This window comes from Pseudoalteromonas sp. T1lg10 (assembly GCF_002964545.1).
Classification (GTDB): domain Bacteria; phylum Pseudomonadota; class Gammaproteobacteria; order Enterobacterales; family Alteromonadaceae; genus Pseudoalteromonas.
Map to the genome: position 1 here is coordinate 57,672 of NZ_PQBV01000001.1, position 230,686 is coordinate 288,357.

Here is a 230,686-nt window from a genome sequence, read left to right on the forward strand (position 1 = left end):
AGCTGATCGCCTTGGAACCGGGTTTTGTTAATGCATTGGAAGCTGTGCTAGCGCGCTCTTTGCATTGGGATGTATGTGTGGAGTGGGATCAGTTGAGTATTACCACGGCTGAATGCTATGTAAGCTCGCAGGTTTTGATAAGCTGGCCCTGAGATTAGCCTTCATTGTCACTGGAAATAACCAGATCACCGTCCGGGGTGCTGCAGCACAGCAAAATTTCGCCATCACGGACAAAGGCCAGCGGCTCGTGGTTATAGTTGACATTCCCTTGCACCAAAACAGCCCGACAGGCACCACAAAAGCCCTCGCGGCATTGATAGGCGGGAGTTTCTCCTTGGCGCTCCAAGCTATGCAGGATAGATGGACTATCCGAGTCATGGGTTAGTGCTTTGCCGTTAAAGGTAATATTGGTCTTAGTTGCTTTGCACACGGATTATGTACTGATATGAGGGGGAAAAGGGGCTCACAAGGAGCCCTTCTTATTACAGGTCGAAGTCGCCAAAGTCGTTGGCATCAACCTCTGAGTCGATTTGACCGACCAGGTAAGAGCTAATTTCTGCTTCTTGTGGCGCCACCTGAACGTTGTCCGATACCAACCAGGAGTTGATCCATGGAATAGGGTTACTCTGAGTGGCAAACTGTGCCGGCAGACCTACCGCGCTCATACGCACATTGGTGATGTATTCCACATATTGGCAAAGAATGTCTTTATTCAGACCTATCATGGAGCCGTCTTTAAACAGGTATTCGGCCCATTCTTTTTCCTGCTCAGCGGCATCGACGAACATTTGTATAGCTTGCTCACGGCACTGGGCAGCGATTTCGGCCATTTGTGGGTCGTCCTTGCCTTCTTGCATAATGTTCAAGATATGCTGAGTGCCAGATAGGTGCAGGGCTTCGTCGCGCGCGATCAGCTTGATGATTTTCGCATTACCTTCCATCAGCTCGCGCTCGGCAAAGGCGAAGGAGCAAGCGAATGATACATAAAAGCGAATGGCTTCAAGGATATTCACAGACATCATGGCCAAGTACAGGCGCTTTTTCAGCTCATACAAGGAGACATCAATCTCTTCACCATTAACCATGTGCTGGCCTGGGCCATACAGGTTATAAAGTGAGGTTAGGTGGATCAGGTCGTCGTAATAACGGGTCACTTCCTCGGCGCGATCGGCGATTTTTTCATTGGTCACTATGTCATCGAAAATAACTTCCGGTGACTGAGTCACGTTACGAATAATATGGGTGTACGAGCGGCTGTGAATGGTTTCACTAAAGGCCCAGGTTTCAATCCAGGTTTCCAGTTCGGGCAAGGAAACAATAGGCAGCAGAGCCACGTTTGGTGAGCGGCCTTGGACGCTGTCGAGCAGGGTCTGGTACTTAAGGTTGCTTAAGAAGATATGACGCTCATGCTCAGGCAGAGACTGAAAATCAACGCGGTCTTTACTGACGTCTACTTCCTCTGGACGCCAGAAGAAGGACAGTTGCTTTTCGATCAACTTTTCAAAAATTGGGTACTTTTGCTGGTCATAGCGCGATACGTTCACCGTTTGTCCGAAAAACATCGGTTCTTTTAATTGGTCGTTACGATTACGGCTAAAAGTGGAGTATGACATGGTCGTGGGATCTCAAAATCAGGGTCGAACAACAAAGCAAAGCGGCTCAGAAGCCGCTTGCTTAATTATTATTATATCTTACAAGCGCCGCCTTCACAGCCGTCATCGGCCTGAGGCTTAAACTCGTCTTGGGCGTCCGAAGCACCATCACGGGTGTTGTGATAGTACAAGGTCTTCACACCCAGTTTATAGGCAGTCAACAGATCTTTAAGCAAGAGCTTCATAGGCACCTTGCCGCCATCGAACTTATTCGGATCATAATTGGTGTTGGCCGAAATAGTTTGGTCAACGAACTTTTGCATTATGCCCACTAGCTGCAGGTAGCCATCGTTCGATGGAATATCCCACAGTAATTCATATTGATCTTTAAGACGCTCATACTCAGGTACAACCTGCTTAAGGATACCGTCTTTAGACGCCTTAACGCTGATATGACCGCGCGGTGGCTCAATACCGTTAGTGGCATTTGAGATTTGCGACGAGGTTTCAGAAGGCATTAGAGCCGACAGCGTTGAGTTACGCATGCCATGAGCTTTAATGCTTTCACGCAGACCGTCCCAATCCAGGTGCAGTGGCTCATTACAGACGCTATCAAGATCCTTTTTATAGGTATCGATAGGCATGATGCCTTGCGAATAAGTGGTTTCGTTAAACTTAGGACACGCGCCTTTTTCTTTGGCCAGCTCGTTTGATGCTTTCATCAGATAGTACTGAATCGCTTCAAAGGTTTTATGCGTCAGGCCATTGGCGCTGCCATCCGAATAACGCTTACCATTTTTCGCCAGATAGTAGGCGAAGTTAATCACGCCCACACCCAAGGTACGACGACCCATGGTAGCATTGTAGGCAGCTGGTACCGGGTATTCTTGATAATCCAACAGGTTATCAAGGGCACGTACGGCCAGCTCGGCTAACTCTTCAAGCTCGTCCAGTGACTCTATGGCGCCGAGGTTAAAGGCCGACAGAGTACACAGAGCGATTTCACCGGTTTCGTCGTTCACATCGTTCAGTGGCTTGGTTGGTAAAGCGATTTCCAGACACAGGTTAGACTGGCGTATCGGTGCAACCTTGGCATCAAACGGGCTGTGAGTATTACAGTGGTCAACGTTCTGCAGGTAGATACGGCCTGTGCTGGCACGCTCTTGTAAAAACATCGAGAAGAGTTCAATGGCCTTGATACGCTTCTTACGAATAGACTCATCTTGCTCGTATTTTACGTAAAGCTCTTCAAACAGCTCCTGATCTTCAAAGAAGGCATCGTAAAGACCCGGTACATCCGATGGGCTGAACAGGGTGATAAAGCCGTCTTTGATCAAACGGGTATACATCAATTTGTTGAACTGCACACCGTAGTCAAGGTGACGTACACGGTTATCGTCAACACCACGGTTGTTCTTAAGTACCAGTAGGTTTTCAACCTCTAGGTGCCAAAGCGGGTAGAACAGAGTCGCGGCACCGCCACGTACGCCGCCTTGCGAACAGCTTTTAACCGCCGTTTGGAAGTGCTTATAAAAAGGTACGCAGCCTGTGTGGTAGGCTTCGCCGTTGCGAATTGGGCTACCTAAGGCGCGAATACGACCAGCGTTGATACCGATACCAGCGCGCTGAGATACGTATTTTACAATCGCCGATGAAGTGGCGTTAATTGAATCCAGGCTGTCGGCACATTCGATCAGTACGCATGAGCTGAACTGACGCGTTGGTGTACGCACGCCCGACATAATAGGCGTAGGCAATGAGATCTTAAACAAAGACACCGCATCATAGAAACGCTTCACATAATCAAGGCGCGTCTCTTTGGGGTAATCTGAGAACAGGCTGGCAGCAACCAAGATATACAGGAACTGGGCGCTTTCATAAATATCGCCGGTGACGCGGTTTTGTACCAGGTACTTACCTTCCAGCTGTTTAACGGCAGCATAGCTGAAGTTTAAATCGCGGCTATGGTCGATAAACTGATCCATCTGCTCGAATTCCGACTGAGTGTAGTCGGTCATTAAATGCTGATCGTAACGCTTGTCTTCAACGAGCTTAACAACATGATCATACAGCTTAGGTGGCTCAAAACGACCATAGGCTTTTTTACGCAGGTGGAAAATAGCCAGACGCGCCGCCAAATACTGGTAGTCAGGCGTATCTTTAGAGATCAAGTCCGCCGCCGATTTGATAATCGTTTCGTGAATATCTTCGGTGCGAATGCCGTCATAGAATTGAATATGGGACTTAAGTTCTACCTGAGATACAGATACATTATTGAGCCCTTCAGCGGCCCAAGTAATGACACGATGAATTTTATCTAAATCCAACGCTTCCTTACGTCCATCGCGTTTGCTAACAGATAACTGTTGAGTCATAGTTATTGCCCGTAATTATAATTAGTTGTATTAGCGCACAGCTGTTAAAAGTATCTTTTTCAGCTATTGCAGGCGATGTATTTACTACGTTTTAGCATACCTTCGCTTTGCGCCATCGCCCACGGCCACCAAGCATTTAGAGCTGTATAAGATTCAAACACTAGATATGGTGTTTTCATCATTGTGATTCACAAGATAGTGGGGTCTGCGTGTATTTGCAAGAGGTGCAAACTGTGACAATCTGTGGATAAGTCGCCACGGTTAGTGACCGTTAACCTTCAAACATTTTTAACTCTGTCGGTCAGCGAAAAGCAACGTCAAAAAACACAAATTTAATGATTTTTTCCAAGTCTAACCGACTGGGTTTTTTATCATCAAGTCGACCATCTTTTCATCACGCTAATTCTTACCAGCGCACTATATCTGGTGTTTAAAAAATAACAAACCACCAGATATAGTGTATCCGCAGTTTTAAAAAACGCCAGGCGGATTCGCTACACTTGCGTTACGCCAGCTTTTCAAAGTGCAAAATGTAGTTAACGTCTAGGTCCTGGCCTAAGGTGTATTGTTTAGTCAGTGGGTTGTAGCTTAGCCCGGCACTGTGGCGAACTTTGAGCCCGGCCTGTTCAGCCCATTGGATAAGCTGCGATGGGCGAATGAACTTTTTATGGTCGTGGGTACCCTCGGGCACAAGTTTAAGTAATTTCTCGGCGCCAACAATGGCAAACAGATAGGCCTTGGCGGTTTTATTTAAGGTTGAGAAATAAACCTGGGCACCGGGTTTGGCAAGGGCGGCAGCGCTAGCTATCACGGATTGCGGATCCGGCACATGCTCAAGCATTTCCATACAGGTCACAATATCGAAACGCTCTGGATGCTCCGCCGCATATTGCTCAGCGGTAATTTGTTGGTAATCGACTTTAACACCAGACTCTAAACTATGGAGCTTGGCTACATTCAGTGGCTCACGACCCATATCTATGCCGGTGACCTTGGCCCCGAGTTTGGCCATGCTCTCGGCGAGGATGCCACCGCCACAGCCTATATCCAGAGTTTCTTTGTCGGCTAGGCCGTTGGCATGTTGGGCGATAAAGTCCAGGCGCAGGGGGTTTATTTCGTGTAAGGGTTTAAATTCGCCATCGAGATCCCACCAGCGCTGTGCTATGGCTTCAAATTTTGCAATTTCATCCGTATCTACATTTTGATGTTCGGTCATAAAAAACTTCCTCGTTCGTCTGAGGCCATTATACGGGGGGATTTTGTGAAATCGCAAAGATTTAGCGCCTGTAAAAATAAAAATTATGTGATAGCATGGGCTGAGATAATAACGACAATGGGGCAGGTGATAAGCCGAGTTAAACTCGTGCCGATTACACCCTGTCGCAAATAAGAAGGAAAGTGATATCAATGACTGATCTCGCCAATGAAGTCCTTCCGGTTAATATTGAAGATGAGTTAAAGAATTCCTACCTGGATTACGCCATGAGTGTAATCGTAGGACGTGCGCTTCCCGACGTTCGTGACGGCCTAAAGCCGGTACACCGTCGTGTTTTGTTCGCCATGAATGAACTCCGCAATGACTGGAACAAACCGTATAAAAAGTCTGCCCGTGTAGTGGGCGACGTCATCGGTAAATACCACCCGCACGGCGACAGTGCCGTATATGACACCATAGTACGTATGGCGCAGCCGTTTTCACTGCGTTATATGTTGGTCGATGGCCAAGGTAACTTTGGTTCCGTGGATGGTGACTCGGCGGCGGCGATGCGTTACACCGAAGTACGCATGGCAAAACTTTCCCAAGAGTTATTAGCCGACTTAGAAAAAGAAACCGTTGATTACGTGCCTAACTATGACGGCACCGAGCAGATCCCCGATGTATTACCGACCAAGGTACCTAACCTGCTGGTTAATGGTTCATCGGGTATCGCCGTAGGTATGGCGACCAATATCCCGCCGCACAACCTAACCGAAGTGATCAACGGCTGTTTAGCGCTTATCAAAGAGCCGCAAACCACCATTGACGAGCTGATGGAATATATTCCAGGCCCGGACTTCCCAACAGCGGCCATTATCAATGGTAAAAAAGGCATAGAGCAGGCCTATAAAACAGGTCGTGGCAAGGTTTATATTCGCGCTCGCGCGGAAGTAGAAGTGGACGAAAAAACGAGTCGCGAGACCATTATCGTTCATGAAATTCCGTATCAGGTGAATAAAGCCCGCCTTATCGAAAAAATCGCCGAGCTTGTTAAAGACAAAAAGATCGAAGGTATCAGTGCGCTGCGCGATGAGTCTGATAAAGACGGTATGCGTATCGTTATTGAGATCAAACGCGGCGAAGTGGGCGAGGTGGTACTGAATAATCTGTACGCCCAAACCCAGATGCAAACTGTGTTCGGTATCAACATGGTCGCCCTGGACGGTAACCAGCCGAAGTGCTTTAACATCAAGGAAATGCTTGAAGCATTTATCCTGCACCGTCGTGAAGTTGTTACCCGTCGTACCGTATTCGATTTACGCAAGGCCCGTGAGCGCGCTCATACCCTTGAAGGTTTGGCGATAGCGCTTGCTAATATCGATCCTATTATCGAACTTATTCGTAAGTCACCGACACCAGCAGAAGCAAAACAAGCCCTTGTAGCCCGTCCATGGGAGCTGGGTAATGTTAAAGCCATGCTGGAAAAAGCCGGTGATAACGCCGCTCGTCCAGACTGGCTGGCGGATGATTTAGGTATTCGCGATGGTCAGTACTATTTATCTGAGCAGCAGGCGCAGGCTATCCTTGAGCTACGCCTACATAAGCTAACCGGTCTTGAGCACGAGAAGATCCTTGATGAATATCAAGAGCTACTTGAGCTAATCGCTGAACTATTACATATCCTTGGTTCGCCGGAGCGCTTGATGGAAGTGATCCGCGATGAATTGGTTACCATCAAGGAAACCTATGGCGATGAGCGCCGCACCGAAATCAGTGCCGCGGCCCACGATATCAGCCTGGAAGATTTGATCACCGAAGAAAACGTAGTAGTCACCCTGTCACATGAAGGCTATGTGAAGTATCAGCCGCTGAGCGACTACGAGGCACAGCGCCGTGGTGGTAAGGGTAAATCAGCAACCAAGATGAAGGATGAAGACTTTATCGAGCGTCTGCTGGTCGCCAACACCCACGACACCATCTTGTGCTTCTCGACCGCAGGTCGTCTGTATTGGTTGAAGGTGTACCAGTTGCCATTGGCCAGCCGCGCTGCCCGTGGTAAGCCAATTATTAACTTGTTGCCGCTTGAAGCTGACGAGCGCATTACCGCTATCTTGCCAGTGCGTGAGTACGAAGAAGATAAGTATGTCTTTATGGCGACTGCTTTTGGTACCGTCAAGAAAACGCCACTAACCGCTTATAGTCGTCAGCGCGCCAGCGGTATTATTGCCGTTAACCTCAACGAAGGCGATAGCCTGATCGGTGTGGACATCACAGATGGCAGCAACGAGATCATGCTCTTTACCGATGCTGGTAAGGTTGTACGCTTTAAAGAAGCGGAAGAGTCGGCCGTGGTTGACGAAAACGGAAACCCAGTACTTGACGAAGAAGGTAATCCGGAAATCAAGTTCAAGGGTGTACGTCCTATGGGTCGTACCGCCACCGGTGTACGCGGCATTAAGATGGCCGATGACCAGCGCGTGGTGTCCTTAATCGTACCTAAGTCAGATGGTGCTATCTTAACCGTGACCGAAAATGGTTATGGTAAGCGTACCGCCCTTGAAGATTACCCATCTAAGAGTCGTGCGACTCAAGGTGTGGTCTCTATCAAGGTGAGTGAGCGTAATGGCGCCGTAGTCGGTGCCGTTCAGGTCGATGACAACGACGAGATCATGATTATTTCTATCGTGGCACCCTGGTTCGTACTCGCGTGAATGAAGTGTCTACCGTGGGTCGAAATACTCAAGGTGTTATTTTGATTCGTACAGTTGACGGCGAGCAGGTGGTTGGTTTACAACGTATCGAAGAAATCGATGAAGATGAACTGGCCATACTGGAACACGATGAAGAAGCCGTGGTCCAGGGGGAGGCTCCCGCCGATGAGGCTGAGCAGAGCCCTGAGCAAGACTCATAATCTATAAAGCGGCTTCGGCCGCTTTTTTTAGCCCTGTATAAAATATTTTCAAGTTACATCGCCTGCACAATGGGTATTGTGTGGGTACGCGAAGTGGAATGAGGAAGAAGTAATGAGCGTTTATAATTTTTGTGCCGGCCCTGCCATGTTACCTCCAGCCGTTATGGAAAAAGCACAGCAAGAGTTTTTAGACTGGCAAGGACTAGGTGTATCGGTTATGGAAGTAAGTCACCGCGCCGAACCCTTTTTGACCATGGCCCAACAGTGTGAGGCACGTCTGCGTCGGCTAATGAACATCAGCGATGAATTTGCCGTACTCTTTATGCACGGTGGTGGTCGCGGTCAATTTGCCGCTGTGCCTATGAACCTGCACCTTGATGATGCCCCAGCCGTGTATATCAACACAGGTATCTGGTCTGATGGCGCCGCTAAGGAAGCGAAAAAATACACAGATGTTGTGGAAATCAATGTTCGCGATGATAAAGACGGACAATTCGGTGTGCTTCCTGTGTCTCAGTGGCCTTTACCTGAAAAAGCCAGTTATATCCATTACTGCCCGAATGAAACCATAGATGGCGTTGAGTTATTCGATGTACCATCTCACCCAACGGCGCCGATTGTTGCCGATATGTCCTCTATGATCTTATCGCGCGATATTGATGTAAATCAGTTCGATGTGATTTACGCAGGGGCACAGAAAAACATCGGCCCATCGGGTCTGGCCATAGTTATTGTACGTAAGACTTTGCTTGAGCGAGAAGGCGTGCCGCGCCCGGGTATTCTTGATTACGCCATCGAGGCCGAGCAGGGCAGCATGTACAACACACCACCTACCTTTGCCTGGTATCTGGCCGATGTGGTCTTTAAATGGCTTGAGGAACAGGGCGGTGTGCCAGCTATGCAGCGCCATAACAAGAATAAGGCGGCGATTTTATACGACTACATTGATGCATCGGATTTCTACAGCAACAAGGTTGCTAAAGATTGCCGCTCATTGATGAATGTGCCATTTTGGTTAAACGACGAGAGCCTGAACGAGCGCTTCCTGGCCTTGTCACAACAGGCTGGCTTATTAGCGCTTGAGGGCCACCGTTTTGTCGGCGGTATGCGCGCCAGTATTTACAATGCCATGCCGGTGGCGGGTATCGAGGCCCTGGTAACCTTTATGGAGCAGTTCGCCCAGGAGCACAGTTAATGGAATCATTGCGCTTAGAGCCCATTAATAAGGTGCAAGGCGAAGTGGTGTTACCCGGCTCGAAAAGCTTATCTAATCGTATTCTTTTGTTGGCGGCCTTGTCTCAAGGCACGACTAGGGTGACCAACCTGCTCGATAGCGACGATATTCGTCATATGCTAGGGGCACTTGCGCTAATGGGTGTTGAGGTTGAGCTCAACGAGGACAAGACTCAGGCCTTGGTTCATGGCCAAGGTGGCAAGCTGACTACGCCACAAGAGCCCTTGTTTTTGGGTAATGCTGGCACCGCTTACAGGCCGCTTACGGCGGTACTTGCTGCCACACCAGGCGAGTTTGAGTTAAGCGGCGAGCCGCGTATGGAAGAGCGCCCAATCGGCCACCTGGTTGATGCATTGCGTGCTTTAGGGGCTGATATCGACTACCTGAAAACGCAGGATTATCCGCCTTTGGCCATCAAAGGAAAAACCCTGGCCGGTGGCGAAGTCACTATAGACGGCAGTATTTCCAGTCAGTTCTTAACCGCGCTGTTAATGGCGGCACCGCTGTTTAGTGGCGACACTAATATCAGCATTAAGGGTGAGCTGGTCTCCAAGCCTTATATAGATATTACCCTGGGGGTGATGCGTAAATTCGGTGTCGAGGTAAGCAACAATAACTACCAGAGTTTCCATGTGAAAGGGGGGCAGCAATATGTCTCTCCCGGTGAAATCATGGTAGAGGGCGATGCGTCATCGGCGTCGTACTTTATTGCTGCGGCCGCTATTAATGGTGGCGAGATCACCATTCACGGTGTCGGTAAGGCGTCGGTTCAAGGTGACATAGGCTTTGCCAAGGTAATGGAGCAGGTGGGTGCCGATATTGATTGGTACGACAATAAGCTGGTGGTACGTAAAGGACAGCTCAATGGCGTTGATATCGATGCCAATGCCATTCCCGATGCAGCCATGACACTCGCCACGGTAGCGCTGTTTGCCAAGGGCAAAACCGCCATTCGCAATATTTACAATTGGCGGGTGAAAGAAACCGATCGTTTGTATGCCATGGCCACAGAGTTGAAAAAGCTCGGCGCCGAGGTGGTGGAAGGGCATGATTATATCGAGATCACACCGCCACAGCACTTAGCGGATGTGGCCATTGACACCTATAACGACCACCGTATTGCCATGTGTTTTTCCATGGTGGCGGTCGGTGGTTGGCCGGTGACCATTAACGACCCTGGTTGTACCGCCAAGACCTTTCCTACCTATTTTGATACCTTAGCCAGCGTCAGCTGCAGCTAATCTCCATGCCCGCTTACGGCTTATGGCAAGCGGGCATCTTTATCTAACCATTTGTTGATCCGTTACAAAACAATCTTAAAAATCTGGCGTATTAACGCGAATTTACAAAATAGTTCGCGTATAATGCGGCGATTTTAAAATGTTTGCTGTGCATGCAGGAGGTTTAAATGCAGGCATCTATGCCGGTGATCACCATTGACGGGCCCAGTGGCTCGGGCAAAGGTACAGTGTGTCGTTTACTCGCGCAAAAGTTGGGCTGGGACGTGCTCGACAGTGGCGCAATTTATCGTGTTTTGGCGCTTGCGGCGCTACACCATCAGATAGCACTCGACAATGAAGAAGCCTTAGTCCCGCTTGCAGCAAATTTAGATGTGCAATTTAGCTTTGATGCTCAAAGCGAAAGCAGCAAGATTATTCTCGAAGGCGAGGAAGTGACCCATGGTATTCGTAATGAAGAAGTGGGCGCGGCCGCTTCAAAAGTTGCGGCTCTGCCTCGTGTTCGTGAAGCACTATTGCGCCGCCAACGCGCCTTTCGCGGCGATGCCGGGCTGATTGCCGATGGCCGCGATATGGGCACTGTGGTGTTTCCCGAGGCCAATGTAAAAATATTCCTGACCGCCAGCGCTGAAGAGCGCGCCGAGCGACGCTTTAAAGAGTTGAAGGCTAAGGGGCTGGATGTTACACTAAGTGGTCTACTTATCGACATTAAAGCTCGTGACGAGCGTGATATGAATCGCGCCGTGGCGCCGCTTATTCCCGCGGAAGACGCGGTAAGCTTAGATACCACTGAGCTCAATGCCGAGCAAGTATTTGCCAAAGTCATGTCGATTATCGACCAGGCCGTTGTTGACGGCAAGTTGGCGAAGCTAAGTAAATAAGCAGTAATTATACCTACGCATGAGCAGGACGCACGTGCTTAATTAATAACCCCGCTGAGCAGTGACGCGACGTGGAGAATTTAACTTATAGAGACGTATTAAGTATGTCAGAAAATTTTGCGCAGTTATTTGAAGAAAGCCTACAGGGTTTTGAAGCTCAACAGGGCTCAATCGTAAAAGGTACCGTAATCTCTATCGAGAACAACATTGTTCTTGTAGACGCTGGCCTTAAGTCAGAAAGTGCTATCCCTGCAGAGCAGTTCAAAAATACTGCTGGTGAACTAGAAGTTGCTGTTGGTGACGAAGTAGATGTTGCTCTAGATGCAATCGAAGACGGTTTCGGTGAAACTATCCTTTCTCGTGAGAAAGCGAAGCGCCACGAAGCGTGGATCCGCCTTGAGAAAGCATGTGAAGAAAACGAAACTGTTACTGGTGTTATCAACGGTAAGGTTAAAGGTGGTTTCACTGTTGAAGTTGATTCTATCCGTGCCTTCCTACCTGGTTCACTTGTTGACGTTCGTCCAGTACGTGACACAACTCACCTTGAAGGTAAAGAGCTTGAGTTCAAAGTAATCAAGCTTGACCAGAAGCGTAACAACGTTGTTGTTTCTCGCCGTGCAGTTATCGAATCTGAAAACTCACAAGAGCGTGAAGAACTTCTTCAGAACCTTGTTGAAGGTCAAGAAGTTAAAGGTATCGTTAAGAACCTTACAGACTACGGTGCGTTCGTTGACCTAGGTGGTGTTGACGGTCTACTACACATCACTGACATGGCGTGGAAGCGTGTTAAGCACCCTTCAGAAATCGTAAATGTTGGCGACGAAATCAACGTTAAAGTTCTTAAGTTTGACAAAGAGAAGACACGTGTTTCTCTAGGCCTTAAGCAGCTTGGCGAAGATCCATGGCAAGAAATTGCTAACCGTTACCCAGAAGGCGCTAAGCTATCTGGTCGTGTAACTAACCTAACTGACTACGGTTGTTTCGTTGAAATCGAAGAAGGCGTAGAAGGTCTAGTACACGTTTCTGAGATGGATTGGACTAACAAAAACATCCACCCATCTAAAGTTGTTTCACTAGGTGACAACGTAGACGTAATGGTTCTAGAAATCGACGAAGAGCGTCGTCGTATTTCTCTAGGTCTTAAGCAATGTAAAGCTAACCCTTGGCAAGAATTTGCTCGTCTACAAAACAAAGGCGACCAAGTTACTGGTAAGATCAAGTCAATCACTGACTTCGGTATCTTCATCGGCCTTGACGGTGGCATCGACGGTCTTGTACACCTTTCAGACATCTCTTGGAACACTCCAGGCGAAGAAGCTGTACGTGAGTACAAGAAAGGCGACGAAATCACTGCTATCGTACTTCAGGTTGACCCAGAGCGTGAGCGTATCTCTCTAGGCGTTAAGCAAATCGAAGCTGATCCTTTCAATAACTACCTGGACGCAAACAAAAAAGGTGCTATTGTTAAAGGTAAAGTAACTGCTGTTGACGCTAAAGGTGCAACTGTAGAGCTTATCGAAGGCGTTGAAGGTTACATCCGTGTAGCTGACATTGCACAAGAGCGTGTTGAAGATGCAACTGCCGTTGTTTCTGAAGGCGACGAAATCGAAGCTAAGTTTGTTGGCGTAGATCGTAAGAACCGCGCTATCAGCCTTTCAGTTAAAGCGATTTACGAAGCTGAAGAAAAAGAAGCATTAGAGAAGTTGAAGGCAGACGAGCCTCAGTTCGAAAATGCTATGGCTGCTGCATTCAAAAATGCACAGAAAGACTAATATTTAGTCTTGTCTTAGGAAGGGCGCAAGCCCTTCCTTTGTAAGCCCCTAAGGAAACATTATGACCAAGTCAGAACTAATAGAACAACTTGCACAAAGTCACGCTCATATCCAAGCCCGCGATGTTGAGAATGCCGTTAAAGAAATTCTAGAACAGATGGCCGGTTCATTGTCTGAAGCCGAGCGCATCGAAATCCGTGGCTTTGGTAGTTTCTCTCTACATTTCCGTGCACCGCGAACAGGTCGTAACCCTAAGACTGGGGAAACCGTTGAGCTAGACGGTAAGTACGTGCCGCACTTTAAACCGGGCAAGGAATTACGCGACCGCGTTAACGCCAGTATTTAATCATCACGGATGGAGTAACCGCTGAGTGAAGGTTGTAAAGTTCATTCTGTTTGTACTGTGTATTTTTATTGCCTTTGTACTAGGTTCGCAAAATCCACAGCTAGTCCAGGTCAATTACCTTATTGCCAGCGCCACCATGCCATTAGCCGCGCTAATGAGCGTCTGTTTTATTGTCGGATTAGTCTTAGGCTGCTTTGTTAGCTTCCGCTTATTTTCAAAGTTAAAGTGGCAAAACTATCGCTTGCAAAAACGCAACGAGCAACTTTCCCGTAGTGCCCAAGAGCAAAGTCAAAGTACCGCTCTGGCATCTGTAAAAGATAACTAGTTATGCTGGAGCTGTTGTTTTTACTCTTGCCCGTAGCCGCCGGTTACGGCTGGATCATGGGTAAAAACAGTGCTAAAAATCAAGCTCATCAGCACAGTCGTAAAATCACCGCAGAATACAGCAAAGGCCTGAAGTTTCTTCTCGATAGGGAAGACGATCAGGGTCTTGAGCACCTAATTCAACTTCTTGAAGTATCCGCCGACTCGGTGGAGCATTATTTGACTTTGGCGACCTTGTTTCGTCGCCGTGGTGAGCTGGATCGTGCCATTAAAATCCACGAATTGTTGCTTGAACACCCTAATCTTAACGAGGACCAGCTGACGACCTGTCGCCTGGAGTTGGCGCAGGACTATATCCTTGCCGGCTTATTGGACAGTGCCGAAGAGCACCTGCTTATTCTTATTAAGCAAAAACGACCTCAGGCGCTTGAACCGCTAATTTCCTTGTATTCGCAGACCCGTGAATGGCACAAAGGCATTGCCTTGCATCAGCGTTATGCTCATCTATTTACCCAGCGTCAGCAAAAAATTGCCATAGCTAATTTTTATTGTGAAGCCGGTGCTGCGGATCATGCACCTGAGCTAATGTCGCAGGCCTTGGGCGTGGGTGAGCCGAGCGTACGTCCTCTGTATGAACTTGGGCAATTGGCCTATGAGCGCGAAGATTATGTGCAGGCCATTCATTATTGGCGTGATTTAATTTGCCAGTTTACCTTTAGCTCCCCCTTAGTGCTTGAGCGCTTAAGCAAGAGCTACCACCATTTGCAGCTAGAGCATCAGTTTGAACACTTGTTGGCCGAGCTGGTCGATAAAGGCGGTATTGGTCTTAAAATTCACTATTGCCAGCACTTGCTTGATGCCGGGCAGCGCAAACAAGCGGTTGAGTTCATCACCAAGAGTTTAAAGAAACAACCTAATATTCGCGGCTTTCGTTTTTTGCTACAATTACTTGCAGGGCAAAACGCGCAGCTTGATGAAGCGCTAAACCCAATAGATAAACTTATTCAATCATACATAGATACCAAAGCAGATTTTCAGTGTCAGCATTGCGGCTTTCAAAGTCACAGTCATTATTGGTTGTGTCCGTCTTGTCGTCATTGGGAATCTATGCAACCAAGCCGTGGGCTTGATGGTTTTTAAACAGGAAAAACATGAACGCTGTTGACTCTAAAAAAGTTCTTATCGCTTTAGATTACGATGATAAAGCCAAGGCATTGGCATTTGTACAACAATTATCTCCGGATAGCTGCCGCCTTAAAGTTGGCAAGGAAATGTTTACTCATTTCGGTCCGGAATTTGTAAAGCAATTGGTAGAGTTGGGCTTCGATGTATTCCTGGATTTAAAGTTTCACGATATTCCTAATACGGTTGCTAAAGCGGTAAAAGCCGCTGCCGAACTGGGTGTATGGATGGTTAACGTGCACGCCAGCGGTGGTGTGGAAATGATGCAAAAGGCGAAGGAAATATTAGTACCTTTTGGCGATAAAGCACCCTTGTTAATTGCCGTGACCGTGCTTACCAGCATGGATGAAATGCAATTAAAACAATTAGGTATTGAAAAGACCCCGCAAGAGCAAGTATTGTATTTAGCAGAGTTAGCCAAGCAGGCAGGCCTTGATGGTGTGGTGTGCTCGGCGCAAGAAGCGCAAGCGCTTAAGCAACACTTAGGTGCTGACTTTAAACTGGTAACGCCGGGGATCCGACCAGCAGGCAGTGATGCGGGCGACCAAAAGCGCATTATGACGCCAAAGCAGGCGATTGAAAGCGGCAGCGACTACCTGGTAATAGGGCGTCCAATTACCCAGGCTGAAGACCCGGTTGCCGTATTGAAAGCCATCAATGAGAGTCTAGGAGACTAAGGTGAAATATTTAGTGTTTATCGCTGCCCTGGCGGCGGCTGGGTATTATTACCTTGAACACACAAGGTCTCAAAGTAATGCCTCAGCGCTGAATCTAGTTCTCTCCGAGGCTAGAAAGGGTGAGGTTGACCTTTTTGCCTTGAAAGACGCGTTGACAAAACATGTGTACGCTATTTGCGACAGCAACTCCAGCAGGTTGCTTGAAAGCGAGCGCTCGGTGAGTGATTGTGAGCAGCTTCATGACATCAAGCATGCCGAGTGTAATGAACGTGTTTTTCGCCTGGCACCACTAACCATAACGGATAGAGATGAGGTGGTTGATTACGCTAAGCGCTATGTACGCTGCTCCCTGCCTTATGAAGATTTAAGCTATCAGCCGATTAAATAAAAAAAACGCGACCTTAAGGTCGCGTTTTTAGTTTTATCTGTGTGGCTTCGATATCAATCAGCCCGTCTTTAAACAAGCCGCCTATGGCCTTTTTAAAGTTGGCTTTTGAGGTGCCAAACTGACGCTTAATTGCCTCCGGGGTCGACTTATCGCCTAGGGGCAGGATGCCGCCTTTATTATTTAGTTCATCAAGGATCTGCTGCTTTAGAGGATCGATTTTCGCCATCCCAGGCGCTTCGAGCAGGATATCAATTTTGCCATCTTCACGGCACTGCTGCACATAGGCTTTTAAGCGTTGGCCGACAAAGAGGTTACGGTGCACGCGGTTGTGGAAAATAAGACCCCAGTGCAGCTCATCGACTATTACTTTAAAACCAAGGTCGGTTTTCGCCGCTACTATGATCTCAACCTGATCCCCGTTTTTATAATTTGGCTTGGCGCGACCAACAAACTTGTTAAGATTGCTGGATGCGCAAATACGCTTTGAGGCGTTATCCAGGTAAAGTTTTACCAGATAGCTGCGCTCGGGTTGCATGCGTGGCTTTTGCTCATTAAAGGGCACCAGTAGATCTTTTTCTAGACCCCAATCCAAAAAGGCGCCGATTTGATTCACTTGTTTTACCTGGAGCAGGGCAAAATCACCCACCTGGGCTCTGGGTTTAGTGCGGGTCGCCGTTGGATGGCCCATGTTATCCAGGTAAACAAACACGCTTAGGCTATCGCCGCGCTCAATCTCATCCGGGGTCTGCTCTGCGGGTAGGAATACTTCACCCAAGTCTGGGCTGTGTAAATACAGGCCTTCGCCGGCTACTTCATCGACAAACAGGGTTTGCCATTGTCCTAAGCTACTCATTATTCTTCCTCATCCTGCATCGGTTTTGGTTTACGCTTTAGTGAGCCCATGGCATTAGGGTCAAATGGCGCGGCAATGGGTTTTCTAGCCTTAGCGGCAGGACCCTTACGCGATTTTACTTTTGCTGATTTACTGCCTTGTGCTGCCGTTTTATCTGCTTTTTTAGGCTTGCTGATCTTAGGCTTAGGCTGGGTAAAGCCTTTAAATTTACCTACCAGGCCTTCGATTTCACTAAAAGGCAGAGGACGGCGCATAAACTGGTTAATGGCTAAATAGCTTTGCCAGTCTTTCGGGCCTACCAGGGAAATGGCTGAGCCCTTAAATCCGGCGCGACCGGTACGACCTATGCGGTGGATGTATTCTTCGGCGTTTTTCGGTAAATCGAAATTAATAACATGGGTCACATTTAAAAGATCCAGCCCGCGCGAGGCCACATCTGTGGTGATAAGCACTTGGTAAAGGCCACGGCTGAAACTATCCATGATATCCAGGCGCTTATTTTGTGCCAGGGTACCCTCAAGCGCTACGGCCTTTAAGCCTTGCTTGCTGATTTTATCACACAGGCGCTGGGTATCTTCGCGGGTGGCGGTAAAGATAATGCACTGACCTAAGCCTTCTTCGTTGGCAAGCAGATGGTCAAGCAAGGCTTCTTTATGGTCGAGATGATCCGCTAAATACAGGCGTTGGGAGATGTCACCATGCTCGTCGGTGGCGGCGCTGATGCTTACACCCTTAGGGTTTTTCAATAAATTGCGCGATAGGGCACCTACTTGAGCGTGCTCCAAGGTAGCCGAAAACAACAGACTCTGGCGCAGGCGGTGGTCGGCGCTTTTATTGATAAGTTCGACTTGCTCACTAAAGCCTAAATCAAGAATACGGTCAGCTTCATCGAAAATCAGCATTTCCAGACCGGCCAAGTGTAAAGAGCGGTCTTCGAGGTGATCGGCAATACGTCCCGGGGTGCCAACAACAAAATGCGGGTCTTTGCGCAGTGCTTTCACCTGATCGTTATAGTTCTCTCCGCCAAGCACTTTTACGGCGCTCAGGGCGGTGCCGGCAATCAGCAAGCGCAGTTGGGTATAAACTTGGGTCGCAAGTTCACGGGTAGGAGTAACGATCAACACCCGAGGGTCGCGCTTCGATAAGGCCTTTTGCTTCATCACCCTTTGTACCGCAGGTAACAAAAACGCCAAGGTCTTGCCCGAGCCGGTTTTTGATTGCGCAAATAAGTCGTACCCGGCCAACGCCAAGGGAATAGCTTGGGCTTGAATATCGGTAGGTGTGGTAATGCCCTGGTGCGTTATTTGTGCACACAGGCGCGTATCGATACCCAAATCACTGAATTGCAAATTCACTCTCCAACAAAAAATACAGTTAATACAGCGCTATTATAACGTATTGCGACGGCCCTCTGGCAGCTAATTTTGCGTTTTCAGCCATTATGGGTAAAATACGCCTCCCTAATGCGCCGGATTTACGATTCGGTAGAGTTAAAAGCAAATAAATAGGTATATTAATGTCACAACAATACGTCGTGTGTGCGCTTTATAAGTTTGTCGCGCTTCCTAATTTTGAACAAATTCGTCAACCTCTTCTTGATGTGATGCTGGCCAATGATGTACGCGGTACATTATTGCTTGCCAACGAAGGTATTAACGGTACGGTCGCCGGTAAGCGCGAAGGTATCGATGCCTTACTGGCCTGGCTAGATAAGCAACCGAACCTGGACAATATCGTTTCTAAAGAATCTTTTGATGATGAATGTCCTTTCTACCGCACCAAGGTAAAGTTGAAAAAAGAAATCGTTACCATGGGTGTTGAAGGTATCGACCCGCGTGAAGTGGTGGGCACTTATGTGAAGCCGAAAGACTGGAACGCCCTGATCAGCGACCCTGATGTGGTATTGGTAGATACCCGTAACGATTATGAAATCGAAATCGGTACCTTTGAGAACGCGGTTGACCCTAAAACCAAGACATTCCGCGAGTTCCCAGCCTGGGCCGAGCAAAACCTTGACCCGAAAAAGCATAAAAAGGTCGCCATGTTCTGTACCGGTGGTATCCGCTGTGAAAAGTCCACCGCCTATATGAAAGAACAGGGCTTTGAAGAGGTGTATCACCTTGAAGGCGGTATCTTAAAGTACTTGGAAGAAGTGCCGAAAGAAGAAACCATGTGGCAGGGTGAGTGTTTTGTATTCGATAACCGCGTAGCCGTTGATCACGACCTGAACAAGGGTCAATACGACCAATGCCATGCCTGTCGCATGCCTATCACCGAAGATGACAAGCAAAAGCCGGAATATATGCAGGGGGTTTCTTGCCACCACTGCCACGAAAATGTCAGCGATGAGCAGCGTGCCCGTTTTGCTGAGCGTCAAAAGCAAATCGAGCTGGCCAAAGAGCGTGGCGAAGGCCATATTGGTCATGAAGCGCAGGAAATGCTGCATAAGCGCAAAGAGCTAAAGCAGCAGCTTAAAGACCAACAGCGCGCAGCAAATAAATAATTTAATTTTATATACTTAAAAAAGGAAGCGACTATCGCTTCCTTTTTTTATGGCTAAGGCTTAGAGTTTACGAAAAGGATCCGTATTAACAGAAGGTTAGTAGCTTCTGTTGGCAATAGATTAAACCGCATTGTCGGTAGAGGGATGATATGAAACGCGCGCCACTTGCCATATTACTTGCATTCAATTTAAACACTGCTAGCGCGTCGCTTAGCTCAGAGGTTGATAGCATCATGGACGCTGCTATCGACAAGGACGCACCAGGATGTAATTTAGGAATAAGTCATCAGGGCCAATTTATTCACAAACGCGGATATGGATTGGCTAATCTCGAGTTAGACGTTCCCTTGGATGGCAACCAGGTTCACCGAATGGCATCGGTTTCTAAACAGTTTACTGCTATGGCCGTGTTGCTCTTGGTTCAGCAAGGAAAGATCGACTTAGATCAAGACATTCGAACTTATCTGCCAGCGCTAAGGGAGTATCAAAGCAAGGTCAGTATTCGCCAAATGTTAGGGCACACCGCAGGAATGGGAGATTATGACCTTATTGCGCCTTCCTATGAAGGGGAAGTAAGTGATAAGGCAATAGAGTTAAGATCCGCGGCCGGAGGGCAATTTCGTCTCGGTAATGAAGATTATCTAACCATTGATGAATTCTATAATGTCGTAAAAACCGTACCGTTAGCGCAGGAACCCGGCAAGGAATTCAAATATTCGAACCTGGCTTATTTTCTTCTTTCTATGCTCGTCGAAAAGGTTTCTGGCAAATCACTGCGGCAGTTTTCTTCAGAGCAGATGTTCACCCCTTTGGGAATGAAACACACTTTTTTTAGTGATAACCCCGTCGAGGTGGTAAAAAACCGAGCTTCGGGTTACAAAAAAGAGCCTGACGGTACCTATGTAACCGACATGACCAACCTATTCTGGGTCGGGGATGGTGGCCTGCATACCACTCTAGACGATTTATTAATCTGGAATAATCAATTTACTGCGCCAAGCTTGGGTCAGGATCCAGAACAGTTGATAGCCATGATGAATACCCCTAACGCCAATATTGGCCCCTCAGCTGTATCGAGCTATGCCAATGGTCAGTTTATCAGTGAATTTAAAGGGTACAGGGAGTTTGCTCACTCTGGGGGGTGGCTTGGAACTACCACCTATTTTGCACGATATCCGCAATTAAAATTGTCATTTGCATTGATGTGCAATGATGTCTCTAACGACAATGTTTTCAGCGCTTATAAAGCGATTAGGGACAAGGTATTTAATGAAGTACTAAACAAAAAGGAAGATAAATAGTGAAAAAAGGACTCGTGATTGCGTTTTTAGCCGTGCTGCTATTTGGATGCAGCAAGCCAATACCTTCGGATAGGCAAGCTTATGTAGGTGTATGGGAAAGTCCTGAGATGAGGTTGCTGATACTCGCCGATGGCACGGTCGATTATAAACGACTTAAAAATGGTGGCACAACCTCCATAAACGCGGCTTTACAAGAGTTTGAAGGCGACGACTTTATCGTTGGCTTTGGATTTATCAATACCCGCTTTGCGGTAACGCAGCCGCCTCAGGAGGTCGATGGTCAGTACCAAATGGTTGTCGATGGGGTGTTACTGACCAAAAAAATGTAATGATTAGATAGAGGGGTATGTGACCCCTTTTTTAATATTCTTTTCCCGGAAGCGGGTGCAAATCCATTTCCTCCCTCAATTATGCGAGCGCGGTTCAGCGAAAGTAAAGATATGTAAAACCGGCTTTCAAGGCCGATGATTTGTGATCTAATGCTATCAATTAGTACGTATCTGTAATGCGTTAATGTAACTAGTCGCGCTATATCGGGAATTGACCGAAGCTAGGGAGAGTCTCAGAGCGACGAGCTGTTACACTCACACAACAGGATAATTACCCTAATAGCCGACATGAGTTGGTATATAACAAGAAGGAAGGTTTAGTTTGCGACAGCTTTTCAGTGCAATTATTTGTAGTTTAATAATCACTATGCCAGCGCTCGCTAAGGCCACCAAAGTAGTGGTGGAAAATGTGAGTTTAGAGCACTCACAGCAAGAGGTTCAGGCGGTCGGCAGTGCCGAGGCCATTCATTCGGTGGTCTTGTATCCGGCCGTGGGCGATAGGGTCACAGGGGTTCACTTTACGCCGGGACAAAAGGTCGGATCCGGAGCGCTTTTGCTTGAGCTGGACTCACGCTTGCAGCGCGCGGCGTTGGAAGAGGCCAAAATCCGTTTGGCCGATGCCGAGCGCACCCTGGAGCGTTTGCAAAACAGCTTTGCCAAGGGCGCCATTCCTAAAAGTGACAGAGACAATGCGTTAACGGCACGGGATCTGGCCAAGGTCGCGCTGACTAAGGCCCAAGCCGAGCTTGAAGACCGTCAGGTGCGCGCGCCTTTTGCCGGCGTGATGGGGCTTACCGATGTGGAGGTGGGTGACCGCATCAGCGCGCAAACCGCCATCGCCAGCATAGATGACATCACTTCCTTGTATATCAATTTCAACGCTCCAGAGGCGGCCCTGACCATGCTCAGAGCCGGCGCTGAAGTGAGCGTACAGCCTTGGCAGCAACAAGAGGCGATTACAGCGAAAATCGCGCAGCTTGATTCACGTATCGATGCTGACTCGCGCACTCTTAGGGTTAAAGCCCAGATAAATAATTCCGACGCGCTTTATATTCCCGGTATGAGCTTTCGTGTGCGGTTAAGTATGCAGGGCGACGCCTACGCCGTGGTGCCAGAAGCGGCGCTGCTTTGGGGCGCAACCGGCCCTTATGTATGGAAAAGCGTGGATAATGTAGCCACTCGAGTGGATGTGAAAATTGCCCAGCGCCTTTCCGGACGTCTCTTGGTCAGCGGTGCCCTAGATGAAGGCGAGCTACTGATAGTTGAAGGCGTGCAGCGTTTACGCGCCAATCAAAGCGTAAAGTTTGAGCAGACTCAGTTGGCGGACAGGAATTAAGCCATGAGCGAGCAAATTAATACGCAAATTCAAGACTTGCCTTCAATGGCGATACGCCGGCCAGTGCTAATAGTGGTGTTGAACCTGCTGATCATCATAGCCGGTATCGCCGCCATTGCTGGCGTTGAGGTACGGGAGTTGCCGGATGTCGACCGTCCACGCATTACCGTTTCTGCCTCATTCCCAGGTGGCTCACCGGAAACCGTAGACACAGAAGTCACCAGTAAACTTGAGGGCGCCGTGGCCCGCGTCAGTGGTGTTAAGTCTATTCGCGCCCAAAGTGAAGAGGGCAGTGCCCGTATCAGTGTTGAGTTTCGCCCAGGTATCAATCTCGACGATGCCGCCAATGAAACCCGGGAATCAGTATCCCGGGTACAAAGGGAGTTACCGGAAGAGGTAGAGCGGGTGTCCATTATCAAGGCCGATAATGATGCCGAAGCCGTGGTGTCACTGACTGTAAGCAGCGAAACCCTGTCCTTAGAAGCGCTCACCGAGCGCGTGGAAACCGACTTGGCGCCGCAGTTTTTGACCATACCCGGCGTTGCCGACGTGCGCCTTAACGGCGACCGTGAGCGGGTGATGCGGGTGCGCATCGATCCCTTAAAGCTAAGCAGCTTTAACCTTACTATCCCGGATGTGGCGGCGGCGCTGCGTCAGGCGCCTTTTGATGTGCCAGCGGGCAGCTTAAAATCCGATGACCAACAGCTTATCGTACGTGCCGATGCCACCTCTGTCAGTGCCGAGCAGGTAGGGGATATCATAGTCCGCGGCGATACTCGTATTGCCGATATTGCTGCCGTTTATTTTGGCCCGGCTGATCCGCGCTCCATGGTGCGTTTAGACGGCAAGCCGGTGATCGGCATGGAAGTCATTCGTCAGGCTCAGTCCAATACCATAGAAATTTCCGATGAAGTTCTCTTGTTGCTTGAGCGCATGCGTGAGCGTTTCCCGCAAATGGAATTTACTCTGACTTCAGATGATGCCCAGTTTATTCGCAGCTCGGTGGATGAGGTGCTTAACTCCCTGGTGCTAACCATAGTGCTGGTGGTGATCACCCTGTGGGTCTTTATCGGCTCATGGCGGGCAACCCTGGTACCGGCTTTTGCCATTCCGGTGGCGCTTATCGGTTCACTTGCTCTTATTTGGGCGCTGGGCTTTTCAATCAATATTCTTACCCTGCTGGCCCTGGTACTGGCCACAGGCCTGATTGTTGATGATGCCATAGTTGTGAGCGAAAACATCCAGCGTCAGCGCAGCATGGGCCTTGGCCGCCGCGCTGCGGCTGTGGTAGGCACGCGGGAAGTGTTCTTTGCCGTGGTTGCCACCACGGCCGTATTGGCCGCCGTGTTTGTGCCCATCGCCTTTTTGCCTTCTACCGCCGGGCGCTTATTCCGTGAATTCGGTGGTGTGCTGGCTGGGGCCGTGATCATCTCCAGCTTTGTCGCCTTATCTTTGGTCCCGGCCTTAACCTCAAAATTAAAGCCAAAATCCGGTGGCCGTCATCCTTTTGCTAAATTGGGTAATCGATTGGCGGGTGCTTATCAGTGGTGCATTAGGAAGGTGTTAGACCATGCCTGGGCGACCTTTGCCGTTTCCCTGCTTGTCGCCGCTGGCTCAGGAGCCCTGTATTTACAGCTTGATAATGAACTTCTGCCGTCTGAGGACAGGGGTAAAATACGTATCTTTGCCCGTGGCCCGGATGGCGTTGGTCTGAACTTTATGGACCGTCAGTCGAAACAGATGGAAGACGTGCTTCTCCCTTATGTGCAAAGTGGTGAGATCGAGTCCATCTATACCGTGGTGGGGCAATGGGATCCGAATATTGTCTTTATTACCGTGCCGCTGAAGCATTGGGACGAGCGCCATTTCAGCCAACAGGAAATTATCAACAAGCTGCGGGCCCCCTTAGGGGATATTCCCGGCGCTCCGGCGCGGGCATTTGGCTCAAACAGTCTGAACTTACGCGGTCAAGGTGGTGGCGTTGAGTTGGCCTTGTTAGGTCAGGACTACAAGCTTATCTATGCTGCGGCCCAGGATTATGTCAAGGCGGTAGAGCAGGCCATTCCTGAGGTGGCGCCGGTGCGTATTTCTTATCAGCCGTCGCAGCCGCAGCTCAGAGTGAATATCGATCGCCGCCGCGCTCAGGAGTTAGGCGTAGAGCTAAGTGATATCGCCGTAACCCTGCGTGCCGCCATCAACGGCGACGATGTAGCTGACTTGAACGTTGGCGACCAATCCATTCCTATTATGTTGCAGGCACAGAACCGCACCATCAATTCGCCAAGCGATCTGGCCAACCTCTATGTGGGTAGTGGCAATGGTCAACTGGTACCGCTAAGCTCGGTGGCCACCATCAGTGAAGAAGGCGTGGCTGCGGAGTTAGGACGCCATGCCCAGCGCCGCGCCATCGAAGTGGATATGCAGTTGCCAGCGGATATGGCCATGAGTGATCTGGTTGATCAGCTCCGTGATATTGGTGAAAACACCTTGCCCAGCAGCGTAACTCTGGCCTTTAAAGGAGAAGCGCTCACCTTTGAGGAAACCGCCAATGAGGTGGTGCTGACCTATGTGCTGGCTTTTGTCATAGTGCTTTTGGTGTTGGCGGCTCAGTTTGAGAGCGTCAATAGCGCCGTGGTGGTGATGATCACTGTGCCCTTTGGCATTAGTTCGGCAATTTTGGCCTTGTATCTCACCGGTACCTCGCTCAATATTTTCTCGCAAATCGGTCTGGTGATGTTGATTGGCCTTATCGCCAAAAACGCCATCTTGCTGGTGGAATTTGCCGACCAGCTAAGAGATAAAGGCTACCAGGTGCGTGAAGCGGTTGAGCGGGCAGCTCTGGTGCGCCTGCGCCCAATAACCATGACCTTGGTTTCCACCTTGCTCGGAGCCTTGCCATTGATTCTCTCTACCGGTGCCGGCGCCGAAGCCCGTAGCGCCATCGGTTGGGTTGTTTTCGGTGGCTTGGCCCTGGCGGTACTCTTTACCTTATTCCTCACCCCTGTGGTGTATTTAGGCCTGGCACGCTTTACCAAGCCAAGGGCGGATGAAAGTAAACAACTCGCCGCCGAGCTTGAGCAAGCCTCCTGATCTGAATGTCCGCGAATATCGCGGACATTTTTTTTTACCCCAATTTATATTAAGCTTCAGCCTATTAGCCGCAGATTAAAGGATGCACTATGCAGGCAGAGCAGCTTGAGATAGCTCAATTTCTCACTAGTCATTCACCCTTTGACGAGCTCCCCGAAGATGCCTTAGCCCATCTTGCGCAACAAGTCGAAGTCGCTTATTTCCGTGCCGGTACGGATATTCTTTACTATGGCGACGATATTGCCGACCTCTATGTCATTCGCTCCGGCGCGGTGGAATCCTACCGGCGCAGTGGTGAGCTTTACAACCGTATGGACAGCGGCGGTATTTTTGGGCAGATGGGACTGCTGATGAATCGCAAGGTGCGTTTTCCCGTCACCGCCATAGAAGACACCCTGGTTTATTGCATCGATGTGGAACTATTTACCGAATACTGCGATAAATTCGAGGTGTTTGCCGACTACTTTGAGGCCGATGGCAATGTACGTTTGCACCAGGCCATAGTCGAGCAAGCGGACAGCAATGATTTAACCACCGCTAAGGTTAAGGCCTTGTTACACAGGGATGTTGTGACCGTCTCCGCCGATGCCAGTATTCAGGAGGTGGCTCTGCTGATGAGCGATGAGCATATCTCCAGTGTCTTGGTTACCGATCCCAACAAGCCCATTAGCGATGACCCAGAAGAAGACGACGGTCAGGTGGTGGGGATTATCACAGACAGGGATATTCGCTCTCAGGTGGTGGCGCTGGGGAAAAGCCTGGTCACGCCGGCCCATGAGGTGATGTCCACTAATCTTACCTTACTCGATGCCAATGATTATGTGTTTGAGGCGGTGCTGGCCATGCTCAGGGACAATGTTCATCACTTGCCTATTTTGCATAAGCGCAAGCCCATTGGCGTGATCTCCTTATCGGACATTTTGCGTTACGAGTCGCAAAGCAGCCTGCTGTTGGTGCGTGGAATTCTTGCCCAGCAAACGGTGGACGATCTCACTCATTTTGCCAAGCAGCTGCCCAATGTCTTTGTGCGCATGGTCAACGAAGATGCTAATTCTCATATGATAGGTACGGCCATGGCGGTGATCGGCCGCACCTTTAAACAGCGACTGCTGGCCCTGGCTGAGGAAAAGCTGGGGCCGCCGCCGGTTCCTTATTGTTTTATCGCCCTGGGTTCCATGGCCCGGGACGAGCAACTCATAGTTACGGATCAGGATAACGCCATTATTCTTGACGATAGCTTTAACGAGCAGGAGCATGACGCTTACTTTCAGGCGCTGTCAGATTTTGTCTGTGATGGTTTGGCGGCGTGTGGCTATACCTATTGCGATGGCGAGATCATGGCGTCGTTTAAAAAATGGCGTCTTACCCGCAGTCAATGGCGCGAGCAATTCGCCACCTGGATTGCCGAGCCCAAGCCGCAAGCCCTGTTACACAGTTCAATCTTTTTCGATTTGGATGGTGTGTGGGGCAAAACCAAGTGGGCGGAAGAGCTTAAATCTTATATCGCCAAGGAAGGGCGGGCCAATCGTAAATTCTTGGCAAACCTGGCGGCCAATGCCCGTAACCGTACGCCGCCGCTGGGCTTTTTTAAGGGCTTTGTGTTAGAACACGACGGCGAGCACAAGCATTCCATGAACCTAAAACGTCGCGGTACGGCGCCATTATCGGATGTTATTCGTGTGCATGCCCTGGCGGTTGGCTCGCGTAAGCAAAATTCGTTTGAGCGCCTGGAAGACATTATCGATGCCAAGCTATTGCCACCGGGTAAAGCCCAGGATCTTCGCGATGCCCTGGAGTATATTGCCATGATGCGCATTCGCCATCAGGCTTGGCAAATCGAGCAGGGTGAAAACCCGGACAACAACCTGGATCCGAATTTGTTATCGCCATTCGAGCAGCGTAATTTAAAAGAAGCCTTTGCCATCTTAGAAAAGGCGCAAAGCTTTCTTAAGTTCCGTTATCAAACCGGTAATGGGTTAAACTAGTGTTGTCAGATCACCTTATAGACTGGCCAGCACGCTACCAGCAGCTGGCCAATAAAGCTCAACATCCCCAATTGCAGCAATTTTATCGAGCCGGCATCGCGAGCGGTGAGCAAACCCTAGGCGAGGCGCAGTTTGTGGCTCTGGACTTTGAAACCACCGGGCTCGACAGCGCCGGCGATGAAATTGTCAGCATTGGTCTGGTGCCCTTTACCTGGCAGCGCATTTATTGCCGGCAGGCCCGTCACTGGTTGGTGCAACCCAAACGAAATTTGGCGGAGCAGTCCATAGTGATCCACGGCATTACCCATTCCGAAGTTGAAGATGCGCCGGACTTAAGCAAGGTACTTGAACCCTTGTTGGCGGCTATAGCAGGAAAGGTGGTGGTGGTGCATTACCATGCCATAGAGCGGCCATTTTTGGCCAACAGCCTGTTACGACGCATCAACGAAAGCATTGAATTTGCGCTCATTGATACCATGGCCATCGAGCGCCAGGCGTTAAAGGCGCGGCGCGGATTTATCGGGCGCTTGCTGGGAGAGAAAATAGGCTCATTGCGTCTATCTGATTGTCGTGCCCGCTATAACTTGCCTCCTTATGGTGTGCATAATGCCATGACAGACGCCTTGGCTACCGCCGAATTATTGCAAGCCCAGTTGCGCTATCATTATCGCAGTGACACCCAGCTCAACCAGCTGTGGATGTAAAAAACCTGAACTTCGGATAGCGAATGCTTTTCTAGCAGCCAGTTTTGGCGCTAACTGCGTTGAATTCACTTCCAATAGCCAGCTATTGGTGCATCAATTCGCCTGGTTATCCCTAAAACTCTCTGGCTAGACAAGGGGTAATTTATAGTAAGTATTTAAAAACAATAAGTTAGCTCATCCCTTATCCAAACCTCAGGTTAAAAAAACGCCGCTGATGCGGCGTTTTGTATAATCCCCAAATCCCAGGTTTAAGGTCTGGGCTCGGTGCGCAAACCTAAAATCAAGCTCACACACATCAGCAACAGCACTATGGTGAAGGGCAGGCCGGTGGAAACGGCGCCAGCTTGCAGTGCCTCCATGGCTTCTTTACCACCAATCCAAAGCAAGGCTGCGGCAATCGCGCCTTCGATAGAGGCCCAAAAGACCCTTTGTGGTACCGGCGCATCCACTTTACCACCGGCGGTGATCGAGTCGATAACCAAGGAGCCCGAGTCGGAAGAGGTGATAAAGAACACCAGTACCAACACTATGGCGATAAAGGAGAGCACCTTGGCCATAGGCAGCTGTTCAAACATTTGGAACATGGCCAGCGGCACCTCGGTCAGGCCTTTTTCACCTAAGGATCCCAGGCCTGAGGCCACTTGATCTATGGCGATACCGCCATAAATTGACATCCAAAGCGCGGTCACTAAGGTCGGGATAAGCAAGACAGCAATGAGGAACTCGCGAATGGTGCGGCCTTTGGAAACACGGGCGATAAACATGCCAACAAAAGGTGACCATGAAATCCACCAGGCCCAATAGAATACCGTCCAGCCGTGCATCCAGGTTTCGTCCTCACGGCCATGCGGGTTACTCAAAGGAATAATATTTTCGATATAGCCAAGCAGGGTGTTCGGTAAGTTGCCCATGGCGGCAGCAAAGCCAACTAGAGCAACAAATAACAAGAGCGCAAAGGCGAGTATCATATTGACGTTACTTAATACCTTTACCCCGCCTTCGATGCCGCGCACCACCGAGATTATGGCCAGCAGGGTAACACCAATGATCACGCCAATTTGCAAACCAACACCACCGTCGGTACCAAAGACATGATTAAAGCCGGCAGAGGCTTGCTGCGCACCTAAACCCAGAGAAGTAGCTAAACCAAATAGTGTCGCCAGTACCGCAAGAATGTCGATTATATGGCCTGGCCATCCCCAGGCGCGGTCACCTAAGATGGGGTAGAAGATAGAACGAATCGACAGCGGCAAGCCCTTGTTATAGGAGAAAAAGGCCAGCGATAGTGCAACCACCGCATAGATGGCCCAAGGATGCAGGCCCCAGTGGAACATGGTAGCGCCCATAGCGGTCTTCGCCGCCTCTGGAGTATTGGCTTCGACGCCTAGCGGTGTTTCGTACCAACCCGTGTAATAAGCCACCGGCTCGGCTACGCCCCAGAACATCAGGCCTATCCCCATGCCGGCGGCAAAAAGCATGGCCAGCCAGGAAATGCGCGAGTGTGAAGGCGTTGCCGACTCTCCGCCGAGTTTAATTTTACCGTAAGGGGAGACGATCAAGGCCAAACAAAAGAGCACAAAGAGGTTGGCCGCCCACATAAATAACACATCAAAATTACCTATGATGTCCCATTTGAGGCCGTCCAGGGCCTTTTTCGCGGTGGCTGGATCGGTAACCAGAATAGCTACCAAAAAGATGATGATAAGGCCTGCGCTAATGCCGAAAACAGGGTTATGAACATCAAACCCCCACTTTTGCACGTTATCCTGGCCGACGGTGTAATCGGTATTTTCTATACTGTACTTGTCATGATGTTCACTCATGCCTACCTCTAGTTGTTAAACCCATTAGAGCCAAGGCCTAGTTGAGTGAGTCCACGTAAATCAATGATTTGTAGACTAACTAAAATAGACCCCTTCATATGTACAATAGTTTAGGGATTAAAATATAAATGTAAATTGTCAGCGCGATAAATGCCATAAATGAGGTGGTTTTTGTATTTTTTATGCGCATAAAAAAAGCGCCGGGTGGCGCTTTAAATTATATGGAATAATTCGCGGTGGAATTAGTTTATTTCACTATTACCATTTCATTAAGCAGGTTATCGGCCTTATCGACATAGCGCATAACCCACAACATATAGCGGCTGTCTACATGAATCGAACGATTTAAGTTAGCGTCATAGTCCCAGTCGCCGATGATGCTCTCGCTCACACCGTCGAACAATAAACCCACCAGCTCGGCATTACCGTTAAGCGTTGGCGAGCCAGAGTTACCACCTGTGGTATCTACTGTACTTAGGAAGTTAACCGGCACCGAACCCAGGCTGGACATCTCGTAGCTACCGTAGTTTTTGGCGGTAATTTGCTCCATTTGTGCTGCTGGCGCATCAAAAGGTGCCACACCCGTGTATTTCTCGGTGATCCCTTCAAGGGTAGTAAACGGCGTATAGGTCAGGGCGTCGCGCGGGCTGTAGCCCTTAACCGAGCCATAGGTTACACGTAACGTGCTGTTGGCATCGGCATACACAGGCAGGCCTTGTTCCTGGTTGTAAGCAATAATCGCGGCCATATATTGTGGGCGAATTTTATTAAGCTCACCGGTTAACGCCTTGTCTTCTAGCTCACGCTCACGCATTTGCTCATAGGTGGCAACTGCCAGTTTAATAAAGGCATCATCGCTTTGTTTAAACTCGGTAACCGACTTATCCATCCAGGCTAAACGTACTTGCTCATCGTTAAGCTCGGTGTTTTTGTACATGGCGGCTAAGGTCTTAGCCATTTTTTCCTTGCTGTAGCCCTTGTCTAAGCCAAGTGCCTTATCCAGAGATGCAACGCGTTGTTGCGGCTCAAGTTGGGCGTAAAGATCAACAAAGTGGGCCATTAGTGCCATATCTACGGCATCGTCATAGCGACGCGACAGGCTGGTCATGCCGGCTTTGAAGCGGGTCATATCACGCTCTTGATAGCCAGGTTCACGCTGGGCATCAGGCAGTTGTTGCTCGTTAGCAAGACGATACAAGCGGCTTGCCGTTGACATCATGGCGCTGCGGTTTAAATAACCCAGGATTAAATCCAGCTCGCTGCTGGCCTGTGACTTGGCAATCAAGCTATCAAGCTCTTTAAGCACATGAGCGTATTGTTTTTTACGTGCTTTATCAGCATTGATCCAGCTTGCCAACTCGGTGGCCAGTTTATCTTTGCGCTCCTGCATATCGGTTGTTTGATACGAGTTAACCATGCCGCCGTAGTTTTTCGCATAGTTGGCCAGACTCGCCAGCGTGCTTTCATAGGCGATACGGGCTTTAGAGCCTTCTTCGGCGGTGGCCTTGATGATATCCATGGACTGTTCACGGTAGGCCTTGGCTTTAGGGTACACCTCGGTAAATTGATGCTCTACCTCGGCATTGGTGCGATAGCGGTTGGTGCGACCCGGGTAGCCGGTAACCATAACGAAGTCACCTTCTTTAACACCTTTGGCGCTGACCTTTAGGAATGAATCCGAGCTAAAGGGCACATTCTCTTCACTGAAAGGCGCTGGCTTGCCGTCTTTACCCACATAGGCGCGGTAGAAAGAATAGTCGCCGGTGTGACGTGGCCACATCCAGTTATCAATATCGCCGCCGTATTTACCTATACCCTGTGCCGGGTTGTAAACCAAACGCACGTCCTGGATTTCCAAAGACTTGATCAGGTAATACTCTAAACCGCCGTGGAAGCTATACACATTACAGCGGTAGCCACCGCCTTGCTCACACTCGGCAACCAAAGATTTTTGGGCTTGCTCAATCGCTTTGTAGCGCGCGTTACCATCCATAGAGTCGTTGAGCTGGGCGTTAACCTTGTCGGTGACATTGGTTACTTCTTCGGTCACATAAACACGTGAGCCCGGAGAGGCTGGCAGCTCTTCGCCATAGGTTTTTGCCAGGAAGCCATTTTGCAGAATATTATTCTCCGGCGACGAATTGTACTGAATCGAGCCGTAGGCACAGTGGTGGTTAGTAACAACCAGGCCCTTAGGAGAGACAAAAGAAGCCGTACAGCCACCCAGGCTAATCACAGCGTTCATTGGAAATTCGGTCAGCTTAGAAATGTTTTTAGGGTCGATTTCAAGGCCTTTTTCCTTTAATACTGACTCTAGCTGCGGTAATTGATGCGGCTGCCACATGCCTTCGTCGGCAAGGGCTGAGTTTATGGTCGTCGCTAAAATCGCGGCGCCAATAAGAGATAAACGCATAGTTCCATCCTAGTTGTTATATTTTCGCGACGCAGTGTCGCGCAGCAAAAGCTCGGGTGCAACTTTTTGCGTTTACATAATGTTTCTGACGGCGCTTTAGTAAAAAAGAAAAGTGGGCGCAGACTAGGTCGCGCCCTAAAGGTTAGGCTTAGCTCTCGCTCGAGTAGGCAGACTGGTGAATACTGGCGGCGCGCCCGGATGGGTCGGCATTGGTTTGAAATGACGCATCCCAGGCCAGCGCTTGCGGGGTAGAGCAGGCCACCGATTTGCCGTGGGGCACACACAAGGTTGCAACCCCCCCGGGGAAGTGTTGCTCGAAGATATTGCGATAAAAATACGCCTCTTTGCTATCCGGGGTATTGAGCGGAAATTTAAAGTGGGCGTTTTGCATATCCCGGTCCGATACCTGCTCTTCCACATAGGCTTTAAGTGAGTCTATCCAGTTATAGCCAACGCCATCGGAAAACTGCTCTTTTTGTCGCCACAAGACCTCGTCCGGCAGATAGCCATCGAAAGCTTCACGAATAATGTGCTTTTCGATGCGCCCGTCCTTGCACATTTTTGCATCCGGATTAATGCGCATGGCGATATCGATAAACTCCTTGTCTAAAAACGGCACCCGTGCCTCGACGCCCCAGGCGGCCATGGATTTATTGGCGCGCAGACAATCGAACATATGCAGCTTGGCCACCTTACGGTTTAATTCGTCATGGAATTCCTCGGCATTGGGCGCCTTATGAAAATACAGATAGCCACCAAAGAGCTCATCGGCGCCTTCGCCGGAAAGCACCATTTTAATGCCCATGGCCTTAATATGACGAGCCATCAGGTACATGGGGGTAGAGGCGCGCACCGTGGTGACATCATAGGTCTCCAGATGGTAGATGACCTCCTTAATGGCGTCTATTCCTTGCTGCACGGTGAAGTGAATGGGGTGGTGAATGGTGCCGATATGCTCGGCAACCTTAGCGGCGGCGGCCAAGTCCGGCGAGCCTTCAAGGCCGATGGAAAAGGAGTGCAACTTTGGCCACCAGGCATCGCTGGCATCGTTATCCTCGATGCGCTTGGCGGCATATTTTTGGGTAATGGCGGAGATAAGCGAAGAGTCCAGCCCCCCTGACAATAAAACACCGTAGGGCACATCGCACATCAGCTGGCGTTTTACCGCAGCCTCCAGGGCATGTTTAAGGGTTTCTGGCTCGGCATCATTGTCTTTAACCGCGGAAAATTCTTGCCAGTCTCTGTGATAATAGCGCTGGTATTCGCCCACCTCGCTATCAAGGAAATGACCGGGAGGGAACTCCTCAATGTGGTTACATATTGGCGTCAGGGCCTTGAGCTCACTGGCCACATAGAAATTGCCATGTTCGTCGCGGCCGGTATAAAGGGGGATAATGCCGATATGGTCGCGGCCAATCAGGTATTTATCCTTTTCTTCATCGTACAGGCAAAAGGCAAAAATACCGTTGAGCTCGTCGAGAAAGGCACTGCCTTTTTCTTCATACAGGGCGAGGATCACCTCACAATCGCTCTGGGTTTGAAATTCGTAGTCTATGGTCAGGGCATCGGCGAGTTGCTGATGGTTGTAGATTTCGCCATTGACCGCCAACACATGGTTGCCGGCTTTATTAAACAGCGGCTGTGCACCGCTTTGTACGCCGACGATGGCCAGACGCTCATGCACTAAAATGGCCTTGTCGCCGGTATAAACGCCGGACCAGTCCGGGCCGCGGTGGCGCAAGAGTTTCGACATGTCTATGGCTTGCTCGCGCAATTGCGCAATACTGGACTTGACATCGAGCACCGCAAAAATTGAACACATATTTGTTTTCCTCATTCCTATCTCGAGCTTTTGTTGTAGCAGAAAAAATATGCCAAGTCACATGCTTGGCTAGGTTGTTTTTGAATTTTTTATGCGCCAATTTAGTGCGCGATTTCGCCCTTATGCACTAAGGTGGGTTTTGGGCGGTCAATCTCCGAGCTGCTATCGCCATTTTATGGGAAAAGCGGTCTTATTACGTGCCGTACTCATTGTGCCCATTAGGAGGGTGGACGTTTGCTTGCACCAAATAAGCGCAGGCTATAGATGGGGGTATTTGGTTTTATTTAACTGGTTATTGGTGGGATAAGAAGGCGCATTTCACCACTGGGAAAATATTGCTCTGTCGTAATTGTTGTCAATAGATACTGCCGAGTCAGCAGATAAGCTGAGATGTTATTTAACTAGAGTGAAGGTGCTTTCATCTTGAGTAATTGAACGCTGTGTATAAATACAGTAATTATCAGGTTGCGTGTATAGTCAAGAAAACGACCCAGTCGCTTCTTTTTGTCGGACTGCTATTTGAAGCTACCAGCTTTGAGTTCCGCACTAGTAAGGGCTACAAGAATTTGTTATCAATAGAGAAAGGACAAAAACGAGCAAAGTTGTGGTAGAAAAACGCGCGTTTAGCTCGTTATAAACATGTTAGGGCAACACCACAATGAACAGAGTGTTTTCTATTTCAATTATTTTTCTGCTTATTGGCTGTGCTAGCGGAATACCAAAGGACACTAATTTAGAGTGGCAATATAACCATTCAACCGACGTTGCACACTTCAATGTCCTGCGTACATTGCCAATGGAGATCGAAGCCGAAAAGTGTAATTTTATAGTGTGGGAGTTGGAGGCAATTCAAACTTTCAAGGGAAACTTGTTGCCAGGAGATAAAATTCAAGTTTGGGGGCCAAATGATCCAGAGTATTGGCAAGTTGGTGGCGAAAGATTGATGTTTCTTCGTATGTATGAAGGTAACGGCTATAACTCTTGCAGTACACACCTATTTAGGAGTTATAAGCAGGTACATTGGTCCTGTTGCGAAATAACTGAGAAGGACGGGGCAGCTGAAGTGCAATTTGAAACAATGCTTAATTCAGAGCAACGTGGGCCTGATATTCCGGTTGATGCAAACAAGGTATTCGAGGCATTGCGTTCTTATGAAGCAGAAAGCCCTAACAAACGCGTCAATTAGGACGCTCGCAAGCTCGCGCCTATTACGCGGGCGTTATCCCTATAAAAAGAAGCCCTATGTTCCTAAAAATATCGAGTGATATACATCTTAATCATTTAAGCGTTACAGATGCGCCACGACTTTATGAGGCGGTTGAGCTAAGTAGAGCAAACCTCTCTCAATATATGGCGTGGGAAAAAAGCGTCCTAGATAGTGCCAGTGCGAGGGCTTATATAGAAAGCCGCTTGAATAGTGGCTTAGATGGGGCGCAGTGGTTCTCGATTCAATTTCACAACCAATTCAGTGGTGTCTTTGGTGTTAAATATATTGACCCTGATAAGGGAGTATGTGAACTCGGTTACTGGCTTGCCGACAACGCCCGAGGCAATAGGGTGGTTGGGCAAATCTTAGCGGTGATGATCCCCTACTTAGCGACTGAGCTGGGTATCAGCACTATTGAATTCCAGTGTCTAGAAAACAATTTTGCCAGCATTAAAATAGTTGAACGTGCTGGGGCAAGGCTTTTAAGGAAAGTGCCAAATACATTGGACATCCCAAATAAAGAACAAGCAATCGGCATCTATTCGCTGCACGTATAGACGCAGCTTACCACGGCGTTAAGCCTGAATTGGCTGCGGCAATGTTTAATTAGATAGAGAATAAACAGCCTTGTGCTGGACTAACTAAATGTAGAGACACATGAAACTTAAATTAATCGCAGTAATAGCACTTGCATTGAGTACTACAGCCAGTGGCTCCAACAAGTGCGCTTCTCTCGCAAATAGCTGTATTGATGTCTTCGATACGGGCAGTGGAAAATTGTTTACTAACTCACCATCAGTGGCTTACCTAGACGGTATTGGAGGAAGTCCAACACATCCAACACACCCAACTTGGACTGTGGATGGCACGCGGGGACCATCCGGCACTTTCTACCTATTCAACTGGAGCAATGCAAAGGCACTGTGTAATACCTATAATTCCCAAAGTCTCGGAGGGCGAACCAACTGGCGCTTACCAACGCGAGAAGAGTTAATGGGTTTATATGACAGTTACGGTAATATGTTTAGTGCACGCGGTTGGCCAACCGATGGCACTTACTGGTCGGTGACAGCTGATGATGCTTACTATTACGATGTGGACCTCGGTTATGGCTATGTGAGCACCAGTGAACCGAACAGCACGAGCGACAACCCCAACTTATTCCCGGGCTTTACTACCTACGCTTCCTGTGTTTCAAACCCTTAGCATTGAGTGTGTTAGACAAGAGACGCTGCTTTAAGCAAGCAGCACACTTGTGTCTTCTACATTCATCGCGTGCTTACGCTCAACCAGTCCCCAGGCTTTCTCGTGGAAGTAAAATGCCACTGTATTCACCGCGGGCTCGACAATGGCGACCAGGCCTCCAAGCACCAGGCTACCGGTTAATAGGTAGGTTACACCAAAGGCAATGGCGAAATGCATGGTTGCGAAAGTGGCTGTTTTCTTCATGACTAATTCTCTAAATCTCCAGTTCAAGTCCGTTTATTATTAGTCAGGCATATTGATAGATAAAATGGGTTTATATGATTAATGCAATCACAAAAACAGAATGAATAACTCAAATCAGCTTTTGAGCGTTTTAACTAGACTCGCGGCGATAGCGCATGGCCAAACGTAGGCGATTAAGCTCGTTCTGATGTTGTTGATTCAATTGTCGCGCCTGAGCCAGGGTCACCGGGGTAAAGGTGACGCTGTGGCCACCCCTGAGTTGCCCTAAGCGCGGCAGATCTGCGGCGATCACCTGACCCAACAGCGGATAGCCGCCTGTGGTTTGGCAATCATTTAACAGGATTATGGGCTCGCCGCTTGGCGGCAGTTGTATACTACCCGGTGCCACCGCCGTGCTTTTAATGCTTAAAGCATGGCTTAGATTATGGCCAATGGACTCGTCAAGGTCCGCGCTGGTTGGCTCTGCCTGCAGGCGCAACCCCATGCGGTTGCTTTGCGCCGATACCTGCCAAGTTGCCTCGCTAAACGCGAGTTTAAGTTTTGCTGCTAAGCCAAATTCTCTGGGCTCGGCAATATAATGGATTGGGCCTTGGCGCCTTGGTAACTTGGCTCCCCAATTAAGCCACTCAAATTTGCTGGTGGCGAAAGCAACTTGTTGTCCTTCCTTAAGCGCCTGCCCATCCAGGCCGCCGAATCCGGCCATGCAATCCGTGCTACAACTGCCCAAGACCGGCTCTAAAGCAAAACCACCGCTTATGGCTAAATAGCAGCGCAGGTTCAGAGACGAGGAGGCAAAGGTGAGGGTTTGCCCAGCTTCAGCCCGGTAACACCAGCCGGTTTCTATGCGCTTCCCGTTTAAATTAGCGCTCATATCGGCGCCGCTAAGAGCAAAGCAGCACGGTCGTTCAAAACGCAGCTTGGCCATGCCCAGGGTGATCTCTAACGCGGCAGCATCTTCGTTATTGCCTACCAATAGATTGGCAACCCGCAGGGCATCGCTATCAAGGGCGCCGCACTGGGATACGCCTAAGTGACGGTGACCAAAGCGGCCAAGGTCTTGAATAGTTAGCTGGGGTCCGGGCTTAATGATGGTCAACATGGTCTAAGCCTCCACAAAGCGAAGGGTATCGCCAGGGGCGAATAATGCCGGTGGCTGTTTACTTGGGTCAAACAGCGTCTGCTCTGTGTGGCCGAGAATATGCCAGCCACCAGGAGAGTTAGCAGGATAGATGGCGGTTTTATCTGCGGCGATGGCAACGCTGCCTTTGGGCACTAAGGTACGGGGTGTAGCCAAACGTGGCAGCTGCAGGCGCGAGTCTAGGCCGCTGATGTAGGCAAAGCCGGGCTGAAAGCCGATAAAGTCCACGGTATAAAGCCCACTGGTGTGAATATTTATGACCTCGCGCTCGCTAAGACCACAACTCTTAGCTACCGAGGCGAGATCCAAGCCGTGCTTGCCACCGTATTGCACCTTGATCTCATGAAACTGGCTTTGACTGCTATCTTCATCAAATTGCTGCCACATCAGCAGCAAGTGTTGTTGCACCCTCTCTAATTCGAGATGACTGCGGCCATACAGGGTCAAGGTTTGATCGGCACTGACTACATCTACATAATCAGGCTGTAGCAGCAACTGGCGGGCCAAGGCATTTATCATACGCTGTTTTTGCGCCTTATCGAGCGCGCTAATAGGACTGGCGTCCAATACCAGGGTGGCGTTATCGATTTGATAAAAATGCGGCGCCGGCAAGGCTGAAGTCATAGCAAGCTGATCCTTAATTCTGGTGTTACGGCTTAGCTCTGGGCTGTGTGAATAATTATAAGCCTGGGTACGGTCTAATAAACAGGTGCAGGGGAAATATGAGACCTGCATTGATATCGCCGAATATCTTCTTATCTCTACAGTCTATCGGGGTTATTATGTTTAACAAGTTGTTTTTATGCGCGATTTCACTGTTTCTTGGGCTAAGCTCAAGCGGCTTGCTTGGCGCCGATAAGGCGCAAATGACCAACGCGACGCAACAAATTGTGCTCGGGGCTGGGTGTTTTTGGGGCGTTGAAAAGCGCTTTGAAGCCTTACCAGGGGTGCTCAACGCCGAGTCGGGTTATGCAGATGGACGGGGATTTAAACCCACTTATAAGAACATCATCGCCAGAAAACGTCGTTTTGATGAAAATAACTACGCCGAAGTGGTACGCGTGACCTTTAATGCCAATGTCGTCAGCTTAGAGCAAATCCTCCAATTCTACTTTGAACAACATGACCCTACCCAGGTTAATCGTCAGGGCAATGATAGGGGCACCCAGTATCGCTCGACCATACTTACCTACGATGAAACGCAGCAGGGTATTGCCGTTAAGATACAGAGTCAGTATCAAAAATTATTAACTCTGGCCGGTTATGGCCAGATAGCGACGGTTATCAAACCGCTGGATAAATTCCATCCTGCCGAAAATTATCATCAGGACTATCTTCGCAAAAACCCTAATGGCTATTGCCCAGATCATTCCACCGGCGTTCGTTTTGCAAAGCAAGAAGAAGCTCGGGTCGATAATACGCCGCTGTTAAAGGGTAAGCATATTGTCATGCTCGATGCCCGTGCCTATTGCCCTTACTGCGAAAAGTTTAAAAACGAGGTACTGAAGGATTATCAAGGCTCTATCAAGGTACATATGCGCTATGCGTCACAGCTTGATGGCCTAAGCGTGACCACGCCCACTTTTGCGACGCCGACCATCTTATTTTTAGAAAACGGCAAGGAAGTGGCCGGTTATCAGGGGTACATGGAACCGGGTATGTTTTATAAGGCGCTGGGCGCGTTCAAACTAGGTGACACCGAGGCCTATCGGGTCGCCTTTAACAAAGGCACGGATAATCGCTTTTGTAAGGAATATGAAATCTTTAAAAATACGCCGGACGGTGTGTTTATAGACAAACTCTCCGGTGCGCCTCTATTCGATACCAAAGATCGTTTTAATTCCGGCACCGGCTGGTTGTCATTTACCAAACCTGTGGCGGGGCAGGTAACCCGTCATCAAGACAACAGTTATGGCATACGCCGTGTGGAAATTCGCTCTAAATCCTCAGGTATTCACTTGGGGCATGTCTTTGCCAACGAGGGACCGGGAGGCAAACCACGCTATTGCATTAATGCCACAGTGTTGGAATTTGTACCCCGGGCCCAATATCTTGCCCGCACCGAAGCGCAATAGAGCGCAATAATGCTTGGGCCAGGGTCTGTTTATCTTTGCGGTTTACTTTATGTTCAATCTAAACGCATTCTGATCACGACGCTCGTTATGGTGCATAGTCATTCTATGTTCATAGCGAGTAACACAGAGCAGGATGCGTTTAGATGAACCCGTAGGGCAGCGTTTGTAGTGCATTTCTACTGTGTTGTTACATGTTTATGTAGAATAACTACACCACACATGTGCCGCCTTGTATAAAGTCACTACAAACTGCTGCAGAAACAAACAACAAAGGTCAACAGACCCTAATCACTGTCGCTGCTAAAGAGCTTTTTACGCACCAGGGTGCGGTACTCACTCGGGCTTTGTCCGAGCTCCTGGGCAAACAGCTTATTGAGCAGTGCCTGATGGTTAAAGCCCAGCTCTAAAGCGATATCGTTAATGCTGAGGTTGGAGTTAGCGAGCAACTCTTGGCCAGCCTTACCTTAAGCTTGCGCCAATATTGATTCGGACTTAGGCCGGTGGCCTGTTTAAAGCGCCGCGTCAGGGTGCGCTGTGAGATGGCAAATTGACTGGCTATGTCGGCAATACTCAGTTCCGCGCTCAGATTATTCTTCAGCCAAAACTGAACCTGGGCGATAAGCTCATCGGGGTGACGTTCATTCATACCTTCTAGGTAGCGCTGTTGCTCATAGGGTTTTCGTACCTCGTGGGAGAAGTTGCGCTGCACATGTAGGGCACATTCGCGGCCATAGAGATTCTCAAGGATATGCACTATCACGTCGGCTAAGGCATTGAGGCTGGCGACACAATAAAGTCCCTCGGCCTGGGTAATAAAGTACTCGGGCTTTAGCTCAACTTTGGGGTAATCCCGCTTAAACTGATCGGCATAATGCCAATGGGTGGTTGCCGGGTGGCCGTCGAGCAATTTGGCCTCGGCGAGAAAGCAGTTGCCGGTGCCAACGCCTATTATGGCGCAGCGTTTTGGGTCGAGCTTGGCCAGCGCCTGAATCATACCCTCTTGTTTTCTCAATACCGGGCGCGGGTTGCGCCACAGGCTGGGTAAAATAAGCAGATCACAGGTATCTAGTGCATCCAATCCGACGTTGGCGGTGAAGGGCAGGCCACTGTGGGCGAGAACCGGCTCAGTGGTTTGTGCCATCAACTGCAGGCAGAGTTTCGGTGCTTCCTTGCTATGGCGCCGTGCAAAGGCATAACCGGCGTGGAGCATCTCAAAAGGCAGGGTCAGGCTGGTGGCCAGCATTTGTGGATACAGGGCTATTAATACGTTAAATGGCTTCATAAAAGATCCGACCATTTAAATTTGGCCGTATTTGATAAATATATGGCCATTAAAACACATATCGACCGCTGTGTTCCACTTACACTAGGGACAATTTCCAAAGTAAAAGAATGAGTTGTTATGAGTGCATTACCTGTAATTGTTGCCATGGGTGGTATTAATGCCGCCGGGCGCACGTCATTTAACCAGGGTTTCCGCCGTGTGGTACTCGACGCCTTGCCATTAGCACAGCGTCAAGAAACCCTATTAGGCCTGGCCAGTTTAATGAATCTGGTAAGTGACGAGCAGGGACAATTGCTGAGCAAGGATGGTGTTGCCATCACAGCCGACAATGTTGAAGCGCAACTGGGTGAGCAGATCCTAGCTGGTACCCTAATTCGTCGTATCGAAGAGCGTTTCTTCGACGTTGACGCGACTCATTCGCACCAAAAATTGGTAGCCCAGGCCAGTGCGCCTATCAGCTTTACCACCCGTAAGCGTCAGCTACCTGAGCCTATCCCAAGTAATTGGCAAGTCACCGAGCTGGAAAAAGGCCAGGTTGAAGTAACCATTTGTGGTGATTTTGAGGTTAAGCTCGACAGTTACCGTGACAACCCCATCAAGGCTGCTGGTCAATTGCCTACCGGTTTTGACCCATCGCAAATGTATAACAGCCGTTATCAGCCGCGTGGTCTGCAAGCCACCATTTTTGCTGCCAGTGATGCGATTCATGCCAGCGGTCTGGATTGGCAAAAGGTGATGAACTCGGTGGAGCCGGATCAAATCGGTACCTACAGTGCGTCTGTGGCCGGTCAGGTGAATAGCGAAGGTCTTGGCGGTCTGTTTAAAGCGCGTCTGCAAGGTGACCGTGTGAGCACCAAGCAGCTGGCGCTGGGTCTTAATACCATGTCCACCGACTTTATTAATGCCTATGTAACCGGTAACGTGGGTACAACTTTTACCACCTCAGGTGCCTGTGCCACCTTCTTGTATAACCTGCGTGCTGCGGTACACGACATTAAGGCTGGTCGTACTCGTGTTGCTATCGTGGCTTCAAGCGAATGTGCCATCGAGCCAGAGATCATTGAAGGCTTCGGTAATATGGGCGCCTTGGCCAACGACGATAACCTGAAAAAACTTGATGGCAGCGATGAAGTGGATTACCGCCGTACCTCGCGTCCATTCGGCGAAAACTGTGGTTTCACCATAGGTGAGGGCGCTCAGGTGACCATATTAATGGACGACGCCTTAGCGTTGGAATTAGGCGCTGACATTCTTGGCAGTGTGCCGGATGTGTTTGTTAATGCCGATGGTTTTAAGAAGTCTATTACCGCACCGGGTCCGGGTAACTATATCACTATGGCCAAAGCCGTGGCATTGGCACAAGCCATTGTTGGCGATGAAGCCATCAGTGCGCGCAGCTTTATTCTGGCCCATGGTTCGAGCACACCACAAAACCGTGTGACCGAGTCGGCGATTTACGACCGTATCGCTACTGCTTATGACATTAACAATTGGCCGGTTGTGGCGCCAAAAGCTTTTGTTGGCCACACCATAGCACCAGCCAGTGGCGATCAGCTTGCCTTTGCCCTGGGTGTGTTTAGCGACAACATCATGCCGGGTGTAACCACCATAGATAAGGTGGCGGACGATGTATTTAACGCTCGTCTTAATATCAGCCTGGAGCATTATCAATGTGCCCCTCAGGATGTGGCCTTTATTAACTCTAAAGGCTTTGGTGGTAACAACGCCACCGCGCCTGTGCTAAGCCCAAGTGTGACTAAACGCATGTTGGTTGCGCGCCATGGCGATGCTGCAATCGCGGAGCATGAAGTGGCCTTTAAAGATACAGCAGCGCAACAGCAGGTTTATTTTGAACAGGCGCAACGCGGCGAGTTTTCACTTATCTATCGTTTTGGTGAAGGTCTTATCGACGAAAATGCTATCAGCTTTGATACCGAGCAGATGCAGATCCCGGGCTTTGATAAGCCAGTACGTCTGGATATTGCCAATCCGTACAGCGACATGACCAAATAAGCAGGTCGTGAAAGAATGAAAAAAGCCCCGCATCAGCGGGGCTTTTTGTTATCTGTAAGGGCCGGCCCTAAGGGCTTTCCCCAAGGGCTTTCCGTTAGCCTAAGTATTGCGCATGGAAGCGCAAGTGCTGGTCGATAAAGCTACTGATAAAAAAGTAACTATGATCGTAACCAGGGTGCTGATCCAGGCAAAGAGAGACATCGGCTTGCTCTGCCGCGGCTATTAAACGCTCCGGTCGCAGCTGGCTTTCCAAAAAGGTGTCACTCATGCCCTGGCTGACCAGCAGCGGCGGGCATTTATCCACTGGGGTATGGCTGAGTAGCTCACAGCTGTCATAGGCCTTCCAACTCTCCCTGTCTTTACCCAAATAACCGCTAAAGGCTTTTTCACCCCAAGGGCAGCTAAGCGGGTTGGTTATAGGAGCAAAGGCACTAACACTTGTGTATTGGCCAAGATTACGTAAACCTAAAACCAAAGCACCATGACCACCCATGGAATGGCCGCTGATGGCCTTTTTACCATTACTGGGAAAGTGCTCATCTATCAGTGCCGGCAGCTCAGAACATATGTAGTCATACATTTGGTAGTGCTGCTTATAAGGCTCTTCGGTGGCGTTAACGTAAAAGCCGGCACCTAAACCGAAGTCGTAATTGCCCTCGGGATCATCAATAACACCCTCGCCACGTGGGCTGGTGTCTGGTGCCACAAGAATAATGCCGAGCTCGGCGGCGGTTTTAAAGGCCGCCGCTTTTTGCATAAAGTTTTCATCGGTGCAGGTTAAACCCGACAGCCAATACAGCACAGGTGCCTTGGCGGTTTCATCCACGCCCGGGGGCAAAAAGATGGCAAAGGTCATGGTGCAGTTATTCACCGCGGATTTGTGGCTGTAACGCTTATGCCAGCCGCCGTGTACCTTATTATTGGCAATTAATTCCAGGCTCATATCGCCCCCTTACTTATCGTAATGGATCACGCTGCGAATACTCTTACCCGCGTGCATCAGCTCGAACGCCTCGTTGATGTCTTCAAGAGGCATGGTATGAGTAATAAAGTCATTCAGAGCGAACTCGTTATTGAGGTAACGCTCAACGATTTCTGGCAGCTCTGAGCGACCTTTTACGCCACCAAAGGCGGTGCCGCGCCATACACGGCCTGTTACCAGCTGGAATGGACGTGTTGAGATTTCCTGACCGGCACCGGCAACACCGATAATCACCGACTCACCCCAGCCCTTATGACAACATTCCAAGGCGCTGCGCATCACATTGACATTACCGATGCACTCGAATGAATAATCAACACCACCATCTGTCATCTCAACGATCACTTCCTGGATTGGTTTATCGTAATCATTGGAGTTGATAAGGTCGGTAGCGCCAAGTTTCTTCGCCAGCTCAAACTTACTTTCGTTGATGTCGATACCGATAATGCGACCGGCACCGGCCATTTTTGCGCCGATAATGGCCGACAGACCAATGCCGCCCAAACCAAAGATAGCGACTGTGTCACCAGGCTGTACTTTGGCGGTATTAAGCACAGCGCCCATGCCGGTAGTAACACCACAACCTAATAGACAGACTTCTTCCAAAGGCGCTTCTTTATTCACCTTGGCGAGGGAAATTTCAGGCAGAACCGTGTACTCGGAGAAGGTTGAACAGCCCATGTAGTGATAAATTGGCTCACCGTCTTTATAAAAACGTGTGGTGCCGTCTGGCATCAGGCCTTTACCCTGGGTTTCACGAATTTTCTGACACAGGTTGGTTTTACCCGAGGTACAGAACTTACACTCGCCACATTCCGGGGTGTAAAGAGGAATAACATGGTCACCCACGGCTACACTGGTCACGCCTTCGCCTATGGCTTCAACTACACCACCGCCTTCATGGCCTAGGATGGCAGGGAAGATGCCTTCAGGGTCTTCACCAGAGAGGGTAAAAGCATCGGTATGACACACGCCTGTGGCATGGATCTTTACCAGCACTTCGCCGGCTTTCGGCATCATCACATCGACTTCTTCAATTTTAAGTGGTTGCTTAGGGCCCCAAGCAACGGCGGCTTTTGATTTAATAAATTCAGCCATAACCATGGATCTCTTCTTATGAAATGAGGTGAAATTATTACACAATATGTTAAGTTTTAACTGGAATTAATATACTTTTACACAGAGGTAATAATGCGTTGGCAAGGCATGCCGGAATTTATTGCTGCGGCGCAAGCTCAATCCTTTACCGCCGCGGCACGGCAAATAGGCACCTCGGTGGCCCATATCAGTCGTTCAATCAGTGCCCTGGAGGAGTATTACAATACTCAGCTTTTTATTCGCAGCACCCGTAAGGTGGTGTTGACGCAACAAGGTGAGTTGCTTTTGCACCATGCCAAAAAGGCACAGAGCGTACTTGAGCAAGGGGAGTGGGCGCTGCAGCAGCAGCAGGCCCAGCCCAGTGGGCAATTGAGGATCACCGCACCTGTAATGTTTGGCGAGCAATTTATTATGCCCCTAGTGCACGAATATATGGCCCTTTACCCTAAGGTCAGCGTCACCATGATCTTGAGTAATCAAACCATGGACTTAATTGGTGAGCATATAGACCTGGCTATACGTATCGGTGAGCTTGCGGACTCGAATCTTAAAGCACGGCGACTGGCATCAAGGGCGGTAATAGTCTGTGCGTCACCTGAATACTTAAACGAATACGGCCAGCCTTATGTATTGAGTGAGCTTGCTCATCATCAATGCCTTCTCGGCCATGCCGACACCTGGCGATTTCAAGAAGATGGGCGCTTTAGGCATGTAAAAATAGCCAAGACCAAATTACGCTGTAACAGCGGTTGGGCCTTGGCGGATGCGGCCATGCGTGGCTTGGGGTTGGTACAACTGCCGGATTATTATGTGCAACCGGCGCTGCAACAGGGCCAGCTCAAAGAGGTGCTGCACAGTTTTGCAATTCGTAAAGAGCCCATATCTGCCATTACCCCGGCTAATTTATACCAGGCCAATGCCACCAAGGCGCTGATGGATTATCTCGCCGAGCATCTGAGCGATAGGCTAGGGGCCAGTTACGACCTTGGGCTGGGGCGATAAATTCGTCTACTGGAAGTGCTGAGCATACCCATGACCGCGTCCCTGTGTTAGCATCGTGACAATTTCGTTTTATTGTTAAGCTGTTGATGTATAAGCCTGTCAGTTTATTTATTGGTCTACGCTACTCGCGCTTATCTAAAGGCAGTGCGTTTGTCTCCTTTGTCTCGTTTTTTTCCATTGCCGGTATTGCCCTGGGCATCACCGCCTTGTTTACCGTGATGTCGGTAATGGATGGCTTTGAAAACAACCTAAAACGCACCATGTTGTCGATGATCCCTCATTTGCAATTTACTATGGCCGAGCGAGAGCCCGAGGCGCAGCAGGAGTTGATCGCTGATTTAAAAGCGCAGCCCCAAGTCAGCTCGATCAAGCGTTATCATCAGGCTCAGGCCATAGTGCAAAGCGCCGCCGATATTCAGGGCGTACTCTTGCAAGCGCCTTATCAAAGCTTACCGGATAATGTGGTTGAGAATATCGAAGTGGGTAGCTTGAAGAGCCTCTATAACGAGCGCTATCAGATTGCCATCAGTCGTTATTTGGCCCGTACTTTGGATGTGGGCGTCGGCGATACGCTGCGCGTGACGATTCCCAGTGTGACTACCTATACCCCTATGGGGCGTATACCGGCGCAGCGATTATTTACCGTAGCTGTGATCTACCGCACCGGCTCAGAGTTGGATATGCATACCCTGTTTACCTCAGGAGAGTCACTGCAGCGTTTATTGCGTATAAAAAATGCCGATGATGCGCCCATTGAAGTAAGCCTGAGCGATGCGTTTAACAGCGAATTGGTGCTGTCACGCTTAAATGAGCAACAGCGTCAGGGCGTCACAGACTGGCGGCAGAGTCAGGGCAGTTTATTTGCTGCGGTGGCGATGGAAAAACGCATTATGAGCCTGCTTTTGGGGCTGATATTTATGGTCGCCGTGTTCAACATTTTATCCTCTTTAACCATGATGGTGAGGGAGAAACAAGGCGAGGTGGCAATTTTGCAGACCCTAGGGTTAGATCACAGCCAAATTGCCAGAATTTTTATGATACAGGGTTTATATAACGGTGTGGTCGGCAGCGTGATAGGCGCGGTTTTAGCTGTGCTGGTGGTTTTTAACCTCAATGCCATTTTAGCGGCGATCGGTTTGCATTTATTTGGTCAACAAGAGCTACCGGTAGTGGTGTCCTATGGCAATCTAATGCTAATTGTACTTGGGGCCGTGGTGATGAGTTTTGTCGCCACCTTGTATCCAGCGAAAAAGGCCGCCGAGGTGCGTCCAGCAGAGGTGTTAAGGTATGAGTAGTAAGGTAATTAGTTGTCAGGGATTGACCAAGGTTTACAGCGATGCGGCGGAGCAAATTGAGGTGCTTAAGGGCATAGATTTAACCGTTGAGCGCGGCGAAAGCGTTGCTATAGTCGGCTCTTCCGGCTCGGGTAAAAGTACCTTATTGCATATTCTTGGCACCTTGGATAAACCCACGCAGGGTAGCTTGGAAATTTGCAATACCGAGGTGGCCAAGCTGACGCGTAAGCAACAGGCACAGTTTCGAAATAAGCATTTGGGCTTTATCTATCAGTTTCACCATCTGTTGATGGAGTTTACGGCACTTGAGAACGTGGCCATGCCCTTGCTGATAGCGGGAATGGATGCCAAAGAGGCCGAACAAAAAGCGAAAGTCATGCTGGATAAGGTGGGGCTGACCCATCGCGCCCAGCATAAACCGGCAAAACTGTCCGGTGGCGAGCGCCAGCGTGTGGCTATTGCCCGTGCCGTGGTGAGTGGACCGGATCTGGTGCTGGCCGATGAGCCGACGGGTAACCTGGATAAACACAATGCCCAGCGTATCTTCGCCTTGTTGATGGAACTGCAGCAGGATTTGGGCACTAGCTTTGTGGTGGTGACCCATGATCTTGATTTGGCCAGTCGCCTTACCCGTACCGTGGTCTTGGATGAGGGCGTATTGAATCCGCAAAGGTCTGAGGCTCATGCACTATGAAGGCCATGTCCTTAAGTTTGCTACTGGCGCAGCGTTTTCGTAAATCTCAGCGTAATAGCGGTTTTATGGGCTTTATGGCCCGCAGCTCAAGCCTGGGTATTATTCTTGGTGTCGCCGTACTTATTTTGGCGCTGTCCGTGGTGAACGGTTTTCAGCAGCAATTGGTCGAGCGCTTGTTAGCCCTGGTGCCCCATGTTGAGTATGTGGCCGCGGACAGGCCTATTGAGCAGTGGCCGCAAAAGCAGCAACGCCTGGAGCGACAAGACAATGTAGTTGCGGCGGCGCCTTTTATTGCCGTCAATGCCATGGCGCAATATCGAGGTAAGCTCGAGGCGGCTCAGGTTAGGGGAGTAGTGCCCGAACTTGAAACCAGGGTATCCATAGTCGATGACTTTATAAGTGGTAAAAAACTGACGGAGTTAGATGCCAATGAGGTGATTATCGGCGCCCAACTGGCCAAGGCGCTGGGGCTTGAGCGCGGCGATAGCCTGACGCTCTTGATGACGGATATTAATAACCCCAGCGACGCCCTAAGCGCACCGATACGCTTAAATGTGCAGGTGGCAGGGTTAATTGAAAGCCATGGACCGCTGGATAAACTGCAAGTTTATTTGCCTTTGACCGCTTTGCAGCAGGCTTTTGCTTTTACAGAGGATCAGGTCACCGGATTGCGCATTACCCTGGGTGATGTATTTAGTGCCCAGAGCGAGTCTATGCGTATTGGTCGCTCCCTCGATGACTATGTTTATGTGAACAGCTGGGTTCGCACTCAGGGCGGCCTGTATCAGGATATTCAAATGGTGCGCACCATAGTTTATTTAAGCGTCTTTTTGATCATAGCCGTGGCCAGCTTTAATATTATTTCTTCGCTGTTTATGGAAGTAAAAGAGAAGCAAAGTGCCATTGCCATCTTACGCACCATGGGCGCCAGTGATGTGATCATTATGCTCGCCTTTATGCTTCAGGGGGTAGTTTCCGCCGTGATAGCGACCTTGATTGGCGCCTTGGTTGGTGTTTTGTTGGCACTCAACATCACGGATATTTTTGTGCTGTGGAGCGATTTTATCGGTGAAAATAAGCTGGCCGGCGTCTATTTTATCGACTTTTTGCCAGCGCAAATTCATTGGCAGGATATCGCTCTGGTGGCGGCCATTACCTTAGTGATCACAGTGTTAGCCTCTATTTATCCCGCCTGGCAGGCGGCAAAGATTGACCCCGCCAAGGTATTGGGCAACTAACCCTCACAAAACTAAACTCCTGCTTTGTATCCTTTAGGGCTTGCAAGGCAGGGCGCTTCTTCGTAAAGTGACCCTAGCAACAACAATAGAAGTAGTATTATGTCGCAACAACAAGAACAATTAGCACAACAAGAACAACTAATTCGCGCTTTCCAACGTCAAGGTTTTGAAGCTGCGCAAAAGCATTTAGCCGAAAAAGGCATCATGCCAAAAACTTTGGTAGAAAAAGACAGTCGCTTCTTAGCGCCACTTTGTGCGGTGTGGAAGTTTAAGGCGCAAGATGGCAAAAGCTATTGGGTGATCACAGGTCAGTTACCAGTCGATCATATTGAAGTGTCAGCCGCTGGCTCGGCTCGCGAGGCAATTCGTCATTTCTCACTGCAATGGCAGCTTAAAGCGGATCAATTGCTTAATAGCCCACGTTTAGATAAAACTCAGCACGACTTTGCTCAACTGCTGATAAACCGTGCACATGGCCTTTATGAGCTATACGAAAAACAAGAACTATGGGCTAATGAACCATAGTAAAAGGACTACTGTCACAGCGTGACACCGGGCATTCCAGGCGCTGTCTTGGAATGCCAGCCTCCATAAACACACAGCCACAAGGCGAAAAGCCTTTCTGCTTAAAGCGTTCTACCTCATCGAGCACACAATTAATACATATGGACTTAAAGCCGCAATTGCTGGCGTTGATCAGTACGTATTTGAGGATTTCTGTATAGATGCTGGGGTTACGATGGTCTGGAAGGACGGCAATACGGCCTAAAAGGCCGTCTTGACATAGGCGTGCAGTAGCAACAGGAGTCCCGTTTTCATCATAGGCGACAAAATGCAGGGCATTATTGTCGCGCTCGTCAAATTCAACACTTTTGGGAATGTTTAATTCGAAAACAAAGACTCGCTCACGTATTTGGCGTATCGGGCTATCTTGAGACCCCCAGTCGACTTGGTGGATCCGATAAGGCATAACCCCTCCTAATCTGCAAACCAATAACCTTCTTTGATCAGTGTAGCTAATGTCTGCCTGAAAAGTAAACAGCTTGTATTCATTGCCAGCACATGGGTAGCTATGCTTTGCTCATCACATAATAGTTTTACGGTTTCCAAGTGATTGATTGGCAGGCAAAAGCTGTGGCCTTCAACGGCAAGGATAACGGCATCTTGCTGTTCTACGTACAGAGATCTCAGACCTCCGGCCTTGTGTAAAAGGGGATAATCACTAAGGAAATCCATTACCTGGTGTTCTTCTAGCGGCTCATCTAAGGGCAATAAGTCCTTATCATGTTTAGGCTCACTGAGACTTTCGCTGATAAAGCGCAAGAAGGTGCTGTCGTCGTCAATCGCGGCAATCATTAATTTACGCAAGCGAGCGATTTCATCACCGGTTAGTTCACCGCGACTGGGGCGCTCCGTTAGTTGTTCATCACCATAACGTGCTTGCCCTAGGTCATGGTCAATGAGGTGATCGGCGAATGCAGAGAGCAGATCCGTTTGATTCGGCGCTCTAAAACCAATTGAATAGTTTAGCGATGGTTCAATGGCATACCCTTCGTGCGGCGCATTAGGCGGAATATAGAGAATATCACCGGGCTCTAGCTCGACATCGATAACCGCAGTAAAAGGGCCAACCTGGAGCAGGCCTTTATTGGCGCTAAATTGTTGTACGCTTTTATCAACCTGACCAACTCGCCAATTGCGTTTACCCGAACCTTGAATAATGAACACATCATACCGATCTATGTGCGGGCCCACACCGCCGCCCGGGGTGGAATAGCTCACCATCAAGTCATCAATGCGCCAATTGGGAATAAACCGAAATGGCTCAACCAGCTCGGCAGCATCAGGGTGCCAATGGTCGACCGCCTGTACCAACAGGGTAGAGCGTTCTTCGCCTAGGGTGCTGAAGTCTTCAAAAGGGCCATTGGCACATTGCCAACCGTCGCTATTAGTGACGATACGCGACTCTATAACTTCTTCCATTGCCAGACCGGCGAGTTCTTCTGCATCGATCGGGTCAACAAAATTTTTAAAGCCGCCCTTAATGAGTAGGGGTTGTTTCTGCCAGTATTGCGCTAAAAATTGCGCCTTGCTGAGCTCGTTTATTGTTAGGCTGTACATGGTTACTCCTATAATACCAATTCACTTACTTAACAGAATTGGTATAAAAAAAGCGAAAGAGCTGCGCTTTTGGCCGCATCTTTCGCTTTATAGCATATTCTAGTGCTGAAAATTAAAGGTTATCAATGAACTCAACGGCGCGGCCAATGTAGTTGGCTGGGCTTAGCTCTTTTAATTGCGCTTTAACTTCTGCTGGTAGTTCAAGGGTGTCGATAAACTCGGCCATAGCCACCTGATCAACACGCTTACCGCGAGTCAGCTCTTTTAGCTTTTCATACGGCTTTTCGATACCGTACTTACGCATTACCGTTTGAATTGGCTCTGCAAGTAGCTCCCAGTTCTGATCAAGTTCGGCAAGTAAACGGTCGGCATTTACTTCAAGCTTGCTGATCCCTTTTAGGGTCGCTTGATAAGCGATAAGGGTATAACCCATGCCAACACCCAGGTTACGTAGAACCGTTGAGTCGGTTAGGTCGCGCTGCCAGCGTGAAATTGGTAGCTTTTGCGCCAGGTGAGCGAAAATCGCATTGGCCAGACCCAGGTTACCTTCTGAGTTTTCGAAGTCGATCGGGTTAACCTTGTGCGGCATAGTTGATGAACCGATTTCGCCGGCAATGGTCTTTTGCTTAAAGTGGTTAAGAGCAATGTAACCCCAAACGTCACGATCGAAGTCGATAAGAATGGTGTTGAAACGCGCTACCGCATCGAACAACTCGGCGATGTAGTCGTGTGGTTCGATTTGCGTGGTGAACGGGTTAAAAGTAAGACCTAGGCTGGTAACAAACTTTTCTGCATGTGTGTGCCAGTCGTAGTCAGGGTAGGCGCTTAGGTGAGCGTTATAGTTACCAACGGCACCGTTGATTTTACCTAGCATGCTTACTTGAGCAACCTGATCGCGCTGGCGCTTAAGACGCATGTACACGTTGGCAAACTCTTTACCCATGGTTGAAGGTGAAGCAGGCTGACCGTGAGTACGTGTCATCATGGCGATTGACTTGTATTCAACGGCTTTTTCTTTAACTGCGTCAAGTAGCTGATCCATGTAAGGAAGCAATACGGTATCGCGCGCTTCGCTTAGCATTAGGCCGTGTGACAGGTTATTGATATCTTCAGAAGTACAGGCGAAGTGGATAAACTCGTTAACGGCATTAAGCTCGGCGTTATCGGCCACTTTTTCTTTTAGAAGGTATTCAACCGCTTTTACGTCGTGGTTGGTGGTGCGTTCAATTTCTTTAACGCGGGCCGCATCGGCTTCGCTAAAGTTTGCAACTATGCTATCAAGCAGGGCATTGGCTTCTGCGCTTAACGCTGGAACTTCTGCAATTTCCTTGGCCTCGGCGAGGGCTTGTAACCAACGTACTTCTACCTGTACGCGGTATTTGATCAGACCAAATTCACTAAAAATGCTACGTAGTTCAGTTGTCTTACTACCGTAGCGCCCATCTACCGGAGAGATCGCGGTTAACGCTGAAAGCTCCATATTAACTCCTAAGTTACGTTGAACGATTATCTTTTATTTGCTTGCAAGCCAATAACTCACAAGCCGGGGTTTAAATGTGTTCTTTAGCTAAGGCCAATATTTTGCGTTTGGCAAATATAAAGTGGCGGCGTTTACCACCGACCTGACGCCATAGCACCGCCGCGCGTATGCCTGCCAAGAGCAGGGCGCGAATACGGTTTTGAATGCTGCTTTGTTTTAATAGTGCCGGTTGACCGAATACCTGAATGCGCTGTCCAAGCGGGCTGATGATGCGGGCATAGGTATCGGCAAAGGCGGCAATAATAGACTCATCAAGCAGGTCTAAGTGGTTTAATTTATTTTTTACCAGGTCTATATCGCGGCCAAGCTCGGCCAGGGCTTGCGGCTTGCTGCTCAGGATGCGTTCAAGTTGAATTAAGCCACCGACGTATTTGACCAGCTCGACGTTTTTATCACTGCCCGGGCTTAACTGAGAAACCAGGGCGCGATAGCCGGAATGAAGATTACGACTGCTACCGTAAATTTGCTCGGCATTATCCGCATCTGTGGCCAGCAGTGAATTGAGCAGCGGCTCAATTTCATGCTGTTGTGACTGGCCGTATTTGGCCAGCTTTTGCACCTGCAGGGCTACTTGGCACATGGCCGCCAGGGCCATCACTTGATTGGCGTTCATACTAGCGGATCACCGAGTCGATTATACCGCCACCAAGGCAGACATCGCCGTCGTAAAATACCGCTGATTGACCCGGAGTTACCGCCTTTTGCGGCTCATCGAAGAGCACGCGAGCAACGCCGTCTTGGCCAACTAATAAAGTACAAGGGATGTCGTGCTGACGATAACGGGTTTTCACCGTAACGCGTGCCGTGCCTTTAGGACCAACGCGGTCAACCCAATGCAGCTGATCTGCATTAAGGCCATTGCTATACAGGCGAGGGTGGTCTTTACCCTGACCTACAACCAGCACATTGCGCTCTATGTCTTTGTCGACCACATACCAAGGCTCGCCAGAGCCTTCTTTTAGACCGCCGATATGCAGGCCCTTACGCTGACCTAGGGTGTGATACATCAAACCTTCGTGTTCACCCACCTCGTTACCATCCGTGTCTTCGATTACACCGGGTTGGGCTGGAAGGTAGCGTTGTAAAAAGTCTTTAAACTTACGCTCGCCGATAAAACAGATACCGGTACTGTCTTTTTTATCGTGGGTCACTAAGCCTTGTTGCTCGGCGATTTCACGTACCTGCGGCTTAGGTAATTCGCCTACGGGGAACAGGGTTTGGGCGATATGCTCATGGCTTAGGGTGTACAGGAAGTAACTTTGATCCTTGTTGTCGTCCTCACCGCGGAGCATGGCAAACTTACCATCGCGCTCTTCACGGCGCACATAGTGGCCGGTGGCGATATAGTCGGCGCCCAGGGCTTCGGCGGCAAACTCTAAAAAGGCTTTAAATTTGATTTCCTTGTTACACATAATATCCGGGTTGGGGGTGCGTCCCGCCTTGTATTCGGCAAGGAAGTACTCGAACACGTTATCCCAGTATTCGGCGGCAAAGTTAACCGTGTGTAATTCGATTCCTAACTTTTCACAGACCATTTGTGCGTCTTTCAGATCTTCTGCAGCGGCACAATATTCATCGTTGTCGTCTTCTTCCCAGTTTTTCATAAACAGGCCTTCGACTTGATAGCCTTGCTCTTTTAACAGGTAAGCGGATACGGATGAGTCAACACCACCGGACATGCCGACGATTACTTTAATTTGGCTGTTATCGCTCATAGGAACTGAATTTTCACATCACTTGGCTTTAAAGGCGCGAATTATATCACGCTTACCCAAGGGCTTGAAGTGGCAAGGTGGGCTTGTTAACCCACTTGATAGCTTAAATGGCTCAGGGGGATCAAGGGCCGCAATTGGGAATCATCAATGCATTGGCGGACTAACTCGGAGCGAAGCGCCAGAGATTGGATTTCTTCATGTGTTAACCAGTGACAAGCCATGATATCCGCGTCCTGCGGCTTGGGTTCAAGACACTGTTCCAGCTCGCCATAAAAGCAAAAGCGTAGATAATGGACACCATTTTTTGCCTGCAAACTGTAAATACCCACCAGACCTAAGGGCGCAGCTGTGATCCCGGTTTCCTCATAAAGCTCGCGGGTACAGGCTTGAAGAAGAGATTCATTTTCTTCCAAATGCCCGGCCGGTTGATTAAACACCACTTCGCCGCTTAGTTTGTCACGTTCTTGCACCATCAAATAACGCTCGCCACTTTTTAACACCATGGCAACGGTTACATTAGGTCTATACATGCTTTTTCTCCAAACGGTACTGGCCGCTTTGTAAATCGCCCAAGCGATAGCTACCTATGGCGGCGCGAATGAGCCGCAGGGTCGGGTAGCCGACATGGGCGGTCATTCGTCGCACCTGGCGGTTGCGACCTTCTCGGATCTGAATTTCAAGCCAGGTGGTGGGGATATTCTTACGCTCGCGTATTGGCGGCGTGCGCGGCCAAAGTCCTTGTGGCTCGTCGATGATCTTGACTTTGGCGGGCAGGGTCATGCCATCATTGAGTTCAACGCCTTGTTGTAAAGCGTGCAAGGCTGCATCGGTGAGAGCACCTTCTACCTGAACCCAATACGTTTTATAGGTATTTTTCTTGGGGTTGGCGAGCTGGTGCTGCAACTTGCCGCAGTTGGTCAAAAGCAACAGGCCTTCGGAGTCGCGGTCGAGACGACCCGCGGCATAAACCTGCTTGATGTCTATGTAATCGGCCAAGGTACGACGGTTGGCATCATCGGTAAACTGGCACAGCACATCATAGGGTTTATTGAATAAAACCACCTTAACTTGCTGTGGCGCCAGGCTGGGCTTGGCGGGTTTACGCTTAAATCGGGTTTTATCCGCTGGTTTACCTGAAAAGGGGCGTGAGCGTGTGTTATTGGGCTTTTTTGTCATGGAGTAAAAATAAAAAAGGCACCCGATTGGATGCCTTGATATTGCATTCGATACGATTAAGCTAGTTTAGCAAGAATCGCATTGAAAGTATTGCTTGGACGCATAGCTTTGAACGCAAGCTCTTCATTTGGCTGGTAGTAACCGCCGATATCCATGCTTGGACCTTGTGCGTCGTTTAGTTCCTTGATGATGGTTTGCTCATTCTCGCGAAGTAGTGCTGCTACCTCAGTGAAACGTGCTTTAAGATCCGCATCAGCGTCTTGTGCAGCAAGTGCTTCAGCCCAGAACAAGGTCAGGAAGAAGTGGCTGCCACGGTTATCAATTTCACCCACTTTACGTGAAGGTGACTTGTTCTCGTCAAGGAACTTAGCCGTTGCTTGATCCAATGTATCAGCAAGTACCTGCGCTTTGGCGTTGTTAGTACGGGCACTTAGGTGCTCGTAAGATGCGGCAAGGGCAAGGAACTCACCTAGAGAATCCCAACGTAAGTGGTTTTCTTTTTGGAACTGCTGTACGTGCTTAGGAGCACTACCGCCAGCGCCGGTTTCGAATAGGCCACCACCGTTCATAAGAGGAACGATAGACAGCATTTTCGCACTGGTGCCCAGCTCAAGAATTGGGAACAAGTCAGTTAGGTAGTCACGTAGTACGTTACCTGTTACTGAAATAGTGTCCTGACCTTCTTTGATACGCTCAAGTGAGAACTTGGTTGCAGCAATTGGATCTAGGATAAGGATTTCCAGGCCACTGGTGTCGTGCTCTGGCAAGTAGGCGTTAACCTTTTTGATAAGCTCCGCATCGTGTGCGCGGGCTTCATTTAGCCAGAATACTGCAGGAGTGTTAGTGGCACGGGCACGATTTACGGCCAGTTTAACCCAGTCTTGGATAGGTGCATCTTTCACCTGACACATACGCCAGATATCACCGGCTTCAACATCATGCTCGATAAGCACAGTGTCATTTGCATCAACAACGCGTACTTTACCCGCGCTCTTGATTTCAAACGTCTTGTCGTGTGAACCGTATTCTTCGGCTTTTTGTGCCATCAGACCTACGTTTGGTACGCTGCCCATGGTGCTTGGGTTGAATGCGCCGTGCTCTTTACAGAACTCAACAGTCGCATCGTATACGCCAGAGTAGCTACGATCTGGAATTACGAAAGCAGTGTCTTGTAGCTGACCGTCGGCGTTCCACATTTGACCAGAAGAACGAATGGCCGCAGGCATTGACGCATCGATGATCACATCGCTTGGTACGTGCAAGTTAGTGATGCCGCGATCTGAGTCTACCATGGCAACCGCTGGGCGCTGCTCGTATACCGCCATGATGTCGGCTTCGATTTCTTTGCGCTTGGCTTCGTCTAGGCCTTCAATACGAGCGTATACATCACCAAGACCGTTATTTACGTCTACACCTAGCTCTTCAAATAGGGCGCCGTGCTTAGCGAATACGTCTTTGTAGAATACTTTTACTGCGTGACCGAAGATGATTGGGTCTGACACCTTCATCATGGTTGCTTTCATATGCAATGAGAACAACACGCCTTGTGCTTTAGCTGCATCGATTTGCTCGGCAATAAAGGCCTGTAGCTTAGATACGCTCATGCAAGAACCGTCGATGATCTCGCCGTCTAGTAGTTTTACTTCTGGCTTCAATACCGTGATGTCACCGTTATCAGCCACATGCTCGATGCGTACGCTGGTCGCTTTTTCTACGGTTACAGACTTTTCTGAGCCGAAGAAGTCGCCGTCTGTCATTGATACAACACTAGATTGCGAGTCCTTGCTCCACTCACCCATTGAATGAGGGTTTTTACGGGCATAGGCTTTTACCGACGCTGGCGCGCGACGGTCTGAGTTACCTTCACGTAATACAGGGTTTACGGCGCTGCCTTTAACCTTGTCGTAACGGGCTTTGATATCTTCTTCTTGCTCGTTTTTAGGCTCATCAGGGTAGTTAGGAAGGGCATAACCCTGGGCCTGCAATTCTTTAATCGCCGCTTTAAGCTGCGGTACTGATGCACTGATATTAGGAAGCTTGATGATGTTTGCTTCTGGTGTTTTAGCCAATTCACCTAGCTCGGCAAGGGCATCACCGATACGCTGGTCTTCGTTTAAAAACTCAGGGAATAGGGCAATAATACGGCCGGCAAGAGAGATATCGCGAGTTTCTACATCGATACCAGCAACTTTTGAAACTGCTTCGATTACAGGAAGCAAAGAATAGGTAGCCAGAGCTGGCGCCTCATCAGTCTTGGTGTAAATGATTTTCGAGGTCATTTTGTGTCCTAATTTATCGTTGTGTATTATCGGCCTAGGCAAAAAAATCCACCTAGATAGACCGACATCTGCTGTCACTGCGGTGCAGTTTAACAAGCAAAAGAGAAAAGCTCCATTCACCTTTAGGTTAGGGCGGATATTAAAAATTCAAGTATTGTTTACAGAATAAGGGAAAACTTTACGTAGCGACGAGTAAAATAGGGGGGTACAGAGGGGATCAAAGCGAGCTAGTTACAGCATAAGCTCGCTCTTAGACGTGACCGAACAGCATAGCTGTTAGTGCAAGACGCTTAGCATTTACCGATCAAATGACCTCGGAGCCATCAGTGGGTAGAATGTTTGTGGCGTGTAGACCCTTGGGGCCTTGTTGCAATTCGAAGGTTACGTCTTGGCCAGCTTTTAGTGTTTTGTATCCATCCATATTAATGGTTGAGTAGTGTGCAAAGATGTCTTCCTCACTGCCTACTTCCTGGATAAAACCGAACCCTTTGGCATTGTTGAACCATTTGACTTTTCCACAAGCCATACTTCTACATCCTTCTATAAGTTGACTAATTTAGTTAATCTAAACCTGATAGTTTGATAGACTGGCTAATAGATAGACAGTCCAAACTTGACTGTAGTTTATTTGCCCATTCAGTCAAGTATTTTGTGCATTTTTTTAACAGTTTATTTATTTTTGATTTCGTGTTTGCTTGAGATCTACAGAGAAGACTATATTTATTTATGAGTGGAATGAAAGATTCTGGTGTTGTAGAGCGTAGTCGTGACGAGCAGAAGCAAAAGTTGCAGCCGCCACGTAAATACAAGGTGATACTCAATAACGATGACTACACACCAATGGATTTTGTTATCGAAGTTTTAATGACTTTTTTCAATATGGATAGCGAAAGAGCAACAGACGTTATGCTCAAAGTTCACCATGAGGGTAAAGCGGTATGCGGTATCTATCCTGCAGATATTGCCCACACCAAAACCGAGCAGGTTAATCGCTATGCCAGAGAGCATGAGCATCCACTGCTTTGTAGTTGTGAGCAGGAATAACGAGTTTTTCAGTTTTGGGGGTTGCCAATGCTAAATAAAGATCTAGAAATTACTTTAAATGATGCGTTTAAAGAAGCCCGCACCCGTCGTCATGAATTTATGACGGTCGAGCATTTATTGCTGGCGCTATTGGATAACCCATCGGCCAACGAGGCCTTAATTGCCTGCGGTTTGGATTTGGCCCTGTTACGCAGTGAATTATCTGAGTTTATTGATGAAACCACACCGGTGATCTCAGATCTTGAACAAGAGCGTGAGACCCAGCCCACCTTAGGTTTTCAACGTGTACTGCAGCGCGCGGTATTTCATGTGCAGTCGTCCGGTAAAAGTGAAGTCACTGGCGTTAACGTGCTTGTCGCTATTTTCTCGGAGCAGGAAAGCCAGGCCGTTTATTTGCTTAAAAAGCATGATGTTAATCGCCTTGATATCGTTAACTTCATCTCTCATGGTATTTCCCGTGCCGATGATGAAAGCGAACATATTGACGATCACGAAGAAATTTCCGAAGAATTGGTGGGCGAGGCCAGCGAAGAGCAAAATATTCTCGATAAATACACCACTAACCTTAATGTGGAAGCACAAAAAGGCTCGGTCGACCCTCTGATTGGTCGTGACCAAGAAGTGGAGCGCACGGTGCAGGTATTGTGTCGCCGTAAAAAGAATAACCCACTATTGGTGGGTGAAGCCGGGGTGGGTAAAACCGCTATCGCCGAGGGCCTGGCCTATCGTATCGTCAATAACGAGGTACCTGAAGTGATCGCCGATGGCGTGGTGTACTCGCTGGATATGGGTGCCTTGCTTGCCGGTACTAAATACCGCGGCGACTTTGAGAAACGCTTAAAAAGCCTTCTTAAACAGCTGCAGCAACAACCCGGTGCCATTCTCTTTATCGATGAGATTCATACCATAATCGGTGCCGGAGCGGCATCGGGTGGGGTTATGGATGCATCGAATCTGATCAAACCGCTGTTATCGAGCGGCCAGATACGCTGCATGGGTTCAACCACCTATAACGAATTTAAGAATATTTTCGAAAAAGACCGTGCCTTAGTACGTCGATTCCAAAAAATCGACATCAATGAACCAAGTATCGATGACACCACGAAAATTCTTAATGGCTTAAAAGAGCGTTACGAAGAGCACCATGGTATTCGTTATACGCAAAAAGCACTGCGTGCGGCGGCCGAGCTGAGCGCCAAATACATCAATGAACGTCATTTGCCGGATAAGGCCATAGACGTTATCGATGAAGCAGGTGCCAATCAGCGTTTGCAGCCTGTGTCTAAGCGCAAGAAAACCATTAATGTGGCGGATATTGAGCAGATCATTGCCAAGATTGCCCGTATTCCACAGCAAAGCGTGTCTTCGTCCGATAAGGAAGTATTGAAGAACCTGGACCGCAACCTCAAGATGCTGGTCTTTGGTCAGGATCAGTCCATTGACGCCTTATCGTCGGCCATACGCCTATCCCGCTCTGGATTGGCTAATGAAGACAAACCCGTGGGTTCTTTCCTATTTGCCGGTCCGACTGGTGTGGGTAAAACCGAGGTTACCAAGCAGCTGGCCAAATGCATGGGCATTGAGTTTTTACGCTTCGATATGTCCGAATACATGGAACGCCATGCGATCAGCCGTTTGATTGGTGCGCCTCCTGGTTATGTGGGTTACGAGCAGGGCGGTTTGCTGACAGATGCGGTAATAAAACACCCTCACGCCGTAGTGCTACTCGATGAAATCGAAAAGGCACACAGCGACATCTATAACATACTGTTGCAGGTAATGGATCATGGTACATTGACGGATAACAATGGTCGCAAGGCCGACTTCCGTAATGTGGTGCTGGTGTTGACCACCAATGCCGGGGTACAGGAGACGGTGAAAAACAGCATAGGTTTTGCCGATCAGGACAGCTCTTTTGATGCAATGAGCGAGATAAACAAGGTGTTTTCACCTGAGTTTAGAAACCGTCTCGACAACATCATCTGGTTTAATCACCTCGATAGCGAGATCATCCTGCTTGTGGTGGATAAGTTCCTGGTGGAGCTGCAAGCCCAGCTTGATAAGAAATCCGTTAATCTGGAGCTTAGCGATGCTGCTCGTCGTTGGCTGGCCCAGAAGGGCTACGACAAGGCTATGGGTGCACGTCCCATGGCTCGGGTAATACAGGAGCAATTGAAAAAGCCATTGGCCAATGAAATCCTGTTCGGCAGCCTGACTGACGGCGGCGACGTTCAGGTTGATGTGGACACGGATAACGACTGCTTGTCCTTTACCTATGCGTCGCAATTGAGTCCAGCCTAATGACAGATTGGGCAAACGGCAGATAACAAAAAGCCCAGCACTTGCTGGGCTTTTTGCTAAATCGGCTTAGCGTGCAGGCGTATTAACGTGCACGGAAAACGATACGGCCTTTTGATAGATCGTAAGGCGTAAGTTCCACTGTTACTTTGTCGCCAGTTAAAATACGAATGTAGTTTTTACGCATTTTACCGGAAATGTGAGCCACAACTACGTGACCATTCTCAAGCTCTACACGGAACATTGTATTAGGCAAGGTTTCTAGTACCGTACCTTGCATTTCAATTACGTCTTCTTTCGCCATATCTAGCGTAACACCTCTGTGATAGTTAAACGCATGGGATTGTGCCGAAAAGCAACGGATAAGTAAAGCCAAGGCACTGAATTTGTCGATTTTACAGGCAAATTACGTCTTCCCAATGATTATTGCGCAGTTGTTGTGCGGGCAAGTACTGTAGCTTGTAACGCATCTTACGACACTCGTCTATTTGATAACCAAGATACAGGTAACGCTTACCCCAATCTGCCGCCAATTGGATCTGCTTAATGATCATTAAACTGCCCAGACTCAACTGCTCATAATCGGGGTCGAAAAAGGTATAAATGGCGGAAAGGGAATGGGCCATCACATCGGTGACCGCCACGGCGATCAGCCTGTCCCTATCCCACAGCTCAATAAAGTCAATATCCATCCAGTGACAAAATAAAAAACTGTCAAATTGTGAGCGCTGTGGTGGGAACATGGTGCCATCGTTATGGCGGGCATTAATATAACGCTCGTACAAGGGATAATATTCGGCTTTTTCGCGCTTACTGATACGCACCTGAAATTCTTTTGCCTTGGTTATCAGACGTTTTTGCGAGCGGCTGGGGGTATAATGAGGCGCTAATACCCGCACCGCCTGACAGGCATTGCAGGTTGGACAATGGGGCCGGTAAATCTGCTCGCCACTGCGTCTAAATCCTTGTTTTAACAAGGCCTCGAATCCATTTGGACTGTAACAAACCGGGTCTAGAATAACCAGTAATTGCTCTTCCTGAGCGGCCAAGTAACTGCAGGGGAAACGCTGACTTAGGCCGATTTTAATCGGAAGGTGTTGCGTCATAAGGAGTCTCTAACTGCCGAGCTTGCCAAAATGACAAGTCTATCGACTGATGGTTACTTTCCTTTAGTTTAGTCAAGAATTGCTGGCGTGACAGGGCCTTTGCCCCTAATTGCTCTAGGTAGGGATTCATCAACTGACAGTCAATAAAGGTGCCATTATTGGCTTTGAGTAATTCAACCAGCGCCCACATGGCCAATTTAGAGCATTCGGGAACATGAAAAAACATCGATTCACCACAAAACACCCGAGACTGCATAATACCGTATAAGCCGCCGACAAGTGTGTCGTCTTGCCATACTTCCACACTGTGCGCTAAGCCGTTTTCATGGGCATGGATATAGGCTTGCTCCATGGCATCTGTGATCCAGGTGCCTTCAACGTCCTGACGTTGCATCTTGCAGGCATGTATCACATCGGCAAAACAAGTATTGATGGTGACGCGGGTATTAAGACGGCGTGCTGCCTTCTTCAGGCTGCGGCTGATATGAAACTCATCGAGTTCGATAATGGCTCGCTCACTCGGAGACCACCACATTAATGGCTCGCCTTCGCTATACCAGGGAAAAATGCCTTGCTGATAGGCTTGCTGCAAGCGCGGCAGCGATAGACACCCGCCTATGGCAAGTAGGCCATCGGGTTGGGTCAGAGCTGTGTTGGGGTCGGGGAAACCTTCTCCAACGCTGCCAAGGTAATGCAAATACTGAGTCATAAAAGTTGGGGCCTAGGGTCTTAACCCTAAGCCCCAATTATATTACTTAAGGTTATCTAAGTAACGTTCGGCATCCAGCGCCGCCATACAACCTGTACCGGCCGAGGTAATGGCCTGACGGTAGATATGATCAGACACGTCGCCGGCAGCAAATACGCCTTCAATGCTGGTTTGCGTAGCATTACCGTTAAGACCAGACTCAACAACCAGGTAACCGTCTTTCATTTCCAGTTGGCCTTGGAACATATCGGTATTTGGCTTGTGGCCGATAGCAATAAATACACCAGCTAAATCAAGTTCTTCGGTAGCGTCAGAGTGGCTGTCTTTCATACGCAGACCAGTTACACCCATTTCGTCACCCAGAACTTCGTCAAGGGTGCGGTTCCAGTGAATGGTCACGTTGCCGTTTTCTGCTTTTTCTAACAGACGGTCGGCAAGGATTTTCTCACTGCGGAAGCTGTCACGACGGTGGATTACATGTACTTCAGAAGCGATGTTAGAAAGATAAAGGGCTTCTTCAACGGCGGTATTACCACCACCAACAACAGCCACTTTTTGATTCTTATAGAAGAAACCATCACAGGTTGCACAGGCAGACACACCACGACCCTGGAATGCAGTTTCTGACTCAAGACCCAGGTACTTAGCTGAAGCACCGGTGGCGATGATCAGGGCATCGGCGGTATAAGTGCCGCTGTCACCTTTTAGCTCAAACGGGCGTACATTGAGGTTTACTTCGTTGATATGGTCAAAGACGATTTCAGTTTCAAAGCGCTCGGCGTGCTCTTTCATACGCTCCATCAGTGCAGGGCCGGTCAAACCGTGGGCATCGCCAGGCCAGTTTTCAACTTCGGTAGTGGTGGTCAACTGACCGCCTTGTTGAATACCGGTAACCAATACCGGGTTTAGGTTAGCACGGGCAGCATAAACGGCGGCTGTGTAACCAGCAGGGCCAGAGCCAAGGATAAGTAGTTTGCAGTGTTTGGCGCTCATAATACGTCTCAAATGAATTTATAGAATTAGGTTATGCGGGTGATTCTAAGAAAAACAATCCATATGTAAACAAAATTACGAATTTTCCATTTGCATAAATACCTAGGCTGTCAAAATAACTGTACTGTGTGATTAAACAGCAAATAGCGATAGCCTAAGCGTTATTTCATGACCTTAGATATTTTTTTTGCTATGTTCTAGGCAAATAAAAACTCGCAGACAGCGCCAAGCTGATGACGAAGCAGAAAAATAAGGGCCTTATGTATTTTTGGCAACATCAAGCAGGCTATGGCCTCGAACAACAAGATATAGACATACTACTTGATGCAAAAAGCTATCGAACCAAGCTACTTGAGCTGATCGCCAGTGCGAAACAGCGCATCTATATCACCGCCTTGTATTTACAGGACGATGAAGCGGGGCGGGAAATTCTCGAAGCTCTTCACAAAGCCTCGCAAAACAACCCTGAATTAGATGTAAAGGTATTGGTCGATTACCATCGAGCCCAACGCGGCTTGATTGGCGCAGCGGCCAGTGAAGGCAATGCAGCCCTGTATCTGAGCGCCCTTGAACAACATCAATCCAATGTGCAGGTTTACGGTGTGCCGGTGAAAGCCAAAGAGCTTTTTGGCGTGTTGCACCTAAAAGGTTTTGTTATCGACGATACCTTACTTTATAGCGGCGCCAGCCTAAATAATGTGTACCTGCAGTATTTTGATAAGTATCGCCTCGACCGTTATTTTTTGATACGCCAAGCGCAGCTATGTGACGCCTTTGTGGAATTTACCGACCAGGTGTTATTGGCAAGTGATGCGGTGCCGCGATTGGACACTAGGCCCATCCCCAAGTTTATCGATATTAAGGGCGAACACCGCAAGTTGGTTAAGGCACTAAAAAAAGCCAGTTATGCCTTGGCCAAAAATGAAGGCGAGAGCGATTTAACGGTACGCCCCTTTATCGGTTTAGGACGCAGAAATAACAAGCTTAATCGCCTGATCAAGCAGCTGTTCGATATCACCGAACAGGAACTGGTGCTTTATACCCCTTATTTTAATTTCCCCACGCCCTTGTTGCGCGCATTGCGTCGATTATTACGCCAGGGTAAGCAAGTCACCATAGTGGTGGGGGATAAAACCGCCAATGATTTCTATATTCCACCGGAGGAAAAATTCTCCAAGGTGGGGGCGCTGCCGTATCTATATGAAACAATCTTGGCTAAGTTTTTGAAAACCCAGCAGCGTTATGTGGATGCCGGTAACCTCAATGTGTATTTATGGCAGCATGAGAAGAACTCGTTCCATCTTAAAGGCATTTGTTCTGATAACCGTTACCACCTGCTAAGTGGCCATAACCTCAATCCCAGAGCCTGGGGTCTGGATATAGAAAACGGTATTTTTATCGATGATCACAAAGGTCAGCTTGTGGACGCGGTCGCGCGGGAAAAAGCGGCCATTATGGCCCATTGTACAAGACTGCAAAGTTACACCGAACTAGAGCAGCTGAGCGATTATCCAGAGCCGGTACAAAAGATATTGGGGCAGGCCAAGCGCGTAAAGGTCGACTTTATTATCAAGCGCTTTATCTAGCCTTTTTAAAAAATATTAAGCAAATAAAAAACCCGCCGATTGGCGGGTTTTTCGTAAACACTAACTCTAAATTATAGTGTTTCAACGGCGCTGCGCGGGTCAACATATTCCATGTTGAACGCTTCAGCTACTTCTTTATAAGTTACCTTACCCTTGATCACGTTAAGACCTTTTAGGAAGTGCTCGTCTTCAAGTAGCGCTTGCTTGTAGCCCTTGTTCGCTAGCTTGATGATGTAAGGCAGAGTTGCATTGTTTAGGGCGAACGTAGAAGTACGAGGAACCGCACCAGGCATGTTAGCAACACAGTAGTGAACAACGTCATCAACGATGAAGGTAGGTTCATCGTGCGTAGTTGCCTTAGAAGTCGCGATACAACCACCTTGGTCGATTGCTACGTCAACGATTGCAGCACCAGGCTTCATCGCTTTGATGTGCTCGGCAGTTACTAGCTTAGGTGCAGCTGCACCTGGGATAAGTACGCCACCGATAACAAGGTCAGCTTCAACAACGTGCTTCTCAAGGGCATCAGCAGTTGAGTAAACAACTTTAGCCAGTGAGCCAAATTGTGCGTTAAGGCTACGTAGTACGTCGATGTTACGGTCAAGGATGGTTACGTCAGCACCTAGGCCTACAGCCATTTGCGCCGCGTTACGACCAACCATACCGCCACCGATAACAACAACCTTCGCAGGCTCAACACCTGGAACGCCGCCTAGCAGCATGCCAAGACCTTGCTTAGATTTCTCAAGCGCCTGAGCACCGGCTTGGATTGACATACGACCAGCAACTTCTGACATAGGAGCAAGAAGAGGTAGACCGCCTTTAGCATCGGTTACTGTTTCGTAAGCGATACAGATAGCGCCACTTTTCACTAGGTCTTCGGTTTGTGGAAGATCTGGTGCTAGGTGCAAGTAAGTGAATAGAATTTGATCTTCACGCAGCATCGCACGCTCAACGGCTTGCGGCTCTTTTACTTTGATGATCATTTCAGCCTGAGCAAAAATCTCAGCTGCAGTTGGCAAGATTTTAGCGCCAACTTCAATATAGTCTTCGTCGGTAAAGCCAATACCTAAGCCCGCGTTGGTTTCAACGATCACTTCGTGACCGTGAGCGATCAGCTCGCGCGCGCTTGCTGGGATCATGCCCACACGGTACTCGTGGTTTTTAATCTCTTTTGGTACACCGATAATCATAAGTAACTATACCTTTTTTGAACGGAAAAATTTTTCACTATTGTACATATGGCCAAATAGTGTGTCTCACTATTTTGCAATCTCAAGCCAGTGTATTAAACTTTATTAATTCTAAATTCAGTGCAATTAACTATTATCAAACATGCATCAACAACTCGATAGAATCGACCGTAAAATTTTAGTCGAATTACAGCGTGATGGCCGTATTTCTAACGTTGAACTGGCCAAGCGCATTGGCCTGAGCGCCACCCCTTGTCTGGAGCGGGTTAAAAAGCTCGAACGTGAGGGGTATATCCGTGGCTATAAAGCTGTGGTTGACCCGGCGAAATTAGGGCAGGGCCTCTTGGTGGTATGTAGAGGTCACCATTACCAAGACCTCGCCGGATGTATTCGACGAATTTAACCAGGCGGTAAAAAAGCACGATGAAATTGTTGAGTGTCATCTGGTGTCGGGGAATTTTGATTTTCTGTTAAAGACGCGGGTAACGGATATGTCGGAATACCGTCAAGTACTTGGCGACATACTGTTAAAGTTGCCAAACATCAGCGAAAGCCGTACCTATGTAGTAATGGAAGAAGTCAAAGGCGAAGAGGCCTTGATCATTCGTCCCCAGGTACCCTAATAGAGGCGTAAAGCCTGGGTTGCAATTACAATTACTGATTATAAACCCAGTGCATCTTGTGCTTAGAATTGGTAAGGTAGGCGTATTGCGCCGAAATATCTAGATAAATAATAAGGATAAAGGAATATGCGCCTAAATGGTGTACAAAGACTACTTGAGACGGGCTTAATCATAAGCACCGCCTTTGCCATTTTCATATTATGCGCACTTATCAGTTTCGATCCTGCCGACCCATCCTGGTCGCAAACCGGCGAATTTGTCGATGTTAAAAATATCACAGGTACAGCAGGGGCCTGGTTAGCCGATATTCTTCTCTTTAGTTTTGGCTGGTTGGCGTTTTTAGTGCCCGCTGGCGTGCAGCTGTTTGGCTACTTTGCTTTTAAGCGTCCCCATCAGGTACTTCGCCTGGACTACATCACTCTGGCCTTGCGCCTTATCGGCCTGGTTTTGTTTGTACTAAGCGCCACGGCAATCAGTTCGGTTAATTTTGACGATATTTTTTATTTTTCTTCCGGTGGGGTAGTAGGGGATGTGATCGCCGGCGCCATGATGCCCGCCTTTAATTTTACCGGGACCTCCATTCTTTTATTATGTTTCTTTTTTGCCGGCTTAACGCTGTTAACCGGTATTTCCTGGGTGCAGTTTGTCGATACCTTAGGTGCCTGGGTTATGAAAGCCGGGCTTTGGCTGTGGAATTGGTTCCAGCGCAAACGCGGTCAGTGGCGTGATGAATATGAGCAAGCCGAGTTGCAACCGGCCCTTGAAGGCAGTGCCGCCGAGGTTAAAATGCTTCAGGACGCGCCTGCGGACAAGGAAATAAGCACGCAGACACAAGACAGTGCAGCGGCTAAACAAAAAACAGCCTCATTAATGGAAAAAGCCGCGGCCATGTTTGCTCCCGAGCCTAAATCACAAGCAAAGGAAGAGCCGGCTTTTGATGGTGAGTTTAACATCGAACCTGACTCTTTAGCGCCAAATCACACTGCTGCACCACGTAAGCAACAGCATGCGGCATTGGATCAACTTGACGATATCTTCGCCGATGAAATGGCCTTTAGTGCCACCGATGGTGAAGGCTTTGATACTGTCGACGCGCTTAACGAATTAGACCGTGAGCAACCCTTAGCTAAATCTGAGCCTCAGGCAATGCCAAAGCCAGCTGTTAATGGCCAAGCGGCGCACACGCCCTTAAATAACCAGCCGCTGTCTGCGAAAGAAAAGTTTGACCAATTGATGGCCGAGCAGCCCCCGATGGCGCCTTTACCTTCGTTGGACCTGCTAGATCGCCCGGATAAACAAAAGAACCCGATTTCTGAAGAAGAACTTGAAGCTGTGTCGCGTTTGGTTGAGGCCAAATTACAAGACTTTGGCGTGCAGGCCGCGGTGGTTGGTGTGTACCCGGGTCCCGTGGTAACCCGCTTTGAGTTGGACCTGGCTCCCGGTGTTAAGGTAGCGAAGATTTCCGGTCTAGCCAAAGATTTGGCGCGTTCACTCTCCGCCGTCAGCGTGCGTGTGGTTGAAGTGATACCGGGTAAAACCTATGTTGGTCTGGAGTTGCCAAATAAACACCGTGAAGTGGTGCGCCTGTCGGAAGTGATTAACGCCCCCAAGTTTGAACAGAATAAATCGCCATTAACCATGGTGCTGGGTAAGGACATCGCCGGTCAGCCTGTAGTGGCCGACTTGGCAAAAATGCCGCACTTGCTAGTAGCCGGTACCACGGGTTCCGGTAAGTCAGTGGGCGTTAATGTGATGATCTTAAGCTTGCTATACAAGTCACCGCCGGAAGATGTGCGTTTGATCATGATCGACCCGAAAATGCTTGAGCTTTCGGTGTACGAAGGGATCCCCCACCTTTTATGTGAAGTAGTCACAGATATGAAGGAGGCGGCCAACGCCCTGCGTTGGTGTGTGGGTGAGATGGAACGTCGCTACAAACTAATGTCGGCGCTTGGGGTGCGTAACCTTAAGGGTTATAACCAAAAGGTAATGGATGCCAAAGCTGCGGGGCAACCGATTCTCGACCCCTTGTTTAAGGATACGGATGGGATGGCCGATGGCCCGCAAGAGCTGGATAAGTTGCCAAGTATCGTGGTGGTGATCGATGAATTTGCCGACATGATGATGATAGTGGGCAAGAAGGTGGAAGAGCTGATCGCCCGTATCGCGCAAAAGGCCCGTGCCGCAGGTATCCATCTGGTGCTGGCTACACAGCGACCGTCAGTGGATGTGATCACAGGTCTGATTAAGGCCAATATCCCGACCCGTATGGCGTTCCAGGTGTCGTCAAAAATCGACTCGCGCACTATTTTAGATCAGCAGGGCGCCGAGAACCTCTTGGGCATGGGTGATATGTTGTATTTACCACCGGGTACCAGCGTGCCGATACGTGTGCATGGTGCCTTCGTTGATGACCATGAGGTGCATGCGGTGGTGAGCGATTGGAAGGCCCGCGGTAAGCCAAATTATGTGGATGAAATCCTCAATGGCGATGCTGTGGAAGACGTATTACTACCGGGCGAGGTGCCTGAGGGTGAAGACGGTGAGGCCGACCCGCTCTATGATGAAGCCGTGGCTTTTGTGATTGAAAGTGGTCGCGTATCGGTTTCCAGTGTGCAGCGTAAACTACGCGTTGGTTACAACCGCGCCGCTCGCCTGGTCGAGCAAATGGAAATTTCAGGGCTGGTTAGCCCGCCGGGGCATAATGGCACCCGTGAAGTATTGGTGAAAAACAACGCCAATTAATTGCCTGTATTGGAGGTATTATGAAACGTATTTTTATGTCTGCTGTGCTTTTTTCTCTAACAGCTACTCATACCTTGGCCGATGATGCCAAGGCGCTAAAGGAAAAGTTAGCGAGTTTAAACTCGCTGAGCAGCGAATTCTCCCAGCAGGTTTTTGACCCTGAAGGCGAGCTGGTAAGCGAAAGCAATGGTCAGTTGCAGTTAGAGCAACCTCGTAAAATTCGCTGGCAGCAGCAAACGCCTGATGAGACCCTGTTCGTCTCTAACGGTGTCGACAGCTATTATTTCGATCCTTTTGCCGAGCAGGTAACCTTGCTTGATACCGCCAAGCTTATCGACAATACCCCCTTTATTTTATTAACCACGGATGATGAACAGCTGTGGCAAAAATTTACCATTACCGCCATTGAAAACGGCTTTGCGGTAAAACCCATTAGCAAGGAGCAGGGCCAGGTAGAGCAGCTTAGCTTGTATTTTAATGAGCAAGAGCAGATCTCCGCGCTTGAGGTTACCGACCAATCCGGGCAGCGCTCTAAATTTGAATTCAAGGATGCGCAAATCAATAACGACATTGACGATGGGCGCTTTGAATTTACCATTCCCGAGCAGGTCTTTATTGATGACCAAAGGGAGCAGCGAGGAAGCCAGTTAAGTGGCGAATAGTTTTTCCCTCGACTTTGCCCCCGATGTGCGCCCGCTTGCGGCGCGCATGCGTCCTACGTCATTACAGAAATACATAGGCCAAAGCCATATTCTTGGCCCAGATCAGCCCCTTTACCGTGCCATTACCTCGGGCCAATGCCACAGCCTTATTTTATGGGGTCCGCCGGGAGTAGGGAAAACGACTTTGGCGCATATTATTGCCCATCACTGCGACGCTGAATTTATCACGCTTTCTGCGGTTACCGCCGGAGTGAAAGATATACGCGACGCCGTCGAGCAAGCGCAACTGAGCCTGCAGCAAGGGCGTCGTAGCCTGTTATTTGTCGATGAAGTTCATAGATTTAATAAGTCGCAGCAAGATGCCCTGTTGCCTTATGTGGAAAACGGCACCTTTATCTTTATCGGTGCGACCACCGAAAACCCGTCTTTTGCCCTGAATAATGCGGTACTGTCCCGAGCCCGGGTTTACACCCTGAAAAAGCTGAGTCTGGATGAACTCAAGGCCGTAGTGAACCAGGCACTGACGCAGGATAATGAGCTGAAAAATGCTCATATCAGCATTGCCGATGATAGCCTGGAGCAACTGTGCCAGGGTGCCTCTGGCGATGCGCGCAGCGTGCTTAATTTACTCGAGCTGGCCGCTACCTATGCCATTAGTGCAAAGGAGTCAGCCGCAACTAAAGGCGTGGTGATCGACCAGGAAGTTATGCAGCAGGTCGCACCGCAAATGGTCGCCCGCTATGACAAGGGCGGTGACCACTATTACGATTTAATTTCTGCCTTTCATAAGTCGGTTCGGGGCTCAAGCCCGGACGGGGCTTTATATTGGTATTGCCGTATTATTACCGCCGGTGGTGATCCTCTGTATGTGGCACGTCGCTTATTGGCTATTGCCACCGAAGATATCGGCACCGCCGATCCCAAAGCCATGGAAGTGGCTTTAAACGCCTGGGACATTTATCACCGCGTGGGTCCTAGCGAGGGCGAGCGTGCCATCGCCGAGGCCACCATTTACCTTGCCAGCGCACCAAAGAGCAATGCCGTTTATACCGCTTTTAAAGAGGCAAAACGTCATGCCATAGCGACCGCAGATCTCGACGTGCCCTTACATTTACGTAATGCACCCACGGCCTTGATGAAAGAGCAGGGTTTTGGCGCAGATTATCGTTATGCCCATGACGAACCTGGCGCCTACGCGGCCGGTGAGAGCTTCTTCCCGCCGGAGATTGCGCAAACTCAGTACTACCACCCCAGTGACAGGGGTCTGGAAAAGCGCATCGCCGATAAGCTGCAATATCTCAAGGAGCGCGACCAGCAGAGTCTGCGTAAACGCTATGAGCGTGATTAATACCTATCTTTTGATTGCCCTAGGTGGGGCGCTTGGCGCTTGTATGCGCTTTGGTATTAATGAATTAGCACTAAAACTCCTGTCCAAGGGATTCCCTTTTGGTACGCTGACGGTTAATATTCTCGGTTCATTGTTAATGGGCGTTTTATACGGCCTTTTGGATCGTGAAATACTGACCGATCCGCACCGCCTGACCCTGGGAATAGGGTTTTTAGGCGCACTAACAACATTTTCAACATTTTCGCTCGATACCCTGCTGCTAATGCAGCAAGGTCAGTGGCTGAAAGTGGCGTTAAACATCCTGCTCAATGTCGGGGTGTGTATTTTTATGGCTGCACTAGGCCTCATGCTAACAACGCAAAAAGGTTAATAACTCACATGTTAGACTCAAAGTATCTCCGTCAGGACGTAGAGCAAACAGCCGCACGTTTAAAAACGCGTGGTTTCGAATTAGACGTTGCCAAGCTTGCCGAGTTGAAGAGAAGCGCAAAGCACTACAAGTAAAAACACAAGAACTACAAAGCGAGCGTAACTCCCGTTCCAAGGCTATCGGCCAAGCCAAAGCCAAGGGTGAAGATATTCAGCCGCTACTTGATGCCGTTGCGCACTTAGGCGACGAGTTAGAAAACGCGAAAAAAGAACAAGACGATGTTTTAGCCGAGCTAAACGATATCGCGTCTGGCTTACCAAACCTGCCAGCACAAGAAGTGCCAGTAGGTAATGATGAAGCTGACAATGTTGAAGTAAATAAGTGGGGCGAGCCAAAGTCATACGATTTTGAAGTGAAAGACCATGTTGACCTTGGTGAAGCATTAGATAAAGGCTTGGATTTCGAAGCAGGTGTAAAACTATCAGGCGCACGCTTTACCGTGATGCGCGGCCAGGTTGCGCGTATGCACCGTGCACTTGTGCAATTTATGCTTGATACGCATGCAGATAAAAATGGCTATACCGAAATGTACGTACCTTATTTGGTAAACAAGGACAGCCTGTTCGGTACCGGTCAGTTGCCTAAGTTTGCCGAAGATCTGTTCCACACTGAAAAACTTGGCGAGCATGATGCAGGTTTTAGCTTAATTCCAACCGCTGAAGTACCTCTTACAAACTGCGCACGCGATGAAATCTTCGATGAAAAGCAGTTACCTGTGCGCATGACGGCACACACACCCTGTTTTCGTAGTGAAGCGGGCAGCTATGGCCGTGACACTCGCGGTCTAATTCGTCAGCACCAGTTTGATAAAGTTGAATTGGTACAACTGGTTAAACCGGAAGACTCAATGCAGGCATTAGAAGAGCTAACCGGCCACGCCGAGCAAATTCTACAGGCTCTTGAGCTGCCGTATCGTAAAGTCGTGCTGTGCACCGGCGATATGGGCTTTGGCGCAACTAAAACCTACGACCTGGAAGTCTGGTTGCCGGCTCAGGATACTTACCGTGAGATCTCTTCATGTTCAAATATGGGTGATTTCCAGGCGCGCCGTATGCAGGCGCGTTTCCGCCGCGCCGGTGAGAAGAAGCCAGAGCTTCTTCATACCCTAAATGGCTCAGGCCTGGCCGTTGGCCGTACCCTGGTTGCTATCTTGGAAAACTATCAGCAAGCCGATGGCTCTGTTGTGGTACCAAGTGTACTGCGTTCATATATGGGCGGCTTGGAAGTTATTCGCGCGCAATAAGCGCTAAGACAGAAATAAAAAAGGTCGCTATGTTAGCGGCCTTTTTTGATCTAGCTATTTAAGTGACTTGGTATAAGTAATTAAATTGATTGACTCTAAACTAGAGCTGTTCTAGCTTCGCTAGTTGGGAATGGACCCAATTAACTTTTGCTTATAAGAGTCAGGTGGTTATGTTAAACAATGAGTTCTTTGATCTGCTTAAAACCATTATCCGGCAGCCCAGCGTGGTTGGTGCTGAGCATTCATTTTTTAGGGTGTTACAAAGGGAGTTAGAAGAGCGCGGCGCGCATGTAACCTGGTATGAAGGCTTATTGGTAGCCCAGGGGAGTAAGCCTTTTAGCACCATGTTTTCAGCCCATATCGACAGGCATGGCCTGATCTGCACAGGCCCCAATGAGTTTCAATACGCGGCCTTTATCTCCGCTAATCGTACGGATTTATTAAATAACTCGGTATCCGAAGAGCTGATGACCAAGATCACCGAGCGCTTTCAAAATGAACCCGTGTATGCCTATGAACCCTGGTCCGGCGCGTATCGTGGCAGTGGCGTGATAACCAATGCCTACATCTGCGAGTATCGCAATAACCTGATCTTTGAAATTGACGGCTTAGAAGGCCTGGTTGCCGGTACGCCCGTGGCCTTTAAAGATAAATTGAAAATACAGGAGCAGCGACTTTACGGGCAACTCGACAACGTCTTATGTGCGGCGGCCTTGGTACATATGTTTAGTCTTGGCTTTCAGGGCACGGCGTTTTTTACCGCACAGGAAGAAGCGGGCAAGAGCTGGCGCTATTTGCTTGAGTGGTTCCGTCGTTTTGGCGGCTCTACAAACCGCCTGTTTGTGGTTGATACCAGTCCATTTCCTGATGTGGACGCAGCAGACAATCAACAACTGGTGCTCAGAAATAAAGACGCCAACGCGGCTTTCAATAGCGAGGCAACGCAAATGGTGCAGCAGCTTTGCGAGCAACAGAATATAAGCTACTTGTATAAAGACAAATATATGGAAGCCATAAATGAGCAGCTAGTTGCCCAAGGTGAGGAGCCAAGATCCATTGGCAGCACCGAGTTAGGGCGTATCATCGCGGCTTCCAACGGGTTAGTGGACGGCACCACGATTCAGATCCCCTCGACCGGTTATCACACCATGTCGGAGTCGGCGTCCGTGGAGTCAGTTGAAACCTTCTTATCTCTTTTGTGTGCCTTGTCACAGGAATAGGCGGGGTGAGGAGCAAGCAGAGCCAGTCTAAGGACTCTGCTTGCTTTTGGTCATTGCCTAAACTTCATTTCCTGCAATAAATAAGTGCTCATAACGGTGCGATATTCTGCACGATTACCACTTTCTTCTTGCATCTTTTCCATGCTCTTCTGCACCCATTGGAAGTAGGCTTCTCGGCGCTTTTCATTCTCGGCAACCGAAGCCATATTTTCAAAAACCCGTACTATGTAGAGATCGGGTTCGTCTGCTCTTGGATGAACATTTTTGACAATGGAATAGCTGCTGATCCAGCCTTGCTCTACGGCGAAGTCAGAGCTTTTACGCCACTCGGACGCCAACCACTTCGCATACTTTAATCCTGCTCCATCGGCTATTTTAATCCCTGTAACTTCCCAGTAATTGCCGCCAATAAAAGGCGGCTCATTATCTTCGGCGTGTACGACTTGAATAGACAGCAAACTAAAAACACAAAACAACGCTCCTATAAATAAGTTCTTATACATAGTAAGCTCCTCGTTACAGGTTGCGATATTGCAACTTGAGCTAATAAAACTAGTTCTGTTTATTTCGTCTGTCTAATCAAGTGTATAAAAAACCTCGCCTAAGCGAGGTCTTAATATTCATCATTCGGTACCAATAAAGCCACCGGTTTGATGGGCCCAGAGCTGGGCATAAATGCCGCCTGCAGCGATCAACTCTTGATGCGTGCCTTGCTCAACGATGTGACCCTTATCCATCACCACCAGGCGATCCATTTGCGCTATGGTCGACAAACGGTGAGCAATGGCTATTACGGTTTTATCCTGCATCAATGTATCTAAACTGGCCTGAATGGCCGCTTCGACCTCTGAGTCGAGTGCCGAGGTGGCCTCATCGAGCACCAATATCGGCGCGTCTTTTAACAGCACTCGGGCAATGGCGATACGCTGGCGCTGACCGCCTGAGAGTTTAACCCCGCGCTCGCCCACTTGAGCGTCAAGACCCTTGTTGCCCTTGCTGTCTTCAAGCTCTTCGATAAATTCCCAGGCCTTGGCTTGTTTGGCCGCATTGATGATTTGCTCATCGCTGGCATCGGCCAGACCATAGCCGATATTTTCACGCACGCTGCGGTGCAATAGGGCGGTGTCTTGTGACACCATGGCGATATGCTGGCGCAGACTCTCCTGAGTGACGCCATCTATTGCTTGATTGTCGATGCTGATGGAGCCTTGCTCCACATCGTAAAAGCGCAGCAAAAGGTTAACCAAAGTGGATTTACCGGCGCCTGAGCGTCCAACCACACCGACCTTTTCTCCTGCGCGAATATGCAAATCCAACCCAGCCAAGACACTGTGTTGTTCATCCTGCTGGGCCTTGCCATAGTTAAAACTAATATTGCTAAAGCTAATAGCACCGGATGTTACTTCAAGTGCCTTGGCATCGCGTTTATCTTCAATGGCGATGGGTTTGGTCAGGGTACTCATGCCATCGGCTACCGTGCCTATATTTTCAAATAAGGCGCTTATTTCCCACATGATCCACTGAGCCATACCGTTTAGACGCAGGGCCAGGCTCACGGCGATAGCAATGGCGCCAACGCTGATAGCACTTAAAGACCAGAGGTAAATAGACAGCGCCGCCGTAATCGCCACTAAGGTGTAGTTGAGCACTTGCACACTCACTTGAAGGCCTGTCGCCAAACGCATTTGGCGATAAACGGGATCTAAAAACAGCTCCATCGACTCCTTGGCGTAGCGCTCTTCTTTCGATGAGTGGGAAAACAGCTTAATGGTGGAAATATTGGTGTAGCTGTCAACGATACGGCCTGTCATTTGCGAACGCGCCTCTGCTTGCTCCTCGGCAACGCGCTTTAAACGAGGAATAAAATAGCGTTGAATACAGGCGTAGCCTAGCAGCCAGAGCAACATGGGCGCTGTCAGGCGCCAGTCTGCCTGGCCAATAAACAGCAGCATGGCAGTAAAATAAACCAGAATATAGACGGCAACATCTAACAGCTTGATCACGGTTTCCCGTACCGCCAGGGATGTTTGCATTACCTTGGTAGCGATACGTCCGGCAAAGTCATCCTGATAAAAGCTCATGCTTTGGCGCAACAAATAGCGGTGCGCCAGCCAGCGGATCGACATGGGATAATTGCCAAGTAGAGCCTGATGCAATACGGCGGAATGAACAAACACCAGTATGGGCAAGATGATCAAGGTCAAAATACCCATAAACCAGAGTTTGCCGCTGTCTTTGGCGAACAGCTGCTGTGGTGTGGTCTGATTGAGCCAATCAACCAGCTGACCCATAAAGCTAAATAGCGATACCTCAATTACAGCTAAAAGTGCGGCACTGATAGACATAACCGCCAGCGGCCACTCCATTCCTCGGGTGTAATAACGACAAAATGCCAGCAAGCCTTTAGGTGGCGCTTGTGTGCTGCGCTCGGGGAAGGGGCGGGTTAGCTTTTCAAAAAATGCAAACATAAGACCATAAACAACTAATACTGTTAATGGCGCAGTGTAGCGGCTTTAAAAAGAGCTGCCTAGCCATAGCGCGTGGCAATTCGGCAACAGTGTGCGGCTTAGGGGATTAATTAATGTTACTTGGATCATAACAAAGGCCCCTGTGCTGGGGCCTTCGGGCTTATACCGCTAATGCTTGCTCTGCTTCGAGCTTAGCTATCATTTGTTCTCGCATTTTGAATTTTTGTAGCTTACCGGTTACCGTCATTGGGTATTCGTCGACGATTTCAATGTATTTGGGAATTTTAAAGTAAGCCAAGTGTTCTTTAAGATAGTCACGCACCTGTTGCTCGTTGAGGAAATGGCCATCTTTTAATTTAAGCCACAGGCACACCTGCTCGCCGAACTTATCATCGGGAATACCAAATACGGCGGCATCACTAATGGCCTCGTTAAGGTATAACAGCTCTTCAATTTCGCGCGGGTAGATGTTTTCACCGCCACGTATGATCATGTCCTTGATACGACCCACTATGGTGACATAGCCTTGCTCGTCCATAACTCCAAGATCGCCTGAGTGAAGCCAGCCTTGTGCGTCTATGGTGGCCTTAGTTTTCGCTTCATCCCCCCAGTACCCCTGCATTACGCAATAACCGCGGGCACATATTTCCCCGGCCGTGCCAATGGCTGCAACTTCGCCGCGCTCATCGATGATTTTCACCTCGGTGTGCGCCATGGCCCGGCCTACGGTTTCCACCTGCTTCTCTATAGGCGAGTCCATCTCGGTAATATGATTAATGGGGCTGCATTCGGTTTGTCCATAGCCAATCAGTACTTGTGTCATATTAAATTCACTGTGCACCTTGCGCATCAATTCCTGCGGGCAGGTGGCGCCAGCCATGACCCCGGTACGCAGAGTAGAAAGGTCAAACTGAGAAAATTCAGGGAGCTCCAATTGCGCAATAAACATGGTAGGCACACCATGTAAGGCGGTGCAGCGCTCCTGCTCAACAACTTTTAGCGTGGTCAGGGGTTCAAACGACAGGCTAGGGAAGATAGCGCAGGCGCCACTGGCAACACAGACCAGGTTGCCGAGTACCATGCCAAAACAGTGGTACAAGGGCACAGGAATGCACAGGCGGTCGTTTTCGTTAAAGTGCATGGCACGCGCAACGAGCAAGCCGTTATTCAATATATTTCTATGGCTTAGGGTCGCGCCTTTTGGGTTGCCCGTGGTGCCCGAGGTAAACTGAATATTGATGGCGTCATCCGGGCTGAGCCGCGCTGCGATTTCATGCATCTGCTTATAATGCTGATCTCGGCCTAAATTCTGTAACTGGGCAAAGGGCAGCATACCGGGGAGCTCTTGCTCACCTATACTGACTACCTGAATCAATGAAGGCAGTTTGGCAATTGGCCCTTGGTGGTTAGGCTCTTTTAACTCTGGCGCTAACTGATACAGCATTTCGACATAATTTGATGCCTTAAACTGCTGCGCCATGACCAGAAATTTCACCTCAACGTTATTGATGGCAAATTCCAGTTCGTGAGGGCGGTAAGCCGGGTTTAGGCACACCATAATGGCGCCGATTTTCGCCGTCGCCATTTGGATCAGTGACCATTCGATATTATTTGGGGACCAAATGCCGACCCTGTCTCCGGGCTGTACGCCTAATGCCAATAGGCCGGTGGCGACCCGCTCTATTTCTTCAAGGTAACGTTTATAGCTCCATCGTATGTCTTGGTGGCAAACGACGATGGCTTCTTTATCCCCATAGGTGTCGACAATACCTTGCAGGTAACTGCCTATTGTCTGCTCGCTAAGGCTAATTTGGCTGGTGCCTTGATACGCGCTGTGAGTAAGAGGAAATTGCTGGTTTAAATGCGTGGGCATACTGTGCCTCCTTGGCGCAAAGTGAATTTTACTCAATCAATTCTTAGCAACTACTCAAACATAGATTGTCGACACATTCCATTAAAAAAGACGATTAACCCTGCAGATGCGACTAAAGGTGTAGATAGGTGTCGACAAAGAGTGGGGAGTTTAGGTAAGTAGGGCAAGAGTAATGAATTAAAAACTCTAGTGTGTGGGCAAGCTAGACGCTTATACCAACGCCGTTAGCATGATATTTAGCCCGCTTAGCTATTTAAGTGAATTGGTATTATAAAGAAGGGGGGAGTGGGCCCGGCGCAAATTTGCCCGGACCCTATTGGTTATTCTGTAATAAGGAGCTAGACGAGTGTTAGAAAAGGAGGATTTTAAATCCGATAAGGATCAAGACCACACCGCCGAGTAATTCTGCTTTGCTTTCTAACCAGGTGCCGCTGCGGGCACCAACAAATACGCCGACAAAACTAAATACCAGGGTGACTGCGCCGATAATTGCACAAGCCAACAAGGGGTGCACATCAAGCAGGGTTAAGGTAAAACCCGCTGCCATGGCATCAATGCTGGTAGCTATGGCCAGTAACAACAACACCTTATGGGTGATTTGCGTTATATCTTCTTCGATGCCTTCACTGAGGGCTTCAAAAATCATTTTTGCGCCGATAAGCAGTAATAAGCCAAAGGCTATCCAATGAGCATAGGCGTCCACCCAGCCCAGCACGCCTTTACCACCGAGATAACCAATTAACGGCATCAAGCCTTGAAACAAACCAAAATACACACCGGCTTTGAGTGCCAACGAGCGCGTTAAGCTGGTGTGTTTTGAGCCAAGCCCGATGGATACTGCGAACGCGTCCATGCTTAGGGCCACGGCTAAGATAAAAACTTCAATCATAAGAGAGCTCGCTATCGTTGATTTAAAAAAGAGTGAGCAACATAAAAAAGGCCGCTTGAAAAAGCGACCTAGTAGCATGTAATTCTTGGCGCTTAATCCTTGGCGTAGGTGCGCTGCATTATATACACATAAGCTGTGATAAATGCTTGTTCTTGGAATTTCTTTAAGCCAGTTTCTTCAAAATCGATAGGAACAGGGTTGCGCTTTAATTGCTCTTTCATGGTGGTGGCATTAAGAACACACACATCCAGGTCGGGAATAAGCTGCAGCGCCGTTTCCATTTTAAAACCAACGGCACCACCGGCGAACTTGCCCTTTTGTGGACGACCTTTAATGGCGATTGAATCGACGCCATAGTCTTCCATCAGCTTTTTAAAATCGCGGTAAAACTTTTGTACTTGTTCCGTGTCGTCGGCGTCACTGAGTACAAAACGTGTTTGTCGTACGTCGCGAATGTCGAAAACGTCATTGTCTTTTGATAATAAGCACAGCAGCACTTCGCTGCCTTTAATTTCTACACCACAGGTATTCATGTTATATCGCCTTTGTATTCAATGGCCTCTAGTATATCAGAGATGGTGTAAAAACAATGGAATAAAATTATTCCTTGAACCTTGAATTTGTATGCAGGGCACGCGAGAATAGCCGCTTGCGCTCATACTCAGGCGCAACAACATCATCGCAATGCTTGTTGGTATAAGCGTTGATTATGAATTAAATCGATTAAATATAACTTACTACATGTGGCGCGGCGTAGGTGTCACCACTGTAAAAGGATTAAACATGCCTGTAATTACTCTTCCTGACGGTAGTCAGCGTATTTTTGATAACCCAGTCTCAACAATGGATGTGGCCTTTGATATCGGCCCAGGTCTTGCGAAAGCAACCATTGCCGGCCGTGTAAACGGCGAGCGCGTTGATGCTTGTGACCTTATAACCGAAGATGCGCGTTTAGAAATTATCACCGCCAAAGATGAAGATGGTTTAGAAATTATTCGCCACTCTTGTGCTCACCTTATTGGTCATGCCATTAAACAGCTTTACCCGGACGCCAAAATGGCCATAGGTCCGACAATCGACAACGGCTTTTATTACGATGTCGATATGGAGCACTCGCTGACGCAAGAAGATCTTGAAGCGCTGGAAAAGCGCATGCTTGAGCTTGCAAAAACCAAATACGATGTAGTTAAAAAGGTTGTCAGCTGGCAAGAAGCCCGCGATGCCTTTGCTGCACGCGGCGAAACCTACAAGATGGAAATCCTTGACGAAAATATCTCAAAAGATGACCGTCCTGGCCTATACCATCACGAAGAGTATGTTGACATGTGTCGTGGCCCGCACGTACCTAACATGTCTTTCTGTCAGCACTTCAAACTGATGAAGGTAGCCGGCGCATACTGGCGTGGCGATTCAGAAAACAAGATGCTGCAACGTATCTACGGCACCGCGTGGGGCGATAAAAAGCAACTCAAAGCGTATTTGCAACGTTTAGAAGAAGCAGAAAAACGTGACCACCGTAAAATCGGTAAAGCACTTGACCTGTGGCACTGGCAAGAAGAAGCGCCAGGCATGGTTTTTTGGCATAACGACGGCTGGAGCATTTATCGCGAGCTTGAAGATTTCGTTCGTGAGAAGTTACGCGAGTACGATTACGAAGAAGTAAAAGGCCCATTGATGATGGACCGCGTGCTGTGGGAAAAATCAGGTCACTGGGACAAGTATGGCGACGCCATGTTTACGACCGAGTCTGAAAAGCGCGAGTACGCTATTAAACCTATGAACTGCCCAGGTCACGTACAAATCTTTAACCAGGGTTTAAAATCATACCGCGACCTGCCACTGCGTATGGCCGAATTCGGTTGTTGTCACCGTAATGAGCCATCGGGCGCACTGCACGGTTTGATGCGTGTACGTGGCTTTACTCAGGATGATGCCCATATCTTCTGTACTGAAGAGCAGATCCTGGATGAAGTAGCGGCCTGTATCGACATGGTTTACGACACTTACTCAACTTTCGGCTTTGAAAAAATCGTGGTTAAGCTGTCGACACGTCCAGAGCAACGTATCGGTGAAGATGCGCTTTGGGGTCGTGCTGAACAAGCACTGGCGCAGGCGCTTATGGACAAGGATATAGAGTTTGAATACCTGCCAGGCGAGGGCGCCTTCTACGGGCCAAAAATCGAATTTACTTTATACGATTGTTTGGAACGCGCATGGCAATGTGGTACGGTGCAGCTAGACTTTATGTTGCCGGGTCGTTTGGGTGCAACTTACGTTGCTGAAAACAACGAACGTCGCACTCCAGTAATGATCCACCGTGCGATTTTGGGTTCAATTGAGCGCTTCATCGGTATTTTGACCGAAGAATACGCGGGATTATTCCCAACCTGGTTGGCGCCAAAGCAGGTAGTATTGATGAATATTACCGATAAGCAGGCCGATTATGTGCAAGAAGTTGTACAAAAATTAAATAAACTGGGTATTCGTGCTGCAGCCGACTTGAGAAATGAGAAAATTGGCTTTAAAATTCGCGAACATACTTTAAAACGTATTCCTTACCTGTTAGTAGTTGGCGACAAAGAAGTTGAAGAACAGGAAGTCGCGGTAAGGACACGTACAGGTGAAGACCTGGGCAAGTTTAAAGTCGATGACTTTATTACAAAAATCGCAGACGAAATTAAGAATAGACGTTAGTCTGTGATTGAAAAAGGGTGTGCCAAATACTGAAGGTTACACCCTTTTTTGTTTTTAATATTCTTGGAGGAACGTACCATTAGAGGCGGAAAAAAGAGTCAACAAACGACTCAAAAAAATCGTATTAACGAAGACATCACGGCAAAAGAAGTTCGACTAATTGGCTTTGACGGTGAGCAAGCAGGCATTGTGTCTTTGAGTGAAGCGTTGTCATTGGCGGAAGAAGCTGGTGTCGATCTCGTTGAGATCAGCCCTAATGCTGAGCCACCTGTTTGTAAGGTTATGGACTACGGTAAGTTCATTTTCGAAAAGAGCAAGGCACAAAAAGAACAGAAGAAGAAGCAAAAGCAAATCCAGATTAAGGAAATCAAGTTCCGTCCGGGTACTGACATTGGTGACTACCAGGTTAAATTGCGCAACCTTCGTAAGTTCTTAGAAGCGGGCGACAAAGCGAAAGTAACTATCCGCTTCCGTGGCCGTGAAATGGCCCACCAAGAAATTGGTATCGAACTTTTAAATCGCATTAAAAACGATTTAGAAGATTTGGCAACCTGCGAGTCTTTCCCTAAGAAAGTCGAAGGTCGTCAAATGATTATGATGCTAGCGCCAGTGGCTAAAAAATAGTATACTGCGCGGCTTAAGATTTAGTGCAGGTTTACAAGCTAGCTAAATTGCCTTGGTAATTTATTTAGCACCTGTATCTATCCGGTTGAAAGTAAGGGGCTTTTTAAGTCCCTTCACCGGTTTTGGGAGTAAGTTAGGCCAATAAAGTGTCAGTGTAAGCTGGACGCCTGCTTGCTAAATTTAAGCAATATCAATTGGAGTTATTGCAATGGCTTATAAGCTAAAAACACACCGTGGCGCCGCTAAGCGCTTCAAGAAAACTGCTTCTGGCGGTTTTAAGCGTAAACAAGCGCACCTTCGTCACATTCTGACCAAGAAAACCTCTAAGCGTAAGCTTCACCTACGTCCTAAGCTAATGGTTCACAAGAACGACCACGGCTTAGTTTCTCGTATGTTACCATTCGCTTAATAGGGGTATAGAATAATGGCAAGAGTAAAACGCGGTACTATCGCGCGCGCACGTCACAAGAAAGTTTTAAAGCAAGCTAAAGGTTACTACGGTGCACGTTCACGTGTTTACCGCGTAGCTTTCCAAGCGGTTACTAAAGCGGGTCAATACGCTTACCGTGACCGTCGTGCGAAGAAACGTACTTTCCGTCAACTATGGATTGCTCGTATCAACGCTGCAGCTCGTCAAAATGGTTTGTCTTACAGCCGTTTCATCAACGGTCTTAAGAAGACTTCTGTAGAGATCGACCGTAAGATCCTTGCAGACATCGCTGTTTATGACCAAACTGCTTTCGCAGCACTAGTAGCTAAGGCTAAAGAAGGCCTAGAAGCTTAATTTGTGCTAGCAGAGAAAGGAGCCAATAGGCTCCTTTTTTATTGCCTGCAATTCCTGTTAACGGGATTTAGTTAACACCCAGTCCATCCAGCTAATGGGCAAGATTCTTCTTAAAAAGCCGAATAAATAGGTTGGGGTAGTGACATAATACCTTGCCTGTGGTCGTTGCGACTCCAAGGCGTGCACCAAGCGCTTGTAAACAGCCTCCGGGCCTAATGTAAAAGGTTGCGGCCCAGTGGCCGATTCCAGCCGACGCTGTTGTGCCAAATAGTTTTCCTTATGCGCACTGGTTTCAATATTGATACCCGAGGTTAAAAAAGCCTGCAGGGCATTATCACGAAATTTCGAGGTGATGGGTCCGGGCTCAATCAAAGATACATGGACACCGCTGCCTTTGAGCTCCAGGCGTAGAGTATCTGTTAGACCTTCCAAGGCAAACTTACTGGCGTTGTAAGCGCCGCGATAGGGTAAGGTCACCAAACCCAACACCGAGGAGTTTTGAATAATGCGGCCATGGCCTTGTGGACGCATTATTTTACAGGCCAACTGGGTAAGGTGGTGCCAGCCAAAGACATTGGTTTCAAATTGCTTGCGTAGCGCCTCTACGGGTAAGTCTTCTACGGCGCCGGGCTGACCATAGGCGCCATTATTAAAGAGCGCATCGAGTTTACCGCCGCCGAGGGTGAGCGCGTCTTGCAGGCCTTTTTCTATTGATTGCGTATCTGTGTAATCAAGCTGCACGCAGGTTATACCCTCTGCATTGAGTTTATCTACATCCTCTTGGGCGCGACAACTGGCAATAACCTTATAGCCACGCTTTTGCAATTGCAGTGCACAATAATAGCCAATGCCGCTGGAGCAGCCGGTGATAAGTATGGTTTTCATAGTCTAATGTAATGATTATTCGCTGGTTTGTAGGCAAACTAGCATTTCATCGCAGCCCTCGCCAGTGTTTGTTTAACCTTGTTATACTCAAACCCACTTATAAGAATAACAAGAGCTTATTATGCTAACCTCTTTATTGCTTAGTGCCGCCCTGAGCCAAGATGCGCATCTGCCGCCATTGATCCCCTGGCAAGGAAAGAGTGAAACCCTGATGCAAACCCAGGGCCCCTTACTAACCGACTTTGAACGCTCAGATGGTGTCGACTCACCAAATTATAAAGACACCATGGCGTATTTAGATCAGCTGACAAAGGCAAATAGCGCTCAGTTTCATACTGTGAGCATAGGTAAAAGCGATGCCGGACGTGATATTCGCATGCTCATTGCCACTGAGCATGGGTTGACCTCCGCCGAGCAGCTTGTAGCTGACAGCAAACCCACCTTGCTGATTCAAGCGGGCATACACAGTGGCGAGATAGACGGCAAAGACGCCGGCTTTATGCTGCTTCGCGATATTGCCAATGGCAAACGTCCCGATATATTAAAACAGGTTAATCTGCTGTTTATCCCCATTCTCAATGTCGATGGTCATGAGCGCCGCAGCGCCTTTAATCGCATTAACCAAAGAGGCCCACGCATTATGGGCTTTCGTACCAATGGCCAAAACCTTAATTTAAACCGCGACTACACCAAGTTAGACACCCCGGGTGTTCGCGCCATCGCCCATGTCGTTAATGCCTATCAGCCGGATTTATACATAGATGTGCATGTGACCGACGGCGCCGACTATCAATACGATATCACCTATGGCTATAACCCAAGCTTTGCAAGTAGCACGCCCAAGGTAACACAGGCTTTGGACAGGTGGGTGGCGCCCATTATCAATGCCAGGCTCGAACAACAGGGGCATATGCCCGGTCCTTTGGTGTTTGTGATGGATAAAATGGAATTTTCAAAGGGTCTGGCCGGTTGGGTGGCTGGGCCTAGATACTCTAACGGCTGGGGAGAGTTGCGTCACCTGCCCACCATATTGGTTGAGAACCATTCATTAAAGCCCTATAGACAAAGGGTGCTTGGCACCTATGTGCTCTTAGACGGCGCAATTGAAGCCTTAGCAAAGCATGGTAAGCAACTTAATCAGGCGGTTACTGCTTCAATTAAGGATAACTACAAAGAGCTGGTCGTTGAGCGCGCTTATGCCAGCGACCCAGACTATATTAGTTTTAAGGGCATAGCCTACGAGCGCTATCACAGCAAAACCACCCAAGCCCATGAGGTTCGCTACCTAGGCAAGGCGCACTATTATCCGAGTTTGCCTATTTACTGGCAAAAAGAAGTTAAAACCAAGGTGGCTGTCCCCAAGGCCTTTTATATTCCTCGCCAATATGGGCAAGTTTTAGATGTGCTGAACATTCAAGGGGTGAAAACAGAAGCCATATCAACACCCGTAACACTTACCCTGCACCAAGGGCGCATAGGCAGCCATGAGTTTGCCAAGGCGCCATTTGAAGGGCGCTTTAGAGTGACGCCGACAATGGAATATACAGAGGTGAATGTCATGGTCGATGAGCATTGGTTAAAAGTAGATACAGATCAAACGCTTGGCTTGCTCGCCACGCATCTATTGCACCCGCAAGCGCCAGACTCTTTGTTACAGTGGGGCTTTTTCCATAGCCTGTTTCAGCGCACCGAGTATGTTGAGAACTATGCCTTGGCTCCCTATGCAGAGCAGATGTTGTTAAACAATGAGGACATCAAGGAAAGCTATGAGCAAAAGCTAAAAGACTCGAGCTTTGCCGAGGATGCTAAAGCACGCCGCGCTTGGCTTTATGCGCAAAGCCCGTATTATGATCAGCAATATTTGAATTACCCCATATTGATGCAGTACTAATATGACCATAAAGATACTTACTGTGCCGGTGACACCATTTCAGCAAAATTGCCGTATTTTGGTGTGTACCAGCAGCAACAAGGCGGCTATTGTCGACCCAGGTGGTGACGCACAAAAAATAGTTGCCACCTTGAATGAGCACGAACTTGTGCCCGAGGCCATTTGGCTAACTCATGGTCACCTGGACCATGTAGGAGCAGCCGATGAGCTGGCTAAGACTTACAACCTTGATATTATCGGCCCGCATATAGAAGAAAAGTTTTGGTTCGATGCACTGCCACAGCAGGCGCAGATGTTTGGCTTTGCACCTCGTCCGGCATTTTGGCCGACGAAATGGTTAAGTCATGGCGACACCTTGACCTTAGGCGAGCTCAGTTTTGAGGTACGCCATTGCCCAGGACACACACCCGGCCATGTTATTTTTGTTGAACAAACGCAAAAACAGGTGCTGGTAGGGGATGTGATCTTTAAAGGTTCGATAGGGCGCACCGACTTTCCTAGGGGCGATGCTCCGACCTTGATAGCTTCTATCAAAAGTCAGGTCTTGTCTTTGGACGATGATTTTGTCATCTTAAGCGGTCACGGTGAAAATACCACCGTGGGTCACGAACGTGCCACTAACCCTTTTATCAGTGGTCGTTTTGGCTAAGCTGATGGCTTTACTAACTCGGAGTTCGGGTTAAAAAAGCAGGACGATCCCGGATGGATTGTGTATAATTTTACCTAATTAACGAAAGAATAAGAAAAATCAATGTCATTAAATCAAGTTGATCGCCAGATACTGGCACTGCTGCAGCAAGATGCCAGCCTCTCTACCGCGGAAATAGCCGATCAGGTCGGCCTTTCGCAATCGCCTTGTTGGCGCCGAATTGCCCGTTTAGAGCAAGAAGGCTATATCAAGGGCAAAGTAGCTTTACTCGATGAGAAGAAGCTCGGCTTCGATATGCTGGTGTATGCCCATGTTCGTTTATCCAATCACGGCCGCGATCAACTGGCGCAATTTGAAGAATTGATCATGAGCTATGACGAGGTGACCGAGTGTTACACCATGGCTGGCACCATGGACTTTATGCTGCGCATCATCTCTAAGGGTATTGAAGGTTATGAGCTATTTGTTCGCGATAATTTGCTCAATCTGCCTTATGTGCAAGAGGTACACTCCAACGTCACCATGACCTGCGTAAAACGCTCTACCTCTTTACCCTTATAAATGTATTTTATAGGCGGCCAAAACGGTCGCCTAACTCTTTGCTGAATTGTTAATTTCTCTGCTTTTTGCTAGAATCTGCACCCCTTTCGCAGCTTGTTTCTAATCGCACCGCAAACGAGGAATGAATGTTTAACTTACTCAGCAAAGCACCTAGCTCTGCTAAAAACGATATCCTATCGGGATTAACCGTTGCCTTGGCATTGGTACCCGAAGCCGTGGCCTTTGCCTTTGTAGCTCAGGTTGACCCCCTTGTCGGCTTGTATGCCGCCTTTATTGTAGGTCTTATCACCTCACTGATCGGTGGCCGTCCGGGTATGATCTCCGGCGCAACCGGCGCCTTGGCCGTGGTTATGACCTCTTTGGTTATCACCCATGGTGTCGAATACCTGTTTGCGACCGTGCTCTTGATGGGTATATTGCAGATACTGGCGGGCGTGTTTAAGCTCGGCAAATTTATTCGTATGGTGCCGCACCCGGTCATGCTCGGCTTTGTAAACGGCTTGGCGATCGTCATTTTTCTTGCCCAACTGGGGCAGTTTAAGGTGTTGGGCGACGATGGCCAAATGAACTGGATGCAAGGCGAACTGCTTTATACCATGCTAGGCCTGGTTGCCTTAACTATGGCCATTATTCATTTCCTCCCTAAGTTGACAACGGCTATTCCATCGAGCCTGGCCGCTATTTTAGTGGTAACCGGCCTGGTGCTGGGTTTAGACCTTGAAGCGCGTACCGTTATCGACTTTGTAAAAGATATGACGGGTGATAGCGCTGCAACCATAGCCGGCGGTTTCCCTGAGTTCCATATTCCTCAAGTACCATTTAACCTTGAAACCCTGAAAATCATCCTGCCTTACGCGGTGATCTTAGCGGCCATAGGTTTGATTGAATCACTGCTGACCTTGACCCTGATCGATGAAATTACCGATACCCGTGGTCAAAGTAATAAAGAATGTGTAGGCCAGGGCGCGGCAAACGTAACCTGTGGTTTCTTCGGTGCCATGGGCGGCTGTGCCATGATAGGTCAGTCGATGATCAATATTAATTCCGGAGGTCGCAGCCGTTTATCCGGTATTACCGCGGCATTATTGCTATTGGTATTTATCCTATTTGCCGCCAGCTACATTGAAATGATCCCGCTTGCCGCGCTGGTTGGCGTTATGTTTATGGTGGTTATCGGCACCTTTGAATGGTCAAGTTTCCGTATTATGCGCAAGGTCCCTAAATCCGATGCCTTCGTTATCTTCTTAGTAAGTGCGGTAACGGTAGCGACGGATCTGGCCATTGCCGTGTGCGTAGGTATTATTGTATCGGCCCTGGTATTTGCCTGGCAACATGCGAAACATATCTACACCGAGAGCTATATCGATGAGCAGGGCTCTAAGGTCTATGAGCTACATGGCCCCTTGTTCTTCGGATCGGCGAAGAACTTCTTAGAGCTATTTGATATTAAAAACGACCCTAAAGACGTTATTGTAGAGTTTAAACACAGTCGCGTTGCGGATCACAGTGCCATCGAAGCCATAGACACCTTGGCGGAGAAATACACTAAGGCAGGTAAAACCTTGCACCTGCGCCATGTCAGCGCCGACTGTAAAGAGCTCTTACACAAAGCCCGTGATCTTGTGGAAATCAATGTAATTGAAGACCCTAAATACCGTGTTGCTTCGGATGAGCTGGGTTAATACCAATTCACAAACCCAATTGAACCCATAATTTTAGGCCAGCATTTCGCTGGCCTTTTTTATTCAGTTGCAATTAACTAGTCTATACATAGACTTATGTTAATTCTTCAATAATGGGTACGACTATGAAACAACTACTTTCGGTGTTACTGACTTCCTCTTTGGCCCTTGGTGGAGCCTTCGCTGTACAGGCGCAAACCATTCCCGACGAGCCCCATTTACAGGTTCGCGGCGTGGGTGAAGTGTGGGCCACGCCAGATAAGGTAACCATTAATCTGAGCGTTAATGAGCAAAGCATGGATGTGCTGGAGGCCAAAAGTGCCGCCGACAGAAAGCTGGCAAACATGATCATGGCGTTAAAAGAGCTGGGTATTGAAAGTAAGGATATTCATGCCAGCCAATTGGGCATTCACAGCAAAACCCGCTATAACCGCGATACACAAACCAATGAGTTCGATGGCTATGAAGTCAGCCGTAATGTCAGTGTTATTCTGCGCCAAATTGATAACTATGCATCGGTTTTGCAGTTGTTGGTACAGCAAGGAGCCAACCAGGTAGGGCAGTCGCATTTTGGTTTGAGTAATTACGACGAACTGTATAACCAAGCGCAACAGCAAGCCTTTAGTGATGCCAAGCAAAAAGCAAAAACCTATGCCGATGGCTTTGATACTAAGGTGGGCAAAGTTTACAGCATTAACGTAATGAGCCATGACAGACCGATTCCATATCCGCGCGCGGAAATGAAAATGATGGTCAGTGCAGATGCCGCGCCCGGTGTCGAGCAAGCGTACAATGTTGGCGAAATTAAGGTCAGTGCCTCGGTTAACGCGGTATTTTTACTCGATAATTAAACTCGGTAATAAAAATCCGTGCGTGACTGTGTAACCTAGTCAAAGCCGAAGGTAAAATCCCAAAGAGTTTTCCTTCGGCGCTTTTCTTTTAAATCAATTACCTGTAACTTCTAGCCTGATAATGTACTCAGGAGAGAAGACGTGATTGTTTCCATCTATGCCGCCATTTTAGCGCTGGTCTATTTGCAACTTAGCCTTTACGTAGTCAAAGAGCGCCGACGTAGCCACCGCTCTATCGGTATCGGCGACAGCATGGCACTGCAGAGGGCAGTACGCGCTCACGGTAACTTTATCGAGTATGTACCGCTGGCGTTGCTTCTATTATTTTTCAATGAATATCAGGGTCTTGCAAGCCATTATAGCCACTTGCTAGGGGCAACCTTGGTGTTTGCACGTCTAATCCATGCCAGCAACATTTCCCAGTTAGATGAAAACATAAAGGTGAGGGTAGTGAGCATGGTGTTAACCTTCTCAGTGATAATGATCTCTGCGGTGTCCTTGGTGCTCGATGCCACCTTGGGGATTTATCTTTAAATCCTGCCTACCTTAACTCGGCAAAATCAAAGCCTTAGTATAAATAGTCGTCTAAACTTGCCCTTAAGCGTGATTCTAAATTGCTAGCTCAAGGGCAAATTGATGACAGACATTCTTATTGTTGCCTGTATTTTTCTGATCTCCGCCATAGTGGCCGTTCCCATTGCCACGCGCTTTGGTTTAGGCTCCGTACTTGGCTATCTGATGGCCGGTATTATCATTGCACCCTTATTAACATTACTTAAAATAGACCTGGTATCAATTCAGCATGTCGCCGAGTTCGGTGTGGTGATGATGCTTTTTCTGGTGGGCTTGGAGCTGGAGCCAAAAAAACTCTGGTCTATGCGCGCTCAGTTAATAGGCTTAGGTGGAGGGCAAGTATTGCTTACGGCTCTGGCTATTATGGGAGTCGCTGTGCTTTTAGGATATTCATGGCAACTGGGCCTGAGTATCGGACTTATTCTCACCTTGTCATCCACCGCCATAGTCTTGCAGAGTTTGACCGAACGCTCAGAGCTTGATACAGAGGGCGGTAAGGCAACATTTTCCGTATTGCTCACTCAGGATATCGCCGTTATTCCAATCTTGGCCGTGTTGCCCTTACTGGCCATGGGCGATGCAAGTAGCGCCGAGATCGCTGGCACACATGCTACGTCCCAAATAAACATACTAAGTGGATTAAATGGCTGGCAAAGCGCATTAATAGTACTGGCGGTGATCTTAAGTGTGGTGGTAGGGGGCGCGTATCTGACTGGGCCCATCTTTAAATTTGTCGCCCAGGCAAGATTAAGGGAATTATTTACCGCAACGGCCTTATTCCTGGTGATAGGCATAGCCTTAATGATGACATTAGTTGGGTTATCGCCGGCTTTAGGTACCTTTATCGCCGGGGTAGTTCTTGCGAATTCTCCATACAAACATGAGCTTGAAAGTAATATCGAACCATTTAAAGGGCTCTTGTTGGGCGTTTTCTTTATTACCGTTGGTGCCGGGATTAATTTCACTCTATTGGCTGCGCAGTTTGGCTGGATATTCTTTACTACCTTAGCCCTGATACTGGTAAAAATTGCCGTGTTACTGGTATTAGGACGCGTGCTTGGCATTAAAGGCGCAGCCCTTTGGTTACTTGCACTTGGGCTTGCCCAAGCCGGTGAATTCGGCTTTGTTTTACTGTCATTCTCAGTGACCAATCAGGTGATGGAGCAGGCCATGGCAGACCGTTTATTACTGGTGGTTACTCTGTCTATGCTGATATCGCCTTTACTTTTTATTCTATATCAAAAGGTTATAGCGCCGAGATATGTGGTTGAAGGAAAAAGCCGCGAAGAAGAGTTTCCACAAAACAGCCATATTATTATCGCCGGTTCGGGACGAGTCGGCGGGTTTAGTGGATAGGATATTAAAAATAGGTGGGTATCGTGCCACGGTAATTGACCATAATTATCAACATTTGGAAGCCATGGCGAGTATCGGAGTGCATTATTTCTATGGGGATGCGACACGACCTGATCTATTAAATAGTGCCGGAATAGATAAAGCAAAATTATTGGTGATAGCCCTGGACGATAAAGAGCAAATCACCACCTTAACTCAGTACGTTTTACAGAATTATCCCCATGTCCATGTGTTAGCACGAGCCATAGACAGGCATCATGTTTATCAGCTATGGGCACTGGGTTGCCGTGACATTATCCGAGAAACCTACGACAGCTCACTGCGTATAGGGCGCGCTGCCTATGAAGCGCTAGGAATTAACAGCGAACAGGCAGCAGATATCATTTCCAAGTTCGATACCTATGATAAGAAAATGATGCGGGTCACCGCAGAGGCCTTTGATGCCAGTTTGCCATTTCAGGATAATGATGAGTACGTGAAGTTAGTGAAAGACTATATGCAGCAATACGCGCCAGAATTAAAAGAGTCGGTTGCAAGCATCATCAATACCGAGAAACAATCCGGTACCAGCGACAAAGATACTTACGCTGACTCAACAGACAAGCACTGAAACTCGACAAAAAATACCTTGGTTAATCAAGAACAGGTAAAAAGGGCTGCGCAAACACATTACTCATTAAGAGGATAACTCTGTTTTTAATTATTGTAAGCCGCCGCGAAATTTTGGACTTTCCGACGCTGATTATTGGAATAGTCCAATTATGTTAAATTGGTCTTGTTTAGGGGTTGTTTGAATACAGTTTAAAGAGCATTTAAAGAGTGTTTGTGTGTAGGGGAGGATAAGCGGCCATTTGAGCCGCTTTACATCTTTAAATGGATAGGAAAGTAGCTAGCGTACTTTTCTTGCGTACCACTTTGGGGATCATCTCGGCACTTACATCAGCAATCCAAGTATAAACATCCTCAGTTCCATTGCTCACAGCTTCAATATTTAGCGAGTGCACTTCGCACACTTTAACTTCACGATCTGAAACTAACACAGCGCTTGCGGTTTCGTCGTTGTTAATTAGCTGGACATTAAATTTACCGTCCAGTGTTTCAATGGTGCCGTTGCCGTCGGCATCTTGAAAGCTCTTGCCAACGCTAACAAGCACTAGGTGTTGATGCTCTGCATCGGTTACGATGAAGGCTCGCTCTGTAAGTTCATCTGTACGTTGCGGGGTAAATAGCAAGCTCTCTAGGTCTGCTGGTTGAATATTCATAAATGCCTCTAAGGTTTCATCATGCCGTTGTGGGTCACAATTCTGTTGTTCTTATCCAGGCCGGATGCAAATGACCCATCGCCAACCGAAATGTGGTAAACAAAATCTTCTTTAATTATTTCAGCGCGGACGACAGACTCCCAGTGAAGTATGGGACCATCGCCCTTTAAAGTGGCTACTTTGTCTCTGAATGGGCGTATATCACTCGCTTTGATTGTAGTGTGGTCCTTTAGCTCGATAGGTGTTTGAGCCGATACTCGCACTATGGCGCCACTTGTAGTCTCAATTTCAACGATCACGCGTACGTCATTGCTGCGACGTATCTGCAATATCGGACTTTTTATAGCTAGTTCTCCGCGCCACCAGGTATCGAGCATATCACCGCTTTTGGCATACTCTGCTTTTAGCTCGCTGGTTAGCCACATATCAGCAGTAACACACAGTTCTGGCGGCGGCTGAGTGTTGCCTCCGCCGTCAGCAGGTGTGGTTATTGTTGACACAAATATACGGTGGTTGCCGGCGGCCACAGTTTGAATATTAGTCGTCGCGTGGTAAGTGACTGCGCCACCTGAATACGTTGGGTCATCGTAATACACGTAATATTTGGTGCTAAAAGCTAACCCTGTTATTGAACCAGCGTTAAGAGACAGGGAGCCAAACCCATATTGTCTTGAATGACTAGCAATGGTGATTTTTGCGCTAGAACCATTATCACTTGCTGACAACGGGTTAACATTTAGTGCTGTACCGGCCCCAGCAGCAACAACGTTTGGTAAATATTGTTGGTCAGGTACACGATACATTCTATAGCCGCTGTAATATGCTTGGCCGGTTGTGGCGTAGTTAAAGAGCAAGCGACATCTTACAAAACAAACCTCGTTGCCATCAGAACCGTTATAGGGAGCATGTGAGGTAGGTAGTGCATGTGAAAATGTATATTTAGTCCAGTTGGTTGACAGTAGCGTATTAGTAAGTCCGCCATAAATCGTGCCATCATTACCAGCTATTGGCTTTTTATTCCTGTCATACCGCTCAAAACCCATATAGGCTCTAACCGAAGAGCCTGTCTGCTTGGCCCACATTTCACAATGAATAGTTTCACCTTTTCGGATAGGGATAAAATCTGAAAAGACGTTTTTTGACTCTGTTACTGAGTAACCCACAGGCGATGGAGCCCCTGCAGGCATTACATCAGGGGCGATAGCATTAATATCGAATAAAATATGATCCGAGCTTTTTAAGTCGGTCCATTCTTTAGATGCTGCAATCGCTGTTTGCTCTGCCGCATCTGCTTTTGCCTGCGCATCGGCTATGGCTCTTTGCTCTTCTTCCGTAACTATACCATCTGCGTAGGCTTTCGCTGTCGTTTCAGCCAAATTAGCTTTAGCTTGTGCTGCGGCGTCAGCAGCGGCAACAGCAGCATCTGCTTTTGCCTGAGCGCCTAAGACTGTCTCATTTGCGGGGTCAATGGGTTCAATCGCCAACCAGTCAATTACCATGCAATTATTAACATCTTGTGATGGGCTGGATGCGCCAATCCCCCAACCAAAATAAACGCTATCATTAGTGTTCCACTCAGCTTTAAATGAGCAGACTTCTATTATCTGATATTCACTTGTTAACTTATTAACTATCTCTTTTTGACCGCCATCAATTGCGACATGTTTTTGCTGTGTATTGTTATAGAGAAACATTGGCATTGAATTTAATGCACCGACCTCTCTGGCCCGGCAAAAAATACGATATTGCTTGCCTTTCTTTAAACCGCCAATAGTAGGGTAACCGTCTGATGTGGAGAGATAAGCGGCTGCCGTCCAGCCACTCCAAATTGCTCTTGCCAATTCATTTGTAGCCTCGCTGTCCGCAATAATTTCGCTATGCGCTGATTGTACTGCTGCATACTTGCTAGTACCGTAAGTGATTACACCACCCTCGACAGTGTCACTGTTTACCAGGTCAATTTGACCACCGCCAGCGCCAATTAAATTACCGCGAGGATCTAAATACACACTTGAATTGGCTATGAGAGGTGAATCGTAATCAGTGGTATCACTTACTAGCACCCAATCACTACTAACATATGAGCCTGTTACCCGGTCTTCTGTACTTCGTTTAATGCCAGCTCCAGTGTCCCATAAGTCTCCAACATCGTAAGGTGGTGCTGGCTGAGCGACGAACACGCGACGTTTGCTGTCGGCGGTGTCTTGCGCTTTAGCTGCATCGGCTAAGGCTTTGGTAACATCACTGTCGCTGACTTTGTTCCATGAGTAAACTGTGGCATTAATCATAAACCGGTAGGCATAGCCCGTTACGTTGTCATAGTACAGGTCGCCTAGGTGAGTGTTTTTGTCCTCGTTGGTTGTCCAATTTAACGCAGGTTCATTAATCAGAGTCGGCTCACCGTTATAAAACCAAGTGGTAATCGCCTTATCTATTTGCGCCTGCAGTACCGCTTTTTCTTGTGCATATAGGTCTTCGGTGACAAAGCCGGTTATTGCTGCGTTACTAATGCGAGGGTCTGTATGGTCGATGCTATCGGCGTCTAATACTTCGTCAAACATACAATAGTCAACCTCTGCAATGCCGTTTCCCGATGCATGGTTAACAATAAACATAGGTCGCACATATACCGTATTGGCACGAAATTGATTATCTAATAAGCCGACCCCTGTGATCACAGCATCAAACATCTGCCAGCCATCTGCAACGGCAATGGAGTGGCCTTTTACTGCAAAATAACGATGCGTACCGGCACCACCCGTTAGATTGTTAAAGTCTTTATCGAGAGTGGCTACCCCTGCATAGGCGTTAGCACCGCCGCTAGTGGGATCTTGGGTTTGGCGAACCTTAAAGCGCATCCGATATGTTTTATTGACGTCGACCGGTATGGCTTGACGCCAATAAAGAGTGGCTTGGCCACTTATTTGAGCTGAATTACCGCCATATGACCCCGATTGGACGATAGATAAATTGGGGTTGTTGACGCCTGAAATTGCTTCGCCAACATAATCTTCTGACCACTTACTCAACCCCTCACTAAAGGTAGGATCACCGAAACGCGAATACATAGGAGAGGGGACAGAAACAGCAAAGTTTAGGGTCGCTACTTCACTAACATATTTTGCGGTTAAGGCGCTTAGCTTAGCTACATAAGAGCCAATTTCTAAGTTAAACAACTCCAGCGTGAATTCGGCGGTGTCGACGCTCTTTATCAGCTCTGTGCCAGCGTAGATTTCAATGCGATGCTTAATTACCTTTAAGTTCTGTGGGTTATCCCATACCAGCCTGCCTTGTAAGGTGTCATGGTTTTTGTATTGCGTATAACTCAAACCAGTTGGGCGCGCAGGGGCTGCAACAATATAGGCAAAGGTTATAGTGTCGCTCTTTTGACCAAACAGGTTTACAGCTGTAAGTTTGGCAGAAAAGCTACCTTCACCGAGATCAGGCAGCAATGCCTGGCTATCAATGACAGATGTTTTGTGCTTTAGACTCCCAGCTTGATAAATCTCTAATTCAAACTTATCGACTGCTGCAATGGCCGGGTGCGACCAAATTAGATAGGCTTTTTCATCGTCAGAAACGTCTACCCGGACATCAAAAACAGGTTTAGGTTTACCCAATCGATACGAGCTGTTGGGGGTTAAGTCTTGCGCGCCTGGTACCAGGTTATCGGCCCAAAGGGTCGGACCGTCCTCGATACACATCAAGGTTACACCGCCATCTAAACGAAAGCGGCGTTCCACCACGCGGTAGATTTTATTACTCAATGCCTCTTTAGGCAGGTTGACATAGATAGTGCGGCCAACTGCAGCGGCTAGGCCTTTGTGTTTTAGTGGCAGCTCTATACCGCCCAGGCGCGACTGTTCAAGGTGAATAGCGCTTAAGCGCTGTGCTGTTGTGCTCGAACGTACAAAGGGCAGGGAAATAGACTTTTCCAAGCGCTGACCGTCTTTTTCCATATAGCCGGCCGCTTCAACCGGCGGCGCGTCGGTACGTTCGTAGTTCTGGTCTGGGTCACTAAAGGTCGCCCGGACAATATTGGCTCTATCACGCAGATCAGCATGCCATTTAATTTTGATATTGCCATGCACATCATCCTCACTCACGGTATAGGTTGGCGTGCCGTACCAGGCACCCACGCGCACATACCACTGGCCCATCTGGCGGAATATCTTTCCTGCAAAGCTGCGCTCAAGCTGGCTCAATATGTCTAAGGGGTTATTGGTGAACTGGAAAGAGCCATTTACCGTGTAGCGCTTTTCTGTGGTCACCGTACCACCGGGCTCGGTGTACTGGGCATCTTCGTCACACACGTTAATGCCGGCTATCCACCAGGTAAGCGGCAGGCGCTCAAAGGGCACCTCATGCGCACCATAAAAACGCACATAGTGCAGGGCACATAGCACCGCGTTCTGGCTCCATTGCCAGGTGTTTTGGTCGTCCGGGTCTTGGGCTGGATCACGCGGGTCCCATACTCGCACACCGCGAATCAAAAACTCACAATCGCTGATCCCGTCTGGGAACACTTCACGGTTGTTTTCAAACTCAAGAAAGATATGCGCCTGGCCATGACCGATATGCGCATTCGTCCAGCCGGCCATTTTGCTAACCGCTTTGGCGCTGGCGGTAGTATGGCGGCCATCTTTGAGCTCATAGTCGTAACTACCAGCGGGGTAATCAGTTATTGGCTTATCGGCAATATAGATTTCTTCCAGCGCATCGATGGGCGCGCCATTAATAAGCACAATCAGCTGCATGTACTTTTTATCGCCGCGTTCAACCTCCGCCTGGTGGGCAATAACCCCACCAACACGGTCGCGGCCAAAGGTTACCCGGCGGGGCTGGTCAATGCCTTTTTGCAGCCCTTTACCCAAGGTCGCCAGGTCTTCTTCTGGCAGCTCAGGGGTGAGCGAGTCCCACAAGGCGCCAATGGTTTTATTGTATACACTGCGCCCAATGCCAAACAGGTCACCACCGGTATCTACTACTATGTCGGTTGCTTTAGACACTGCGCGCCTCCAACGGGAAAACCTCGGCAACGCGATCCATTGGCAGACTCACCAAGCCTTCTTCACATACGCAGTAAACAGATCCCACACCAATAATGCCACCGATCAGCTCGCCGTTATCTTCTACCAAAGCCAGGTCGCCCCGGCGCGCATAATGTACCGGCACAGGCGTATTTAAACGGTCTTTAAACACGCTTCGAACATCTTTAAACCCAAGTTTAAGAATGTGTTTAAATGCACCTGATTGGGTCGAGTAAGCATCCCTACAGCCAAAGGCTGGGTCGTGGCCGGTGGCACATTCAACCCAATCGGCCACAAATAAGCAGCAGTCGTTAACGCCCCATTCGAAGGGCATCTTAGTACGTGCCGCTATAAAATCGTGGAACTTAACGTTGATATTGGTAATTTCTGCCATTACTGCCTCCTCTGCCACCACCAACATAGTTGCCAGGTTGGGTGTCATTGATATTTTGCGTTGACGATGCCTGCTCGCTAAAAAATTCATCGTCCGGGTAAAGTGCTTTTTGGGTAGCGTTATTCCAACGTTGATTGAGTCGCGCCTGCTTCCAGCGCTCGGCCTCACCAGCTACAGAGAGTTGAATTTGCGATACATCGCCGCGCTCCACTTCGCAAGAAACGATATAGCCGCTTTCCAGCAACTGGCTTTGGCTTACGCGGTAATGCTGATCAACGGTTACCAAGTAGATCTCACACACTACGCCAACGGGGTCATTTTCGGCCACCTCGGCCATGAGCGCGGCGTCGGTGGTGTGCAGGGTTAAGCGAATGCGGTTACTGTTATTGTTGTCGCTGGCGGGTATTTCACTTACGTTACCGAGCATGCCCAGGCCATACCAGGTCCAGCCCATAAAGCGGCGTTCACCAACCCCCGTGTGCAACAGCACATCGCCGCTTTTAAACATCAGGCGCACAAAGTAGCGGGCTCGCCCCTCGGTCGCTAATTCGCTCAATAGACCAGCGCTTAATGACTCCATTAAAACGCCTCCCGGGCACGTAATTTTAAGCTGGTAACAATGCCGCGTTTAAACTGGGCGGTATCGATACCTTGCTTGTTATCGGCCAGGCGAAATACGCCCGCAGGCTGTTTAAATATGACTTGGGTGTTATGCGCAGGGATTTTGCGCATGGGTGGCTCAAACACAACGGTCGCGGCTCCGGTGCCGTCGGTGACTAAATCCTGAGTGAGAATTTTAAGCTCGGCATTTTCGCCGGTATTAACCTGGATACGCTCACCGGTGAGGGCGACTGTGGTCGACGCGGGCAGGCCAGCAATGTTTAAAATATTGCCGTCCTGGTCGGCTCCGCTAACAAAGGTGGTAAAGTCCTTATCCAGCTGTTCGCGGCGGTAATCAAACATCAGGAACTTGCCTACCTGGCCACGCAGACTGGCTAAAAAGCCCTCCAGCTGCAACGCATCTTGTTCGCGCACGTTGGCCAGTTCAATATCAAACTCCCAATAGGCACCTTCATGGTCGTAAACCTCGGTGGCATTGTTGGCTTTATTGACATGGGTTTGGCTGTTGGGCACCAGCTTAAAGGTGCAAGATTTAGGGCGTTTAGGTAAGGGGAGATGCTGCAGCATGATGACCAGTTATCTAATGGAATACACTGGCATCAAGTATAAAAAAACGGCCCTAAGTGGGCCGCTGGAAAGGGGTTTACATAGTCCCTTTGAAATAGCTATCTAATAAGCTATCGGTAAATAGTGAGGACGTCAACTTTGGGTTCGCAGTATAACATTCATAAATTAGCATAAATTCATTTCTATCAACTTTAAGTTGAGCCAACTCATATCCTTCTGCTTTATCTTTCTCCATTGAGCGAATCTTAAAATCCAGAATTATGATAATAAAAACAACGAGATCCACCTCTAATTTTGCGGCAATGTTTTGACGAAGCATTTTTATATGAATATTGTTTTTTGATTTATTTAGATACATAGCCAAGTGTTTAGAACACAGTATGAAGTTAGAAACGTTCTCATCTTGGCCAGACAATAAAGTGATAAGGGAATATGCTGGCTTATCAGGAACTAAGAAATCTTGGGCTTTCTCAAAAACGTAATCTTGGTAATTATGTCCTTCATCTTTAATTCTTGAATGATAACTCATATAAAACTGAGTTTTCAGCAAAGTATTAACCGACTCTGACAATGCTTGGTTGTACATTTGGTATTCACTGTCTGCTAACTGTAGCGCAAACGATTTTTTAGTATCCCGCCACGTTAAATACAGCAGTATCATAGTTACAAATAGCAAAATAGGGGAAAAGAGGTTGTTGAAGTAAGTGGCTGTATTAACCCAGTTTTCGATGGGTGCATCAAGATCATAAGAAAAGCGACTAAAAAACTCCTCAATAAACAGCAAGCAAATTATAGCGACACTCCAAATCGCAAAACCAACCCTATGCCTAGAGACCCAGCGTGACATTACTAAAAATTGCTTTCTGAACACCCAGTAAAGCAACCCACTCGCGGCTGCCATAAGTAAAACGATTGGTTTAAACAAGTAATCGAGCATAACAACTCCCTTTGTTAAAACTCGATTGTAAGCACGAACAACTTTGCAGTGCAACTAAGCTGCACTACGTATCGCCCTGATTAGCGGGCCGTTTTCACTCACGCTTTGCACCAGGTGCGCTTCAATCTGACGTCCAATATCACCGCCAATGCGGTTGGCTTGCTGCTCTGACGCACCGCCTTCAACCATGATCTGATTGACGATATCAAAGGTAATACTGCCGCCGGCTTGGCTACCGGCATTGTAATGCCGTGCCATGGCACTGATTTCGGTGTTCTGTTTGGGGCTCAGTACGCGCTCACCGCGCTGCAATAGGTAGGTTGATTCATTGGGCACATAATCCAAACCACCGTGGGCAATACCCGCCGGCTGCTGCGCCTTGATTTGCCTAACCTGCTGCATACCCATTAGCACCGCTGCAGCGGCAGCTGCACCGCCAAGCACCGGGCCAACAACGGGTATCGAGGCCAGCGAGTTAAACGCGCCTGTGGCCGACTGGTAGGTATTGATAATCGCCTGGCTAATGGCAAAGGCCTTATACGCCTTAAAGGCCTTTTTACTCTGTGCGCCCATGGTTTTAAACATGGCCGCACCATAACCGACTATGGAGCTGGCTTTTTCAGCCTGGGTCTGCTTCTCAAAGTTAGCAAACGCCATAATATGCGATTGCATAGCGCCCATGTGCTGGGTACCGATTTGCACCAAGCGCTCCTGGTGCGCCGCTTCGTCCGCTTCGCGCTGGCTATGGTAGCCTTGGGCGGCTAGCAGCTCTTGCTGGCGCTCCATTTCACGAATTTGATTATCCGTGTTGTACTCGAGTTCGCCTTTTTCATCATTGGCATCTAAACCGAGCTGTTCACGGCGCTTGGCATCGATACGCGCTTGCTGGCGCGCTTGTTCTACGGCCATTTCATTGTTGTAGGCTGCCAGCGCTTCGCGGCCAGCAAAGCCCTTAACCACGGCAATACGGTTTTCTAACTCGCGGCGCAGGGCATTGCGGCGCGCTTCTTCGGCCTGGTTCTGAATGCGGGTTTTATCCGCCTCGCGTTTGGCGGTCAGGGCTTTAACGTCTTCGCCGTACTTGGTATCGAGGTTCTTTAAAATGGCATCGTATTTGGCCTTGTTGGCCACATCGTTGTCACGCGCCTTGATCACCATGTCACGGCGTTTCTCATAGCTCGCTTTTAAACGCGCTTCTTCGCCCAGCAGGCTCAGCTCCAGGCGCTTAATGTTCTCTGGTAACTCGGCCCCGGCTGCTGGGGCAGTGTCGGGCTCGTTCTTAATGTTTAGCACCGCCTGCAAGGCAACAATTTCATTTTTGAGCTTAGTAACCTGTGCTTCAGCGGCTTCTACATCTGCAAACTTGCCTTTTAAGAATGGGTTGTTAAAACGCTGTCTGGCTTCATCAGCCAACTGAATGGCCCCTTTAATACGCTCCTGGGCCATTAGTAACAAGCCTTCGGCCTGTATACTGGTAAGGTTGGCGTAGGGGTTAAGGTCTTTGGTTGCTTCTTTGAGTTGATTCACCGAGTCGGTGGCATCGTCGCTTTGCGAGGCAAAATAGGCAATCGCAAGACCAGCTGTTACCGCGATACCCACAGGGCCACCCAGCAGACCCATGGTCATACCCAGGGTACGGCTGGCTAAAGACGCTCGCGTTGCCGCAGCTGAATAGGTATTAGTGGCAGCGGTTAAGGCAGCTTCGGTGGCTATAGCGCGTTGATTGGCGGCAGCCAAACGCGCAATTGCAGCGGTGCGCATATCTGTGGTTCGGGCCACTTTAAGCGTATGGGCAGCATAGGCTTGCTGTTGGGTTGCGCGCTGATGCTCAAGGGCTGCACTGGCCATGCTCTGTTTTGCCAGGGCGGCATCGGCAACCAGGGCGCGGTTCTTGGCAACCACATTGGCGATAAAACCCTGGGCGCTACGAGTAAGGCCTGCAGCCAAGTGGCCACCAAGTACAGCGGCCAACGCTGCAGCAGAGGTGGCTAGGCCATCAACCACACCTTCGTTTTCACGCAGATACTGCATCACCTCGGTGGTGGCATCGATAACGCCTGTCACCGCAAAGTTAACCGGCTCTTCATACTGGCGTACAAGTCGCTGGTACTCGTTGCTCATCTCGGCGAAGCTGGCCTTAATTTTACCTTCGGTGGCTTCGGCAGCGCCGGCATATTCGTTCAGGGCTTTAACCAGGTATTGCTTAAACATCTGGCTGGTAACTTGGCCATCGTTAACCATTTGTCTAAAGCCGCCGGCAGCCATACCCGCCGCTTGGTCCAGCTTTTGTAAAAGTCCGGGCAGCGGCTCAGTCACCTGGTTAAGTTCTTCGGCACGCAGTACGCCAGCGGTCATACCCTGGGTCATACCGAATAGGCTTTGCTCTAATTGAACATTGCTGGCACCGGTTTTAGCGGCGGCGTTGGCCATGCCTTCTAAAATAGCGCGGCCTTCTTCTTGAGTAACTACGCCTACCTGCTGCAGGTTGAGGATCTTGCTGTAAGAGTCGGCCAGGGTAGTGTAATTGGTGTTGAGGCGATCAGAGCTTGAAAACAGGTACTCTTGCACCTCGGCGTATTCTTTCGACGAGCCGGTAAGGCCTTTTAAACGCTGATCCAACATTTGTGCTGCAGAGGTGTCGCGCACGTACATGGTAGCGGTGCCAATACCCACCAAGGTGGTAATGGCTGCGCCAACCTGGTTGTAGGAACGTTCGAGCAAGCCCAGCTGGCGCGACATAGCGCCTTGTTGAGCCATCAACTGCGCCTGGCTGGTACCGAGCGATTGATTTGCAGCAACCTGACGGCTAATGGCCTGGGGAATGCGGTTTAGCTCGGCAACGTTCTGCCGAGCACCGGCGCTAACAGCCCTGCCGTCATACCGTAAGCGTAACGCCAAATTCAGATTGTTGCTCATCGGGCCGCCTTATGTGTCCTATTATTGTTCTTTCTAAGGTTTGTACCCTGGCGAAATCGTCCGGGCTTAACTCTATGCCGGCATAACGCCAGGCTATATCGGCGCAGTTATAATCCAGCGCCAGTTCAACGCCTTGATGGTCTAGCTTCCACTGGGTTCCGGCGGTGGTGATGGCCGTCACGGCCTGCCAGTTATCGCTTAAAACCCACAGGGTTGGCTGTTCAACCGGCTTTTCCTTGGGGGCGCCGAAGTGGGCAAGGTCATCGTCTAGGGTTTTACTTTGGGTTGCCAGGTCGCCCACGAACCACCTGGCAACGTCGGTTAGTTTTTTTCCTGTACGCGGTAGTTAGCGTTAATACATTCCACTGACAAACGCCCAGTAACAGCAGGAACCGACAACAGCTGCTCCAGCACTTCGTCACTAAAGGGGACGTCTTTACCTTCGTCCTGGAAGTCTTCCCAGCCAGCGAGCAGTTCTTTGACTATCTCTTTATCTTGCTGAGCGCCAGAGGTGATTTTCTCTAGCTCTTCATTGGTCTTCACCCGCACATGCAAGGTCATGGCGATGGTTTCACCGGCAAAGGTAAAGTTGACTGGCGCGGCTATAGTGGCTTTCTTAAGCCGGTCTAAAAGTTTCAATTTCATTATTCAAATACCCAGGTTAATTCGTCATAACCGGCACCGCTTGGTACCAACTTGCCATCGAGCTCGTAGCCCGTCAGTTCAGACTCCAAGCTGGCATACTTGGGCTGCGGCATTTGGAAGCGACCCAGCAAGGTCACTTTTTTGCCCACGGCCGTGCCATGGCTAAACTCGTAATCCACCACGGCGCCACCTGATTGAACGGGTCGAAGTTGGCCAGGGTGTCGGCTGTCAGCGTCATGCTGGTTGTGCTTTCGTGGCCGGTGATCATGATTTCTTCATGGTTAATCGCACGGTCGAATACCACGTTGTTGCCTTGGTCCACGGTCAACTTATGCAAGGTGCGCTGCACGCTATCGAGCAAGAAGTCAGAACTATTGGCCACGCCCAATACCTCGGGGCGCTTCCAGCGGTCCCAGTCCACCGCCGGCGGCGCGGCACTTTGAATGGGTTTGCTAAACAGGCCTTTAAATTGCCAGTTCAGTTTGGGAATACCTTTTTCCAGGCTCAGACTTACATTACCCAGCATTTCATCGATCGCATGGGTGTTTTGGCCAAAGCGCACCAGACACTTGGCCTTAGTGGCCGTGCCCTTGGTGTAGGTAACCGAGGCCACATCAGCTACTTGCACCATGCCACAGGCTAGCAGCAGCGGCGCAATGGCCGGCGCATCACCAGGTGTACCGCTTACCGCCAACGGCGTTTTAAAGTTCAGGGTGACATGCTCGCCGTAGAACTCTTCCAAGCTGGCACCACTGTGCGGGGTTTCCAGCTCGTCTTTCTCGCTTTCGCTCTCGATATTAAATTCCACATCGGTGGCATAAATCGCATGCAGGCCGGTTAAGGTCGTACCCAGCGCATCGGCCAGGATCAGTTTGTCTTTAAAGCGCCAACTACTCATTGCTATCTCCTTCGGTAGATGCCTTTACCGGCTGCAGCCCTTTGTCTGTCACCTTGAAACTGCCGCTTAGCTCATTGCGCTTGCCGGTGCCATGCAGTTTGGCATGGACGTTCTGGGCAATTTGCTTTGCCTTAGAAGGCGCGGCTTTCTTTGCTTGTGTCGTCATGTGATCACCTTGGTTTTTACGGTTAACGTGCCTTTTACGCTGAATTGGCACTGGTAAATTAAGTTATTGGTTTCGCGGTTAAGCTCGACAATACGTGAACGGTTTAGCTTGATGGGCTCCCAGGGCAGGAAGGCCACACCGGCCAAGGTAGCTTTAACCTGGTTGCGCAGTTCTTTTATTTGCTGATCCGTTGTCGCGTTGGCCGCCAGACAGGGGATCACTATCATCACCGCAAAAATGTCATTCACCCGATACTCGTCTTCGCCGGTGATGGCGGTGGTTTCCTCGTTGTTGTCATCGATGCCAATCACATACAGACAAGGCGACTGCACCGGGGTTTTGCGCGCCTGATTAAAGTCGGATGCAAACCCCACTCGGGCAAAATTCGCCTCTTTAAGCAGGGTTTCAACGCGCTTTAAATCAAAGTTAAACTCCATTAGAACCCCCCTTTAAACCAACCAGTCGCTGATAATGTCGTTAATTTCTTTGGCCTGTACTGCCTCGATACCAATTATCGGCCGCGCGGGTAAGTTAACCGCATGGTTACGCCCAGTGCGGCCGCCATAATGATGAATGGCCGCATAGTCTTCACCCAATCCATGTTCAAGCTCACCGTTTTCTACGTTATGGGTCACTGAGTCAGCAAGATCCCTGGAATCTGTCAGGGTTAACCCCGGTTTTTCAGGGTTTCGCCCTTTCCCAGTTCTAGCCGCTTCTGACTGTTCCCATCGGCTCCCATCTGGGGCCTGCTCCTTGGTAAAGCGCAATACTGTGTCTTTATCTAGCCATGCGCCGATCTCATCCAATACATCGTCTGGCCGGTCAACAAAATAAATAATTTTCTGTAAGCGACTTATGGCATCGCCGCTGAAATCTACAAATACGCTGGCCACTAATAGCCGCCCCAGTTAAAAGAGGTGCCCGCCGCCTTAGTGCGCATCCCAGTTCTGGCAGCGGCGGGCGCATCTTCCTTAATTTGGATCAAGCCTTTACTAACTTTCTCTAACAATGCCATGGCACTGGTTTTACGCGCTTTGATATTGTCATCGCCAGGATTCACTGCCAGCTCAAAATAGAGCAGGTCACAGGCAATGCCCGGAAGCACAGAATTGTCGATTTGCTCCTGGCTGATATCTGCGTTGGGTAAAAAGCCGCTCACGATTGCAGTGACATTTTTCTCGGCACTTTGGTACCAGGCGAGGATCTGCTGCTGCAACTCAGTAGCCGGCACACCAAGCAGGGCAGTGGTCACATCATCCGATGTGGGGTAACTGCCAGCCTCGGCGAACTTGCCACTGGCGAATTGCAACAGCACATTCACGCCAATTTTGTCGATAACGTATTGAGTGGTAACAAACATCAAAACCTCTGTTTATAGACTCGGTTAGTAAAAAAGGCGCTTGAGCTAGGGAGAACCCAAGCGCCTTTGACCACAGGGAACAACAATCGGAATTAATTACGCAGCGGGTGCCAGCACATTGGTCAGCAGGATGCCGCAGTCTTTGGCGATAACTTGCTCTTTCACCGCTTCACCCACCATGATTTCAACGCCACCATTTAAGCCTGCTGCAACGTCACGCATACCCGATGTACGCTCACCGTAACGCGCCGTCAAAGCAAAGGTCATGCGGTTGTTTTGCAGTGATGCGAGTGGGTCTTGATAGGTAAATGACAAGCTATCGGCCCATGCCTGCTGCAACTGCAGTGGCTTGCCTTTTTTGGCGGTATTAAGACGCGCCTGGCCAACGTTAATAAAGTCCAGCTCCAGCACTTCTTTGATGTAGCTCCATGGCACCAGGCCCTGGTCGCCGTTTGAGCCGTTGTAGGCTTTCACCAACAGCGGGTTAGTGCGCAGCGCCGTGCCCACTTTTTGTGACACGGTCATGGTGTTAGGGCGCATGATTGGCGTGTCGAGCATTTCCAGTAGGAACTTCAACAAGCCAGCATGGTCTGCTGCGTCCAGGTATTGCTTGCCGGCTGAACCGTTGAGTGCCAGGGTGTTACCGAAGTTGGCGGCGGTGTTCATCATAGTGGCCACGCGAATCTCACGTTGCAGCAGCACCAAATCTGTTAGACCTTCCACGGCATGGGTGCGTGGGTTGTAGCCTTCCGGCGCATTGGTGACGTCATCGTTAGGGATCACATCTGAAAGACCGTGGTCCTCAACGCTGGCTGTTTGCTCCTTCGAACCGAACTCAACCTGGTTAGGGCTCGACTTACGGCCAATCTTGGTGTCTGGTACAGTGAACTTGTCACCTTTACCAAACTCCATCCACTTGAATTCACGTTTACCAACTGGCGAATAGGGCGCTAATTGGTCTGCAATTAGCTTGCGGTTACTGTAGGCAATCGCGACTGCGGTTTGCTCTGTATCCGGGGTAAATGGCATGCCATTCATGGTATTTCCTTACTATTAATGTGTTACTAAACGTCGCGGTTAAGCTGCAGGGATATTTGCAACCAGATGCGGGTTTAAGAAAATGTCACCGATGGTGCCGGCGTCGCCGTCTTCCATCACCCAGCCAGCTACATGCACTTCACTGGCGCCGACAAAGTTGGCAGGGTCAAACTCCACCGCCTTGCCCTCGGCATCGGCCACCACATACATGCCAGCGACAAGATCACCACCAAACTCCACTGGGGCGATTTGCGTCATCACCACATCAACGCGGTTGTTGTTGTCGGTGCCTTGCTCGGTCACACCAGCAAAGACCGCTGTAGCGCCATTGGCTTGGTTGACTTCAAAGTCATTGGCCGCCGATACACTCACTAGGCGGTTAGCTGCAATGGCGCCCGCCGCGATAAAGTTACGAATTAATCCAGGTAAGGCCATGCTTACGCTCCTTCTTTAGTTACGTGGGCCATGGCTTGTGACACGCTAATGGTGATGCCCTGGTCCGCTTGGGATTTTTGATACTCCAGCGCCTTGCTAGCTAACTGCTGGGCGTTAAGCTCTTCCGGCTCGTCATCGCCTTCTTGCTTGTTAAACTCGCGAGCGAGGCCTTTTTGTTCTGGCAGGCTGGTCAGGAACGACTTAAACCAAGCTGCTGATTTAAGCTGCTGCGGCTGCTCGCCGTCGGCTGCCGCAAACTCAAAGGTTTGTTCGCCTTCGGTCTCCAGGCTGGCCATAAACTCGGCCACGCCTTCGGTCTTGGTTAAGCGCGGGGCATCGCCGCCGTTTACTTCCTTATCGATAAAGGTTTGCGCTGCTGCTAGACGCTGGTTGTATTCCAGCTGGGCGTTTTTGTCCTGCTCGGCTTTGAGCTGGGCCTCCAACGCTTCACGTTCTTCTTTAGTCACGATGTTTTCCTCGTCGGGTGTGTGTGGATCTGATTCAGGGTTAGCGCTGTACTCGCTGTGCACGTCTTTGTTGCGCTCATGCTCGGCAATGACCGTCTGCTCTTTCAGCCATTCGGCTTCCCATTCGGGCACAACCTGGTCGGCGGTTTCGGTACCAAACTTATCGGCAATAAAGGTGCGCAGGTTTTTGACTAGACGGGTGACTACATTCGACGTCTGCAGGGCAATACGATCAGCATCGTCAGCGGCACTAAATTCAAAGGTCAGGGCAGGGGCGTTGTCTTCGGCGTTAAACTGCCAGCTAAGGCCATCGACCGCTGGCGGCTTACCGCCTAAATAGCCGATATGGCCAAGGCGATAACCGCCATCATCGGTGGCAAACAGTTGCACGCTGCGGTTGGGGTAGCGCTTATCGGCCACTGCGTCGGCAAACTCGCCGCATACGTCTTCGGCCTGGGCATACAGCACGCCGTCTTCCACTTTAAGGTCGCTGGCCCAACCCCAGGCGGGGTCGTCAATTTGAGGGTGGCCAATGACGAGTGGTGAGGTTTTAGGTTGAAAATTCGCAACCACGCTTTCTAGGTCCTGGCTAGTAAACTCTTGGGTATTGCCTTTTGAGTCCGTATGCGTACCGGCGCGAAAAATATCGAACCAGTCAAAGGTAGTGTTGGGCTTTTTCTGCTGTGGCATTTCGGTTAACCATCGTTGTTCTGATGGCAACCAGTGTATGAAGTAGGGGGCGCGTTAACCGCTGGAAATGGGTTTACATAGAAGGGTTAGGGGTAACGTTATTAGGCTAATCTGCCGATGAGTTTAGATCAAGAAGAAAATAAAACCGCCGCTTATAAGCGGCGGTATCGACAGTTGCCTAAATCTTATCGAGCCTCGGGGTTTCCGAGGCCCTGGCTAAGCTAAAGACACTCGTAATCTAAAAGATTTATATTGAACGTCTATTTTCACAGGGAATCTCCTCGTATCGCATGCTTAAACCATAGTACGAAATGGTTTGACCATCAAGAACAGTTGATAGCGGTATAAAGGCAACTGTTTACATAGGCAAGGCATTAGCTTATATAAGGTTTACGAAATACATTTACTTGGTATTAATTAATAAGGATATTTATGCCCACAGGTATTGAGTTTATTCTGCTTATGCTTGCCTCAGGCGTTGTTGGTTCCGGCGTATTACTGTTTCACGCTTTTGTTGTAGGTAAGTATGTAACGGTTGGCCCAGCGGGGAGTGTACTACTAAGCTTCCTTACGATACTGGTTATTTTTCTCGCTCTTAACGGATTCTCCACCGAAGCAATGAAACTTGCTTTTTCGGGCAAGGCAGAAAGCCACTTAGCACCATTGGCGTTTGTTTTGAAAACCTTCAGTTTCGTTGCTGGTAGCTTTTTTGGCGCTGCAGTAGCTTGGCTTATAACTTTTGGTAGAGCTTACCGTCACTGACCAACAAGGAAGACTAAAATGCAATTTGAAGTAAATATAAACAACTATCTGCATGACAAGACTGACCTTTGCACTATCACCCACACAGAAAACGGTTGGACTTTTTCCTGCGGTGCATGGCAGGAGCGTTCAGCTAATAGGTCAATGGACCAACTTACAGGGATGCTTCAGACACAACAATACATCCATAATTTAGTGGATTTTGGTGACTACTTTAAAAAATTGTGGGTGGCGATAACAAACGCAACGATCACCCAAGAGCGCGCTCAAGACTTTATTAATGAGATTTTTCGGTGGATTCATAGAAGCTGGGAAACTCGGCCGCTACTAGACGAAGATAGTTAATAGCCTTAATCAAAGACAAGCCTCGCTCAGGGGAAACACTTTACATGTTAGAGTGGAGATAACGGTATCCGGCTAATCTGTTAGTTCGTTTAGAGCAAGAAGAAAATAAAAAGGCCCGCTTAGGGCCGGTCATTATTATCAGTTCTAAGTATCCCTATGACTGATGTACACTCTTAATTTCTCAAATTCCACTTCATATAATGGCTGGCCAGCAAAGAATGCCAGTTCGGCGGCTAAACTACAGTACAGCTGTAAGCCCGTGTTCGTTATGTTAAGAACCGGTTGTTCAAAAGATTTTGGGGTTCTGGCGAGCAAGCCATCAGTTTTAATATTTAGGTCATCAAATACAGCGTGACAGGCGCCGTACAACATCCCTGATGAATTAATGTTATTAATGCGTCGATTAAATACATTCGCTGCGTGTTCTAAATCAGTTTTCAAAGTTGTGAAATAGCTCTTCCCTGATTGGGGTGAGAAGCGAAGTGGTGAATTCTCACTAAATACCTCGGCATAAAGCTCATCATAACTCTCAAACTCAAGCTTGTATTTCGATTCTATAGCTTGTAATCGACGTCTAAACTCCTCTTGGTGCTTAATGTAGTTATTATACGTGTTGTTTTGCTCAGCTTGGGTTATCTGAGCTAACGTTTGGACAGAACGATGATGCGAAACTACCAGCGCTACCGAGGGGAAAATAATCGCCAATATGCCGAGCGGCACCTTAAAATATGTCAGTGCATCATTGAAACAATGATATCTACCACAAAATTCAAAACTCGAAGTGTACGCAATTATCGAAGCAACTATTGACGCAACTAATATCGGTGTTCCTATTGCAACCCAGAACCTCCTCAGTTGCCCTAAGCTTTTTTTGCGTGCTGGAACATAATTAACCTTGCGAAATGATGAGCTCTTGCGTGCAATGTCCCTTAGTGTTATTTCTCGTTTCCTTGTCATAGTTCCCTTCTAACTGATTGTTAAATTAAACTTCATGTGAGTAATTCCCACTGGTAAATTTACCACAGCTTTTAACCTTGCCTTTAAAAGTGTTTCAAACCAAGTTTAAACCCTGTTTAAATCGCGTCAGATTTGTTTAAACGGTTTTTAGGTGACACATCGTACAGCAAAAACCAATACAGGGCGTTAGAAAGGCTTACAGGCGCTTTAGGGTTGCAGGCACAAAAAAGCCCCAGATAGGGGCCTTATTGAGTTAAACGCTGCTGGTTCACCAAATCAGGTATGTTTGTTCTGGCCTGCATGAGTTCTACTAACCGAGCTTCGAACTCTTCCGTTGGTAAACCACTCTCTTTAGCGTCCTTTAAGTTAGCCTTCGCAATGGTAATTTGATCTTTAAGATTATGTTCCATTCTCAAGTGTTCAGCTGACTTAACATTCTTACTTGCTAACAACCAGTCAATTAAGAGTACTAACATATTACATATGAAAGGCGTACAGGCTGAATATGCTAATTGAGCTCCCTCGTCTGTTACATTCGCGTGTATAGTGGCCAAGGCAATAGTGTTTATCCCCGTAGCTATAGCGACGAGTAAAGGGTTTTTAAAAAACTTACTCACATGCGCCCCCTTTTTACATTTAGCAGGGCACTAACCAGTTCGTCATCATCTTCTAAAGAAATACGTTTCTTAATCGTGCGGTCGCCTTCGACGATTTCTACATCAATAAACTTAGGTGGAAAGAATCGCGCGGCCACGATTTTAGCTAAGGCAGGGGCCAACCTAAATAACAAATACGGCAGACACAAAACTATGCCTACCATATATATCAATTGGATGTATGCCTCAGTCTCAGTCATTGGTTTTATCTGGTATCAATTTTTCGTCCTTTGCAGCCCTGTGCCGTTCAACACTAATGATTTCACGGTTAATGGCCGGGTTGCTTCCAGACTTAAATGTTGTTGTTGTTTTCAATTTTACGACGAACAGATCACCTTTGGAAAGCTGTTTGTTCTCATCTATCCTAGCAAGGAAGTGCTCATCTTTCATTTTTACAGCAACGGTATCGCCGTTCGCAAGTTGTGCGGACCAACCAGTTTCGCCGTAAAAATTTACCTTAACAAAACGCACTTCTGTATTGGCTATTTCTTCTTTAACCTCTTCAACAACAGCTCTTGCTGGGGTTTTGAAGTTCTCAACCTGCTCTTCTGAAAACTCCGAAATTTCGGTATCGTTTTCATCTTTAAAAATTAGCTTGGCATTATCGGCGCCTTCTAGAGGGGCTTTAATAACCGTTTCCAACTCTTTACGGAAAGTGCGATCTATTACCAAGCGCGCTACCTTTGTATCAGCCTCAACCTCGGTACCGTCATTAAGGATCAGCTTTGTTATTCCTTTACCCATATCTATGTAGGTTTTTACGGGGCGTGACTTAATTTCACCAAGAACATCCATCACTGTTTTTACACCGAACGCCGAAGAGGCGAACCCAAGCAAAGACAAAGGATTTACCCCACTTTGGTTAAACCAGGTTACAAACTCAATGACGAACGACCCCTCACTATTAGCTTTAACTTCTAAATCAAGGGTTGACTCTTCACCGTTTAAAACCTTATCAGTATGCTTAAGAACCGTGGCCGTTTTCATTATTGCGTTTCCAAGCAACTCGGCGTCAATAGTGTGATCTTTCGTTGCTGTTGTGTCATACGATATTTTGAATATCTGTTTTATTTTATTTGTCATGGTGTTCCTAGGTTTTACTATTAAGCTTCGCTTGTGCTTCTTCAATACGCCATTCCCAGTCACCAGCCCAGCCTTGCTCTTGTGCCTGGCTGCACAGGGCGATCACATCATCCCAGCGTTTTTCTTTTTTGTAGATGATAGCGAGCTGCTTATAACTGGCATGGCTGGGTAGGGTGAACTCGGGCGGTTCAATGTTTCTGAGACTGCGATATTTTTTTAGCGCATTCATATGGTCGTTATGCTCAGCGGCCATTGCTTTAATTGCCTTGGGGGCGACAGCAATTTGCAGCTGCGCGTAATGCTTGGCGCGCTTTAAGTTAACCGCCTGCACATCACTTCTCAAATACGAGATAAAACACAAAAAAGACAACGACAAAAGCGACAATATAGCCAATTAGCTTGGCTTCCTCAGCTTCCCTTTGCGCTTCATTTAATTCTAATTCAGCAGTTTTAGCTTCTAACTCAGCAATCTTTAATTTGTTATTTTCTATCCCTACTTCCTGCATCGCAGCTAAAGCATCCATTTCTTGATAGTAAAGACGATCAAATTCATTGCGGTCTTCTTCGCTAAGAGCTTTAGTGAGCTCATTAAGTTCATCTTCAAAATCGAGCAGCAGCTGAGGGGTCGTATTATCGAGGGCTGCTGCTTGTAGGCGAGTGTTATGCTGACTGGCCAATTCGCGTACGTACTTGCGTTCTAACAGTTCCATGTTTATTCCTGCTAATTATTAATTTTTAATCCAGCTTTTTAGCCCGTTGCAGTACGCGTTCGACTTTACCCAGTACCGCAAAACGGCCATCACTTACATCATCGGCGTCAACATAGAAGGCGCTGTAAGCATTGTTGTCGCTGGTCACATGGTAGCCTTTAGCTTTCCAGTCATATTGAATGCGCTTAACAAATACCTCATCGTCAAAGCGCAATACACACACGCCTTCACGGGCTTCGCCAGGTTCCTGCACTAAGGACACCAGCGTGAGGTCACCATCGAATAAAGTGCTTTCCATACTGTCGCCACGTACTGGCACCACGGTCAGCTTTTTATTGTGTAGGTTATTTTGCTGCAACCAGACTTTTGAAAGTTCAAAACGAGCAACAGGGTGCTCGGCTACAACCAAGGCACCACCACCGGCGCTGGCAGCAAGATCAAACTGGGGAACCACGATCAAATCAGCATGGCTCGCTTGGAGGGTTGTACTTTGAGTTTTATCAATAGCTGTAGAGCTACAGCCTTTGAGAATGTAATTAACATCAAAGCCTATATCTGATAGCGCAATTAATTTGTCTGATGGAATAGGGTAACCAGACTCCCATCGTAATAAAGTCGTTTTACCTACACCTATGGCTTTAGACGCTTCTGCTTGTGTCAAGCCAAGCCTATTACGCTCATCCCGCAAAAAAGATGTCATTTATTGAAACTTTTATCCATAAATAAAATAAGCAATATCAATTGGATAGTTATATTTGAAGTCATAACTACAAGATATTGAAACATTAAGGTGTTGACTAGTTCAATATATTGAAACTATACTCACCACACATTAACTAAAACCTTTCTTGCTTAGCTCGCCAAAGTATTAACAAGAAAGGCACAACCAAAAGGTACTTTACAATGAACGCCACCGAAATAAAACAAGCCCTTATTAAAAAAGGGTATTCCCTTTCCATCGTTGCCTCCGTACTGGGTGTTAGCCTTGCCCATGTCTCCAGTGTCGTTAATCGCCACACCACGTCTAATCGCATTGCTGCAGCAATTGCCAAGGTCATCGAAAAAGATGTGAACGAAGTTTTCCCCGATGTTGACGCGTACAAAAATCGCGGCCAAGCCAGGATTGATCGTGAGCAAAAGTGCCAGGAGTTGCAGCAGTTGCTCCACGGACATTAAGCATTAACGCGCTAACTCAATTGCACAAGGTAATTTAACTCTTTCTTTTTACGGTAATTTTTACAGAGACGTTTACGATGGAACAGCAGTCAAAACAACTACAACAATTAAAAGCCAGCATTTTAACCGGCGATATTGCCCCCGATTGCAATATCTACAACCTGTTTATTCACACTGTGTGTACGGCAATGAAGCGCTCGGGCCTGGGCCGCCCTATGATAGCGGAGCGCATGAACGATGCCTTGCACTCACCCCATGAGCATATCGATCAGGCCAAGCTCAATAAATGGCTGGCACCGAGCCAACCCAGCCACATGCCCATGCACTACCTGCCGGCGCTATGCTATGCGGTGCAATCTATGGAGCCAGCCAATGTGCTGCTAAACCCTCTTTTGCACCGCGCGGTAGACCAGCGCGCACAAATGCTGCAACAGCATGCCGAGCTGCAGTTAGAGATAGAAGAGCGCGCCAATATGCAGCGCTATATTGCCGACACCCTGCTTAACGGCGACGCCCCGCAATGAACACATTCCTTAAAAACCCAGTTTAAAGCCCGTTTAAGGCTCCTTTCTTAGGATAGAAATAAGGAAAAAATAATGACAATCAAAGACCAAGATCTGCCTGAAATTCAGGGCAGCGCACTAGCCAACATTGTGGGCGAGGAAAACGCCAACGAAATCGAGTACCAGATCGAGCAGTTAAAGTCTCCTTTGCAAATCGTGATACCGGAAAGCGTTGACGAATGTATGGATCGCGTTGTGTTTCTCGCGAACCGTCAATTCACCGATGCTGCGGAAGCGGGCTATATCCTGATGAATGTTAAGCAACAAGTTTCACACGGTGAGTATTTAGCTTTGCTTGAGCAAAGAGGAATCCACAAAAGAACAGCTCAACGCTCCATCGCAATCTCCAAAATGCTTTCAGGTTTGCCAAAAAGCAAAAGCGACAAATTGTCGCTTTTAAATCTCAACCAACATCAACTTGCAGAACTCACTAAGGTGCCGCTTGAGTCTTTATGCGAGTTGGACGACGACGACTTTGATGTGCTGGCCGAAACCAAGGGCAAGGACATCCGCGAGCAGGTGCAAAAGCTGACCGAAAGAACGGATGCACTGGAAGAGTCAAACGCAAGCCTTATCAACGAACTTGAGAACGAGCGCTTGCGCAAAGCGCCAGACCAGCTCTATGGCATTCCTACCTTGTGTGCCCATGTACGCCGCGAAACCTTCGCCCATTCCAGTGTAGTGAACGAGTCGCTGGAACAGAACATTGCCGAAGTGGAAGCACTGCTGCAGCAACGTGACCTAGACCTGGACGCCCGAATCGGGGCAGGGCAGAGCGTGTATCACCTGTGGCTGGGTGTACAGCAGCGCATCAACAAGATGTTGCAGTCGGTCGTTAATGAATTTGGCGAGGAGCACTTTATTGGTGCCGAGTCGCTGCCTGTGTACAGCGAAGACGAATGGCAAGACGCCCAGGCCAACCGCGAATTTATGTTGTCGCAGTTCGCTGCACGTAAAGGAGGGCAGTAGCCATGCACCCAGCCGTTCAGAAATACAATAACCTGCCGGTGCAGGCCGAGCAGTCGCCCTGGAACAGCGCCAATGAAAAAGCCCGTAAAACAGCGAGCCTGCGCGCTGTGATCATACGTTACCTGGTAAGCAAAGAAGACGGCGGCATTGCCACAGCCTTTGCCAACCTGGTTGCCCAGGTTCGCCAGGGTACCGCACCCGCTGCCGTGGCCAATGCGATATCGACCATTGGCAAACTGCCCGGACGGGCCACCGTTTATAACTGGTATAACGCCTATAAAGAGCAGGGCATTAACGGCCTGTTACCGGGCTACAAGGGTAAAACGGCCACCGCGCACAAATGGCTGCCCCGTTGTCTGGCGCTGTACCACAGCCCCAACAGTCCAAGCTTTGCCCAGGTGGCCGACCAACTGGTGAAAGAGGGGTATGACGCCCAGCATCATCAGGTACGCCGCTTTATTAACAGCCTGCCGCATGAGCTGGGGCCAAAAAGCCCGTACCGCATGGGCGCTAAATTGTACCGTGAGAAGCACAAGGATCACTTGCTGCGCTCCACCGCCAACATTAAGCCGGGGTTCTTATACAACGGCGATGGCCACACCTTGGACGTCTACCTGGCGCACCCAAAAACAGGCAAGTGGTTTCGCGCCGAGCTTACCGCCTTTCAGGATGTGGGCAGCCGCTGCATCGTTGGCTGGGAGCTGGGTTATGCGGAAAACACCATCGACACGCTTACAGCCATTAGCCGTGCCATGCAGGTGCATAACCATGTGCCGGCCATGTTCTACCTGGATAACGGTTCTGGCTATAAAAACAAGCTGATGAACGACGACACCACCGGCTTTTATGCCCAGTTTGAAATCGACGTTATTTTTGCCATCCCAGGGAATGCCCGTGCCAAGTGGATAGAGCGTTTCTTCTTGCATATGGAAGACCGTGTGGGCAAGCGCTTCGACACTTACTGTGGCCGTCACCATGACGAACGCCATAAGCAGCTGGTGCTTAAAGAAGTAAAACAAGGCAAACGTAAGCTGCCAACGGTTGACGAGTGGATAGCCGAGTTCACGGCCTTTTTGGATGACTATCACAACAGCCCGCACCCTGAAATTGAGGGCAAAACCCGCCAGCAGGTGTGGGATGAAATAGAGCGCGTACCGCCGCTTGAGAGTGATTTTGTCATTCTACCGCGTGAGAAGGTGAACATTCGCCGCGGCCGCTTTGTACTGCATAAGCGTACCTACAGCGCCGATTACCTACACCAGTTTAACGACCAGGAACTGGTAGCCGCCTACGACTTGCACGACGACAGCTACGTGAAGCTGTACCGCCTAAGCGGCGAGTTTTTGATGATTGCCAACCTTAAAACCAAGGCGATGGCCCTGCCTGACTCGCGTATTGAGCAGGCCGAGCAAAAACGCCGCGCTGGTCGCCTTAAGCGTCTTGAAGCACACCGCCAAGAGGTATTGGCCCAGGAAGCAAGTGACCGTGTGATTGACGTTGATGCCGTAGAGCAGCTGGCGGCGCCAGCCCAGACACCGGCACTGGAGCACAAGCAAGGCAACACCTTCGACGTATTCGATTTTGCAGTAACCACTGAGACTACGGCCAAAGCGCCGAATCTAGAAGACCTTTTTAGTCAACCTGAACAACACAATAAGCAGGAAAGCAGCTATGAACTTTAACAACAACTACACCGAGCGCCAGCAACTACAAGTCACGCTGATAAACACTGAGCTAGAAGCCACCGGCATGACCGATGTGGAGCTAAATTGTGGCTACGCCCTAAGCGCGGTGAAAACCATTTTGGCGGGAGAGTCGCCGGTTAACCCGGCCAAGGTAATAGACGCACTATGGCAGATGATTTTTGGCGATGCCGACCCAGAGCAGCTCGATGCCGGCTTGGGTTACCAGGACTCATATAGCCCGGATGACGTAACCCTGTGTACCCGCATTCGCTTGCGTTTGCATGCACCAGAGCTGCGCGCCCAGGGGGTGACCAGTGCCAGCATTGCTAGCAGCTTAAAGAAAAGCCCCGGCACTATTTCGCAGCTTATTAACGGTAAATACCAGGCTAAGCCCAGCAAGCACCTGCACGACATTTGGGGCTTGATTGCCCCGCCAGAACTGGAGCAGGCCAAGCAGGCTGATGCCGAGGCAGAGCGTAAAGAACCGATACATATCGTTTACGGCGCTGAGCCATTTGTAGACATCAGCACAGTGCGCCTTATCACTCTGGCCTGTGAGCAAGCAAAACAAAAACGCCGCTTTAGCGTGTTCTCCGGACAAGCGGGTATCGGCAAAAGCAAAGGCATTGCCGAGTATTGCCGCAACGACACCGACGCCATTTTGATTGAGGGCTCGGAGCAAACGACCAGTACCCAGGTGCTTGAAGCCTTGGTGTATCAGCTGGGTTTAGCGCGCAGCGGCAGCGGCTATAAGAACATGGAGAAGATCATTAAAACCCTGCGTGATACCAACCGGGTGATCATCTTAGACGAGGCCGACAAATGTAAGCCCAATGCCCTGGACCCACTGCGCACCATTAGTGACCGTGCCCGCGTAGGGGTGACCCTGGTGGGCAATATCCAGTTGCAAGACAAGCTGCAAACCCACGAACGCTACGAGCTTATCTCCAGCCGTGTGTGCTTTTGGCCCAAGCCCGTTGGCCAGATCACCGTTGAGGATATTCGCACCCTGTTCTTAGAACTGACCCAGGGCACGGTAAAGCTCGCCAAAGACGACGCAGCATGGTGGACCTGGTTACACAAGCGCGTTGAAGGTAATGCCCGTGAGCTGGTTGGCAACCTGCTGCCGCACCTTTTAAACCACACCTACAAGAAGCCGGATGTGCCGGTGGACAAGCTTTTGGTGAACGGGATCTTTTCTTCTGTATTAAACAAACCCGCCGTTTAACGGCGGTTTAAACCCACTTTAAATTTTTAAAAAGGAATAACAACATGGCTTTTTCAATCACTGTAAACACCATTCGCTTTAGCGCTCGTATCGCCGTTAACGATAACGTATCGAACACCATGATGATGCAGTCGCTAAGCGATTTAGACCCAGAGGGCACGCGCCTGGATATGTGCGACGGCAATGTTAAGGGTGCCTTCGCTATGCTGGTTGCGGACAAGTTCCACTCTATGGCCGAGGTGCATAAAGACAACAGCATCGAGGTGACCTGCCGCCGCTTTAACCTGTACAACCGCAAGTTGCCACCGCTGCACACCGGCGACGATGAAAACTGGTCGGTGCGTATTATCTCTATTAAGCCGTCACCCTCGTTTGAAGTGAAAACCCTGGAGCAAAGCGCATGAGCAACCTGGTGCAACAAATTAAGATTGCACAAAAAGCGGCAGGCATCAGCGATGATGCCCACCGCGCCAATGTGCTTTATATCTCAAACCGGCGCGAAAACAGCAGCACCAAGCTGACCAAGCTGGAGCAACAGCAATTGCTTACGCGTTACCGCTCTATGGCACCCAAAGAAAGTAAAGAGCTGCCGCCACAGCTCAAAATGATTTACAGCCTGTGGGGCCAGTTGTTCCGCGCCGGCGCGGTAAACATTGACTCAAAACAAGCCTGCGACAACTTCTGCGCCAAGCACCTGCAGGGTAAAACCCTGGCGCAAAGCGCCAGCCAGTGGGGCGCCATTATTGAGGTGCTTAAGCAGTGGCTTAAGCGTGCTAAGGCGCAACAAAAGGAGCGTTGCCATGGCCAGTGAAATTCAGTGGAGCATGGTGATAAACCCGCGCCACCCACGTTACCAGGAAAAGGATGTGTCGGACCGCCGCAAGGTGAAAGAAAAGGACAAGGAGCAGCTACGCATTCGCCGTGATATTGAGGCCTATCACGAACAAAGAGCGATAGACCGCAGCCACGGCCTGGATCATTTGTTGGAGGACTGAATTATGGCCTTAGATATTGATACCCGAGCATTGCCTTATGGCCTGCGCATCATAGTTGAAAAGCTGGGTGCCGAGCAGGCGATCACCGTGTTAACCGAGCATCAAGGGCAGGTGTTTTACATCCCCCCGACGCCTAAAAAAGGCGATGTGGTGGTGAAGGTGTTTGGCCAGGAACTGGCGCAGTTGTGGGCGCAGCAAATGGGCGGTGGCACTTACCAGGTGCCCATGCTCAACAAGGTGCTGATGCAGTTGCGTAACCGCGAGATATGCAGCGCCCTGGATAAACGAGAGTGCTCGATACAGGAGCTGGTGCGCCGGTTCCGTATTACCCGCCAGCAGATCACCTCGATTTATGCCGAGCACAAACAAGATCGCTCGCAGCTGGGGCTGGGCTTTTAGATGGATAAGGACAACTTTGTAATGGCTACCGCCTTGCAGTTATCAGGTGGTATCAAGCCAAACAAATGGCAACTTAACTTTGGGCTTAAGTTACTGGCCCAACACATCAAGCAAAGGCGGTTACTTGGCTTACAAGTCGAGGCTTTGTTAAACGAACTGCGCGAAGCGCAGCAAGAATTAGGGAAATAAGATGAAAGATGGCAAAAGCAATATAAGCCTGGCATGCGGTGATCACTTTGCACCGGAGTGGATTGTTAAAAATGGTGTCAAATGGGTATTAGACCGACCTGCATTTGAAGATGACGATGGTGGCATTCCGCTAGATCAACTTGCAGATAATGAATGTTTGTTTTCACCAGGCGCTATATATAAGCGCGAAGAGCAACAGGAACTAGGGAAATAAGATGAATATTAGTAAAGAAATACTAGAAGAAATGGCTGGCGATATACGCGCTGATAAGGTGATTTGTATCGCGGTACAAATGATTGATGAAGCCATTGCTGATGATGCTAGAGACGCATTTGATGAAGACACAGACAAGGTCTTTGCTGCTTTAGAGCTCCCCATTGAAGAATGGGAAAAAGTTTACGAAGAAATGAATCATTGCCCAAGTCTTGGTTATGAAGAAATCTCTTATTACCTTCGCCAAAAAGGCAAGCAAGGGTTTCTGGTTCAGTTTGCAACGCCGTTACCCAGAGAGCTATTAAAATGTGGTTCCTACACGTTTCACTGGGGTTATTATGCTCGCAAATGGATATACGGCGACACCATGCAGGAGGCCTGCGAAAAAGCGTTGCCTTGGCGTGAAGAGATAGTCAAGAAGACGTTGGCTCGATTGAAAGAGAAGCAGATAAATGAGCGGAGCTAAAGAAGTTGCGGCGCTGGCCGTGGACAATATCGAGCCACTGCTAACAGACATGTTCGAAGGCGATTATGCCGACAACGAGGTGTCACTGGGTGAGCTGCAAAGCGGCAACGAAGTTATCCAGGTGCAACTTAAGATCACCCGCATCCCAAGGGATTTTGTTGATACCTACTATGCCGACCCGGAGAAGTCGTTTAAAAGCATCAATGAAACCGACTATTTAACCCATGTTTAAACGCACTTTAAATTAACTGGCGTGCCCCTCTTGTAATGGCACGCCTTTTTATTCTAACCTAGTTACTCCCCGTAGATATTCCCTCGCTGAAAAGCACTTTACATAGGTTTTAAACCCTCACAATTGACACACTTGGGGCATGACAACATCGCATGCACCGCTTCTGTGTTTATTGGCCGAACAAATCGCCCATGAGCCTTGTGAGCAAAAACGCAATCAACTATGGCAGCAATGTCCTGATCGCTATTCGTTTATTTTACGAAAGCAAGTTGACGCCATAATTGAACGCGAAACACAGCCCACACCGCCGCCTAAACGACTGCCTGCGTGTTATCTGATGAATAAAAACAGACTTAAACAACACAACAGGACAGTATGCGATGAAGCCTCATGCTAGAGTGAAAGTGCCCAAGGCACCCGACTTTATCTTCCAAGAACTGGTACCCAAGGATGTGTATGAAGCATTCGCGGACAACCCGTTATTTCTAACCAACCTTTTTGACCCCCGCGCCCTGGAAACACTGCAGGCACTGCGCGAAGCCTTTGGCCCGTGCATTGTAAATACTTGGCACACAGTTAACGGCGGCTTTCAATACCGTGGCTATCGCCCCTTGCTGTGCGAAGTTGGTGCCACGCGCAGCCAGCATAAGCTAGGCAAAGCCTTTGATTGCTCGTTTAAAGACTTTAGCGCCGAAGAAGTACGCGAGTATGTGCTGGAGAACCCTCACTTATTCCCTCATATCACTGCCATTGAAGCCGATGTGAACTGGTTCCATTTTGATGTCCGCACGCCCACCTGGGCTGGCATTAAAGTGTTTAAGCCATAAGGACCAACCACATGACTCCAGAACAAGAAAACCTACTATTTCAGAATATCGGCCAAATTCAGGCTGGGCAGACGGCGATTCTAGAGCAGCTTAGCTCGTTAAAGCAGGACATTAATGCCCGTGTCGACAAGCTTGAAGACCGCGTAACGGATGTTGAAAAACAGGTTACTAAAAACCGGGTAAAGATGGCCGGTGTCGGTGGTGCAGCAGGGCTCGCCGTCACTTTAGTAGCCGAAGCCCTCAAGCAGGGAGTACTTAACTAATGGCTCACTCCCAAGACGTCAAAGACGCTGTACGGCACAGCTACGTTAATGAGTTACTGGCGCTATCTGTGGCGGCCATTAAGCATAGCGTTGCCGATGGCACCGCACGGCGCTGGAAGATGGAAGCCAAGGCCGCCGGCGATGACTGGGATTTAGCCCGTGCCGCCAGCCGTCGTACAGAAGGTGAAGCGGGGGAGTTTACCGCCGACTTTATCGAAGAATTTACCATCCAGGTAAATGAAACCTTTAACTTGCTCAAAGAAAATGGCGAGGGATTGCCTTTACCTGAGCGCACTAAGATCCTTTCCAGCCTCACCGATATGATGAGCAAGGTAATGAAGGTGTCAGGCGGTAATAAGCGCCTGGAAAAACGCACCATAGCTACCGAGGTCATTAAGAAGCTGGCGCAGTTTGTGTCGCGCAAGCACCCTGAGTTTACCGAGCCTCTGGTTGAAATACTGCAGTCGTTTGCTCCTGTCCTGGATAAGGAGCTAGACGACTAATGGCGGATATGAATTCCAAAGAGTTCTTGCAAGAGATAGAGCAGATCACCGGCGCGCTGCGCCGTGACATTGAAGCCAAAGAGCGCAACATAGACCCGAGCCCTGCGGCCATCGCCGAGCGCCGTAAACGGGTGTTGGGCGGTGATTTCGAATTCTTTGTGTATACCTATTTTCCGCACCATATGTGGTTATTGGAAGGCCAAAAGCCGTCCGAGTTTCAGCAGTATTTTATGGATTGGTTCCCCAAGGCGCTTAATCTTAAAAACGGCTGGAAAGATTGGTTTGTGGCGCCCCGTGGTGAAGCTAAATCGACCCTGGCGGTCAAACTTGGTCCTGTGTATGTGGCCGTTCTGGCTTTATTGCAAGATGCCGAGGTGCGAGCAGAAACGGGCCTGAGCAAGCCGGATATCTTTATCGACTTTGTAATCTTGTTTGGTGCCGAAACCAAATTACCGACCAAAACCTTAGAGGTGGTTAAAACCGAGCTGTTGAACAATAACAACCTGGCGCTGGACTTCCCCGAGGTTTGCCAGGCCAGCCCGGTGTGGAAAATTGGCGAGTTTATTACTGCCCAGGGCGTGCGCTTTGAAAGCCGAGGCGCAGACCAGTCGGTGCGCGGTACCTTCCACGGCGCCAGCCGCCCCAAGCTGCTTTTATCCGATGACATTATCACCGATAGCGAGGCCAAATCGGCCACTATGCGCGATGCTCGCTGGCGCTTCCTTGAGGCTGCAGTGCAATACCTCGGCCCACCCGATGGCACGGTTAAGTTCCTGGGTGTAAACACCGTCCTTAATAATGACGACCCCATCTCCCGCGCCGAACAGGCGCCGGGGCATATGGTGCATCGCTTTAAGGCCATTAAACAAATGCCTGAACGCATGGATATGTGGGAAGAGTGCCGCGAGCTGATGCTGCATAAGGATAAGGAATACCAGAAGAAAGCAGCAGCCAAGGGCGAGGCGGTCAGCACCGAGGACAAACCCAGCTTTAAGTTCTGGATCAAGAATAAGAAGCAGATGAGCAAAGGGGCGCAAACGTCTTGGCCCAGCGTGCGCACACTGTATGACTTGATGGCTATGTGGGCCGCCAACAAACGCGAATTTAATCGAGAGATGCAGGGCATCGCCAAATCTGACGAAGAAGCGATTTTCTACCAGTTCGATTTCTGGGTAGACCGCCTAAGCGACTGGATAGCCTACGGCGCTTGCGACCCGAGCATGGGCAAAACTGAAAAGGCCGACCCCAGCGCCATATTGGTGGGTTTTTATAGCCGCGACCTGGGTAAGTTGCACGTTGAGTACGAGAGCCGCAAAGTGCGCGGTGCCAGTCGTTTGCTTAACGACATTATCCGCGCCCAGCGCGAGTACAACTGCAAGGTGTGGGGCTTTGAAAACAACAACGCCTTTGACTTTATGCGCAGTGAGTTTATTAAGCGCGGCCTAGAGCAGGGCATAGCACTGCCGCTGCGTGGGGTTACTGCATCACTGAGCCAGGAAGAACGCATTGGCGCCCTTGAGCCTTACGTTACCAACCAGCCGGCGCAGATTGCCTTTCATTCTAATTGCCGTCTGTTGCTTGATGAGCTGGAAAACTGGCCCGAAAAACAAACCGCCCACCACTATGACCTGAGCTGTACGCTGGCCATTTTGTGGATGCTGGCAAGCACGGGAGCAGGCGGCATTCCACGCACGGCCAGCCGCCGCGTGACGAAATCAATACGAGGTTACCATGTATAGCAAGAGCAAGCCGCGAGTTAACTCAAAGGCCTATGAGGCCATTACCCGGATGTTTAGCAGTAGCACGCTGGATCAACGCCTGTTGCCGCTACTGGGGGAATTACCGAACCTCGATCCAATATTGCGCAAAGCCGGTAAAAACACCGCTATTTATAACGAAATAAGCCGCGACCCCCATGTAATTGGTGAGCTGCGATCGTTACGCAGTGGCCTGCACAGCTTTAACTATGAGCTGGTGCCCGGTGGCGAAGACGCAGCAAGCATGAAAAGCTATGAGCTGGCTAAGCGATTCTTTGCTCGTCGTCCGATGAAAAATACCTCGTGGCTTGATATGGATTGGCATGCGTACAGCGCCATTTTGCACGGCTTTAGAGTGTTACACCTGGGCGCGTATGAAAAGAGCGATGGCCAGTGGCTGCCGGGTAGTGTTGAGGCGTGGAAGTCGACCCAATTTGTCTTTAACCAGGCGCACGAACTTAAGGTTAAAACCTCGGAAAACCCCATGGGTGAGCCAACCGACCCGCGCCGCTGGGTATGTGTTCGCCATATGCCAGAAGCCGACAACCCTTATGGCATAGCGCTGTTGAGCAGCTGCTTTTGGCCATGGACCTTTAAACACGGCGGCTTTAAGTTCTTTGTGCAGCTGTGCGAGCGCTTTGGTATTCCATTCCCCGTGGGTAAGTACCCTATGGGCGCAGACGATAAGGAAATTGGCAACCTGTTAGACGGCCTTGCCAAGTTGGTTGAAGACGGCATTGCTGCCATTCCCGACGATACCAGTGTGGAAATACTGGAACGCAAAGGCGGCGGCGAGCCACTGCCCGAGCGCCTAATCAACCTGTGTAACGCCGAAATCAGCAAGGCACTGACAAGCCAAACGCTGGCCACCGAGCAAAAGGGCGGCGGCGCCCGTGCTGCCAGCGAAACCCACGCCAAACGAGCCGGAGAAAATCAGCGCGCCGACAGAGCTCTGGTAGCCGATGCTCGCAACCAAATTATCGAGCAGTTGCACCAGATTAATTTCGATGGCGGCGAGTTGCCTAAGTTCATCTACAAGGATAAGCGCGATGTAAACGTAGAAACCGTTAACCGCGTGAAAGAGTCGGCCAAATTGGTGCCGGTGTCGATGGCATGGGCCTATAAAGAGTTGGGCATTCCCCAACCTAAAAAAGGCGAAACCCTGCTGGATGTGCCAGAGGATGGTAAAGGCATAGCCACCCCGGCCAAGTCGGAGTTTTCCTTCGCCAGCGCGCCGGAACTCGATATTGATGCGCAGCAGCAGTTCGATGCCGCTACGGATCATACGCTTAAGCAAATCTTTGAATTTGCCAAAGCCGCTGAAAATCTCGAACAGCTTAAAACCCAGATTAAAGACGCATTCCCGCACATGAACGACAACGAACTAGCCAAGGTAACCGCCAGCGCGTTGGAGTATGAATTTGCGGCGGGCATGTTTGACGCCAATACCACAGAAATGACGGAGTAACCCATGACAAACCCAATCCCCGAAGGCTACAAACAAGACGGCAAAGGCAACCTGGTAGCTATTGCCAACATCAAACAAAATGACTTGATCAAAGACGAGTTTGTGCAAAAAGCCGTAGCCCTGGCCGAAAAGCAACAAGCAGAGCTGGCCGCGTTTAAACAGGCACAAATGCAGGAGGTTGACGATTTTATCGAGCTGCTTGCCCAGGAACATGAAGTAGAGCTGGGCGGTAAAAAGGGCAATGTGACCCTGCGCTCGTTCGACAACAAGTTGTCTGTAAAAGTGCAAACCCAGGAGCGCATCGAGCTTGGCCCTGAGCTGACACTGGCCAAACAACTCATTGATGAGTGCCTGGAAGAATGGACCGCCGACGGCAACCAAAACATTCGCGCCATTGTCAGCAAGGTGTTTTCAACCGACAAGCAAGGCTCGCTTAATCCGCAGCGCATCCTATCGCTTCGTAAGCTCGAAATTGCGGACGAGTCGGGCAAGTGGCAAAAGGCCATGAACATTATTGCCGAGTCGGTTGGGGTAGTGGACTCAAGCCGATTTATTCGCTTCTACAAGCAAGACGCCAATGGCCATGACGTTGCCATTTCGCTAGATATCGCCAAGTTGTAGGAGGTTCCTATGCCCATCACAAAAGAGCAATGGAGCGAGATAGAAACAAACTTAGCGGGAATGCTTGGCCATGCACGATTCAAGCTCGGGGATCATGAAATCTCTGTGCAGCGAGTTAAGAAATCTGAGTCAACAACCATGCTAGCCGTTTACATCGACCATGAAATCAAAGGCGAGTGGTATACAAAATCAGATAGCCGCCCCAGCTGCTTAGAGCAAGTGTGGCGTAAACGTACCTTCAGTGTTTTTAAGGCTGCTGACATCAAACGCATAGAGAAGGCGTTTGGTAAACGCGATGCCAAGAAGCACTACCCAAACTTGTACGAAAAACGTGAGTTCTTCGACTGCTCATTTACTACTGCAAAGTCGCTGGTACGCCAGTTCAAGCGGATTGAAGGGTTAGAGCTAATAGATACCAACAGTTGCCAATTTTAATAGGAGAAAGCTATGAGTGAACAAGTCCCATCTTTAAAACCTTCTCAAGATGAGCGGAAAAGAAAATTGCTTGAGTATATGCGAGAAGCAGAAAAGCTAGCTCATGAATACTTTGTAAATTGCGAGTTGGGCCCTGAAAGAATCGCTGCAGCTCAAGTATATGAAAACATCAGAAACGCCACTCGCGTATAACATTAAGGCACTAGGAGAATCCTATGGAACCGATCACAATAGCGCTTGGGCTAGCCAAGCTCACCGGCCTGGATAAAAAAATTGGGCAGTGGATAGGGGGCGATAACGGCGAAGCGGTTGCTTCAAAAGTCGTTAACATTGCGCAAACGCTCACCAATAGCGCTACGCCTGAAGAAGCTTTAGCCCGTGTTCAACAGTCAGAAGAGCTGCAGAACCAGCTGAAGATGATGCTCGTTAACCGCGAGAATGAGCTTGATAAACTCGCTTTTCAAAACACCCAAAGCGCACGACAAATGCAGATATCAGCCCTTAACCAGGATGATAAATTTTCAAAGCGCTTCATCTATTACTACGCCTGGTTCTGGTCGGTTGTTACTGCACTATATATAGGCCTTATTACGTTCACCGAGATACCCGAAGCGTCAACGCGGTTTGCCGATACCATCCTTGGTTTTATCCTTGGTACCGTGGTTGCTTCGATACTTAATTTCTTCTTCGGTAATAGCCGCGACAATTCCCGCCGCAATGAAATTCAAGACATCCAACAGTCGTTAAAAGAGCAGTAACAATGCCTATAAGCGCTCCCCAATATGGCGATTTAACTCCTTTTAAAGAAGCGATCGCCTTTTTTCGCCAGAAAATTAAAGTGCCAACCGCTGAATACCGCGATATACGCGGCCTTATTCACTCAAAGGCTTTTACCGTTGCCGGCGTGACCAATATGGAAATGCTCACCGAGTTCTATAAAGCGGTGGACAAGGCCATTGCCGATGGCGAGACGATCACTGCGTTTAGAAAGCGCTTTGATAAAATCGTCGCGGACCATGGCTGGTCATATAATGGCAAGCGGGGTTGGCGCAGCGAGGTCATTTACCAAAACAATAAAAACACGGCGCGAGCTGCAGGGCGCTGGCAACAGCAAGAAAGGTTGAAAGGGCGCAGACCTTATCTTTTATATACCACTGCAGGTGATAGTCGGGTTCGCCCGGATCACAACCGCTGGAGCTACATATTACTGCCGCTGGATCATCCATTTTGGGACACCCATTACCCGCCAAATGGCTACGGCTGCCGCTGCAAAGTGGTCTCACTAAACAAACGTGATATCGAGCGCATGGGCTTGAAGGTTACAGACCCCAGCACCTTATCCGAGCAGCTTAAAACCTTCGATACCACTGATGCGGTTACAGGCGAGGTATTACAGAAGTACCCAGGTATAGATCTTGGCTGGGATTACAACCCAGGTAAGGCATGGCTAGGTGCAGACATTTCAGCCGGCAAAGCCATAGCTAAGCTGGATGGTGAATTACAAAAGATAGCGATTCCTCAGTTTAATGAAGCGGTGGCCAAGGCTAACGGCTTTTTAAGCAAACAGGTGGCGGCCATTGCAGCACAAAGCGCAACGCAAACAAGTAGCGCTGCCAATAAAGCATTTACCTTGGGGCATATGTCAGCTGATGCACTTGGAAAGCTGCGCATCAAGAACAAAGCAGCTGAAACGAGTACCGTGGTGATCACATCCCAGGTAATAGTAGAACTATTGCTAAATGCGGTGGCTACGGGCAAACAAATCCAATTGCTGCTAGGTGATGTCATTGTAGTGCTTGAGCGAGGATCACAATTTAACTCTGTAGTAGCAATCAGAAATCTTTAAAGCGGATTTAAAACGTATTTAAAGGGCGTTTAAAGTGAGTTAAACCCATCCAAAAATAAACGTCGAATGAGCAATAGTGAATGGGTTTTGAGATAGTTTGAACGGTGTTTGTCTAAAACTCACCGTAATCGATGTTTTATAAAATCGACGCGCGGATTGCCCGAATGCCAGTAAAATAGGACTTTGCAAAAACCAGATGGCCAAATTTTTCATAACCTCTGCATTCTAGAAATGAACAACCCCTTACAGAAATGAACAACCCCTTACAATTATAAATGCGCTATTTAACATAACATAAATTATAGGTTATTAAGGTTTATATGCAGCAGCAAGAATCCATACGCCTATATATGTCCAATACTAGACGGTATCGGACATTTCCATGCTTTATATAAGTATTATTCTACTCATCTCTATAGCACTAAGTATCACAGCGGCTATAGCTTCACGTTAAATGTCGATTAAATTCACGATAAGTGTTCAATCATGCCTTGGTTGTATTGAGCAAATGCGCCTTATCGCATAGTATTGTTTAAAACAGCAATAAAAAAGATGCATTATGGAGTTTGTTCGCCCGCTGGAGCCAATTCTGATTATCGATAATGATCAGTCCATGCGTAGTTCTTTAGCCGCGATTCTCACCGAACTAGGTTATGACCAGATCACCGGTAGCGCGGATATTAACGACGCTAAACCTTTACTCGCTCAACTCGATCCCAAGGTTATCTTCGTTGATATTGCCTTACCTGACTGCGACGGTTGCGACATTATCAGCTACCTGTCGGAGCTACACCCGCACAGTAAAATCATCCTTTGTGCCGACCATAATTCTTACGAAAACGTTGAGCACAACTGGGAATTTGGCGCCGAGGAATACATAAGTAAACCTTTTAACGCCAACAAAGTCGACATGGTTATGAAGCGTTTAGAGCTTAACTAATCCCTATGCAAGAAAAATTAAAACAACTGACGCTGGGTTTAGCGGATGTCATCTATGGCAAAGAACAACAAATAAAACTCGCCCTATGCGCCATGCTATCCCGTGGCCATTTATTGCTTGAAGACCTGCCTGGCATGGGTAAAACAACCTTGTCTCACGGTTTGGCGCAAACCCTAGGCATGAGTTATCAGCGTATTCAATTTACCAGTGACTTATTGCCCGCGGATATTCTCGGCGCCAGTATCTTTAACACCAAAGAGCATAAGTTTACGTTTCATAAAGGCCCTATTTTCAGCCAAATTGTGTTGGCGGATGAAATTAACCGCGCCGGCCCTAAAACTCAAAGCGCCTTGCTTGAAGCCATGGAAGAAGGCTGTGTCAGTATAGACTCAGAGCGTTATACCTTACCGGAACCTTTTTTCGTAATTGCTACGCAAAACCCGCAGCATCAATCCGGTACCTTTCCACTTCCGGAATCCCAGCTGGATCGCTTTTTTATGCGACTTAGCCTGGGCTTTCCACCGGCAGACGCAGAAAAACTGCTGATCAAAGGTCTTGGTCCGCAAAGGCATAAAGCAATAGAGCCTATTATCAGCTGCACCGAGCTGCAACAGATGCAAAATCACGTGGATAATATAAGTATCGCCAACACAGTGGTCGATTATATTCTCGCCTTAGTGACTCTGACTCGCCATGACCGTGATATTACCCATCCTTTATCACCGCGAGCCAGTATCGCTCTGGCCCAAGGCGCTAAAGCCTGGGCGTTTTTAGAAGGCCGGGATTATGTGATGCCGGAGGATGTGCAGGCGGTTTTTTCCAGTATCTGTGAACATCGCGTCAATCCACATGACAATTACAGTCAGGCCAGCGTGTGCGACGATATCTTGCGCCGGGTTAAGGTGCCGCTCTAGTATGACCGCCCTGCTGCGCAAGGCATTCGCCCCACTCCATCATCAATTACAAGATTGGCTGCTAAGGGATAAACATAAAACCACGTCGCTCACCTTAGGACACAGCACGGTATACGTGCTGCCCTCAAAACTGGGTTTTGGTTTTATCCTGGTGGCTGCTCTGAACTTTATACTTGCCGCCAACTATCAAAATAATCTGGTACAACTGAGCTCCTATTTAATGTTAGTGCTGGTGCTTATGTCTTTGATCCAATCCTACGCCAATATCAAAGGGCTGCAGTTGCAATTTAAAGAAGTGGCCAGTGGTTATGCCAATCAAGAACGCACTTATCGCCTCAGTCTGGCTAATCAGCAACGTAACAGCTATGCCATTCAATTACAGTGGCAAGGCAGCACGACTTTGGTTGAGAAGGTCGAAGATAGCAGCCAGGATGTCTCCATCCAGGGTGGGAAACAAGCGCGAGGCTATTATAAGGTACCGAGATTGAAGGTGTTTTCCACCTATCCCTTTGGTCTCGCAAAAGTATGGAGCTACCTCGATGCGAACGCCGATTATTATGTCTACCCTGCTCCTCAGCCCCATAATCATGGTTTAAGCAAGCAAGCACTTGATGACTCGCCGCAACAAAATTCCGGTGCTTTAAGCCAGTCCGGTAATGACGAATTCGATGGCCTTAAAGAGCACAAACAGCTCGCCGATTACCGACGTATTTCCTGGAAACACTTTGCCAAGCGAGAGCAGCTTTTAGTCAAAGAATTTATCACCGAGGCCGACGGCGCCTACGTAGTAGATTTTGAAAAGTTCCCTGGCGATGTTGAAAATCGTTTAAGCCTGATGGCTTACAGTATTGAGCAGGCGCAAATCCAACATATGCCTATCGCCATCGCACTGCCAGGCCTTATACTTGCCTGTAATAACAGTGATGAGCATTATCTCAAGGCGCTGCGTGCCCTCGCCCTTTATAAAAAGCGGGGCTCACACCATGAGTAATTTTGCCAGCAGCGCCCTTAGCTTTATTTATATTGGCATCCTGATGATGTTGTCGGCCGAGTTGCCGACCATGCTGTTGAGTCTGTTGCTCTTGTTATGCCTTTGGAACCTGCTATTAGCAAACAAGGGGCTCACACGCCCAGCCATGCTGGCAACCAACCTGCTGGCGGCGGCCTTATTGGCGGTACTCTTTATCACAGTAAATTTAAAACAAAGTGTCTTGTTGTTTGTGATCATGCTGCTGCAGGCAAGCATTTTAAAACTATTACAGGCAGAGAGTGCTAAGCAACAACAAACCGTGATAGTGCTGACTTTTTTCTCTATCTCAACCGTGTTTCTTTATCAGCAGTCCTTGTATAGCACATTACTTGTAGGCGTTTTTTTCATCACCTTAACCATTGCCCTGGCTAGCCTCAATGGCTTGCCAACCACACGTTTAGCCATGCGCAAGAGCATTTATTCGCTCTGTATTGCCGTACCTTTGGCAGCCTTGATGCTGGTGTTTGTGCCTAAAATGCCGGCATTTTGGCAGTTACCCGGCGCCAATACCGCTAAAACCGGCTTGAATGAGCGCGTCGACCCTTTTGATATCGCCAGTTTGGCAAAATCCGATGAACTGGTATTTCGCGCCGAGTTCAATGATGATCAAGCAGCTCCGCCTTATTATTGGCGCGCCATGTTGCATACCAGTTTTGACGGCAAGGCCTGGGTAAAGGAAAAAGCCCCGGCCTACGAGCGTCAAAATATAGATTGGCCCGCCTATACAGGTTCTGCACAAATATACCTGGAAAAAAGTGCCAACCCTTGGCTTTATACGCTAGGCGATGGGGTTAGCCCTGCCGCCGATGTCAGAAACATCAATGACGGTTTATTGCTGCGCCAAGACCCATCTGCGTCGAACTTTAAATATCCATTGCGTTATCGTCCACAATTGCCCGCGGCGCTAAGCCAATACGAATATCGGTACTACACCCAATTACCACTACAAGGCAACCCGCTGGCCCGTAACCTGGCCAAGCGTTTGCTAGCGAAAAGTGATAATGTCGACGCTTTTATCAGTGAGCTCTATAAGCATTACCGCTATCAAGGTTTTACTTATACCCTGACCCCTACACCCATTACCGGCAGCAACAGTCTGGATATTTTTCTCACTCAGACTCAGCGTGGCTTTTGCGGTCATTATGCCAGTGTCAGTGCCTTTATGATGCGCAGCGTAGGCATTCCTGCTCGTTTGGTATCCGGCTATCTGGGTGGAGAAAATGTCGGCGACAGTAATTATCTTTCTGTATATCAATACGATGCCCATGCCTGGGTGGAATATCACGATGGTGAACAGTGGCAACGTTTTGATGCCACCTCAGTGGTCGCTCCTGAGCGCCTGAATGGCTCTTTGTCTCAAGTCGACCAGCTGCAACAGGAGTTTCGCGCCAATCTGGATCTCGGACTATTACAGCTTAGTGGCTTTAAATCATTAAACTGGCTGCGGATTCAATTAGAGAAAATTGACTACCGCTGGACCAAATGGGTGCTTGGGTTCGACCAGGAAAAACAAAATAACTTTCTAAAAGAGTTGCTAGGCAGTCAGTTTGCACAATACAGTATGGCCCTTGTGGTTATTGGCATTGCCCTAGTATTATTTGTTATCTTGATCCTCAGTTCGCGCCACCGCAAGGTGCAATTGACCTTCAGTGCCAAGCAGTTGGCCAAGCTATTTAATGCCGCCGATAATTCATCCCTTTTATCACCAGAGCAACTGACACCCGTGGCGCAGCTAAACTATCTGGCAACGCATACGCCAAGACTTAAAACACAGATGGAGCAAATTTCTCGTTTTTACATCCAAGCCACCTACGAGCAGAAACCGCTCACAAAAAAACAGCGCTCAGAGTTTAGAAAAGTAGTAAATAAGTCAATAAAAATCATAGGGTAAAAATGAATTCAGTCATTGTCGGCGTATTTCTTATGCTGTTATTGACCCTGTTTCGGGTCAATGTCATTGTCGCCATGACGGTCGCGGCGCTTGTCAGCGGCTTGGTCGGTGGGCTTTCCCTTACCGATACTGTCACAGCTTTCAACACAGGTCTCTCCGGCGGCGCTGAAATAGCCTTAAGCTATGCCATGCTCGGCGCTTTTGCCGTCGCTATCGCCAAGTCCGGACTGACCAATTTATTGGCGGCGCGCTTATTGGTGTTAATGGGCAAAGAGCAAACATCGGAGCGTTTTTTATCCTTCGCCATTATGGCCGTGGTGCTGTTTTGCGCCTTAAGTTCGCAAAACCTGATCCCCGTACATATCGCCTTTATTCCGATTTTAATTCCGCCACTTTTGGCGATTTTTAATCGTTTGCAGATGGACCGCCGTGCCATTGCCTGTATTCTTACCTTTGGTTTAGCCACCGCTTACATGGTACTGCCCTACGGTTTTGGCGGTATTTATCTATACAATATTTTGCACCTTAACCTGGTTGAAAATGCCTTAGTTATCGACAAAAGTGCCGTACCACAGGCCATGATCATCCCTGCCATCGGCATGTTTGTGGGGTTATTGGTGGCTGTGTTTATCAGTTATCGTCGCAAACGTGAATACAATCACACCTTGGTGAGCGAGGCGAAATCCTTAGAAGTTGAAAACCCAGGCAAGGTATTACTGGTCGGCACCTTGGCTATTGTTTTATCCCTGATCGCCCAGTTTATGAGTCAGTCTATGATCCTGGGTGGCTTGGTTGGGGTTATGGTCTTTACCCTTTTTGGTATCGTCAAATGGCATGAAAATCAGGATGTGTTTTCTAAAGGCGTGGCCATGATGGCGATGATAGGCTTTATTATGATCTCCGCTCAGGGCTTTGCCGAGGTCATGAAGGCAACCGGCCATATAGATACTTTGGTCAGCGGCGCCGCAGATATGATAGCCGGTAATAAGCCCGTGGCGGCACTGCTAATCCTGTTAGTTGGCTTGATGATCACCATGGGCATAGGCAGCTCGTTTTCCACCGTGCCCATTATCGCCGCCCTCTTTGTGCCCTTGTGTTTGCAACTGGGTTTTTCACCCATGGCTACCGCAGCCCTTGTTGGGACAGCCGGTGCGTTAGGGGATGCCGGCTCCCCTGCTTCGGACTCAACCCTAGGGCCAACATCCGGCTTAAATGTCGATGGCCAACACGACCATATCTGGGATTCAGTGGTGCCAACCTTTATCCACTTTAATATTCCCTTAGTCCTGTTTGGTTGGGTAGCCGCCATGGTGCTTTAGACAAACCAAGTAAGATTCAAAAAGAGCCGCATCGCGGCTTTTTATCCTTTGTAATACCGCAATTTGTCATTCACTTGAAAAACTTTAACTAATGATTAGTTGGGAAAGCCAAGGTTGATTATGTCAAAACGATAGTATGATGTGTTCATTATGCGTGGGTAGATTAAAAAAGGGAGCCTTAGCTCCCATTCTTATTAGTCTTGAAATCCGTTTATCATTCGCTCGCAGACTACAGGAGTTGGCCTGTGGTTTTCATCAACGGCAACAAAGGTAAAGCTGCCACGAATGGCTAAATGCTTGTTATCTTTATGCATGGTCTCAAGGAAGATTTCGACATCCACCTTTAAGCTGGTGTTACCTACGTGTACTACCTTAGAAACTAACTCGGCAAAGGTACCGGCAGGAATAGCTTCTTTAAAGTCAACGCGGTCTGATGAAATGGTTACCAAAGGCTTGCGACAAAAGCGGGTCGCAGCGATAAAGGCGACCTCATCCATCCAGGCCAAGGCATCGCCACCGAACAAGGTGTTGTGGTGGTTGGTACGCCCAGGAAACACGGTTTTGGTTACATGGGTAATTGAGTCTTGAATACGCTGTGCAACAACGGCATCTTTATCTAGGGTATTAGTCATTCGTGTTAGCTTCGCTCGCTAAAGTGTCTATCATCATAAGTTGCGGGTCTAATCGGGTGTTAAACCAGTTAAAACGCCAGTCTAAATGCGGGCCTGTTACCCGCCCTGTGGCACCAATTTGGCCGATGCGCTCGCCTGTTTTTATCATTTCGCCTTTTTCCACCAACACCTTGTGCATATGGATATAGGTTGAACTGATACCGTGGCCATGATCGATAATCACAGTACCACCTGAGTAATATAGGTCCGGATGAGCGAACACCACGCGTCCTGGTAAAGGTGCATAAATGGGCGTGCCCGTCTTATTGGCGATATCCAAACCGAAATGAGGGCGTTTGGGCGTACCGTTGAAGTACCTTTGGCTGCCATACACACCAGAAATTCGACCTTTGGCTGGGCGATACACGGGCGCTATAAAATCTGTTAAGTCCGATTCATTGGCGCGGGCCTCACGAACCATGGCAGCGTCGCTGCGAATGCGCTGCAACACCTCTTTAGGTGGTTCTACGTACTTTTGCTCCACCCCTTCGATTTTATCTATCTTATATTCGCGTTGGCTGACGTTAAAGTCGAGTTGCTGCCAGTTACCCTGCTTATCAAGCCATTTTAGCTGCTGCTGTGGCTCGGCATCACGGTCTATACCAAAGACAAAATAGCCTTCAGCGCTGCGTTTAAGTTCACGCTCAGCAAACACGACTTTTTGCGCATGGGGCAATTGGCCAATAAGCATGGCACCTTGTGTCAATGTCCCCTTAACCAAGGGCTGTGGCAACTGCGCAGCCTTGGCCGCGGCCGGCGAACTACTGATACATGCTAGGTAATTAAACTCGAACAAATGAAGCGTTTAAGCATAACTGATGGATCCTTTCCCTACCCCTTCATAAGCCGTTACTTTAATCTGCTTGTCTGGGTATTCTCGTTTTAATTCTTGCGCCATAAAGTCGGCAATACATTCAACCGTGGTATCACAAGGGAGTATTTCAACGCGTTCGGCGCTAATGGCCAGCTCAAATTCGCCCTGAGTTGAGCGATAACGGCTGCAGAGGTCACCCTCTTTGGCTTGTATATGTTGCAGTTGCGTCGCTTCAACCTGATCTTCTGCACTAAGCAGGTAGATATCTTCCCAGCGATCAGCCCACTGTTTTTGCAGGCGCGGCATTGCCATACCATCGAGCTCCATACCCAGGGTGCTGCGATGACCATGAATAATACGCTGGCAATTACCGTCGTGCTTTTTCAGGCCGTGAGAATAATGATAATAGAAGCTATTGCTTGGCTCCGGGCGTAAATGCAAACCCATGCCGGTAACATTGGCCGGTAATTGCGGGGTGATCAAGGCAATAAGATGTGCGATTAAGGCCTGCTCATCAATGCGCGGCGCATCGATTTTGCTTACCGCTTGCAGCGGTGCACTCATGGCAAGGTGATGCTTGGCACCAAAATGCGCATCAAGAATCACCATGTCGTCATTTTCAATCAGGCTTATATCCGCCTGCATTGGCACGGCCAGGGTATGGTCGACGCTGTCATCGATAATGCGCTTTATCTGCTTTTTTACCAAGCCAAAATCAAGCACCATGGACTCATCATTCAAAGCACCATCCAGGGTCAAATCAACAATCCAACTTTCTCCTACCGGTCCACGGTCGGGACAAAAATATGAAAAATCGATAACGGTAAGATCGTTGACAAACAAAGTCATAGGTCAGCCTAACAAGCAATTGATAATTTTGCCCAAAATTATACAGAGGAAAGGGTTAAATTGCTGCCCTTTTGCGGATTTATTGAAGATTCTCGCCCCTTTAACAGCGACACAACGCCAGATTCACATAAATTAAATAAAAAACCTGTAAATCTAGGCCATTAAATGACTGCTCAGAGTTGTTTAGCGTACAGGTGTACGCTAAAGTAGCTGCAAATTTTCAAACAATAAGTGTGTTATGGAACGTAAGAATAGCTACTCGAAAGAAGACTTGGTGTTGTGTGGTGAAGGTAAAATGTTCGGCGAGAACAATTGCCGCCTTCCTAGCGACAATATGTTAATGATGGACCGCATCGTTTCTATTACCGAAGACGGTGGTGAGCATGGTAAAGGTCAAATCGTAGCCGAGCTGGATATTGACCCATCACTGTGGTTCTTTGACTGTCACTTCAAGGGCGATCCGGTTATGCCTGGTTGTCTTGGCCTTGATGCTATGTGGCAAATCGTGGGCTTTTTCTTAGGTTGGTCAGGTGGTCCTGGGCTAGGTCGCGCACTGGGTGTGGGTGAAGTTAAATTTACCGGTCAAATCCTACCTACGGCGAAAAAAGTAACCTATCGCATCGATATGAAGCGCGTTATTAAGCGTAAACTATTTATGGGTATGGCCGATGGTACTGTAGAAGTAGATGGCCGCGTTATCTATGAAGCGAAAGATTTAAAAGTAGGTCTTTTCCAAGATACCAGCGCGTTTTAATCGCCTGCATTAATAACGCTACAAAAAACGCCGCTTTCTAGCGGCGTTTTAGTTGAAAATTTAGACTTTAAATTGGGCTCGTTCTTCGATGGCCTCTCGCCACCCGCCAAGCCATTGTGATCGCGGGTCGAGCTGTTGGTAGGGGCAGTTTTCTTTTGAGCGGCCTGCCAAGCCAGCTTTATAACCTTGAGAATGGGCGCGTTCTAGACGATCACGTTTTTGTCTCTTCATAGGTAAAGTCCTCACCATTGTAGTTTCGTCATTTGTAGTGTTTTTATCATCTACAAGTAATGGATAATTAATAGAACTGTCACTTTAGATAGCCATACTTATCACCACATTGGGTTATTTCGGCTAAATGAGCAGTTATTGACTGCGAAAAAATAAGTGGCCGTACCTCTGTTTCTTCGACCGATTACATGGACTCCGTAATAAAGGCATCGTCGGTAGTGCTAAAACCCCGTGTAATTGACGGTAATATTTTTTTGCACAAAACGGACAATACTTACAACTACTGACAGCAAAAGCGACTAATAAGTTCCGCTGTCCCTAAGGTCAATCTGCCGTCTCTTGAGACAGTTTTCAAGTCTTATTTTTTTGTCTGACTAGATATAATATGTGCGGGCAATTGATAGAAAAGAAAAGTGGCGCAGATCTTTATGAAACTGCGCTGGCGTACCCCATTCTTATGTTAATTTTTGCATCAACTATGTTTTTTTGGGTTCTTTGATAAAAAATAATCCGGCTGTTTTGCGCACAGCGAAAACTCCCGAGTGTTCTTATAAGGCAGCTTCATAAAGCCTGCCACACCTACCCCGTCTATGCTCATGGCATACTGCATAATTTCATTCAGTAACTGGGTAAACCGCGCTTCCTGAGAGGCATCAAGCAGGCGATAATAATGGTGTATTTTCAAACGCTGAGCTAATGACTCAAAGATAATACAGCCGGTATGGTGAATTTTATTGAGCTCGAAAACGCATTGAATGATCTTTTTCGGCAGTTGCAACTGCTCGTCCGGATCCTTGCCATCCTCAAAGTAGGAGTGCGGCCTTAGCATTTCCTTGGTGGGAATATCCGTTACGTCATAACTCAGCTCAGGCAACTGCTCAAACACAAAGGCGCCGGTGTCGTCTCGCTCTACCTGAATAGTTTGCCTGGCATCAAACAGACAACACTTAAATAAGCCCTTTTGTTCTATGCCCTGGGCCAGTTTCACCGTGTTATCCACCGCATCCTGAAACGCCAGTTGCAGGGATTCGTCATAAAGGATCAGGCTGGACTCAACAAACAGGTTATCCTGTTTCCAGTGAAAACTAAGGCCGCCCACCACAGGGTATTTAGCCAGGCGGCTAATGGCGGCGAGAAACGCTTTTTCCGTGTCGCCGGTGTCGAACAGGAACTCCCGATAATACCGCTCTAATTGAGCATCATTCACATCGGTTAAGCGCTTATCGCTGTCGGCCTGGCGCAGAAACTGTTTACGCGAGCTATATACTACTGTGTCGGGCAAGATATCGGCCACTGAGCTCCAAAACGGGATCAGCGACTTAGAGGGTACGCGCTGCTGGACCGGCACAAAGGCTCGCGCCATGGCCGGCATATTACGAATAAAATAATCACCGGCCTTGTCCCGCGTGGTCTTGTCCTTACTGAGCATGCCATCGATTACCCTGGCGAACTCCACAGGCAGACCCAAAGAGCTCGCTGGAATAACCTGGGCGCCAAAGCGACATGACTGAGCCGAAGCCAGCGCATAGAGCGTTGACGCCACACCTTGCTCGTCAAAACGCGGCGACGATTTAGCACCCGACATCTGCTCATCACCGATAAAGTACACGTCCCCCATACGGGCATTGGTGTTGGTAATATCCGCCGACATTAAATCCATCACATTGGCACCCACTGGGTGTCCTTCGGCATCCAGCTGAGCATAGACGGAGCTGCCCCAATCGACCAAGGATAAGGTGCTGCTATCAGGGTCCCACACCAGGTTCGAAGGTTTAATATCGCCATGAACCACGGGCGTAGGTGTAATGCCGTTTCTATGCTGGCGCAGCAGCAAGAGTAATTGGTGTAATTGCAACCCCAGAGCCAACAGTTGTTTTGCGGATATCTTTCCTAGGCGCAGGGAGAAATGCTCCAGGTCGTGACCCAAGGAGCGTTCCATCATCAGGATCCCCTGTTTTTTAATACGCTCAAAGGCATAAAACTTAGGGATCATCGGATGGTCGAAGCGAGACAGCATATAGGCTTCGTCTTCAAGACGATCGCGCACCGATTGCGCTAAGGTAATACGGGAAAACTTAAATACCCACTGCTGCTCTTTGTCATCAACACCGGCAAACACAAAGCCATAAGCACCAGAGCCGATCAGCTCGACATCCCGATACCCCAGCATGGTCAGTTGCTTAATACAAATATTAAGCCATTGCTTATGTTTTTTTGCATCACGATGTGAGAGCAGATAAATGGACTGCTCTTCATTGATGTAAAAATTCGTGATCGGCCGTTGCGCCACCGCCACCTCAAGGTTTGTTAAAGTGCTAACTATCTGCTCAGTTTACGCTTTTTTTGAGCTATTCGAAATAATAGGAAACAAATTCGTCATTCCCGTGCGCTTGTTAAGGGCCACACATTAACGTATTCTTTTTGCTCAAAATAATTATCAACTAGAAATGGAGTTCTTATGAAGAAAGTCCTTATTGGTGCTGCGGTCGTTGCCGCCTTAGGTGGTGGTATCTATTACCAGCAGAATAATCAGTCCAGTGCCAAAATAGATCTTGCCGAGCTAGACTATGTGCCCTCTGACACTGTGTTTTTTGCCTCTCAGCTTACCCCCTTCCCCTATGAGCAATATGCCAAGCTGTTACCCGCAACCGAGTTGAGTGAAGAGCAACGCGGTCAGTTTAGTGAAATTACCGAGGCGCTAAAACAAGACGGAGACAAGATTGCGGTGTTTATCGCCGAGCTGCTAAGCAAGTACGAGCAGGCCATAGCCACACAAAGCGCCGATAAGATATGGGGCTTTGGCAGCGAATTGCGTTACCTTAGCTACGCGGTTGGTATTATGCCCGTAGCCCGCATCGAACTGGCCGAGCCAAACACCTTCGTCAACACGGTGAAAGAAGCTGCAGACAAAGCGGGGATAAGCCACGAAGAAAAAACCCTGAATAACACCGCTTATACCCGTTTTATCCTTGAAGCAGAGCAAGGCCAGTCTCTTGAGCTAGTCCTCAGCGTCCAGGGGCAATGGTTAACCCTCACCCTGAACAGCGATATGGTGAGCAGTGAAGACGATCTCGCCCTGGCACTCGCTGCTAGAAAACCAACTACGTCATTGGCGAGCACAGGTCGCTTGCAGGAATATGCTGATAAATATGGCTGGGACGGCAGCTCGGTCAATTTTATCGATAATAAGGCCTTGGTTTCGGCCCTAGTCGCCGAGAAACCTTCACGCCTAGGTACCATGATCGACACCTTTATAGCCAAAGCAGGTAAAACCAATGCCTTGGATGTGGTACGTACTCCAGGCTGTAAAAAAGACCTGCCCGCCATCGCAGCTAAGTTCCCGGGCCTGGTCTGGGGCACATCAGATCTGGAAGTGACCAGCAGCCATGCTAACTTCGATGTCGATGTGATTTTTGAAAGCAGTGATAGCGACCTTCTTGGAGCATTAGCGACCCTGCGAGGCTTTATTCCTAAGCATATTACCGATGCCGACGACGCCATTTTGAGCCTAGGCTATGGCATTGACGTAGCAAAGGTGGGTTCGCTAACCAACACCTTATGGAGCTCCTTCACTCAGGCCGAGTTTGAATGTGAACCCTTATTAATGGCCCAAGAGCAAGCGCAGGGAGCCAACCCTATGGCCATCGCCATGGCCACGGGTATGTTTGCAGGGGTTAAAGGTGTCAGCGTCACCATTAATGACCTGGACTTGGATTTGACCAACCCACACGCCCCCGACATTAAGCAGTTTAGCGGCCTATTCACTCTCAGTGCCGACGATCCTATGACGCTGATCAATACCGCTAAATCTCTGGTACCTCATATGGCAGGTGTAAATGTGCCGAGCGACGGTAGTCCAGTCTCGGTTAACGAACTACTGGAAATGGGCATGGAGCACGATTTAGACGTTAAACTGGCCGTAAAGGGTAATCACATTACGCTATACACGGGTGAGAAAGCCGAGCAGCAGGTTGGCGCTTTGGAAAACGAAACGCTTGCAGCCAATGGCCTTCTCGGCATGACGGTTAACCTCGCACCATTAATGAAGATTGTCGTTGCCGCCAACGAGGCGAATGGGCAAGAAACGCCGCCTGAACTTAAGGCCCTGGCCGAGCAAGACATTTCTACCTCAATGACCACAGACATCAATGCCCATGGTTTACAACTAAGCTCAAGCTCGCATATTCGCAAGAACTAACAAATAGAAAGCAAACACAAAAAAGGCGGTCATTGACCGCCTTTTTTACGTCGAATATACGTCTTACAAACGAATACCGCCGTCGATTTCAACCACACGTCCGGTGAAGAAATCGTTTTCAAAGATATACTTGGCGGTATGGGCGATTTCCTCGGCTTCACCAAGGCGACCCACCGGCTTCATCTTCACCAGGCGCTCTTTGGCTTCTGGCTTCATGGCATCCGTCATTTTGGTACGAATAACGCCTGGGGCAATGGCGCCCACGCGAATACCAAAACGACCCAGCTCTTTAGCCCAGCTGGTCGTCATGGCAACCACGCCGGATTTAGCCGCCGAGTAGTTGGTCTGACCCATGTTACCGGCACGTGCCACGCTACTCATGTTGATGATAACGCCACCCTCGCCGCTTTCAACCATGTGTACCGCAGCTTCACGGCCACATAGGAAAACACCGGTAAGGTTAACGTCAATAACAGACTGGAACTGCGCCAGTGACATCTTATCAACCACCTTACCTTCTTTGGCCTTGATAAACAGACCGTCACGCAGAATACCGGCGTTATTGATAAGGCCATGAATGGCACCAAAGTCTTGAGCGATAGCGGCAAAAGTTGCTTCCACTTCCTGCTCAACACTGACGTTGGCTACATAGGCTTTAATTTTTGCATCCGCATTGGTACTGGCCTGACGTAAATGCGTCACGGCTTCATCCAACAGAGCACTGTCCATATCGATTAGGGCCAACTGGGCGCCTTGCTCGGCGGCCATTTGTGCCATAGCTAAGCCCAGGCCCTGAGCGCCACCGGTGACAACTATGGTTTTATTATTTAAATCCATGCTTATTTCTTCTCAAATAGGGTAAAAATAGCGCTGAAGTCTTTCGCTCCCGCCCCTTGGTTTTGCAACAGGGTGTAGAGGTTTTTGCTAAGCGCACCAAGTGGTGTTACCGAGCCTGAGTTTTGCGCCGCTTCTAAGGCCAGACCCAGATCTTTAGCCATCAAATCAACCATAAAGCCTGGCTGATACTGGTTGCTTGAAGGCACAGAATCAATCACACCCGGACATGGGTTATACAGCTCTAATGTCCAGTTACGGCCTGAGCTATTAAGCATGATCTCAGACAGGACCTTAGGATCAAGGCCGTGATTAATACCCATTTGCAGGGCTTCACTGGTTCCCGCCATCAAGATACTCAACAGCATATTGTTACAGATTTTAGCCACTTGTCCGGCGCCAATGGCACCGGCATGGAAAATATTCTTACCCATGTTTTGCAAAATCGGCTCAACAGCGTCGAAATGTTCCTGCGCGCCACCGACGATAAAGGTTAACGTACCCGCCGCGGCACCTGCTACGCCACCTGAAACCGGCGCGTCAACAAAGGCAATGCCCTTGTCCATTAGCGCTTCGCCAAGGCTCTTGGCACTGGCCGCATCTATGGTTGAGCAGTCGATCACGATTGCATCGTCACCAAGATGGTTAATTAAGCCATCTTCGCCTAAATAAAGTGATTGCACATGCTTGGCCGCTGGCAGCATGCTGATCACAAAATTCGCGCCCTGGGCGACATCATTGGCATTCTTACACGCCGTTGCCCCTTCCTCTGCCAACTGGCTGACCACATGCTGGTTTAAATCAAATACTTGCACTTGGTGGCCGGCGGCAATCAGGTTACGCGCCATTGGCGCGCCCATATTCCCCAGGCCGATAAATCCTATTTTAGCCATGCCTTTCTCCTAAGCTAAGCTTGCCAACGGGTGGCTCTCACCCATGGGTGCAAAAAATCGTTCAATTACATCCGCAGGCACACTCTCTAAAGTGGGGTATTGCCACTTGGGTGCCATGTCTTTATCTATCAAGAGTGCACGAACGCCCTCTTGGAATTCCCCCACCTCGCAGCAGGTCACCGACATGCCCAATTCCATTTGGAAACAGGCTTTAAGGGATAAACCCTGAGCGCGTTTAAGCTGTTCGAACACCAGATGCGCGCTAAGCGGGCAACCGTGTTTCAGGGTTTTAATGGCCTTGGCGAGCCATTTATCGTCGGTTTCGATAGCGCTCAGGTAATCCACCTTGGCTGCCAGAGTGTCAAACTCGGCAAGCTTAGTGATAACTGCCTGATGCTTACGCAGGCCACCTTTTTCCATCGCCTTAGACTCGCTTTCGAATTTCTTCAGAAGCTGAGTCAACTTATCGTGGTTAAGGGCTGAAACCTGGCCCCAGCTTTGCTCACACAAGGTGCTTAGCAGCTCGACAAAGCGCTCGCTGTCGATACTGTGATCCGCCAAACTGGCGAAACGAGCATCATCGGCATTCATTAGCGCCCCGGTTAGGCCGAGGAACAAACCCACCTGGTCCGGCGCTTTTTGTAAGAAATAGCTGCCGCCCACATCCGGGTATAAGCCTATGGTGATTTCCGGCATGGCGAGCTTAGAGCGTTCGGTGACCACGCGGTGACTGGCGCCGGCCATCAGACCCATGCCGCCACCCATGATAAAGCCATCACCCCACACGATGATCGGCTTGTCATAGCAGTGGATGGCATAGTCCAGACGGTATTCTTCGCTAAAGAAAGTCTTACCATAGTCTTTGGGCTCACCCGTGGCCATAGCGCGGTGCAGGCTGACCACATCGCCGCCGGCACAAAAGGCTTTTTCGCCGGCGCCCTTGATGATCACCAGGGCAACCTCGTCATCGCTCTGCCACTTGGTCAGCTGCTCGTCGAGCAGGCGGATCATATTCAGGTTTAAGGCATTGAGTGCTTTTGGCACATTTAAGGTAGCAAGGGCGATTTTTGCGCCATTGCTACACTGAGCCAGCTCAAACACCACCTCTGATTCTGGGTTATTGAGAGGGATCAGTGTATCCATTAGCCGTTCACCCAGTTCGCTTTGCGTTTTTCCAAGAAGGCATTTACACCCTCTTTTTGGTCTTGGGTGTCGAACAACTTCACAAACAGTTCACGCTCAAGCGGCAGTGCACTGGTGATATCGCCGTGACGACCTTTTTGAATCAGTTCCTTACAGTAGCTCACCGCTACAGGGCTTTGGTCGCCCACTTGCTCAGCAAGGGCCATGGCTTTATCAAGGGCACCACCTGTGGCTACCACTTCTTCTACCAGACCGATTTCTTTAGCCTTGTCAGCTTTAATGCGCTCGCCACACAGGATCAAGCGCTTCGCCCAGCCTTCGCCCACCAGCCATGACAGGTTCTGCGTACCACCGGCACAAGGAAGCAGACCCACCTTGGCTTCCGGCAGTGCCATTTGCGCTTGCTCTTCAGCGATACGGATATCACAGGCCAGGGCCACTTCCAGACCACCGCCCATGGCATAACCATTGATAGCGGCAATCGACACACCGCGGAAATTGCTTAGCGCTTCAAAGGCGGCACCAAATACTTGTGACATCTGCGCAGCTACGCCCTTGTCACCACTGGCGAATACATTTAGGTCGGCGCCGGCAGAGAAAAACTTCTCACCCTCGCCTGTCAGTACCAAGGCAAAGATGTCTTTATCGGCGTTAAGGGCTTCAACCTGCTCTTTAAGGCTGATTAGCGTTTGTTCAGTCCAGGTGTTTGCCGGCGGATTACTCATGGTAAGGACGGCAATGTGCCCTTTTTTTTCTAGTTGAATTTGTGCTGACATAACTTCCTCCTAAAGAATTTCGTTCACTTCATCGGCCAGAATGCGCCTAGCAACGATCAAGCGCATGATTTCGTTCGTACCTTCGAGAATTTGGTGAACACGTACATCACGCAGATGACGCTCAAGCGGGTATTCTTTGATGTAACCGTAACCACCGTGGATCTGCAGTGCATCATCACACACCTTCACGCCCACATCGGTCGCAAAACGCTTGGCCATGGCGCAATAGGCTGTTTTTTCGCTATCGCCACTGTCCAGTTTAAACGCCGCCAGGCGAACCATTTGGCGTGCTGCCACCAATTCGGTGTTCATATCCGCCAGTTTAAATTGCAATGCCTGGAATGCCGCCAACGGCTTACCGAACTGCTCACGCTCTTTAAGGTAGGCTTTTGCCGTGTTCAAGGCTTGTTGTGCGGTACCGATTGAACAGGTGGCGATATTAATACGACCGCCATCTAGGCCCTGCATAGCAAACTTAAAGCCTTCGCCTTCGTTACCTAACAGGTGATCGGCCGGAATACGTACGTTTTCAAAGGTAACCAAACGAGTCGGCTGGGCGTTCCAGCCCATTTTCTCTTCGGCTTTACCATAGCTGATACCTTCCGCGTCTGCAGGTACCACAAAGGCGCTAATGCCTTTGGGGCCTTCTTCACCGGTGCGGGCCATAACCACCAGCACTTCTGTGCTGCCGGCGCCGGAGATAAACATTTTTGAACCCGTGATGTAGTAATGGTCACCATCACGTACGGCCTTGGTTTTAAGTGAGGCCGCATCCGAACCGCTGCCTGGTTCAGTCAAACAGTAAGAAGCCAGTTTTTCACCGGTTACCAATTCTGGGCAATAGATGTCTTTGGCCGCTTGGGTACCGAAACTTGCCACCATCCAGGTCGCCATATTGTGAATGGTCAACATTGCCGTGGTGGCGGTACAGCCTTTGGCCATCTGCTCAAAAATAATGCTTGAGTCTAGACGAGAAAGACCTAAACCACCGGCTTCTTCCGGGGTGTAAAGGGAACAAAAGCCAAGCTCACCGGCTTTTTGAATGGTTTCTTTGGGGAAAATATGTTCCTGATCCCACTTTGCTGCAAAAGGGGCTAGTTCCTGGCTGGCAAAACGCTCGGCCATATCGGCAAAGGCCAGTTGATCTTCACTAAGATTAAAGTCCATAACACACTCTCTTGTACTACATGCTTATCGGGCCGCTCCTTGGCGACCCGTAAAGAAATTATTTAAGGTGAATACTCATGTTTGGCCCACTTACCACGTCGTCTTCAAACCAACGCGCAGTAATGGTCTTAGTCTCGGTATAGAAACGCACGCCCTGCTTACCATAGGTATGCTGGTCGCCGTAGAACGAGCCCTTCCAACCTGTGAACGAGAAGAATGGCAATGGCACAGGGATGGGTACGTTCACACCTACCTGACCTACTTCAATGTGGTGCTGGAACTTACGTGCCGCAGCGCCGCTGGCGGTAAAGATAGAAGTACCGTTACCGTATGGGTTGTCATTGATAAGGGCAATGGCTTCGTCTAGGGTGTCTACAAACACACAGCACAATACCGGGCCGAAGATTTCTTCGCGGTAAATCGCCATCTCAGGAGTTACATTGGTGAACAGCGTAGGTCCAACCCAGTTACCTTCTTCATAGCCTTCAACGGTGAAGTCAGAGCCATCAAGCAGACAGTCGGCGCCTTCTTGCTTACCTTGGGCAATTAGCGACAGGATACGTTGCTTCGCGGCGATGGTTGTTTGCGGACCATAGGCTGAGTCAGCTTGGTCCCAAGGACCTGGCTTAACCACACTCAGTGCATCTTTAAGCTCATCAACCCAATCTTTCGCACTGCCAACGAATACGGCTACCGAAATACCCATACAACGCTGACCGGCAGCACCTACCGATGAACCAACCAGGTTATTGATGACGTTTTGCTTGTGCGCATCTGGCATGACGACCATGTGGTTTTTTGCACCCACACAGCATTGCACGCGTTTTAGGTTTGCCGTGCCCTTGTCATAAATGTACTGACCAACACCACAAGAACCTACGAATGAAATCGCACGGATATCCGGATGCTCTAGTAGCTGATCTACCTGACCCTTGGTGCCGTGAACTACCTGCAATACGCCCTTAGGTGCACCGGCCTCTTCGAAAAGCTCTACTAAGCGCATCGGCGTTAGCGGGTCTTGCTCAGACGGCTTCAATACGAAGGTGTTACCGCATACTATAGCCAGTGGGAACATCCACAATGGGATCATCGCCGGGAAGTTAAAGGGTGTTACACCGGCACACACGCCTAATGGCTGAATAAGTGAATAAGTGTCGATATTACGAGCAACGTTCGATACGGTTTCACCCATCATGTTAGAGGGTGCGTTAGCCGCTTGCTCAACCACTTCGATACCACGCCATACATCGCCCTTGGCATCCTCAAAGGTTTTACCAAGCTCATGACAAATAATGGTGGCCAGCTCGTCGTGGTGGTCTTTTAGTAACTGGGCGTAACGCATCATGATACGCGCACGCTCACTTACCGGTACTTCTTTCCAGGTTTGGAAGGCTTCTTTGGCCGAAGCAATGGCCTCAGTTACTTCTGCTTCGGTGGCCATAGGCACTTGTGCAAGTACTTCCTGGTTAGCCGGGTTTACTACGTCTAACCACTGAGATGTTTCAGATTGGCGCATTTCGCCGCCGATATATAATGGTACCTTGTGCATAATACAGGTCTCCCCAAATTGACTGCGCGCCCGGAATTTTAGTTATACGGGCGCTGAAAAAATTAAAGTGCTTCGACTGCCAAGGCCACGGCTTCGCCGCCACCGATACATAAAGAAGCAACACCACGGCGTTTGCCCTGGTTACGCAATGCGTGAATAAGTGTGGTCAGGATACGTGCGCCACTTGCACCGATTGGGTGACCCAGAGCACAGGCACCACCATTGACGTTCACCTTGTCTTTATTCAGACCCATTTCATTAATGGCCAACATGGTTACCATGGCAAAGGCTTCGTTGATTTCCCACAGATCCACGTCATCCGTGCTCCACTCTAGTTTAGCCAGTAGTTTCTCCATGGCGCCCACTGGGGCAATGGTGAATTCCGCTGGTAAACGCGAATGCGTGCTATGACCGCTGATACGGGCGATAGGTGCAAGACCTAATTTCTGTGCCTGCGCATAGCTCATTACTACTAAGGCCGAGGCACCATCAGAAATTGACGATGAGTTAGCAGCAGTAATGGTGCCGTCTTTTTTAAATGCCGGGCGAAGTGAAGGAATTTTATCTGGGCGGGCATTACCTGGTTGCTCATCGGTATCAACTACCAGGTCGCCTTTACGCGTGCTGATGGTATGGGCAACAACTTCGTTGCTGAATGCACCGCTGCCGATAGCCTTGTTGGCTTTTTCCAATGACGCTACGGCAAACTCGTCCATTTGCTCACGGGTAATGTCGTATTGATCCGCCGTAGCCTGGGCAAAACAACCCATGGCCAGGTTATCGTACGCATCTTCAAGACCATCCATCATCATATGGTCTTTTACTTCACCGTGACCCATGCGCATGCCGCCACGAGCCTTAGGTAGCATATAAGGCGAGTTAGACATGCTTTCCATGCCACCAGCCACTACGCTGTTTACGCTGCCAGCTTTAATAAGGTCATGCGCCAACATAACGGCTTTAAGACCAGAGCCACACACCTTATTAATGGTGGTCGCACCGGTGTGCTTGTCCATACCAGCCTTAAGCATAGCCTGACGCGCCGGCGCCTGACCCAGACCCGCAGGCAGAACACAGCCCATAATGACTTCATCGATCTCACTTGGGTTAATATTCACACTCTCGAGCGCGCCTTTAATAGCAGTGGCACCAAGTTCGGTGGCACTTGCGCCGCTCAAGGCGCCCATAAAACCGCCCATGGCGGTACGCTTTGCACTGACAATTACAATGTCGTTATCGTTTAACTGTGAGCTCATATTCGGGTCTCCATAATCAATTTCACTTGAGCATACATAAAATTTACGTTTACGCCAACGTCAATTAGATAAGTTTAAACTGTACACTTTGTGAGCTGTAAACTTATCTAACCAGCCTCACCCCCCCTGTTAAAACACCCTCACCTTTTTCTCAAGGCCAATAATAACCTGCGCTTGAGCTCATATTTGTGCTTTTGTACCTCTCCTAAAGAGAGTTGAAATCCAGCTTTACCTTTACGTAAACTTCACTTATATTGGTGTTAATATTTTGTAGTAGATAAGACTAAATAACGATGACTGAGCAAAGCCAAAGCCCCAACGAGCAAATGGAACAGACTTTCTCCATCAGCGATCTGGCAAAAGAATTCGATATCACCACCCGCAGTATTCGTTTCTACGAAGACCAGGGACTGATCATGCCACGTCGTAACGGCCAAACCCGCATTTACTCAAAACGCGATAAGGTCCGTTTAAAGCTGATCTTACGAGGCAAACGCTTAGGCTTTAGCCTTGCCGAAACCGGCCGTTTGTTCGAGCTTTACGACGCCGACAAATCCAGCGCCAAACAGTTAGTCACTATGTTAGACCTTATCGAAGAGAAAAAAGCACACTTAATACAGCAAATGGACGACATTAAAGTCGTACTAATGGAACTCGTAACGGCCGAAAAACGCTGCCGTGAAACTCTCTCACATTTACAACAGGATTAATCATCATGAGTACTATCTCTCTATATAAAGAGCTTAACTTTGGCCTAGGCGAAACCGCCGACATGATCCGCGCCCACGTTAATAGCTTTGCCAGTGCCGAGATCGCGCCTTTAGCAGAGCAAACCGATGAACAGAATATGTTTCCTAACGAGCTGTGGACCAAGTTTGGTGATATGGGCCTGTTAGGCATGACGGTTAGCGAGGAGTTCGGCGGTGCCGGTCTGGGTTACCTTGAGCACGTAATTGCCATGGAAGAGATCAGCCGTGCCAGCGCCTCTATTGGTCTGAGCTATGGCGCTCACTCTAACCTGTGTGTAAACCAAATCTTCCGTAACGGTAATGAAGAACAAAAAGCAAAATACCTGCCTAAACTGATCAGCGGTGAGCACATTGGTGCCCTGGCCATGAGTGAGCCAGGTGCGGGTTCTGACGTTGTTTCTATGCGCTTAAAAGCAGAGAAAAAAGGCGACCACTATATCCTTAACGGCAATAAAATGTGGATCACTAACGGTCCGGATGCCCACACCTATGTAATTTACGCCAAAACAGACGCTAACGCCGGCCCTAAAGGCATCACCGCCTTTATCGTTGAACGTGACACCCCGGGATTCACGCAAGCGCAAAAGCTAGACAAACTAGGTATGCGCGGTTCAAACACCTGTGAGCTGGTATTCGAAAACTGTGCGGTTCCAGAAGAAAACATCCTGGGTAACCTAAACGAAGGCGTTAAGGTGCTGATGAGTGGCCTGGATTACGAGCGTGTAGTTCTGTCTGGCGGTTCACTGGGTATCATGCAGGCTTGTATGGATGTGGTTGTGCCTTATATCCACGAGCGTAAGCAGTTCGACACACCTATCGGCCAATTCCAGCTGATCCAGGGTAAGATCGCCGATATGTACACGCAAATGAATGCCGCACGTTCATACGTGTACACCGTAGCCCGCGCTTGTGACCGTGGTGAAACCACACGTAAAGATGCCGCTGCGGTTATCCTCTACGCTGCCGAGCTGGCAACCAAGATGGCCCTGGATGCGATTCAAATCCTAGGCGGTAACGGTTATATCAACGAATACCCTACAGGCCGTCTGTTACGCGATGCCAAATTGTATGAAATCGGTGCCGGTACGTCTGAAATTCGTCGTATGTTGATCGGCCGCGAACTGTTCAGCGAAAGCCGCTAAGGTGTTGTATGACCATTCTATCTTCAAGCATAAACCCTAAGGACCCGCAGTTCGCCGTCAATGACGAAGCGATGCGTGCCCTGGTTCAAGACCTGCATGACAAGGCGGCCACCCTGCGCGGTGGCGGCGGCCCTAAATATGTAGAACGTCACCAAAGTCGCGGCAAGTTATTTGTGCGCGACCGTATCGAACACTTGCTCGATGAAGGCTCACCCTTTTTAGAGATTGGCCAATTCGCCGCGTTTGGCGTGTATGAGCAAGACATTCCCTGTGCTGGCGTTGTCGCCGGTATCGGCCGCGTTCAAGGCGTTGAGTGCATGATAGTGGCTAACGACGCCACGGTTAAGGGCGGTACCTACTTCCCACTGACGGTGAAAAAACACCTGCGTGCCCAGGAAATTGCCGAGCGCTGTCACCTGCCCTGTATTTATCTTGTGGACTCGGGCGGTGCGAACCTGCCGGAGCAGGACGAGGTATTCCCAGACAAGCTGCACTTCGGTCGCATCTTCTTTAACCAGGCCCGCATGTCGGCCAAAGGCATAGCGCAAATCGCCGTGGTCATGGGTCTGTGTACCGCAGGTGGTGCCTATGTACCGGCCATGGCCGATGAAAGCATTATCGTTAAAGAGCAAGGCACCATCTTCTTGGCCGGTCCACCGCTGGTTAAAGCGGCCACAGGTGAAGAAGTGAGCGCCGAAGACTTAGGCGGTGCGGATGTGCACTGTAAGGTATCTGGTGTGGCGGATCACTATGCCGATAACGACGAGCATGCGTTGTCTATCGCCCGTCAGTGTATTGCCCGTTTAAATCATGTACGCCCTGTGGCGCCTGTTCTGAATGAGGTGAAAGCGCCCCGTTACGATATTCACGAGCTTTACGGCATCGTCGGTAGCGACCTGAAAAAGAGCTTCGATGTACGCGAAGTGATCGCCCGTATCGTCGACGATTCATCCTTTGATGAATTTAAACGTTACTTTGGTGAGACCCTGGTGACCGGCTTTGCCCATATTTATGGCCATCCGGTTGGTATTGTCGCCAACAATGGCGTGTTATTCAGCGAGTCGGCGCAAAAAGGTGCCCACTTTATCCAGCTGTGTGCCAAGCGTAATATCCCTCTGATTTTCTTACAGAACATCACCGGCTTTATGGTTGGCCAGAAATATGAAGCCGAAGGCATTGCCAAACACGGCGCCAAAATGGTGACCGCGGTTTCTTGTGCCGAAGTGCCTAAGTTTACCGTGTTGATCGGTGGCTCATACGGCGCCGGTAACTACGGTATGTGTGGTCGCGCCTACGACCCTACCATGATGTGGATGTGGCCTAACGCCCGTATCTCGGTCATGGGTGGTGAGCAAGCCGCCGGCGTACTGGCTCAGGTGAAACAAGATGGTCTTGCGCGTCAGGGTCAATCCATGAGCGATGAGCAAGTCGCAGAGTTTAAAAAGCCCATCGTTGAGCAGTATGAGCGTCAGGGTCACCCCTACTACGCCAGTGCGCGCCTATGGGATGACGGCATTATCGACCCAGCGGATACCCGCTCTGTTCTCGGTTTAGCCCTTGAAGCGGCTGCCAACGCGCCACAAAAAGACACCGAGTTCGGTGTGTTTAGAATGTAGGAGGCGCTATGTCAGTTACACTCAATATTAGTAAAAGCCGTATCGCCACGCTTACTCTGCAGCGCGTAGAAAAGCACAATGCCTTTGACGATGCGCTAATAAGTGAAATGATCCGCTTAATCGAGCATGCAAGCACACTCGATATTCGTGCCTTGGTGCTTAATAGCGAAGGCAAACACTTCTCAGCGGGTGCCGATCTGAATTGGATGAAATCCATGAAAGACAACTCGTTCGAGGACAACGTCGCCGACTCGCTGGAGCTTGCCCAACTCATGCATGTGCTGCACACCTGCCCGCACCCAACCATTTGTTTAGTGCAAGGCGCGGCCTTTGGTGGGGCCCTGGGTCTAATCGCCAGTTGTGACATTGCCCTTGCCAACCCGACTGCCAAATTCTGTTTGTCAGAGGTAAAACTTGGCCTGATCCCGGCTGTGATCAGCCCGTATGTGATCAAAGCCATCGGTGAGCGCAATGCCAGACGTTACTTCTTAACCGCTGAGGTCTTTAACGCCGATAAAGCGCACGCCATGGGACTGATCCACGAAGTGTGTGAAGACCTGCAAGCGGAATGTGACAAATTCCTCGATATCATTACCGACAATGGCCCCATGGCCGTTAAAGCAGCGAAGAACTTAATTAATGACGTTGCCGGTAAAGACATTGATGCCGACCTGCGCCATTTAACCGCCGAGCGCATTGCCGCCATTCGCGTAAGCGACGAAGGGCAAGCGGGCTTAAACGCGTTTTTCAATAAACAAGCGCCGGCTTGGCAACAACAAGGATAACTCATGCTAAAACGAATTCTTATTGCCAACCGAGGTGAAATCGCCTGTCGCGTTATTCGCAGCGCCAAAATGCTGGGCATGCACACCATTGCCGTCTATTCCGACGCCGATGCCAATGCTCAGCACGTACAAATGGCCGACAGCGCCTACCACATAGGCCCGGCACCGAGTAAGTCGTCTTACTTGGATATGGACAAGCTGTTTGCCGTTGCCGAACAGGCCGGCGCCGACTGCATTCACCCGGGTTATGGCTTCCTCTCCGAAAATGAAGCCTTTGCCGCACAGTGCGAGCAAAAAGGCATTACCTTTATTGGTCCCTACGCCAAAAGCATCGAAGCCATGGGTTCAAAAACCCGCGCCAAAGAGATTATGGCTGGCGCCAACGTGCCTTTGGTACCCGGCTATTACGGTGACAACCAAGACCCGACTTTCCTCAGCGATGAAGCCGATAAAATCGGTTACCCTGTGCTTATCAAGGCCGCTTATGGCGGTGGTGGTAAGGGCATGCGCGTAGTACGGGATAAAAAAGACTTTATCAGTGCCCTGGAAGGTGCCAAGCGTGAAGCTATCAGCAGCTTTGGTAATGACCTGGTGTTGATTGAGCGTTATGTCGATAATCCGCGTCACGTGGAAGTACAAGTTTTTGCCGATAAACACGGCAACTGCGTGTACTTGGGCGACCGCGACTGCTCATTGCAGCGCCGCCACCAAAAAGTGATTGAAGAAGCCCCTGCTCCCGGTCTGAGTGACGCCATGCGTAAAAGCATGGGTGAAGCGGCGGTACGCTGTGCTCAAGCCATCGATTATGTGGGTGCTGGTACGGTTGAGTTCCTGCTGTGTGGTGAGGAATTCTTCTTTATGGAAATGAATACCCGCTTGCAGGTTGAGCACCCGGTTACCGAAATGGTCACGGGCGTGGACCTGGTGCAATGGCAAATCGCCACTGCCGGTGGTGACACCCTGCCTCTGACCCAAGAGCAGGTAACAATCACAGGTCACAGCTTTGAAGCCCGTTTATACGCCGAAGACCCAAGCGAGCAGTTTATGCCTTCAAGCGGACGTCTGACGCATTTACGCTTCCCTGAGCAAAATGCGAACGTGCGTATTGATACCGGTGTTACCTGTGGAGATGAGATCAGCTCATTCTACGACCCCATGGTTGCCAAGCTGATTGTCAAAGGCGATAACCGAGCGCAGGCGCTGTCACTGTTAGAGCGCTCACTGCGTCATACCTATGTCGGCGGCGTTAAAGCCAATACCGGCTTCTTAGTAGCCCTGTGCGAGTCACAGCCGCTGCAAGATGCCACCATGGACACCCACTTTATCGACAATAACTGTGACAGCCTGACTCAGGCGCCACAGGCCGATGTGCATGCGTTAGCCATGGCTGCTTGGGTGTACTATTGTCATCTACAGGGTACCAGCAAGGCCCCGGCTGCAACTTCGCCGTGGCAGAGCCTATCTGGCTTTAAACTAAACTCCATCAACGAGATCACCGTACCGCTGGCGGATCATCAGCTGGTGTTACATGTGACATCGACGGGTATCAAGGTCGATATCGACGGCCAAGGCCATAGCTTGAGCGGTGAGTATCAAGGTCACGGTCATTATATTGCCGTGGTCGATGGTCAGCGCCTAAGCGCCGATGCACAAATCGATGACGAAGCACTGAGCATCATGTATCAAGGTGCCCAGTATGACTTTGCCCTGACTTCTAAGCATTATGTCGGCGCCGAGCAAAGCGGTGGCGATGCCCTGGCAGCACCAATGAACGGCACTGTGGTAAAACACCTGCTGGATATTGGCACCGAGGTAAAGCAAGGCGATGCCATAGTGGTGATGGAAGCCATGAAGATGGAATATACCCTTAATGCGCCATTTGATGGCGTGCTTAGCAGTTATTGCTATGGCGAGGGCGAATTGGTCAGCCATGGTGCCCTGCTTGCTATCGTTGAGGAGCAAGAATAATGGCCTTTGCACAACAGGTGCGTATCGTTGAGGTAGGTGCTCGTGATGGCCTGCAAAACGAGATCAATGTCAGCCTTGAAGACAAGGTGACCTTGATCAACAGCCTGGCCAAGGCGGGATTAAAGCATATTGAGGGCGGAGCTTTTGTATCGCCTAAATGGGTGCCACAAATGGCGGACTCCAGTGCGGTGTTTGCCGCTATTGAGCGCCATGATGATGTGTTGCTCAGTGCCTTGACGCCAAACTTAAAAGGCGCTGAATTGGCATTGACAGCCGACGTTGGCGAGTTTGCTATTTTCACCGCCGCCAGCGAGGCCTTTACGCAAAAGAACATCAATTGTTCAATCAGTGAAAGCATTGAGCGCTTCCGCCCTGTGGTAGAGCTTGCCAAGGCAAACAACATCAAGGTACGCGGCTATGTCAGCTGCGTTCTGGGTTGCCCCTACCAGGGCGCGGTTGCGCCTGAGCAAGTGCTTGAAGTGTGTAAACAATTGTTGGCTTTGGGCTGCTACGAGGTCAGTCTCGGCGATACCATAGGCGTGGGTACGGCCAATGAGGTGGAGCAATTGCTTGACCTGCTGCTTAAACACCTGGATGCCAGCCAGTTGGCGGTGCATTTCCACGATACCTATGGCCAGGCCATCAGTAACATCTATGCCGCCTTAAAAATGGGCATTAGCACGGTAGACAGTGCGGTTGCAGGCCTTGGTGGCTGCCCTTATGCCAAGGGTGCGTCAGGAAATGTTGCCACCGAAGATGTGGTCTATCTACTGCAAAAGCTTGGCATAGACACAGGAATTGATTTAAAAACACTGGCCCAAGCAGGCGCGACCATTTGTAAGGCGCTAAACAAGCATCCACAGAGCAAGGTGGCCAACGCCATACTTGCCGATTGTGACCAAGAACAATAAACCTAGGAGTGCTTAGACATGTCCGGATTCGATAAAGTAGTAACAAGTTATGCCGACGCCATGGCAGGACTAAAAGACGGCGATACCATTATTGCCGGTGGTTTTGGGCTGTGCGGCATCCCCGAAGGCCTAATTGCCGAGATTAAGCGCATGGGCACCACAGATCTTACCGTGGTTTCAAACAACTGTGGTGTTGATGATTTCGGTTTAGGTGTGCTGCTTCAAGATAAACAAATCAAGAAGGTCATCGCCTCTTATGTGGGTGAAAACGCGTTATTTGAAAAGCAGTTGCTTGACGGCGAGCTGGAAGTAGAGCTTACGCCTCAGGGCACACTGGCAGAGAAAATGCGCGCCGGCGGCGCTGGTATCCCAGCATTTTACACCGCCACTGGCTACGGTACGCCAGTTGCCGAAGGTAAAGAAGTAAAAGAATTTGACGGTCGTCCCTATATTCTTGAAGAGTCTGTTACCGGTGAATTTGCCATTGTGAAAGCGTGGAAAGCAGACCGTTACGGTAACCTGGTATTTCGCCACACAGCGATGAACTTCAACCCTATGGCCGCCACTGCCGGTAAGATCACCGTGGCCGAGGTAGAAGAAATCGTTGAGCCGGGTGAATTAGAGCCAAGCCAAATTCACACCCCGGGCATTTATGTAAACCGCGTTATCAAGGGCAACTTTGAAAAACGCATTGAACGCGTTACCACACGTAAAGCCTAAGGAGATTAAAATGTCATTAAACCGTGAACAAATTGCTCAACGTGTTGCCAAAGAATTGGCTGACGGCTATTACGTGAACCTGGGTATCGGTATCCCTACTCTGGTTGCCAACTATGTACCAGAAGGCATTGAAGTCATGCTGCAGTCGGAAAACGGCCTGCTGGGTATGGGTCCTTACCCTACCGAAGACGAGCTTGATGCAGACATGATCAATGCGGGTAAAGAAACCGTTACAGCAGCTAAGGGTGCAGCAATTTTTAATAGTGCCGATAGCTTTGCCATGATCCGTGGTGGTCATGTAGACTTGACCGTCTTAGGTGCATTTGAAGTTGATCAGCACGGCAATATTGCCTCGTGGATGATCCCGAAGAAGTTAATTAAAGGCATGGGTGGCGCAATGGACTTGGTTGCCGGCGCGAAGAACATTATCGTTACCATGACCCATGCCAGTAAACACGGCGATTCTAAGTTACTAGAAGAATGCTCACTGCCTCTTACCGGCGTGAATTGTGTGAAGAAAATAGTAACAGACTTGGCCGTGTTAGAAGTCAAAGACGGCGCTTTCCATTTGCTAGAGCGCGCCCCGGGTGTTAGTGTTGATGAAATCATCAGTAAAACAGCGGGTAAACTCATCGTCGAAGGCGATGTACCAGAAATGAGCTTTGACTAACGGATAGCTTGGGAGCCCTCCCACAGCATACCCGTAAATGTACCGTCCTCATTCCCAGTGCTAGTTGGCACTGTGTTACCCAAAACCCCTCTTTTGAGGGGTTTTTTTTCGCCACTATTACGCATAATTCAGCCATTAAACATTTACTTACATATTTTTTACGGCAGATTATCGCGTTCAATTTAACCGTTCCGAATATAGTGGTAGATTAGCGGTGGATAATACCAATTCTGTTATGTATGTGATCATATATAGCGCTGGGTAAATCATGATATTTAGCCCGTTAGAATAATTAGCTATTTAAGTGAATTGGTATAAATAGGACACCAACAATTTTAATAAGGATCTCCATGAATAAGATGACCCTCAGTGCCCTTAGCGTGGCAGTGATGATTTCCCTTAGCGGCTGCTCGGCCACCAGCGATACGCAAACCTCGGCAAAGCAACAAGTTGCACAAAATGCCGCTAACCTGCCTTTCGTTGATATCAAATATGATTCATTTACCCTGGATAACGGCCTTAAGGTTATCGTCCACACAGACCGCAAGGCTCCTATCGTTGCGGTCAATGTTTGGTATGACGTGGGTGCTAAAAATGAAAATGTTGGCAAAACGGGTTTCGCCCATTTGTTTGAACACCTGATGTTTAATGGCACAGAGAACTACGACGACGAATATTTCGGTCCCTTTGAGCGTGCCGGTGCCACAGAGCAAAACGGTACTACAAACTCAGACAGAACCAACTACTTCCAAAACGTGCCTACCCCAGCAATCGATATGGCACTGTGGATGGAATCTGAGCGTATGGGTCATCTGCTTGGTGCCATTACCCAAGAAAAACTCGATGAGCAACGCGGCGTAGTACAAAACGAAAAGCGCCAAGGTGAAAGCCAGCCTTACGGCAGCATGTGGGACAATATCTGGAGCAACACCTTCCCTCAAGGTCACCCTTATTCCTGGTCTGTGATCGGCTCCATGGAAGACTTGAACGCGGCGTCACTAGACGACGTACACCAGTGGTTTAAAGACTACTACGGCCCGAATAACGCGGTACTTGTGCTTGCCGGTGATATAGATGTTGACACGGCCAAAGAAAAAGTTGCTAAGTACTTTGGCGATATTAAGCCGGGTAAACCTGTTGCCAAGCTAGAAAAATGGATCGCCAAGCGTGACGAGCAAACCCGTTTAGTAATGCAAGACCGCGTGCCGGCATCGCGTATCCTCAAGGTTTGGAACACGGCGGAAAAAGGCAGTGTGGAAGGCGAATACTTGTCGTTACTGAGCGATGTGCTCGCCGGTGGCAAGAACTCACGCCTTTACCAGCGCCTGGTGTATAAGGAACAACTGGCTTCAAGCGTATTTGCTTTTAACTATCAACGTACCCTTGCCGGTCAGTTAATGATAGGCGCCGATGCCCTGGATAAAGCCAATATCGATAAGATTGAACAGATCATCGATGAAGAGGTAGCCCGTATTATCGCCGAAGGTCCAACGGCCGCAGAGCTAAGCCGCATTAAATTTGCCAATGCCGCTGGCTGGGTAAAGAATGTGGAAGGCGTGGGTGGCTTTGGCGGTAAGTCAGATGTATTAGCGTCCGGCGCCGTTTACCATAACGACCCTACCTATTATAAAGAGGCCTTTGCCATTACCGCCAATGCAACACCGAGCGATATCCAAATGGTGGCAAGCAAATGGTTAAGCAGCGGTGACTTTGTGTTGACCGTTCACCCCTTTGCCGAGCTGAGCGCCAGCGAGCAAGGTGTGGATCGCAGCACAGGTGTACCAAGCGCCGGCGACGTCCCTGCCCTTGATTTGCCAAGCGTTGACACCTTTACCCTAAACAATGGCTTAGAAGTGGTACTGGCTAAACGCAGCGACACCCCGGTTATCAACATACGTTTAGACTTTGCCGGCGGTACCGCAACCGACGCCAACGATAAGCCTGGCGTTGCCAACTTTGCCGCCAACATGCTTGATGAAGGCGCAGGCTCGCGCGATGCACTGCAACTGGCCGCCGAGCTCGAATCTTTAGGTGCGTCTATCTCGGCCAATGCCGGATTGGATAAAACCTCAGTGATGATGTCGGCCATGACCACCAACTGGCAGCCAAGCCTGGCACTGTTTGCCGATGTACTGCAAAAGCCACGCTTCGCTGACAGCGATATAGAGCGTGTGCGTAAGCTGCTGCTTCAAGGTATTAAGCAGGAAAAAGCAAGCCCAAGCTCCAATGCCCTGCGCGTTTTACCGCCGCTGCTATACGGCGAAAACCACCCTTACGGTAAGCCGCTAACCGGCTCAGGCACGGAGCAATCGGTAGCGCAAATCAGTCGTGATGACTTATTAGCCTTTACTTCGACCTGGTTACGTCCGGATCTGGGCCGTTTAGTAGTGGTTGGTGATATCGATCAGGCCGAGCTACAAACATCCTTGGAAACGGCTTTGGCAAGCTGGGAAAAACCACAAACAGCGGCACCGAAACTTGATATCGCCGATGTGGCCATTCCTGAAAAAGCACGGGTCTTCGTATTGAACAAGCCTGAGTCGCCGCAGTCCTTGATCATCTCTGGCCTATTGGGTCCAAACAGCCAATCATTAAGCGCTCAGGATGAAGTAACCCTGGATATGATGAACACCATCATAGGCGGCAGCTTCACCTCGCGCATGAATATGAACCTGCGTGAAGATAAGGGTTGGTCGTATGGCGCGCGTACCATTTTAATGGATACCAAGGCGCAAAGCCCCTTCTTCGTTTACGCCCCGGTACAAACCGATAAAACCAAAGAGTCAATTAAAGAGATCTTGAAAGAGCTTAACGCTTATATTGGCAATAAACCGGCAACCGATGAAGAGCTGGCCAAGGTGGTATCGAATAAAACCGCTAAACTACCTGGTCGTTATGAGAAGAAGTGGTCGCTACTTAACTCGCTAGCGGATGCCTACAGCAAAGACCGTGACGTAAACTATCTGGAAAATTACGCCGAGCTGGTTCGCAAGCCAGATACAAACACCCTGGCCGCCGAGGCGAAGAAGGTAATTAAACCTGAGCAACTGACCTGGGTGATCGTCGGTGATGTCGCCAAGATCAAAGAGCAAATCGAAAGCTTGAACCTAGGTGAAGTAACTTACCTGGATTAAGCTCTGAGTTTAATCTTAAAAAAACTAAGCCCCTGCCTGTGCAGGGGCTTTTTTATGGGTCACTTATCTCGCTCTAAAAGTAGCTGCAGATTCCGGACTACCTAGCACACATGACCATCGAGAACCTGAAAATAGCCAGCGTAACCACCCAAGAAAGGCTCGGTAGCTGCTTTTACAATATTGGCACCAGCCTACTCAGCTTGCGATATTACTTCATCAACTTCAGACCGGGACATTACATTCTGGCCGACTGAAAACTCATGAACGCCGGGGTTCATCAAGGGCATGCCTGTATCATGTGCAACACTGCGTCTTAGCCAAAGCGCCTATTAAATACCCATTCTGTTTGCGACTATAGCTGGTTTGGCGGCTGTAACAATGGCCAGCAAGTAAACTTCTGAGGCTGGATTCTTCCCTAGCCTTTGTGCACCTCTTGCTGATCTTCCCCTGAAACTCTAAACACCTTGATAGAGACGATTTCCCCCTGCCAATATTCAAATGGCCCGTCGGGCGTGTCCCATCGAACAGTTGCTCTTAGTGGGAGCCGCATACCTGCGATTTCTAGATACTCTTCAAATACCCCGACCCAAGGTTGGCGTCCGACACCCTCTCGCACACGCGTCTCACTGCGCGAACACATGATATCGCCGTGAGCATCGAAGATCAGATCAACATAGGTCTGTTCATTAGCAAACCAAACACGAACTGTATCTTCCTCTAACTCTTTAAAGTTCAAAGTGGAATTTGCAAAAAAAGCATAGGGACACCATGGCAGCTCAGCCAGATAACGCTGAATCTCACCTTGATCTATGCTCGGGCCCTGTGCACTGGCTACTGGAATAACTCCCCAGAGCTTGACCCCTAAATTACCTCGCTGGCTCTGGTACGCATCTAACACTTTGACCCAAAGAAATGGAGCGAGCTTTACGCGTGCCGTCCACTCGAACTCCACGGCTTTCGCCGAAATAACTTGGGTGGCCTGAAACGGAGCCCAGGGCTTTTCCGGCCCCAATCTCATCCGCCCCTTTTGCGTAAGCTGCACAGCAAGCACACCAGCGGACTCGCCGGTAGTGTTTCTACGGGCGAATTTTAAAACTTGTTCTGGAAGCTGAAATTGAGTCATGGGGGCCAAACGCTCTTTTAAAGGGCAAGCAAAGCTTGCCACCTAGCTTAGGCTATACCTAAACCATTGCCCCCTAAACATGAAAAATCAAGAATGGATGAAAATGCAGGGCGTTGCGAATCACATTTAAACGCCCTGACAAAATTAGCTTTTAGCCATATAACTTGGATTACCAGCCAAAAAGCTAGTATCGTCAAAGCTTGGTTTCCCACATCTTAGCGCACAGTCTAACCTTGCTAAGCGCTGAAATTCAGCAGTAAGAAACAGCTTTATATGACAGTGGAGGTCTTGAGATTCATGTCTAAATACTGCAACCAAAGTCTCCGGGCTTCCAGCGTCTTTATACACCTGGGCTAGGCGACATTGATATGCACTTAATATCGGTTGTGATAACAGCGCATCACCCAGGTTCACAACCAGCCACTCACATTTTGCAGTCATAATATGTTGCCCAGTATTACCCTAAGCAGAAAAGTCATAACTGGCTAACATGTTAAGCGAAGTAAAATAAAGCGAAGGATTGTTCGTTATTGAATGGCCTTATTATGTTTCTCGGCGAATTCTTGCAAAAGCACTGAGTATGCTGATTGCATCTCAATGGTTTCACCATTTTCAATAACTTGGTAAGTATCATAAAGCCCGCCATGTGCATTTAGATAATCAATAACTTCAAGGTAAAAAGACTCTATAAGCTCCTTATCTCTGCTGTTTGTTGGTAGTTCAAGTTGAATTCCAACTATAGCAACCTTTGCAAATAAGTTACTTCGTAACGTACTTATAGCGCCATCGGTATCTTTTTCCTGTTCAAGTTTTTTTAAGGCATAAAGAAAAAACGGCCATTATCCACATGCTCTTTCGTATATGACGCACCATTCATTTGAAATGTCATTACAGCCCCACTAAATAGGCCTGCTACAAAAACTAAAATAACAAAGAGACCAATGCCAACCCAGGTTGCAAATTTAGACTTCATCGAATTTTCCTTAAAATAGAAGACTGACAATAAACACCATACAATGCTTGATTAAAATTTTTCAAGCATAAATAAAACAAACAATTATTCCACCGCATCCAAAATTTAAATCTTCTGTGCCGATTACAAGCCATTTTTGATCATTTCTTTTATCTTCTTGGCTTTCACGAAATGATCTAATTTATGCGTTTGTATCCACCAAGTTGCCGCTTCCATAAGCTCCTCAGGGTTATCATTCTTATTCTTAAAAAATGCGTAAAAGGACAATCCAACTTGGTCACCTTTCGAAGCGATTTTCTTATCACAGATCTCAATTATTCTAGCTCTTAATTCTTGCCTCATTGAGTAAAATACAAACCTCTAAATCTGAAAGAAAAGCAACATCAGCCTAACACGCCGCATGTTGATTCATTTGCACACCTTGTTAGTTTTGAGCGTCCAAAGCTCGTTTTAAAGCTTCAGCATTTTTGCAGCCAATATAAACATATTTGCCATTACGCAGCTTTAACTTTAACGCCCTTCCTACCGATGCATTATACAACCAGCCATCACTCAGCATTCTGATACCTATACCTTGATACCACTTACTGTGATAAAGCGAGGCTTCCACAATGTCTGCCACAGCCAATTTTTTACGCCAAAAGCCAAACCCGAAATACCAGCTCAATACCTTACCCTCGAGTTCAATAGTCATTGAATAGAACAGAAGAGCAATCAAGCTGTTTATAGATAACGCAACTAATGTTCCGTAATTATTACCGGAAAAAAACGATATAAACACTGACTATAATTAAGATAATCAGCAATACCTTATTAAACTCCCTGCTATAGAACATAAATAACATTCCTTGATAGAGCTAACGCCGTAATAAACAGCGCAAATAGCAGGCTGTAATTGGCGACGAAGGAGAGCAAGCCATGCGTTTTGCGTCCATATAATTATTGACTTGTTATATGAATTTAAACCCAAAATACTATGAAAGTGCTGCGACAAATAAGACCACAAAAAACAAAATTACACATATAGCTAGAATATTTCCGATGATTGCCAGCGGCTTTGGCAATTTTGTAAATGAACCACCTGCCAGAAAATATCTTTTTGGATTGGAATTGACTAATCCAACCAGCTCATCTTTTTGGTGTTTATCAAGCTGAGAGAAATCTTTATTAACTTTTCGCGAATGACGAACCGCTTTTAATAAGATAAAACCAACGATTATTACGATGACGATTTCAATCATACTCAAAATTCATATAACGCTTCGCTAATTGGCTGCCGCAGCGCAGCGTAGGCAATCCCGTGAAGGCCACGCTTTTTGTGGCCGAAACGACATTTAGCAATTTGTTATATGTTTTTGCATTTGCTTTGTTCCTGGTTGCCACTTGCTTTTAGGTGAACGTCTTTAACCGAGGGGTTGGCATTTGCAAGTGCTATATAAACCTCAGCAACCATAACTGGGCCGGCACAATAATCAATGTCTAACGTTACCAATGAAAACCTTAGTTGTTTCAGCTTGCCTTCTAATTCTGCTGAGTTCAGCTCTTCATCCGAGCTGTTGATTGAATAGCTGGTTTCCTTTACAAAAATCGTAACTGACTCATCGGCAAGTACTTTGCCACTGATTACCAAAAGAAACACTAAAACCAGAATGTAACGCATAAATCCTCCAAAACGTATAACGCCGCATTAAGTGGTGAGCAACGCAGACCACCTTACCGAAACCATTGTGACGTAAATACTAAATTTAAAGTAAACCCAAAATGCCAAGCGTTGGGAATCAGCCTTAAACGCTTTGTTAGCAATCAAACTTTAATACCATTGGAATATCAACCATTCCTTGCTGATTTCTGATGCCTTCTGTTCGTTTAAAACCAAAACGCAAATATACGTTTTCCGCATTTACCGCAGAGTTGACTGTAAAGGCACCGCTATTCCCGTTTTTTATTGCTTTTTCTTTAATCGTTTCCCACAGTTTTCGGGAAAGTCCGTTACCTTGAAAATTATCGTCTACGAATAGATGATACAAATGTGAGTTGTCTCGAACCCCCGCCACACCAACCACTTCATTATTCTCGGTTACAGCGACAACATAGTCATAGTTTGTAGACAGATATTTTTCGATATTTTCCTTTGACATTGAATCAAGCAAAATACTGTGTACAGTCGCATCACAAGTTGGGCAAACATATTTGTTTGTTAAAGGTAAAATCAATTCACTGATTGACTTCGCATCACTAATTTCTGCATTTCTGATATTGATGCTCATTATTTATCCTGATTGCTAACGCCCAGCGCAGCGGGCAAATTGGAGCGAGGAACGAGCGGAAATTTGATCCGTCTGCCGCTGCTTGTTATGCATTTACGGCCCCCAATAATCAAATTTGAAGACCGTCCCTTCAGGTATTTCAAACTGGATTTCGCCACAAGCTTCAATAGTGTGAACCCCTGGCGCTATCTCCATAATTTCACCTAATTCATGAGTCCATACATTTCCATCAAGCTCGATTGGGTAACAATACTCCCCATTATCTTCTATTACGGTGAAATAGGTTTTCCCATCATCTGAAAGAGAGACATCACCACGGAGATGATCATCCCCTGAACATGAAGCTAGGCATGCAGTGAAAACACCTAAAATTGCGAGTCTCATCCGGTCACTCCCTGCATAACAGCTTATTAGTGCGAATTCCCGGTTAAGGAAGTTATCCACAGCAAGGGTAACTCTCACTAATAAAGATTTTATTTAATAATAACACCAAGTTATCAGGTGTTTTTCTCACACGCAATCAAGAAAAAGTCATAAAAAACGAGCCTTCACTTATTCGAGCCTTCATTGGCTCGCTATGCAATTTATTTTTTAATACATATCAGATACCTATATTTCATTGGCACATAAACGAGCCATTTTTTTCATTACATAACGTGCCAAAACAAGCACCTCCTAACTCATAGGGATCGCCCATTCCCGTTAAGATTCGCGCTTTCGATTTCGGCTAGATATGTAATTATTCCTGCGGCCTTAATTCAGCGCCTATTTTCACTGCGCGCTCGATCCCTGTGCTGAGAAGTTTTATTATTGGCGTACAGTAAACTAAAGAGCCCGAGCATTATGGCCCACCCAGCTTGTTTAAATTGTAATTCCCCCTATGTGTACCAAGATCAAAATCAGCTTATTTGCCCCGAGTGTGGCTATGAGTGGGACCCGGCTCAACTGGCCGAAGAAGAGCTTATCACCGCCAAGGATGCCAACGGCACCGAACTGAATGCCGGCGACAAGGTGACGCTGGCTAAAGACCTTAAGGTCAAAGGTAGCTCCATGATTATGAAAATAGGCACCAAGGCGCAGATCCGCAGCATCAAAGACAGCAAAGACCACGAACTGGATTGTAAGGTTGATGGCGTCGGCGAAATGATGATCACCGCCAAGTTTGTTAAAAAAGCCTAATCAAGGTTAATCATCGCCTCTTTGCGGCTGGCCTTTCCTGCCAGCCTTTAACACCCCCCCTAGTCTTCTTTTTACATTAGCGGTCAATAGGTAAGCTGTTGATTGCGAACTTTTAATTGCATCTGACATAAATAAAGACGTTCAAAAAAGCAAAAAAGCAGTACTAAATTACTAATTTATTTGTTGCTGTTTTGTAAACTTTAACTAACCTAAATCTGGTACTAAAGGTCAATTGGAATTGGGTCGTATCTTTTTGCCCTCATAAACTCTTCCCTTTATTAATATAGGTTCGACAATGAACAGACAGATCACAACAACAACCAGCGCAGTTGCTCTTGCCATTAGTTCCGCGCTAAGCTTTTCGACCCTTGCCAACGACTTAACTATGGCGCCAAATCAACCCTCGAAATTAAATACGCAGCTAAACGTACAGCAAAAAGCAATTCAAACTAATACTGAGCGCCGTATATATATCGTTGAACTTGAATCCGCACCCGTGGCCACCTATGAGGGTGGCGTTAAGGGCCTAGCACCAACCAGTAATAAAATTACCGGGGCAAAGAAACTCAATACTCAAAGCAAGCCGTCACAGGCCTATAGAAAATTTTTAAAAGAGCAACAACGCCAGCTATTAGACAGCACCAAGATGAATAATCGCGTCAAATACGATTATCAATGGGTGTTTAACGGCATGGCGCTGGAGATGAGCGCTGCCGAGGCTAAACGCATGGCCAGTATGCCGGGTGTTAAAAGCATTGCCCTGGAACGCCATGAAACCCTAAATACCGATTCTGGACCACAGTGGATTAATGCCGATGTTATTTGGGGCAATTCACCGAGCAATGTGCCCCATTCTCAAGGCGAAGGCATAGTGGTGGCTGTGCTTGATACCGGTATTAATGCGGATCACCCTTCATTTGCAGCAACAACCTCTGACGGCTATCAACATATCAATCCTTTGGGCTCTGGTAACTATGTTCCCGGCAGCTATTGCGATATTGCCGATGCCAGTTTTTGTAACGACAAGCTTATTGGCGCCTGGTCGTTCGTCCCCTTTGACGCTAACTATCCATCGCCAGAGGACAGTGACGGGCACGGCTCACACACCGCCAGTACGGTAGCGGGAAATCACCTGAGTGCTGAAATATACGCACCGACAACAAGCATGACGCGCGCTATCTCAGGTGTTGCACCTAGGGCTAATATAATCGCCTACGATGTGTGTATCGAAACCTGCCCAGGCTCTGCGCTATTGGCCGCTGTAGAGCAAGTTGTAATTGATGCCTCCAACTTACCCAATGGGATTCACTCGCTTAATTACTCCATCTCTGGTGGCAGCAATCCCTACAATGACTCCGTTGCCCTGGGCTTTCTTAATGCCACTGCCGCCGGTATTTATGTCGCTACCTCTGCCGGTAATGGCGGGCCCGGCGCATCAACGAATGGCCACAATGCGCCCTGGGTAGGCACTACGGGCGCCAGTACACACACCCGCGTACTGGCCAATAGCCTAATCGATATGAGTTCGGATACCGACGGCCTCGCCGATATACATAGTGTTGGATTCACTTCTGGCTATGGCCCTGCACCCATTGTCTATGCGGGTGACTACCCGACCAATAATGGCTCCAGCAATGACACCCAGCCCGCTCAGTGTCTAGAGCCTTTCCCTGCTGGACACTTTGACGGTCAAATCGTGATCTGTGACCGCGGCGCCATCGCCCGGGTGGCTAAAGGTGCCAATGTTGCCGCCGGTGGTGCTGGTGGCCTGGTGTTGGCTAATTTAGCTGCGCAGGGTGAGTCGGTCTCCGCGGATGCTCACTTTATTCCAGGTATTATGTTGGCGCCAGTGACGGCGATACCCTCAAGGCTTGGGTTGCCTCGGTAACTAACCCGGTCGCGTCAATCAGTGGCTTCAGCGCACAAGATGATGCGCAAAGCGCAGATATCATGGCTGACTTTAGCTCTCGCGGCCCAAATAATCGACTTGATATAATAAAACCTGACATAACAGCACCTGGCGTCAGCATCTTGGCTGCGGTAAATACCAATGATCCGAGTGACCCCGCAGAATTTGGGTTCCTCAGTGGCACATCCATGTCTTCCCCCCACCATGCTGGGGCTGCGGCTATTTTATCGGCGGCGCGTCCCGACTGGAGCCCTTATATGATTCGCTCGGCATTGATGATGACCAGTGACAATTCAATGGTGCGCAAGGAAGATGGTGTAACCCCGGCGGACGCCTTTGATATGGGCGCCGGGCGTATTGATTTATCTCGTGCCGCCGAAGCCGACCTGGTACTGGATGAATCACCGTTAAACTTCTTTGCCGCCAACCCGGATACGGGAGGCGACCCAAAAACCTTAAATATCGCCAGTATGCAAGACAGCCAGTGTCTGGCCACTTGTAGTTGGACTCGCACCTTTACCAATGTCACCGCGAACACGGTTCATATGGACTTAACGACACAAAGTCATGGCGACGCCTCTTTTTCGGTAAGTCCCGCTCACCTCAAAGTAAAGGCCGGTGAAACTGCCACTGTGACAGTCACCGCAGACACTCGCTTTGCTAACGGCTGGCAGTTTGGTCAGGTCAACCTTAACCGAGATGGCGATGGCCCGGATCTACACCTGCCCATCGCCGTAAAAGCCATAGATACCACAGCAGCCGGCGTCCTAAGTAAAACCGTAAGCCAACCACAGGCACAGATAGGCGACACCCTTAACTATGTTATCCAGATAAACAATGGCCCATACACAGACGTTATTAACCTCAGTGACCATATTCCGGAGGAACTCGAAGTGGTTCCGGGCTCGGAATCGGCTGTGATAGATGGTGGCAGCACCCTGACCCCATTTACCATAGAGGGTAATCATGCGAGTTGGAGCGGCACACTCAATACCAGTGGGCTAGCCGTTAATGCCTCGCCCGCCCCATTCGGCTATGTTTCTTTGGCTAGCCTGGGCGTTAGCGCCTTTGGTTGCCCAAGCAACTGCGATGATGGTGGCACAGCCTTGAATGTACCTAGCTTTACCTACAATGGTGAGCAGTACAGTTCGGTGATCTGGTCGGTCAACGGTACCTTGGAAGCAGGTACAGCCAGCATGCGGGTGGCTCCTGCCCTCAATGCAAACATGCCAAACAATGCTTTGCCCAATAATCTGTTAGCGCCCTTATGGATGGATCTGAATATGGGTGTCAATGGTGACGGTGCCGAATGGCGCGTTGCCGTCCTCAGTGCCGGCTCTGACCAATACACAGTCTACGAATGGGACAATGTGCCTAAGTTTGGCGATGCCGCCAACCGCTATAGCTTCCAAATTTGGGTTCTCAATGGCCCAACTCAAGGTATCTGGTTCGCCTATGCGCAACTGGGAGATCTGAGTACGGCGACGGTCGGGGCTGAAAACAACAACGGCACCCTAGGCAGTAGCTACTGGTATAATGGCACTGGTACCGCTCCTGCAGTAGGCACGGATTTAAGCGTAGAGTCCGTAATCGGTGGTACGGCGACCTTTAGCTTTGATGCCAACGTTAAAAACTGTACAGACGGTTTTGCTAATATCGTTGAGGTTAATCACGATACCAAGCAAGATAAAGCGATGGCAGCGACCAGCTGTAACTGAATCTAACATACTTGCTATTACACAAACGCCACGGTTTTTTGCAGTGGCGTTTTTATATGCCTAGATAGGCATTGAGCAAGCAGTTCGCTGTTGTTAACTCTATCGGCAAAACGCATTGCAGACCGCATTGCAGACAACTTAGTCCCCTACCTAGACTGGTTGGGAGAGCATCAAGTAGGGATAAAAAAAGGAAGCACTTAGGCTTCCTTTTTAACTGAATTTGCTTGGCAAATTAGAATGACAAGTTATCGAGGATCTCGTCATCAACCAGGTTTGCCAGGGTTACCTTAAGCTTAGGCGTACGGGCCATTTCACGTTTAATCGCGAAGTTGGCTTCTTCGTTACGGGCCCAGCTACGGCGCGCAATACCATTGTTTACATCGAACAACAGCATGGATTTCAAGCGACGCTCGGCACCTTCGCTGCCATCAAGCAGCATACCGAAACCACCATTGGTCACTTCGCCCCAACCTACACCGCCACCATTGTGGATAGAGACCCAGGTTGCGCCACGGAAACTGTCGCCGATCACGTTGTGAATCGCCATATCCGCGGTAAAACGGCTGCCATCATAGATGTTTGATGTTTCACGGAACGGTGAGTCGGTGCCGCTCACGTCATGGTGGTCACGACCCAGTACGACCGGGCCAATTTCACCGCGATTAATGGCATCGTTAAAGGCTTTGGCGATTTCCATACGACCTTGGGCGTCGGCATAAAGAATACGCGCTTGTGAACCCACAACCAGCTTGTTTTGCTTGGCGTCTTTGATCCAGGTGATGTTGTCCTGCATCTGTTGCTGAATTTCTTCCGGCGACTCGGCCATGATCTTGTTCAGTACTTCTGCGGCGATGGCATCGGTTTTATCCAGATCTTCTGGCTTGCCTGAAGCACATACCCAACGGAATGGACCAAAGCCATAGTCAAAACACATAGGACCAAGAATATCCTGCACGTACGAAGGATATTTAAAGTCGATGCCGTTCTCTGCCATCACATCGCCGCCGGCGCGTGAAGCTTCAAGTAAGAAGGCATTACCATAGTCAAAGAAATAAGTGCCACGGGCCGTATGCTTGTTTACCGCATCGGCATGACGCTTCAAGGTCTCTTGTACCTTAACCTTGAATACTTCTGGCTCTTCACGGATCAATCGGTTTGACTCTTCAAACGAGATATCAACCGGGTAATAACCGCCCGACCAAGGGTTGTGCAGTGAGGTTTGGTCTGAACCCAGGTGAACAAAAATGTCCTCCTCGTAGAAGCTTTCCCACACATCTACAATGTTACCCACGTAGGCGATAGACACCACTTCTTCATTGGCTTGCGCCTCGCGTACACGCTTGATCAAGGCACCCATGTTGTCGATCAGCTCGTCAACCCAGCCCTGCTGGTGGCGCTTAATAGCGGCCTTGGCGTTCACTTCGGCACACACGGTAATACAGTTGGCGATGTTACCGGCTTTTGGCTGCGCACCACTCATGCCGCCCAGACCGGCGGTCAGGAAGATCTTGCCTTGTGGGCTTTGGCCTTTCTCAAGTACCTTACGGAAGGCATTCATCACCGTAATGGTGGTGCCGTGTACGATACCCTGCGGACCGATATACATAAATGAACCGGCGGTCATTTGCCCGTACTGAGTTACACCCAGAGCATTGAACTTTTCCCAGTCATCCGGCTTAGAGTAGTTCGGGATCATCATACCGTTAGTCACCACCACGCGCGGTGCATCTTCTGATGAAGGAAACAGTCCCATTGGGTGACCCGAGTAAATGTGCAAGGTTTGGTCTTTTTCCATCTCGCTCAGGTACTTCATGGTTAACAAGTACTGCGCCCAGTTTTGGAATACCGCACCGTTACCACCGTAAGTGATCAGCTCCTCAGGGTGCTGAGCAACGGCTGGGTCAAGGTTGTTATCAACCATCAACATAATCGCTGCAGCCTGCTCGCATTTCGCCGGGTAGTCAGAGACCGAGCGCGCCTTCATGTCATAGTTAGGCTTAAAGCGGTACATGTAAATACGGCCAAATTGCTTCAGTTCCTCAGCAAATTCAGCGGCAAGCTCCTGGTGCCATTCTTTAGGGAAATAACGCAAGGCGTTACGTACCGCCAGTTGCTTTTCCTCTGGGCTAAGAATGTCTTTACGCTTTGGCGCGCGGTTTACACCGGCCGGATATGGTTTAGGCTCAGGTAAAACACTGGGAATACCTTGCTTGATTTGTTCTTGAAAATTCATTGTTGTTTCCATAGCTAAAAGGCCTCCTTAGTTCACGCTAAACGCTTGTGCTTTTACCAGTGCGATCATGGCATCGATATCCGGCTTAAGTAGACGGTCTTCTTCAAGCTTGGCTACCTTCTCGCGAATAATGGCGAAGTTTTCTTCGATGATGTCGGAGCACTTGTTCGGACGACGGAATTCAATGGCCTGCGCCGCATACATCAACTCGATGGCAAAGATCTTTTCCAGGTTGCCCAGGATTTGATTCAGTTTTCGACCTGAGATGCTGCCCATGGATACGTGATCTTCCTGACCCATAGAGGTAGGTACGCTGTCCGCCGATGGTGGGAAGCACAGTGATTTGTTCTCTGTTACCAGGGCCGCAGTGGCATACTGCGGGATCATCATGCCCGAGTTAAGGCCGCCTGAAGTGGTCAATAAACGCGGCAGACCGTGCAGGCCTTCAAGCATTAGGTAACAACGGCGGTCGGAGATATTGCCAAGCTCGGCAGCAGCAATCGACGCATAATCCAATACCATGGCCAGAGGCTGACCGTGGAAGCTGCCGCCAGAAATCGCTTCTTCTGCACTGATCACGATTGGGTTATCGGTCACCGAGTTCATCTCGATTTCTACCAGCTCTTTAAGGTGGTTAAAGGCGTTACGTGATGCGCCGTGTACCTGTGGGATACAACGCAGCGAGTAAGGGTCTTGTACGCGATCGCAGTCAGTGTGTGCAGCCATGTTTTGTGAGCCGTTGAAGAACATACGCATACGCTTAGCGACTTCGATGTTGCCTTCAAACGGACGAGTTGCATGCAGCTCTTCTCTAAAGGGTGAGCCACTGCCCTGCATGCCTTCGATGCTCATGGCACCGGCTAAATCGGCTAGATCAAGCAGGTAACGCATCTTGGTCAGCGCCGTGATACCGTGTGACAGAATAAACTGGGTACCATTGATAAGAGCCAGACCTTCTTTGGCGTGCAGCTCAAGCGGCGCTAGGCCATTGGCTTCAAGTAAATGGGCCGCAGCTACGGGTTTGCCATCTTGCCAGAACTCACCTTCGCCAATAAGTGGCAGGAATAAGTGTGAAAGCGGTGCCAGATCACCCGATGCACCGACCGAGCCCTGCTCTGGTACCACAGGAATAAGGTCAAGCTCTAGGAAGGCCAACATACGCTCTACCACTTCCAGGCGAATACCCGAGAAGCCTTGGCTTAGGGCGTGCACCTTAGTGATCAGCATCAATTTAGAAATTGATTTAGCGATAGGCTCACCCACACCTACGGCATGAGTGATCAAAAGGTTCTTTTGTAAAAGATGGGTTTCTTCTGGTGAGATTTGCGTATCGCACAAAGGGCCAAAGCCAGTGTTGATACCGTAAACGGCCTTATCTGAAGCGGCCATCACGTCGACATTCTGACGGCTTTTATTAATTTTATCTAAGGCTTCCTGGCAAAGCTCGGCTTTAATGCTGCCATCATTGATGCCGTTAACAATATCAAGATTTAGCTGGTCTACACCATATCTAAACGTCATCTTATTCTCCTAACTTGTTGTCTGTACGAAGCAATACTTGCTTAATTAAACCATGCTAACTTGCCAGAGATGTTTTATAAATACATAATATTCGTAATTCATTCCGGTTTTATCGAACTAAACTTATCTAATTAAACATCCATCTCGAATTAAGGGGATCAAGTGCAAGTCCATGATGTAGACCTACGCTTACTGCGTATCTTTGTGGCCATAGTTGAGTGTGGCGGATTGGCGGCGGCGGAATCGCGCCTGAGCATAGGCCGCTCCACCATAAGTTCACATTTATCGGACTTAGAGGTACGCCTGGGCATTAAACTCTGTAAACGCGGGCGCAGCGGTTTCGAGCTTACCGAGCCCGGGCGCATCACCTATCAGGCCTCTTTGGAGCTGTTACAGCAATGCGAGGCCTTTGCCAGCACGGTCGCGACCTCAAAAAATGAATTATCCGGTCGGGTTAGTCTGGCGATCATAGATACCCTGGTCAGCGACCCCCGTTGCGCCGTTGCACATGTTATTGCCGAGCTTAAGGAGCGAGGCAGCAACGTTCAGTTCGATATCAATGTGTGTGAGGCGCGGGAAGTTGAAACCTCTGTAGTCAATGGCCGGGCGCTGGTGGGCATAGGCGTCAGTCGCCATCATTTAAGGGGCCTTGATTATTACCCGCTTCATGATGAAACCAACTACTTGTATTGTGCGGCGGGCCATCCCCTGTTCGACTGTGAACCCTCCGCCGTGAGTGATCTGCTAGCCGATGCGGAAGTGATCACCAGTAACTATATGCGTGACCGGGAAAGCCGCAACGATGGTTTAAATTATCAAAACAGTGCCATCGCCTACCATGATGAAGGCATCGCCCATTTAATTTTATCCGGGAAGTTTATCGGCTATCTGCCCGAGCATTATGCCCGGCATTGGGTTGATAAGGGGGGGTTTAAAGCCATCGAGCCCGAAGTGTATCGCTACACCATACCGGTAGTTTTGATCACTTCTAAAAATAACTCAGCCTCGCCGCTGGCGCAGGCATTGATAGAAGAAATGAAGCGCTGCCACCTGTAGGTCGGGATTTTATCCCGAAAAAAAACACATATTCTCATTTTGTCGGCCTGAAGGCCGACCTACAAATCGACCGACAAAAAACCCGCCAGAAGGCGGGTTTTTCTTAAGCGTTATGCGAGATTACCAACCGGTTTTCTCTTTAAGCGCTTTACCGATATCAGCAAGTGAACGTACAGTTTGTACGCCAGCTGCTTCAAGGGCTGCGAACTTCTCGTCAGCAGTACCTTTACCACCGGCGATGATGGCACCAGCGTGGCCCATACGCTTACCCGGAGGAGCAGTAACACCAGCGATGTAAGATACTACAGGCTTAGTGACGTTTTCTTTGATGTACGCTGCCGCTTCTTCTTCAGCTGTACCGCCGATCTCACCGATCATTACGATAGCTTCAGTTTGCGGATCTTTCTCGAACATCTCTAGTACGTCGATGAAGTTAGTACCAGGAATTGGGTCACCACCGATACCTACACAGGTAGACTGACCGAAGCCAGCGTCAGTAGTTTGCTTAACCGCTTCGTAAGTAAGAGTACCAGAACGAGATACGATACCTACTTTACCAGGCTTGTGGATGTGACCAGGCATGATACCGATCTTAGTTTCACCCGGGGTGATAACACCTGGGCAGTTAGGACCGATCATGCGAACGCCAGTTTGGTCAAGCTTAACTTTAACGTCAACCATGTCTAGCGTTGGGATACCTTCAGTGATACAAACGATAAGCTCGATGCCAGCATCGATAGCTTCAAGGATTGCATCTTTACAGAAAGGTGCTGGTACGTAGATTACTGATGCAGTTGCGCCAGTTGCTTCTACTGCGTCACGTACTGTGTTGAACACAGGTAGACCAAGGTGAGTTTGACCGCCTTTACCAGGTGATACACCACCTACCATCTGCGTGCCGTACTCAAGTGCTTGCTCAGAGTGGAAAGTACCCTGACCACCAGTGAAACCTTGGCAGATTACTTTAGTGTCTTTATTAATTAGTACAGACATTATTTGCCCTCCGCAGCAGCAACAACTTTTTCAGCAGCGTCTGTTAGAGATTCTGCAGCAATGATGTCTAGACCTGAGTTCGCAAGAACGTCACGACCTAGTTCAGCATTAGTACCTTCAAGACGTACAACTACAGGAACGTTTACGCCAACTTCTTTAACTGCACCGATGATGCCTTCTGCGATCATGTCACAACGTACAATACCGCCGAAGATGTTAACTAGAACAGCTTTAACGTTGTCGTCAGAAAGGATGATCTTAAACGCTTCAGCTACACGCTCTTTAGTCGCGCCGCCACCAACGTCTAGGAAGTTAGCTGGCTTACCGCCGTGTAGGTTTACGATGTCCATAGTACCCATTGCTAGGCCTGCACCGTTAACCATACAACCTACGTTACCGTCTAGTGCAACATAGTTAAGTTCCCACTGTGCAGCGTGAGCTTCACGCTCGTCTTCTTGCGAAGGATCGTGCATAGCGCGGATTTTAGGCTGACGGTACAACGCGTTACCATCAACACCGATTTTACCGTCTAGACAGTGAAGGTTACCTTCTTCTGTGATTACTAGAGGGTTGATTTCAAGTAGAGCGAAATCGAAATCGTTGAACATGTTCGCAAGACCCATGAAGATCTTAACGAATTGCTTCATTTGTGTTGGGTTAAGACCCAATTTGAAGCCTAGTTCACGAGCTTGGTAAGCTTGAGGACCAACTAGAGGATCGATCTCAGCTTTGTGAATTAGTTCAGGCGTTTCTTCTGCAACTTGTTCGATTTCAACACCGCCTTCAGTTGACGCCATGAAAACAACTTTACGTGAAGCGCGGTCGACAACAGCACCAAGGTAGAGTTCGTTAGCAATGTCTGTGCAGCTTTCTACAAGGATCTTAGCAACTGGCTGACCGTTTTCGTCAGTTTGATAAGTTACTAGGTTTTTACCTAACCAGTTTTGAGCGAAATCTTTGATCTCTTGTTTGCTGTCAGCAAGTTTTACACCGCCCGCTTTACCGCGGCCACCGGCGTGAACCTGACATTTAACAACCCATTTGTCACCACCGATTTTATCAGCAGCTTCAGCAGCTTCTTGAGGCGTGTCACATGCGTAGCCTTCAGAAACTGGTAAACCATATTCGGCAAAAAGTTGTTTTGCCTGATACTCATGCAAATTCATGATGCTTTATCCAATTTTTTGTACTAAAAGAGCTGAATAAATATGCAATTTATTCAACCATCCCAAATTGCGCACCTAGTATAGTTCTCATGGCAATGCTTGAAAACCCTAGTACGACTAAAGGTGGCAAAAAAAAGCTGCGACAAGGGTCGCAGCTTAATTTATATGCAATTTTGACGCTTATACGTCTAATAGAAGACGTGTAGGATCTTCTAACATCTCTTTGATGGTTACCAAGAAGCCTACCGACTCTTTACCATCGATTTGACGGTGGTCATACGATAGTGCTAGGTACATCATAGGTAGGATCTCTACCTTACCGTTAACCGCCATAGGACGGTCTTGGATCTTGTGCATGCCTAGGATTGAAGACTGCGGCAAGTTGATGATAGGCGTAGAAAGCAGTGAACCGAATACACCACCGTTAGTGATGGTGAAGTTACCACCTGTCATATCTTCAACAGTTAGTTTGCCATCGCGGCCTTTGATCGCTAGATCTTTGATGCCTTTTTCGATTTCAGCAAGAGACAGCTTGTCACAGTCACGAAGAACCGGAGTCACTAGACCACGCGGAGTAGATACCGCGATGCTGATGTCGAAGTAGTTGTGGTAAACAATATCATCGCCGTCGATTGACGCGTTTACTTCTGGGAAGCGCTTAAGTGCTTCAACAACTGCTTTCACGTAGAAAGACATGAAACCTAGACGGGTACCGTGACGCTTCTCGAATACTTCTTGGTATTGCTTACGAAGATCCATGATTGGCTTCATGTTTACTTCGTTGAAGGTAGTCAACATGGCTGTTGAGTTCTTCGCTTCAAGTAGACGATTAGCAATGGTCTTACGTAGACGTGTCATAGGAACACGTTTTTGCGTACGGTTGCCAACAGGAGCAGGCGCAGCAGCGGCTGTGCTTTCTTGCTTAGCAGGCGCGCTCTTGATGAAGGCATCAACGTCTTCTTTAGTTACGCGACCATTTTTGCCAGAACCCTTGATTTGCGAAGCATCCAGGCCTTTCTCGGCAATTAGGCGGCGTACAGAAGGCGTTAGCGCATCGGCAGCGCTGTCGTCACTTGACGCTTCAGCCGCAGGAGCGGCGGCTGGTGCAGCACCGGCTGTGGCGCCAGCGATTAGCTTACCAATTACTTGTTCACCAAGTACTGTGTCGCCTTCACCATGGATGTGCTCACCCATTACGCCATCTTCAGGTGCTACCACCTCAAGAACAACTTTGTCAGTTTCGATATCAACCAGGTTTTGGTCGCGGCTTACCGCTTCACCAGGTTGTACGTGCCATGTTGCGATTGTTGCATCAGCAACAGATTCTGGAAGTACAGGAACTTTAATATCCACTTCTTTACCTTCTTGTGCGCCAGCAGCAACTGGAGCGGCTTTGTCTTCAGATGGAGCTGGTGCAGCACCAGCGTCAGCGGCATCAGCTTCACCGATAATGGCAATTACCTGCTCGGCCAGCACTGTTGCGCCTTCTTGTTCTTTGATTTCAGTGATCACACCATCAGCAGGTGCAACAACTTCTAAAACAACCTTGTCGGTTTCGATGTCAACCAGGTTTTGATCGCGACTTACTTTGTCGCCAACACTCACGTGCCACGTTGCGACCGAAGCGTCAGCAACTGACTCAGGAAGAACAGGAACCTTGATTTCTGTGGTCATCTCTTATCCCTTATTTTTTAATGGTAAGCGCGTCAGCGACTAACGCTTGTTGTTCTTTAGTATGTACGGCCATATAACCACATGCAGGTGCTGCAGAGGCTTTACGACCTGCGTATGTTAGGTTGGCACCCTGTGGAATTGAATTCCAGAAGTGATGCTGCGAGCAATACCAAGCGCCTTGGTTTTGCGGCTCTTCCTGACACCATACAAAGTCTTTCACATGGCTGTAACGCTCAACAATGTTCGCCATTTCCTGATGCGGGAATGGGTATAATTGCTCAACGCGCACAATAGCAATATTGTCGATTTCCAGCTTACGACGCTCTTGCAGTAGTTCGTAGTAAACCTTACCGCTACAGAAAACCACACGCTCAACTTTCTTCGCATCGATATCATCGATCTCGTCGATCATGTTGTGGAATACGCCTGCAGAAAGTTCTTCCAGAGACGATACCGCAAGCGGGTGACGTAGTAATGATTTCGGCGTCATTACGATAAGCGGACGACGAAGAGGACGTACCGCCTGACGACGTAGCATGGCGTAAACCTGTGCTGGAGTCGAAGGCACACATACCTGCATATTGTGGTCGGCACACAGCTGAAGGAAACGCTCAAGACGTGCCGAGCTGTGCTCTGGGCCCTGACCTTCATAGCCATGTGGTAGCAAACAAGTTAGACCACAAAGACGGCCCCACTTCTGCTCACCCGAACTTAGGAATTGGTCGAATACAACCTGAGCACCGTTGGCGAAGTCGCCGAATTGCGCTTCCCACATAACCAGTGACGTTGGCTCTGCCGTGGCATAACCGTATTCGAATGCCAGTACCGCTTCTTCAGAAAGCACCGAGTCGTATACTTCAAACTTACCTTGCGCTTCGCTGATATGCTGTAGCGGCAAGTAAGTAGAAGCGTCAGCTTGGTTGTGTACAACCGCATGACGGTGGAAGAAGGTACCACGACCTGAATCCTGACCCGTTAGGCGGATGTCCGTGCCCTCTTCAACCATGGTTGCGTAAGCAAGCGTTTCCGCCATACCCCAGTCCAGTAACTTGTCACCGGCGGCCATGGCTTTACGGTCGTCGTAAATTTTCTTAACGCGAGACTGAGCCTTGTGGTTTTCAGGGTAAGACGCTACCTTGTTACCAAGCTCTTTAAGCTTTTCAACAGATACGCTGGCATCGTATTGGGTATCCCAATCGTGACCCACGAACTTAGACCACTCTGAAGAGTGCTTGGTCTCTGGCTCAATTTCTTCAACCACACAGTGACCATCATCAAGACCACCGCGATAGGTATCGACCAGGTTCTTGATTTCTGCCTCAGTGAACAGGCCTTCAGAAATCAACTGCTGCGCATAGATTTCACGAGGAACCGCGTGCTTCTTGATCTTTTGATACATCAAAGGCTGAGTTGCATTTGGCTCGTCAGCTTCGTTGTGACCGTGACGACGGTAACATACCAGGTCGATAACCACATCGCGCTTAAACTGATTACGGAAATCAAGAGCGATTTGGGTAACCATGGCAACTGCTTCTGGGTCGTCCGAGTTGACGTGGAAAATCGGTGCCTGAACCATTTTAGCGATGTCGGTACAGTAATCTGTAGAACGTACATCATCTTGGTTCGAGGTTGTAAAGCCAACTTGGTTGTTGACAACGATACGTACGCTACCACCTACCTTAAAGGCATTGGTTTGCGACATATTGAAGGTTTCTTGCACCACGCCCTGACCGGCGATCGCCGAGTCACCGTGAATGGTGATAGGCAGCGCTTTAGAGCCGCTTTCGCAACCAAGACGGTCTAGACGAGCACGCACCGAGCCCATAACTACCGGGTTTACGATTTCCAAGTGCGACGGGTTAAATGCAAGTGCCATATGGACACTGCCGCCAGCGGTTGCGAAATCAGACGAGTAACCCATGTGGTATTTCACGTCACCCGAGCCTAGCGTGTCATTGTGCTTACCGGCGAACTCATCGAACAGCGCCGATGGGTTTTTACCCAGTACGTTAACAAGCACGTTTAGACGACCACGGTGGGCCATACCAATAACCGCTTCCTGTTGACCGCTTTCACCTGCACGGTGAATAAGCTCTTTCAACATAGGTACTAGGGCGTCACCACCTTCCAGTGAGAAACGCTTGGCGCCTGGGAATTTAGCACCCAGGTACTTCTCTAGACCATCGGCGGCAATCAGACCTTTTAGAATACGCTTTTTAGTAGCGCTATCGAATTGCGGGCGAGCCTGCACCGATTCTAAACGCTGTTGTAACCAACGCTTTTCTTCGGTCGATGTGATGTGCATGTATTCAGCACCAATAGAACCACAATAAGTAGTCTTAAGTGCTTGATAAAGTTCACCCAGTTTCATCATTTCACCGCCGGCAGCGAATGAACCTACATAAAACTCAGTGTCGAAATCTTCTTTGGAAAGGCCGTGGAATTCTAAGTCTAAATCGCGTACGCGCTCACGCTGCCATAGACCCAAGGGGTCAAGGTTCGCGTTTTGATGACCACGGAAACGAAAAGCATTGATAAGTTGCAGAACTTTGATCTGTTTCGGGTCAGCTTGACCCCCTTCTGCAATAATTACTTCTCGGTGTTTATTTTTTGCCAGTTCGGCGAATTCGGCTCTAACTTGTGAATGTTTGGTTTCTACATCCACGCCTTCCACTTTTGGAAGTTGTTCGAACACTACACGCCATTCTTCTGGCACTGAAGTCACATCATCAAGATATGCTTCATAAAGCTCCTCAACATAAGCAACGTTGCCGCCGTATAGATGAGAAGACTCTAGCCATGCCTTCATCACACCATCGTGCATTTATAAGCCCTTTTATCTAGCGCAGATTTACATTGTCTAGCCTACTCAATAATTGAGTAAGTGATCGAAGAATGGCCAGACAGATGTCTAGCCATTCTTTGCGTTATTATGCCCTTAAACAGAACGATTAAGAAGCATTGATTTGATTTGACCAATCGCTTTAGTCGGATTCAAGCCTTTCGGGCACACGTTGACACAGTTCATGATATTGTGACAACGGAATACGCTAAATGCGTCGTCCAAATCGGCCAAGCGTTCTTCGGTTGCCGTATCACGGCTGTCCGCTAGGAAGCGGTATGCGTGTAGCAAGCCCGCAGGGCCAATAAATTTGTCTGGGTTCCACCAGAAACTCGGACAAGAAGTAGAACAACAGGCACACAAGATACACTCGTATAGGCCATCAAGCTTATCACGCTCTTCAATTGACTGAAGACGCTCGCCTGCTGCCGGTGTGTCGTTGATCAGGAACGGCTTCACTTTCTCGTATTGGGTATAGAACTGAGTCATATCAATAACGAGGTCGCGCACTACAGGTAGACCTGGAAGTGGACGAATGATCACCTTACCCTTGCCGTTTTTCTGCAACGCAGAAATAGGCGTGATACATGCAAGGCCGTTTTTGCCGTTCATGTTAACACCGTCAGAACCACATACACCTTCGCGGCAAGAACGACGGAATGCCAGGCTTGGGTCTTGTTCTTTTAACAGAATCAAGGCATCAAGCACCATCATATCGCGGCCTTCTTCCACCTCTAGGGTGTATTCCTGCATGCGCGGTGCGTTATCCACATCTGGATTGTAACGATAAACAGATAATTCTAAAGTTGCCATCGTCATCTCTCCTAGTAAGTACGAGCTTTAGGTGGGAACGCTTCACGCAATTTAGGCGCGTAGTTAACGTCACGTTTTGACATCTGCTCAGTCTCAGGGTTGTAGATACTGTGACATAGCCAGTTGTCATCATCACGCTCTGGGAAGTCGAAGCGTGAGTGTGCACCACGACTCTCGGTACGGAAGTTAGCTGCAACTGCCGTTGAGTACGCGGTTTCCATAAGGTTGTCTAGCTCTAGACACTCAATACGCTGGGTATTGAAGTCACTTGATTTATCATCAAGACGGGCGAACTGTAGACGCTCACGGATTTCTTTAAGTTCTTTAAGACCCGTTGCCATGGCATCGCCTTCACGGAATACCGAGAAGTTAAGCTGCATACACTGCTGTAGATCTTTCTTAATTTGAACTGGGTCTTCACCTTGACCAGGCTTAGATGTTTCCCAACGATTGAAGCGCGCAAGAGCACCATCAATGTTGTCAGTTGAAGCATCACGCTGTGCTTGGTAATCATTCAGGTAAGTACCTAGGAAGTTACCGGCGGCACGGCCGAATACCACAAGGTCAAGTAGTGAGTTACCGCCTAGACGGTTAGCACCGTGTACAGATACACAGGCAATCTCACCTACCGCGAATAGACCTTCAACCAGTGTCTCATTACCTTGACCGTCTACGTTCAGAACCTGACCGTTAACGTTTGTAGGCACACCACCCATCATGTAGTGACAGGTTGGGATTACTGGAATTGGCTCTTTTGCAGGGTCAACGTGAGCGAATGTTTTCGCCAGGTCACATACGCCAGGAAGACGTAGGTTAAGGGTTTCTTCACCCAGGTGGTCTAGCTTCAGCTTGATGTGAGGACCCCAAGGACCTTCACAACCACGACCTTCACGGATCTCAGTCATCATTGAACGAGCAACAACGTCACGAGAAGCAAGGTCTTTGGCGTTTGGCGCATAACGCTCCATGAAACGCTCGCCGTCTTTGTTTAGAAGGTAACCACCTTCACCACGACAACCTTCAGTAACTAGTACACCCGCGCCGGCGATACCGGTTGGGTGGAACTGCCACATTTCCATGTCTTGCATCGCAACGCCGGCACGTGTTGCCATACCAACACCGTCACCTGTGTTGATGTGCGCGTTTGTAGTAGAGGCGAAGATACGACCTGCACCACCGGTTGCAAGAACCACGGCTTTCGATTTGAAGTAAACAACTTCACCGGTTTCGATGTCGATTGCAGTACAACCAACAACGGCGCCGTCGTCGTTTTTAACTAGATCAAGCGCATACCACTCAGAATAAACGTTGGTTTTGTTTTTAACGTTCTGTTGGTATAGGCAGTGTAGCAGTGCGTGACCTGTACGGTCGGCAGCAGCCGCTGTACGAGCCGCTTGCTCACCACCAAAATTCTTAGACTGACCGCCGAAAGGACGCTGATATACACGGCCATTTTCAAAACGTGAGAATGGTAGACCCATGTTCTCAAGCTCGGTAATAGCTTCCGGGCCAGTTTTACACATGTATTCGATAGCGTCTTGGTCACCGATGTAATCAGATCCTTTAACGGTATCGTACATGTGCCATTCCCAGTTATCCTCGTGCGAGTTACCTAGCGCAACTGTGATACCACCTTGCGCAGAAACTGTGTGTGAACGAGTTGGGAAAACTTTAGAAATAAGAGCACAAGACTTGCCCGATTCGGTGATAGCTAGTGCTGCACGCATACCCGCGCCGCCGGCACCAATTACTACCGCATCAAATTCGCGAACTGAATATTTCACTTAAACACCCCATAGTACGAATAGGCCGATCACTACGTAAGCAAGAGCCATAAGGTTTAGTACGAAGCCAAGAAACGCGCGTAGTTGAGCGTTCTTTACGTAGTCAGTTAATACCTGCCATAGGCCGATGCGTGTATGCACCATGATGCAAATTAGTGCCACCAGGGTGAACACTTTCATCGCTAGATTGCCGAATAGGCCTGACCATGCTTCATAGGTTAGTGCTGGAGTGCAAAGCAGATAACCAATAATAAATAGTGCGTAAGCACTGATAACTAGCGCTGTAGCACGAAGAGATACGAAATCCTGAACGCCATTGCGCTTAAGAGATGCTTGATTTAAGACCATAGCCAAACTCCCGCTAAAACAGCAACAATTACCCATAACACTAGGGCTGCTTTAGCCGTCGCGTTACCTGAGTCTAATTCTTTCCACGGGCCCAAATCTTGGACTAAGTGGCGTACACCTGCGATGAAGTGATACGAAAGAACGGTGAGGGTACCCCAGGCGATAAATTTGGCAACAAACCCGGTTAACAGGCTTTTGACAAATTCAAATCCTTCCGGAGAAGATAGAGACTCAGCCCATGCCCAAATCACAAAGGTCAAGGCAAAGAACATTGCTACACCGGTGACGCGGTGAAGAATTGATGCTTTGGCCGTTGCTGGCATAGAGATGGTCGTTAGATCGAGATTTACAGGTCTTTGCTTTTTCACAGTTACTTGCCCATCTTGCTCACATTGAAAAATAGAGCCATCTACATTGTTTTTATAACCATTTATGCATCACTGCATAAATGCGCTCACAGAAATAAACCGTAGACATGCGAAAAATTCACTTTAGGTGTTCGACTTTAAAGCGAATTTCCACTGATTTGTCATAATCGGTTTACTCAAAGACGTTACGGTATTGAACCTCAGACAGTATATAAGTCTGTAGAGGATATTACAATTCTTGTTTAGTCTCGCAGGTTTGCGAATTAGCCATTGGTATAATATTTAATCTGTGAGGAATATTTATTATACCTAGATGCATTAAAATTGACTTTCTACCCCTCTTGTACGTTAGAATGAGCGCAATTTGCTTAACATTAGTATCACGCATAACAGCAGCAGCTTGTTATTCTTATTAGGAGATAAATAGATGGCAGATAAGAAAGCCACAGTTCATATTGATGGACACGACCCTATCGAGCTTCCAATTTATGAAGGCACAGCGGGTCAAGACGTTATCGACGTTCGTACCTTGGGCTCTCACGGTTACTTCACTTACGACCCAGGCTTTATGTCGACTGGCTCTTGTGACTCATCTATCACCTACATCGATGGCGCCAAGGGTGTACTACTACACCGCGGCTACCCTATCGACCAACTAGCCGAAAACTCAAACTACACCGAGCTATGCTACCTACTGTTAAACGGCGAACTGCCAACAGCAGAGCAACTTGAAAAATTCTCAAACTCAATCACATTAAGCACCATGGTCCATGAGAAGGTTGCAGCCTTCTTCCAGGGTTTCCGTGTTGATGCACACCCAATGGCCATGCTGTGTGGTGTAGTTGGTGCTATGTCTTCTTTCTATCACCAGGACCTAGACATTGCCGACCCAATTCAGCGTAAACGCAGCGCCATTCGCCTAGTCGCCAAGCTGCCAACAATCGCAGCCATGGCTTACAAATACACTATTGGTCAGCCTTTCGTTTACCCACGTAACGATCTGAGCTACGCAGAAAACTTCCTACACATGATGTTCTCTGTGCCTTCGGAAGAATACAAGGTAAGCCCAGTGCTAGCGAAAGCTATGGACCGTATCTTTATGCTTCACGCCGACCACGAGCAAAACGCGTCAACGTCGACAGTACGTATCGCCGGCTCTTCAGGCGCTAACCCTTATGCATGTATCGCAGCCGGTATCGCATCACTTTGGGGCCCTGCTCACGGCGGTGCTAACGAAGCTTGCTTGACCATGCTACAAGAAATCGGTTCGGTTGACCGTATCGACGAATACGTTGCTAAAGCGAAAGATAAGAACGACCCGTTCCGTCTAATGGGCTTCGGTCACCGTGTTTACAAGAACTTCGACCCACGTGCCACGGTAATGCGTGAAACCTGTCACGAAGTACTGAAAGAACTTAACATCGAAGATCCACTACTAGACGTAGCTATGCGCCTAGAGCAAATCGCTCTGGAAGACCCATACTTCGTTGAGAAGAAGCTATACCCGAACGTAGACTTCTACTCAGGTATCATTCTTAAGGCTATCGGTATTCCTACCAGCATGTTCACCGTTATCTTTGCCATGGCCCGTACCGTAGGTTGGATCTCACACTGGGATGAAATGCTATCTCAGCCTGGTCACAAGATCAGCCGCCCACGTCAGCTATACAAAGGCGCAACTATGCGTGACTACGTAAGCCAGGATAAGCGTTAAGCGCCCTGCTGTAGGCACTAAGTAGTAAACATCTACTTAACTACGATGAAATCGGCTAAAGAATTCTCTTTAGCCGATTTTGTTTTTTGGGGCTTTTGCAAAGTAAAATGAACGAAAGCTGAAAAAACAAAATTCCTATCTTTAAAATCTTTAAAATCAATATGTTATAGAACCAAAAACTAATTATCACCCCGTTTGGTTCATGGTGAAAATGAAGCCTTACTGAATGTTCTTGTAAATATATAAATTTATTTCGTGCCTATCTAAACTCTATATCTTGATCTAATTTCCTGCCTATCTTTTCAGCATCTAATTGAGTTTCAAAACGTTTTTTCAGCCTTCAAAAATCTAATGAAAAAACATTAAAAATTCTCCCTTAGATTACTTGCTTGAGTTGATCATTTTTTATACCATCCCTCCACGAATCGTATGGAATGTAAACAACAGGCACTTCCTTACTGATATGAGCTTAAAAGCCGTTTTTACTAATTTTACGCTCAAGCATACAGATATTGTTAGCTAGAAAAAGGCAAATTAAGGGAAACCTTGATACGCAAAACGACCGGCCTAAGGACATTGTCTAAGGCAGCGGAGTTGCCGAGGCGATGATATGTCATCTCCCTCTTCCCGTTTTCATGCACGAACACTTTATTCGCTTTGTTGCGCTGTATCGCTGAGCTATTTTGATGTAGGTAAACATGAAACAATCTTCCAATAAGCTAACAGCATTTCTCCCAGCTCTTAACGATGGGGGCAAAACCATTGCCAAATATCTTCTCCCAAGCGTAATGGCTCTATCCGGTGTTGCTTACTCGGCCTCTTCCCTGGCTTCTACAACCGGTGAGCAAAAAACCCTGGTCCTTATGGTTAACTTCCAGGAAAACCCCGCGGAGCAGCCTATGACCAGCGCAGAAGCCCGTGAACTGATGTTCGGTACCATCAATGATTACTACAAGGCGAATTCATACGGACAGCTTTGGTTTACTGGCGAGGTAGGAGGCCTGGTTACCGTGCCCTTGTCTAATCAGGATTGTAATACCTCTTACATCCTCGAAGAGGAAGCCAAAAAACAAGCTCAGGCTAAAGGTATCGACCTCTCAGGCTATACGCGCTTTGTCTATCTCACCACCGGCGATGGCTGTGCTACTGAGGGCTCTGCAACCACGTCCAGTTTACCTTCGAGAGTAATCATAAATGGTGCCAGAGAACCTAGAGTATTAGCCCATGAGCTGGGACATAACCTAGGGCTGCGCCATGCAAATGCTTTGAACTGCACCGATGGAGTACTTGGCGGCAGTTGTCGTACAATTTCTTATGGCGATAGTTATGACACCATGGGTAATGATGATATGGGCTACTTTAGTACCTTCCAAAAGGAGCGTTTAGGTTGGATGACTTCCTCTGTTGCACCGGAAATTAGTGTGGCCGAGCGCACAGGTACCTACTCCCTCGGCGCCTATGAAGAAAACGATGGCCAACCAATTGCTATTAAAATTCCCCGTGGCCCCGATGCCAACGGCAAACAGCGTTGGTTATATGTCGAGTATCGCCAAGCAATCGCCCACGATGATTTTCTCGCTGACCGCTCTTACAGCTTTTTTCGCGATGATGTTACTGCCGGTATTGTCGTGCGCCAGGCAACCGAGGGAGACGCGTACAGTAGTCAGCTACTGCATATGAAGCCCAATTCTTATTATGAGCAACAAACGGGCTATAAAGACTGGGGAGATCCGGCCCTTCCCGTCGGAGGCACCTTTACAGATCCAGAATCTGGCGCAACCATTAGTTTGATAAGCGCACAAGATGGAAAGGCCGAGGTGAGCGTCACCTTTGGTCAAACAAGCTGTGCGGCGCAGACACCTAGCCTATCTGCTACGCCACTTTCCTCCACTGAAGTCAGTGCCGGAGCTCAAGTTAGCTACAAGGTGAGTGTAACCAATCGAGATTCAAATAGCTGTGGCACTTCCACTATTGACGTGCGAGCGCTCTTGCCACAGGGCTGGTATGCCGACAGTGAGCAGGTATCTCTTGCGCCAGGTGAATCTGTAGACGTTACGCTAAGTGTCACCTCGGCTGTAGATGCCGCAGCCAACACCTATCCGTTAACAATTAATGCAAGCAATAGCGACAAGGTAGCAAGCACACAGGTCGCTTACACTGTTATCAGTTCATCGGGTGAATTGCCGATTACACCTGTACTAAAGGCCAATGACGACCAGGTGGCAATCACCAGCCTAAGCTCAGTTATTGTCGACGTTATGGCCAACGATACGCTGTCAGAGCCTGAAACGGTTAGGCTAGTAACGGTAAGCGGAGCCAGCAAAGGCAGTGTCGAATTATTATCGGATGGAACCGTACGCTACACCCCTGGTAAGCGCTTTAAAAACAGCGATAGCTTCAGCTATACCATTAGTGACGGCATCACCAGCGCAACGGCCAATGTTAGTATTGCACTGCAAAAAGGCGATACAGGTGGGGGAGCCACTAAGCCTGGCCGAGGTAAAAATAAATAAGAGAAAAAAAGCCTGGCGAATTTACCGCTAGGCTTTTAAATTGAAACGATTTATCTCCTTAGTTTACATCCCTGCTAGTTATCTATTCCCCCTCTGGACAAATAGGACAGGTTGCAAAAGCAGTATCTTGAACGGGATCACCTGTAACCTTTAACTCGCCCGTTGCGAGCACTGTATCTTTGAAAATTTGACCACTTTCTTCAAAGGCAGTTGGTATATAACTACCATAGTAAGGCTTACATTCATCCTGCTCTAATTCCACCGTACCAAATGGGATAGTCATCTCAGAATCCGCGTATACGTCTCCTTTGTCATCTGTAACAGAGACATTGGCCAAGGTTAGTGGCTGAGCCTCTGTAGTAATATTACAGACTTGCCCAGAAAAACTGACCTTAGCTATGACTCCTGCGTTTGTTTCAACAAAGTTGGACTCACATACTTTCGATACGCTAATCTCACCTGACAAGCTAGGAGGATCACATTCGCTACTCGCAGTATCGGTAACTGTGGATGCGCCAGCTGGTGTGGCCGATGCACTCACCTCTACCATATTGATAAACCCTTCTGGAGAGGTACTCTCAAAAGTTCCACTGTAGTTTGCAGTTTCGCCTTTCGCTAAAGTACCAAGAGCATGTGTTTGACCAGCTTCTAGGTCTGTAACTAGCACATTATACAAGGTGCCCGAACCGTCGTTGGTAACCACACCACTGTACTCATAGACATAACCATCTTCTGCTTCATTTACTTGACCTTGCCCACACTGTTTGGTGATATCTATGCTGCAAAGCTCGAAGTCACGTAACACCCAGTCTTTCAATGTCGCGGTAAACTCACTTGATGAGCGGGTTTCGGCCATAAAACTACTAAAGCAATTATCACCGCCGACCAATTGGGTTAGGTTAATGCCTCCTTCAAAGATGGACTCATAAGGAAACACATTTGGATCCGGGTGGTTTTTAGACTGGTAAGGCCAAGGCGAATTAGTGGGGTCATATGCACCACCCTCGTCATTGGTGATAGCACAAACTAGGTCATCACTTTCAGAACCACAAATAGCAGCGCCTTTATACAATAGCCTTAGGTTTTTGGCGTCACATTCACCCACTGACGGGTTATTGTTTGCCGCCTTGCCACAGGTATCATCCCAGACATCCACTCTGATTTCGGGACTGGCGTTATTAGCCTGTGGAAAGTTGGTGAGTACCAAAACGTCGCCATTGGTATGTTCACCCATAAACGAACCATCTGGATTGGCTTCAATGTGTTTCTTAAAGAACCAGAATCCCATAAAGGCATCACCTTTATTTGAGATCCTGTCGGCACCAAAATAAACAATGGTATCGCCGGCCGCATTGTTATAGGCCGCCGCATAGGCGTTGGTGATCTCATCCTTATCCGGTGAGCTACCCGACTTGTGTCCCCAGTCACTTATATCCTGGATATCTTTACGACCCCCCGTGAATATAGAGTCATCCACGCCACTGGCATTGGGCTCATCATTGACTATGCCGGTGAAAGCATTGGCGTTACCACCGTTATTGAGACCTCCATTGTATAAGGTCTCCCAATCATAAGGAGGGGCCATAGCGTCTTGAACCGCGTTACCCTCCAACTCAAATATTCCGTTATCATGCACTGCATACGCATGTGGGGAACACAAGGAGATCACCGCCCCAATACACAGGGACAGAGCTCCTTGTTTAAGATTTAGCATCTTCATTTGTACACTCCTCTCACATCGTTGACATAAACCCCACTCGTGCAATACCTTTTTACTAGCCTTAAAAATCAGCTATAAAGCGAGCAAGTATGTGGCTCACTGTGTAACGAGTGAGGTTGAGTACCCAAAGAAGCATAAAGCAAGCCAGAACCTAACTTATTGATTTCTATATATTTAAATTATGGCAATTGGGATAAAATAGAGGTAAATGTTACACTTTTGAGGAAGTGGCGAAAATACTCATTTATTTTTCATGCACTTGAAGTACGATCAGACGATCCTATCAAGTGTTACACTCTGTCCACCTAGCTTTGATGCTTGGATGTATGCGAGCTCCTTAATTCTCCTAATTCCCTTAACTGAACCGGCCGACAAACACATTAGCTAGGAGTTTAATTAAGGGCTAAATTCTATTAGAAACGCCGAGAATCTAAGTCAACTATGCGTGATTATGTAAGTCAGGATAATCGCTAAGCAATTGGCCATAATCCCGCATTATATTTGTAATAGGCCAGCTTTATGCTGGCCTTTTTATTTGCCATTTGTATGTAACTCTCTACAATATCGGCCATTGTTTTAGCGCCGCCTTCTTATTCAAAGCCAATATGTTTGATATCGATGCCATTCGTGGCGACTTCCCCGCTCTTATTCACCATCAACAGCAGGGAGTTGTCTATCTCGATTCTGCCGCCACCAGTCAAAAACCCCAGTGCGTGATAGATGCAATCTGTGATTTTTATGAAAATGGCAACGCAAATGTACATCGCGGCGCCCATAGGCTGAGTCAACTTGCTACAAAAAGCTACGAAGAGGCGCGCGAAAAGGCTGCAAAGTTTATCAATTGCCAGGCCAAAGAGCTGGTTTGGACCAAGGGGGCAACCGAGGCCATCAACCTTGTGGCCTATGGCCTGACTCCTCTAATCAGCCAAAATGATGTCATCTTAATAAGCGAGCTTGAACACCACGCTAACATAGTGCCCTGGCAGCAATTAGCCAAACGCAGTGGTGCTAGCTTGCGCGCTATCCCCGTGGACAGCGAAGGGATCATAAATACCGAGTTGGCGCTTGAGCTGATAAATGAATTAAAACCCAAGGTCTTGGCTATCAGCCATGCCTCCAACGCATTAGGTAATATTCAACCTGTGCAAACACTTATCAAAGCGGCTAAAGCACATAACGCCTTCACCTTGGTCGATGGCGCCCAATCCCTGCTGCACTTGCGCCCGGACGTAAAAGCCCTGGACTGTGACTTCTTTGTGTTTTCCGCCCATAAATGTCTAGGCCCCACCGGCCTTGGTGCACTTTATGGCCGTTATCAGTGCTTGGAAGCTCTGGATGTCTTTCAAACTGGGGGCGAGATGGTGACCAAGGTAAGCATAGAACAAACGCAATTTAACCCGCCGCCAAGCAAGTTTGAAACCGGCACACCAAATATCGCCGGTGTACTGGGTTTTAGTGCCGCCATCGACTACCTAAATGGCCTTGAGACAGCGCAGCTACGAGAGCATGAGGTGCAGCTGTTTACCTATTTACGTGAGCAATTGGGGCAATTCTCTGAGGTACGTATCCTTGGCGATATGGATAACAACATAGGCACCATAAGTTTTGTAGTCGGCGGTGAGCACCCTTATGATTTAGCGACCTTGATGGATATGGAAGGTATTGCCCTGCGCCACGGCCATCATTGTGCGCAACCACTTATGTCGGCGCTCGGAGTTAACGGCACGGTGCGGGTAAGCCTGGCATTTTATAATAACAAGGCGGATGTCGACGCCTTTATTATGGCACTTACCAATACCTTGGAGATGATGGCCTGATGGTTGAGAATTTCAATGAATTAAAACAGCAGTTTATCGCTTTGGGTAGCTGGCAACAACGTTATCGCGAGTTGATGTTACTGGGTAAGGCCCTGCCCTTAATGGCCAATGAACTCAAGGTGGATGAAGCTAAAGTCGCCGGATGCGAAAGCAATGTATGGATGTATATCGATTTCACTCCACAAGAAGATCAGCTGCTGATCATTGCCGACTCAGACACCCGTATCGTTAAGGGGTTGCTGGCGGTGATCTTGCTTATGTACCGTAACAAGACCCCGGCTCAGGTTGTTGCCATTGATGCGGAAAAGGAATTTGATGAGCTAGGCTTACTAAAACACCTAAGCCCATCAAGAGGCAATGGCATACGCGCTATCGTGCAGCAAATTAACGCCTTCGCTGAGCAGCACCTTTAAGATACTTGGCCTTAGCTACAGCTTCTCCCGGCGGGCGCGCTTATCAAGGTATTTGCGCACCGCTTTCGCAGCGGCAAAAAAGCCGAAGGTGCCTGTGACCATGGTTGCCGAGCCAAAGCCGGTCGCACAGTCCATATTCATGCTTGAGTCCGCTCCTTGCTTGGCCTTACATACCTGGCCGTGACCATCGGGGTAAACCAGCTGCTCCGTTGAATAGATACAATCCACATCGAATTTGCGTTTGGGGTTGGAGCTGAAGTTGTATTGTTTACGCAGGATATAGCGCACTTTAGCCAATAAAGGGTCATGTGTGGTTTTTGCCACATCACCAAATTTTATCTCGCTTGGATCTGTCTGTCCGCCGGCGCCACCCGTGGTAATAATAGGCATCTTATTGCGCTTACAATGGGCTATTAGCGCCGCCTTTTCTTTTACCGCGTCTATGGCATCAATCACATAATCAAAACCTTGAATATGCTCGCGGTAGTTATCCAGGGTGATAAAGTCATCGATAACATTGACTTGGATGTCTGGATTGATCAGCTCGCAACGGGCCTTCATAGCATCAACCTTAGCCTCACCCACACTATTGCGATGGGCGTGTATTTGCCGGTTGGTATTGGTCACACAAATATCGTCCAAGTCGATAAGGGTCAGTTTGCCCACACCGGTACGTGCCAACGCTTCGGCGACCCAACTGCCAACGCCACCTATGCCAATGACGCAAAAATGCGCTTCACTTAACCATTGTAATTGCTGCTGACCATAAAGGCGGCCAATGCCACCATACCTGAGTTCGTAATCTTGCGTCATGTATCTACCATTCTAATTGCCACGGCTGCTCGGCGAATTCGCGGGTAAGTGCGCTCAAATACTCGCTCAATTCACCCTCGCTCGGTGGCACAGAGAACTGAAAATTCTGTTGTTGATATTCAAATTGTAAGGCATAAGCATGCAAATAAGTGCGATCCGATGCCTGCCCGCCATAGAGCTTATCGCCAATAATGGGCGCCGAAAGCGATTTCATCGCCACCCTGAGTTGATGGGTTTTACCACTGTAAGGTTTAAGCACAAAGCCGCGCACCTTAGGTGCCAAAGAGTAGGAATAAAACCGAGTAATAGCTGGGTTTTCCTGGCTTTTTAATAGCTTAAAAGCCCCGCGTCGCGCCTTGACCATATCACCCTTGATCCAGCCCTGCTTTTTCTTGGGCTTATCACTGGCCAGGGCCAGGTAGAATTTATTCACTCGTCGGTCGCTAAAAAGCGTTGTAAAACGTGCTGCTGCCTCTGAACTTGTGGGCAGTAATACCAGGCCGGAGGTCACCTTATCGAGGCGATGCACAGGAAATAGCTGCAGCCCAAATTGCTCAGCGGCCAAAGCAACCAAGCCCGGGGTGTCATCTTCTGTGTGAAAATTCATCCCCGCAGGCTTGTTCACGACAATAAAGTCGCGCTCTTGGGCAAGCAGTTGCAATGGGCTCATTGTAAGGTCGCAATCACACGCGCTAAGTCATCAGGCGTATCGACACCCGCCGCCGGCACTACTTCGGCCTCGGCAATTTTAATGGTGTAGCCATGATACAAGACCCTAAGCTGCTCTAAAGATTCCAGCTTTTCCATGGGCGACGGCGTCAATTCAATGTACTTAGAAATAAAACCGGCGCGGTACGCATAAATACCAATGTGGCGTTGCATATGGCTGAAGTCCAGCGCACACTGCTGCGCCAGCAAGGCGTCGCGATGATATGGAATGGGTGCACGAGAGAAGTACAAGGCATTATTGCTGGTGTTACTGACCACCTTAACCGCATTAGGGTTTAATGCTTCTTCAGCATCAATGATGGGCGTTGACAGGGTTGCCATGGGCGCATCATTGCCATCAAGCAGTCGCGCCACTTGCGACACATTTTCTGGCGCCAACAGCGGCTCATCGCCTTGTACGTTAACGACCAGGGTATCATCACTCAAGCCCAGCTTGGTAACTACCTCTGCCAGACGCTCGGTACCGGATTGATGGTCTTCACGGGTCATCACCACCTCGGCGCCAAAGGCCAAACAGGCTTGCTCGACCTCAGGGTGATCGGTGGCAATATACACGGCACTGGCTCCCGATGCCTGAGCACGTTCATAAACATGTTGGATCATCGGCTTACCGCAGATATCGGCAAGCGGCTTGGCCGGCAGCCGAGTAGAAGCATAGCGAGCTGGAATTATAACTACGAATTCCACTTCTCAACCTCTTCGCTGCTCAACTCCCTGGCTTCGTTCTCAAGCAGCACAGGAATATCGTCTCGTACCGGATAGGCAAGCTTGGCGGCGGTGCTGATCAGCTCCTGGTTTTCTTTATCATAGTGCAGCTTGCCCTTGGTAACCGGACAAGCAATGATTTCTAACAACTTGGTATCAAACGCCATGTTAAATGACCCCTTTACGTTTAAGTAGGCTGTGCAGTTGCTGCTCTAGGGCTTGATTGGCCTTGGCATCAACGCGTAAATAATAACATTGCCCATGGGCAAAGGCGCGACATTTTACCGCGTCCTTCTCGGTCATATAGACCGCACTGTGAGAGGGCAAATCCTCAGCTTGGTATTGATGATGGTCGCGAAAATGGCGTTTCTCGGTAAGCTCAACACCTAGCTGCGTCAAACTGCGCTCAAAGCGCTGCGGATTACCTATGGCGCTGACGGCCACACCCGATGCGAAAGGCGGCTCGATAGGAGTGTCATCGGCAACACTGAACATACCGCTTGGTTGCAGCCGATATGCAGCATCAAGAGGCCCCGCGTCACCGTTGAAAATAACCAGGTTGACTGTTTTTAATCGCCACTTTCCTTCGCGCAGCGGTCCGGCAGGCATCAGCAGGCCGTTACCAAAACGACGCTCGGCGTCGACTATGCATAGTTCAATATCTCGCTCTAAAGCATAATGTTGCAAACCATCGTCGCTGATAATGATATCGATTTGGTGTTCGGACATCATTTTTTCAATGCTGGCGCGGCGGTCACCGCCAATCACTACTGGGCACCCGGTTCGCTGCGCCAATAGCACGGGCTCGTCGCCGCCTGTTTTAGTGTCGCACTGGCCGTCGACCATAAAGGGAGTGTAAGGAGGCTCGGCGCCATAGCCGCGAGAGATGATCCCCACTCGCTTGCCCTGCTTTTTTAGCAGCTCGGCAAGAAACAGGGTCATGGGCGTTTTACCATTGCCGCCCACACTGATATTACCGACCACGATCACGGGTACCGGTGCACGATAGGCTTTTTTAATCTTAAGACTAAATAACAAGCGATTAAACGCACTTAGCAACCAAAATAAGGCACTCAAAGGCAGCATAACTAGCGCCAGCCAGTCGCCTTTGCGGTACCAGGCAAGCTCTAAACGCTGAGCAAATCCTTGAGGCTCGTTAGCCGATTGGTGATCCAATCCTGCCATTAATTTTCGCCCTGCTGCATTTTGGCCAGCGCCGCATAGGTGCCATCCTGAGTCAGTAACTCTTGATGCGTACCCTGCTCAATTATACGACCCTTATCAAGCACATAGATACAATCAACCTGCTCTATGGTAGATAAACGATGGGCAATTATAATGGCGGTTTTATCGCGCATTAGCGATTCCAGGGCATTTTGAATCAGCTTTTCCGATTCGGTATCGAGCGCCGAGGTGGCCTCATCGAGAATAAGAATAGGTGCATCTTTAACTATGGCGCGGGCTATGGCGATACGTTGACGCTGACCACCTGAGAGCATGACTCCATCCTCTCCAACCAGAGTATTTAACCCTTGCGGCAAGTCCTTCACAAACTCCCAGACATGGGCCTTTTTCGCCACATCCATCAGCGCCTCATCACTCAGTGGCGTTTCCAGACCATACATAATGTTGTTGGCTATGGTGTCATTAAAGAGCACCACCTGCTGAGACACTATGGCGAATTGTTGACGCAAGCTGCGTAGCTTGTAATCACACAGGGGTATACCATCGAGCGTGATGGCGGAGCTTGGCTCAACATCATAGAAACGTGGCAACAGGCTCGACAAAGTCGATTTGCCCGAGCCCGAGCGCCCCACCAGCGCAATATTGGTACCGGGTTTAAGATCCAGATTAAGATTTTTGATAACCGGATCTAGGCTGCTTGGATATGCAAAGGACAAGTCCTTAATTTCGATATGACCCTTGGCCTTGGCTATCTCCAAGGTACCATTGTCTTTTTCAATCTCGGTATCGAGCACGGCGAAAATACTTTGTGCCGCGGCAATACCACGCTGCAATTCGCTGTTCACGTTGGAAAGCTGTTTAAGGGGACGAAGCATCAACATCATGGACGAGATAAGGGTAACAAAGGTGCCCGAGGTAATGCTGTCAATCATTCCAGGCATGGAAATCAACACCAGGATCACCGCCATGGATGATGCCGCCAGAATCTGAATAACCGACACGCTCAGTGCCTTGGTGGCATCCATTTTAACCCGTTGCAAACGGTTGATGTTATTAACGCGGCCAAAGCGTTCGGTTTCTTGCTGTTGGCCGTTAAAACCATGGATCACCTTATGCCCGGCAAGCATCTGCTCTGAGCAACGGGTTACATCACCCATGGCATTTTGAATATTGCGGGAAATTTTACGAAAGCGTTTTGACACCACAGCGACAATTACCGCCACTATAGGGGTGATCACCAAAAAGATAAGGCTTAGCTTCCAACTGGCGTTAAACATCACCATTAGTAGGAAAACCACATAAGCGCCTTCGCGTACCAGTACCAGAAGCGCCTTGGTAATGGCCTGTTGCACCTGCTCGGTATCAAAGGTGATTTTCGAGATCAGCTCGCCGTTAGAATGATTATCATGAAAGCTCACCGGCAGGTTGAGCATGTGTACAAACAAATCCTGGCGCAACGAGCGCACTACCTGAGAGCCCACATAGGCAAGGCAATAACTGGACACAAAGTTAAAGGTGCCACGGCCGATGACCAGCGCTATCACCACATAGGGTGCCCAACTTAGAACCGTGCTATTACCCTCGGTAAGGCCTTCGTCAATAAAAGGTTGCATCAACCACACAAAGGTGGCATCCATGGCGGAATAACCAAGCATACCGATAATGGCGACAATGGCCGCAGACTTATAACTTTTAACGTAGCCTAAAAGGCGCTTATAGGTGTGGGTGGCGCTATGTTGCATAAGACTCTCAAATTCACGCATTAGCGGCTATTGTAGCTTTGCGCGGCGAAAAACAAAACTTAATCGGTGATAAACCAATAGTTTTTCTGCTCTTTTGCAGCCTCTACCTGTATTTTATCGCGATAAAACTGAACCCGAATTCCACCTTGAGTTTTAGTTTGCCATTGCCTCGCCCCCACCGTTTGATATCTGGCCAGTACCTTGGGGTGAGGCATTTGCCAATTTGTACGGGCGCCACTTGAATGGATCACCTCACTTGGTTTTAGGGCGTTTACAAAGGCCAGGCTTGAAGAGGTACGGCTGCCATGATGGGGGCTGACCAAGACATCCACCTTGGGCAGCGCGTTTAACGCCACCAATTGCGCCTCTTCTTTTATACCTATATCGCCAGTTAACAACACCCTATGTTTACCATCTGAAATAAGTAATACACAGGAGTTGGAATTATCATTACTGCCTACGTACTTTGGCCACAATGGCGTTAACTCAAGGCCATGCCAATTAAAGGCTTGTTGACTACAGGTCCGCATGCCACCGGGATGAAACCGAACTAAGGTGCTCCCATAACCTGCACTGCGCCAAAACTTCAGGCCGCCAGCATGGTCGTTATCCCAGTGAGAAATAAGGGTCAGCTCAGGGCTTAGGTTTTCGCTTTGTATAAATGGCAACAGGGTATTATCGACTATGGAATATTGCCCAAAATAGCTGGCGCCGAGGTCGTATACCAGAGCATGCTCCCCTCGCCTGAGCACTATGCTCAAACCATGGCCGACATCCAGCACATCCAGTTGCCAGCTCGGTGCCCGTACACGCTCAATCAAAATAAAAGTACTTAACAGCACCAGGGTATATAAGGCAGGCCACCAGGTACGAAGCAGCAACACGGCTATAATAGCCAGATAACAAGCCAGCACAATAACCTCAGGTAACTGAGTACCAGGGAATTGAGAACCAGGCAGCCAAAACTGGCTGCTTAAAGGCAGTAAGTAAGCAATTCCAGCTCCGGCATACGTGTCGAAGAGCTCTAAACCTGCCATTAACCAAGGCGCAAAACCACTCAGGGCACTGATTATTAATAGCGGCAGCAAAATAAAGCTCACCAAGGGCACAAACAACAAATTAAATAGCGCTGCAGACCAAGAAAAGCCGCCAAATACCAATAAACTCAGTGGCGCCAAGCCCACACATAAACTCATCTGTACCCAGAGGTAGCGCACCAACCAATGACGCCCGGCGCTAAGTCTAAGGGCAACAAAAATAACCGCCACCGCAGAGAAGGAAAACCACATGCCCACATCCAACAGAGCAAAAGGATTTATCACCAGCACCAGGGTTAATGCCAGTAATAAACTAGGGCCGAGTCGATAGTGTAAGCGACTAAAATATAGGGCCACAAACAACGCCAACATCAGCCAGGCGCGCTGAGCACTAATAGGCAGCTGGCACAGCAGCACAAATAGCGCACACAGGCATAAGGCCGAAAGCGCGACAAGACCATTGATACTTTGGGCTTGGCGAAAAACACTCGTAAAGCAGCGCCCGAGTGCCCAAAGAGCCAGCTTAATTGCATAAAAACAAAAGCCATAGAGCAGCGCTATATGCAAGCCGGATATAGCCAGCAAGTGAATGGTGCCGGTATCACGAAAAAGTTGCTTGTGTTGCTCAGGGATAGCGCTTCTATCGGCACTCAGTAACGCCTTATATATGCCATAAAGGTGATAATCACCCAGATTTTTATCGAGCCAATGGCGGTAATGCTGGGCAAAGGTTGCTTGCGCCTCGCCAATATCCAAGGTCGCCGGTTTTGATGCCTGCAGATGCGGCCCATGCAAAAAGCCATATATGCGCGCATCGCGCACGGAAAAATTAACTCGCCACTGTTTAATCCGCACCCGAGTATGTGCTTTGATGGTCGCGCCAGGTTGCAGGCTGATATCAGCTGGCAGCGGTACGTTGATAATAACCCGCTGATAAAAAGGTACTTTATACTCATCAATGCGAAGCAATTTCAGCGTGGCGAATTGGCTGCTTGGTAATTTACTGAGCGCCACTACCTGTCCTTCTATGTGCCTAACGCTATTATTAATTTCGGGTCCATGCCAATGATAAAACAGCTGAAAATAGGCTAAGGTATAAAGGAGAGCGAACAGGCAGGCTCGGGTCTGGCCGATAAAATAACCAGTTACTGTTCGAATAACTAGCAATATGGCTATTATTGTAAAAAGTACTGGCAGTGACGGGGTGAAAAGTGACAGAATACAGCCGAATGAAAACCCACTGCACAGCGCAATAGATGTACAGGGCCCCATCCGATGGCGAAGAAAACCATTCAACGGTTCTTACCCGATCATAATAAGATCAAGCAGCTTAAATCACTTCGTATTTTTGGGCGGCTATTACACGATGCTAATCTCTGGCATCTAAATAGACGTTCGGCGCGTGGCGCCTTTTCCGTTGGCTTGTTTTTCGCGTTCATTCCAGTTCCCTTTCAAATGATTTTAGCCGCGGCCGTCGCCATTCCTCTGCGCGTTAATTTGCCGCTCTCCATCGCTTTGGTGTGGATCACTAACCCCTTAACCATGCCACCGATTTTCTACTGCTCCTATGTGGTGGGGACTTGGATCCTCGGTCACCCACAGCAGGAATTCTACTTTGAACCCAGTTGGCAATGGCTTAGTGACAGCCTGACGACAATAGGCCCGGCCTTCTTACTCGGCTCTGCCGTCTGTGGCGCCTTGGCTGCACTGATAGGGTTTATTTTAGTCGACTATTTATGGTGCCGCGGTGTGAAAAAGGCCTGGGAATCGCGCAAATAGCAAGTGGGCTATTTACAGACATAAAAAAACCGCCCTTAGGCGGTTTTTTTAGCACACTTTAAATTAAAGAATATCAAGTAGTTCGATATCAAAAATAAGTGTTGAGTAAGGAGCAATGGCTGCACCGGCACCGCGCTCACCATAGGCAAGGTCGTGCGGGATGTATAGACGCCATTTTGAACCAGTAGGCATCATTTGTAATGCTTCAGTCCAACCTTTAATTACGCCACCTACTGGGAATTCAGCAGGTTGACCACGCTCGTATGAGCTGTCGAATACAGTGCCGTTTACCAGGGTACCGTGGTAATGAGTACGGACAGTAGACTCAGCAGTTGGCTTCTCACCAGAGCCCGCTTCGATAACTTCGAACTGTAGACCAGACTCGGTTACCGTTACTTCAGCGCGCTTAGCGTTTTCAGCAAGGAAAGCTTCGCCTTCAGCGGCAAGTACTTTCGCTTCTTCTTCACGACGGGCTTGAATTTCAGCGTTAATTTTTTCGAATGCAGCTTGAATCTCAGGGATCTCAACTTGGAAGCTCTCACCTGTGTAAGCATCTTTCATGCCTTCGAAAACAGAGTTCAGGTTAAGACCTTCGAAAGGGTTTGCTTTAAGTTGCTCGCCCATTTGCAGACCAATACCATAGCTGGCTTTATCCGCATGAGTAGTAAATTTATCAGACATAAAATCGTCCATCTTTTTGAAAATATAAAATTCGCGCACAGGGTAACATACTCAAGGCGCAACGTCAGGCTTAGGCCTAAAAACCGCGGTGATCGCTATTTGTTTGCCGATATATTGGCCATTTTCTTAGCCACAAATGGCCAAGCCCAGGTAAAGACCAATAAGGAAACGATTAAATAAGCCCACAGCCAATAAGGCATATCAATAAACCAAGGCCATAAAATAACACCACAGCCGATCACTCCCAAGCAACCTACTAATAGTGCGCATAAGGTGGAAAGTTGTGTTTCATATTTAACTATCAGGTGTGCAACCAGGGCGTTGAAGACGGCGAAACTTGCCAATTGCGCGAGCATACCTAGGTGTGCGTCAACAAGTAACTTATTAACCACATCCAGACCCATGGCGTAAAAGAAGGCTAGTGCCAGCCAAAAGAAAATGCGCATTGGTGCTGCCATTTTGTACACTCCATCAAGTTTAGAATCGCAAAGCTATTACGAAAAAACCGCCAATTGAGACGGTCTTTGAATTCAAGGGCGCAAAGGCGGGGTTTATCATCGCTTTGTGACCCTTTTGATGTCGCGCATACTAAAGTCTCATAAACGGAAAGTAAAGCTAGGCTCGACGTCGCGAGCCCCACCCTAGTAATACTGTTTTGGACGCTTAGCGATAAGTGCACACACTACACAGCCAATGAGGGCGATCAGCGCAAAAAGCACGCTTTGCATAATAAGCTCCCCTCTTTGCTGTTTAGTGGCAGGTATGATCAGCAAGGTTAAAGCCGGCAGCACGCTAACAAACAATACATAGGCGGTGACCTTGAGGGCGCGTAGAAAGTCATAGCGTTTACTGTAGAGCATCCAGCTCGATACCAAGATGACCACGCACATGGCGGCAAGGGTAATGTAAAGGGGTGCCTTAGTGGCCATGGCCACATAAGTGGTCAGCATAGCGCCTACTATTCCCCAAAATGACCACAATCCCCAACGCTCTTTTTCTCTTAAGAATAAGTTACCCATTGACTCTTATCTTCTTATTATTTTTGTTAGTTACAATTTTGTACAATTCTTAGCCTAACAAAAAATATCGGTTTAAAAAACCACACAAAGTGATTAATTAAGCAAAAAAAGCAGTATAAATGAATAAAGATTAATCTAAGATGACGACGCCCCTAATCGGGCGATTAAATGCGCCGTTTTAAGTCAGATTAGATACCGTAAGAAAAGAAGTCGGCCACCTGATGACGACGCTTTTTCGGACAATCTAAGGTGGGCGTGCCCAGATATAAATAGCCGATTATTTCGTCCTCGCTGCTCAGTCCCAGTTCGCTCTTAACCATGGGCGATTGGGCAAAAGCACCGGTTCGCCAAATACCCGATAGACCCTGAGCGAATGCCGCCTGTTGCATGGCAAAGGTCGCGCATGAGGCGCTGGCTATTTGTTCCACCCTTGGCACCTTGTCGTGTGGGGTGTATTTCATAATGCAGACGATCACCATGGGCGCCCTGTCCACTAAACTGGCTGCACGCTCTATGGCGCGCTCACCCATGTCTTCGGCTACCGCAGCCTTGGCAAAAATGCTGCCAAGCGCGTCGCGCTGTTCATCTTCTAAAACAATAAACTGCCAGGGAGCAAGATTGGCATGATCCGGCACTCTCAGTGCCGCTTGTTGGATCAGCTCCATCTGCTTTGGTGATGGGCCAGGATAAGATAATTGGCTATCGGATTGGCGATTTAATAACAGCTCGGTTGCATTCATTATGGGGGATTCTTTCTCTTAAGTACTTGAGCCTAAGGCTACCATAGTCGCCCTAGGCTGATAAGGGAAAAGCCGCCTAAGCAGGTATTATGTGCGCCTGCGTCGCGGCGCAAGATAATAATCCAAACTTACATAACGCCCACCGCCGACAAAAAATAGTGATAGCAACATAACAAAATAAATGGCAGCAAACTCAATACCATTATTGAGGATCACAATATTACCGCGTTCATAGACATAACCGGGTTGCCCGTGTTCAGCCACAATCGTTTTTATCACTTCTAAACGCATTTTAGCCGCCGCAGAATTCTCCAGGCTTTGCTTGGCCGCTTCTATACCGGCCCAGTCTAGGACCTGTGCCGGACTGGTTTGTGTATCCGTAGGAGTGATGGCAAACCAGCCGTTATCCCAATGCACCATAGTGGCCGCCACCACCATGGTTATCATCAAGGGAATGGCCACCAAACGCGTAAACAAGCCGATAAGCAATAACCAGCCTCCGGCAAATTCGGCCCAACCGGCTAATAAGGCAAGCACATCGGCAAAGGGTAAACCTAATCCCCAATCGCTGGTGCCAAACCAGGCCACCACATTCGGGTCTGCCAACAGGCGTTGCGACCAGGGCAAATCACTGTTGCCGAGATTCAATTTAGTATACCCGGCGATGATCATCACCGGCGCCAAAATTAATCGCATTAACAAGGGCGCTAAGCCATCAAATGCCTGTAATGGCCCTAATGATTCATCCTTAGGTGTGGGGGCGACGCGTGTCTGCATGGTGAAACCTTTTATGCTAATAAAGTGTTAATGATATAGCACAAAGACCCGCATTCCCCTGCTTTTATTACAAAAAATATTTAAGACATAAAAAATGCCGCAACTAGGCGGCATCGATAAAAAGCTGTGTAAGCGAGCAAATTAAATCTCGCGTGCCACCATAAGGGCTTCCTTAATGGCACGCTTAGCATCAATTTCTGCCGCCAGTTTGGCGCCGCCAATGACGTGCACCTCGGCTTTCCCTGCCCCTTGTTCGGCCTGTTTAAGCTCGGTGTCGTTCGAGGTTTGGCCAATACAGCCGATCACTGTATCTACATCCAACACCCGGGCTTCACCGGCTACACTGATATGCAGGCCCTGAGCATCAAAACGCTCGTATTGGCAATCGGCGATTTGTTCGACGCCATGCATCTTGGCCACCTGACGATGGATCCAGCCGGTAGTTTTACCTAAGCCGGCACCGAAACGTCCACTGCTGCGTTTTAGCATGTAAAGTTTCTTATCACTCTTGTGTAACTCAACCGGCTGCTCTATGCCCCATTGCGCCTTAAAGTTGGCGATACTCTGATGATGCTCTTCGGTTAAAAACGCCACCATGTCGAAGCCGATACCGCCAGCACCCAAAATAGCAATACGAGAGCCCAGCTCTACGTCACCACGGATCACCTCGTCATAGCTATAAACCCTTTTACCATCTTCACAGCTGAAACTGGCTTTACGAGGCGATACACCACAGGCAAAGACGATATCGTCGTAATCATTTTGCATTGAGGCGTCATAGGCGGTGTTCATATGTAGGTTCACGCCCTGACGTACCACTTCTTCGCTGAAATATTTAAGCGCTAACTGGAAGTCTTCTTTCCCGGGAATACGCATGGCCAGGTTAAACTGACCGCCCAGAGTATCTGAGCGCTCGATAAGGGTGACCTGATGGCCGCGCTGGCGCAAATAAATACTGGCAGCCAGACCCGCAGGACCGGCACCAACGACAAGCACATTTTTACTCTTTTGGGCTTTTTCAATGGCTAAATCTAGCTCAAACGCCGCTAAAGGGTTCACCAAACAGGTGGCGCGCTGGCCTTTAAACACATGGTCTAAACAGCCCTGATTACAGCCGATACAGATGTTAATCTGCTCGCTACGCTGCTGCGCATACTTATTGAAAAGCTCCGGATCTGCCAATAAAGGACGGGCCATGGAGATCATATCTGCCTGACCGGCTCTTAGGATCTCATTGGCTATCTCTGGGGTGTTAATACGGTTAACAGCGATCACAGGTTTTTCGGTAGCCGCTTTTAAACGCTGTGAGGCTTCTCGAAAGGCCCCAGGTGGTACCATGGAAGCTATGGTCGGTACCCTGGCCTCATGCCAACCAATACCTGTATTAAAGATATCAACACCGGCCGCAGCCAATACCTTGGCCTGCTCGGTGACTTCCTCGGCAGTTGAACCGTTAGGAATAAGGTCCATAACCGACAAACGAAAAACAATAATAAATTCATCGCTCACCTGAGCGCGCACCGCCTCGACTATTTCCTTGGCAAAACGCATACGACCTGTGTTATCGCCGCCATATTCGTCAGTGCGTTTATTGGTATGAGGCGCCATAAATTCATTGATCAGATAGCCCTCTGAGCCCATGATCTCAACGCCATCGTATCCTGCCTGTTGTGCCAAACGGGCGCTGTTGGCAAAATCTTTAATGGTGCTTTTGATCATGCCCTTGGTCATGGCTTTAGGGGCATAAGGCGTAATAGGTGACTTAATGGCACTGGGGGCACAGTTAAAAGGGTGATAGCCATAGCGACCAGCGTGCAGCAGTTGCAAGCAGATTTTACCGCCGTGTTTGTGCACCGCCTCGGTGTATATCTTATGCTTAAGCACATCAAACAAGGTATTAAAAGATGAAGATATGGGCGTCAGCTTGCCGCGAATATTAGGGCTATAGCCGCCAGTAATAATCAGGCCAACTCCACCTTTAGCACGCTCTTCATAAAACGCCGCAAGGCGCTTACGATTATGCCACCCTTCTTCTAAGCCTGTGTGCATAGAGCCCATTACCAGGCGATTTCGTATTTGCCCATGCGCTAATTCTAATGCTTGTTCTAGCATGGCTATCCTCTCTAACTAATCTGGTCATACCTGTTTGAGAGTAGCGATTTTTAACTTCAGCGGCAAGTAGATTCGACAGCGCCCTTGGTGAAAGCAAGGGTAACTGTAAACACTTAGTTACTTTTTTCTGTTTAAAATTTTGAAGTCTTTGGGCTAATATGGAAGTCTAAACTAGGTGTAGAGCAGATTTTAATATTAAGGATCTGATTTTGATTAAAAAAGTAGTAAAAGCCACTTGGGATGGAATTAACTTTTCCCGCCGTCTGGTGGTCAACCTCATCTTTATAGCATTGGTTATCATAGTGATCGCCTCAATTACCAGCGACGATGGCGAGATCAAGGTTCCTCAGGGCGCGGTGCTTAACCTGAACCTGAACGGCTACCTGGTCGAACAAAAACGCTATGTAGACCCACTCGATGCTGCCCTAGCCCAATCCATGGGTGCACAAGATGAGCCGGCTGAAATCCTGGTTGATGATGTGGTTGATGTGATCAACAAGGCCGCTAACGACGAGCGCATTGAAGCCATGCTATTGAACGTGCAAAACCTAGGTGGCGCTCATATCAATAAGCTCGCGGCCATTGCCAAAGCCATTGAAGCTTTTAAAGCTCAGGGCAAACCGGTTATCGCCACAGGCTACTATTACACCCAGAGCCAGTATTATCTTGCCGCCCACGCCGATGAAATTAACCTACACCCATACGGCGGCGTGTCTATCGAAGGCTTTGGTGTCTACCCTGTTTACTTTAAGGAAGCGCTGGACAAGCTGAAGATCACTCAGCACGTATTCCGCGTGGGTACCTTTAAGTCGGCGGTAGAGCCGCTGATCCGTAACGATATGTCGCAAGCGGCCAAGGAAGCGAACAAAGAATGGTTGTCACACCTTTGGCAGCAATATAAAGACGAAATCGCGACCCTGCGTGGTTTTGAGCAAACCAACTTTGATGAAAGCCTGGACACTTACCTTGCCAAACTTGAGAAAGTAGACGGCAACGGTGCCGAGTACGCGCTGCAAAACGGTTGGGTCGACGCGCTTAAAAACAATCAGGAGCTACGCCAACAGATGATCGACTTGGTTGGTCTTGATGAAAAAGGTAAGAGCTTCCGTCAAATCGGCTTCAACGATTACCTGGCGACCTTTAAGATGCCAATTGCAGTGGATAACCCATTGACTGAAAAAGTAGCGGTTATTGTGGCTAAAGGCACCATAGTCGACGGTCACCGTAAGGCCGGTGAAATCGGCGGTGACAGTACAGCTGCCTTACTACGTGAAGCTCGTAATAATGATCGCGTTAAGGCCGTAGTTCTTCGTATCGACTCCGGCGGCGGCAGCATGTTTGCATCTGAGCTAATTCGCCGTGAAGTTATCGCCCTTAAAGAAGCGGGCAAGCCAGTGGTTGCCTCCATGGGCTCGGTGGCAGCCTCTGGTGGTTATTGGATAGCCAGTGCCGCCAATGAAATTTGGGCAGCGCCAAGCACTATTACCGGCTCTATCGGCGTATTCGGCACCATAATGACCTTTGAGAAAAGCGCTGCAAAACTAGGTGTTTACTCGGATGGTGTTGGCACCACAGAGCTAAAAGGCTCATCGGTATTGCTTGGCCTAGACGATAAACTGGCACAAGCCATTCAAATGAGTGTGGAAAATGCCTACTCTCGCTTCTTAGAAGTAGTGTCAGAGTCTCGCGGTCTATCTCTTGAAGAAGTAGATAAAATCGCTCAGGGCCGTGTTTGGATTGCCACTCAGGCACAACAACTGGGTTTGGTTGACCAACTTGGCGACAAGCAGGCCGCCATTAGCGCCGCCGCTAAACTGGCAAGTCTGAAGCACTATGATGTGCAACTTATCGAGCAGCCGTTATCGCCACAGGATATTTTCATTCAAAACCTGTTTGGTAATGCCGCGGTGCAGTCATTGGTTGCTAAGCAAGCACCGCAAAGTGCCAGCGTAGGTGCGGCCATGCAGTTCGATAATTTTGTTGAGCAGATTGAACAACAAGTGAACTCGCTTAAAGCCTTCAATGATCCTGAAGGTATCTACGCCCGCTGCTTGGTATGTACCGTAACGAATTAATTTTCGTAAATAAATCCTGGCGCCACATTTAGTCACGGCGCTACAGCATGTATACTTAGCCCGATAGCATTTATCGGGCTTTTTTATGAAACGTAAACGTATTTATATCGCCTATACCGGCGGTACCATAGGTATGAAGAAATCAAGCCAGGGCTTTATTCCCGCCGCTGGCTACCTGACCGAAACGGTTAAAAACAGTGCTGAATTTAACCGCGATGAAATGCCGCTGTTTGATATCGAAGAATATTGCCCCCTTATCGACTCTTCCGATATGTCACCTGCCCATTGGCAGATGATAGCCGACGATATTCAGGCCAAATACCATGACTATGATGGTTTTGTGGTATTGCACGGCACAGATACCATGGCCTACACGGCCTCGGCGCTGTCGTTTATGTTTGAAAACCTGACCAAACCTGTGATAGTTACCGGCTCGCAAATCCCCTTGTCACAACTGCGCTCCGACGGCCAGGTTAACCTGTTAAACGCCATGTATCTGGCGGCGAATTATCCCATTGCCGAGGTGAGCCTCTTCTTTAACAATCAGCTTTTCCGCGGCAATCGGGCAACCAAGATACATGCCGATGGCTTTAATGCCTTCGACTCCCCTAATATGGCGCCCTTAGCCAAAGCCGGTATTAATATTCGCCTGATTGAAGGCCAGCTCAGCCCCTATATCGACAATGAATTACAGGTCTCACGCATTACCCCACAAGCCATTGCCGTTTTGCACCTGTACCCTGGGATCAGCGCCGATGTGGTCGGCTCGATAATAAACGACGACATTAAGGCCCTTATCTTGTTGAGTTTTGGCGTCGGTAACGCACCGCAAAACCATGAGTTCTTAGAGCTTTTGGCCAATGCCAACGAACGTGGCATAGTCGTTATCAACCTTACTCAATGCCTGCGAGGGCAAGTAAATATGGGCGGATATGCCACCGGCAATGCATTGTTGAATGTCGGCGTGATCAGCGGCTTCGATATGACCTTGGAAGCCTGTTTAACCAAGCTGCATTATTTACTTAGCAAGCAGCTCTCGGCGCAAAGCATACGTCACTTAATGCAGGACAATTTGCGCGGCGAGTTAAGCCGTTAACTACCAATTTAAAGCATGAAAAAGCCCCGCAAATGCGGGGCTTTTTTTATATGTGCGTGTAATCTTGCCGATTAACGAACCTTGGCATCAATCTCAACCAAGTCCGTCAGGTGACACACCTCACCGCTGTGGGTCTTAATGCCATGCTCACCAAAGTAGTCGCGTTGCGCCTGCACCAGGTGACCATTGCTCGGCGTGCTTAAGGTCGCCAAATAGTTTTGTGTGGCGCTCAGCACCGGGAATGCCAGACCTGTGCTCACCGCGGCACCGGTAATACGACGCAGCGCTTTGACTTGCGTATCCAGAGTATCGATAAACTCTACGCCCTGGGCAATTTGATCCAGATAATCGGCACGGATAATACAACCGGCACGCCAGGTTTGCAGCGTTTTAGCCAGGTCTACCTTCCACTGATGGGCGCGCGATGCACCTTTGATCAGCGCCAGACCCTGGCGGTAACATAACAGGCTCGCCAGATGGAAGGCATCTTTTAGTTCGTCCAAATCGATATCGAGGCGCTCAGTGGCCTTGGCGGCATAGGTCATTTCTTTTGCAGCGTGGGTGTCACCGGTATTGGTAAGGTGACGGGCTTGCACCGCGGCAACCAATGAAGGTACGGCAATGCCCAGTTCCAAGGCATTTTGCGCCGTCCACAGGCCGGTGCCCTTGGCGCCAACCTTATTGTCGATTAAATCAACCAGTGCCTTGCCGTCTGTGGTTTTAAGCTTAAGAATATGGCTGGAAATAGCCAGCAGATAACTATTCAGTTCGCCCTCAGACCAGGTATCGAAAACCTCGGCGATTTGCTGTGGTGTTTTACCCGCACCCAAACGTAGTAATTGGTAAATCTCGGCAATTAACTGCATCAACGCATATTCGATGCCGTTATGTACCATTTTTACAAAGTGACCGCTGGCAGATTGGCCCACGCGAGCAAAACAAGACTCGCCATTGTAGCTGGCCGCCACTTTTTCAAATGAAGACTCGACACGCTCCCAGCCACCTTCTGAGCCACTGGCCATCATGGCTGGACCATGACGTGCGCCTTCAGCACCACCGGAAATACCCATGGTAGCGAATTCAAATTTGTTCTGGTATTTGAGCTTACGGGCAATGCCGTCTTTATAATTGCTGTTACCGCAGTCGACAATAATATCGTCCTTGCTCACACCCGCATCAACCAAGTCCTGACATACGCGATCAACCAGTTCACCGGCAGGAACCAATAAAAGGATAGAACGCGGCGCTTCTAAACGGCGCACCATATCATGAAGATCTGAGACTATATGCAAGCGCTCGGCCGTTCCTTGCGTTTTGGCGCAGCTGAGTAACTCTTCACCAGCGTCTGGATTTGTATCATAAGCAACGAGCGTGAGCCCTTTTTCGATTAAGTTCAAAGCAAGATTTTTGCCCATCACTCCCAGACCTACTAATGCTACTTGCATCGAGTTTCCTCCTCGGTATTAACGTGTGACTGGTTTAAAACACCCATGGGTGCAACAACATATTACTGTTAGCGTGAGAGCCTAACTCACTAATGGGATTAATAATTTTTATAGAGCCAGGCTCTAAATCTTTATTATTCTCCACTTAGCGTTTTGGTGCTCTGCACGCGGGTTGATCACCTTAAAAAATTGGGTGTATAACCTGATTACGGCGGGCATTATAGGGAAAACTTGAGACCATTCAATCCCCGCCTTGGAATTATATCAAATTACCCCAATATCATTGCATAAAGGAGTCAGCTCGCGATTATAGCACAATTGACTGCATCTGACACCGGTGTCATACTACCGACACATAAATAGTAAAAAATACGTAAAAAGCGGACTCCGAGCTGTAATTAAGCCAGAGTTTGCTACCCTGCTATTAAGCAAATGCCTACGGGAGACTTTAATGCTTAGACGTACGAAAATCGTGGCCACCCTGGGTCCGGCAACGGACAGAGACAATAATCTAGAAAAAATCATCCGCGCTGGCACTAATGTGGTGCGCTTAAACTTTTCCCACGGTAAAGCCGCCGATCACCAAGAGCGTGCCGATGCAGTACGTGATATCGCCAGCCGCTTAGGCGTACATGTGGCCATTCTGGCCGACTTACAGGGCCCTAAAATTCGCGTTTCCACCTTTAAAGAAGGCAAGGTTACCCTGACTCAGGGCGATAAGTTTATTCTTGATGCGGACTTAGGTCCGGAGCAAGGCGATATTAACGGCGTGGGTATCGACTACAAAGAATTACCCCAAGATGTTAAATCTGACGACCTACTGCTCCTTAACGACGGTCTAATTCAATTGACCGTTGACCATGTTGAAGGCAACAAGGTGCACTGTATCGTTAAGGTCGGTGGTGTATTGTCAAACAATAAAGGCATCAACCGCTTAGGCGGCGGCTTAACGGCGCCCGCCTTTACCGATAAAGATAAAGAAGATTTGATCACCGCCACTAAAATTGGCGTCGATTACATCGCCGTGTCTTTCCCGCGCTGTGGCGAAGATATGCGCTATGTGCGCTCTTTGGCCGAAAAAGCCGGCTCTACAGCCCAGCTATTAGCTAAAATTGAACGTGCCGAAGCGGTGGAAAGCGTTGAAGCCATCGACGATATTATCCTGGCTTCCGATGCGGTCATGGTTGCCCGTGGCGACCTGGGTGTAGAAATTGGCGATGCCGAGCTGGTTGGTAAACAAAAGACCATTATCAATCGTGCCCGCTCCCTGAATCGTGTGGTGATCACCGCCACACAGATGATGGAGTCCATGATAGACAACCCTATGCCAACCCGCGCCGAAGTAATGGATGTGGCCAACGCGGTATTGGACGGTACAGATGCCGTGATGCTATCGGCGGAAACCGCTGCCGGTGATTACCCAGAGCAAACCGTCGCCACCATGGCGCGCGTTTGTTTAGGCGCCGAGTCGCAAAAAGAAACCCATATTTCCAAACACCGCCTCGACAGCATGTTTGCCGACAATGCCGAGACGATTGCCCTGTCCGCCATGTATGCGGCCAACCACCTGGGTACGGTTAAAGCCATTGTCGCGCTGACAGAATCAGGTAACACGGCCAAGCTGATGTCACGTATTTCATCTGGGCTGCCCATCTATTCACTGTCGCGCCATAAACAAACGCTAGGTCAGTCTGCCCTGTATCGCGGCGTCTACCCGGTGCACTTCGATTCCAGCCTGTATGAGAAAGAAGAAATTGCCAGCCAGGCGCTGTCGCGCTTAGTTGAGCTTGGTGACCTGCAGCAAGGTGATACTGTGATCCTCACCCATGGCGACATGATGGAAACCGTTGGTGCCACAAATACCTTGAAAATTGTCACCGTTCAATAAATAGTAGGCATAGGTTTAAGCAACAGACGCAATAACTTATGACTAAATTGAAACGCGTCGCAATACTTACATCCGGGGGCGATGCCCCCGGTATGAATGCGGCAATCCGTGCCCTTACCCTGCACGCTCTCTCCCATGACTATCAGGTTGTCGGCTTTTACGCCGGCTATAATGGCCTGATCAACGAAGACTATACCGAACTCAAGGCGTCCGATGTTGCTGACATCATACATCGCGGCGGCACCATTTTAAAATCCGCCCGTTGCCCACAAATGCTCAGTGAAGCGGGGATCCTCCAAGCGGCCAACAGCCTGCGCAAATGCCATATCGATGCCCTGGTAGTGATCGGTGGCGATGGTAGCTTCAAGGGCGCCCAAGCGCTGCAAGCCCACTGGCAAGGGCAGCTTATTGGTATTCCCGGCACCATAGACAATGATATCAATGGCACAGAGGCCACCATTGGCTTTCATACCGCCATAGATACGGCGCTCGATTGCATAGACAAGATTCGCGATACCGCTCAGGCCTTTGAACGCACATTTGTGGTTGAGGTAATGGGGCGTGACTGCGGCATTTTGGCCATGGAAGCCGGCCTGGCCAGTGGCGCCGAGCAGATCATCTGCAAGGAACTTATCGATGATGAGCAGGCCTTTCTTGCCGAGCTAAAAGAAGAAATGGCACAGTCACTGCGCCAGGATAAGCACCCTAGTTATGTGCTGGTTATGGCGGAGCACTCGTTAAGTATCAGCGCTCAACAATTGGCCGAGCAGCTCAGCGAATACACAGGAGTCGATAGTCGCAGCGCTATTTTAGGTTATGTGCAACGAGGCGGAGCGCCGGTTGCCGGGGATCGTATTTTGGCGACTCAGTTAGGGGTCGCTGCGATTGAGCAATTAGCCATGGGCACCAGCGGTGTGATGGTCGGCATAGAAAATAATGCCATCACCACCACCCTCTTTGCCGATACCGCCAATACACAAACCCGTAATAAGGACTTTGTGGCCCGGTTAAAGCAGTATCGACTTTGAGACTAGACAGAAAAAAGGCCGTATAAACGGCCCCTTTGTTATCCTTCGGCGTGTGCCTTGTCGCTTCGCTCATACCAGATTTGATATTTATCACCTTGGTATTTCAACAGGGTAAATAAATATCCTGTGCTCAGCATTAGCAGGCCACCGACCAGTGCTGCCTCGTTTACAATACCCATAAGACAAAACAAGTAGCCACAGAGATGGCACAGACGCTCAACATTTTGTGCCGAACTGCGCGTTGGTCTGGGCTGTAAAAAGTGAAAAACAAACCACAGTTTTAAAAACAGCGGCAGGTTTTTCCAATTATCCGAGCTTTTATCTATCATCACTTTCTCCTGGTTCAATGTTGCTAAATCGACATCGAGGGCAGCAGCCAGGCATTTTTGCGACTCTAAACTCGCATTGGCACCACTTTCTATCCTTTGCACTGTTCTGACGTTGAGCCCGGACATCTGCGCCAATTGCTCTTGCGATAATTGTCGACTCAAACGTAATTGTTTTAAATTCATAACCTGCCTCTTACTGCGTATCCATGTCAAAGTGAAGATTGAAGGAATATTAGCACTGTCGGGTACGAAAACTGCCCGACATTTACCCGACAGCAGGCATTTCAAAGCCTAAACCCAACAAAAAAGCGAGCACCCATGTCTCGCTTTTAATAAGATCTACTGATATTGATAAAGCTAGTTAAATTAATTGGCCAGAGCTGCCTTGACCTTATCACGGTAGCTACGGCTGACTTTCAGCTCCTGACCGTTAGTTAATACCAGAAGGTATTCACCACTGACCTGAGTCACCAGTTTGCTGATCTGTTTTGAATTGACGATGGCGCTGCGATGGACACGTACAAACAAACTAGGGTCAAGCTCACGCTCCAGCTCTTTCATGGTTTTACGTAAGATATGAGTTTGTCCGTCGCCACAGTGAAGACACATATAATCACCGGCGGCATCCACCCATTGAATGCTATTGGTCGACACACGGATGATCTCACCCTGCTCTTTCACCGCCAATGATTCCGGGTAGCGCTTGGTCTCCAAGCTGTCACCGCTGGCTAATTTCTTAAGAATTTCCTCACAGTTATTACCTGTGATCCCGGCCACAAAACTGGCCAGCTTTTTCTTATGAATATTATCTTGTTGTGTTTTTAAATGTGATTGCACTTTTTCCACCGCCTGTTTTAGTCTGTCGTCATCCACAGGTTTGAGCACATAATCGAGCGCATGTACTTCAAAGGCCTGCACGGCATAGCGATCGAAGGCGGTAACGAACACCACAAGGGGTTGCTGCTCGGTGGGCAAGTGCGCTAGCGCATCCGCCACCTCAAAGCCGTTCATTCCTGGCATCTGAATATCCAAAAACACCAAATCTATCGTTTGCGATTGACACAAGGCCACCGCATCGGCACCTTGAGCACACTGCTCGATGACTTCTACGTTATCGAGTTGCGCCAAACGTACGGCCAAGCCCTTACGTGCTAAGGACTCGTCATCGACGATCAGGGTTTTTATGGTATTCACTCTGTTACTGCCTTCTCAAAAGGGATACGAATATTGACGGTTAAACCAGTCGGCGTATTCCCTGATAATACAAATGAATAATTGTTCTCGTAAAGTGTCTTCAATCTATCCTTGGTATTGGCTATGCCAACGCCACCGGCGTGCAGCAGCTGCCCATCTTTAAGCTCTGTGCCCGGGCCGTTATCACTGACCTCAAGCAACAATTCCTTGGCAAACACCTGAGCCTTCACACTGATTACCCCGCCTTGGGTCATCTGCGCTATGGCATACTTCAACGAGTTTTCAATTAACGGCTGCAAAATAAGGCTCGGCACCAAGGCTTCTCTGGCCTCGTCACTGATATCCATCTGCACAGCCAAGCGGTCGTCGAAGCGTACCCGCTCAATATCTAAATACAGGCTTAGGGCATGTAATTCCTGCTCTAAGGCCACTTTTTTAATGGGGTCTGTGTTAAGCGTATAGCGCAAAAAGTCACTTAATCGCGACACCATCTTGTTGGCATCCTTGTTTTCCTCCACCAAGATCAAGGTCGATATGGCGTTGAGAGTATTAAACAAAAAATGCGGATTAAGCTGATAGCGCAGCATTTTCAATTGCGCTTCATGGGCCATGGTATTGGCCTTCAGTGCCTTTTGTCTTTCGCCCTGTAAGAGCTGGTAGTATTTGATCCCGAAATACAAACCACTCCAACATAAAATGATATAAACCGAATCCAGGCCTTGTTGAAAATAGTAAAACCACTCATCGGGGCGATAACCATGGCGGTAAATTTCCCACAGGTTAAACTTTTGCACCACCGACCACAGGGTTCCTGTGATATAGGACACCCCGAACACCACCAGCACCAAGATCCAGGGTTTGGCATTCCACACCCGGCGGTACAAATAGCGCAGCGGCACCGTCATCAGGCACCCGGCATAGGCATTAAGCAAGATCACAAACACGTAAATATCACGCATTTCAAAGACCTTGGAACCGATGTAGTTAACCAGGGCATAGCCTATCCATCCGGCGATTTGCAGGACCCAGAAAAAACGCTGGCGATTATCGACTAATTGCTGCCAATTCAAAATTCACTTAACTCCTTGCCAACGCCATCAATATCCATGCGCGCTGCATACTTATCTAACATCATTATTAATAAAGCCGGCTCAAAAGGCACTGTATTTGGTCTTATCTAACCCTTCCTTCAACGCAAAAACGCCGCACAGTGGGTGCGGCGTTTACTTATATGACGGTGATTAAATACTCACACGCTTATAGTTGCGATATTCGGGGTGCCAATAATTCTTATCTATGGCCTTAATAATGTCCTCGTCACTGACCTCCAGTGCCTCACCCTGCTCAATCGCTACCTTGGCCACCGCAAAGGCAATACGCTTAGACAAGGCTTCAATTTGAGTCAATGGCGGCAGCAAGCTGCCCATACCTGAGTTGGCCAAGGGCGAACTCGACGCCAGGGTTTCACTGGCGGCCATCAGCATTTCATCGGTAATACGTTTGGCTTTAATGGCAATAACACCCAGACCAATGCCCGGGAAAATATAGCTGTTGTTACACTGTGGAATGTTGTAGTCCTTGCCCTCATGGCTAATGGTCCCGAACGGGCTGCCGGTGGCAATGATGGCCTGGCCATTGGTCCAGTTCACTACATCTTGAGGATGGGCTTCAACCTGCTTTGATGGGTTCGACAGAGGGAAAATAATCGGCTGTGGATTATTTTCTGCCATGGTACGTACAACCTGCTCGGTAAAGAGCCCAGGTTGGCCCGATACGCCGATTAGTATGCCCGGCTCAGCACAGTGCATCACATCGAGCAAGGACGGATAATCGCCGCTGTATTGCCACTGCGCAAGGTTATCCTGAGACTGCATCAGCGCCTGTTGGAAATCACGTAACCCTTCCATGCCTTCGGCCAACAGACCAAAACGGTCTACCATGTAGATTTGACTGCGCGCCTGGGCATCACTGATACCTTCAGACACCATTTGGCTGATAACCTGCTCGGCAATACCACAGCCTGCAGAGCCGGCGCCAACAAACACCACCTTTTGCTCACTCAGCTTAGTGCCTTTCACCCGGCAAGCGGCCAACAAGGTACCCACAGTCACCGCTGCTGTGCCCTGGATATCATCGTTAAAGCTACAGATCTCATCACGGTAGCGTTTCAATAGTGGCATGGCGTTAGGCTGAGCGAAATCTTCAAACTGCAGCATCACACTTGGCCAACGGCGCTTAACCGCTTTAATGAAGAGATCAAGAAACTCGTCGTATTCCTGCTGACCGATACGCTTATGACGCGCCCCCATATACATAGGGTCGTTCAATAATTTCTCATTATTGGTACCCACATCCAGCATCACCGGCAAGGTATAAGCCGGGCTAATGCCACCACAGGCTGTGTACAGAGACAGTTTACCAATGGGAATCCCCATACCGCCAATACCCTGGTCGCCCAGACCCAAAATACGTTCGCCGTCGGTGACCACAATCACCTTCACCTTGCCCTTGGTGGCATTGCGAAGAATGTCGTCGATATTATGTCTGTCTTCATAAGAGATAAATAAACCACGTGAACTGCGGTAAATATCGGAGAACTGCTCACAGGCATCGCCCACGGTTGGCGTATAGATAATGGGCATCATCTCGTCGATATGATCGCGTACCAAACGGTAATACAGGGTCTCGTTATTATCTTGAATGGCGCGCAAGTAGATATGCTTATTAAGATTATCGCTAAAGCTGGAGTATTGTTGATAACAACGCTCCGCCTGCTCTTCGATGGTTTCAAAGCGTGGCGGCAATAAGCCGGCCAAGTTAAAACTCTCACGCTCACGCTGGGTAAAAGCACTGCCTTTATTAAGCAAGGGTGTCTCTAACAGAGTGGGGCCGGAATATGGAATATAAAGATAATTTGGATCGCTGATTTGTGTGTGAGGTGCGGATGATTTATCAGTCATGATGCCTACTTAGCGCAGAATACAATTGCCTGATATTATTGCCCCTTGAGGGTAAATTGCAAACCGAAATCGGCTAGATTACGTATTCATCCCCAGTTTTTGGGCTTGTTAGCAATTAACCAACAAGCCCCTGAATTTATATTAACATTGGTGCCCTATTGGCCCAGAGCTATGCCCTCACGCCTGGGATCGGCGCTACCATAAAGTTTGCCATCAATGACCTCCACAGCATGCAGACCTGAGTTCAGATCGCCAATGCGTACCTCATGACCACGCAGCTCAAATTGCGCTTTCAGCTTGGCCAATTCGGTCCCCTGCTCCAAGGTGGTTACATCGTTGCGGTTGGTCAGACGCGGCATATTGATGGCCTGCTGCGCCGTCATTCCCCAATCAAGCACACCGATTATGCTGTGCGCCACATAATTGATAATGCGACTGCCGCCGGGTGAGCCTATCACCAGGCGCAGTGAGCCATCTTCATTAAACACCATAACAGGTGCCATAGAGCTGCGCGGGCGCTTATTGCCCTCAACGCGGTTTTGCACATATTTACCGTCGCGCTTAGGCGAGAGCGCAAAGTCGGTGAGTTGGTTATTTAACAAATAGCCATTCACCATGACGGTCGAGCCAAACGCCATTTCAATAGAGGTGGTCATGGACACCGCATTGCCCTTTGCATCAACGATGGAAATATGGCTGGTATTAGGCAGCTCAAAGGCATCGTCCTCGGCATAACTTACACCCAAAACCGGGTTGCCGTGACGCTGTTTATGGTCATGCTCACCTATTAAAGCCGCACGCTTATCCAAGTAAGCACTGTCCATCAAGGCTTGAGTCGGAACCGCCTGAAAATCCGGGTCGGCCATATAAACGTTACGGTCGGCAAAGGCCAATCTCGAAGCCTGGGTAAAGTAATGCAACGCTTCTGGGTCATTAACCGGATATTGACTTAGCTTTTTGTGCTCCAGCAATTTCAGAATTTGCAGGACCGCCATACCGCCACTACTTGGTGGCGCCATAGAGCATACACGGTAGCTATGATAGCCAACGCAGATAGGAGCTCGCTCTTTGGCTTGATAGCCTTGAATATCCGCTTCGGTTAAAAGACCTGGAGCAATCTCGCTGTGCTGCACTGCATTGGCGATGGCCGTGGCGTTGTCACCCTGATAAAAGGCGGTAACGCCCTGCTCAGCCATCTGCTGATATAGGGCTGCAAGCTCAGGGTTTTTGCGTATCGTGCCCACGGCTAAAGGCTCGCCGCCGGGAAAGAAATAGTCACTGGCCACCGGCAGCTTTTCAACACCTGGGTTGATGCGACGGGCCAACAGGTTATGCAGCCGCGGCGATACCTCAAATCCTTGCTCAGCTAAGGCAATGGCGTCGCTAAAGAGTTCTTCCCATGCCAAATTGCCGTACTGGGTGTGGGCATCGGCCAAGGCTTTCATCACCCCGGGCACACCCACGGAGCGACCACCGACGACCGCATCTATCCAGCGCACCGCCTTGCCTTCACTATCGAGAAATAGCTCGGGTGTGGCCGCTTTTGGCGCGGTTTCACGGCCATCAAAGGTAGTTAACTGACGCCCCTGCGCATCATAATGCATAATAAAGGCGCCGCCTCCTATACCCGATGATTGCGGCTCAACCAGGGTTAAAACAAGTTGTACGGCGATGGCTGCGTCTATGGCGCTACCGCCTTTGGCCAATACCGCCTCGCCGGCCTTTACCGCATAAGGGTTCGCGGCGGCAACCATGTATTTACCACCGACAACCTGATGTTTGGCGACAATACTGGTGGTGGCTTCGGGCTCTCTGTCGGCGAGTACCTGTTTGTTGGCACTGGGTTCTTCGGTGGTAACGCAGCCGGTAGTAAGAAAAAGAGTGGCTGCAAGAGTAAGCAGGGGTTTAGAAAAAGTCATAATAGCGCTAGAGTCTGTTTATCTTGTTTGAGATTGGCATCTTAAGGGAAATACCAATTCACTTAAATAGCTAATCATTCTAGCGGGCTAAATATCATGCTCACTGTGTTGGGATTTTTCTATGTAGAAAACATAAGAAAAAATCCGCCTTGTATGCATATCATTTATCCAGCGCTATCTCTGATCACATACTTAACAGAATTGGTATAAACGGGCACAATACGCAAAAATAATAGATAATCGCCCTATGTTTAAATCCTTGTTTAAAAAGTCGACCCTATTTGCTCCTTTAGCCCTGATCATTCTCTGCGTCCTGATCATGGTTTTCAATTTGAATCCCGTGCTGCAGTTTGACCGCGGCGCCATCAATGACGGGCAAGTCTATCGTCTGCTTAGCGGTAACTTCAGCCACAGTAATGGCGCCCATTTATTAATGAATATGGCTGGCGTTGGCGCCCTTTGGCTTCTTCATCATCATTTTTTTACGGTACGAGGCTATTGGCTGGCGGTACTGAGTATTTCAATCGGCTGCACCGGGCTTATTTATCTGTTCGCCGATAATATAGATATTTACGTTGGCCTAAGCGGCACCTTGCATGGCCTATTGGTCTATGGCGCCTTGCGCGATATTTGCAGCGGCGAGAAAACCGGTTACCTGCTGTTATTAGGCGCGTTGATCAAGGTGGCCTATGAGCAATTTATCGGCGCCAGCGCCGACTTAGAAACCCTAATCGCCTCGCGGGTAGCCATTGAAGCCCATTTATTTGGCGTTATAGGCGGTGTGGCGCTGGGGGCACTGCACTGGTTAAGGCATCGCGCTCGCCAGTAAATTAGCTTACCTAGAGAAGAAAATAAAAAGCCCGGGGGGGGAAACCCGGGCTTTTTTATGCGCTTAACGATAAGCGTTATACCAATTCTGTTAAGTATGTGATCAGAGATAGCGCTGGATAAATGATATGCTAACAAGGCAGATTTTTTCATATGTAGTTATTCTACATAGAAAAAATCTAACGCCGTTAGCATGATATTTAGCCCGCTAGAATGATTAGCTATTTAAGTGAATTGGTATTATAGGTTTTCTTTAAACAGCTTGTGAATACGACGGTATTCATCGAGCCAGCTTGAAGGCTGGATAAAACCATGCGGCTCCACTGGGAAGATGGCGGTCTCGAAGTTCTCTTTTTCCAGCTCAATAAAGCGCTGAACCAAGCGTACTACGTCCTGGAAGAACACATTGTCATCGACCATGGGGGCGTTGATCAGCAGTGGCTTTTGTAAACCCTCGGCGAAGTAAATCGGCGAGCTGCGTTCATAAGCAATGGGATCAACATCCGGACGGTTTAGAATGTTCGAGGTGTACGGCGCATTGTAATGAGCCCAGTCGCTGACCGGACGCAAGGCGGCACCGGCTTGGAATACTTCCGGCGCGGTGAACAGAGCCATAAAGGTCATAAAGCCGCCGTAAGAGCCGCCATAGGTGCCTACGGCACCGGTATCAACATTGGCATGCTCGGCCATCCAGTTAACACCATCGATCAGATCTTGGGTTTCCGGTGTGCCCATTTGGCGATAAATAGCGGTACGCCAATCACGACCATAACCTTTTGATGCCCGGTAATCCATATCCATTACCACATAACCCTCATCGGCCAGTAAGGAGTGGAACATAAATTCACGGAAATAACCGGACCAACCGAAGTGTGAGTTTTGCAGGTAGCCGGCACCATGGTTAAAGATCACCGCTTTACGGGTCTTACCACTTTCCCCTTCCACGTAGTCGCTTGGGTAATAAACCTTGGCATACACAGGCTGCTCACCATGACTTGAAGGCACAGCAACAATTTTCGGCGCTGTCAGTTTAGTGGCTTTAAATTGCTCAGATACGGTGTGAGTCAGTTGTGTCACTTCAGACTTAGGCGCCGCGTCCATCACAAATAGCTCAGGTGGATTCATAATGGTCGAGTGCGTCAGCAACAGTTTGCTCTGATCAGGGCTGAGCACATAATCCGTCATACCGTTAAGGTCGGTCAGTGCTTCAAAATCACCACCGGCCAACGGCAAACGGTAGATTTCATAGATACCTGGGTGCTTTATATTGCCCTTAAAGTAAAGATAAGCATCATCATTGCTTAGAGTCAGATCGGAAACCTCAAACGCACCACGAGTACGCTGCGTCGCCTTACCATCTAACGCCTTGGTATAGATATGGCTATAACCGGACTGCTCCGATAGGTAATACAGGGTATCGCTGTTATTTAACCAACCGAAGTCGTTAAAGGTGTAGTTTACCCAAGCATCATCGTGCAATCTGTGTTGGTTAACCAGCTTTTTGCCATTGAAATCAACGGTGGCAATCCAGCGGTCTTTGTTATCCCAGGCTTCCAGCATAACAGCGACTTGCGTACCGGCGTTATTCCAGACAATAGCGCTTTGATCCCAGCCCCAGTCCATCATTAGATTGATTTCACGGCGTTTCTTTTCAGATTGGTACTTTTTACCGTCGCGGGCATAGTTTTGTGCTTTCACTTCCGCCAATACATCTTCATCCCAACCGGGCAAGGTATTGTAGGTCAGAGTCGACTTCTGCTTGCTATCTAGGTCGATATACACCAGCTCGGTTTCCTGCGGCTTATCATCGGCCACACGGCGACGAGCAGGAACCGCATCAATACCGGCATCATCCGTAATGTAATTAGGCATGATATCGCCTTCACCACGCCAGCTGCGGGTGTCGGTCAGGGCCACAATCAGCTTAGTGCCATCCGGTGATAACTGGGCATCAACTAGACGCTTGTTCTCACCCAGGTAAATGCTGGCATCCACCAAAGCATCGTTGGCATCAAGCAAGGCCTGTTGGCGCGCGACGGCATCTTTTTTGTTCTTTAACTGCAAGGCGACATAGTCGATTAGCTTATGCTGCTCTTTGGCTATGTAGCTGCTCGGCTCACTCACCTTCACCGGCGTGTCTTCAAGCTTTAGGTTGACCAGCTCGCTGTGCTGACCCGTGCTTAAATCCACCTGCATAAACAGGTTACCGACTCGGTAGACCAAGGAGTTGTCATTTAAAAACTGCGGCTTAGATTCAAATGCCGACGTTTTAGTAATTTGGATCAGGGTGTTGTTAAGAAGATCCTTAACAAAGATATCGCCTTCAAACTGATAGGCCTGCAAACGCTGGTCTTTGCTCATAACCGCGGCGTCATCGCCCAAGGTGTGAAGCTCGTTCAGAGGCACCACGGCAGCGCTGTTGCCAAGCGCTTGAACATAATGATCTCTTAGTTCATTGCCCTGCTGCTTCTGTTGATAAATCACCGCGCCAGAGTCGGCGCGCCAAAACGCACCTTCCGGCTGGTTACCCAACCAGTCTGGATGCGCCATGGCCTGCTCTAGGGTGATGGCAATAGAGCCTGGCTTAGCTGGAGTCGATACTTGTTGTTTTTCAATGGTGCTGGGCTCGGCATTAACCGCTGCCACGCTTTGCGGTGCCGTGCTTTGACAGCCCGCAAGGATAAAGCTAGAAGCTATGGTGGCCGCTAGCACTGTTTTATGAAACATAATTATTAGTATTGAAATTGCAGGTGCAAAGATTTAAGCAAAATCTCAGCAATAAAAACAGATGTTTTAGATTAAATAGGCGCTTAACGGGGTGAATAACAACGCAAAAAAAGGTCAGCAAGTCTTGCTGACCAAAACTCTGCGCTAGCAATAAAACAAGCTATGAACCTGTTCCCTATAAATATAGACCATAATTTAAACAAATACGTTTATTCATTTGCGATTATCTGCACATCCATCCAAACCAGACGATGATCCGAAGATAGCTTTCTATCGCGCACTAACTCATAACCTGCTTCACCTTCTGCCGGCCAATACACACCCGAGTCCACTGGCTGCAAACCGAATTTGGACGGCAAAACATAATCGACACGGGCCTGCCAGCTGGCGGTATAGAATTTTGCAAAAGGCTCGGTCGAGGATTCGGCGCCTCCCTTGCTAACAGGTATTAGGCTGCTATCCACCTTGGGATGTTTTAATAGCTGATCGATGGCCTCAGGCCTTGCCTTAGGGCCTTGGGGCGCGGCGTTTAAGTCACCAAGAATCACAAATCGTCCGTCGCCGCTGAGGCCGCCCACTTGCGCCTTATCATCCACAAGGTAACCTGGGGCTGGCGTGGCGATATAGTCCGCGACTAACTTGAGCTCAGCAAAATTACGCAGGCCGTTTCTGTCTTCCGGGCCGTCAAAAACAGGCGGCGTGGGATGCGAGGCAAGAATATGCAGGCGTTCACCGGCAACCTCTAAGGGAATATCCCAAAATGATTTTGAGCTTAAACGCGCCGCCTGCCAGGTTTGTTGATCATAAAAAGGCTGGCCATTAAGCAGGGGCATAGAAGCGCCGCTTTGCGTATACCAAGGCAAATGCTGGAAGGTACGCACCGCATCAGTATCTATGGGAAAACGGCTCAGCAACAGCATGCCGTATTGACCGGGATAAAAACCAAAACCATAGGCATCACCCGCTATGCCAGACTTTTTGCCATTTCCATCAAAGTCATACTCACTGGCAACACCTGTATTGACCGGCGCCGCATAGCTGTATTGATAGCTAATGGCTTGGTAGTCGCCATGGGCCTGAGCAAGAAAATTTTGCTGAAACAGCGCTACGTTGTGTTGCCAATCACCAGTGAAATCAAATTCATTAAGTAAAATAACATCCGGGCGTACAGCCTGGATAATGGTGGCGACATTATGAATTTGCGGGTGGCGGCCCTTGGCCAGTAACTGAGGCAGTGGCGACTCGGTTAAGGAGGTAAAACGTTCGTTGTAATTAGAGCCGTCCATACTGACGTTAAAGGTGGCAATACGTATGCTGGGCGCAGATTGCGCGGCATCAGAGTTAAGCCTGGGGGTGGCGCTGGCGCAAGCGCTTGAAGCGCTTACCCCGAGCATAAATACGCCCAGAAGAGAAAAAGCCCGAGATTGTGCTTTCATACTAGATTCCATTAAGCTGACGAAAAATGCTAGTACCAATTCAGGGAAATAGGTACTAGGTCGCAATGGTAGCAGCTAAACTTTTGACTTTGTAATGAAAAGAGATGAAAAAACCGAGCTTAGCTCGGTTTTTAAGAAGTGCCTGATTTGGCTTAATTTAGAGTGAGGCGTTCGGCCATAGCCGCAATCCCAGGGTATTGCTCCTCGGGCAGATACTCAACCAACGTCGCTAAACGCTCACCCAAGGCATGCAGGTTATCGGCACTGACGTTAATATGCCCCATTTTACGCCCAGGCTTTACGCCCTTACCGTACCAGTGGCTGCGGGTTTGCGCTACGCTAAGTACCTCGGCTGGAATAGCCGCCTGACCCAACACATTGATCATTGCGCTTGGACGCAATAAGGCAGTGTCACCTAACGGCAAACCGGCAACGGCACGCACATGGTTTTCAAACTGACAGCTATAGGCGCCCTGTTGTGTCCAGTGCCCAGAGTTATGCACCCGTGGTGCAATTTCATTAACCAGAAGTTGGCCGTCAACATCAAAGAACTCTATGGCCAGTACGCCCACATAATTAAGCGCATTCGCCAATTTGCTATAGGCGTCAATGGCTTGCTGTTGCACGCTGTCATTTACTAATCCGGCCACAGACAAAGTGAGTACACCGTTAGTGTGTTCATTCTCTGTTACCGGGTAGATGGCGACATTACCCTCTTGATCACGGGCGCCGATCACCGACACTTCGCGCTCGAATGGGATCATTTTTTCGCAAATGATGCTGTGCTCAGGGTCTTTTTCTAAAAACTCACGCATTTCGGCCCAAATCTGTTCCGCATCCGCGGCGTCTTTTAAGCGCCATTGACCCTTGCCATCATATCCTGCCTGACAGGTTTTAATCACCAGGGGTAAGGCCAACTCAGAAATAGCTTTATCCAGGTGGCTACGCTCGGTTACCAGCACATAAGGGGCGCTCGGTACACCAGCGCGCTCTAGCAAGGCTTTTTCTTTTGCTCGGTCGCCACCGCAGGCAATGGCCTCTTCGCCTGGGAAAAACTTACCGCTTTGCTCACACAGCGCCAATACATCCGCAGGAATATGCTCGAATTCAGCGGTAATGCGCTCGCTCTGTGCGATCGCCTGCTCCAGCGTTAATTCATAGGTTTCACCGGTTACCGGGTGGACCACCTGCTTTGAGCCTACATCATAGGCACGGATATGAATATCCAAAGGCGCGCCAACAAGCGCCATCATTCGCGCTAATTGTCCCGCACCAAGCACTAACATCTTCATGGCTACCGGACCTTATTCAGCTGGGTTTGGGTTAGCTAAAACGGTATCGGTTTGCTCTTTACGGAAAGCATCGATTTTTGCCAATAACTCAGGCTGTTGACAGCCTAAGATCTGTGCCGCTAACAAGCCAGCATTGGCCGCACCCGGATCGCCAATGGCTAGCGTGCCTACGGCAACGCCTTTAGGCATTTGGCAAATAGAGAGCAATGAATCAACGCCGTTTAGGGCTTTAGACTTCACAGGTACACCCAGCACTGGTAGTGAAGTGAAGGCAGCAGCCATACCTGGTAGGTGAGCAGCACCGCCGGCACCGGCGATAATTACCTTGATACCACGCTCGGCGGCAGATGAGGCATAATCGGCCAACAATTGAGGAGTACGGTGCGCCGAAACAACCTTGGTTTCATAGTCGATGCCAAATTTATCCAACATATCCGCTGCATGTTGCATAGTGGGCCAATCAGACTTGGAACCCATAATAATACCTACTTTCATTGTCACTCCTCGGGTCAATAACGATACCAATTTAACTATGGTTTTCACTAAGCTTTAGTGCGCCGGCGCCAAGCTATCACACTTGAGGGGTACGCCCGCCCATAGCTGTTGGCCATTTGCCAACAATAAGTTGCGGCGCATTATACAAAAAAGCCAGATAAAAAGCATGCCAAGTTGGCCGATAAAATGGCCTTATTCTGACTTACCATGCTGCTTGTTTTGCTGAGCTTCACGCCACGCCCGTGTAA

Annotated in this window: 215 protein-coding genes, 5 pseudogenes and 1 riboswitch (2 of these 221 only partly in view); of the genes and pseudogenes, 106 read left to right on the plus strand and 114 right to left on the minus strand. The window is 48.8% G+C overall.

Features of this window, described 5'->3' with window-relative positions; translation table 11 throughout:
* A protein-coding gene (locus C2M17_RS00245) for a YaeQ family protein (RefSeq protein WP_105198891.1) crosses the window boundary here: on the plus strand, window positions 1-152 show its 3' end. Its footprint begins 373 nt before the window's first position; 152 of the gene's 525 nt are visible here — the last part of the coding sequence; the start codon falls outside the window, past its left edge; its stop codon occupies window positions 150-152.
* Window positions 153-154: 2 nt separating this feature from the next.
* On the opposite strand, the gene yfaE is transcribed toward C2M17_RS00245, so the two are convergent.
* From yfaE to ubiG, 4 genes are all read right to left on the minus strand, one after another.
* Window positions 155-406: a class I ribonucleotide reductase maintenance protein YfaE gene (gene yfaE / locus C2M17_RS00250; RefSeq protein WP_158683959.1), complete on the minus strand. Its 252-nt coding sequence runs from the start codon at window positions 404-406 to the stop codon at window positions 155-157.
* Between the two features lie 76 nt (window positions 407-482).
* The gene (gene nrdB, locus C2M17_RS00255; RefSeq protein ID WP_105198893.1) at window positions 483-1,613 is read right to left on the minus strand and encodes a class Ia ribonucleoside-diphosphate reductase subunit beta; all 1,131 of its coding nucleotides are present in this window, start codon (window positions 1,611-1,613) and stop codon (window positions 483-485) included.
* A 71-nt stretch (window positions 1,614-1,684) separates the two neighbouring features.
* Window positions 1,685-3,967, minus strand: coding sequence for a class 1a ribonucleoside-diphosphate reductase subunit alpha (gene nrdA, locus C2M17_RS00260; RefSeq protein ID WP_105198894.1), 2,283 nt, complete (start codon window positions 3,965-3,967; stop codon window positions 1,685-1,687).
* Window positions 3,968-4,472: 505 nt separating this feature from the next.
* Window positions 4,473-5,183, minus strand: coding sequence for a bifunctional 2-polyprenyl-6-hydroxyphenol methylase/3-demethylubiquinol 3-O-methyltransferase UbiG (ubiG, locus tag C2M17_RS00265; protein WP_105198895.1), 711 nt, complete (start codon window positions 5,181-5,183; stop codon window positions 4,473-4,475).
* Window positions 5,184-5,374: 191 nt separating this feature from the next.
* Between ubiG and gyrA the strand changes: the two are divergent.
* The 10 genes and pseudogenes from gyrA to C2M17_RS00315 all read left to right on the plus strand — a co-directional run bounded on the left by gyrA (window position 5,375) and on the right by C2M17_RS00315 (window position 16,118).
* A pseudogene (gene gyrA / locus C2M17_RS00270) lies at window positions 5,375-8,076 on the plus strand (DNA topoisomerase (ATP-hydrolyzing) subunit A).
* A 112-nt stretch (window positions 8,077-8,188) separates the two neighbouring features.
* Window positions 8,189-9,271: a 3-phosphoserine/phosphohydroxythreonine transaminase gene (gene serC, locus C2M17_RS00275; protein WP_105198896.1), complete on the plus strand. Its 1,083-nt coding sequence runs from the start codon at window positions 8,189-8,191 to the stop codon at window positions 9,269-9,271.
* The gene (gene aroA / locus C2M17_RS00280; RefSeq protein ID WP_105198897.1) at window positions 9,271-10,551 is read left to right on the plus strand and encodes a 3-phosphoshikimate 1-carboxyvinyltransferase; all 1,281 of its coding nucleotides are present in this window, start codon (window positions 9,271-9,273) and stop codon (window positions 10,549-10,551) included. The genes serC and aroA overlap by 1 nt, the downstream gene beginning before the upstream one ends.
* 167 nt (window positions 10,552-10,718) lie before the next feature.
* On the plus strand, window positions 10,719-11,429 hold the full coding sequence (gene cmk, locus C2M17_RS00285; RefSeq protein WP_105198898.1) for a (d)CMP kinase: 711 nt from the start codon (window positions 10,719-10,721) through the stop codon (window positions 11,427-11,429).
* A 104-nt stretch (window positions 11,430-11,533) separates the two neighbouring features.
* Entirely contained in the window at window positions 11,534-13,201 is a 1,668-nt protein-coding gene (gene rpsA, locus C2M17_RS00290; protein WP_105198899.1) for a 30S ribosomal protein S1, read from the plus strand.
* Window positions 13,202-13,262: 61 nt separating this feature from the next.
* Complete coding sequence (gene ihfB / locus C2M17_RS00295; RefSeq protein WP_105198900.1) at window positions 13,263-13,547, plus strand: integration host factor subunit beta; 285 nt, start codon at window positions 13,263-13,265, stop codon at window positions 13,545-13,547.
* A gap of 25 nt (window positions 13,548-13,572) precedes the next feature.
* Entirely contained in the window at window positions 13,573-13,872 is a 300-nt protein-coding gene (locus tag C2M17_RS00300) for a lipopolysaccharide assembly protein LapA domain-containing protein (RefSeq protein ID WP_105198901.1), read from the plus strand.
* 2 nt (window positions 13,873-13,874) lie between these two features.
* On the plus strand, window positions 13,875-15,011 hold the full coding sequence (gene lapB, locus C2M17_RS00305) for a lipopolysaccharide assembly protein LapB (protein ID WP_105198902.1): 1,137 nt from the start codon (window positions 13,875-13,877) through the stop codon (window positions 15,009-15,011).
* An 11-nt stretch (window positions 15,012-15,022) separates the two neighbouring features.
* Entirely contained in the window at window positions 15,023-15,730 is a 708-nt protein-coding gene (pyrF, locus tag C2M17_RS00310) for an orotidine-5'-phosphate decarboxylase (protein WP_105198903.1), read from the plus strand.
* Window position 15,731: 1 nt separating this feature from the next.
* The gene (locus tag C2M17_RS00315; RefSeq protein WP_105198904.1) at window positions 15,732-16,118 is read left to right on the plus strand and encodes a hypothetical protein; all 387 of its coding nucleotides are present in this window, start codon (window positions 15,732-15,734) and stop codon (window positions 16,116-16,118) included.
* A gap of 13 nt (window positions 16,119-16,131) precedes the next feature.
* Here the strand turns inward: C2M17_RS00315 and C2M17_RS00320 are convergent, their stop codons facing one another.
* Together C2M17_RS00320 and C2M17_RS00325 are read right to left on the minus strand one after the other, a co-directional pair.
* Window positions 16,132-16,971, minus strand: coding sequence for a CvfB family protein (locus C2M17_RS00320; RefSeq protein ID WP_105198905.1), 840 nt, complete (start codon window positions 16,969-16,971; stop codon window positions 16,132-16,134).
* Entirely contained in the window at window positions 16,971-18,320 is a 1,350-nt protein-coding gene (locus C2M17_RS00325; RefSeq protein WP_105198906.1) for a DEAD/DEAH box helicase, read from the minus strand. The genes C2M17_RS00320 and C2M17_RS00325 overlap by 1 nt, the downstream gene beginning before the upstream one ends.
* Window positions 18,321-18,487: 167 nt before the next feature.
* Between C2M17_RS00325 and trhO the strand changes: the two genes are divergently transcribed.
* The 7 genes from trhO (at window position 18,488) to C2M17_RS00360 (ending at window position 28,219) form a co-directional block, all read left to right on the plus strand.
* Window positions 18,488-19,474 (plus strand): oxygen-dependent tRNA uridine(34) hydroxylase TrhO, encoded by a 987-nt coding sequence (gene trhO / locus C2M17_RS00330; protein WP_105198907.1) that lies wholly within the window; start codon window positions 18,488-18,490, stop codon window positions 19,472-19,474.
* 149 nt (window positions 19,475-19,623) lie between these two features.
* Window positions 19,624-20,775: a serine hydrolase domain-containing protein gene (locus tag C2M17_RS00335; protein ID WP_105198908.1), complete on the plus strand. Its 1,152-nt coding sequence runs from the start codon at window positions 19,624-19,626 to the stop codon at window positions 20,773-20,775.
* The gene (locus C2M17_RS00340) at window positions 20,775-21,104 is read left to right on the plus strand and encodes a hypothetical protein (protein ID WP_105198909.1); all 330 of its coding nucleotides are present in this window, start codon (window positions 20,775-20,777) and stop codon (window positions 21,102-21,104) included. The genes C2M17_RS00335 and C2M17_RS00340 overlap by 1 nt, the downstream gene beginning before the upstream one ends.
* Before the next feature lie 367 nt (window positions 21,105-21,471).
* Window positions 21,472-22,440 carry an efflux RND transporter periplasmic adaptor subunit gene (locus tag C2M17_RS00345; protein ID WP_105198910.1) on the plus strand — a complete coding sequence of 323 codons (969 nt, stop codon included), beginning with the start codon at window positions 21,472-21,474 and terminating at the stop codon, window positions 22,438-22,440.
* Window positions 22,441-22,443: 3 nt separating this feature from the next.
* Complete coding sequence (locus C2M17_RS00350; protein WP_105198911.1) at window positions 22,444-25,530, plus strand: efflux RND transporter permease subunit; 3,087 nt, start codon at window positions 22,444-22,446, stop codon at window positions 25,528-25,530.
* 89 nt (window positions 25,531-25,619) lie between these two features.
* Window positions 25,620-27,515: a DUF294 nucleotidyltransferase-like domain-containing protein gene (locus C2M17_RS00355; RefSeq protein ID WP_105198912.1), complete on the plus strand. Its 1,896-nt coding sequence runs from the start codon at window positions 25,620-25,622 to the stop codon at window positions 27,513-27,515.
* Window positions 27,516-27,517: 2 nt separating this feature from the next.
* Window positions 27,518-28,219 (plus strand): 3'-5' exonuclease, encoded by a 702-nt coding sequence (locus C2M17_RS00360; protein ID WP_105199093.1) that lies wholly within the window; start codon window positions 27,518-27,520, stop codon window positions 28,217-28,219.
* A 248-nt stretch (window positions 28,220-28,467) separates the two neighbouring features.
* Here C2M17_RS00360 and C2M17_RS00365 read toward each other — a convergent pair whose 3' ends face one another.
* The 3 genes from C2M17_RS00365 to asnB form a co-directional block, all read right to left on the minus strand.
* Window positions 28,468-30,042: a BCCT family transporter gene (locus tag C2M17_RS00365; RefSeq protein ID WP_105198913.1), complete on the minus strand. Its 1,575-nt coding sequence runs from the start codon at window positions 30,040-30,042 to the stop codon at window positions 28,468-28,470.
* 247 nt (window positions 30,043-30,289) lie between these two features.
* The gene (locus tag C2M17_RS00370) at window positions 30,290-32,455 is read right to left on the minus strand and encodes a S46 family peptidase (RefSeq protein ID WP_105198914.1); all 2,166 of its coding nucleotides are present in this window, start codon (window positions 32,453-32,455) and stop codon (window positions 30,290-30,292) included.
* Window positions 32,456-32,603: 148 nt separating this feature from the next.
* Window positions 32,604-34,277, minus strand: a complete 1,674-nt coding sequence (gene asnB / locus C2M17_RS00375) for an asparagine synthase B (protein ID WP_105198915.1) — start codon at window positions 34,275-34,277, stop codon at window positions 32,604-32,606.
* Between the two features lie 658 nt (window positions 34,278-34,935).
* Between asnB and C2M17_RS00380 the strand changes: the two genes are divergently transcribed.
* The 3 genes from C2M17_RS00380 to C2M17_RS00390 all read left to right on the plus strand — a co-directional run bounded on the left by C2M17_RS00380 (window position 34,936) and on the right by C2M17_RS00390 (window position 36,690).
* Window positions 34,936-35,463: a hypothetical protein gene (locus tag C2M17_RS00380; RefSeq protein WP_105198916.1), complete on the plus strand. Its 528-nt coding sequence runs from the start codon at window positions 34,936-34,938 to the stop codon at window positions 35,461-35,463.
* Window positions 35,464-35,519: 56 nt separating this feature from the next.
* Window positions 35,520-36,041 (plus strand): GNAT family N-acetyltransferase, encoded by a 522-nt coding sequence (locus tag C2M17_RS00385; protein WP_105198917.1) that lies wholly within the window; start codon window positions 35,520-35,522, stop codon window positions 36,039-36,041.
* Between the two features lie 100 nt (window positions 36,042-36,141).
* Entirely contained in the window at window positions 36,142-36,690 is a 549-nt protein-coding gene (locus C2M17_RS00390) for an Lcl C-terminal domain-containing protein (RefSeq protein ID WP_105198918.1), read from the plus strand.
* Window positions 36,691-36,720: 30 nt separating this feature from the next.
* Here the strand turns inward: C2M17_RS00390 and C2M17_RS00395 are convergent, their stop codons facing one another.
* The 3 genes from C2M17_RS00395 to pxpB all read right to left on the minus strand — a co-directional run bounded on the left by C2M17_RS00395 (window position 36,721) and on the right by pxpB (window position 38,695).
* A complete protein-coding gene (locus tag C2M17_RS00395) occupies window positions 36,721-36,933 on the minus strand; it encodes a DUF2061 domain-containing protein (protein WP_105198919.1) in 213 nt (70 codons plus the stop codon).
* Window positions 36,934-37,063: 130 nt separating this feature from the next.
* A complete protein-coding gene (locus C2M17_RS00400) occupies window positions 37,064-38,032 on the minus strand; it encodes a biotin-dependent carboxyltransferase family protein (protein ID WP_105198920.1) in 969 nt (322 codons plus the stop codon).
* A gap of 3 nt (window positions 38,033-38,035) precedes the next feature.
* On the minus strand, window positions 38,036-38,695 hold the full coding sequence (gene pxpB, locus C2M17_RS00405; protein ID WP_158683950.1) for a 5-oxoprolinase subunit PxpB: 660 nt from the start codon (window positions 38,693-38,695) through the stop codon (window positions 38,036-38,038).
* A 158-nt stretch (window positions 38,696-38,853) separates the two neighbouring features.
* Here pxpB and msrA point away from each other — a divergent pair, with 158 nt between their 5' ends.
* Window positions 38,854-40,146, plus strand: a complete 1,293-nt coding sequence (gene msrA / locus C2M17_RS00410) for a peptide-methionine (S)-S-oxide reductase MsrA (RefSeq protein WP_105198922.1) — start codon at window positions 38,854-38,856, stop codon at window positions 40,144-40,146.
* Between the two features lie 284 nt (window positions 40,147-40,430).
* Here msrA and C2M17_RS00415 read toward each other — a convergent pair.
* Window positions 40,431-41,443 (minus strand): annotated as a pseudogene (locus tag C2M17_RS00415) (GlxA family transcriptional regulator).
* Between the two features lie 105 nt (window positions 41,444-41,548).
* Here C2M17_RS00415 and C2M17_RS00420 point away from each other — a divergent pair.
* Window positions 41,549-43,444 (plus strand): beta-ketoacyl synthase, encoded by a 1,896-nt coding sequence (locus C2M17_RS00420; RefSeq protein WP_105198923.1) that lies wholly within the window; start codon window positions 41,549-41,551, stop codon window positions 43,442-43,444.
* A gap of 94 nt (window positions 43,445-43,538) precedes the next feature.
* On the opposite strand, the gene fghA is transcribed toward C2M17_RS00420, so the two are convergent.
* Window positions 43,539-44,387, minus strand: a complete 849-nt coding sequence (gene fghA, locus C2M17_RS00425) for an S-formylglutathione hydrolase (protein WP_105198924.1) — start codon at window positions 44,385-44,387, stop codon at window positions 43,539-43,541.
* A 9-nt stretch (window positions 44,388-44,396) separates the two neighbouring features.
* Window positions 44,397-45,524, minus strand: coding sequence for an S-(hydroxymethyl)glutathione dehydrogenase/class III alcohol dehydrogenase (locus C2M17_RS00430; protein WP_233997887.1), 1,128 nt, complete (start codon window positions 45,522-45,524; stop codon window positions 44,397-44,399).
* A 93-nt stretch (window positions 45,525-45,617) separates the two neighbouring features.
* On the opposite strand from C2M17_RS00430, the gene C2M17_RS00435 reads away from it, so the two are divergent.
* The 5 genes from C2M17_RS00435 to C2M17_RS00455 all read left to right on the plus strand — a co-directional run bounded on the left by C2M17_RS00435 (window position 45,618) and on the right by C2M17_RS00455 (window position 50,278).
* Window positions 45,618-46,526 (plus strand): LysR substrate-binding domain-containing protein, encoded by a 909-nt coding sequence (locus C2M17_RS00435; RefSeq protein WP_199775733.1) that lies wholly within the window; start codon window positions 45,618-45,620, stop codon window positions 46,524-46,526.
* Window positions 46,527-46,612: 86 nt separating this feature from the next.
* The gene (locus C2M17_RS00440) at window positions 46,613-47,821 is read left to right on the plus strand and encodes a lipoprotein-releasing ABC transporter permease subunit (RefSeq protein WP_105198927.1); all 1,209 of its coding nucleotides are present in this window, start codon (window positions 46,613-46,615) and stop codon (window positions 47,819-47,821) included.
* Window positions 47,814-48,515, plus strand: a complete 702-nt coding sequence (gene lolD, locus C2M17_RS00445) for a lipoprotein-releasing ABC transporter ATP-binding protein LolD (RefSeq protein ID WP_105198928.1) — start codon at window positions 47,814-47,816, stop codon at window positions 48,513-48,515. Before C2M17_RS00440 ends, lolD begins: the two co-directional genes overlap by 8 nt.
* Before the next feature lie 5 nt (window positions 48,516-48,520).
* Window positions 48,521-49,753 carry a lipoprotein-releasing ABC transporter permease subunit gene (locus C2M17_RS00450; RefSeq protein ID WP_105199094.1) on the plus strand — a complete coding sequence of 411 codons (1,233 nt, stop codon included), beginning with the start codon at window positions 48,521-48,523 and terminating at the stop codon, window positions 49,751-49,753.
* 99 nt (window positions 49,754-49,852) lie between these two features.
* Window positions 49,853-50,278, plus strand: a complete 426-nt coding sequence (locus tag C2M17_RS00455; protein WP_105198929.1) for a DUF4826 family protein — start codon at window positions 49,853-49,855, stop codon at window positions 50,276-50,278.
* Here the strand turns inward: C2M17_RS00455 and C2M17_RS00460 are convergent.
* The 9 genes from C2M17_RS00460 to cspD form a co-directional block, all read right to left on the minus strand.
* Window positions 50,265-50,723, minus strand: a complete 459-nt coding sequence (locus C2M17_RS00460) for a GNAT family N-acetyltransferase (protein ID WP_105198930.1) — start codon at window positions 50,721-50,723, stop codon at window positions 50,265-50,267. The genes C2M17_RS00455 and C2M17_RS00460 overlap by 14 nt on opposite strands.
* Window positions 50,724-50,731: 8 nt before the next feature.
* Complete coding sequence (locus tag C2M17_RS00465) at window positions 50,732-51,874, minus strand: cupin domain-containing protein (RefSeq protein ID WP_105198931.1); 1,143 nt, start codon at window positions 51,872-51,874, stop codon at window positions 50,732-50,734.
* A gap of 112 nt (window positions 51,875-51,986) precedes the next feature.
* A complete protein-coding gene (gene purB, locus C2M17_RS00470) occupies window positions 51,987-53,354 on the minus strand; it encodes an adenylosuccinate lyase (RefSeq protein WP_105198932.1) in 1,368 nt (455 codons plus the stop codon).
* A gap of 70 nt (window positions 53,355-53,424) precedes the next feature.
* Window positions 53,425-54,027 (minus strand): high frequency lysogenization protein HflD, encoded by a 603-nt coding sequence (gene hflD, locus C2M17_RS00475; protein WP_105198933.1) that lies wholly within the window; start codon window positions 54,025-54,027, stop codon window positions 53,425-53,427.
* 1 nt (window position 54,028) lies between these two features.
* On the minus strand, window positions 54,029-55,129 hold the full coding sequence (gene mnmA / locus C2M17_RS00480; RefSeq protein ID WP_105198934.1) for a tRNA 2-thiouridine(34) synthase MnmA: 1,101 nt from the start codon (window positions 55,127-55,129) through the stop codon (window positions 54,029-54,031).
* An 86-nt stretch (window positions 55,130-55,215) separates the two neighbouring features.
* Window positions 55,216-55,659 (minus strand): NUDIX hydrolase, encoded by a 444-nt coding sequence (locus C2M17_RS00485; RefSeq protein WP_105198935.1) that lies wholly within the window; start codon window positions 55,657-55,659, stop codon window positions 55,216-55,218.
* Complete coding sequence (locus tag C2M17_RS00490; protein WP_105198936.1) at window positions 55,652-56,305, minus strand: rRNA large subunit pseudouridine synthase E; 654 nt, start codon at window positions 56,303-56,305, stop codon at window positions 55,652-55,654. Before C2M17_RS00490 ends, C2M17_RS00485 begins: the two co-directional genes overlap by 8 nt.
* A gap of 56 nt (window positions 56,306-56,361) precedes the next feature.
* Complete coding sequence (locus C2M17_RS00495) at window positions 56,362-58,584, minus strand: NADP-dependent isocitrate dehydrogenase (protein ID WP_105198937.1); 2,223 nt, start codon at window positions 58,582-58,584, stop codon at window positions 56,362-56,364.
* Between the two features lie 304 nt (window positions 58,585-58,888).
* Complete coding sequence (cspD, locus tag C2M17_RS00500) at window positions 58,889-59,110, minus strand: cold shock domain-containing protein CspD (protein ID WP_105198938.1); 222 nt, start codon at window positions 59,108-59,110, stop codon at window positions 58,889-58,891.
* Between the two features lie 200 nt (window positions 59,111-59,310).
* On the opposite strand from cspD, the gene clpS reads away from it, so the two are divergent.
* Window positions 59,311-59,628, plus strand: a complete 318-nt coding sequence (gene clpS, locus C2M17_RS00505) for an ATP-dependent Clp protease adapter ClpS (protein WP_105189777.1) — start codon at window positions 59,311-59,313, stop codon at window positions 59,626-59,628.
* A 27-nt stretch (window positions 59,629-59,655) separates the two neighbouring features.
* Window positions 59,656-61,929, plus strand: coding sequence for an ATP-dependent Clp protease ATP-binding subunit ClpA (gene clpA / locus C2M17_RS00510; RefSeq protein ID WP_105198939.1), 2,274 nt, complete (start codon window positions 59,656-59,658; stop codon window positions 61,927-61,929).
* 82 nt (window positions 61,930-62,011) lie between these two features.
* On the opposite strand, the gene infA is transcribed toward clpA, so the two are convergent.
* From infA to trxB, 4 genes are all read right to left on the minus strand, one after another.
* Window positions 62,012-62,230, minus strand: coding sequence for a translation initiation factor IF-1 (gene infA, locus C2M17_RS00515; protein WP_023401681.1), 219 nt, complete (start codon window positions 62,228-62,230; stop codon window positions 62,012-62,014).
* Window positions 62,231-62,321: 91 nt separating this feature from the next.
* A complete protein-coding gene (locus C2M17_RS00520; RefSeq protein ID WP_105198940.1) occupies window positions 62,322-63,032 on the minus strand; it encodes an arginyltransferase in 711 nt (236 codons plus the stop codon).
* Window positions 63,010-63,741, minus strand: coding sequence for a leucyl/phenylalanyl-tRNA--protein transferase (gene aat, locus C2M17_RS00525; RefSeq protein WP_105198941.1), 732 nt, complete (start codon window positions 63,739-63,741; stop codon window positions 63,010-63,012). The genes C2M17_RS00520 and aat overlap by 23 nt, the downstream gene beginning before the upstream one ends.
* A gap of 42 nt (window positions 63,742-63,783) precedes the next feature.
* Window positions 63,784-64,737 carry a thioredoxin-disulfide reductase gene (gene trxB / locus C2M17_RS00530; RefSeq protein WP_105199095.1) on the minus strand — a complete coding sequence of 318 codons (954 nt, stop codon included), beginning with the start codon at window positions 64,735-64,737 and terminating at the stop codon, window positions 63,784-63,786.
* Between the two features lie 257 nt (window positions 64,738-64,994).
* On the opposite strand from trxB, the gene pssA reads away from it, so the two are divergent.
* Entirely contained in the window at window positions 64,995-66,320 is a 1,326-nt protein-coding gene (pssA, locus tag C2M17_RS00535) for a CDP-diacylglycerol--serine O-phosphatidyltransferase (protein ID WP_105199096.1), read from the plus strand.
* A gap of 71 nt (window positions 66,321-66,391) precedes the next feature.
* On the opposite strand, the gene ald is transcribed toward pssA, so the two are convergent.
* Window positions 66,392-67,513: an alanine dehydrogenase gene (gene ald / locus C2M17_RS00540; protein WP_105198942.1), complete on the minus strand. Its 1,122-nt coding sequence runs from the start codon at window positions 67,511-67,513 to the stop codon at window positions 66,392-66,394.
* Between the two features lie 142 nt (window positions 67,514-67,655).
* Between ald and lrp the strand changes: the two are divergent.
* The 7 genes and pseudogenes from lrp (at window position 67,656) to C2M17_RS00575 (ending at window position 75,784) form a co-directional block, all read left to right on the plus strand.
* A pseudogene (lrp, locus tag C2M17_RS00545) lies at window positions 67,656-68,136 on the plus strand (leucine-responsive transcriptional regulator Lrp).
* A gap of 126 nt (window positions 68,137-68,262) precedes the next feature.
* Window positions 68,263-70,881, plus strand: a complete 2,619-nt coding sequence (locus tag C2M17_RS00550) for a DNA translocase FtsK (RefSeq protein ID WP_105198943.1) — start codon at window positions 68,263-68,265, stop codon at window positions 70,879-70,881.
* Window positions 70,882-70,901: 20 nt separating this feature from the next.
* The gene (gene lolA / locus C2M17_RS00555; RefSeq protein ID WP_105198944.1) at window positions 70,902-71,543 is read left to right on the plus strand and encodes an outer membrane lipoprotein chaperone LolA; all 642 of its coding nucleotides are present in this window, start codon (window positions 70,902-70,904) and stop codon (window positions 71,541-71,543) included.
* Window positions 71,544-71,589: 46 nt separating this feature from the next.
* Window positions 71,590-72,891 (plus strand): replication-associated recombination protein A, encoded by a 1,302-nt coding sequence (locus C2M17_RS00560; RefSeq protein WP_105199097.1) that lies wholly within the window; start codon window positions 71,590-71,592, stop codon window positions 72,889-72,891.
* Window positions 72,878-73,261, plus strand: a complete 384-nt coding sequence (crcB, locus tag C2M17_RS00565; RefSeq protein ID WP_249318882.1) for a fluoride efflux transporter CrcB — start codon at window positions 72,878-72,880, stop codon at window positions 73,259-73,261. Before C2M17_RS00560 ends, crcB begins: the two co-directional genes overlap by 14 nt.
* 8 nt (window positions 73,262-73,269) lie before the next feature.
* A pseudogene (serS, locus tag C2M17_RS00570) lies at window positions 73,270-74,564 on the plus strand (serine--tRNA ligase).
* Window positions 74,565-74,734: 170 nt separating this feature from the next.
* Complete coding sequence (locus tag C2M17_RS00575; protein ID WP_105198945.1) at window positions 74,735-75,784, plus strand: peptidase M42; 1,050 nt, start codon at window positions 74,735-74,737, stop codon at window positions 75,782-75,784.
* 50 nt (window positions 75,785-75,834) lie between these two features.
* Here the strand turns inward: C2M17_RS00575 and C2M17_RS00580 are convergent, their stop codons facing one another.
* The 5 genes from C2M17_RS00580 to C2M17_RS00600 all read right to left on the minus strand — a co-directional run bounded on the left by C2M17_RS00580 (window position 75,835) and on the right by C2M17_RS00600 (window position 81,547).
* Complete coding sequence (locus C2M17_RS00580) at window positions 75,835-76,287, minus strand: hypothetical protein (protein WP_105198946.1); 453 nt, start codon at window positions 76,285-76,287, stop codon at window positions 75,835-75,837.
* 120 nt (window positions 76,288-76,407) lie between these two features.
* The gene (locus C2M17_RS00585) at window positions 76,408-78,252 is read right to left on the minus strand and encodes an ABC transporter ATP-binding protein (protein WP_105198947.1); all 1,845 of its coding nucleotides are present in this window, start codon (window positions 78,250-78,252) and stop codon (window positions 76,408-76,410) included.
* A gap of 160 nt (window positions 78,253-78,412) precedes the next feature.
* Window positions 78,413-80,125 carry an AMP-binding protein gene (locus C2M17_RS00590; protein WP_105198948.1) on the minus strand — a complete coding sequence of 571 codons (1,713 nt, stop codon included), beginning with the start codon at window positions 80,123-80,125 and terminating at the stop codon, window positions 78,413-78,415.
* A gap of 349 nt (window positions 80,126-80,474) precedes the next feature.
* Window positions 80,475-81,014, minus strand: coding sequence for a manganese efflux pump MntP (locus C2M17_RS00595; protein ID WP_105198949.1), 540 nt, complete (start codon window positions 81,012-81,014; stop codon window positions 80,475-80,477).
* Between the two features lie 92 nt (window positions 81,015-81,106).
* Entirely contained in the window at window positions 81,107-81,547 is a 441-nt protein-coding gene (locus C2M17_RS00600; RefSeq protein WP_105198950.1) for a DUF3010 family protein, read from the minus strand.
* Window positions 81,548-81,797: 250 nt separating this feature from the next.
* Here C2M17_RS00600 and thrS point away from each other — a divergent pair, with 250 nt between their 5' ends.
* The 4 genes from thrS (at window position 81,798) to rplT (ending at window position 85,116) form a co-directional block, all read left to right on the plus strand.
* Entirely contained in the window at window positions 81,798-83,708 is a 1,911-nt protein-coding gene (thrS, locus tag C2M17_RS00605; RefSeq protein WP_105198951.1) for a threonine--tRNA ligase, read from the plus strand.
* Between the two features lie 63 nt (window positions 83,709-83,771).
* Entirely contained in the window at window positions 83,772-84,332 is a 561-nt protein-coding gene (infC, locus tag C2M17_RS00610; RefSeq protein ID WP_105199099.1) for a translation initiation factor IF-3, read from the plus strand.
* A gap of 208 nt (window positions 84,333-84,540) precedes the next feature.
* Entirely contained in the window at window positions 84,541-84,741 is a 201-nt protein-coding gene (gene rpmI / locus C2M17_RS00615) for a 50S ribosomal protein L35 (RefSeq protein ID WP_022944197.1), read from the plus strand.
* A 15-nt stretch (window positions 84,742-84,756) separates the two neighbouring features.
* Window positions 84,757-85,116: a 50S ribosomal protein L20 gene (rplT, locus tag C2M17_RS00620; RefSeq protein ID WP_105189760.1), complete on the plus strand. Its 360-nt coding sequence runs from the start codon at window positions 84,757-84,759 to the stop codon at window positions 85,114-85,116.
* A 57-nt stretch (window positions 85,117-85,173) separates the two neighbouring features.
* On the opposite strand, the gene C2M17_RS00625 is transcribed toward rplT, so the two are convergent.
* On the minus strand, window positions 85,174-86,001 hold the full coding sequence (locus tag C2M17_RS00625; protein ID WP_105198952.1) for an SDR family oxidoreductase: 828 nt from the start codon (window positions 85,999-86,001) through the stop codon (window positions 85,174-85,176).
* Window positions 86,002-86,122: 121 nt separating this feature from the next.
* On the opposite strand from C2M17_RS00625, the gene C2M17_RS00630 reads away from it, so the two are divergent.
* The 8 genes from C2M17_RS00630 to C2M17_RS15895 all read left to right on the plus strand — a co-directional run bounded on the left by C2M17_RS00630 (window position 86,123) and on the right by C2M17_RS15895 (window position 94,174).
* Window positions 86,123-87,892 (plus strand): M14 family metallopeptidase, encoded by a 1,770-nt coding sequence (locus C2M17_RS00630; RefSeq protein WP_105198953.1) that lies wholly within the window; start codon window positions 86,123-86,125, stop codon window positions 87,890-87,892.
* 7 nt (window positions 87,893-87,899) lie between these two features.
* Window positions 87,900-88,541: an MBL fold metallo-hydrolase gene (locus C2M17_RS00635; RefSeq protein WP_105199100.1), complete on the plus strand. Its 642-nt coding sequence runs from the start codon at window positions 87,900-87,902 to the stop codon at window positions 88,539-88,541.
* 102 nt (window positions 88,542-88,643) lie between these two features.
* The gene (locus C2M17_RS00640; RefSeq protein ID WP_105198954.1) at window positions 88,644-89,102 is read left to right on the plus strand and encodes an Lrp/AsnC family transcriptional regulator; all 459 of its coding nucleotides are present in this window, start codon (window positions 88,644-88,646) and stop codon (window positions 89,100-89,102) included.
* Window positions 89,103-89,227: 125 nt separating this feature from the next.
* Window positions 89,228-90,784: a SulP family inorganic anion transporter gene (locus C2M17_RS00645; protein WP_105198955.1), complete on the plus strand. Its 1,557-nt coding sequence runs from the start codon at window positions 89,228-89,230 to the stop codon at window positions 90,782-90,784.
* A gap of 125 nt (window positions 90,785-90,909) precedes the next feature.
* On the plus strand, window positions 90,910-91,635 hold the full coding sequence (locus C2M17_RS00650; protein ID WP_158677959.1) for an SIMPL domain-containing protein: 726 nt from the start codon (window positions 90,910-90,912) through the stop codon (window positions 91,633-91,635).
* Between the two features lie 141 nt (window positions 91,636-91,776).
* Window positions 91,777-92,169, plus strand: coding sequence for an MAPEG family protein (locus C2M17_RS00655; RefSeq protein ID WP_105198957.1), 393 nt, complete (start codon window positions 91,777-91,779; stop codon window positions 92,167-92,169).
* A gap of 102 nt (window positions 92,170-92,271) precedes the next feature.
* A complete protein-coding gene (locus C2M17_RS00660; protein ID WP_199775980.1) occupies window positions 92,272-93,564 on the plus strand; it encodes a cation:proton antiporter domain-containing protein in 1,293 nt (430 codons plus the stop codon).
* On the plus strand, window positions 93,557-94,174 hold the full coding sequence (locus C2M17_RS15895) for an NAD-binding protein (protein ID WP_199775981.1): 618 nt from the start codon (window positions 93,557-93,559) through the stop codon (window positions 94,172-94,174). The genes C2M17_RS00660 and C2M17_RS15895 overlap by 8 nt, the downstream gene beginning before the upstream one ends.
* Before the next feature lie 259 nt (window positions 94,175-94,433).
* Here C2M17_RS15895 and C2M17_RS00665 read toward each other — a convergent pair whose 3' ends face one another.
* From C2M17_RS00665 to C2M17_RS00740, 18 genes are all read right to left on the minus strand, one after another.
* Window positions 94,434-94,826, minus strand: coding sequence for a hypothetical protein (locus C2M17_RS00665; RefSeq protein ID WP_105198958.1), 393 nt, complete (start codon window positions 94,824-94,826; stop codon window positions 94,434-94,436).
* Between the two features lie 8 nt (window positions 94,827-94,834).
* Window positions 94,835-99,835 carry a phage tail protein gene (locus C2M17_RS00670; RefSeq protein ID WP_105198959.1) on the minus strand — a complete coding sequence of 1,667 codons (5,001 nt, stop codon included), beginning with the start codon at window positions 99,833-99,835 and terminating at the stop codon, window positions 94,835-94,837.
* Window positions 99,828-100,250 (minus strand): DUF6950 family protein, encoded by a 423-nt coding sequence (locus tag C2M17_RS00675; RefSeq protein WP_233997888.1) that lies wholly within the window; start codon window positions 100,248-100,250, stop codon window positions 99,828-99,830. The genes C2M17_RS00670 and C2M17_RS00675 overlap by 8 nt, the downstream gene beginning before the upstream one ends.
* A complete protein-coding gene (locus C2M17_RS00680; protein WP_105198960.1) occupies window positions 100,222-100,830 on the minus strand; it encodes a hypothetical protein in 609 nt (202 codons plus the stop codon). Before C2M17_RS00680 ends, C2M17_RS00675 begins: the two co-directional genes overlap by 29 nt.
* Entirely contained in the window at window positions 100,830-101,438 is a 609-nt protein-coding gene (locus tag C2M17_RS00685) for a hypothetical protein (RefSeq protein ID WP_233997889.1), read from the minus strand. Before C2M17_RS00685 ends, C2M17_RS00680 begins: the two co-directional genes overlap by 1 nt.
* Window positions 101,439-101,514: 76 nt before the next feature.
* Window positions 101,515-102,375 (minus strand): hypothetical protein, encoded by an 861-nt coding sequence (locus tag C2M17_RS00690; RefSeq protein WP_105198961.1) that lies wholly within the window; start codon window positions 102,373-102,375, stop codon window positions 101,515-101,517.
* Window positions 102,376-102,429: 54 nt separating this feature from the next.
* Window positions 102,430-105,291, minus strand: a complete 2,862-nt coding sequence (locus C2M17_RS00695; RefSeq protein WP_105198962.1) for a tape measure protein — start codon at window positions 105,289-105,291, stop codon at window positions 102,430-102,432.
* Window positions 105,251-105,592, minus strand: coding sequence for a DUF1799 domain-containing protein (locus tag C2M17_RS00700; protein ID WP_105198963.1), 342 nt, complete (start codon window positions 105,590-105,592; stop codon window positions 105,251-105,253). The genes C2M17_RS00695 and C2M17_RS00700 overlap by 41 nt, the downstream gene beginning before the upstream one ends.
* Window positions 105,593-105,612: 20 nt before the next feature.
* On the minus strand, window positions 105,613-105,936 hold the full coding sequence (locus C2M17_RS00705; protein WP_105198964.1) for a hypothetical protein: 324 nt from the start codon (window positions 105,934-105,936) through the stop codon (window positions 105,613-105,615).
* The gene (locus C2M17_RS15975; protein ID WP_233997890.1) at window positions 105,936-106,085 is read right to left on the minus strand and encodes a hypothetical protein; all 150 of its coding nucleotides are present in this window, start codon (window positions 106,083-106,085) and stop codon (window positions 105,936-105,938) included. The genes C2M17_RS00705 and C2M17_RS15975 overlap by 1 nt, the downstream gene beginning before the upstream one ends.
* Complete coding sequence (locus C2M17_RS00710) at window positions 106,070-106,834, minus strand: hypothetical protein (RefSeq protein ID WP_233997891.1); 765 nt, start codon at window positions 106,832-106,834, stop codon at window positions 106,070-106,072. Before C2M17_RS00710 ends, C2M17_RS15975 begins: the two co-directional genes overlap by 16 nt.
* Window positions 106,827-107,000, minus strand: a complete 174-nt coding sequence (locus C2M17_RS15815) for a hypothetical protein (RefSeq protein ID WP_158683951.1) — start codon at window positions 106,998-107,000, stop codon at window positions 106,827-106,829. The genes C2M17_RS00710 and C2M17_RS15815 overlap by 8 nt, the downstream gene beginning before the upstream one ends.
* Window positions 106,997-107,437: a phage tail terminator protein gene (locus C2M17_RS00715; RefSeq protein WP_105198965.1), complete on the minus strand. Its 441-nt coding sequence runs from the start codon at window positions 107,435-107,437 to the stop codon at window positions 106,997-106,999. The genes C2M17_RS15815 and C2M17_RS00715 overlap by 4 nt, the downstream gene beginning before the upstream one ends.
* Before the next feature lie 12 nt (window positions 107,438-107,449).
* Entirely contained in the window at window positions 107,450-107,893 is a 444-nt protein-coding gene (locus C2M17_RS00720) for a phage virion morphogenesis protein (RefSeq protein ID WP_105198966.1), read from the minus strand.
* Complete coding sequence (locus C2M17_RS00725; protein ID WP_105198967.1) at window positions 107,893-108,360, minus strand: phage protein Gp36 family protein; 468 nt, start codon at window positions 108,358-108,360, stop codon at window positions 107,893-107,895. The genes C2M17_RS00720 and C2M17_RS00725 overlap by 1 nt, the downstream gene beginning before the upstream one ends.
* Before the next feature lie 96 nt (window positions 108,361-108,456).
* Window positions 108,457-109,398, minus strand: coding sequence for a capsid protein (locus C2M17_RS00730; RefSeq protein ID WP_105198968.1), 942 nt, complete (start codon window positions 109,396-109,398; stop codon window positions 108,457-108,459).
* A gap of 39 nt (window positions 109,399-109,437) precedes the next feature.
* Window positions 109,438-109,833 carry a hypothetical protein gene (locus tag C2M17_RS00735; RefSeq protein WP_105198969.1) on the minus strand — a complete coding sequence of 132 codons (396 nt, stop codon included), beginning with the start codon at window positions 109,831-109,833 and terminating at the stop codon, window positions 109,438-109,440.
* Window positions 109,834-109,835: 2 nt separating this feature from the next.
* Window positions 109,836-110,990, minus strand: coding sequence for a hypothetical protein (locus C2M17_RS00740; protein ID WP_105198970.1), 1,155 nt, complete (start codon window positions 110,988-110,990; stop codon window positions 109,836-109,838).
* Window positions 110,991-111,422: 432 nt separating this feature from the next.
* Here C2M17_RS00740 and C2M17_RS00745 point away from each other — a divergent pair, with 432 nt between their 5' ends.
* Together C2M17_RS00745 and C2M17_RS00750 are read left to right on the plus strand one after the other, a co-directional pair.
* Window positions 111,423-111,752 (plus strand): hypothetical protein, encoded by a 330-nt coding sequence (locus tag C2M17_RS00745; RefSeq protein WP_105198971.1) that lies wholly within the window; start codon window positions 111,423-111,425, stop codon window positions 111,750-111,752.
* Window positions 111,753-111,770: 18 nt separating this feature from the next.
* Window positions 111,771-112,097: a hypothetical protein gene (locus C2M17_RS00750; protein ID WP_105198972.1), complete on the plus strand. Its 327-nt coding sequence runs from the start codon at window positions 111,771-111,773 to the stop codon at window positions 112,095-112,097.
* Between the two features lie 144 nt (window positions 112,098-112,241).
* On the opposite strand, the gene C2M17_RS00755 is transcribed toward C2M17_RS00750, so the two are convergent.
* The 6 genes from C2M17_RS00755 to C2M17_RS00785 all read right to left on the minus strand — a co-directional run bounded on the left by C2M17_RS00755 (window position 112,242) and on the right by C2M17_RS00785 (window position 116,203).
* Window positions 112,242-113,054: a hypothetical protein gene (locus tag C2M17_RS00755; RefSeq protein WP_105198973.1), complete on the minus strand. Its 813-nt coding sequence runs from the start codon at window positions 113,052-113,054 to the stop codon at window positions 112,242-112,244.
* A 245-nt stretch (window positions 113,055-113,299) separates the two neighbouring features.
* On the minus strand, window positions 113,300-113,671 hold the full coding sequence (locus tag C2M17_RS00760; protein WP_105198974.1) for a hypothetical protein: 372 nt from the start codon (window positions 113,669-113,671) through the stop codon (window positions 113,300-113,302).
* Window positions 113,672-113,902: 231 nt separating this feature from the next.
* Window positions 113,903-114,793, minus strand: coding sequence for a hypothetical protein (locus C2M17_RS00770; protein WP_105198976.1), 891 nt, complete (start codon window positions 114,791-114,793; stop codon window positions 113,903-113,905).
* 7 nt (window positions 114,794-114,800) lie between these two features.
* The gene (locus C2M17_RS00775; RefSeq protein WP_105198977.1) at window positions 114,801-115,124 is read right to left on the minus strand and encodes a hypothetical protein; all 324 of its coding nucleotides are present in this window, start codon (window positions 115,122-115,124) and stop codon (window positions 114,801-114,803) included.
* Between the two features lies 1 nt (window position 115,125).
* Complete coding sequence (locus C2M17_RS00780) at window positions 115,126-115,503, minus strand: hypothetical protein (RefSeq protein ID WP_105198978.1); 378 nt, start codon at window positions 115,501-115,503, stop codon at window positions 115,126-115,128.
* Window positions 115,504-115,528: 25 nt separating this feature from the next.
* Entirely contained in the window at window positions 115,529-116,203 is a 675-nt protein-coding gene (locus C2M17_RS00785) for a S24 family peptidase (RefSeq protein ID WP_105198979.1), read from the minus strand.
* A 203-nt stretch (window positions 116,204-116,406) separates the two neighbouring features.
* On the opposite strand from C2M17_RS00785, the gene C2M17_RS00790 reads away from it, so the two are divergent.
* From C2M17_RS00790 to C2M17_RS00925, 28 genes are all read left to right on the plus strand, one after another.
* On the plus strand, window positions 116,407-116,679 hold the full coding sequence (locus C2M17_RS00790; RefSeq protein ID WP_105198980.1) for a helix-turn-helix domain-containing protein: 273 nt from the start codon (window positions 116,407-116,409) through the stop codon (window positions 116,677-116,679).
* 77 nt (window positions 116,680-116,756) lie between these two features.
* The gene (locus C2M17_RS00795) at window positions 116,757-117,203 is read left to right on the plus strand and encodes a hypothetical protein (RefSeq protein WP_105198981.1); all 447 of its coding nucleotides are present in this window, start codon (window positions 116,757-116,759) and stop codon (window positions 117,201-117,203) included.
* Between the two features lie 72 nt (window positions 117,204-117,275).
* On the plus strand, window positions 117,276-118,211 hold the full coding sequence (locus tag C2M17_RS00800; protein ID WP_105198982.1) for a hypothetical protein: 936 nt from the start codon (window positions 117,276-117,278) through the stop codon (window positions 118,209-118,211).
* 2 nt (window positions 118,212-118,213) lie between these two features.
* Window positions 118,214-119,893, plus strand: a complete 1,680-nt coding sequence (locus C2M17_RS00805; protein ID WP_105198983.1) for a Mu transposase C-terminal domain-containing protein — start codon at window positions 118,214-118,216, stop codon at window positions 119,891-119,893.
* The gene (locus tag C2M17_RS00810; RefSeq protein ID WP_105198984.1) at window positions 119,883-121,124 is read left to right on the plus strand and encodes an AAA family ATPase; all 1,242 of its coding nucleotides are present in this window, start codon (window positions 119,883-119,885) and stop codon (window positions 121,122-121,124) included. The genes C2M17_RS00805 and C2M17_RS00810 overlap by 11 nt, the downstream gene beginning before the upstream one ends.
* 44 nt (window positions 121,125-121,168) lie before the next feature.
* A complete protein-coding gene (locus tag C2M17_RS00815; protein WP_105198985.1) occupies window positions 121,169-121,528 on the plus strand; it encodes a hypothetical protein in 360 nt (119 codons plus the stop codon).
* Window positions 121,525-121,935 (plus strand): phage protein GemA/Gp16 family protein, encoded by a 411-nt coding sequence (locus tag C2M17_RS00820; protein WP_105198986.1) that lies wholly within the window; start codon window positions 121,525-121,527, stop codon window positions 121,933-121,935. The genes C2M17_RS00815 and C2M17_RS00820 overlap by 4 nt, the downstream gene beginning before the upstream one ends.
* Window positions 121,925-122,119: a hypothetical protein gene (locus C2M17_RS00825; protein WP_105198987.1), complete on the plus strand. Its 195-nt coding sequence runs from the start codon at window positions 121,925-121,927 to the stop codon at window positions 122,117-122,119. Before C2M17_RS00820 ends, C2M17_RS00825 begins: the two co-directional genes overlap by 11 nt.
* Before the next feature lie 3 nt (window positions 122,120-122,122).
* Window positions 122,123-122,518: a Mor transcription activator family protein gene (locus C2M17_RS00830; protein ID WP_233997892.1), complete on the plus strand. Its 396-nt coding sequence runs from the start codon at window positions 122,123-122,125 to the stop codon at window positions 122,516-122,518.
* Window positions 122,519-122,707, plus strand: a complete 189-nt coding sequence (locus C2M17_RS00835) for a hypothetical protein (RefSeq protein WP_105198989.1) — start codon at window positions 122,519-122,521, stop codon at window positions 122,705-122,707.
* 1 nt (window position 122,708) lies between these two features.
* Window positions 122,709-122,921, plus strand: coding sequence for a hypothetical protein (locus C2M17_RS00840; protein WP_105198990.1), 213 nt, complete (start codon window positions 122,709-122,711; stop codon window positions 122,919-122,921).
* 1 nt (window position 122,922) lies between these two features.
* Window positions 122,923-123,387, plus strand: a complete 465-nt coding sequence (locus C2M17_RS00845) for a hypothetical protein (RefSeq protein ID WP_105198991.1) — start codon at window positions 122,923-122,925, stop codon at window positions 123,385-123,387.
* Complete coding sequence (locus C2M17_RS00850; protein WP_105198992.1) at window positions 123,374-123,619, plus strand: hypothetical protein; 246 nt, start codon at window positions 123,374-123,376, stop codon at window positions 123,617-123,619. The genes C2M17_RS00845 and C2M17_RS00850 overlap by 14 nt, the downstream gene beginning before the upstream one ends.
* Before the next feature lie 380 nt (window positions 123,620-123,999).
* Window positions 124,000-124,446, plus strand: a complete 447-nt coding sequence (locus C2M17_RS00855) for a D-Ala-D-Ala carboxypeptidase family metallohydrolase (protein ID WP_105198993.1) — start codon at window positions 124,000-124,002, stop codon at window positions 124,444-124,446.
* 11 nt (window positions 124,447-124,457) lie between these two features.
* Window positions 124,458-124,709: a hypothetical protein gene (locus C2M17_RS00860; RefSeq protein WP_105198994.1), complete on the plus strand. Its 252-nt coding sequence runs from the start codon at window positions 124,458-124,460 to the stop codon at window positions 124,707-124,709.
* Window positions 124,709-125,212 (plus strand): DUF1804 family protein, encoded by a 504-nt coding sequence (locus C2M17_RS00865; protein WP_105198995.1) that lies wholly within the window; start codon window positions 124,709-124,711, stop codon window positions 125,210-125,212. Before C2M17_RS00860 ends, C2M17_RS00865 begins: the two co-directional genes overlap by 1 nt.
* On the plus strand, window positions 125,212-126,951 hold the full coding sequence (locus C2M17_RS00870; protein WP_105198996.1) for a hypothetical protein: 1,740 nt from the start codon (window positions 125,212-125,214) through the stop codon (window positions 126,949-126,951). The genes C2M17_RS00865 and C2M17_RS00870 overlap by 1 nt, the downstream gene beginning before the upstream one ends.
* Window positions 126,944-128,437, plus strand: coding sequence for a phage portal protein family protein (locus C2M17_RS00875; RefSeq protein WP_105198997.1), 1,494 nt, complete (start codon window positions 126,944-126,946; stop codon window positions 128,435-128,437). The genes C2M17_RS00870 and C2M17_RS00875 overlap by 8 nt, the downstream gene beginning before the upstream one ends.
* Before the next feature lie 3 nt (window positions 128,438-128,440).
* Window positions 128,441-129,058 carry a DUF3164 family protein gene (locus C2M17_RS00880; protein ID WP_105198998.1) on the plus strand — a complete coding sequence of 206 codons (618 nt, stop codon included), beginning with the start codon at window positions 128,441-128,443 and terminating at the stop codon, window positions 129,056-129,058.
* 9 nt (window positions 129,059-129,067) lie between these two features.
* Window positions 129,068-129,493, plus strand: a complete 426-nt coding sequence (locus C2M17_RS00885) for a hypothetical protein (protein WP_105198999.1) — start codon at window positions 129,068-129,070, stop codon at window positions 129,491-129,493.
* Window positions 129,494-129,505: 12 nt separating this feature from the next.
* Entirely contained in the window at window positions 129,506-129,685 is a 180-nt protein-coding gene (locus tag C2M17_RS00890; RefSeq protein WP_105199000.1) for a hypothetical protein, read from the plus strand.
* Between the two features lie 23 nt (window positions 129,686-129,708).
* Window positions 129,709-130,251 (plus strand): hypothetical protein, encoded by a 543-nt coding sequence (locus tag C2M17_RS00895; RefSeq protein WP_105199001.1) that lies wholly within the window; start codon window positions 129,709-129,711, stop codon window positions 130,249-130,251.
* Between the two features lie 2 nt (window positions 130,252-130,253).
* Window positions 130,254-131,339: a phage head morphogenesis protein gene (locus C2M17_RS00900; RefSeq protein WP_105199002.1), complete on the plus strand. Its 1,086-nt coding sequence runs from the start codon at window positions 130,254-130,256 to the stop codon at window positions 131,337-131,339.
* 559 nt (window positions 131,340-131,898) lie between these two features.
* Window positions 131,899-132,279 (plus strand): response regulator, encoded by a 381-nt coding sequence (locus tag C2M17_RS00905; RefSeq protein ID WP_105199003.1) that lies wholly within the window; start codon window positions 131,899-131,901, stop codon window positions 132,277-132,279.
* 5 nt (window positions 132,280-132,284) lie between these two features.
* Window positions 132,285-133,193, plus strand: a complete 909-nt coding sequence (locus tag C2M17_RS00910; protein ID WP_105199004.1) for an AAA family ATPase — start codon at window positions 132,285-132,287, stop codon at window positions 133,191-133,193.
* A gap of 1 nt (window position 133,194) precedes the next feature.
* A complete protein-coding gene (locus C2M17_RS00915; protein ID WP_158683952.1) occupies window positions 133,195-134,184 on the plus strand; it encodes a DUF58 domain-containing protein in 990 nt (329 codons plus the stop codon).
* The gene (locus tag C2M17_RS00920) at window positions 134,177-136,114 is read left to right on the plus strand and encodes a transglutaminase family protein (protein ID WP_158683953.1); all 1,938 of its coding nucleotides are present in this window, start codon (window positions 134,177-134,179) and stop codon (window positions 136,112-136,114) included. Before C2M17_RS00915 ends, C2M17_RS00920 begins: the two co-directional genes overlap by 8 nt.
* A 2-nt stretch (window positions 136,115-136,116) precedes the next feature.
* Window positions 136,117-137,433 carry a Na+/H+ antiporter family protein gene (locus C2M17_RS00925; RefSeq protein WP_105199007.1) on the plus strand — a complete coding sequence of 439 codons (1,317 nt, stop codon included), beginning with the start codon at window positions 136,117-136,119 and terminating at the stop codon, window positions 137,431-137,433.
* Window positions 137,434-137,627: 194 nt separating this feature from the next.
* On the opposite strand, the gene C2M17_RS00930 is transcribed toward C2M17_RS00925, so the two are convergent.
* The 3 genes from C2M17_RS00930 to C2M17_RS00940 form a co-directional block, all read right to left on the minus strand.
* Window positions 137,628-138,065 carry an acyl-CoA thioesterase gene (locus tag C2M17_RS00930; protein ID WP_105199008.1) on the minus strand — a complete coding sequence of 146 codons (438 nt, stop codon included), beginning with the start codon at window positions 138,063-138,065 and terminating at the stop codon, window positions 137,628-137,630.
* Window positions 138,058-138,837, minus strand: a complete 780-nt coding sequence (locus tag C2M17_RS00935) for a M23 family metallopeptidase (RefSeq protein ID WP_442792591.1) — start codon at window positions 138,835-138,837, stop codon at window positions 138,058-138,060. Before C2M17_RS00935 ends, C2M17_RS00930 begins: the two co-directional genes overlap by 8 nt.
* A gap of 72 nt (window positions 138,838-138,909) precedes the next feature.
* Entirely contained in the window at window positions 138,910-139,767 is an 858-nt protein-coding gene (locus C2M17_RS00940; RefSeq protein ID WP_105199009.1) for a 6-carboxytetrahydropterin synthase, read from the minus strand.
* A 238-nt stretch (window positions 139,768-140,005) separates the two neighbouring features.
* On the opposite strand from C2M17_RS00940, the gene fabA reads away from it, so the two are divergent.
* Window positions 140,006-140,521, plus strand: a complete 516-nt coding sequence (gene fabA / locus C2M17_RS00945) for a bifunctional 3-hydroxydecanoyl-ACP dehydratase/trans-2-decenoyl-ACP isomerase (RefSeq protein ID WP_105199010.1) — start codon at window positions 140,006-140,008, stop codon at window positions 140,519-140,521.
* A gap of 60 nt (window positions 140,522-140,581) precedes the next feature.
* Here fabA and rmf read toward each other — a convergent pair whose 3' ends face one another.
* Both rmf and C2M17_RS00955 read right to left on the minus strand, forming a co-directional pair.
* Window positions 140,582-140,752, minus strand: a complete 171-nt coding sequence (gene rmf / locus C2M17_RS00950; RefSeq protein ID WP_105199011.1) for a ribosome modulation factor — start codon at window positions 140,750-140,752, stop codon at window positions 140,582-140,584.
* A gap of 472 nt (window positions 140,753-141,224) precedes the next feature.
* On the minus strand, window positions 141,225-143,042 hold the full coding sequence (locus C2M17_RS00955) for a protein kinase domain-containing protein (RefSeq protein ID WP_105199104.1): 1,818 nt from the start codon (window positions 143,040-143,042) through the stop codon (window positions 141,225-141,227).
* 168 nt (window positions 143,043-143,210) lie between these two features.
* Between C2M17_RS00955 and C2M17_RS00960 the strand changes: the two genes are divergently transcribed.
* On the plus strand, window positions 143,211-144,950 hold the full coding sequence (locus C2M17_RS00960; protein ID WP_105199012.1) for a hypothetical protein: 1,740 nt from the start codon (window positions 143,211-143,213) through the stop codon (window positions 144,948-144,950).
* Between the two features lie 63 nt (window positions 144,951-145,013).
* Here C2M17_RS00960 and C2M17_RS00965 read toward each other — a convergent pair whose 3' ends face one another.
* The 7 genes from C2M17_RS00965 to C2M17_RS00995 all read right to left on the minus strand — a co-directional run bounded on the left by C2M17_RS00965 (window position 145,014) and on the right by C2M17_RS00995 (window position 152,568).
* On the minus strand, window positions 145,014-145,787 hold the full coding sequence (locus C2M17_RS00965) for an SDR family oxidoreductase (protein WP_105199013.1): 774 nt from the start codon (window positions 145,785-145,787) through the stop codon (window positions 145,014-145,016).
* 2 nt (window positions 145,788-145,789) lie between these two features.
* Window positions 145,790-146,677: a 3-hydroxyisobutyrate dehydrogenase gene (gene mmsB / locus C2M17_RS00970; RefSeq protein ID WP_105199014.1), complete on the minus strand. Its 888-nt coding sequence runs from the start codon at window positions 146,675-146,677 to the stop codon at window positions 145,790-145,792.
* Between the two features lie 9 nt (window positions 146,678-146,686).
* Window positions 146,687-147,820, minus strand: coding sequence for an enoyl-CoA hydratase/isomerase family protein (locus tag C2M17_RS00975; RefSeq protein WP_105199015.1), 1,134 nt, complete (start codon window positions 147,818-147,820; stop codon window positions 146,687-146,689).
* Window positions 147,820-148,596, minus strand: coding sequence for an enoyl-CoA hydratase (locus tag C2M17_RS00980; RefSeq protein ID WP_105199016.1), 777 nt, complete (start codon window positions 148,594-148,596; stop codon window positions 147,820-147,822). The genes C2M17_RS00975 and C2M17_RS00980 overlap by 1 nt, the downstream gene beginning before the upstream one ends.
* Before the next feature lie 9 nt (window positions 148,597-148,605).
* Complete coding sequence (locus tag C2M17_RS00985) at window positions 148,606-149,763, minus strand: acyl-CoA dehydrogenase family protein (RefSeq protein ID WP_105199017.1); 1,158 nt, start codon at window positions 149,761-149,763, stop codon at window positions 148,606-148,608.
* 58 nt (window positions 149,764-149,821) lie between these two features.
* Window positions 149,822-151,312 (minus strand): CoA-acylating methylmalonate-semialdehyde dehydrogenase, encoded by a 1,491-nt coding sequence (locus tag C2M17_RS00990; RefSeq protein WP_105199018.1) that lies wholly within the window; start codon window positions 151,310-151,312, stop codon window positions 149,822-149,824.
* A 62-nt stretch (window positions 151,313-151,374) separates the two neighbouring features.
* Entirely contained in the window at window positions 151,375-152,568 is a 1,194-nt protein-coding gene (locus tag C2M17_RS00995) for a thiolase family protein (protein ID WP_105199019.1), read from the minus strand.
* Window positions 152,569-152,861: 293 nt separating this feature from the next.
* On the opposite strand from C2M17_RS00995, the gene C2M17_RS01000 reads away from it, so the two are divergent.
* The 9 genes from C2M17_RS01000 (at window position 152,862) to C2M17_RS01040 (ending at window position 164,263) form a co-directional block, all read left to right on the plus strand.
* On the plus strand, window positions 152,862-153,278 hold the full coding sequence (locus C2M17_RS01000; protein ID WP_105199020.1) for a MerR family transcriptional regulator: 417 nt from the start codon (window positions 152,862-152,864) through the stop codon (window positions 153,276-153,278).
* Between the two features lie 5 nt (window positions 153,279-153,283).
* Entirely contained in the window at window positions 153,284-154,459 is a 1,176-nt protein-coding gene (locus C2M17_RS01005; RefSeq protein WP_105189734.1) for an isovaleryl-CoA dehydrogenase, read from the plus strand.
* An 8-nt stretch (window positions 154,460-154,467) separates the two neighbouring features.
* A complete protein-coding gene (locus C2M17_RS01010) occupies window positions 154,468-156,075 on the plus strand; it encodes a carboxyl transferase domain-containing protein (protein WP_105189733.1) in 1,608 nt (535 codons plus the stop codon).
* 8 nt (window positions 156,076-156,083) lie between these two features.
* Complete coding sequence (locus C2M17_RS01015) at window positions 156,084-156,860, plus strand: enoyl-CoA hydratase-related protein (protein ID WP_105189732.1); 777 nt, start codon at window positions 156,084-156,086, stop codon at window positions 156,858-156,860.
* A gap of 3 nt (window positions 156,861-156,863) precedes the next feature.
* Window positions 156,864-158,828, plus strand: coding sequence for an acetyl/propionyl/methylcrotonyl-CoA carboxylase subunit alpha (locus tag C2M17_RS01020; RefSeq protein WP_105199021.1), 1,965 nt, complete (start codon window positions 156,864-156,866; stop codon window positions 158,826-158,828).
* Window positions 158,828-159,739, plus strand: coding sequence for a hydroxymethylglutaryl-CoA lyase (locus C2M17_RS01025; RefSeq protein WP_105199022.1), 912 nt, complete (start codon window positions 158,828-158,830; stop codon window positions 159,737-159,739). The genes C2M17_RS01020 and C2M17_RS01025 overlap by 1 nt, the downstream gene beginning before the upstream one ends.
* Before the next feature lie 18 nt (window positions 159,740-159,757).
* A complete protein-coding gene (locus C2M17_RS01030; protein WP_105199023.1) occupies window positions 159,758-160,459 on the plus strand; it encodes a CoA transferase subunit A in 702 nt (233 codons plus the stop codon).
* A gap of 10 nt (window positions 160,460-160,469) precedes the next feature.
* Window positions 160,470-161,129 (plus strand): CoA transferase subunit B, encoded by a 660-nt coding sequence (locus C2M17_RS01035; RefSeq protein WP_105199024.1) that lies wholly within the window; start codon window positions 160,470-160,472, stop codon window positions 161,127-161,129.
* Window positions 161,130-161,479: 350 nt separating this feature from the next.
* A complete protein-coding gene (locus C2M17_RS01040) occupies window positions 161,480-164,263 on the plus strand; it encodes a M16 family metallopeptidase (RefSeq protein ID WP_105199025.1) in 2,784 nt (927 codons plus the stop codon).
* A gap of 415 nt (window positions 164,264-164,678) precedes the next feature.
* On the opposite strand, the gene C2M17_RS01045 is transcribed toward C2M17_RS01040, so the two are convergent.
* The 8 genes from C2M17_RS01045 to C2M17_RS01075 all read right to left on the minus strand — a co-directional run bounded on the left by C2M17_RS01045 (window position 164,679) and on the right by C2M17_RS01075 (window position 169,010).
* Complete coding sequence (locus tag C2M17_RS01045; RefSeq protein WP_105199026.1) at window positions 164,679-165,386, minus strand: DUF6544 family protein; 708 nt, start codon at window positions 165,384-165,386, stop codon at window positions 164,679-164,681.
* An 814-nt stretch (window positions 165,387-166,200) separates the two neighbouring features.
* The gene (locus C2M17_RS15820) at window positions 166,201-166,359 is read right to left on the minus strand and encodes a hypothetical protein (protein WP_158683954.1); all 159 of its coding nucleotides are present in this window, start codon (window positions 166,357-166,359) and stop codon (window positions 166,201-166,203) included.
* 123 nt (window positions 166,360-166,482) lie between these two features.
* Window positions 166,483-166,701, minus strand: coding sequence for a DUF6500 family protein (locus C2M17_RS01050; RefSeq protein ID WP_105199027.1), 219 nt, complete (start codon window positions 166,699-166,701; stop codon window positions 166,483-166,485).
* Between the two features lie 82 nt (window positions 166,702-166,783).
* A complete protein-coding gene (locus tag C2M17_RS01055; RefSeq protein WP_199775982.1) occupies window positions 166,784-167,053 on the minus strand; it encodes a hypothetical protein in 270 nt (89 codons plus the stop codon).
* Between the two features lie 280 nt (window positions 167,054-167,333).
* Entirely contained in the window at window positions 167,334-167,600 is a 267-nt protein-coding gene (locus C2M17_RS01060) for a hypothetical protein (protein WP_105199028.1), read from the minus strand.
* 104 nt (window positions 167,601-167,704) lie between these two features.
* Complete coding sequence (locus C2M17_RS01065; protein ID WP_105199029.1) at window positions 167,705-168,019, minus strand: hypothetical protein; 315 nt, start codon at window positions 168,017-168,019, stop codon at window positions 167,705-167,707.
* Window positions 168,020-168,155: 136 nt separating this feature from the next.
* Entirely contained in the window at window positions 168,156-168,626 is a 471-nt protein-coding gene (locus tag C2M17_RS01070; protein WP_105199030.1) for a GNAT family N-acetyltransferase, read from the minus strand.
* Between the two features lie 93 nt (window positions 168,627-168,719).
* Entirely contained in the window at window positions 168,720-169,010 is a 291-nt protein-coding gene (locus C2M17_RS01075) for a hypothetical protein (RefSeq protein ID WP_105199031.1), read from the minus strand.
* A gap of 459 nt (window positions 169,011-169,469) precedes the next feature.
* Here C2M17_RS01075 and C2M17_RS01080 point away from each other — a divergent pair, with 459 nt between their 5' ends.
* From C2M17_RS01080 to C2M17_RS01090, 4 genes and pseudogenes are all read left to right on the plus strand, one after another.
* Entirely contained in the window at window positions 169,470-169,805 is a 336-nt protein-coding gene (locus C2M17_RS01080) for a zinc ribbon domain-containing protein YjdM (protein ID WP_105199032.1), read from the plus strand.
* Between the two features lie 295 nt (window positions 169,806-170,100).
* Complete coding sequence (locus C2M17_RS01085) at window positions 170,101-171,693, plus strand: S8 family serine peptidase (protein WP_105199033.1); 1,593 nt, start codon at window positions 170,101-170,103, stop codon at window positions 171,691-171,693.
* Window positions 171,694-171,707: 14 nt separating this feature from the next.
* Window positions 171,708-171,998, plus strand: a pseudogene (locus tag C2M17_RS16105) (S8 family serine peptidase); the annotation flags it as partial.
* A 57-nt stretch (window positions 171,999-172,055) separates the two neighbouring features.
* The gene (locus tag C2M17_RS01090) at window positions 172,056-173,432 is read left to right on the plus strand and encodes a hypothetical protein (RefSeq protein WP_267894396.1); all 1,377 of its coding nucleotides are present in this window, start codon (window positions 172,056-172,058) and stop codon (window positions 173,430-173,432) included.
* Between the two features lie 232 nt (window positions 173,433-173,664).
* Here C2M17_RS01090 and C2M17_RS01095 read toward each other — a convergent pair whose 3' ends face one another.
* Window positions 173,665-175,677, minus strand: coding sequence for a urocanate hydratase (locus C2M17_RS01095; protein ID WP_105199035.1), 2,013 nt, complete (start codon window positions 175,675-175,677; stop codon window positions 173,665-173,667).
* A gap of 15 nt (window positions 175,678-175,692) precedes the next feature.
* On the minus strand, window positions 175,693-177,186 hold the full coding sequence (gene hutH / locus C2M17_RS01100) for a histidine ammonia-lyase (protein WP_105199036.1): 1,494 nt from the start codon (window positions 177,184-177,186) through the stop codon (window positions 175,693-175,695).
* Between the two features lie 162 nt (window positions 177,187-177,348).
* Between hutH and C2M17_RS01105 the strand changes: the two genes are divergently transcribed.
* Complete coding sequence (locus C2M17_RS01105) at window positions 177,349-178,242, plus strand: LysR family transcriptional regulator (RefSeq protein WP_105199037.1); 894 nt, start codon at window positions 177,349-177,351, stop codon at window positions 178,240-178,242.
* Between the two features lie 120 nt (window positions 178,243-178,362).
* Here C2M17_RS01105 and sucD read toward each other — a convergent pair whose 3' ends face one another.
* The 8 genes from sucD to sdhC all read right to left on the minus strand — a co-directional run bounded on the left by sucD (window position 178,363) and on the right by sdhC (window position 188,230).
* Window positions 178,363-179,235: a succinate--CoA ligase subunit alpha gene (sucD, locus tag C2M17_RS01110; protein WP_105199038.1), complete on the minus strand. Its 873-nt coding sequence runs from the start codon at window positions 179,233-179,235 to the stop codon at window positions 178,363-178,365.
* Window positions 179,235-180,401, minus strand: coding sequence for an ADP-forming succinate--CoA ligase subunit beta (gene sucC, locus C2M17_RS01115; protein ID WP_105199039.1), 1,167 nt, complete (start codon window positions 180,399-180,401; stop codon window positions 179,235-179,237). Before sucC ends, sucD begins: the two co-directional genes overlap by 1 nt.
* 180 nt (window positions 180,402-180,581) lie before the next feature.
* Window positions 180,582-182,075 (minus strand): 2-oxoglutarate dehydrogenase complex dihydrolipoyllysine-residue succinyltransferase, encoded by a 1,494-nt coding sequence (odhB, locus tag C2M17_RS01120; protein WP_105199040.1) that lies wholly within the window; start codon window positions 182,073-182,075, stop codon window positions 180,582-180,584.
* Window positions 182,076-182,085: 10 nt separating this feature from the next.
* Window positions 182,086-184,899 carry a 2-oxoglutarate dehydrogenase E1 component gene (locus tag C2M17_RS01125; protein ID WP_105199041.1) on the minus strand — a complete coding sequence of 938 codons (2,814 nt, stop codon included), beginning with the start codon at window positions 184,897-184,899 and terminating at the stop codon, window positions 182,086-182,088.
* 114 nt (window positions 184,900-185,013) lie between these two features.
* A complete protein-coding gene (locus C2M17_RS01130) occupies window positions 185,014-185,730 on the minus strand; it encodes a succinate dehydrogenase iron-sulfur subunit (protein ID WP_105199042.1) in 717 nt (238 codons plus the stop codon).
* A gap of 11 nt (window positions 185,731-185,741) precedes the next feature.
* On the minus strand, window positions 185,742-187,514 hold the full coding sequence (gene sdhA / locus C2M17_RS01135; protein ID WP_105199043.1) for a succinate dehydrogenase flavoprotein subunit: 1,773 nt from the start codon (window positions 187,512-187,514) through the stop codon (window positions 185,742-185,744).
* The gene (sdhD, locus tag C2M17_RS01140) at window positions 187,515-187,862 is read right to left on the minus strand and encodes a succinate dehydrogenase, hydrophobic membrane anchor protein (RefSeq protein ID WP_105199044.1); all 348 of its coding nucleotides are present in this window, start codon (window positions 187,860-187,862) and stop codon (window positions 187,515-187,517) included. It lies immediately after the preceding gene.
* Window positions 187,853-188,230, minus strand: coding sequence for a succinate dehydrogenase, cytochrome b556 subunit (sdhC, locus tag C2M17_RS01145; protein ID WP_105199045.1), 378 nt, complete (start codon window positions 188,228-188,230; stop codon window positions 187,853-187,855). The genes sdhD and sdhC overlap by 10 nt, the downstream gene beginning before the upstream one ends.
* A gap of 427 nt (window positions 188,231-188,657) precedes the next feature.
* On the opposite strand from sdhC, the gene C2M17_RS01150 reads away from it, so the two are divergent.
* The gene (locus C2M17_RS01150; RefSeq protein ID WP_105199046.1) at window positions 188,658-189,944 is read left to right on the plus strand and encodes a citrate synthase; all 1,287 of its coding nucleotides are present in this window, start codon (window positions 188,658-188,660) and stop codon (window positions 189,942-189,944) included.
* A gap of 518 nt (window positions 189,945-190,462) precedes the next feature.
* Window positions 190,463-190,546, plus strand: a riboswitch (cyclic di-GMP riboswitch).
* A gap of 96 nt (window positions 190,547-190,642) precedes the next feature.
* Window positions 190,643-192,457, plus strand: a complete 1,815-nt coding sequence (locus C2M17_RS01155; protein ID WP_105199047.1) for an Ig-like domain-containing protein — start codon at window positions 190,643-190,645, stop codon at window positions 192,455-192,457.
* Window positions 192,458-192,539: 82 nt separating this feature from the next.
* On the opposite strand, the gene C2M17_RS01160 is transcribed toward C2M17_RS01155, so the two are convergent.
* The gene (locus C2M17_RS01160) at window positions 192,540-194,177 is read right to left on the minus strand and encodes a DUF11 domain-containing protein (RefSeq protein ID WP_105199048.1); all 1,638 of its coding nucleotides are present in this window, start codon (window positions 194,175-194,177) and stop codon (window positions 192,540-192,542) included.
* Window positions 194,178-194,782: 605 nt separating this feature from the next.
* Here C2M17_RS01160 and C2M17_RS01165 point away from each other — a divergent pair.
* Window positions 194,783-195,994 carry a cysteine desulfurase gene (locus C2M17_RS01165; protein ID WP_105199049.1) on the plus strand — a complete coding sequence of 404 codons (1,212 nt, stop codon included), beginning with the start codon at window positions 194,783-194,785 and terminating at the stop codon, window positions 195,992-195,994.
* The gene (locus C2M17_RS01170; RefSeq protein WP_105199050.1) at window positions 195,994-196,407 is read left to right on the plus strand and encodes a SufE family protein; all 414 of its coding nucleotides are present in this window, start codon (window positions 195,994-195,996) and stop codon (window positions 196,405-196,407) included. The genes C2M17_RS01165 and C2M17_RS01170 overlap by 1 nt, the downstream gene beginning before the upstream one ends.
* Before the next feature lie 15 nt (window positions 196,408-196,422).
* Here the strand turns inward: C2M17_RS01170 and tcdA are convergent, their stop codons facing one another.
* Genes tcdA through C2M17_RS01205 form a run of 7 tightly spaced genes read right to left on the minus strand, consistent with a single transcriptional unit; the run spans window position 196,423 to window position 203,632 of the window.
* The gene (gene tcdA, locus C2M17_RS01175) at window positions 196,423-197,220 is read right to left on the minus strand and encodes a tRNA cyclic N6-threonylcarbamoyladenosine(37) synthase TcdA (RefSeq protein WP_105199051.1); all 798 of its coding nucleotides are present in this window, start codon (window positions 197,218-197,220) and stop codon (window positions 196,423-196,425) included.
* Window positions 197,221-197,224: 4 nt separating this feature from the next.
* Entirely contained in the window at window positions 197,225-197,890 is a 666-nt protein-coding gene (locus C2M17_RS01180; RefSeq protein ID WP_105199052.1) for a TIGR01621 family pseudouridine synthase, read from the minus strand.
* Window positions 197,887-198,636, minus strand: a complete 750-nt coding sequence (kdsB, locus tag C2M17_RS01185) for a 3-deoxy-manno-octulosonate cytidylyltransferase (protein ID WP_105199053.1) — start codon at window positions 198,634-198,636, stop codon at window positions 197,887-197,889. Before kdsB ends, C2M17_RS01180 begins: the two co-directional genes overlap by 4 nt.
* Window positions 198,624-198,821 (minus strand): Trm112 family protein, encoded by a 198-nt coding sequence (locus tag C2M17_RS01190; protein ID WP_105199054.1) that lies wholly within the window; start codon window positions 198,819-198,821, stop codon window positions 198,624-198,626. Before C2M17_RS01190 ends, kdsB begins: the two co-directional genes overlap by 13 nt.
* Window position 198,822: 1 nt before the next feature.
* Entirely contained in the window at window positions 198,823-199,839 is a 1,017-nt protein-coding gene (lpxK, locus tag C2M17_RS01195; RefSeq protein ID WP_105199055.1) for a tetraacyldisaccharide 4'-kinase, read from the minus strand.
* Window positions 199,839-201,581 (minus strand): lipid A export permease/ATP-binding protein MsbA, encoded by a 1,743-nt coding sequence (msbA, locus tag C2M17_RS01200; RefSeq protein ID WP_105199105.1) that lies wholly within the window; start codon window positions 201,579-201,581, stop codon window positions 199,839-199,841. The genes lpxK and msbA overlap by 1 nt, the downstream gene beginning before the upstream one ends.
* A 59-nt stretch (window positions 201,582-201,640) precedes the next feature.
* Window positions 201,641-203,632: a DNA internalization-related competence protein ComEC/Rec2 gene (locus C2M17_RS01205; protein WP_158683955.1), complete on the minus strand. Its 1,992-nt coding sequence runs from the start codon at window positions 203,630-203,632 to the stop codon at window positions 201,641-201,643.
* Window positions 203,633-203,893: 261 nt separating this feature from the next.
* Between C2M17_RS01205 and C2M17_RS01210 the strand changes: the two genes are divergently transcribed.
* Window positions 203,894-204,397, plus strand: coding sequence for a DUF2062 domain-containing protein (locus C2M17_RS01210; RefSeq protein ID WP_105199057.1), 504 nt, complete (start codon window positions 203,894-203,896; stop codon window positions 204,395-204,397).
* A 63-nt stretch (window positions 204,398-204,460) separates the two neighbouring features.
* Here the strand turns inward: C2M17_RS01210 and C2M17_RS01215 are convergent, their stop codons facing one another.
* The 6 genes from C2M17_RS01215 to C2M17_RS01240 all read right to left on the minus strand — a co-directional run bounded on the left by C2M17_RS01215 (window position 204,461) and on the right by C2M17_RS01240 (window position 209,726).
* Window positions 204,461-205,078 carry an FKBP-type peptidyl-prolyl cis-trans isomerase gene (locus C2M17_RS01215; RefSeq protein WP_105199106.1) on the minus strand — a complete coding sequence of 206 codons (618 nt, stop codon included), beginning with the start codon at window positions 205,076-205,078 and terminating at the stop codon, window positions 204,461-204,463.
* A gap of 95 nt (window positions 205,079-205,173) precedes the next feature.
* Complete coding sequence (locus C2M17_RS01220; protein ID WP_105199058.1) at window positions 205,174-205,536, minus strand: hypothetical protein; 363 nt, start codon at window positions 205,534-205,536, stop codon at window positions 205,174-205,176.
* Between the two features lie 183 nt (window positions 205,537-205,719).
* The gene (locus tag C2M17_RS01225) at window positions 205,720-206,097 is read right to left on the minus strand and encodes a hypothetical protein (RefSeq protein WP_105199059.1); all 378 of its coding nucleotides are present in this window, start codon (window positions 206,095-206,097) and stop codon (window positions 205,720-205,722) included.
* A 188-nt stretch (window positions 206,098-206,285) separates the two neighbouring features.
* Window positions 206,286-206,837 (minus strand): NAD(P)H nitroreductase, encoded by a 552-nt coding sequence (locus C2M17_RS01230; RefSeq protein ID WP_105199060.1) that lies wholly within the window; start codon window positions 206,835-206,837, stop codon window positions 206,286-206,288.
* An 87-nt stretch (window positions 206,838-206,924) separates the two neighbouring features.
* Window positions 206,925-207,614 (minus strand): HvfX family Cu-binding RiPP maturation protein, encoded by a 690-nt coding sequence (locus C2M17_RS01235; protein WP_105199061.1) that lies wholly within the window; start codon window positions 207,612-207,614, stop codon window positions 206,925-206,927.
* 141 nt (window positions 207,615-207,755) lie between these two features.
* Window positions 207,756-209,726 (minus strand): NADPH-dependent 2,4-dienoyl-CoA reductase, encoded by a 1,971-nt coding sequence (locus tag C2M17_RS01240; RefSeq protein ID WP_105199062.1) that lies wholly within the window; start codon window positions 209,724-209,726, stop codon window positions 207,756-207,758.
* A gap of 209 nt (window positions 209,727-209,935) precedes the next feature.
* Between C2M17_RS01240 and sppA the strand changes: the two genes are divergently transcribed.
* Complete coding sequence (gene sppA / locus C2M17_RS01245; protein WP_105199063.1) at window positions 209,936-211,801, plus strand: signal peptide peptidase SppA; 1,866 nt, start codon at window positions 209,936-209,938, stop codon at window positions 211,799-211,801.
* 85 nt (window positions 211,802-211,886) lie between these two features.
* The gene (gene ansA / locus C2M17_RS01250) at window positions 211,887-212,897 is read left to right on the plus strand and encodes an asparaginase (RefSeq protein ID WP_105199064.1); all 1,011 of its coding nucleotides are present in this window, start codon (window positions 211,887-211,889) and stop codon (window positions 212,895-212,897) included.
* A gap of 71 nt (window positions 212,898-212,968) precedes the next feature.
* Here the strand turns inward: ansA and gndA are convergent, their stop codons facing one another.
* The gene (gene gndA / locus C2M17_RS01255) at window positions 212,969-214,342 is read right to left on the minus strand and encodes an NADP-dependent phosphogluconate dehydrogenase (protein ID WP_105199065.1); all 1,374 of its coding nucleotides are present in this window, start codon (window positions 214,340-214,342) and stop codon (window positions 212,969-212,971) included.
* Between the two features lie 451 nt (window positions 214,343-214,793).
* Between gndA and pyk the strand changes: the two genes are divergently transcribed.
* Both pyk and C2M17_RS01265 read left to right on the plus strand, forming a co-directional pair.
* Window positions 214,794-216,230 (plus strand): pyruvate kinase, encoded by a 1,437-nt coding sequence (gene pyk / locus C2M17_RS01260; RefSeq protein WP_105199066.1) that lies wholly within the window; start codon window positions 214,794-214,796, stop codon window positions 216,228-216,230.
* 38 nt (window positions 216,231-216,268) lie between these two features.
* Window positions 216,269-217,258, plus strand: a complete 990-nt coding sequence (locus C2M17_RS01265; protein ID WP_105199067.1) for an ATP-dependent 6-phosphofructokinase — start codon at window positions 216,269-216,271, stop codon at window positions 217,256-217,258.
* A gap of 38 nt (window positions 217,259-217,296) precedes the next feature.
* On the opposite strand, the gene C2M17_RS01270 is transcribed toward C2M17_RS01265, so the two are convergent.
* From C2M17_RS01270 to ggt, 5 genes are all read right to left on the minus strand, one after another.
* On the minus strand, window positions 217,297-217,770 hold the full coding sequence (locus tag C2M17_RS01270) for a helix-turn-helix domain-containing protein (RefSeq protein WP_105199068.1): 474 nt from the start codon (window positions 217,768-217,770) through the stop codon (window positions 217,297-217,299).
* Between the two features lie 183 nt (window positions 217,771-217,953).
* A complete protein-coding gene (locus C2M17_RS01275; protein WP_105199069.1) occupies window positions 217,954-218,781 on the minus strand; it encodes a LytR/AlgR family response regulator transcription factor in 828 nt (275 codons plus the stop codon).
* Complete coding sequence (locus C2M17_RS01280; RefSeq protein ID WP_105199070.1) at window positions 218,778-219,851, minus strand: sensor histidine kinase; 1,074 nt, start codon at window positions 219,849-219,851, stop codon at window positions 218,778-218,780. Before C2M17_RS01280 ends, C2M17_RS01275 begins: the two co-directional genes overlap by 4 nt.
* 171 nt (window positions 219,852-220,022) lie before the next feature.
* A complete protein-coding gene (locus C2M17_RS01285; RefSeq protein WP_105199071.1) occupies window positions 220,023-221,741 on the minus strand; it encodes an NAD-dependent malic enzyme in 1,719 nt (572 codons plus the stop codon).
* Between the two features lie 155 nt (window positions 221,742-221,896).
* Window positions 221,897-223,660 (minus strand): gamma-glutamyltransferase, encoded by a 1,764-nt coding sequence (gene ggt, locus C2M17_RS01290; RefSeq protein ID WP_105199072.1) that lies wholly within the window; start codon window positions 223,658-223,660, stop codon window positions 221,897-221,899.
* A gap of 247 nt (window positions 223,661-223,907) precedes the next feature.
* Here ggt and rrtA point away from each other — a divergent pair, with 247 nt between their 5' ends.
* The gene (gene rrtA, locus C2M17_RS01295) at window positions 223,908-224,489 is read left to right on the plus strand and encodes a rhombosortase (protein ID WP_105199073.1); all 582 of its coding nucleotides are present in this window, start codon (window positions 223,908-223,910) and stop codon (window positions 224,487-224,489) included.
* A gap of 239 nt (window positions 224,490-224,728) precedes the next feature.
* On the opposite strand, the gene C2M17_RS01300 is transcribed toward rrtA, so the two are convergent.
* The 5 genes from C2M17_RS01300 to C2M17_RS01320 all read right to left on the minus strand — a co-directional run.
* A complete protein-coding gene (locus tag C2M17_RS01300) occupies window positions 224,729-227,215 on the minus strand; it encodes a S9 family peptidase (RefSeq protein WP_105199074.1) in 2,487 nt (828 codons plus the stop codon).
* Between the two features lie 209 nt (window positions 227,216-227,424).
* On the minus strand, window positions 227,425-228,651 hold the full coding sequence (locus C2M17_RS01305) for an endonuclease/exonuclease/phosphatase family protein (protein ID WP_233997894.1): 1,227 nt from the start codon (window positions 228,649-228,651) through the stop codon (window positions 227,425-227,427).
* 152 nt (window positions 228,652-228,803) lie between these two features.
* Window positions 228,804-229,943 (minus strand): 5-(carboxyamino)imidazole ribonucleotide synthase, encoded by a 1,140-nt coding sequence (locus C2M17_RS01310; protein ID WP_105199075.1) that lies wholly within the window; start codon window positions 229,941-229,943, stop codon window positions 228,804-228,806.
* A gap of 12 nt (window positions 229,944-229,955) precedes the next feature.
* Window positions 229,956-230,438, minus strand: a complete 483-nt coding sequence (purE, locus tag C2M17_RS01315; RefSeq protein ID WP_105189681.1) for a 5-(carboxyamino)imidazole ribonucleotide mutase — start codon at window positions 230,436-230,438, stop codon at window positions 229,956-229,958.
* A 192-nt stretch (window positions 230,439-230,630) separates the two neighbouring features.
* A protein-coding gene (locus C2M17_RS01320) for a hypothetical protein (RefSeq protein WP_105199076.1) crosses the window boundary here: on the minus strand, window positions 230,631-230,686 show its 3' portion. The gene runs 157 nt beyond the window's last position; 56 of the gene's 213 nt are visible here — the last part of the coding sequence; its start codon lies beyond the right edge, outside the window; the stop codon is at window positions 230,631-230,633.

What these genes read in the sequence shown, in the direction of transcription:
- C2M17_RS00600 (WP_105198950.1), bottom strand. Translation starts at nt 81,547, where the DNA reads ATGAATACCTGTGGTGTAGAAATTAAAGGCAGCGAAGTGCTGCTGTGC.
- C2M17_RS00920 (WP_158683953.1), top strand. Translation starts at nt 134,177, where the DNA reads ATGAGTAATTTTGCCAGCAGCGCCCTTAGCTTTATTTATATTGGCATC.
- C2M17_RS00795 (WP_105198981.1), top strand. Translation starts at nt 116,757, where the DNA reads ATGGAACAGCAGTCAAAACAACTACAACAATTAAAAGCCAGCATTTTA.
- C2M17_RS00845 (WP_105198991.1), top strand. Translation starts at nt 122,923, where the DNA reads ATGAATATTAGTAAAGAAATACTAGAAGAAATGGCTGGCGATATACGC.
- C2M17_RS01060 (WP_105199028.1), bottom strand. Translation starts at nt 167,600, where the DNA reads ATGATTGAAATCGTCATCGTAATAATCGTTGGTTTTATCTTATTAAAA.
- C2M17_RS01090 (WP_267894396.1), top strand. Translation starts at nt 172,056, where the DNA reads ATGGGCGCCGGGCGTATTGATTTATCTCGTGCCGCCGAAGCCGACCTG.
- C2M17_RS00590 (WP_105198948.1), bottom strand. Translation starts at nt 80,125, where the DNA reads ATGCCCACGCATTTAAACCAGCAATTTCCTCTTACTCACAGCGCGTAT.
- C2M17_RS00560 (WP_105199097.1), top strand. Translation starts at nt 71,590, where the DNA reads ATGCGTCCTACGTCATTACAGAAATACATAGGCCAAAGCCATATTCTT.
- C2M17_RS00910 (WP_105199004.1), top strand. Translation starts at nt 132,285, where the DNA reads ATGCAAGAAAAATTAAAACAACTGACGCTGGGTTTAGCGGATGTCATC.
- C2M17_RS00675 (WP_233997888.1), bottom strand. Translation starts at nt 100,250, where the DNA reads ATGGCAGAAATTACCAATATCAACGTTAAGTTCCACGATTTTATAGCG.
- C2M17_RS00495 (WP_105198937.1), bottom strand. Translation starts at nt 58,584, where the DNA reads ATGACCTCGAAAATCATTTACACCAAGACTGATGAGGCGCCAGCTCTG.
- C2M17_RS00645 (WP_105198955.1), top strand. Translation starts at nt 89,228, where the DNA reads ATGTTTAACTTACTCAGCAAAGCACCTAGCTCTGCTAAAAACGATATC.
- infA (WP_023401681.1), bottom strand. Translation starts at nt 62,230, where the DNA reads ATGGCGAAAGAAGACGTAATTGAAATGCAAGGTACGGTACTAGAAACC.
- C2M17_RS00550 (WP_105198943.1), top strand. Translation starts at nt 68,263, where the DNA reads ATGCGCCTAAATGGTGTACAAAGACTACTTGAGACGGGCTTAATCATA.
- rplT (WP_105189760.1), top strand. Translation starts at nt 84,757, where the DNA reads ATGGCAAGAGTAAAACGCGGTACTATCGCGCGCGCACGTCACAAGAAA.
- mnmA (WP_105198934.1), bottom strand. Translation starts at nt 55,129, where the DNA reads ATGAGCGATAACAGCCAAATTAAAGTAATCGTCGGCATGTCCGGTGGT.
- C2M17_RS01160 (WP_105199048.1), bottom strand. Translation starts at nt 194,177, where the DNA reads ATGAAGATGCTAAATCTTAAACAAGGAGCTCTGTCCCTGTGTATTGGG.
- pxpB (WP_158683950.1), bottom strand. Translation starts at nt 38,695, where the DNA reads ATGACTTCAGCCTTGCCGGCGCCGCATTTTTATCAAATCGATAACGCC.
- C2M17_RS01010 (WP_105189733.1), top strand. Translation starts at nt 154,468, where the DNA reads ATGACCATTCTATCTTCAAGCATAAACCCTAAGGACCCGCAGTTCGCC.
- C2M17_RS00520 (WP_105198940.1), bottom strand. Translation starts at nt 63,032, where the DNA reads ATGACGCAACACCTTCCGATTAAAATCGGCCTAAGTCAGCGTTTCCCC.
- C2M17_RS00370 (WP_105198914.1), bottom strand. Translation starts at nt 32,455, where the DNA reads ATGCGTTTATCTCTTATTGGCGCCGCGATTTTAGCGACGACCATAAAC.
- pyk (WP_105199066.1), top strand. Translation starts at nt 214,794, where the DNA reads ATGCTTAGACGTACGAAAATCGTGGCCACCCTGGGTCCGGCAACGGAC.
- C2M17_RS01045 (WP_105199026.1), bottom strand. Translation starts at nt 165,386, where the DNA reads ATGACTCAATTTCAGCTTCCAGAACAAGTTTTAAAATTCGCCCGTAGA.
- nrdB (WP_105198893.1), bottom strand. Translation starts at nt 1,613, where the DNA reads ATGTCATACTCCACTTTTAGCCGTAATCGTAACGACCAATTAAAAGAA.
- C2M17_RS00905 (WP_105199003.1), top strand. Translation starts at nt 131,899, where the DNA reads ATGGAGTTTGTTCGCCCGCTGGAGCCAATTCTGATTATCGATAATGAT.
- C2M17_RS01085 (WP_105199033.1), top strand. Translation starts at nt 170,101, where the DNA reads ATGAACAGACAGATCACAACAACAACCAGCGCAGTTGCTCTTGCCATT.
- cspD (WP_105198938.1), bottom strand. Translation starts at nt 59,110, where the DNA reads ATGGCTTGTGGAAAAGTCAAATGGTTCAACAATGCCAAAGGGTTCGGT.
- pssA (WP_105199096.1), top strand. Translation starts at nt 64,995, where the DNA reads ATGTATTTTTGGCAACATCAAGCAGGCTATGGCCTCGAACAACAAGAT.
- C2M17_RS00440 (WP_105198927.1), top strand. Translation starts at nt 46,613, where the DNA reads ATGTATAAGCCTGTCAGTTTATTTATTGGTCTACGCTACTCGCGCTTA.
- fghA (WP_105198924.1), bottom strand. Translation starts at nt 44,387, where the DNA reads ATGAGCCTGGAATTAATTGCCAATAATAAGGTACACGGCGGCTGGCAT.
- C2M17_RS01220 (WP_105199058.1), bottom strand. Translation starts at nt 205,536, where the DNA reads ATGGCAGCACCAATGCGCATTTTCTTTTGGCTGGCACTAGCCTTCTTT.
- C2M17_RS00575 (WP_105198945.1), top strand. Translation starts at nt 74,735, where the DNA reads ATGTTAAACAATGAGTTCTTTGATCTGCTTAAAACCATTATCCGGCAG.
- C2M17_RS00630 (WP_105198953.1), top strand. Translation starts at nt 86,123, where the DNA reads ATGCTAACCTCTTTATTGCTTAGTGCCGCCCTGAGCCAAGATGCGCAT.
- C2M17_RS00870 (WP_105198996.1), top strand. Translation starts at nt 125,212, where the DNA reads ATGGCGGATATGAATTCCAAAGAGTTCTTGCAAGAGATAGAGCAGATC.
- C2M17_RS01165 (WP_105199049.1), top strand. Translation starts at nt 194,783, where the DNA reads ATGTTTGATATCGATGCCATTCGTGGCGACTTCCCCGCTCTTATTCAC.
- C2M17_RS01230 (WP_105199060.1), bottom strand. Translation starts at nt 206,837, where the DNA reads ATGAATGCAACCGAGCTGTTATTAAATCGCCAATCCGATAGCCAATTA.
- C2M17_RS00915 (WP_158683952.1), top strand. Translation starts at nt 133,195, where the DNA reads ATGACCGCCCTGCTGCGCAAGGCATTCGCCCCACTCCATCATCAATTA.
- tcdA (WP_105199051.1), bottom strand. Translation starts at nt 197,220, where the DNA reads ATGACGCAAGATTACGAACTCAGGTATGGTGGCATTGGCCGCCTTTAT.
- C2M17_RS01305 (WP_233997894.1), bottom strand. Translation starts at nt 228,651, where the DNA reads ATGAAAGCACAATCTCGGGCTTTTTCTCTTCTGGGCGTATTTATGCTC.
- C2M17_RS01155 (WP_105199047.1), top strand. Translation starts at nt 190,643, where the DNA reads ATGAAACAATCTTCCAATAAGCTAACAGCATTTCTCCCAGCTCTTAAC.
- C2M17_RS00770 (WP_105198976.1), bottom strand. Translation starts at nt 114,793, where the DNA reads ATGACAAATAAAATAAAACAGATATTCAAAATATCGTATGACACAACA.
- C2M17_RS00650 (WP_158677959.1), top strand. Translation starts at nt 90,910, where the DNA reads ATGAAACAACTACTTTCGGTGTTACTGACTTCCTCTTTGGCCCTTGGT.
- C2M17_RS00820 (WP_105198986.1), top strand. Translation starts at nt 121,525, where the DNA reads ATGAGCAACCTGGTGCAACAAATTAAGATTGCACAAAAAGCGGCAGGC.
- ald (WP_105198942.1), bottom strand. Translation starts at nt 67,513, where the DNA reads ATGATTATCGGTGTACCAAAAGAGATTAAAAACCACGAGTACCGTGTG.
- C2M17_RS00880 (WP_105198998.1), top strand. Translation starts at nt 128,441, where the DNA reads ATGACAAACCCAATCCCCGAAGGCTACAAACAAGACGGCAAAGGCAAC.
- C2M17_RS00995 (WP_105199019.1), bottom strand. Translation starts at nt 152,568, where the DNA reads ATGAGCTCACAGTTAAACGATAACGACATTGTAATTGTCAGTGCAAAG.
- C2M17_RS00890 (WP_105199000.1), top strand. Translation starts at nt 129,506, where the DNA reads ATGAGTGAACAAGTCCCATCTTTAAAACCTTCTCAAGATGAGCGGAAA.
- C2M17_RS01080 (WP_105199032.1), top strand. Translation starts at nt 169,470, where the DNA reads ATGGCCCACCCAGCTTGTTTAAATTGTAATTCCCCCTATGTGTACCAA.
- C2M17_RS01265 (WP_105199067.1), top strand. Translation starts at nt 216,269, where the DNA reads ATGACTAAATTGAAACGCGTCGCAATACTTACATCCGGGGGCGATGCC.
- msrA (WP_105198922.1), top strand. Translation starts at nt 38,854, where the DNA reads ATGTTTAACAAGTTGTTTTTATGCGCGATTTCACTGTTTCTTGGGCTA.
- C2M17_RS00580 (WP_105198946.1), bottom strand. Translation starts at nt 76,287, where the DNA reads ATGTATAAGAACTTATTTATAGGAGCGTTGTTTTGTGTTTTTAGTTTG.
- nrdA (WP_105198894.1), bottom strand. Translation starts at nt 3,967, where the DNA reads ATGACTCAACAGTTATCTGTTAGCAAACGCGATGGACGTAAGGAAGCG.
- C2M17_RS01150 (WP_105199046.1), top strand. Translation starts at nt 188,658, where the DNA reads ATGGCAGATAAGAAAGCCACAGTTCATATTGATGGACACGACCCTATC.
- C2M17_RS01130 (WP_105199042.1), bottom strand. Translation starts at nt 185,730, where the DNA reads ATGGCAACTTTAGAATTATCTGTTTATCGTTACAATCCAGATGTGGAT.
- C2M17_RS00705 (WP_105198964.1), bottom strand. Translation starts at nt 105,936, where the DNA reads ATGAAATTGAAACTTTTAGACCGGCTTAAGAAAGCCACTATAGCCGCG.
- C2M17_RS00825 (WP_105198987.1), top strand. Translation starts at nt 121,925, where the DNA reads ATGGCCAGTGAAATTCAGTGGAGCATGGTGATAAACCCGCGCCACCCA.
- mmsB (WP_105199014.1), bottom strand. Translation starts at nt 146,677, where the DNA reads ATGGCTAAAATAGGATTTATCGGCCTGGGGAATATGGGCGCGCCAATG.
- clpS (WP_105189777.1), top strand. Translation starts at nt 59,311, where the DNA reads ATGAGTGGAATGAAAGATTCTGGTGTTGTAGAGCGTAGTCGTGACGAG.
- C2M17_RS00885 (WP_105198999.1), top strand. Translation starts at nt 129,068, where the DNA reads ATGCCCATCACAAAAGAGCAATGGAGCGAGATAGAAACAAACTTAGCG.
- C2M17_RS00830 (WP_233997892.1), top strand. Translation starts at nt 122,123, where the DNA reads ATGGCCTTAGATATTGATACCCGAGCATTGCCTTATGGCCTGCGCATC.
- C2M17_RS00750 (WP_105198972.1), top strand. Translation starts at nt 111,771, where the DNA reads ATGCAATTTGAAGTAAATATAAACAACTATCTGCATGACAAGACTGAC.
- sucC (WP_105199039.1), bottom strand. Translation starts at nt 180,401, where the DNA reads ATGAATTTGCATGAGTATCAGGCAAAACAACTTTTTGCCGAATATGGT.
- cmk (WP_105198898.1), top strand. Translation starts at nt 10,719, where the DNA reads ATGCAGGCATCTATGCCGGTGATCACCATTGACGGGCCCAGTGGCTCG.
- clpA (WP_105198939.1), top strand. Translation starts at nt 59,656, where the DNA reads ATGCTAAATAAAGATCTAGAAATTACTTTAAATGATGCGTTTAAAGAA.
- C2M17_RS00785 (WP_105198979.1), bottom strand. Translation starts at nt 116,203, where the DNA reads ATGACATCTTTTTTGCGGGATGAGCGTAATAGGCTTGGCTTGACACAA.
- lapB (WP_105198902.1), top strand. Translation starts at nt 13,875, where the DNA reads ATGCTGGAGCTGTTGTTTTTACTCTTGCCCGTAGCCGCCGGTTACGGC.
- C2M17_RS00640 (WP_105198954.1), top strand. Translation starts at nt 88,644, where the DNA reads ATGTCATTAAATCAAGTTGATCGCCAGATACTGGCACTGCTGCAGCAA.
- C2M17_RS01000 (WP_105199020.1), top strand. Translation starts at nt 152,862, where the DNA reads ATGACTGAGCAAAGCCAAAGCCCCAACGAGCAAATGGAACAGACTTTC.
- C2M17_RS00930 (WP_105199008.1), bottom strand. Translation starts at nt 138,065, where the DNA reads ATGACTAATACCCTAGATAAAGATGCCGTTGTTGCACAGCGTATTCAA.
- C2M17_RS01005 (WP_105189734.1), top strand. Translation starts at nt 153,284, where the DNA reads ATGAGTACTATCTCTCTATATAAAGAGCTTAACTTTGGCCTAGGCGAA.
- C2M17_RS00805 (WP_105198983.1), top strand. Translation starts at nt 118,214, where the DNA reads ATGCACCCAGCCGTTCAGAAATACAATAACCTGCCGGTGCAGGCCGAG.
- C2M17_RS01070 (WP_105199030.1), bottom strand. Translation starts at nt 168,626, where the DNA reads ATGAGCATCAATATCAGAAATGCAGAAATTAGTGATGCGAAGTCAATC.
- C2M17_RS00665 (WP_105198958.1), bottom strand. Translation starts at nt 94,826, where the DNA reads ATGAATATTCAACCAGCAGACCTAGAGAGCTTGCTATTTACCCCGCAA.
- C2M17_RS00585 (WP_105198947.1), bottom strand. Translation starts at nt 78,252, where the DNA reads ATGTTTGCATTTTTTGAAAAGCTAACCCGCCCCTTCCCCGAGCGCAGC.
- C2M17_RS01180 (WP_105199052.1), bottom strand. Translation starts at nt 197,890, where the DNA reads ATGAGCCCATTGCAACTGCTTGCCCAAGAGCGCGACTTTATTGTCGTG.
- C2M17_RS00385 (WP_105198917.1), top strand. Translation starts at nt 35,520, where the DNA reads ATGTTCCTAAAAATATCGAGTGATATACATCTTAATCATTTAAGCGTT.
- C2M17_RS01285 (WP_105199071.1), bottom strand. Translation starts at nt 221,741, where the DNA reads ATGACTGATAAATCATCCGCACCTCACACACAAATCAGCGATCCAAAT.
- C2M17_RS00875 (WP_105198997.1), top strand. Translation starts at nt 126,944, where the DNA reads ATGTATAGCAAGAGCAAGCCGCGAGTTAACTCAAAGGCCTATGAGGCC.
- C2M17_RS00365 (WP_105198913.1), bottom strand. Translation starts at nt 30,042, where the DNA reads ATGAGTGAACATCATGACAAGTACAGTATAGAAAATACCGATTACACC.
- C2M17_RS01125 (WP_105199041.1), bottom strand. Translation starts at nt 184,899, where the DNA reads ATGCACGATGGTGTGATGAAGGCATGGCTAGAGTCTTCTCATCTATAC.
- gndA (WP_105199065.1), bottom strand. Translation starts at nt 214,342, where the DNA reads ATGCAAGTAGCATTAGTAGGTCTGGGAGTGATGGGCAAAAATCTTGCT.
- C2M17_RS00900 (WP_105199002.1), top strand. Translation starts at nt 130,254, where the DNA reads ATGCCTATAAGCGCTCCCCAATATGGCGATTTAACTCCTTTTAAAGAA.
- C2M17_RS00975 (WP_105199015.1), bottom strand. Translation starts at nt 147,820, where the DNA reads ATGGATACACTGATCCCTCTCAATAACCCAGAATCAGAGGTGGTGTTT.
- asnB (WP_105198915.1), bottom strand. Translation starts at nt 34,277, where the DNA reads ATGTGTTCAATTTTTGCGGTGCTCGATGTCAAGTCCAGTATTGCGCAA.
- C2M17_RS00855 (WP_105198993.1), top strand. Translation starts at nt 124,000, where the DNA reads ATGAAGCCTCATGCTAGAGTGAAAGTGCCCAAGGCACCCGACTTTATC.
- ansA (WP_105199064.1), top strand. Translation starts at nt 211,887, where the DNA reads ATGAAACGTAAACGTATTTATATCGCCTATACCGGCGGTACCATAGGT.
- C2M17_RS00740 (WP_105198970.1), bottom strand. Translation starts at nt 110,990, where the DNA reads ATGCCACAGCAGAAAAAGCCCAACACTACCTTTGACTGGTTCGATATT.
- C2M17_RS01065 (WP_105199029.1), bottom strand. Translation starts at nt 168,019, where the DNA reads ATGCGTTACATTCTGGTTTTAGTGTTTCTTTTGGTAATCAGTGGCAAA.
- C2M17_RS00350 (WP_105198911.1), top strand. Translation starts at nt 22,444, where the DNA reads ATGAGCGAGCAAATTAATACGCAAATTCAAGACTTGCCTTCAATGGCG.
- C2M17_RS00685 (WP_233997889.1), bottom strand. Translation starts at nt 101,438, where the DNA reads ATGCTGCAGCATCTCCCCTTACCTAAACGCCCTAAATCTTGCACCTTT.
- C2M17_RS01225 (WP_105199059.1), bottom strand. Translation starts at nt 206,097, where the DNA reads ATGGGTAACTTATTCTTAAGAGAAAAAGAGCGTTGGGGATTGTGGTCA.
- C2M17_RS00895 (WP_105199001.1), top strand. Translation starts at nt 129,709, where the DNA reads ATGGAACCGATCACAATAGCGCTTGGGCTAGCCAAGCTCACCGGCCTG.
- C2M17_RS00400 (WP_105198920.1), bottom strand. Translation starts at nt 38,032, where the DNA reads ATGTTGACCATCATTAAGCCCGGACCCCAGCTAACTATTCAAGACCTT.
- C2M17_RS01075 (WP_105199031.1), bottom strand. Translation starts at nt 169,010, where the DNA reads ATGAGACTCGCAATTTTAGGTGTTTTCACTGCATGCCTAGCTTCATGT.
- thrS (WP_105198951.1), top strand. Translation starts at nt 81,798, where the DNA reads ATGCCTGTAATTACTCTTCCTGACGGTAGTCAGCGTATTTTTGATAAC.
- fabA (WP_105199010.1), top strand. Translation starts at nt 140,006, where the DNA reads ATGGAACGTAAGAATAGCTACTCGAAAGAAGACTTGGTGTTGTGTGGT.
- C2M17_RS00840 (WP_105198990.1), top strand. Translation starts at nt 122,709, where the DNA reads ATGAAAGATGGCAAAAGCAATATAAGCCTGGCATGCGGTGATCACTTT.
- C2M17_RS00355 (WP_105198912.1), top strand. Translation starts at nt 25,620, where the DNA reads ATGCAGGCAGAGCAGCTTGAGATAGCTCAATTTCTCACTAGTCATTCA.
- C2M17_RS01015 (WP_105189732.1), top strand. Translation starts at nt 156,084, where the DNA reads ATGTCAGTTACACTCAATATTAGTAAAAGCCGTATCGCCACGCTTACT.
- C2M17_RS01040 (WP_105199025.1), top strand. Translation starts at nt 161,480, where the DNA reads ATGAATAAGATGACCCTCAGTGCCCTTAGCGTGGCAGTGATGATTTCC.
- C2M17_RS01025 (WP_105199022.1), top strand. Translation starts at nt 158,828, where the DNA reads ATGGCCTTTGCACAACAGGTGCGTATCGTTGAGGTAGGTGCTCGTGAT.
- lolA (WP_105198944.1), top strand. Translation starts at nt 70,902, where the DNA reads ATGAAACGTATTTTTATGTCTGCTGTGCTTTTTTCTCTAACAGCTACT.
- C2M17_RS00865 (WP_105198995.1), top strand. Translation starts at nt 124,709, where the DNA reads ATGGCTCACTCCCAAGACGTCAAAGACGCTGTACGGCACAGCTACGTT.
- C2M17_RS15820 (WP_158683954.1), bottom strand. Translation starts at nt 166,359, where the DNA reads ATGAAGTCTAAATTTGCAACCTGGGTTGGCATTGGTCTCTTTGTTATT.
- C2M17_RS01215 (WP_105199106.1), bottom strand. Translation starts at nt 205,078, where the DNA reads ATGTCTGATAAATTTACTACTCATGCGGATAAAGCCAGCTATGGTATT.
- C2M17_RS00335 (WP_105198908.1), top strand. Translation starts at nt 19,624, where the DNA reads ATGAAACGCGCGCCACTTGCCATATTACTTGCATTCAATTTAAACACT.
- C2M17_RS00395 (WP_105198919.1), bottom strand. Translation starts at nt 36,933, where the DNA reads ATGAAGAAAACAGCCACTTTCGCAACCATGCATTTCGCCATTGCCTTT.
- C2M17_RS15815 (WP_158683951.1), bottom strand. Translation starts at nt 107,000, where the DNA reads ATGACGACACAAGCAAAGAAAGCCGCGCCTTCTAAGGCAAAGCAAATT.
- C2M17_RS00345 (WP_105198910.1), top strand. Translation starts at nt 21,472, where the DNA reads ATGCCAGCGCTCGCTAAGGCCACCAAAGTAGTGGTGGAAAATGTGAGT.
- C2M17_RS00595 (WP_105198949.1), bottom strand. Translation starts at nt 81,014, where the DNA reads ATGATTGAAGTTTTTATCTTAGCCGTGGCCCTAAGCATGGACGCGTTC.
- ubiG (WP_105198895.1), bottom strand. Translation starts at nt 5,183, where the DNA reads ATGACCGAACATCAAAATGTAGATACGGATGAAATTGCAAAATTTGAA.
- C2M17_RS01240 (WP_105199062.1), bottom strand. Translation starts at nt 209,726, where the DNA reads ATGCTAGAACAAGCATTAGAATTAGCGCATGGGCAAATACGAAATCGC.
- C2M17_RS01300 (WP_105199074.1), bottom strand. Translation starts at nt 227,215, where the DNA reads ATGTTTCATAAAACAGTGCTAGCGGCCACCATAGCTTCTAGCTTTATC.
- C2M17_RS00985 (WP_105199017.1), bottom strand. Translation starts at nt 149,763, where the DNA reads ATGGACTTTAATCTTAGTGAAGATCAACTGGCCTTTGCCGATATGGCC.
- C2M17_RS00485 (WP_105198935.1), bottom strand. Translation starts at nt 55,659, where the DNA reads ATGTATAGACCTAATGTAACCGTTGCCATGGTGTTAAAAAGTGGCGAG.
- C2M17_RS00430 (WP_233997887.1), bottom strand. Translation starts at nt 45,524, where the DNA reads ATGGCTGAATTTATTAAATCAAAAGCCGCCGTTGCTTGGGGCCCTAAG.
- C2M17_RS01055 (WP_199775982.1), bottom strand. Translation starts at nt 167,053, where the DNA reads ATGACTATTGAACTCGAGGGTAAGGTATTGAGCTGGTATTTCGGGTTT.
- C2M17_RS00490 (WP_105198936.1), bottom strand. Translation starts at nt 56,305, where the DNA reads ATGACAAAAAAGCCCAATAACACACGCTCACGCCCCTTTTCAGGTAAA.
- C2M17_RS00455 (WP_105198929.1), top strand. Translation starts at nt 49,853, where the DNA reads ATGTCGCAACAACAAGAACAATTAGCACAACAAGAACAACTAATTCGC.
- C2M17_RS00715 (WP_105198965.1), bottom strand. Translation starts at nt 107,437, where the DNA reads ATGGAGTTTAACTTTGATTTAAAGCGCGTTGAAACCCTGCTTAAAGAG.
- lolD (WP_105198928.1), top strand. Translation starts at nt 47,814, where the DNA reads ATGAGTAGTAAGGTAATTAGTTGTCAGGGATTGACCAAGGTTTACAGC.
- C2M17_RS01030 (WP_105199023.1), top strand. Translation starts at nt 159,758, where the DNA reads ATGTCCGGATTCGATAAAGTAGTAACAAGTTATGCCGACGCCATGGCA.
- C2M17_RS00435 (WP_199775733.1), top strand. Translation starts at nt 45,618, where the DNA reads ATGCGTTGGCAAGGCATGCCGGAATTTATTGCTGCGGCGCAAGCTCAA.
- purE (WP_105189681.1), bottom strand. Translation starts at nt 230,438, where the DNA reads ATGAAAGTAGGTATTATTATGGGTTCCAAGTCTGATTGGCCCACTATG.
- C2M17_RS01190 (WP_105199054.1), bottom strand. Translation starts at nt 198,821, where the DNA reads ATGGCGTTTGATACCAAGTTGTTAGAAATCATTGCTTGTCCGGTTACC.
- C2M17_RS01270 (WP_105199068.1), bottom strand. Translation starts at nt 217,770, where the DNA reads ATGAATTTAAAACAATTACGTTTGAGTCGACAATTATCGCAAGAGCAA.
- C2M17_RS00420 (WP_105198923.1), top strand. Translation starts at nt 41,549, where the DNA reads ATGAGTGCATTACCTGTAATTGTTGCCATGGGTGGTATTAATGCCGCC.
- C2M17_RS00990 (WP_105199018.1), bottom strand. Translation starts at nt 151,312, where the DNA reads ATGCACAAGGTACCATTATATATCGGCGGCGAAATGCGCCAATCTGAA.
- C2M17_RS00320 (WP_105198905.1), bottom strand. Translation starts at nt 16,971, where the DNA reads ATGAGTAGCTTAGGACAATGGCAAACCCTGTTTGTCGATGAAGTAGCC.
- C2M17_RS00710 (WP_233997891.1), bottom strand. Translation starts at nt 106,834, where the DNA reads ATGAGTAGTTGGCGCTTTAAAGACAAACTGATCCTGGCCGATGCGCTG.
- odhB (WP_105199040.1), bottom strand. Translation starts at nt 182,075, where the DNA reads ATGACCACAGAAATCAAGGTTCCTGTTCTTCCTGAGTCAGTTGCTGAC.
- ggt (WP_105199072.1), bottom strand. Translation starts at nt 223,660, where the DNA reads ATGACTTTTTCTAAACCCCTGCTTACTCTTGCAGCCACTCTTTTTCTT.
- serC (WP_105198896.1), top strand. Translation starts at nt 8,189, where the DNA reads ATGAGCGTTTATAATTTTTGTGCCGGCCCTGCCATGTTACCTCCAGCC.
- C2M17_RS01235 (WP_105199061.1), bottom strand. Translation starts at nt 207,614, where the DNA reads ATGCAGACACGCGTCGCCCCCACACCTAAGGATGAATCATTAGGGCCA.
- ihfB (WP_105198900.1), top strand. Translation starts at nt 13,263, where the DNA reads ATGACCAAGTCAGAACTAATAGAACAACTTGCACAAAGTCACGCTCAT.
- C2M17_RS00980 (WP_105199016.1), bottom strand. Translation starts at nt 148,596, where the DNA reads ATGTCAGCACAAATTCAACTAGAAAAAAAAGGGCACATTGCCGTCCTT.
- C2M17_RS00725 (WP_105198967.1), bottom strand. Translation starts at nt 108,360, where the DNA reads ATGTTTGTTACCACTCAATACGTTATCGACAAAATTGGCGTGAATGTG.
- C2M17_RS00460 (WP_105198930.1), bottom strand. Translation starts at nt 50,723, where the DNA reads ATGCCTTATCGGATCCACCAAGTCGACTGGGGGTCTCAAGATAGCCCG.
- C2M17_RS00380 (WP_105198916.1), top strand. Translation starts at nt 34,936, where the DNA reads ATGAACAGAGTGTTTTCTATTTCAATTATTTTTCTGCTTATTGGCTGT.
- C2M17_RS00695 (WP_105198962.1), bottom strand. Translation starts at nt 105,291, where the DNA reads ATGAGCAACAATCTGAATTTGGCGTTACGCTTACGGTATGACGGCAGG.
- sucD (WP_105199038.1), bottom strand. Translation starts at nt 179,235, where the DNA reads ATGTCTGTACTAATTAATAAAGACACTAAAGTAATCTGCCAAGGTTTC.
- C2M17_RS00850 (WP_105198992.1), top strand. Translation starts at nt 123,374, where the DNA reads ATGAGCGGAGCTAAAGAAGTTGCGGCGCTGGCCGTGGACAATATCGAG.
- C2M17_RS00810 (WP_105198984.1), top strand. Translation starts at nt 119,883, where the DNA reads ATGAACTTTAACAACAACTACACCGAGCGCCAGCAACTACAAGTCACG.
- lpxK (WP_105199055.1), bottom strand. Translation starts at nt 199,839, where the DNA reads ATGGCAGGATTGGATCACCAATCGGCTAACGAGCCTCAAGGATTTGCT.
- crcB (WP_249318882.1), top strand. Translation starts at nt 72,878, where the DNA reads ATGAGCGTGATTAATACCTATCTTTTGATTGCCCTAGGTGGGGCGCTT.
- purB (WP_105198932.1), bottom strand. Translation starts at nt 53,354, where the DNA reads ATGGAGCTTTCAGCGTTAACCGCGATCTCTCCGGTAGATGGGCGCTAC.
- rpsA (WP_105198899.1), top strand. Translation starts at nt 11,534, where the DNA reads ATGTCAGAAAATTTTGCGCAGTTATTTGAAGAAAGCCTACAGGGTTTT.
- C2M17_RS00940 (WP_105199009.1), bottom strand. Translation starts at nt 139,767, where the DNA reads ATGACTTTGTTTGTCAACGATCTTACCGTTATCGATTTTTCATATTTT.
- C2M17_RS00735 (WP_105198969.1), bottom strand. Translation starts at nt 109,833, where the DNA reads ATGGCCTTACCTGGATTAATTCGTAACTTTATCGCGGCGGGCGCCATT.
- rrtA (WP_105199073.1), top strand. Translation starts at nt 223,908, where the DNA reads ATGTTTAAATCCTTGTTTAAAAAGTCGACCCTATTTGCTCCTTTAGCC.
- hutH (WP_105199036.1), bottom strand. Translation starts at nt 177,186, where the DNA reads ATGACGTTTAGATATGGTGTAGACCAGCTAAATCTTGATATTGTTAAC.
- C2M17_RS00745 (WP_105198971.1), top strand. Translation starts at nt 111,423, where the DNA reads ATGCCCACAGGTATTGAGTTTATTCTGCTTATGCTTGCCTCAGGCGTT.
- C2M17_RS00960 (WP_105199012.1), top strand. Translation starts at nt 143,211, where the DNA reads ATGAAGAAAGTCCTTATTGGTGCTGCGGTCGTTGCCGCCTTAGGTGGT.
- C2M17_RS00815 (WP_105198985.1), top strand. Translation starts at nt 121,169, where the DNA reads ATGGCTTTTTCAATCACTGTAAACACCATTCGCTTTAGCGCTCGTATC.
- C2M17_RS00925 (WP_105199007.1), top strand. Translation starts at nt 136,117, where the DNA reads ATGAATTCAGTCATTGTCGGCGTATTTCTTATGCTGTTATTGACCCTG.
- trhO (WP_105198907.1), top strand. Translation starts at nt 18,488, where the DNA reads ATGTCACAACAATACGTCGTGTGTGCGCTTTATAAGTTTGTCGCGCTT.
- C2M17_RS00730 (WP_105198968.1), bottom strand. Translation starts at nt 109,398, where the DNA reads ATGAATGGCATGCCATTTACCCCGGATACAGAGCAAACCGCAGTCGCG.
- aroA (WP_105198897.1), top strand. Translation starts at nt 9,271, where the DNA reads ATGGAATCATTGCGCTTAGAGCCCATTAATAAGGTGCAAGGCGAAGTG.
- C2M17_RS00450 (WP_105199094.1), top strand. Translation starts at nt 48,521, where the DNA reads ATGTCCTTAAGTTTGCTACTGGCGCAGCGTTTTCGTAAATCTCAGCGT.
- C2M17_RS00690 (WP_105198961.1), bottom strand. Translation starts at nt 102,375, where the DNA reads ATGCTCGATTACTTGTTTAAACCAATCGTTTTACTTATGGCAGCCGCG.
- C2M17_RS01210 (WP_105199057.1), top strand. Translation starts at nt 203,894, where the DNA reads ATGGCGAAGAAAACCATTCAACGGTTCTTACCCGATCATAATAAGATC.
- C2M17_RS00465 (WP_105198931.1), bottom strand. Translation starts at nt 51,874, where the DNA reads ATGTACAGCCTAACAATAAACGAGCTCAGCAAGGCGCAATTTTTAGCG.
- rmf (WP_105199011.1), bottom strand. Translation starts at nt 140,752, where the DNA reads ATGAAGAGACAAAAACGTGATCGTCTAGAACGCGCCCATTCTCAAGGT.
- C2M17_RS00860 (WP_105198994.1), top strand. Translation starts at nt 124,458, where the DNA reads ATGACTCCAGAACAAGAAAACCTACTATTTCAGAATATCGGCCAAATT.
- C2M17_RS00660 (WP_199775980.1), top strand. Translation starts at nt 92,272, where the DNA reads ATGACAGACATTCTTATTGTTGCCTGTATTTTTCTGATCTCCGCCATA.
- sdhD (WP_105199044.1), bottom strand. Translation starts at nt 187,862, where the DNA reads ATGGTCTTAAATCAAGCATCTCTTAAGCGCAATGGCGTTCAGGATTTC.
- C2M17_RS01310 (WP_105199075.1), bottom strand. Translation starts at nt 229,943, where the DNA reads ATGAAGATGTTAGTGCTTGGTGCGGGACAATTAGCGCGAATGATGGCG.
- hflD (WP_105198933.1), bottom strand. Translation starts at nt 54,027, where the DNA reads ATGAACGCCAATCAAGTGATGGCCCTGGCGGCCATGTGCCAAGTAGCC.
- C2M17_RS00835 (WP_105198989.1), top strand. Translation starts at nt 122,519, where the DNA reads ATGGATAAGGACAACTTTGTAATGGCTACCGCCTTGCAGTTATCAGGT.
- C2M17_RS00625 (WP_105198952.1), bottom strand. Translation starts at nt 86,001, where the DNA reads ATGAAAACCATACTTATCACCGGCTGCTCCAGCGGCATTGGCTATTAT.
- C2M17_RS01050 (WP_105199027.1), bottom strand. Translation starts at nt 166,701, where the DNA reads ATGAGGCAAGAATTAAGAGCTAGAATAATTGAGATCTGTGATAAGAAA.
- C2M17_RS01035 (WP_105199024.1), top strand. Translation starts at nt 160,470, where the DNA reads ATGTCATTAAACCGTGAACAAATTGCTCAACGTGTTGCCAAAGAATTG.
- C2M17_RS00680 (WP_105198960.1), bottom strand. Translation starts at nt 100,830, where the DNA reads ATGGAGTCATTAAGCGCTGGTCTATTGAGCGAATTAGCGACCGAGGGG.
- aat (WP_105198941.1), bottom strand. Translation starts at nt 63,741, where the DNA reads ATGACTCAGTATTTGCATTACCTTGGCAGCGTTGGAGAAGGTTTCCCC.
- C2M17_RS01095 (WP_105199035.1), bottom strand. Translation starts at nt 175,677, where the DNA reads ATGGAAACAACAATGAATTTTCAAGAACAAATCAAGCAAGGTATTCCC.
- C2M17_RS01170 (WP_105199050.1), top strand. Translation starts at nt 195,994, where the DNA reads ATGGTTGAGAATTTCAATGAATTAAAACAGCAGTTTATCGCTTTGGGT.
- C2M17_RS00790 (WP_105198980.1), top strand. Translation starts at nt 116,407, where the DNA reads ATGAACGCCACCGAAATAAAACAAGCCCTTATTAAAAAAGGGTATTCC.
- C2M17_RS00780 (WP_105198978.1), bottom strand. Translation starts at nt 115,503, where the DNA reads ATGGAACTGTTAGAACGCAAGTACGTACGCGAATTGGCCAGTCAGCAT.
- C2M17_RS00755 (WP_105198973.1), bottom strand. Translation starts at nt 113,054, where the DNA reads ATGACAAGGAAACGAGAAATAACACTAAGGGACATTGCACGCAAGAGC.
- pyrF (WP_105198903.1), top strand. Translation starts at nt 15,023, where the DNA reads ATGAACGCTGTTGACTCTAAAAAAGTTCTTATCGCTTTAGATTACGAT.
- rpmI (WP_022944197.1), top strand. Translation starts at nt 84,541, where the DNA reads ATGGCTTATAAGCTAAAAACACACCGTGGCGCCGCTAAGCGCTTCAAG.
- msbA (WP_105199105.1), bottom strand. Translation starts at nt 201,581, where the DNA reads ATGCAACATAGCGCCACCCACACCTATAAGCGCCTTTTAGGCTACGTT.
- C2M17_RS00800 (WP_105198982.1), top strand. Translation starts at nt 117,276, where the DNA reads ATGACAATCAAAGACCAAGATCTGCCTGAAATTCAGGGCAGCGCACTA.
- C2M17_RS00965 (WP_105199013.1), bottom strand. Translation starts at nt 145,787, where the DNA reads ATGGATTTAAATAATAAAACCATAGTTGTCACCGGTGGCGCTCAGGGC.
- C2M17_RS01020 (WP_105199021.1), top strand. Translation starts at nt 156,864, where the DNA reads ATGCTAAAACGAATTCTTATTGCCAACCGAGGTGAAATCGCCTGTCGC.
- C2M17_RS00390 (WP_105198918.1), top strand. Translation starts at nt 36,142, where the DNA reads ATGAAACTTAAATTAATCGCAGTAATAGCACTTGCATTGAGTACTACA.